Here is a 230,686-nt window from a genome sequence, read left to right as displayed (position 1 = left end):
CAATTATAACAAATAGTAACATTATATGTTATTCTTGCACAAAATAAATGTACTTGTGGGTGTTGATTACGTTCTCCTTTATTTCGGACGGCAGTTCTTTAGTAAATATCAGTTCGTCACCTTTCAGTTTAAAGAAGCTACGCAACGGCTCATGGTTGAGTTTAATGCGCAAATACCCGCTTAATCGGTCAATGCTGTTCATGAATGCTATATAATCTGTTCGCATACACTAATTTACGATATATTTCGTATATTAGAAAATCCATACATGTTTAGAATGTAAATATGTATAAAGGCCGCCGATAGCGGTTGCTATTCCTATTAACCAATAAATAATTTGAAGTATGTGGGTTTTGTTTTTTTCTTTATTATTCGTGTTGTTTGGAGTGCTTGGAAGATTTATATTTAGGTCGGAGCCGTGAACGCTGCCGCCTATATTGTGCCCTATTCGAATAGATGGCATATGTTGTTCATTCAAAAATTCATACCTTGACTTTCCACTATTAACAAATAAACGACCCTTGCTTGTTAGTTTTGTAGTTAATGAGTTGCTGCCCCTGGTTATAAATCCATCGTCTATTAATTCGTTATATGCTGAACGAAATAAATCACCAGTATAATACAACTGCTTTTCTCTTTCGCTTAATTCAGAGATGATTTGATAAACCCAGTCCTCTTTATAAATGGGAACTGGGTTTATATATGCAGAGTTTCTTATAAAAGCATACCCTTCATTTGTAATGCTTTGATAAGTATCGTTTTTGGGATGCATTAAACCATTAGCACTCATCCATTCAAATAAGTACTGTTCTTCTGGAGTGCTAATTTTTGTAAGGTTTAAATGTTTGTTTTTTAATACCGATAAGATATCCTCTTGTGATGGTTGGCTCATAATAAATTAATATGATACCAATATAACACTTTGTGGGATTTTAATCCTGTATAGCTGTCAATTTACCGTTTTCAAAATAGTAGTATTTTGTTTTCTCTCCCTCTTTCTGATATACCCATTGCTGATGGATATAATCCTTGGTGTAGGTGGAATTAATATCGGTTGGGCGGCCGGCAAGCCGTACCATGTCATCGGTGGTTATTCCCAATTTTATGAACGTCGGCTTTTCTACTTTAACAACGTGGTGGCGTTTATCCCAATCATCTTTAGCGGCTACTATATCGGGCGTGGCAGGGAAAAACAGTTCACTTACATAGGCTTGTTTAGATTTATAATTTAGTATCCAATAGCCCTCAAAAAAACCCAATACGTTGACCGTATCGCCTTTGTTTATCTCTCCCAATACATTGCCTATGGGTTCGGGCTTATCTTTAACTTTTGCTGTTTCGGTAACGAGGTGTCTAACACCCTGCGCAGACGCGCCAAGGCATACGAATGCCAGTAACAAGGTTAGGATTGTTTTCATTTTGTGGTATTTTAAGGGTTAAAAAATATGGCGTAACCGAATATCTTTCGCACCCTAAGGGATACCACTCCCCATGCTCGCAAATAGACACAGCTACGCCATTTCGGACGTACATGGCCTTTATTGCGAGCATCGCTAATTGTGGTATTTTAAGGATGCAATAAAGTAACAGTACAGTATTATTTAGTCTCTTTTTTAGGTAATTGTGTGTGAACAGCTATATTAATCATCTGTTCCAACGTACCCTCAAATTTAACTTTCTCGTCGTATTTTTCCGCTCGCTTTTTAGGCGGCTTTTTTTCAGGCTCTTTTTTATCCATTGTCTCAAAGTTACTTAATTAAATTTGCATAAGTCAAGCGCACGCCGTTAACATTTTTTACAGCATCTTCAAATCGTACAACATCTTTTGCTTTACGGGTGTTGTATTTGTAGCCGAACTCATGGCAATAGCGGTGTAAGTGTTTAGGGCTTACGTTGTGGTAAATTCCGATAATACCACGTTTTAGTTGGCTCCAAAAGCCCTCTATAGTGTTGGTGTGTATGCCGTTTTCGCGAACGTATTCGCCAGCGTCGTGGCGTACAACCTCGTGTGTATAAACTTTATCAAGGCCTTTGTATGCACCAAAGCCATCGGTATAAACGGTTGCACCCGCTTCAACATTTGCATAGATAAACGGTTTAATGGTTTCACCATTTGCAATAGGGCTAACTACAGTTACTACCCTACCATCCCGTTGCAGCATAGCAACTACTGGCACTTTGTTAACCGAACCTGTACCTTTTGCATTATCTAATTCACGTTTTTTAGCGTGTTTATTACGTGTTTTACCACCTACGTATGTTTCATCAACCTCAACAGTTCCAGTTAATTTTTCGGTGTTGCGGATATTCAGCATTTCACGAATACGGTGTAAAATGAACCATGCAGTTTTTTGAGTAATGTTTAAGTCGCGGCTTAATTGCAATGACGAAATACCTTTTTTATGGGCGGTGCATAGATACATAGCAGCGAACCAAAGGCGTAAAGAGATTTTGGTATTCTCGAATATAGTACCAGTAGTTACAGTAAACTTTTTATAGCACTCTTTAGCCTTGCATTTGTAGCCCCTGTTGGTGATATATGCACCAACATTACCGCAATGTGGGCAAGCTGGCTCATCGTTCCAACGGCTTTTAGCAAGGTACGCAATGCAAGTGCTTTCTTCTTTGAAGTAGTCTAACACTTGAATAAGGCTTTTAAATTGAGTTGTCATTGCTGTATCGTTTTAACACTACAAATATAATATTAATAACAATATGGGACAAATAAATTTGAAAATAATTATGCATATTGTGGGACTGAAAAACTAAACCGATATGACGCAAGATGAGTATAGGGGTATTTTTATATCTGAATTCGCCACCCTCGAAAAAGCTATAGAATATTATTTGGCTGATTACTTCATGGGGAGCCCTGCTAAAAATTATGAAATGATAGAGGTGATAATTGAGCGATTATCGTTTGATGCTAAAAGGACCGCATTAAAAACGATACTCGATAAACGAATGGATTCCACGGGGTTTAAGCCAACTGGAACCAAGAAATATCCAAGCGGTAAAATAGTCGAAGAGATTAGAAAATTGCAGGTTATACGGAACGCTTTTGCGCATTATCATTTGGCAGATAAGCGCGAGAATTTCGCTATTAGATTAGTTAACTTTAGGGATAAAGCAGAAGTTATGGAGTATACCATCGACCAGTTCAATAAGGAGATATCTAAAATAAAGCACTACACAAGCGGAATACTTAGAAACAATTTGCAATAGTCGAATTAAACACCTCTCTCGCTACTTTTTTCCGTTGTACACCGTACTAATTTCGGTCAACGAGAGGGTTAACTCCAATACAAAAATACTAATTACCAATAACTTAAACAAGTATCATCATGGAACTTAAAGAATTTATATCAAAAACACTTTCCGAAATAACTATAGGAATCAGAGAGGGCAGTGACGAAATCAAAAAGGATAACTGGTCTTATATATCTGAACAAGGAATAGTAGTTGATTTCGATATTAATGTTTCCTATGATGATACAAATACAACTGGCGCTGGTGGTAAACTTAGCGTGGCCAATGTATTTAATGTAGGGTTAAATAAAGACCAAAAAACTACAAATAGCAATGCTAATAGAATCAAATTTTCAATTGGCGTTTACATTAATAAAACTAAAGCTAAATAACTTTTGTCCCAGCTGCTATATAGTTACCCTTGAGAGGGGGTGCGAAGGTATCGTGCGGCTGCAGGGGTGTGTTAGCGAACTTGCAAATCCGCTTTGCATCGTCTCCAAACACACCCCTAACCCCTCTCAAGAGGGGAACCAAAGCTAACCAGGCTCAGCCTCCCCCCTTAGAGATGGGATGTGTTGGCAGGGTGTGTTAAGCCGTATTTTAAAGCAACGCAGGACGCTACTCACTAATTGATAAACACCTCATCCACAAATACCCAGCCCGGTTTACCTTTAGAAGGGTGCCATTCGGGTACTGATTTAATGGGTTTGGCTACCAGTTTAATGCAGGATACGGTTTCGGCTGTTTTAAGTTTAATAGTTAAGGGCACCAACCCGAACGGATCTTCCTTATGCGGAGTGGCTGTTTTAACGGTACCCAATAACTTCAGGTGCGCTGCATCTGCCCCGCCCCAAACTTCCATGCCATCAGCCAAAAATATCTGTGAGCCTATATTCCGCATGGTGTTGGCCTCCAGCGAATGCATCTCTATAGGTTTGTTGAACCACATCATTACCGCCAGGTCCTTTTGCGAACCCAGCCATTTGCCGTTGCCAAAGCTCGTTCCGCCCAGCTCTTTATCGATGAGGGTTTTGGCACCGTCGGCTTTGTACTTATCATCTGGTCTTGTAATAAACAGTACGCTATCAGGCGTGTAACGGCATTTATATAAATTGAACTGCACCGTATCGCTGCTTAGCCAACCGGTTTTAAATGCCCGTGCCTTTACAACTGTGCTTTGTGTAATTACTGCTCCGGGCTTATAAAATGTTGATTTGAGGCTATCAGGCCCTGTACCATCGGTGGTGTATCGGATATCGGTGCCTTTTATCGGGTTTGTTAACTCCAGCGGGTAGGTATCAGCAAATATTACGGCTTTGTTCTTCAGCTGCGGGTTGGTGAGTTTTACGGGCTTGCCATCATCCTTAAAGCCGGTCAATACCTTTAGTTGCTTATTACCCGCTTGCAGGGCTTTCAGGTCGGCAGGTTGCAGGCCGGTATCCCAAAGGGCAAGCTCGGTAAGGCTCTTGATGGTTGCTATTTGCTTAACATCTTCCGGCTTCAGCTTCACTCCTGCTAACGATAGCGAGCGTAGGTATTTCAACCCGCTTAACTCTTTGATTCCTTTGCCGGTAACATCACTGAAGTTAAGCACCAGTTTGCGCAGGTTTGGCAGTTTGGCTACGGCTTTCAGGTCGGCATCTTTTACGGGCATTTTATTCAGGTCCAGCGATACTACTTGTTTGCTTACCGGGCTTAGCTCCTCCAGCGCTTTTACGTTGTATGTACTTTTGTTGTAGATATTCACCCCAAGTGCTGGCGATTCGCTGGCCAACGGGTAAACTACGCGATAGTTGTTGTTCAGTTTTTGAATATCGCTTTCGTTCGCTGCCGAGAAATCGTATTGCTCCTCAGTACTTTCGGCAGGCTTCAGGAAAGATGCCGCGACGATACGCAGCGAATCTGTAGCGGGCAGGTCTATCACCTTCTTTTTGAAACCGGCGTTGTTCTTCACCCAAAAATAAAGCAGCATTTGCTCTTCTTCGGTGAGTTGGGGTTTGCCTACCGGAGGCATGTGCTTTTTATCGCCCTCGGGCAGGTGAATGCGCTGCAGCAACAGGCTTATCTTAGGGTTACCGGCAACGAATAGTTTTCCTTTTTTTCCGCCCTTCAGTATCGACTCCTCGTCGGTCAGTTTCAATCCCCCCTTGGTTTTATCAGCATTATGGCAGCTCTGGCACTTGGCCTCGAAGATGGGTGCTATCACATCCCGGTATACCAGTGCCTCGTTCATGGTTACTTGCTTTTTGCTGTTATCCATCACGGGGCCAAAAACAAAATCGTCGCCATGGGTAATGTTACCGCCGAAGTGCCCCGCCATAATGAGGCAGAAAATAGTGACCAAAGCGCCCGTTTTGGCAATAGTTGTCGTATACCGTTCCCGATTGCGGATAAGGTAAACGCCATAGCCGACAAAAGCTACACCCACACCGAACCATTTATGCCATTGCAGGTTGCTACCCTCGTAACCCTGCTCACGCGATAGCAGCAGCCCCATAATAACAGTTATGGATGAGAACAGCGCGCCCAGCACCAGCAAATAATCGGTAAAGGCCTGGTAAAGCCGCTCGTTAGCAAATTCGGCCCGGAAACGGAAGAACTCCATCAGCATGGCCAGCATCAGTATCACAATTGGGAAATGCAGCACCAGAGGGTGCATGCGCCCAACAGGCTGCAGCCATTGCGGCACGGCGAGTGCATCGCCGGCCAGCAGTAAAACCAAAATGAAAATATTGAGGGCAAATAGTGCCCCATCGGCAAAACCTTTATGGCTGCTCTTCATATATGCTGCGTGGTGCTAAAAGATTAGGCCCTTGTAAATTTGTAAGGATATACCTTGCCCGATGCCCACTGCGCCACGTACAGGTTCTCGTCGTTATCTACATATACATCGTGCGGATTCAGGAATATCTTTTCGGCTTGAGCCATGGGTTGCAATACACCATCGGTATAAACGGGTTCGGTACCACCGAGGTTAGATACCACTTTGTTATTCTTATCAAGGATGGTGGTAAAACCCGAGTTCTCTTTGCCCAGATCCGGTGAGCGCAGTACAGCAGCATACAAATGGTCGCCTTTTATAACGGGTCGGCACACGCAGGCACCGGGCAGTTTAATGATCTCCTGCAGCTTGCCATCCATACTAAAGCGCTTAAAGCAATTGCGGGTACGATCAGTTATCAGCAGAGTTGGTGCGCCGTAACGGCGATCGATCACGATACCGTGGGCGTTATCCAAATGCTCATCGCCCTCGCCTTTGCCGCCGAAAAAGCCTTTCAGCTTACCATCCTTATCGTAATGGGTAATGTATTGCGCACCGTAACCGTCGGCAATGTAAATATCGCCGTTGCTGTCTATAGCCGTTTCGGTAGGCACAAACTCTTCTGCTTTTTTGTAAACGCCGGTTTCCAGCGGTACGTCAATAGTCATCAGCAGTTTACCATCAAGTGTGGTTTTGTATACCTGGTGCTTTACGGTATCGGTAATGAAAAGGTATTCAGTACCGTTCTCGTTAAACAAGGTTAAGCCATGCGCCCCCGGGAAATCGTGACCCCAGGTGCTCAGCAACTTACCCGACTTGTTAAAGATCATCACATTGTTCTTCGTCTCATTGGTCAGCAACAAAATACGCCCCTTGCTATCCTGCACCATCTCGTGGCAATCGTTCACGGGGTTCTTCAGCGGGTCGGCTTTAGCCCACTGTTTATCCAGTTTATAGCGCATATTGCCATGCCCGTAAACGGGGCCGTCATTTTTTGCGAACATATTTTTTGTGATGATAAGGCCGGCTGATAGCACGGCGGTACGTTTTATAAATTCTTTTCTCTCCATTGACACGATTTAAGGATTATATGATTTTACAGGATTTTTATTGGCAACATCTTTTTTCAAGTCTCCCCCTTCAGGGGAGATTTAGAGGGGCTCGAGGTTATGCACCTACGTTATTATCCCCTTCACCACATTGCCTGCCACATCGGTAAGCCTATACCTGCGACCCTGGCTCTTGAAAGTGAGCTTGGTATGGTCGATGCCTAACTGGTTGAGGATGGTGGCGTGGAAATCGTGTACGTGCACGGGGTCTTTTACCACGTTGTAACCAAACTCGTCAGATTCGCCGTAGACTATGCCCGGTTTTATGCCGCCGCCTGCCATCCATATGCTGAAGCAGCGCGGGTGATGGTCGCGGCCGTAATTGGCGGCTTCCAGTTTGCCCTGGCTGTAGTTGGTACGGCCAAACTCTCCGCCCCATATCACTAAGGTTTCATCCAGCAGGCCGCGTTGTTTAAGGTCGGTTACCAATGCTGCTGATGCCTGGTCAACATCCTTGGCTTGACCGGCCATTTCCTGCGGCAGGTTACTATGCTGATCCCAGCCCTGGTGGTATAGTTGTATGAATCGCACGCCGTTTTCTGATAGCTTGCGCGCCAGTAAACAGTTGGCCGCGTAGGTGCCGGGAATAAGGCATTCGGGGCCATACATTTTTACGATATCGTCCGATTCTTTTGATACATCCATTATCTCGGGCACCGCGGTTTGCATGCGGTAGGCCATCTCGTATTGCTGTATCTTGGTGTTTATTTCAGGGTCGCCAAACTCTTTGTAGCTGATATCGTTCAGCGCGGCCAAGTTGTCCAGCATTTTGCGGCGCTCGTGCCTGTTCAATCCTTCAGGGTCGTTCAGGTACAAAATAGGGTCCTCGCCACTGCTGAACTGCACGCCCTGGTGAATAGAATCAAGAAAGCCGTTACTCCAAAGCTTAGAATACACCCCCTGGCCGTTGCCTTTGCCTTTGGATAGCAGCACGGTGAAGGCAGGCAAGTTTTTATTCTCGCTGCCGAGCCCATAGCTCACCCAGGAGCCCATACTGGGGCGGTTGCCTTGCTGGGCACCGGTTTGAAAGAAAGTAAGCGCAGGGTCATGATTTATGGCATCTGTGTTCATGGTGCGAATGATGCATATATCATCCGCTATTTTACCAATGTGCGGGAACAGGTCGCTTATCCAGGCGCGCGATTCGCCGTATTGCTTAAAATCGTAAAACGAACCTACCAGCGGGAATGATGCCTGCTTGGCCGTCATGCCGGTTAATATCTGGTTGCCGCGTACCGAAGGTGGTAACTCCTGCCCCATCATTTCGCGCAGCTTAGGCTTGTAATCAAACGACTCTAACTGCGATGGTGCCCCATCCTGGAAAAGGTATATCACCCGTTTGGCCTTTGGTGCAAAGTTGGGTATGCCGGGTATAAAATCGGCTTCGCTCTCGCTACCCTTGCCACTAAACAGATCGGGGATAAGCAAGGAGCCTAATGCCGCGCTGCCAATGCCCAAACTAAGCCTCGAAAGAAACCTGCGCCGGTTTATATTCAACCGATTCTCTAAATATTCCTTTTCCATATCAGGTTTTTGTTATCGCTTCTTCTAAATTGTATATCGCATCAACCACTTTCATCATAGCGGCCAGTTTCACCTTATCGGCATTCGGTGGTATGGGGTACTCGCCCACCTTAAGCAATTTGGCAGCATCCGCCTTGGTCATGGTTTTTAACTCGTCGTTATAGTAGGCCGTTAATATCGCCAGTTCTTTTTCCTGCGGATGGCGGCACATGATCAACCTGAATGCTTTGGTGAGTTTATCGTTCGCGTTGCTGTTATCCTGCAAAAGTTTTGCGGCCAATACGCGGGCGCCTTCCAGCACGGTTGGGTCGTTCAGCATTACTAATGCCTGTAGCGGCGTATTGGTGCGCAGGCGCTTCACCTCGCACTGGTCGCGGTTGCTGGCATCGAAAATAGCCATTGATGCCGGCGGCACAGTACGTTTGATTAACGTGTACATACCGCGACGGTACAAATCGGGACCGTGCACTTGTTTGTAGTTTGCCAATTGCCCCCTGCCCGATGTGGCGGCTTCCCAAAGGCCCGGCGGCTGGTAAGGGTTTACGCTTGGCCCGCCTATTTTAGGGTTCAGCAAGCCGCTGCTGGCCAGCACCAGGTCGCGAACGAACTCGGCAGGCAGACGGTTACGCGGGCCACGCGCCAGGTAAATATTATCAGGGTCGTTCTTTAGTTTATCAGGAGTTACTGCTGCCGACTGACGGTAAGTGGCCGACATTACAATTTGTTTCACCAGGCGCTTCATATCCCAGCCGTGGTTCATAAAGTCAACGGCCAGCCAGTCAAGCAGTTCGGGATGAGTGGGCAGGTCGCCCTGCATACCAAAATCGCCCGAGCTTTTCACAATGCCCTTGCCGAAAAACTCCTGCCAGGTTTGGTTCACAAAAACGCGGGCGGTAAGCGGGTTCTTTTTGTTGAACAACCACTCGGACAAGCCCAGCCTGTTTTTAGGATAGTTAGCGGTAAACGGCAAGATCGACTTAGGTGTGCCCATGCTCACCTCTTCGCCGTGCGAATCATAATTGCCACGGTTAAGCACATAGGTTTTGCGCACATACTCGCTATCTGCCATTATAGATACGATGAGTTTATCGGTATCCTGTTTGTTGATGAATTTCAGCACGTTCTTGGCCTCATCATTGCTTATCTGCATCATGGGGCGTTTGGCGTAAGTTTCGGGGCCGCCAACTACCGATTGCAGGCCCGCTTCCTTCACGCTATTGAAGAAGGCGAGCACTTGGTAGTATTCTTTCTGCGATAGAGGGTCGTACTTATGGTCGTGGCAATGGGCGCATTCCAATGTCATGCCCAGCAGGGCCTTGCCGAAGGTATTGGTGCGGTCGGTTACGTAGCTAACGCGGTACTCTTCGTCTATCACGCCACCTTCTTCGGTAATTTTATGGTTACGGTTAAAGGCCGTTGCCAGCAATTGTTCTTTGGTGCCGTTGGGTATTTGGTCGCCGGCGAGTTGCCAGGTGATGAATTTATCGTAGGGCAGGTTTTCATTATAGGCATGTATCACCCAATCGCGCCAGGGCCACTGGCTGCGGTAGTTATCATCCTGGTAACCGTGCGAATCGGCATAGCGCGAAACATCCAGCCAATGCAAGGCCATCTTTTCGCCATACTGAGGGGCAGCCATTAGTTTATCCACTGCTTTCTCATATGCATTGGGGCTTTTGTCGGCCATAAAGTCGTCCATCATTTTGAGCGAAGGCGGCAAGCCGGTAAGATCCAGTGAAAGGCGTTTCAGCAGGCGCTCTTTATCCGCTTCGGCATTGGGTTCAAAACCCTTCTGCTCCATTTTTTGCAGTACGAAGTTGTCGATCGCATTCTTTGGCCATTCGGCATTATCCACCTTGGGCACGGCTACTACGCGGGGTGCAACAAAAGCCCAATGCTTTTCGTATTTGGCACCCTGCTTTATCCAGGCCTTCACCAGGTCCACTTCAAAAGGGGAAAGTTTTTTTAGATTAGATGATACCGGCGGCATTTGCTCGGCGGTATCTTTTGTAGCAATGCGGCGGTACACCTCCGACAGGTCCGGGTCGCCGGGGACGAGGGCATGGGCAGTAGGGTTATCCTGCAGGGCGGCAAAGGCCATCTCGGGGATATCTAAACGCAACCCTGCTTCGCGATGAGCGGCATCCGGGCCATGGCATTTAAAGCACTTATCCGACAGGATGGGGCGGATGTTAAAATTGTAACTGATGGTATCGGGCATCCGCTCCTCGGCCGTTTGCTGCCCCGCCGAATTACAGGCATGCAGGGTATACAAAACGCAACCGGCCATCAACAGCCAAACGAGGTACAACTTCCGGAACATAGATCAACAAAAAAGGGTTTACAGCGGGTTCGCTTTTTCAAATGTAGTTAAAGCAAAACATTATTCAATGCGAAAAAATGTAAAAATGTATATACATAATTCGTAATTAAAATTTTATCCCGGAAAGTATGAACGCCCTCTAAACCGCAACAAAAATTTGCGGCATGCACGGTCCCTCAGTTTCTGGTTGGGCGGGATAAACTTCAAAGTCGGCGGTGTATCTCCGCGCGTTTTCATTGGTCCAAATATGTTGCCACGCGGCTATCACTCCAGCCGGCATTTCGCCTTCAGTTTGGTACTGGTGGAAACTGCCGCCCGGCACTTCTACACCTCCAAAACCATCATGCAAATTTTCTATCGACTCAACCTTGCAACCCAGGGTAGTGGTGTAGTGTCCGGTGTAATCCGATTCATAATTTGAGTAAACGCAATAAACATCATCGCTGAGTTTACCCGGAATATTAGCAGCAACATTATCCTGAAAAAAACGCTGCCATAACTCCCCGATATCCTTATCGGCATGGCCGGGTTTGTTTATAGTACGAACAGTAATGCCTGCTACTAAAAAGGTATCGATTTGGGTTGTTTTATGGTCCATTTTGCTGTATAACGATGGTAATTATATACAATCCTAACCCTCTTTATTTATCTGTATTATAACAAAAAGTTATAGGTTGCCTGTTGTTTGTTTTTTTATGTAATTTGCTGCCTACATCACTAACATCACAATTATGCCTAACAAAATCCAAAACAATTTCAAATCATTAATGAATGATTTTTCTACCGACACAGGTATGTCTGCTATTGACAATATGGGGCTTTACATTCAGTATTTTAATGCTCGAATGAGTGATAAGATAATGCAGTATAATGCTATTTTAATCCATGAGTTAATCAACAAGCTGGATAGGCTACCAGATGAAATTGGTTCATCTGTATTTAATGCTATGAAGGGTGTGAGGTAGGATAAGGCGCAACAGCCAACCTTTCTGTTTCATGTATAGCAGCACTTAACACTTCTTTGGCTTCTAAAACAGATAGCCCTGCTACTGCTTTTTTAACCCTATCCAATATTATCAATTGTGGCTCATTAAGCCGTCCTGTATAGAAGTTATCTTCGTCCATTTTAATTTCTTTTTTGTTATACGAATCTTATGACTTAGTTTTATGCTGTTTAAAGTATTGTACTAATAATCGGAGTGCTGCCCAAATTCTCACAACATCAGCAACACGCAAACCGAGGTATGAGTGCGCCAGCAATGGCGTGGCTGTATCTTTTTGCGTGTAGGCCGTGAGAAGCCTGGGTAGCTAAAGATTTTTCAGTCACGCTATTTTTTTATCCAAATTCTCACACAATGAACAAAAATCTAAACCTCATCGGGCTTATAGCCCTGTGCCTGCTATTCTGTACAGGCTGCAAAAAATCAAAAGTTGACCCCACATTAGCAACCGAATTTAGGGTCGAAGTAAAGGGTTTCACAGATGCCACCAAATTCTACATTGAGGTTCGTAATCAAAAGAGCGAACAACTTTTAAAGGTAGACGGGCAATCGGGTAACACTACATACAAAGCTTCTCCTGTAACTCATGGCGACGTGATACGTGTCATTTACCGCACCAATATATCAAGCAGCACAAATGGAGATGGCGTTGGTACAGTAACGTTTTACTACAATGGTGAAAGCCGTGGCTCAATGGGTGGCTTTATAAGCTCAGAGCAAAAAGTGACAGATATAAAGCTGCCATGATAATGTATTACCTAACGCCACTGATTTATTTGGTGGTGCTGTGGTTTTTTTACAAGGTATCAAAATCAATAGCTATTGCCATATTTGTGGACATGGATAATCAAAGGAATGCCCTGTTTGTTAAAATTGAATTATTTGGTGGTTTTGCTGCCGCCTGTGCCATTATCTCATTCGTTTACTATTCTTATATCGATGGCGAAAACGGACCCGATATGAACCACGTTTACAGGGCATTCATGTTGCTTTATATTTCGTGTATAGTTGGTATATTACATGGCATTAAAAAATCTCACACGCTAACCAGTGAAGAAAAACGGGGGTATCAAGAGGGCGGCGGTAGCAGGTACTAAAACATCACAATCATCTCACAAATGGATAATGATTTATTGTTCATAGTTCTTAAAAAGTGCTATGAAAAGGGAATAGGTGACAGCGTCAACGTTTCCCATGAGTTTAAAGCGTTTCTCAGAAAAGACAACATGTTGGACACAATGCCTGTAAATTGGAGAGAAATGCCAAATATATTTTTAGGCGAATTAAAGGAGCTGGGATATATCCATTACTATACTATTTGGGAGGTGGGAAATGAAATTGTCGAACCTCCCAATAACTGGTTTGATGTAATGACCGTTTTCGCTTCAATAAAGCCATCGGGGCTTTTGTTCTATAATTCGTGGAATCAAGCCAAAATTCAAGAAAAAGCAAATAGGATTAGCTTTTGGAATGTTTGGTTGACTCTTGGGTTGGCTGTTGTAACATTTTGCTTAGCCCTACCCAAAACTATTTCCGAATCTCTAAGTATATTTGTAAGTAAAAAAACAACAACTCCAATCCACCAACAAGAGCAAAAACAGAAAGAGGAAAAAACACCAAAAACAAAAGGAAATCCACCATCATTACGTGTGGACTCGACTCGTAAACCTTAGCCATTTTGGCAATGTAACGCACTAACCACATAGCTGTAAAATTAAAAACGCCACTATCCAGTTAAGGTAGTGGCGTTCGTGTGAATATTAAACTGTTAATTATTTCGCAGGTACGTGTGGTGTTGGCTTCTTTAGCAATTTATCTATTGCTGCATCAAACCTACTATCCCCGCTTGTTTGTTTCTGTTGAGTAGCCGGCACAGGATTTTGCACTGGTGCGCAGGCAAGCTCTTTTTTATCTGTATGCTTCATGACTGTGAGATTATGTGATGTCTAATAGCGAAGTTACAGTATTTGTGCCAAAAAACTATGCTGCTATCAAATCTTTGTATTTGAGCCTGCATTTCATGTTCTTGATAACATTATCTAATTGCGACTGTGAACTTAGCCCTCTGTAGTTATACCTGAATGCAAATTCATTTACATAGCCCTGCAGGTGCTTTGGCGTAGTCTTGTGGTATGTAGAGCAGATACCTTTCTTAAACTGGCTCCACGCGCCCTCTATGGTGTTCGTATGAACGTCACCGTCTACGTAGTGCCCTCTGCCATGGTCAACGCATTGCACGTTGTATATGCGCTCTAATGACCTGTATCCTGTAAAGCCATCACCCATTAAGTCTGAACCACCTTTAACGTGCTTATAAACCGTTTTCTTTAGGGTGAGCATCAATACATCAGGCACAACAAATGCCTTGAATTTACCGCCTCTTTGCAGCATACCCAACACTGGTGTTTTATCCCTCCATCCTCTGCCTGGATTATGCTTCAACCGCTTACGCTTGTGTTTAAAGCGCGCTTTGCCACCAACGAACGTTTCGTCTATCTCTACAACGCCTTCTAATTGCTCATGCTCCTCATTGCCTAATGCAAGGCGTAAACGATGGAGTACAAACCATGCACTCTTTTGAGTGATGCCAACGTCTTTAGCCAATTGAATACTACTAACGCCTTTCTTATGGAGGAACAAATAGATAGCTACAAACCATTTCATGGTAGATATATTGCTTGCCTCCATGAACGTGCCTGTTTTGGCTGTGAATTGCTTTTTACACTCGCAGCACTTGTAACGTATGCCATCTTTGAATACGTACGCACGTTCAGAGCTACAGCCCTCATGGGGGCAAGATATAACGCCATCACTCCAACGGCGCGAGGCTAAATACTCATGGCATGCTTTCTCATTTGGAAAGCGCGTGACTACATCAATGATGGTTTTAAATTCTGTATTGTTTAGCATGGGGGTAGAAGTATTACTGGGTAAACAATTTGCTAATTAAAGTTACTCAATTATTAGGTTATACTCTGCATTTTTCAATCGGGCTTGTAACCGCCTTTGGCTGCATTATACCTAACAACAGGTAGTACAATATTTGCGGCTCAACCGTGCAATATTCTTGTACATCTATCAATCGATCCCGCTATTTGCGTTCACCATGGGACAGCTTTACCATGTGCCTGTAGTTTTTGGTATCACCACACAACCTTTCTGCCACGTATGACAGGAGTAACGTTAATCATTTGTGATTAAGACGAGCATCGCTCGTTTCGGCTATTAAAGCCTCATCAGTTAATCTTTTAAAGAAAGTTCTTTAGGGAGTTTTTGGCGGGTTGCGATAGTATATAATTACCATAACGATTTTTTATAATGCCTATTTAAAATATTTATTTACAATTATTTACATGTATTATATAAATAAAAAGTTTAATTTATTGGGATTGTAACCACCTATTAGTTGTTATCAAGCTTTATCCTGTATAACATTTTATTATAATGACCCATAAATAATTTATAATCAAATATTTAATAAACTTATCTAAGCTACATTCAGGCTAAAGCTTTAGACGCAAGTATACGCTGGGTTTTACGCCATTTGGGTGGCGGATAGGCCATTACACCTTGCTGAATAGAGGGGTATTTTACCTTGCTTAAACGCCCTTCGGCAAGCAGCATTTCGTGCACAATATCCCAATCGGGCGGGGTATTTTCTTGCTGTTGCCAATGCGCATAGGCGGCCTCGTCGCACCAATGAGGCAGGTTACGCATGGCTTTTTTGTGGGGCTCGCCACTGCGGAAAGCTTTCATATCTGCCTCCGAATGCCATACCGTTGCCGTCCAAAAGGTAAGGTTTTTATCCAGCAATTCCATGCCCCCGGCAAAGCCATTTACGGTTTTTATGTAGCGCACAATGCCCCCGTTCGCCAGCAAAAACGCCGGCAAAAACCTGATGCTGCGAACCCGTAAACGTGTTACCGAAACAAAATACATGCTTTAAATATAGCATGTACCGGCAGTAAAAAATGCAAGGCGGTAATAAATATTTTTGCCCCTGCCCTACCCTATTGCGGCTCTTCCAGCAGCTTCTTTAAGCCGCCAAAAATAGCCTGCCAGTTACTTTCCGAATGCTCCTTGGATGCCTGGTCTTTCACATTCTCCTGTGTAATATAAAGGGTGGTAACGCCGTCTTTTTCGCTCAATTTGTAGCTTACTATTTGGTAATTTTCGGGCTTATCTTCCAAGCCACTCATGCTGCTCCAGTAGCTGTACTTCACATATTCGCCGGGCGTTATTTCCTGTATAGTGCCTTTGTCCTGGTAGGTTTTACCCTCCCATTCGCCGCTCCAGGTAATGGGGCTACCCTCCATCCAGGCACTCTCCTGCATAGTACCGAAGAAGTATTTCTTCACCACATCAGGGTCGGTTAGGCCTTGCCACACGGCGGCTTTCGGGGCGTTAAAAGTAATTTGGGTTTCTAATTTTAAGTTTTCCATTGGTTTATATGCTGGTTGTTTTTGTTGGTCTATCTTTTATCATTTCAGCTTCGATCAGTTTATAATCCTCCTCGCCTATCTCAAATAAGCCGAAGCGGAATTTATACCCCCATTGCTTTTTATTTTCTATAAAGCTTAGCTTATCTATCAACGGGGCAATAGGTGCATCCTCAGTTTTATAAAACTCCACATTGCGGCGGTACGGCGTAAACCCTTCGTTCATTTTATGCTGGTAAATTTCATCATCGCTCACCCTGCCTATTGTGGTAAAAGCCTGCTATGCCTCACCGCCCTCGTACTTGTCTTTGGGCGAATAAAATACCACACCATCGCCCTTTTGTAACCTTTTCAACGGGCCGGGTTTGCCATGGTTGGCCTGCATAAAACCACCGGCCACGCCACGGGCCACGTGGTCTTTAGCGGCCACTACTATCCAGTATCGGGTTGCTGATGCCATATAAAATTAACGCGTGTTAGGGTAATTCGTTTTTGTTTTTTGGCAAAGAAAGGTAGGGTGAGTGACAAGGGTATGTCAGGAGCGCTTTAGAGAATAGAGATTTGTTGAATGGAGAATAGTTGCCGTAAGCTATCATTTTCGCAACTGCGAAATCAAAGGAGCACTTATTTTCTGAGGTTTAAGGAATGGGCAGAACCTGTTTTTTGAGAGTACCGTCTGCGAGTTGACTCACCCGGCCTTCGCTATCGCTGGGCCACCCTCTCTACTTCGTAAAGAGGATTTAAAAATTGCAGCTCACCCTCTCTTCCGCAGGAAGTGAGGGTCGAACAGCGGAGCGCGTTCGGGGTGAGTAAATAGTGAACTTAGTTCAATTCCGCCCCGCTATTTCGCTGGCGAGTTCCCTTATCCTGTCTTTTACAAACTGCGGGCTTACTATTTCGGCCTGGTCGCCGTACATCATAAACCAGCGGACGAAGCCTTCTACCGATATGGTGAGGAAGGTCATCTCTACCTGCCCCTCCAGTTGCACTTCTGATACAAAACCATTGTAGTACCGCTGTTCGGTTAGGTAAACTGCAGCCTTATTATCCACGCGCATTACAATGGTTTCCAGCTTGTGCTCGTAGGCCATTTTGGCTATGTACTCCTTTAATGTGGGGTGTTTACCTTCGAATGTATCGCCGGTTTCAGTCAGGCTGCGTATGCGGTCAATGCGGAAATCGCGGTAATCCTGCCGCATACGGCAATAGGCTATCAGGTGCCAGTAGTTATCTAAATAAAATATACCTACGGGCTCAATATCCCGCTTGGTCTTGGTCTGGCTGTAGCCGGCAAAGTAATCTATATTCAGCACCTTTTTATGGGCAATGCCGTTCAGGATAGCTTGTAAGTGCCCATCGGTTGCCACGGGACGCTGGCTGCGGCTTTTAAGTACTTCTATACTGTTATCAATACTTTCAAGCAGGTCCTTCTCTGCCGATTTGAGGATAGCCCGCACCTTATACATGGCCGATTTGTGCTGCGCTGCCGTAGAGGCGTCCGTCATTTTCTCTACAAATTTTTCGGCTGTTAAAAAGGCGGTGGCTTCTTCGCGGGTGAACATTATGGGCGGCAAGCGGTAGCCATCTACCAGTGAATACCCTACGCCGGCCTCACCTATTACGGGTATGCCGGCTTCCTCCAGCGAGCGTACATCGCGGTACACAGTGCGCAGGCTAATACCGAACCGCTCGGCAATATCGCTGGCCTTTACCACCCTGCGCGATTGCAGTTGGATAAGGATAGCGGAGATACGGTCGATACGGTTCATGCTTCAAAATAAATGAAATTAAACTAATTTGGCCTAAAACCAGTTTAATAATTATGATCGAACCAATCAACGATAAGATAATCACTTTCGAACAATACTACGACCCTATGCTGGCGCACATCATCCGTACGCGGTTAGAAGATGCGGGCATCCCCTGCTTTATTGCCGACGAAAACACCTTAGTGGCACAGCCCTTTTACAACCAGGCCATAGGCGGCATCAAACTGAAAATATTCGAACGCGACCTGGAGCGCTGCCGCGAGGTATTGGCGGAGGATGGGGAATTAGAAGAATAATATCGAACACCCAATAACGAATATCGAATGATGAATGAAAAACATTCTGATGTTATAAAGGCCATTGGCGCGGATACACCTTCGATATTGGATATTCGAAATTCGTTATTCGATATTATTCATCCTTTTTCTTTAAAACACGACGGCTTAAGGGGGTGACAAATTGGTGACATCTGTATCAAAGCTATTACACAGCCCGGTATTAATTATCGTTTAATTTATATTAGCCACATGTTTACCCGTAGAAAATTCCTTAAAGCAGGCGCCGCAAGCGCATCGTTAGCAGCCTTCTCTAAATACAGCGTAGCTAAAACCGTTCAAAATACAACAGGCAGGGCCGAAGGCGGCAAATTGCCCATCGTAATATCTACCTGGGACTTTGGCGTGCCCGCAAACAAAGAGGCATGGAAGACCCTTGCAGCAGGCGGCCGCGCCGTTGATGCCGTAGAAGCAGGCGTAAAAATACCCGAGCAGGACATGAAGAACCATACCGTTGGCCGCGCCGGTTACCCCGACCGCGACGGTTTTGTTACCCTGGATGCCTGCATTATGGATGAGTTTGGCAATTGCGGCTCGGTAGCTGCTATGGAAGATATAGCCCACCCTATTTCGGTAGCGCGTTTGGTGATGGATAAAACCCCGCACGTAATGCTGGTTGGCGATGGCGCAAGCCAATTCGCCGTAGAGCAGGGCATTAAACGCGAAAAATTGCTTACCCCTGAATCGGAAAAGGCCTGGAAAAAATGGCTAAAGAAAGCCGAGTACTCGCCCCTGATAAACATAGAGAACGAACAACACCGCCCCGGCGGCAAATACAACCACGATACCATTGGTATGCTGGCCATTGATGCCAAAGGCAATATAAGCGGTGCCTGCACCACCAGCGGCATGGCCTTTAAAATGCATGGCCGCGTGGGCGACAGCCCAATTATAGGTGCCGGTTTATATGTTGACAACGAAGTTGGCGGCGCTACTTCTACCGGCGTGGGCGAAGAAGTGATACGCAACGTAGGCAGCTTTTTGGTGGTAGAACTGATGCGCCAGGGCATGTCGCCCGAAGATGCCTGTAAAGAGGCTGTTGCCCGTATTATTAAAAAGAAACCCGAAACTGCTAAGAAGATACAAGTGGGCTTTTTAGCCATTAACAAAAAAGGCGAATACGGTGCCTATGCCCTGCAGGAAGGCTTCTCATTCGCCGTATGCACTGCCGATAAGCAAGACCTGCTAATAGACGGCAAAAGCTTTTACAAAGACGAGAAGAAAGAGAAATAGTCGGAAGTCGGTTGGCCATAGTCTATAGTCCATGGACCATAGTCGATAGTTATAGTGGATAGCTCGAAATTAAATTGCTATGGACTATTGACCATCGACTATGGACTATAAAGATTAGCAGCATATTTTTATATTTGTCCTGCACACAGTTCTATCGGCAACCGCCACGAACTATTATCCATGAACTATTTTCATTGGTAGCTGCTCTATCCCCTAACCCGCAGCGACCATGAACCATGAACTATCATCTATGAACCAAACGGTTAGTTTAGAAGTTTGCTCTAATTCGGTAACATCAGCAGTTGCAGCACAAGAGGGCGGCGCAATAAGGGTTGAACTTTGCGAGAACTTGCCCGAAGGCGGCACCACCCCATCATTCGGGCAATTACTATTGGCCCGTAAACTTTTACATATACAAGTTTTTGTACTGATACGCCCACGCAGCGGCGATTTCCTTTATTCCGACCTTGAGTTTGAAGTAATAAAAGCCGACGTACGCAATTGCATAGAGGCTGGTGCCGATGGTATTGTAATAGGTATACTAAATGCCGATGGCACTATTGATAAACCGCGTTGCAAAGAACTGGTTGATATGGCCAAGGCATATGGCTTAGGCGTTACCTTTCACCGAGCTTTTGATATGTGCAAGGATATTTACCAATCATTGGAGGATGTGATCGAGTTAGGCTGCGACCGTATACTAACCTCGGGTGGCAAAAGCACCGCTATGGAAGGCGCAAGCGTACTGAACCATTTGGTAGAGAAAGCCGCCGGCCGCATAGCCATTATGCCGGGCAGCGGTGTAAATGCCCATAACGTTGCCGACCTGGTGCGCTTTACCGGCGTTACCGAAGTACATAGTTCGGCACGTACCAGCGTAAAAAGCAAAATGGAGTATCACAACGATCATATCCTGCTCAACAATAACTTAACCGACGAAGACACACTGTATTTTACCGATGCAGAAGTGGTAAAGGGTATTATCGCAGCGGCAAATAGTTAAATTACTTACTGCTCATAATCGTCATCCTGAACTTGGTTCAGGAACCCATCATACAAGCCACAATGCAAGGCGGCTTTGCATGAACACGACCTGCCATGTGGGGTGCCGAAATAAATTCGGCATGACGTTTCCTATCCTTACAGATAAGTCCTTCTAAAATATACTCACCGGCAGCACCAATTCTATCCTGTTTCTGCCGTTCCCGCCGAACAGGTCATCATCCAGCAGGTGGCTGTAGCGTATACCGAATGATATTGCTGCCTGGTTAAATATCTTTCCGTCGAAAAATAACGCCGCCCCTGCCGAGCGGAAGTTGGCGTTGAAGGGTTTGCCATTCAGCAGAAAGCTGCCATCGGTAGCGTGGGTATGATCGTAAAAGAGGTAGCCGCGTACGCGCAGCAGGTAGGCCAGGTTAGCAAAGCCGGCATCAGGGTAGGCAATTGGGAAATGGTAGCTGGCACCAAACTTTTGCATCTTATCCAGGCTTTCGGCGGTAAAACCTTTAGAGAAAGGGAAATCGTTAGAGAAACCTATGCTGTTATCCTTCCCCTTTTGTTGGAATGCCCCGCTGATAACCAAACTATGGTTGATGCCAAGGCCGGGAAAATAGAACGAACCATTGGCCAAAAATTGGGTGGCACTTAATCCAGCTATAGCGGTTTTATAGTTCAGGTAAATAGCTTGCGCCAGGCGCGGGTTTATTTGTTGCTTGGCCTGCTGTATCTCGTTACTGAAGCTGATATAATTATTGAGGTAAGTGTAATGGCTATCCTCGAAACGGCTGCGAAAAGCCTGCTGAAAACGACGCTGACTGTAGTAAACGTCGCTCCCGGCAGACAGGAACGTAATAGTTTTGCCACCGGTGAAGTTTAGCGGTATCTCGAACCCGCCGTGCAGGTCGGTTTCATTAAAGTAGATGCTTTCGCCTTTATAAAAGCCTTTACGGTCGAACGTGTAGTTGGCACCTGCCGAAAGGTACGGGAATAGTGCGCCATAAATACCGGTGTAGCCTATGCGTTTGTAGCCTTCGTCGCGGTTGTAGTTAAATGCCACGCGCGACTGGAAGGTATTCAGCACGTTCTCCCCCGCCAGTTCCAGCGAATAGTTAGGGTCGTTAATGTTAGGGAAAATACTATGGAAGTTGAACAGCCCGTGTGCTTTGCTGTATTTAGTTACCGGCAGAGCTGTATTGGGAGCCAATGGCAATAAGTTAGTGGCTGAGTCTTTCTCCAATTTATCAATGCCCATATTAGTTAACGGCTCAGCTTCGCGTAAAGGCGTTTCGTTAATATCATTTTCCGACAAAGTACCTTTACGGATAGTATATCCGTAGGGCGTAAAGCCGACCCAGGCCATTTTAGAGCCAAAAACAGCGGGCTGATAAGCGCCTATTTCCGGGCTCATATTCTCGTCGCTCGTATCCTTTAAATAAACCTTACCGCTTTTTAAGGATAGGATAAACAGCTTATCGTAAGCACCGGTGGTTTTGCTGAACACCACACGGCCATCAGCCACGGTAATAAACCCTATAGGCTCGAAACTAAATGGCGTAAAGTATTTAACCGCCCCGCTTTTTGTATCAACCGATGCCAACGCCATCTCCCCTTTCCCGTTCCGTACGGCAGATACAATCTTATCTTCAGCATAAAATTTAGGATAGGTGTAGAAAAGTTTTTCGGTGTTAGGTATTGCCGACAATAGCTTACCTGTTTCGGCATCTAATAAATGCAGCGCACTTTTGCCGGAAGGCTCTACGTCAACAGCTACAATGGTTTTACCATCACCGCTAAAAGCGGGCGAAAAATATTTGGTTTTACGGGTAATACGCTGCTCCCTGCCGGTGTTTATATCCAATACTACCAGCTCACTGTAGATGCGGTAGCCCCAACGCAGGTCAGGGCGATAAGCGGCATAAACAACCTTACCGTCATGATAGGTAAAATAGTTATCCATATTTATGGATTGTGCGGCTATGGTGCGTTCTTTCCCCTGGCTGCTTAGCACAAACTCGGGGATATGGTTATACCTTGTTTTTAAATAGATCAGTGTGCTATCGTTTACAAAGGCAGGGTATTCCTGGTCGGCTACAAAATGCTTGGGTGCATTGTCGTTAACGATGTCATCATTAGCGAACTGTTTCTTAAAATGATCGAACGCACCATCCCTGAATGACCTGTAATTCTTCCCCGAGTATTTTTTAATAGCTGTTTGGAAAGGATAAAAACCCGTTTTATACGATGCTGCATCGTGCGTTACCTTCCCCCAAAAATCGCTGCCATATTTTTCGCGCCCGTACGCAACCATCATATAGCCTAACGGATAATGGTTAGGTATGTAATCTACATACGAGCCGTTGCGCAGCTTCATCCAGCTATAATTTTTGTTGGCAGCCCAAAGCGCCCGGAAGCCGTTATAAAAATACGGCAGCCGCCCCCTGCCCTGTTGGCTCACCAGGGTTTCGTTGTAAACGGCATCACCTTCGAAGAACCAGTTAGGGATAGAAAGATCATTACCCAGTGCTTGACCGCCTTCGCCAAAAACTACCCGTAAAGCATGCGACAAGCCAACATTGAAGTTATTGTATTGCTGCACGTGCCTGAACTCGTGTATGGCCAATTGCCCCGGCCAGTACAAGCTACCCAGTTCGAAACTATTTTGCGAGGGCGTTAAATAAAACTCACTGCGAAATGGTGCTAAACCTACATAAGCGTTAGATATAGTAGTTTGGTTTTGCAGTACAATGCTTATCTGCTTCTGCCTGTACCCAAGGCTGGGCTTTATTTTAGGCGTAATGTATTGGATGATATTGGCCACCCGTTGCGCTGCCGAATCCATTCCCTGCGGATAGATCACCTTAGTTTCGGGTGTGTTCACCTGCTTCCATTTGATGGAGGGCGGGTTGCCCCCAAATTGCTGTGCCTTTGCGGCAGTGGCGGTAATAAGTAGCAGTGGCAGCAGCAGTTTTTTCATTGGGGTTGAAAGTAGGAAAATTTGTGTGATTTGGAGTTTGGGAATGGCTTTTTTTGAGAAAGCAAGCCCCATTGTCATTGCGAGGAGCGACGGGCAGCCGGGTGGGCGGAGCGACGTGGCAATCTCAGATGCATGGGCACAACATCAATTGCCAAACATGATGGCTTGTCCTATGAGATTGCCACGGCTCGCATTCCGCGCGATGCCCTCGCAGAAGCCTCGCAAAGACATAATTTGCAAGGATTCCGAAATCGAACATCCGAATTCCGAAATCCAAATGACATTTCCTCCCTCAAAACTAAGTACATTTGCCCCTTGTTATTGCATATACCATGGCTAAAGTTTCCATCAACCTGGCAACAGGCTCTATCCAGAAAGAAGATATTATTGTAGGCATCGACCTGGGCACCACCAATTCGCTGGTTGCCTTTATCGATCCTGATAAAAACCCGAAAGTAATAAACGATACCGGCAAAGGCGTATTGGTACCCAGCGTGGTACATTTTGGCCAAACCGGCGATATTAAGGTGGGCAACGAAGCCAAAGAGTTTTTAATAACCGATCCTCAGAATACCGTTTTCTCGGTAAAGCGCCTGTTAGGCCGCTCGTATGCAGATGTAAAGAACTATCAAAACTTCTTCTCGTACAAAATAATAGATGATGATACCGAGAGCCTGGTAAAAATAAAGGTGGGCGATAAGTTCTACACCCCTATCGAGCTATCGGGCATGATACTGAAGGAACTGAAAGACCGTGCCGAACACGCGCTAAAAACGCCCGTGAACCGTGCGGTAATTACCGTGCCCGCCTACTTTAACGATTCGCAGCGCCAGGCCACGCGCGATGCGGGTAAGCTTGCCGGCTTGGATGTACTGCGCATTGTGAACGAACCCACCGCAGCCAGCCTTGCTTACGGTATTGGCCTCGACCCGGAAGAAACCAAAACCGTTGCCGTGTACGACCTTGGCGGCGGCACATTTGATGTTTCGATACTGCAGATACAGAACGGCATTTTCGAGGTACTATCAACTAATGGCGATACTTTTTTAGGCGGCGACGACTTCGACCGCGCCATTGCCGATTACTGGATAGAGAAAAACAACATCGACAAAGAGGAACTGGCCAACAACCGCGAACTCACCCAGCAATTACGACTGAAGGCCGAAGAAGCTAAAAAAGCTTTTGCGCATCAAAGCCTTTTCAACGAGCAAATAGGCGATATATGGTGCACTATCGACCGCAATACTTTCGAAGAACTTATCCTCCCGAAAGTACAACAAACCATTACCGCTTGCCAAAATGCCTTAAAGGATGCTAAACTAACCGTTGCCGATATTGAAGAAGTGATAATGGTTGGCGGCAGTACCCGTACAGCGTTGGTGAAAAAGATGGTGGCAGATTTTTTCGGCCGCCCGGTGCACGATGATGTTAACCCTGACGAAGTAGTTGCCCTCGGCGCAGCCATACAGGCCGACGTACTGGCAGGCAACCGAAGCGATATTTTATTGTTGGATGTTACGCCGTTATCCTTAGGTATCGAAACTATGGGCGGGCTGATGGACACTATTATCCCCCGTAACAGTAAGATACCAACCAAGGCCGGCAGGCAATACACCACCAGCAAAGACGGCCAGGTGAACATGAAGATAGCCGTTTACCAGGGCGAGCGCGACCTGATCAAAGAGAACCGCAAACTGGCCGAATTTGAATTGAAAGGCATCCCCGCCATGCCGGCTGGTTTCCCTAAGGTGGATATAAACTTCATCCTGAATGCAGACGGTATTTTAAAAGTGCAGGCTATTGAACTGCGCAGCGACGTAAAACAGGAGGTAGAAGTAAAACCCGCCTACGGCATAAACGACGACTTGGTTGAAAAAATGCTGATAGATAGCATTACCAACGCTAAAGACGACGTAGCCGCCCGCATGCTGATAGAAGCCAAAACCGAGGGCGAACAAATGGTTTACACCGTAGAGCGCTTTTTAGAAAAGAACGGTCAACTGCTATCAGCCGAAGAAGTTGAACAAACCAAATTGCATGTAACCAACCTGCAGGTGGCTTTAGGTACCGAGGACAAGGACCAGATACACGCCAAGATAGACGAGCTAAATAACTTCACCCGCCCCTTTGCCGAGCGCGTAATGGATATTGCCATTGGTACCGCTATGCGGGGGAAGAGCGTGGATTAAGATTCAAAACACGCCTACATAGCGATGGGTTTGAAACCCATCGCTATGACAGTAATATCACAAACACGTCATGCCGAATTTATTTCGGCACCCCACACGGCAGGTAGCGGTAATGCTAAGCAGCTTTGCATTGTGGCTTGTATAATGGGGTCCTGAAACAAGTTCAGGATGACAATTATGAAATATTATTAATAGCGATGGGTTTAACACCCATCGCTATTTTGCTTTTAAACCCTACTAAGATTTGACAAATTTTAAAAGTTGTCAATTCTATTTCGGCACTTAAGAACCTAAAGCTATCTTGCGCGTTAATACCATCTAAAATAACGCACTTGAAAAACATCTTCTGCACCCTACTGCTCCTCATCGCTTTTAAAGCAAGCTCCTTCGCACAAACCACTCCGCAGGACACCACCGCCAAACCCGCTGCTATCGATACCGCTAAATATGATTCGCTGATGAACCGTATGGCCAATGGCGATAAACGCTGGCCGGTTAAAAAGGCGCCTTATCCCCTGCCCGGTGCTATTTTGCCGTTCAACCGCATAGTGGCTTACTACGGCAATATGTACAGCAAAAACATGGGTGCATTAGGCCAGTACGAACCCGTGGAGATGCGCCGCAGGTTAATGGCCGAAGTGAAAGTTTGGGAAGCTGCAGATACACTAACACCCGTTGTCCCGGCCCTGCATTATATATGCGTAACCGCGCAGGCCGATGCCGGTGCAGGCGGCCGCTATAACCTGCGCATGCCTTTTAGCCAGATAGATAAGGTTATTGAGATGGCAAAGCCTATTAATGCTTTGGTTTTTTTAGATATACAGGTAGGCTACAGCACCGTACAAACCGAACTCCCGCTGCTGGAAAAATATTTAAAAATGCCCAACGTGCACTTCGGCATCGACCCGGAATTTTCAATGAAGGAAGGCAGCGTGCCTGGCAAACGCATAGGTACCTTTGATGCTACGGATATTAACTACGTTACCGATTACCTGAGCAAGCTTTGCATTAAATACAACCTGCCGCCAAAAGTTTTTGTGGTACACCGCTTTACTAAGCGCATGGTTACCAATTACCAGGATATAAAACTGCGCAATAACGTACAATTTGTAATGGACATGGACGGCTGGGGCCCGCCGGAACTGAAACGCGGCACTTACAAATACTTTGTACAGGGCGAACCCGTACAATTCACCGGTTTTAAGCTATTCTATAAAAACGACATCAAGAACGCGCCGAACCGTATGCTTACACCAAAAGAGGTTTTGAGTTTGAAACCGATGCCGGTATATATACAGTATCAGTAAGCGGTTCTTCCCATTTGTCATCCTTGAGCGTAGCGAAGGATCTATTAGCCACAATGCAATAACCGCCTTGCATGTCGGCGATTAGATGCTTCGTCCCTCAGCATAACAACATTTTTTAATTTGTCATCCTTGAGCGCAGCGAAGGATCTAATAGCCACAATGTAATAACCGCCTTGCATATCGGCGATTAGATGCTTCGTCCCTCAGCATGACAACCTTTTTAATTTGTCATCCTGAGCGCGAGCGAAGGATCTGATAGCCACAAAGCAATAGCCGCTTTGCATGTTGGCGAATAGATGCTTCGTCCCTCAGCATGACAAGGGGATTTGTTATCTTGCCCTCATCAATGTACACCCAGCTCAAACAATATCTTTCCCGCAATATGGTTGCCGATGAAGCTGCACTGGATGAGTTTTGCCAAAAATTCAGGCTGAAGAAGACCGGGCGGAACGAGATATTATTACAGGCAGGCGATGTATGCCCTTACATTTATTTTGTAAACTCGGGCTGCCTGCGGGTGTATATGATGGATGTGAACGGTAAAGAGTCTACCCGATTCCTGATCACCGAGGGGCGTTTCGGTACGGCATTCCCCAGTTTTACTTTACAGGAGCCTTCATTGGCCTATATTCAAAGCATCGAACCTACCGAGGCGCTGTACATTAACCATCACGATTTCCGTGAACTGTTAGATACCATCCCCGGTTGGGAACGCGTGTACCTCATCAGCCTCGAACGCGACTACATTGCCTCCATCAAACGCATCGAAAGCCTCATCACCATGGATGCCACCCAACGTTACCGGCACCTGATGGATACCAACCCCGAAATAATCCGGCGGCTGCCCAATAAAATCATAGCCGACTACCTGGGCATCTCGCAGGAAACCCTAAGCCGCCTGAAATCGAAAAAGTAAATTATTTGACATTTGTCAAATTTCAAGCGGCGGTTAATGCCTTGTTTTGCTGTATGAAAAGCATTGTAAAACACATCATAATTGTAGCGGCGGCGGCACTGCCATTGATAGCCGGCGCGCAAGCCACCAAAATAGGCCAGCGTACTATTAAGTATAACGATACCGCCCGGCAACGCCCGCTGGTTACCGAAGTTTGGTACCCCACAACCGATAGCCGCGAACCTTTTGTGATACCCCACTACCCTTTTGTGCATACCTCAACCGTTCGGGATGCTAAGCTACCCGAAGGTAAACATCCGCTCATCATGCTATCGCACGGCACAGGTGGCGGCCGTATTACTTTAGAGTGGTTGGCAGATGCGCTGGTGCAGAAAGGCTTTATTGTAGCCTCGGTAGATCATTGGGGCAACACTTACGATAATAAAATAGCCATCAACTTTATAACCCCATGGCAACGCCCGCAGGATATCAGCTTTGTACTTACCGGTTTGCTGAACGATAAAGAATGGGGTAAAGCCATTGATGCCAACCGAATCGGCGCTGCAGGTTTCTCCATAGGCGGCTACACGGTAATTGCCCTTGCAGGCGGTAAAATGGACTTTAATGCTTTAAAAGCCTTTAGCAATACCCCGGAAGGCATTAAAGAAACCACCATCCCCGAGTTCCCGAACCTTTTAGAACAGGTAGACGAAAAAGCAGCAGACCAATCATTCCGTAACAGTCCCGACCTTAAGGATAAGCGCATAAAAGCTTTCTTTGCCATTTGCCCGGCCATAGGGCAGGCATTTAAAAGCAAAGCGCAGTTGGTACGTATAACAGCGCCACTGTATATAGTTGGTTCGCAAAGCGACAGTATTGCCCCTATCAAAACCAATGCGGTCTATTACCACAAATTCATACCCAAAAGCAAACTGCTCATCATCCCCGGTAAAACAGGGCATTACGTTTTCCTGAACGAAGCGACAGAAGAAACCAAAGCAGCCGGCGAGGTATATTTTAACGATAATGCAAGCGTAAACCGCAAAGCTGTACATCAGCAAGTGGGCAATGTGGCTGCGAAGTTTTTTGAGACGGCTTTGAAATAAAAAACAACTAACGTCATGCTGTAACTTGTTTCAGCACCCCATCATACAAGCCACAACGTAAAGCCGCTTTGCATGAACGCTACCTGCCGAGTGGGGTACTGAACCAAGTTCAGCATGACGAGACAATAAAATAGCCCCATCGCTGGGGCCATTTTAGTATTTAAAAAAGTTCCCCCTTCAGGGGGTTAGGGGGCGTAGCTCAATTAATTAGCTAACGCTTCCTGCTCTTTTAATGCAGCTATATTGTTTTTATTGCTGTACTCGTCGGTTTGTTTTGCAAAATCTTCCAGTATGGCAGCAATGGTGTCCAGGTTATCGGCCACACGCTGGTGCATATCGGGCAGGTCTTTTTCCAGGCGTTTATCGCCCAAATCAATGTTATCTACCTCTATTTTTGCTATTTTTTGGATGATGGCCTGCTGGCTGTTTTTCAGGTCTTCCAGCTCGTGTACTATTTTCTCCATCAATCCAAATTTCTTCAACTTATCCATAATTTGTGTTTTTAGTAAATGTACCTAACTACATTCAAGCACCGTGCCAAACAATCATCTCCCCTATTTTCCCAATCGGTGAAATCAGACCTAATCGGTGGAATCGTTGATAAAAATCAATGGAATCGGTGCCCTAAAATCGGTGAGATCCAAAAAATAATTGGAAGTTTGATTTATAACTAATAATTTAGTTATATGAAATACATCCTGCCTATATTACTGTTAAGCATTGTGCTAAACACATCTTTTGCCCAAACCAAAGCTGATGATGCCCGGCTATTAGACTATTACCAAAATCAACGCTTTGCAGATGCAGCCGACTATCTGAAAACCGTTTACACGGAACCTATATCAGATATCAAGGCACTGTCGCAACTGGCCTACACTACCAATATGGCCGGTCGCCTGCCCGAAGCTGAGGGCTATTATCAGCGCATTTATGTGCTCGATTCTACCCGCACGGCCGTACTGTTTAGCCTGGGAAGCATCAACCTGCGCCGTGGTAATTCGGCAAAAGCCGAGATGTATTATAAACGCATTGTAGCTAAAGACACCACCAATTTTATGGTTTACAAACAACTGGCGCAGATAAGTAAAGACAATGCCGACTTCGGCTCGCAGATAGCTTACCTGCAGCGCGCTAATAAACTAAACGCTGCCGAACCCGATGTAGCAGCCGACCTGGCCAACCGCTATATCGATATAAAACTACTGCCACAGGCCGAGAAAGTACTCACTAAAGCCATAGCCGCCGACCCGGAAAACATAGTACTGTTGCAAAGCCTGATGAAATTGTTTTATGCGCAAAAGAAATGGCCCGAAACCATTGATGCCTGCCTAACACTGCTGCATAAGGGAAACGAATCTACGCTTACACGTACCAACCTTGGCGTTGCCTATTACAATACCAAAAACTACACCTGCGGCGCCGAAACCTTTGCCGATATCCCCCCGCTCATGCAAAACGAATATACCTATTATTATGCGGCCATGTGTTTTAAAGCCTTGAAAGATAACAAGCAGGCTATAGCGTTATTGGAGAAAGCGATTAAGGATGGTATATCAGAAAGCATAGCCTCCTACTACGGCGAAATCGCTGATAGCAACGAGAAACTAACCCGCTATAAAAAGGCCGTGGCGGCCTACCAAAAAGGGATGCAGTTTGATGCCAGCCCTATGCTGTATTATTCGCTGGCCAGCTTGTATGAAGTGCATTTGAAGGATAAGAAAACGGCGGTAAAGTATTACAGGAAATATTTGGCGGCAAAGCCTTCTGCCGGGGAGAAACAATATATAGCGTATGCAAAGGCACGGGTAAGCGAATAAGATTTTCTAACCGTAGAGACGCGATACTGCGCGTCTCCCGTTTGCAAATCAAAGAGACGCGAAGTATCGCGTCTCTACGGCTAATTTATCTGTTCATCAGCCTCGCCACATACTTACCTATAATATCAAACTCCAGGTTCACTACACTGCCTTCGCGTACGTTATGCAGGTTGGTATGTTCGTAAGTGTAAGGGATAATGGCAACCGAAAAATAATTTGGCCCTGAATTTACCACCGTAAGGCTGATACCGTTCACGCAGATCGAACCTTTCTCTACCGTTACATTACCGATGGATGAGTCGTACTGAAAAGTGTATTCCCAGCTACCATCCAGTTCGGTATATTTGGTGCAGATGGCAGTTTGGTCTACATGGCCCTGAACGATGTGCCCATCAAGCCGGGCATTCATTTGCATACAGCGCTCCAGGTTAACAGGTTCGCCAACTTTGAGGTGGCCGAGGCTGGTTTTATTTAGTGTTTCTTCAATGGCCGTAACGGTATGCGTGGTATCGGTAAGCCCAACCACGGTTAAGCAAACGCCGTTATGCGCTACCGATTGGTCTATTTTCAATTCGTTGGTAATGGCAGATTCTACAGTGATGTGCAAATTACCATGCTCGGCACGCAGATCGGTTATCTTGCCTAAAGTTTCTATAATACCTGTAAACATGGCGCAAAATTAGTGTTTTTGAAGATGGAATTTGATAAGGTGATTGTCACAGGCGAGGCATAAAATATCACTGTATTACTTAAAACAAGTCATCAACTCCACCCTTTTATTACGCAGGTCCTTACCACCCTCCATTACCGATTTTAGGTTGGTGAGGTAGAATGTCCACCCTATTTGGCATTGCACCAGCAGGTTCTTTTCGGGGTCGGTTTCTTCGGGGATATCCTCTTGGGTAAGGTCGATGATGGTGAGCCCATTCCGCGTGCTGAATGCTACCGTTACCACGCTTTTGCCAGTGAAGGTGAATTTGATAAGATCTTTACCGTTCGCTTCCAGCACTACGCCTTTTTCGGTAACGTTATTATCGTAACCATGCCAGTACCAGGTGTAGGTATCATCCTTGCCTATCTGCTCGTCACCATCGCGATGGCGCATGGGTAGGGTATAAAAATCGGCTTTGCGTAAAAACCATTTCTCCAGCCCGGCGGGTGTTGCCCAGGCCATATAAAGGCTGCGCAGGTCTACGTTGTAGTCGCCGCAAAGCTTAAATTGTTTCCACCTGTTATCTTCCATAATACAGTTAATTGGTACAGATAAAACTAAGTATAAAACTTTGCGTTTTGCTATTTTGCCATAAAAACTATCAGGATGCCAAAACAAAGCGCGGGGATATTAGCCTACAGATTCAGCGATAAACAATTGCAGGTATTTTTGGCGCACCCCGGCGGGCCTTTCTTCAAAAATAAAGATGCGGGCGTATGGAGCATACCCAAAGGCGAATTTGAAGATGATGAAGAACCACTGCATGCCGCCCAACGCGAGTTTACCGAAGAAACCGGCCATAACATCGCCGGAAAATTTGTGGCTTTGACACCGGTAAAATATAAAAACGGCAAGGTAGTATATGCCTGGGCAGTTGAGGCCGATATAGATGCGGGCAATATCAAAAGCAATTACTTTGAGATGGAATGGCCGCCCCGCTCGGGCAAAACGGCAAGCTTTGCAGAGATTGACCGGGCCGATTGGTTTGATACCGAAACTGCTAAACAGAAATTAGTGCCTGCGCAGGTACCGCTCATAGATGAGCTATTGTTGTTTTTGGAATTAAAATAACCACGTCGTTCAAACAATTTTCTTTGCGGCTTGGCACCTTTGCGTGAAATAACCCCCCATTACCACCCCACGCTATTGGCAAATACCGCCCAAAATATTAGTTTTGGGTAGTAAATTCTCCCGTTTTAGTATTTATCACAATGCCAATTACAACCACTGTTATCACCGGCGCAACATCCGGCATAGGAAAAGAAACCGCACTTGCCCTTGCAAAAAAAGACCACGCCCTGTACCTGCTGGTACGCGATATGGACAAAGGTGAGCAGGTAAAGCAAGAACTTATCAGCAAATCCAAAAACAATAATATATACACCGTTTTTTGCGACCTGGCGGATATGGACAGCGTGCGCAGCGCTGCCGATACGCTGAAAAGCAGCCTGATGTCGGTAAATGTACTTATCAACAACGCCGGCGGTATATTCAACCAGCGAGAAACTACTAAAGACGGTTTCGAGATGACGTTTGCTGTAAACCACCTCGGGCACTTTCTACTTACCAACGCCATGCTCCCACTGCTCGAACGCGGGCAGGCGCGCATCATCAACGTTAGCAGCGATGCCCACCGCATTGGCAAGGCTCGCTTTAAAGACATTAATTGGGACCATACCGAATATTCGCCCATTAAAGCCTACGCCATGGCCAAGCTTTTCAATATTTACTTCACACGTACTGCGGCCGTAAAATTTGGAACAAAGGGCGTTACATCATTCGCCTTGCACCCGGGCATGGTAAGCACGGCCTTTGGCGAAGGGCTCACCGGTTTTGGCAAAACCCTATTGTGGCTGGGCACCCCTTTTATGATAACAGCAGAGCAAGGCGCACAAACCAGCATCTTTTTGGCAACAGGCAGCCGTATAGACGCAAAAAGCGGTAAATATTTTAGCGATATGAAGGTAAAAACGCCTTCTGCCACGGCAACCGACGATGCCGCCAGGCTTAAATTATGGGAGATTAGCGAAGAAATGATAGAGCCCTTTATTCAATAACAGGCTCCATTGATGTTCCAACGCACAAAAAATGACATTTCTGTAACATTTATGTTTTGATTCGAACTTTTATCATTTTTTTGGGTTAGCTTAGTAGTAATTTAAACCGCTCCAAGAAAATGACGATCAACAAAAAATTAACCGCTGTGGCTGCGCTGCTGTCTGTAGTGGCGTTTATGGCCATGTCCCCCGCCCCTCCTGCCGAGGAGCATAAGTTTGAAAACCTTAAAGTGCTGCCTAAGAAAATAACGGGCGAACAATTGCACGACGTTATGGAAGGCTGGAATATGGCCCTCGGTGTGCGTTGCAACTTTTGCCACGCGCGCAACGAAAGCACCAACAAAATGGACTTCGCCAGCGATGCCAAGCCCGAAAAGCAAATGGCCCGCGATATGTTTAAAATGACCGCGGCCCTCAATAAAAAATACTTTGGCGCTAAAAAAGATAGCCTGGGCATGGTAATGCAAACAGGTGTTAACTGCAACACCTGCCACCGCGGCACCTCGCACCCCGAAATTGTGAAACCGCCTAAACACGGCCCGGGCCCTGGTGGGCCAGGTGTTCCGCCGCCTCCGGGTGGCCCAGCAGGTACGCCTCCTCCTCCACCGCCGCCTGCGCAGAATTAATGTAATCAATCCCAATAAAAAACGGCGCTTAGTATTCGTACCAAGCGCCGTTTTAACATTATTATCCCTCCCACTCCAGTTTCGCCACCTTTTTCTTGTATGGCGTACCCGTTCCGATAGTTAGATAAGCTTCGATGCTAGCCATAAAATAATCCCAGGCGGGTTCGCAGATGTTATAACATTCTACGCTTTTGTTTAGGCCTTGATGCAGCATGGTTAGTTGGGTACTTTCCGCATTGCTGCTGATCATCCAGATGATGCGGGTGCCTACCCACTCGTCCTTTGTTTCCAGCCCATCCATATCAATATACGCCTTCAGGCAAAGCCAGGTTACCTTTTTATTGGGTACCGCTTCTATTATTTCGAAAGTCTTTTTGGTGTTACCGAACGCGATGTTATAAGTATCGCCAACCTCGGCAGATGCGCCTTCAAAGTCGTCGCCCCACCAATCGGGTATGTGTTGGGTAATAGCAGCGTACACTTCTTCGGAGCTGTTGCTTACGGTTATACTTTTCTCGTAATCTTTCATGGTTTCAAGTTTTGGTAAACGAATTTATTTAACGCTTGCTTCAGTAAGTACTTCGCTGGCCTTGCGTATATATTCCTGGCTGTGCTGTTCGGTTGCCAGTTTTAAACTTTCGCGGGCCGAAGCTATGGCAGCGGGTTTATTGCCGTTTTTGAGATACAGTTTTGCCAGCCAATATTTGGTAGGGTAAAAGTTGGGCTGGGCCTTATCAGCTTCCTGCATCAGGCTCAAAGCTTCGGGCAGGTGGGTATTGTGGTTGTAGTACCACACCGCGGCAAAGTAAGGCTTTTGCTGTCCTTTAAGTGCCTCCTGTATATTGGCCATTACCTGCTTATCAATATCAGTACTCAGTTTAACATTAACGCCTGTGTTCTCCCACAGAATTTGCAGCAGGGCCTTATTAGCGGTTACATCCGCAAACTGTATGGTAAGCGTTTCTACTTTAGCAGGCAGCTTCACCGGCTTTACCTTAAAGCGCAGCAGGTCTTCCTTCTCGTTATAGGTATATGCACCCCATTGTTGGGTATTCTTATTCAGGATGATGGTCCACTCGGTAGCACCCGGGATGCTGAACAATGAGTAACTGCCCGGCGCAACGGTATGCCCTTCCATTTGCAGGGTATCCGTGAGCGTTATTACGGTAGCATTGTTGGCACCGGTACGCCACACGGTACCATAAGGCTCAATACCGCCAAATATTTTACGCCCCTTGGTATTAGGGCGGTAGTATTTTACCGATACGGTACCCAGCCCAAAATCCTGTTCGATACGTTGCCCGAGGCTGGTAGCAGGTATTTTGCCTTTCAGTTCCTGCGCAGAAGCTGAATTGATAAACGCAAACATGCTCAGCATTAATAAGGCTAAGCATTTGATGGATAATTTCTTAGTATTCATAATCGAGTTTTTACTGCCGGATGCCATCATCCAACAAAACAAATGTACCATCTGAAAGCTACCTCTGGAACGGTGCAAAATAGACTTTATAACGGGTTGATTTGGACAACAACCAGCGTTATATTTGAGTAAATTTTATCGGTTATGAAACAGGTAGTAATAGTAGTGCCTAAAGAGTTTGCCAACCTGCCTAGTGTAACAGGAGCTTTCCATATCCTGATGCGGGCCAACGGGTATTGGCAAAAGCAACATGCCCATCCTCTGATGGAAGTACGAATAGCTGGCCTTGGCGGCGAGTTAAAACTGGATGGCGGGCTGTTCTCTATCCATCCAGTCGATTTAACGAGTATTCATAAATGCGACCTGATAATCATCCCCTCCGTATCGCACGAATACACCGCCGTATTAAAACGCAATGCCGAACTTATCGATTGGATAAAGGAGCAGTATAAAGCCGGTGCCGAAGTAGCCAGTATTTGCACAGGTGCTTTCCTGTTAGCGGCCACCGGGTTGCTGGATGGTAAAAGCTGCTCTACCCATTGGAATGCCGAGGCCGATTTCCGCAGGCTGTTCCCCAACGTTAACCTGCAAACCGATAAACTGCTCACTGCCGATAACGGCATTTATACCAATGGCGGTGCTTACTCCTTCCTTAACCTGATGCTGTTTTTGGTAGAGAAATACTTCGACAGGGATACCGCCATCTTTTGCTCTAAAACCTTCCAGATAGATTACGATCGCGATTCACAATCGCCCTTCCAGATCTTCCAAAAACAAAAGAGCCATGGCGACGAGCTCATTGGCCGTGCCCAAACCTATATCGAAGAAAACCTGGCCGAAAAGATATCTTTCGAAGGCCTTGCCTCAAAACTGGCTATCAGCCGCCGCAATTTCGACAGGCGCTTTATTAAAGCTACCGGCAATACACCGGTTGAATACCTGCAACGCGTAAAAGTGGAAGCCGCAAAAAGCACTCTCGAGAAAGGCCGCAAGAGCATTTTCGAAGTAATGAACGAAGTGGGCTACTCAGATGACAAGGCCTTCCGAGAAGTATTCAAGAAAATAACAGGCCTATCCCCGCTTGATTATAAAGCCCGTTTCAACCGCGATAACAGCATAGCACAATAGCTTACCTTACTATAGATACCCAGCCTGCGCGGGGTTTCTGCCCGTCTTTGGGGTTAATGATATAGTAGTAGGTACCCGCTGGTAAAACGGCACCGTTGCGCTTTCCATCCCATGCCCGATCGTACCCAACAGACGAGTATATCGGGCCTCCCCACCTGTCGAATATGTTTACCGTGGCCTTATTATAGCCCTGCAAAAAGGTTAGGTTCCACGTATCGTTCACGCCGTCATCATTGGGCGTAAAAGTATTGGGTATGGTAACCATAGCCAACGACCGCTGTATAGTTAACACCCCCGGCACGTACCTGAAGTTGTAATTTTGCGCAAGGGCATTACCTGCTGTTATAGGGTAATCGCCGGCCACGGATGTGGTGGTTGCCGTACTACTTACATCGGGCCGGCGGCTAAGCACTGCCTCGTTTTCGTTATTTACGAAACCGTTGTAAGTTACCGTAAGAATAGGATTATCGGCACCAAGCAGTTTGGTTTTATTATCGGCAGTAATGATAAGCATTGCCGGGGTTACCGTGCTGTTGGGCACTGCCAGGGTTGCATCAGTGGCGTTTGGGGTTCTGATGACGATGTTGCCATTATAAGTATCTACAGCTGTTTTTGCGGTAAGCCTGATGTAAGCAGTTGCGGCCACCGTACCGCTGCCCGTTATAGTGGCAGTTGTGCTAAAGTTATTGTTATCGGCACTTACCTCAAAACCTGCCGGTGCCGTAATTGTAATAGGTGAAACTATATTAGCTCCCGATACGCTAAAACTCTGGCTTGTCGACGGTGTGCCGTAAACAGTAGTTAATGGCGTAAGCGTGGCAGATAACGACAACACCGGCGGTGGTGGCGGTGCTACCGTTATAGTAAAACTAATTGCATCGCCGGGGCAATTGGTTGTTGGGCCTACAAAATTGCCAATAGATATAGGCCCGTTGCCCGCAGAAAGCGTATAAAGCACCTGATCTATAGCAGTACCAATAACCGACAGTCCGCCTCCGGCAACGCCTGTACGGCCATTCACCACATAAACAAAATTGCCATCCGGGGATACCGAAACACCGTTAGGGTAATTACCAACAGGGATACTGCCCGTGTAGGCTAACTGCGTTCCGTCTAAAACCCATACCTTATTTTCCGTATTATCAGTTACATATATCTTGCTGCCATCGGGCGTAACGGCAATGGCATGGGCATCTTTACTGAAAGACAAAGACGTTAACTGCCGGAAGGTAGTAGCATCAAAGGCCTGAAATGTATTTTGGTTACCAACACCAACTACATACAAAACCCCACCGCCGGGGCTACAAGCCATTTGCGCCGGTGCCTGCCCTACGGTAGGTATCTCGGCAACAAGCGTATTGTTGCTTGTGTTGAATACTGATACCGAACTGCTGTTTTGGTTGGCCACATACAACCGGTTGCCATCGGGGCTTACCAGCGTTGCTACCGGGTATTGGCCGGTAGGGATGGTGGCAATAACCGAATTAGAAACACCGTCAATAACAGATACGGTATTAGATGTTTCGTTTGCTACATAAACCCGGCTACCATCGGGGCTTACAGAGATGCCAAACGGGCGGCTACCAACGGGTACAGTAGCGATAACGGCATTTGATGCAGCGTTGATCACAGACATCGAGCCATCAGAAATATTTGATACGTAAACCCTTGTTCCGTTGGGGCTAACAGTTATACCATACGGCAAGGTGCCCACGGGTATGGTTTTAATAATAGCGCCGCCTTCAGGGTTAATAACAGATATAGCGTTATCGGAAGAGTTAGCTACATAGATATACGATTTTAACTGAGGTGTAACCGTAACCTTGGCAACAGCAGGTGTACTGCCTGTATTTACGGCATTAAAAGCCGGTATATCGCCTGTACCGCTTCCACCTAAGCCTATAGATGGGTTATCATTAACCCAAGTGTAGCTATTGCCGGTACCCGTAAAGTTAACAGCAGTTGTTGTTACGCCGTTATCAACCGATTGGTTGCCGGGTTTACTTACCGTTGGCAGTGCATTTATAAATGCGGATACGCGTACCTGCTTGTCGCTCCCGCCTGCAGTTGTTAGCGTAACATCGCCCGTTGTAGTACCTGCTACACCCGAGGCTGTTGCACGCACATAAACCGTTACATTGTCAACGGTTTCTGCAGCTTGCGGAATCAGCACGTTATTGCCGTATCCCGACGCGATACTTAATGATACCTCAAAACCTGCCGGAGCCGTTGCGGCAATGCCTTCGAAAAGGTCCTTACCCGATACCAAAAAACGCTGCACGTTAGGTGCCGACGACGTCGTGCCTACGCAGGCGGATATTGTCCCAGTCGCCGGCCCTGCTGTAATTATCGGCACAGGAGGATTCACCGTAATATCGAACGTAACCGGCGCACCGTTGCAGCTACTTGCTTCTCTGATAAAGTTGCCAACGGTAAAAGGGTTTTTACCGACCAGTACTTTTGCCATTAGTGCATTTGTGGCTGTATTATACACAGCCAGGGCGTTATCCTGCCCAAGGGTAACAAACAATTGTTTTCCGTCGTCGCTCAAGGCTATACTTAATGGCAAAATGCCTACCCGCATAACGTTTTTTATAGCTTGGGTTGCAATATCAATTACCAAAACAGAGTTTTGCTGATCATTGGCATACAATGTTTTACCATCGGGGCTTATGGTTAAAAACCGTGGCGTTTGACCAAGTTTCATCCTCGAATCGATGGTATTGGTAGTTGCATTCACAACCACAATATCGCCACTTATCGCATCGGTGGCATATATGCGGCTATCATCAGGGCTGATGCAGAAGCTCACGGCCAGTGCACTTAACCCTATAGTGGCTGATACGGTATTCGACGGCACATCTATCACCGAAACAGAACCGCTGGACTGATTTAAACTATACAGCCGTTTTCCATCATGGCTAAGCACCAATCCCCCGGGGCCTTCCCCCACTGCGATGGTGCCGGTAATTTGCAGTGTAGCAGTATTAATTACCGAAACCGTATTTGTGCCGTTATTGGCCACGTACAAAGTGGCGGCATCTGCAGAAACCACCATGGCCAACGGAGCATCCGGTACAGGGATAGTTGCTGTAACGGTATTAGACAATGCGCTGATAACCGAAATGCTATTTGACGAATAGTTGCTTGCGTATACCCTGCTGCCATCGCGGCTTATAGCTACGCCATTGGGGTTTCTACCTACCGGGATAGTTTTCACAACTGAATTACTCGCGAGGTCGACCACAGATACGCTGTTATCATCTAAATTAGCTATATAGGCCATTTGGCTGGCAAGCGGTGTAACGCTAACATTTGCAGTAACAGGTGTGCGGCTCCTGTTAACGGGCATAAACGCCGGAATGTTTCCGTTACCACCGGCGGCCAGGCCAATGGATGGATTATCATTTACCCAGGTAAAACTCCCACCGCTCCCCTCGAAGTTAATCGGCTGGCTGGCTATACCGTTGGTTTCTTCCCGGTTGCCGGGGTTATTAACCAGCGGCAGGGCGCTCTTTATACCGGTTACGGCAATATTTTTAATATTGGCACCTGCCGAAGACAGTACAACATTACCTGCTACCGTACCATTAGTTGCCGTACTTACCAAGCGCAGGTAAACTATGGTGTTGTTAATTTTCCCGGCAGCCTGCGGGATAACCAGCGTTGAACCGAAACCCGCGTTTTCGCTAAGCGATATTTCAAAACCCGCCGGTGCTGTAGCTGTAACATCGGCGGTAAGGTTTTTGGCCGATACGGTAAAGTTTTGCACCGATTCTGTTGCGTTACTACCTGTACAAGCATTAATTGCAACAGTGGCTGTTGATGGCATAATGGTTGATTCCGTCGGGTTAACCGTTATGGTAAATTCCATAGGTACGCCCGGGCACCCGGTGCTTTCTTTAATGAAGTCACCTTCGGCATAGGGGTAATTGCCAACAGTTATGGTAGATACAACAGTATTATCGGCAGTATTAATGATAGAAACGTTGCCATCCAGCGTATTGGCCACGAACAGCCGCGTACCATCAGAGCTTACCGAAACACCCATGGGGCTCCTGCCTACGGGTATAGTGGATACGACAGCGTTGGTCGCCGTGTTAATGGCAGATACCGTGCCCGACATTACATTGCTTACATACACATGTCTTCCATCCGGGCCAATAGTGATATTTTCAGGGGCACTGCCTACGGCAACCTCGGCAACAACGAGGTTGCTGGCCGTGTTGATCACCGAAACCGTCCCGGAATTTTGGTTGGTTACATAAACAAAGGCGTCATCGGGGCCGATGCATACCGTACCGGGTTTGCCACCTACAGCTATGGTTGCTACAATGGTATTTGTGAGCGTGCTTACTACCGACACATTATTATCAGAATAATTAACCACATACAAAAACTTACCGCTGTGGCTTAAAGCAATGCCATGCGGGTTTTCACCAACATCAATAGTAGCTGTAACTTGCGAGGTAGATGTATTAATAACCGAAATATTATTAGACCCTTTGTTAGACACATACAAAGTACGCCCATCGGCAGTAATTGCCAGGCCCGCAGGGTTGGTGCCCACCGTAATGGTTGCGGTAACCGTGTTACTGTAAGTATTGATAACTGATATTGTACCCGATTTATAATTGCTCACATACACATAAGCGCCGTCGGGGCTTCTTGTTATGGCAATAGGGTTCCAGCCTACCGGTATAGTTTTTACCACCGCATTGTTTGCTGTGTTTATTACCGATACCGTATTGCTGTTGAAGTTACTGATATAAGCCAGTTGCGATGATACAGGCGTAACCCTTATGGTAGCCACCACGGGGGTAGTGCCGGTATTTTTTGCAGTAAACGATGCTATATTACCGCTACCACCGGCTCTGAGCCCTATTGATGTATTATTATTTACCCAGGTATAAGTATTGCCGGTGCCGGTAAAGCTAATAAGGTTAACCGTTTCGGCATTGTCAAGCACTATGTCGGCAGGCTTATCCACAGTTGGCAAATTATTGATAATGCCACGCACGTTTACCAATAGCGGGGCTGCGCCTGCAGATGCCAAAGTAACATTACCCGTAATATAGCCGGCAGCGGCCGTAGCTGATGAACGCACATATACCACCACATCTGTTACCTTCCCTCCACTTTGGGCAATAGTTACTTTATCGGTGTAACCACCGGTTGCAGACAACGATACCTCGAAACCCGTAGGTGCGCTTGCGGTAATATCGCTTATTAGGGCTACACCCGATACGCTAATGCGTTGAATTTTAGGGCTAACGGAAGCTGTGCCCACGCATGCAGATATATCGCCAATTACAGGGCCAGCCGTTATTACCCCGGCAGCAGAAGTTGGGTTTACGGTTATTTTAAAATCTATTGGCACGCCCGAACAGCCCGAACTTTCCTTAATAAAATTGCCCATGGTAAATGGGTTCTTTCCAACCGGTGTTTTACTTATAATAGCATTGTTAGCAGCGTTCAATACCACTAAGTTGTTATCTAAAGTATTAGCAACAAAAAGCTGGTTACCATCTTTAGAAACGGCTATGGCCACCGGTGCGCTGCCCACTCCCTGGTTATCTTTAACAACCCCGGTAGCCAGATCTATTGTAAATATGCTACTCGCATAGTAGGTGCCGTACAAGGTGGCCCCATCGGGGCTAGCGGTTATATAATTGGGAGAGTAGGTTACACTCAGCCTCTTCTCCACGGCATATGTTGCTGTATTAAATACGGTTATATCATTACGAGCAACACTTGCTACGTATAGCCGGCTATCGTCAGGGCTTATGCAAATTCCGGTGGGTGCGCCTGTATATAATCCGGTCATGGTAGCTATCACTGCGTTGGATGACAGATCTACCGCAGAAACTGAAAAGTTGCTGTAATTTAAAACATACAACCGGGTTCCATCGTGGCTTACTGCCAGCCCGTTAGGGTTGTCGCCCACTGTTATGATATCAAGTGGTTGAAATGTAGCGGTACTGATAACAGCAACTTTATTAGTGCCATTATTTGCTACATAAAGCTTGGTTCCATCAACCGATATCGCAACGGCCGAAGGGCTCAACCCAACAGGAATGGTTTTAATGACCGTATTTGAAGAAGTGCTAATCACCGATACATCGTCGGAAAAATAATTACTGACAAATACCAGGTTACCGTCGGGACTAACGGCTACAGCATTAGGCGCTTTACCCACGGGGATGGTTTTTAGCACAAGGCTCCGGGCAATATCCACTACCGATACCGTATTATCGTCGTAGTTAGCAACATATGCCAGTTGCGCCTGTACGGGCGTGATCCTTATATTGGCTACGGCAGCTGTACCACCTGCGTTCAAAGCTTTAAAAGTTGGAATATCGCCTTCGCCGCTTGCCGGCAAACCTATGGCCGGGTTGTCGTTCGTCCATCGGTAAATGTTGGCAGTTCCTGTTAAACTAATGGCCGGCACATTCTCAGCGGGAGCGGCAACTTTATCTCCGGGGTTATTAACTGCGGGTAGTTGGGTCACAAACCCGTTCACACCTACATATTTTGCGGATACACCTGTAGCTGTAAGTTTAACCGAGCCTGATATGTACCCTCCGGGAGCCGTAGCAGATGCACGAACATATACCCTTACGTCATTCACCGTTCCACCGCTTTGCACCAGGCTTACTATATTACCATAGCCGCCGGCCGGGGTAAGCGATACTTCGAAGCCGGCCGGTGCCGTAGCAATAATATTATCTGCTAAACCCGTACCCGATACTTTGAACTGCTTTATGCCGGGGCTGGCAGAAGCAGTGCCAACGCAGGAAGTTATATCGCCGGAGACCGGTCCGTTGCTAATTGTACCAAGTGATGGTGGGTTAACCGTAATTGTGAACGATATAGGATCGGCGGTGCAGGGCCCGCCTTTTCTTATAAAATTCCCAAGCGATAATGTTGAAATGCCTACCGGTACCTGCCCTATAAAAGAGAGGTCGGCATTATAATGATCCAGTACTGCATTTTGGCCATTAATAATGTACAGAGTACCATCGGGCGCGAACGATAGCCCTGAAGGACGCCCCGGCATGGCGCGCGTAGTTACCGTATTGTCAGCAAGATCAATTATTGCAGCAGAACCCGAGGGCATTGTTACATAAGCTTTGTTGCCATCGGGGTTTATTATAATTCCCGAAGGCCCCTGGCCAACCGCTATAGATCCGGCTACGTAATTTCCCGCTGTGTTAATAACGGATACAGTGTTGTTGCCTAAATTGGTAACGTAAAGTACTTCACCGTCGGGGCGCAAGGCCAAATCCTGTGGATATTGACCCACCGGTATGGTAGCGATAATGCCTTTGTCTGCCAGTGAAATTACCGATACCGAGTGTCCATTAGAATTTGTTGTGTATAATTTGCTACCATCGGGGCTTAAAAGTGCTTTGACAGGTGTACGCCCCGTTGGTATCACGGCAATTACTTCGTTAATGGCCGCATCAATCACCGATACGTTATCTGATGAAGAATTTACCACGTAAACCCGGCTTCCATCGGCATTAATAGTAATTCCGCGTGGGTTTTCGCCAACAAAGATACCGGCTACTACTTTGTTGGTGGCAGTATTAATAACGGATATAGTGTTTGTACCGCCGTTAGAAACATAAACTAAAGTACCCTGCGGATTTATGGCGATACCGAAGGGCATATCGCCCACTGGGACGGATGCCACTACGCTATTTGTTGCCGTGCTTACCACCGCAATACTTTTTGTTTCGGTAACCGGGACATACGCAAAGTCAGAAGAGATGGGTTCTGCCGTAAAAGTAGCTATGGCCGGTACCGGTAAGGGGTTAACGGTTTTAAAAGGCGCTATATTCCCAACCCCGCCTACTGCATTCAGCCCGATAAAAGTGTTGCTGTTTGTCCAGCGGTAAACGCAATTGCCTCCCGGAAACTCTATGGGTTTAGTAAACTCGCCGGCGGTTACGGTTTGGCTTTCCTGCGCTTTGGTAATGCAGGGCGCAATGGCAGCCAACAGGAATAGTAATAAAAGTAAAGGTTTCTTCATGCAGTAAGGCTCAGGCACATATCCATCTATAGTATCCCAAATATAAAAATATTCAGCATATCTGTAACGTAAAAACTAATACCTTTTCCGGGAAGCAATACCAAAAAAATATTACCTGATAATGGTAACATTCCCCGAATATTTTGGGCCTTTTTTGGTGGGTTTGATGATGTAATAATAGGTACCCGCCGGCAACGCTGTGCCTTTATATGTACCATCCCAACCGCCGGTATAACTTTTAGCATCGTACACCATGCTGCCATAACGGTTATAAATATTTATAACACAATCGGGGTAGGCCAACAGGGCGTTTATTTTCCAGGTGTCATTAACGCCATCGGCATTAGGCGTAAAAGTATTAGGAATAACCACGGGTACCAACATAACCACAGTAATTACATTTGATTCAGCCATGCGCGGCAATACACATTTATCGGCAGTGGTTACCGTGCAGGCAACCTTATCGCCAAGGGTAAGCGTTGCCGACGAAAATGTTGCGCTATTGGTGCCAGCACTGTTTCCGTTAACCGTCCATTGGTAACTCAAATTTTGCGCATACTGCGGGTGGGCTGTAAAAGTTATCAGTTCATTCTCCTCTATAATATTATCCGGCTTTGATGACGTGATACTTACGCTGTTGCTTTCCGAGGGTGCGCCATCAATGGTAACTTCGTTAGAAACCGCCGTGCTTATGCCACAGCCGTTGGTATTGGTTATGCCGCAACTCAATACATCGCCATTTTTTAGGTTGGTGCTACTAAATTGGGCGGAGTTGCTGCCGGCCGGGTTACCGTTTACGCGCCACTGGTAATTAACCACGCCGGGCGTGCCGGTAAGGCTGGCAGTAAAAGTAATTGGGGGGCCAATACATACATCGCTTTCAGGCGTAATGGTTACCGAAGGTGCCTCGTTGGGTAATATCTCCACTTTCAACGTATTCGATTCGGCAGTGGCTACACCTACACATTTCGCGGTGATATGAAAGGTACAAGTTATTTCATCCCCGTTTTTCAGATCCCTGGTAACAAAGGCGTTATTGCGGTTAGGTACATCTACACCGTTTACATGCCATTGCAATGTATAGTTAAGCGTAGCATCCTGGTAATTGAGGTGCAATGCTGTGCCTATTGTTACTTCTGTACCCGCACAAAATGCTTTGGTACCGGTAGAACTGGTATTGGTAATAAAATAAAGTTCGATGGTAGGTATGTGGTACTCGCGGGTGTGAATGCCCATAATTTTGTTAGATGAACCCACTAATCCGTTTTGCAGGTTGGTAACCACACATTGCACCTCATCTTCGGCGGCTATTTTGGGGTTGGCATTTTGAAGGCTAAACGTTGGCGAACTGCCGCCAACCGCCCTGCCGTTTACCAGCCATTGGTATACATTAACCCCGCCGTTTTCTACTGAGGCTGTAAAATTTACCGCTGTACCATCGCAGGGGTACATATCATCGGCCGCAATAGTTACAACGGGCGCATCATCGGCGTGTGTACCAATGAAACTTAAAGTGCGCATTTCGCCATTAACCGACTGTGGAACTGCAGCTACAGCTCCACCGGGCAAAGGCATAAAAAAATGGAATACCAAAAATATATTGGCCAACAAGTGCAACACTACGGTAATATCGGTTAAATTAATTGATGAACAAAGCCTGCCCGTAAGGCAGGCATACGCCTCCCCAAGATATTGCTTATCCTGTTAAAAGACAATTTTGCATTAACTAATACCTACAAGATGCATGTTTATTTTCCTCATCGGCAAAATGGAACAAAAAAAGCCACCTGCATAAAACGGGCGGCTTTGTGTTTAGTAAATGTAAGGCCTTATTTAGTAAGTTCTGTTTGATACAGCATAGCACCGGTGTCGTTTATAGCTTTTACTCTCAGCTTATTGGCAGCTACCGAAAAATACATAAAGCCATGCTGCGAGGCTGCAAATTTGCTGTACGGTACGCCATCGGTAACCGGTGTAAGCTCGGAGCCTGCGCCCGAGATAAACTGGTGCGTAAAACCTTCGGGCTTAAGGTGCTGCAAAGAATGGTCGTGGCCGGAAAGGTAAACGTCCACCTTATGCTTTTCGAAAACGTTGGTTAGCGCTTTGCGCATGGTTAGCGTATCGTAGTTTTTTATGCGCGGGCCAACGGTGTAGTACGGGTGGTGCCCAACTACTATCTTCCATTTCACATCTGCCGATGCGTTGGCCAGGGTGGTGTTTATCCATTCCATTTGCTTAGCCACATAGTCCTTTTTTTCTTCGAACAGGAAGGGGTCGGTATCTATCATTACAAACAGCGCTTTGGCATTTGGGCCAAGGCTCATCTCCTTACTGTAATATAGCGATGGCATGCGCCAACGACGGCTAATTTTGCTGTAACGTACCTGCGCTTCGGGGTCGGTCATGTAGTCGTGGTTGCCCAGCACGGGGTACCAATCGCACTGCAGCGAAAACGCTGTGTAGATGTTCTCGAAAGTGAAGTTCCAAAGCGGGTCGTGCTCGCTTACGACGCCTTTGGGGTAAAAGTTATCCCCTACCGATATTACAAATTTGTTAGGGTTACTGCGTGCCCAATCGCCCATTTGCTTACCTACCTCGGCCTGGCCATATTCGCCGCTGCGGCCCCAATCGCCAAGGGCAATAAAGTGCAGCGGGTACTCATCTGCCATGCTTGCCGATGGCGAAAGTTCGTCGCTCTCTAAATGCGTAACGTTACCCTCGGCCAAAGCCTCTACGGGGCCAAGCAACGATACGCCCAGGACCGATAGCCCGGCATTCTTTACAAAATCTCTCCTCTTCATCTGTAATATATTAGTATTGTTCCTATTCCAGGTATTTACTTTTCAGCACGGTAAGCTGTTTATTATTCAGCCCCAGCTGGTTTTTAATAAAGTTATCTACCGAACCGTACTGCTTGTTTATAGCCGTAAACGTGGCATCAAGATACTCTTTTTTAGCCGCCATCATTGATTTTGCAGTTGCTTCCTCAACATGCAGCATAGCCATCATACCTTTTATCGAGCGGCTGTTCTCGGCAGTGCGGTAGTAGTTGGTGGCAGTGTAATCTTCTACAATGGTTTCGTAAGGCACGCCCAGGCTGTATAAGAACAAGGCAGCGGCAATACCCGTACGGTCTTTCCCGGCAGTACAATGGAACATCAGGCTCTCGTTATCGGGCACGGTAAGCAATTGGTCGAAGAAAGGCTTATACCTTGCCGTTAAATAACGCGTGTTACCGTAAAACGAAGTAAGCAACGAATCGCCCACATCTTTGCCTTTTGGCGCAGCAGCCATTTCTTTCATCCAGTTGCCCAGGCTATCGCTGCCGGCAGGCAACAAAGTGTATTTTACACCCGGTATAAGTTTATCAGGGGCCTGTGCCGATTCCTGGTTGCCGCGAAAATCAATATCATAAGCAATATTTTTGCTTTGCAATACGGCAATATCGGCATCAGTTAACTTACTAATATCGGCACTGCGGTATATTTTACCCCATTTGACGGTTTTACCGCTTTTGGTTTTATAGCCTCCCAGATCGCGGAAGTTTGCTGCCCCTTGCAGGGTAACGTGGCGTTTGGTGCTATCGGCAATTTGGGCAAAAGCATTGGCTGCAAACAGCGTTGCAAAGGCCAATACGGTTAGTAGTTTTTTCATATTTCCTATCAATTAAAAAAGCAGGGGCACTAAAATGTGCCCCTGCCGTTGTTGTTGTTTTGGATAATTATTTGATCAGCCACATATCTTTAAACACATCTTCGGTACCGCCGTATTGGCTGGTGATAGAGGCTTTATAGTTGGCATTGTTAGCGTTGATCTCGTCTAACGGGTATAACCAGCGGTGAGGTATCTTGCCACCTACTGTACCAATACCTACACCACCTTCGCTGAAAGCAGGCAGGCCTGTGCGGCGGTGGTTCATGAAGGCTTCCCAGCCCGAGTTCATGAAGAAGGCCACATATTTTTGCTGTAATATTTGCGCAAGCGCTGCTGAAGCATCAGCAGTATTGTAAGCAATATTGGCAAGGAAAGTAGCATTATCTGTAGCTACAGTACCCAGGGCTTTACCACCCACATCAGATACAGTAACGTTTGAGCTTGCACCGGTATTTAAACCAAAGTTTGCAAATGATGCTGTAACACCTTTATCGTACCATGCTTTTGCATCGGCAGCCGATAAGGATGAAGCCCAGCCACGGTTAATACCTTCGGCAATGTTGAAGCAAAGCTCCGGGTAACCAATAAAAAAGAAAGGCTCGGCGGTAGCGCCCAGGTTATTGGTGAAATAACGTGCGCCGTTAAAGCCAGAGTAGCTGCCTGCTGTGTTTTGCAGGGTAGCCAGCGCTGTACCCGGATCGGCACCTATATAGCTGCTGAACGAAGCGTAACCCGCAGCAGTAACAGGCGTTGCCACAACAAAAGTACGAGGGTCTTTGGTAGATGTGGTGATATCTAAGAAAGCTTTACCAACGTTTTGGAAGTTGTTATAAGAGTTGTTACCGGTAGCAAACGGCGGGTACTGGTTAGAGGCTACCCACTTGTACACCATGTTATCGGCATTCCCTGTCATGATGGGGTTGGCTGTAGCATTACCCACTATTGCAGCAAACTGAGTTTTAACATTCAGGTCGGCGGTGTCATCTGCCCTTTTGCTCAGGCTTATTAATATCCTTAAACGGTAAGTATTGATTAGTTTTTGCCATTGCAGGTTAGTGAAACCAAAAATGTCGCCACTATCAAATGCAGCTCCCGGCTGGCCCGAGGTTGTAGCCGTCATGATGGTGTTGGCATCCTCCAGCAATTTCAGCGAGTTTTTGTAAACATCTTTCTGGCTGTCGAAAACCGGGGTTTGGAAGGCAGGGTCGCCGGCTTGTGTCATCGGGATATCGCCCACACGCTGCGATAACCATACGGCCGCATAAGCACGGAAGAATTTAGCCACCGCAAGGTATTTGCTATTTGCGCCAACCTGGCTTTGGGCCTGTATCTCTAACTGCACAGCATATTTTAATATCTCGTAGCTATGCGCGCTATAGTTCCAGGTGTCTTCGTTGGTGCTCCAGTATTTGGCATAGTTTGATATCTGCATCTGTGCAGATTTGTACGGAATATAATCACTGCTCGAAAAAGGCATCTCATCCGCTCTTATCATCGTAGCAGTAAGGTGGTTAACTATCAGCGATACCGGCACAACCGAGTTGGCGTTGCCCGCGTTGGGGTTAACGTCAAGCTCGCCTTTTTGGCAGCTTGATACCGAAAGTACCAGCAAGAGGCAGGCCGAAATTATTTTTACTGTTATATTTTTCATTTTATTTCTTTTAATGTTTTTATACACGGTTGTCTCTTTAGAAGCTCAGGTTAACGTTGAAACCAAACCTGCGGAAGGTTGAACTTTGCAGAGCACCGTTTGCAGGGGCACCACCTGTTGTTCTGTCGGCAGAGTTGTAACCCGAAGCGTACTGGTCGATATCGAAATCTTTGCGTGCAGCGAAGTACAACAGGTTACGGCCAACCAGTGATAATGTTGCCGATTTGATGCCGGCTTTTTGCAGGAAGGTTTTGTTGAAGGTGTAACCGATAGTTACCTCACGCAGTTTAGCGTAGGTCCTGCTGATCATGAACGCCTCGTCGATTGATTTGATGGTACCGTTCAAATACCCCTGAACAGTTATTGGCGTTGTGTTAGGAGCAAACGTAAGCTCGTCGAGGTTAGAGATAACACCGTTCTCGTATTTTGGCGTGCCGCTTACTATCTTAACACCCTGGCCAAGTTCGTTACCAATTAAGGCAGGGGTTGGCGCTTGTGTACCTTGTTTAGTAGAGTTCCATTCAGCTAAACGTGCTGCACCAATAACACCTTGTACAGTTGAAAGATCGGTACCGCCCTGGCGTGCAGCGTAGTAGTTGTAGTCGTAAATTTTACCACCTACGCGGCCATCAAACTGGAAGCTAAAGCTCCAGGCTTTGTAAGAGAATTTGTTGTTGATGCCGAAAGAGTAATCGGGGTTAAGATGGCCCAGCGAACCGTATATCTGGCTGTTACCACCTGTAGCTTTTAACAAGTTACCGGTTGCATCGTATACCACATTGCCGCTTTTATCGCGCAGGTATTTGGTACCGAAGATCTCGTCTACCCTGTCGCCAACTTTATAGTTGTGGTTACCCAAAGCAAGGTCGGTACGGCCTTCTACACCAATATCGGTAATGGTTTCTTTGAAAGTAGAGATGTTGGCATTAATATCCCACGAGAAACCGTTAGGGTTACGGAACGGAGCACCGTTTAACGATACCTCGAAGCCCGAACGCCTTGTGGTGATCGCGTTAACATTTCTGGATGAATAGGTAGTTGAAGGGGCGGTAAGTAACGGGAATATTTGCGGGCCGTTCTCGGTATCAAAGTAGGTAGCATCTAAACCTAAACGGTTGTTCAGGAATTTGATATCTAAACCACCCTCGTAAGAAATACGTTTGTATGATTCCAGATTAGGGTCGGCAAGCCTGTTGTTGTAAGCAACCGAAGGCATATTGTTATAGTAAGTTGCAAAACTTACAGTATTTTGGTTATCATAACTTGGGCCATCGTAAGAGCTGTATAACTCTGTACCGTAGTTTAATAACGCAGCGGTATTTGTGGTACCAAAGTTAACCTGCTGGTAAGCTGTACCAACGGTAGGTATAGTTAAACCACCTTTCACCATAGCGGCAGAACCCCTTACTTTCAGGAAGCTGATTGCTGTAGGCAGTTCCACATAATCTGATATAGCCGAAGATAACGACACCGATGGGTAGAAATAGCCGCGTTTGCCCGGCCTGAAAGTAGACAGGTTATCATAACGGCCTGTGGTGTTGATGTTGAAGTATTTATCGTATCCAATATCAAACGAGTAAAAAGAGCTGTATATCTGCATCTTCGAACCCCAGGTATAGGTAAGCGGGGTTTGTACTGAGTTTGATAATACATATACGTTAGGGATGGCTAATGCCCTGGTTGTGCCATAAAAAGAGTTGTATTTGAACGAACGCTGGTTAGCACCTAACAAAGCATTAAACGACCATTTACCAACCGTTTTGTTGTAGTTCAACTGAAAGTCGGTATTGTTTTCGAACAGATCGCGGGTATCCTCGCGGTAGTCACCGTACCAGCCAAATTTATACCATGAAGTATAAGCATTTAAGTTGGCCGATGAAGGCACCTGCTCGGTACGTTTCTGGTTCCAGGTACTAATTTGTGTGCGTAAAGCAACATTCAGGTCGTTGGTAATTTTATAGTTCAGCCTTAAGTAACCGTAAATATCGGTTTTATCGTGGCTGCGCAGCCATTTTTCGGCCATGAACCACGGGTTATTTAAACGGCCATACTCTTGTGCGTACTGTACCAGGCCGGGTACACCCTGCGGGCCTTTGTAAATATCGGTAAGGTCGCGCACATCATAATCGGCAGAACCGTATACTTTAAACATGTAGATATAGCTGTTGGGGCCATAGCTCACGTCAGGAATGTTGGGAGTGTACTGTTTGTTAAAGTTTAAGTTACCCTCAACAGAAAATTTGGGAGTAATGTTATAGCTGGCACCCAGGTTAAAGTTATCTGAGTTAAGCTTGGTATTTGGCATTACACCTTTTTGGTACATGTGGGTATACGATGTACGTAAAGCGTAATTAGAACCACTGGCAGATATAGATAAGTTGTTGGTAGATATCATACCGGTTTGTATGAAGTTCTCCCAGTTATTAACACCACGCGCTAACCACGGCGTAGGAGTACGTTTGCCTGTTACGGGATCGTAAGGGCTATCGTACTGGCGCAACAGCTGGCCTTCAAAGCGCGGGCCGTACTCACCTAAGCGGTTAGCGTTGTCATACAATACATCTGCAGCAGGCAGGTATACGTTAGAGTTATCTTTTGCCTGGTACTCGTAGTGGTAACCGTTACCACGGCCATACTCGTTTTGTGGCTGCGGCGATGCGATAAGGCCACGCTCGAACAGCGTGCTGCTGTTAAAATCAACCTGCCAGCCTTTAGCATCTTTAGAACCTTTTTTGGTAGTGATAACAATAGCACCGTTAATACCCCTTGCACCGTAAAGTGCAGCGGCGTTAGGGCCTTTTAATACCGAGTACGACTCGATATCATCGGGGCTAACGTTCCAGGTATCAGAGTTAACCGGTGAGCCGTCAACCACAAAAAGCAAATCCTTGCTACCACGAAGTACCAGCTCGGGGCGGCCAAGCATTTCGGCGTTGGCACCAACGGTTAAACCTGCAACTTTACCTACTAATGAGTTGATAGGGTTAGGGTCGCGCGCCTTTACAAGGTCGGCACCTTTTACTTCCTGTACCGAATAACCTAACTTACGAACTTCCTTTTTAATACCATAAGCTGTAACCACAACTTCTGTTAAGGCTTTCGAATCGTTTTTCAGTTGAACAGAGATGTTTGTTTCGGCACCTATGGTTATTTCTTCGGTAACGTAACCGATAGATTTAATAACCAGTACCTGGCCTTTAGCAGCCGAAATTGTAAAACGGCCTTCAACACCGGTGGTGGTACCAAATGTTGTGCCTTTAACCATAACACTTACACCGGGGATTGGCTGGTTGTGGTCGTCGATAATGATACCCCTTATAGGGTTACCGGTTTGGGCGAATAATAGCTGCGGTATAACAAATGTTACGAGGGCTAAAATCGACCAAAAACAAGTTTTGAGTAGATTTTGTTTCATGAATATTTTTTTTCACGAAACTACCTTTGCAGTATTAAGGATATATTCAGCAAAAATGAACTATATTTAATGATATTGTAATAATAAGCCACATTGTTAACACAAATCATAATTACAAACACAAATTCTCATCCGTTTCTAATATCATTCTAAGCTAAATTTAATATTAAGTTCACGTTTAGCCACCCAATAAAATAACCCGCTTTAAATAATAGTTAACCAAGGCATTTTTATAAACAAGTTTTTATTGCCTGGGCGCTCCTGTTGCGCTTTTTAACTTAATTGCTAATTAAACACTAAAAGTTGGCTATTAAACTTCGCTGCCGTATAATTGCGTAAACCAATTGCATCGTAATGAATAAGCGCATCTGCACCATTCTAAGTGTATTTTTAACATTAAGTTCTCTTGCTTCGGCCAACGCTGCCCCCTTCGCCAAAACCGATACGCTGTATGCCGCAAAACTAAAACCTTATGGCAGGTACCTGTTCAACAAACAGCGCAAACTGGAACTGATCAGCTCGGCCGTGCACTTTGGTTTTAGCTTCAACGGCACCAAATGCGCCATTTATACCGAACTGCCCGACACCAACGGGCATAGCTACCTGCAATATGAGCTTGACGGTGTTTACCAAAAACGCGTACGCATAGGCGGCAGTGCTAACCAACCCTTAGTTATTAATGCATCTGCCGGCAACCACACTGTTTGGGTTTACAAAACTACTGAGGCAACAACAGGCGCCGTAATTATTTCAAAAGTAGCGGCCGATAAGGTTGCGCCCCTAAGCGTTACCAACGCGCCATTGATAGAATTTATTGGCAACAGCATTACCTGCGGCGCCGCGGCAGATGCGTCGGACGTGGTTTGCGGCGGCGGCGATTATATAGACCAGCACAATGCTTACATGGCTTACGGGCCAAGGGTGGCCCGCGCATTAAATACAAACTATATTTTAACCAGCGTAAGCGGCATTGGCGTTTACCGCACCTGGAATATGGACGGACTATCGATGCCGCAGGTTTACGAAAACACCGACCTTCAACTGAATAGCTCCAATAAATGGAACTTTAGCCAATACAGCCCTAAGATAGTGAGCATTGCCCTTGGCACCAACGATATGAGCAAAGGCGATGGCGTACATGCCCGCGCTCCGTTTGATACTACTACTTTTACCAACAAGTATGTAAAATTTGTGCAGTTGGTAAAAAGCAAATACCCCAAAGCGCAAATTGCCCTGCTAAGCAGCCCCATGATAAAAGGAAAAGAACGCATCGTTTTGCAAAACTGCCTTACCGCAATAAAAGCCAAGGTAGATGCCCTGTACCCTACGGATAAAAAGGTGGCAACTTTCTTTTTCGAACCAATGGAACCGCATGGTTGCAGCGCCCACCCCAGTGTGGAAGACCACGCCATACTGGCCGACCAGCTAAAACCCTTTTTTGCCGGACTATTGAAAGAATAAGGTTTCGTACGTATTAATTTTTGATGAAGCGGGCGGCAATGTAAAGCCGTTTACACATATTTGCCGTATGGAGAACATCAAAAACATCATATTCGACTACGGCAACGTTATTTTCAGCATCGATTTCCGCATAGCGCAGCAGGAATTTAAAAAACTGGGCATTACCGATGCCGAGGAGTTTTTTGGGCACCGCGCGCAAGACCAGATATTTGATAAGTTCGATCGTGGCGAAGTTAGCGCCGATGAGTTCCGTGCCTATGTGAAAGAAAAGATAGGCAACGCCGATGTTACCGACCAGCAAATAACCGACGCCTGGAACAGCCTGCTATTAGGCATAGCCCCCGGCAACCACGAATTACTGCTGCAACTGAAAGATAAATACCGCACCTTTTTGCTCAGCAATATTAATGATATCCACTACACTTATATCATGAAATACCTGAAGGATGAGTTTGGCTTTGATGGTAACGATCATCTCTTTGAAAAGGCCTACTACTCGCACCTGATGGGCAAGCGCAAACCCGAGCCGCATATTTTTGAACAAGTGTTAACAGAGAACAACCTTATTGCCGCTGAAACGTTGTTTATTGACGATAGCCCGCAGCACCTGGAGGCCGCTAAAAAATTAGGTATACAAACCTTTTTAATGACAGCGCCCGATACCCTGCAGGCCTTCGCCCAACGCGAACACTTAATATAGGCAAAACATGTACACTACCCTGCTGCACCAATACCAGCTAACACTTTCATCGCGCAATGCGCTTTTTGATTATTGCGAGACGGTAAAACCAGAGGATCTACTAAAGCCCCTTGCTACCATCAATAACGAGAGCATGGCAAGCCTGCTACTGCACGTAGCCAATTGCTATGTATTTTGGCTGGCCAACAGTGTAATGCAGGAGAAACATGCTTACTTTAAGGGAGATGAGCACCTTGATTTAACAGCTGTACGCAATGTCTACGGCCAGGTGGACCTGCTAATGAATGAATTTTTAAATCATTTTAAAGATTCGCTGGATGTTCCGCTACTCATCACCCGCCCCGATGGTTCGCAGCTTACCCGCTCCCCTTTCGAGATATTCACGCACGCTATAACGCACGAGTTTCACCACAAAGGGCAGGTAGTAAACATGAGCCGCCAATTGGGCTACACGCCGGTGGATACGGATGTGGTGAGAGAATAATAACGAATAATGAATTTCGAATACTGAACACCGAAGTTTTTCACTTCATTATTCGATATTCAGCATTCGGTGTTCGATATTAAAACTTTTAACCTCTACGTTTCTTTTCCTTCACTATCAAACTCAGCTCCCGGCTCATTTGCCCGGCAATGGCGGTGTTCTCCTGCGCACGGCGGAACAAGTAAGGCAATACCGCTTTTATAGGGCCATAGGGAACGTATTTGGCTACGTTGTATTTCGAGTCGGCAAGGTTAAAGCTCAGGTTATCGCTCATACCCAGTAGCTGCGAAAAATAAATGTGCGGATTGTTGTGGGCTATCTTTTTTTCATCTAACAGATCGGCCAGCAGGCGGCAGCTGTCTTCGTTATGGGTGCCGGCTACTATAGCAATTTTTTCTACGTGGTCGGCACAAAATACCAGGGCATCGTTATAATCGCGGTCGGTAGCAAATTTATCAGGCTGTATAGGCGATGGATAGCTACGTTCTTCGGCACGTTTGCGTTCTTTTTCCATATAGGCACCGCGCACTATTTTCGCTCCCAAAATAAAACCTTCATCCTCGGCAACTGTAAAATCGCTTATCAACGACGCCAGTTTATCGTGGCGGTAAAGCTGATAGGTGTTGTATACGATGGCTTTCTCTTTATTAAAAAAGCGCATCATATTAATGGCCAAATGGTCTATCGTTTTTTGTATCCAGCTTTCTTCGGCATCTATCATTACAGGCACGCCTTCGCTATGCGCCATTTCGCATATCTCCAGCACACGGTCCTGCACCTTTTGCCACTCTATCTGCTCGTCGGTATTCAGCTTCAGCCCCTCGTCCAGTTTCTCCAGCAAAGCAAAACGGCCTACGCCGGTCACTTTAAAAACCGTTAGCGGGATAGCTTTGTCTTTAGAGGCCTTTATAATGGTGCGGATGATCTCGTCGCGGGTGTTATCAAAAACGGTCTCGTCTTCCTCCCCTTCTACAGAATAATCCAATATAGTACCCACGCCGCCGTCGGCCAGGTTTTTGATGGTTTTATTACACTCTTCAATGGTTTCGCCTCCGCAGAAATGTTTAAATATGGTGGCTTTAATAAGGCTCTTAATAGGCATGCCTATCTTCATAAAAAAGTTAGTAATGGGAGGGCCTATCTTCACTAAAAAGTTCACGTTTATTACCTTAAAAAGCCAGTAGGCGCGGTTAAGGTCGGTATTGCTCGAATGTTTAAAAGCTATCTCGGTATTTTCGAAGGAGAGTTTGTTGTTCATGTACGTTAGATCATAGTTCATAGATGATAGTTCATGGTTCGGAGGTGATAGCTCATGACAGCGTCGCGCTTGCTATGAACTATGAACCATTAACTATGAACTGCCAAACGGCTGCAAAATTAATAAATTGATAACCCATTATTGTACGAATAGTTTATTTTTGCCCACCATGATAGAATTTAAGGTAGACGGCGACTACATCCCTATGATACAATTGCTGAAAGCGGCAGGCCTGGTACAAACCGGCGGCGAGGCCCAAATAGCTGTGCAATACGGCGAAGTAAGCTACAACGGCACTATCGACTACCGCAAACGCCTGAAAGTAAAAGCAGGCGACCTGGTTGAATTCAGGGGTACTACTGTCAAGGTTATTTAATATGGAAACGATACAAAGCAACGGCTACAACATTTACTTCGAAGATAGCCTTACCCAACTGGTTAAATTTATTGAACAAGGCAAATACTCGCGCAGCTTTGTTTTAACCGACGAAAATACTTCTGTTCACTGCCTGCCCCTGCTGCAACAATACCTGGGCGAAGATGGCAATTACGACCTGATAGAGATAAACGCCGGCGAAGAAAGCAAGAACATTGATTTTTGCGTAGGCGTTTGGAAAATGCTGATAGATTTTGGTGCCGACCGCAAAGCCCTGATGATAAACCTGGGCGGCGGCGTAATAACCGACCTTGGCGGTTTTGTGGCCTCAACCTACAAACGCGGTATCGACTTTGTACAAATACCCACCACCCTCCTTTCGCAGGTTGACGCCTCGGTTGGTGGCAAAACAGGTGTGGATTTAGATAGCATTAAAAACATCATTGGCACTTTTACACAGCCAAAAGCGGTGTTTATGGCTGCCGAGTTCTTTAAAACCCTACCCGATCGCCAGATACTATCGGGCCTGGCAGAGATGCTGAAACACGGTCTGATATGCGATGCAGCGTACTGGGATAAGCTAAAAACCAGCGACCTGAGCCTGCCATCGTTAGAGTTGGTACACCGTTCGGTAGAGATAAAAAACGAAGTAGTTACCGAAGACCCGCACGAACACGGCATACGCAAAGCCCTAAACTTTGGCCACACTATTGGGCACGCGGTAGAAACTTACTCGATGCTGCACGATAGCGACCCGCTTACCCATGGCGAAGCTATTGCCGTAGGTATGGTGTGCGAAGCCTGGCTATCAAATAAAAAAGCCGGCCTATCTGATGCCGAACTGGCTGAGATAGTAGAAGTATTTGGAAAGCTTTACCCTAAACATAAAATTGCCGACGACAGCTATCCTGCTTTATTTACTTTGATGCAGAAAGATAAGAAAAACCAGGGCAATAAAATAAATTGCACCCTGCTGACGCGCATTGGCCAGTTTAGTATTGATAATATCTGCACAGAGGACGAACTTTGCGATAGTTTGAGATATTACACTACACTCTAAAAATGCCCTCATTAGATGCACGTAGCGAAGCCGTAATTGTACTGATCACCCTGCTGGTATGCTTAACGCTGACCGAGATGTGGTTCAGCTACCGCGATAACCGGCACTATTACGAGAAGCGCGATACCCTTACCAATATTTACCTCACCACGCTGGCCTTCTTCATGAATATGCTGGTGAATGGTACCTCATTCTTCCTGCTCAGCTTTGCCTACAGGTTTAAGTTTACCGAGATAACCAACCCTTACGCCTATTGGTTTATACTGGTAGTAGCGCAGGACTTTCTATATTGGGTGCTGCACTATACCGGGCACTATTGCCGCCTGTTTTGGGCCATGCACGTAACACACCACTCGTCGGAGCATTTTAACTTCAGTACGGGTTTTCGCTCAACAGTTTTCGAGCCGTTATACCGCACCTTCTTTTACATGCCCTTGGCCTTGTTCGGCTTTAATGCTGTGGATATTTTATATGCCTACCTGCTTACACAGCTTTACGGCAACATTGTGCATACGCAATACCGCATACCGCTACCAAAATGGTATGCCTTTATATTTGTAACGCCGGCGCACCACCGTGTGCATCATGCATCAAACATACCCTATCTGGATAAAAATATGGGCATGATGTTCATCATATGGGACCGTATGTTTGGCACCTTTCATGATGAAGACGATGACGAACCCGTAAAATACGGGCTCACCCATCAGCCCGAGAACCTTGGCCCGGTAAATATCCTTTTCCATGAGTGGAAAGCCCTGTTGCACGATGTAAAACATGCGCCGGGCATCAAAAACAAATTTCTGTACTTTTTTAACCCACCCGGCTGGAGCCATGATGGCAGCACGCAAACAGCAAGGATGTTGCAGCGGGAGTATAAGAAGGGGCTAGTGAAAAATTAAAAATCATTAGAAACCAACTCACTTTATGGGATTCTGTGATGTATTTAGATAATCGTAAGTTTTTTTCACAACACTTAAAAGTTTCCCACTGGCTAAAAATTCAGGGGTTACAGCTATCGCGCCGCAGATAAAAGAGATGGCGGCACTAAGTTTTCTGCTTAAACTTAGATTTTTTTCGATAACGTCTGGACTACGCGCTTGTATACCCTTTATTATAATATGCACAAATTTATCGTCAAATTCGGTACCATGTGCAATTTGATTTCTCAACTTATTAAGTGCGTTCAATTCAGCTTTAAATTTTGTGCATATTCCTAACATGTAACCAAGCATTAATATTTGCGAAAAGCCGAACTTTTCGTCTTTATATTCCTCCTTCTCTAAGATAATCAGTCTGATTGCTCGATTTAAACTTTTTTCAACAAGAACCTGCCCGCGAATAACCACGCTTTCAATTTCGGTTAATTGGGTAAAAGATTTTGCATGCTCATCTGCAAGGTCATTTATTTCATCATTTTCCATTTTGTGATAATAGATTAATAAGATAAAGAAAAAGCCCGGTATTTCCGGGCTTAAATTTCCTAGGGTCGGGCTCACAGCAGAACAAAGTTCTTTTAGATCTTGCCCTTCCCTTTATGTATCTTTGAGCATAAAAAATGCTTTAATTCAGGTTTATGCAAATATCTAAAATAAATACGACACCTGCGCCTCAAATTGCGGAAATTTTTTTTGTCGAGAAATGCCTGGAGTTGTTACATCATAGCACTATAGAATCATATAGGCTTCCATTGCACAATCCTAAAACAATTTTAAAAGAGATTATTCAAGTTACTAAAAGTCTAAATTTAGAAGAAATAACCAATGTAGAGCACATAACGCTTTTATCAGATGAAATTCAAGCGTTGTTTGAAAAGGAAACTTATCTAAAGTTCAATAGGATTAGTACAAAATATTTCAATTCTATTTTAAAGAAAAAAGACCCAAATGAAATCTTTTACACGGTAAATCTTGTCATAGAGGAAAATAAAAATTATTCGTCGGATTTATTTGATTTAATTACAGCAGAAATTACGCGTTTAAATAGCCTTGGAACCATATTAATAAACGAATTAGCAAAGCTCAATCAACTCATTCCATTCTTTCTAATAGAACTTCGAGATAGGGGTTATTCTAAAAGATATATCTACAAGTTTATTAATCAAATTTTCTACTCAAAATCTATTACTAATTTCCCCTCACGACTCAATATTATAAAAAGTTTAATTAACCGTGCGCCGGAGAATTTTGATGTCGTTATTGGATTCAAACTCAACCCTGGTATTGGTGCACAACTTGTTATACTTGATCCAGTCCTAAAGAAGCTTGATTCAATTTCCATAAAAGCAATCATAAAGAAAACCAATACTAGAATACGGGAATATTTTTCCGATAATCCTAAACTGGTGTTTTATATAGTTCCCGTAAAAGCGTTGGATTATTATCAAGCTTCATATTTGGTGAGAAAAGAATTACAACTAGCTTTGGATGTGTTATTCATGGGATACAATAATGATGACTTCAACATACATCAAATTTGTGTTGTTATCGGTAGCGAACGCTCGCATTTAGCCTCGCTTCAAAATCTTGATTTTCAATTGGAAGGACACTTTCGTAGTGAGCAAATTCTTTACGATACATTTTCAAATAAAATAAGTTCAATTAAAACTAAGAATGTATCTACCGATACTATTAATAAAATTGAAGCTGCCTTACGCTATTTAAGAAGTGGCTCCGAGGCCAAAGAAATTGAAAATAAGCTTCTTAATTTTTGGATAGCAATTGAATATTTTTTTTCATCGAGAGATGCAAAGCATAGTAAAGTAAAACGAGCTCGTGACTACATGAAGAAAATTCATGCTGTAACATATTTCAAAAGACTGTTAATAGATTTCCATAAAAACATACAATTATATAATCTAACAGATTTAATACCGGCTTACGCAAGTAACTTAGATTATCTGAAAGATATTGCCAACTTTAATTTGATTAGAAATAATATAAGCACTCCAGGAATAGCTTGGAGAGCTCACGAACTTCAAACGAGAATAAAAGATAAGTCTGCGATCAATACAAATTTGATTAGGCATGCGCAAAAACTCGAATGGAACCTTCTAAGAATTTATCGTCAACGAAATGCAATAGTGCACGCAGCCAACAACAATTATGACATGTTGGATATTACCTCACACTTAAAGTATTACTTAGTCTTTTTAATAAACTCAATCATAGATTTCATCAACGAAACCCCGACAGATTTGAACATGGATGGGAAACTGTCTCTTGATGACTTCTTTTTATTAAAGCACATTGAGTTTGACAATCTTATTTTAGATGTTACCGGAGATGTTGCAAAATTATTATCGCAAAAACATCCGTTAGAATATTTGAGCTAAATCATCAACTTACAGAAGTTTTATCCTCCGGCACCAATTTCCCTTCCGCAAAGCGGTTAATCATCATAGCCGCTACGTTATCGCCTGTAGCATTCAACAAGGTAGCTACAGGGTCTATCAATGTACCGATGATAATAGCAGGCGGCAATGCTTCGGGCGGGAAACCGTAAGCCGAGATAAAAAGCAGCTCGCCTATGTAACCGCCATTAGGAATACCGCCTTCTACAATACTTACCAGCACCGTCATGCCCAGGGCAACGGCAATAACGCCCGGCCCATCAAACCCGCGGCCGAACATGGCAAATACCACCGCCATTTTCAGGATAGACGACACACTGGAACCATCTTTATGCAATGGCCCGCCAAGCGGAATGGTTATACCCGCTATCACATCGCTCACACCCATTTTTTTGGCTGCATCTATATTTGCAGGTATGGTAGCTATGCTACTGCAGGTGGCTACTGCTGTTGCCGAAGGGATAATGTTATTCCGCCAAAAGCGTTTTATCCCTTTAACTCCACCTGCTATAAAGGCATATATACTGTAAAATACTGCATAGTAAAACAAGCTTACCCCATATCCAATACCCAATGTATGCGCATAGGTTCCAAACAAAGCGGGGCCAAATTCAGCAACCTGGTAGGCAAAATAAGCACCCAAACCAACAGGCCCGGCTTTCATGATGATGATGAAAACTTGTTTAAAGGCTTCGTTACCCGCATTTAAGAACTCGCTGAAAGCCTTCCCTTTCTCCCCTGCCCTTAACGAACCAAATCCCACCAGTATGGCGAAGATGATCATGGCCAACATATTCTTACGCGAAAGCAGGTTGAAAAATTCGCTGGTGGTGAATAGCTGAACAATGGAATCGCCTGTAAACTTTTGGCCGGCTTCTTTGGATAGGTCGGCTGTTGCTTTGGCCATACTGTTATCCAGCGGCAATATCCACATGGCGGTAATGGTTAATATGGCTGCCATCAGTATCATTCCAAGGAAAACCGCCGTCATTACCCACATAATGCGGCTTAGCTTTTGCGTGCCCTGCAAATTGGCTATGGCCGATGCTATAGCAAAGAAAACCAGCGGTATTACGGCCACGAATAGTAGGTTCAGAAAGATATCGCCAACGGGTTTTAGTATTTCGGCATCTTTACCGAATATTACCCCTACCAGCGTTCCGGCCAAAATGCCCGTTAGTAGCCAAATTATACTGCTGTAGTTTTTTATCCAGTTATTCATAAAGTAAATGGTGGCCGCTGCCGGCAATGGTGAAAGGTATAAATTTTATCGCACTTATTGGGGCAGTTGCCCTTGTTGGGCATTTAATATGACCAAAGGTTTATGAAATTAGTTCGCTTCAACCTTAACGCTTTTCAGCCATTTTAATAATCCCACATTTATTAACTAACTTCACGCAAACAACCGCTTACACCACAAAACATGAAAAACTTTTATAAAAATTTAGCTGCAGCGGCCTGCCTGCTTTGCAGTTCGCCTTTGTTAGCACAGGTAGATACTGCTGCATTTAACAAGATACGCAAGGCCGAATTATCAAGCTCGCAAATTGAACAAATCGCGCATTACCTTACCGATGTTTCGGGGCCGAGGCTAACCAACTCTCCGGGCTATAAACGCGCGGCCACCTGGGCCATAGAAACCATGAAAAAATGGGGTTTAACTAATGCCGCCATGGAGCCATGGGGCGAGTTTGGCAAACAATGGGACCTGCAGGATTTCAGCATCAGCATGCGTGTGCCTTACGCACAAAGTATTATGGCATACCCCGACCCATGGAGCCCATCAACCAACGGACCACAACAGGCACAGGTTGCTCTGCTACCGGGCGAAAAGATGATGGATACCGTTTACCTTAAACAGCACCTGGCCGACTATAAAGGCAAATTTATATTGGTACATGGGGCTAAAATAAATACTTCTTCAAACTTTAAACCGTCGGCCCAGCGCCTTAGCGATACCGCGCTGGCCAATACCAAAGATACCTACATGGTATCGCACGCAGAGATAGAGCAATACACCGGCTTTTTTAAAATATTAGCGCGGGTTGATGCGCTGTTGAAAAGCTCGGGAGCTATAGCCATCATCAGCACCGGGCGCAACAACATAAACGGGACGGTATTTGTACAAGCCAACGGCGGTTTTAAAACTACTGATCCGGAGAACCTGCCAAGGATAAGTATATCGGTTGAAGACGGGCAGAAGATACGCAGGCTGGTAAGCGGCGGACAGCCGGTGGAGTTGGCGGTAAACATTAAAGCAACGCTTTCTACCGAAGATACCAAAGGCTACAATGTGGTTGCCGAAATACCGGGCACCGACCCTAAACTAAAATCGCAGCTGGTAATGCTGGGCGGGCACCTCGACTCGTGGACTGCCGCAACCGGTGCAACCGATAACGCTGCTGGCTGTATTGTGATGATGGAAGCCGTGCGCTTGTTAGATTCGCTGGGGCTGAAACCTAAGCGCACTATACGCATTGCACTTTGGGGTGGCGAAGAACAGGGTGTTTACGGGTCTTACGGCTATGTTAAAAACCACTTTATGGGTACCGATTTTAAATTGAAACCCGAGCAGGCGAAAGTATCTGTTTACTTCAATTTAGATAATGGCACCGGCAAAATACGCGGCATTTATACCCAGGGCAACACGGCAGTTAAACCGATGTTCGAGCAGTGGTTCGCGCCTTTCAAGGATCTTGGGGCAAGCACAGTAGCAAACAAAAACACGGGCTCTACAGACCACCTGTCGTTCGATTGGGCGGGCATTCCGGGCTTCCAGTTTATACAGGACCCTATTGATTACGAAACCCGCACCCACCACAGCAATATGGATAGCTACGACCACCTGCAGATAGATGACCTGAAACAAGCTGCCATTATAGTAGCATCGTTTGTTTACCAGGCAAGTATAAAACCGGAGATGCTGCCACGCAAACCTTTAGCGAAAGAAGTTTTTGCGTTTGACGGGATGTAGAAATAACTAACTTGAAAAGCCCTGTATTCTTGAAGGAATGCAGGGCTTTTTACATTTCCCAGGGGTTTATAAATTCCAAACCTAAATATTCTTAAAATCTGAAATATTTCTGGTTAGCAACGTGTAATCAAGCGTTAGTGCAGTAGCTGCTATAATAGCGTCGGGTAATTTTATACGATGAGCTTTGCACACTAATATAGTTCTCTCTACCACAGCCTCGGTTAGCCCTATAACATTGCTTTCGCCTATAAAATCCTCCAATACTTTATACGCGCCGGGTGTAGCGTTAAACCTCAATATTTCGATCTTAGAGACCACTGATAAGTTCGAGACATCGTCAACCACGTCGTTTAGCATGACCATCGCCTCAGCCGGTAACTTGTTATCAAGATAACCTATAACAACATTGGTATCGATCAAATATCTCTTTCCGATTCGTTCCTGCCTTGCGTTAACGCGTCCTGAAATTCCTGATACTCTTTATCTGAAAGATTGAGTGAACCGGCAAATCGTTTTGACAGTTTTTCTTTAGCACCGACTTTCTTTTCGAGCACAGTAATAATATCAAGTGCTTCCAAATCTTCGATCAATTTGTAAGCTTTCTCATTATTTATCTGAAGCAATACTGTATCCATGTGTTTCGCTTTATAGTCAAATATAACGTTTATCCGGCTTTATTTATGTTTCGAACATAAACAGATAATCTAAATTATGTTCGAAATACTTTTGGCACAACTTTGGTTAAACCCAAAGTATGAAAGTAGTATTCAAAAAAACAAAACCCGCAAAAAACGAGTCTTGCACTATAGTAAACCTGTTTGCAAAGAAGATAAAGGAATTGAAAGAGATACACTTTGTACTAACAACAGGGCATCGTGGGTTTATAGCGTAATTGAGCAACATATTATATCTGTAGGGAGAAAATTAAATTGCTTAGGCAATAGTTTTCAACTGATTCAGATGTTTTATTATGCCCTGATTGAGGGAAGAACGGGCAGTTCTTCTTAGTCAACCCCTACAACAAAGGCTTTCAAACTCGCCATTTTACCATCGCGGAAGCGCCATACATCGCAGTAAGCGTAATTTACCATTGCTCCGCTTTCATTCTTCATTCTGATGGTGCCGATGGCGGTTACCATTTCTCCCTCTGCAATTAATTGTTCTACGTTAAATTGTGGCGGTTCTATGTAATTGGCTTTCATGTATTCACGAACGGCCTCCTTTCCCTCCAAAGTTCTATCCCCAACAAATTCCCATATTACGTCATCTGTACAAAAATTAAGGAAGCCTTCGTTATCGCCGTTGGTTACAAACTCGTTTGCCCGGGTTAATATAGTTTTGTTATCTGTGTTCATAATAAATTAAAGCATCCGCTTTCCTAAAAGTTTCAGGCAACTCGACGACCGCTTGAAATTGACCCGGCAATTACCATTGTTGGCCAAAAATTATTGCAATTTGCAGTATGGAAATTGGAGTAGATAGTTTCGCCTCGGCGATGTATGGTTCTAATGCGTTAACACCTGTTGATGCCATGGAGCAATTGCTCGATCGTATTACACTGGCCGACGAGGTTGGCCTGGATGTATTCGGCATTGGCGAACACCACCGTAAAGAGTTTTTAGATTCGGCAACGGCCGTAATATTGGCTGCCGCTGCGGCGCGCACTAAGCGCATCAGGCTCAGCAGCGCCGTAACCGTATTAAGTGCCGCCGATCCGGTGCGTGTTTTCCAAAGCTTTGCCACGCTCGATTTGATATCCAAAGGCCGCGCCGAAATGGTTGTTGGCCGCGGTTCGTCGGTAGAAGCTTATCCTCTTTTCGGTTTCGACCTGGATGATTATGATGCCCTGTTTAGCGAGAAACTTGACTTGCTTTTACAAATACGCGATAATGAGTTTGTGAACTGGAATGGAAAATTCCGCGCGCCTATCCCTAATCTGCCTGTTTACCCCCGCCCTTTACAACAGAAACTACCGGTTTGGCTGGGCGTTGGCGGCACGCCGGCATAGTTTGTAAGAGCCGGTACTTTAGGTTTGCCTTTGATGGTAACCATCATCGGCGGCAATACCAGTCGGTTCCGCCCCTTGGTAGATCTTTACCGCGAAGCCGGCGCACGTGCAGGCTTTAAACCCGAGCAATTAACGGTAGGGCTGCATTCGCCGGGCTTTGTATCTGATACCAACGCAAAAGCCGTAAACGAATATTACCCCGGCTACGCCGAACTATGGACCAAACTTGGCCGCGAACGCGGCTGGCCGCCCGTAACCCGCAACCAGTTCGACCACCTTGTTGGACCCGAAGGTGTATTGATGGTTGGCGGACCAAGACAGGTTGCCGAAAAACTTCTGCACCACAGCGAAGCACTCGGTGGAGTTGACAGGTTCACCTTTCAGATGGACAATGCGGGATTAACGCATCAGCAACTAATGCATTCTATTGAACTTATAGGGAAGGAAGTTATACCGTTGGTGAAAGTTGGGTTAGAAGCTTAATTTGGCGTAATTAATTTGACCATCCCATCGGGATGAAAGGTCGGTAGAAATACAGCCCCTCAATATCGCGCCGTTGGGTGCGAAACTGGCGATGTTGCATACCTAACGGCATGCTAATAATGTTTTCTATTATTGATCTACCGACCTGTTGCACCGCTGGTGCAATGGCTTCAACATCACATTAATAACATCGATATACAGTACCCGCTCGTGATAACCCCTGATCTGCAACAAAACCGTCTCTATCCTTGAACGACAGCTCCCCGGACTTGCAACTTCGTATTTTTGACTTTTAACTTTTGATTTTTGACTTAATACTTAACGTATTGCTCATCAAAACTACCATCAGCATAAAGGTCTATCAAACCATATCCCGGATAAGTTTCGCGGCGATTGCCCTCCCACCACGAGCCGCTTACGGCGCCGTTACAGATATAGGTTACGTTGTTGTATACCAGCTTTTCGCGCAGGTGGATGTGCCCGCTGAGGCATAGCTTTACGTTGGGGTATTTATAAAAAAGGCTGATGATCTTGGAGGTATCGGTATGCATATCGCCCCCCAGCATGGTCCATTTGTTTACAATTTCGTCTTCGATGAGGTTAGTGGCTGTGAGGATGGGGATATGCGTCATTACCAGCACGGCCATTTCTACAGGTGTGGCTTTCAGTTCGTTTTCCAGCCAGGCAAATTGTTCATCGCCCAGTTTGCCAATGTACCAGGTATCGTCTACATCCAGGTGAACACTATCGAGAATAATGAACTTCCAGCCCTGTTGCGTAAAACTGTAATAAGGCTTAGGCATCTGTAGTTGTTCCAGCGCATATTTTTTGCCGTATAAGGCCTCGCCTTTGCCATCTTCGTACCACCAAATATCGTGGTTACCCAAACAGTACTTAACGGGCAAGCCGTTCTCGTTCTTCATCAGGCTGCGCTGTAGTTGCCATTGTTTGTTAATGGTGCCAATGTTTTCCTTGTTCATGTCGAACACGATATCGCCGCCGTTAAGAATAAAGTCCACTTTAGCATCCTGCTGCTGAATATGGTGCAGGCAGCGGGTAAATTTGGAGGGAGCACCGAGGTCGTTTTTGAGGTGGACGTCGGTAATATGAGCCACCCGGAGGACGGGTTTTGCCGGGGTGGTAACTATTGATGGGTTAAAGGCCGGCAGCATTAAAGCCGCGCCGATGCTTTTAAGGGCCGATCTGCGTTGCATATCCTTTTAGGTAAACTGATGCAAGTTACCCACCCAATAAAAAGTAATGATAAGCCCCGCGTTAACAAAAAAGAAAGTATCGCGGGCAATCGCCGCCAACATAAACCCCGTGTGATGCTTCGGTTAAATGTTGTTAACAAGTGTTATTAACCTTAAATTTCTGCTTACTTTTACATCGAAGTATTTAAAGCGGGGCTGGCCGGCAGCATTTTATAGGTTCGATTCCTTACCCGCGTCTACCATTAACTAACCGCTATCTCGAACCTGTCTGCCACCTCGCCGGTATACAGGTAATATTCCCCCTTAATGGTTACGCCCTGCCCTGTTTTCTCCACTGCAATTTTCAGGAAGCCATGTTTATCATCGCTATAATCCTGTAATTCAACATTTGTTAACAGCGGGCTATCGGGTGTGTAATTAGGGTCGTTCTCGCCCACCAGCCAATGCAGCTCGTCGTACCCTCCGGCACCTGCAACTAAAAAAGTAAGCGGCTTACCTTCGGGATATTTGTGCTGAAAGCGCTGGTAATTGTGCACGTGGCCACTGGCTACCAAGTCGGGGCGGATGCCGGTTTCGGCAAATACGCCTTCTAATAATTCTATCATCGGCAGGCTGCAACCGTGGTTAAAATCGGCAGTGTAGGGAGCGTGGTGTATGGCTAATATCATAGCCTTGCCGGGGCGTTGTTTATCTGCCCATTTCAGCTCTTCTATCAGCCAGTTGCGTTGCTCATCGGTAACTACGCCAAACTTGGGCACGTTACTGTGCATGCCAATAATGTTGGCCAGTTCGGTCTCCAGCGTCCAGTAAATATTGGGTTGTATGCTGCTTTGGCGTTTGGTATCGCCTCCGAACGGAACAGCTTTATGTTCGGTAGCGCAGAAAACGGTTTTGAAAGCATCGAGGCTTTTATAAGGTTGCGCTGCAACAGGGTTCACATCGCTATCATGGTTGCCGGCAATGGCATAAACCGGGCCGGCGTAATTCTCGTAAGGCTTAAAAAATTGTTCGGCATATTGGCTTGCTTCGCCGTGGTTATAAACAATATCGCCCAGGTGGAAAAGAAATTGCGGGCGCTCATCGCCTGTTAATTCCTCGCATTGCGCTGCCATAACCGAGGCTACTTTATGCTGAAAACCTGTATCCCGAAAGCCCCCCGTATCGCCCACCATGTGGAAAACCAGTTTATCGGCACCTGTGGCGGGGTGGCTTAAATGGTATGGGTGTTGGCCTGTAGGCGGCGGTACGGGTAGGAATTTAAAAGAATCATCCGGCACGTTCAACTTAAATACCGGGCGGGGCAAACGTTTAGGGTTGTTTTGCATGCCCGCAAGTTACAAAACTATTGTTAAGCCAATGTTTAGCTTGCCGTAGCCAATTGCGACATGCGGCCCAGTACCTCCAGCAGCGCTTCCAGCTTTACGGGTTTGGGCAAATAATCGTTCATGCCCACGCGAAGGCACTCCTCTTTATCCTCGTGCATGGCGTTGGCCGTCATGGCTACTATCAGCGGCTGATCAACGTTACTGCTGCGGATGAGCTGCGTAGCCTCCAAACCGTCCATCTCCGGCATTTGGATATCCATCAGTATCAAATCGTAGGGTTTTAGCTCCAGCATGCTCATTACCTCTACGCCGTTCTCGGCAAGTGCAGGCTCGTAACCTAATTTATTGAGGATACGGATGATAAGCTTTTGGTTGATGGCGTTATCCTCAGCAACCAAAATATCCAGCGGGTTATGCAGGGCGAACGAAGCATCGAGCAGGGTTTGCACGGGCTGCTGCGGTGCGCTTTCGTAATGGGCAAGCGCCTGCAGTATGGATTTCCCAAGCTGCTGCTGGCGGACCGGCTTGGTGAGTATTGATGAGAACAGCCCTGGGTAGCGTTGCTTGCTTTCGTCGCCAATAGAGCTTAGTAAAACAATCGGTAACTTGGGATGTTGCCTGTGCAATTGTGCAGCCAACATGGCTCCATCCATCTCAGGCATTTGCATATCGCTCACTACCAGATCGAACTGTAGCAACGATGCCAGCTTCAGCGCTTCGTCGCCCGATGTAGCCAACGTTACGCGCAGTTTCCATTGCTCCAGTTGCAGTTTTAGTATTTTACGGTTGGTTTCGTTATCATCAACCACCAGAATATGCTTGCCGGCAATACTATGCATGGTAAGCATAGCCTCGCCGGTTGCGGGTGTTGTGCCAACTTCTGCACTAATATTAAAATGCATGGCCGTACCCTCGCCAAAAGTGCTTTCGGCATGTATATCGCCCTGCATCAATTGCACCAGCCTTACGCATATCGCCAAACCAAGCCCGGTGCCTCCGTATTTGCGGGTGGTAGAAGAATCTACCTGCGAGAAGGCACTGAACAAGCCCGGAAGTTTATCCGCAGGGATGCCAATACCCGTATCGCGTACTACAAAGGCCAGCTGCACGCGGCCCTCGCCGGTTTGCTCTGCTTCCACACTCAAAAACACTTCGCCGTTGTGGGTAAACTTAAGCGCGTTGTTCAGCAGGTTTATCAATACCTGTTTCAGGCGAAGGCTATCGGCTACCAGGTTTAGCGGAACCTGCGGATCAATGTGATATATCAGGTCGATACCGCTACGGGCTGCGGGGCCGGCAAAAATATCCATTACCTCTTCAATACATTGCTGCAAGTCAAAATCGTGCGGGTCCAGCTCCAACTTGCCCGATTCTATCTTCGAGAAATCGAGGATATCGTTTATCACCGTCATCAGGTTTTCGCCGCTGTTACGGATGGTTTCCAGGTAATCGCTTTGCTCGGCATCCAATTCGGTTTCGCGCAGCAGGGCGGTCATACCCAATACACCGTTCATGGGTGTGCGTATCTCATGGCTCATGGTGGCCAGGAAGATGCTTTTTGCCTGGTTGGCCTTCTCAGCTTCCTCGCGAAGGCGGTGCTCCTGTTCCCGCTGGCTCATCAGTTCGTCGTTCACATCACGCAACTCTTCCGATTGTGCCTGCAACTCCTCGTTCATGGCCTGCATATCCGATGTTTGCTGATCCAGTTCGCGGATATGGTCGCGCAGCGTGGTTCTTAACAGGTTGAAATCAGAATAAAGTTTGGCTATCTCCCAGCTATTGGGCACAATGCCGGCATCAGAAGTAACAGGGCGGATATCATGAAAATCCGACTTAATGAAATCGGCCATCACCTTATTCAGCTTACTGATATCCTGCGTAAGGTGCTTAGAAAGCATATAACTCATCCATATCACCAAACAAAGCAACAGGCATGATGCTACGATCAGTATCGCTTTGAATGAGTCCATCAGTTCGGCGATTGATGCCTGAGCAACATTGTCGGCGGCGAGGTACTCACGGTTAAATTCGGCTATGCCCTGTAATGTTTGCGGCACTACTCCATGAGCGGTGTTGATACCCAATGCATGCGTATAACCTACCAGTGCGGAGAAGCATTGGCGGTAAGCCTTAAGAGCGATAGTATTTTCGTCGTTTGTAGGCGCTTTGGCTATCAGCGGCTCAATGAGCTCATAAAACTGTTTGGCGTAATCGTCTTCGCCGCGTAGCATAAAATCCTTTTCGTGGCGGCGTAATTGCAAAATATCATATTTGGCCACCCTGCCCGAATCCTCCAGCCAGTGGGCATGCTTGCGCATTTGCCCTTCCATGCCATAGTTTACAAAGCCTTTTTGAAAATATAGTTGTTTTAATTCGGCACCCGATGCCAAGGTTGATGCCGTAAGCCGGCTGAGTTTTTCCAAATGCCCGCCAACAGGAATATCGTTGGTGTTAGCCATGCCCTGCAACTGTTTTAATTGCGTTTGCAAATTACGTTGCGAAGACAGAAAACGGTCGATATCCGGCTGTGCGCCGTTTTTGTAGAAAGCCGCTTCATGATAACCCGACAGCATAAATTTTTGCAGATGAGCGGTACTGGCCAGGTATTGCACCTGCACGGCCGTTAAGCGGTTGCCGTATAAACGCAATTGCTGCTGATGGTGGTCTACCCACAAATAGGTAAGCACCCAAATAATAAGGATGAACAGAAAGGACAGGAAGCTGCCTAACAGCCGTATCCGGAACGATTTAATTAAGGAAATAAATAATGCTCGCACAAAGCATTATACGTAATTACGTGTTGGCGGTTAAGCAATAACGTGTTATGAAATTGTTAAGGATTTCAAATACAGCCTTTCGCTACTTCAACAAGCCCGGGTAATACTTCCCTATCAATTCCTTTTCCCCGTTCGTTAGTTCACTTATTAAAACCGGTTTATCCTGCGGGCGCACACCTTTTTGGTTGAGGCGGTTCATCAGGCTCCAATCCTTTACGGGCTTCTCGGGCGATGGGTCGGCGGGTTCGGTAGCCGGGAGGTCGTAGCGGGTAAAGTCTACCACCATTTCGGGGCCTTCTTTATGCCAGTTGCGCACCGTTGCCAGCCGGAACTCGCGGTTCATGTACCATTTTATTTCCTTATCGCCCCAGGAGTTGCCTATGCCCAGCCCGCGCTCTTCGAAGCGGTAATTCCATTGGCTATTGTCGTTGTAGTGGGCGCGCCATAATTCGCCGTACTCGCCAAAGGTTACAAACTTCACGTCGGGCCAGCGCTGCACGGTGCCGCTTATCCATTTATCTAAAGCCCGGTAAGCCAGGGTATCGTCCCAATTTTTGCGTTCGGCTATCTTCACCAAGGCAGCTTCCCATATATTGGGTATCCAGCCGAAGCCGTTCAACTCAAAACCCTTATCGAAGTGCAGAGATTGCGTATGCATTACCGACAGGTGGCCTATATCCAGCCCCCAATCGCCATAACTTTCGATAGGTCCAACGCCACGCCTACTGGCGGCACCATTAAAAGGCGTGGTACCCCACACGTTGCCGCTTTGTAGTGCGCAAAGGAAATCCACACTCCAACCATCCAAATTCACGCAATCAATGAAGTCGGCTTTGCCTTGCGCGGGTTTACAAAAATGTTCTTTTGAGGGATAGAAAGGGTACGACGGCGAACCATCTGCCCCGCCCCCATCGGTTTCGTGCTGGCTCCATATCACCGCATGCGCCACGTGGATATTCTCTTTTTCAGCAAGGTAAGCCAGGTTGTTGGCCGATAAAAAGCCGCCGATTATACCCTTTGGGCGATAACCGTTGCCCGCTACAGCTGTTATGCGTTGCAGGGCTTCGGTCATTTCTTTATTCACGCGCTCACGTGGCAGGTACATGGCCGGAAAATAGCCGGGGAAGTAAGATATTTCGTCACCATACTTCAGGCGGCATTCGGCAACATACTTGCGGATATCTACATAATTCTGGCGTTTATCTTCCAACGCGTTCAGCGTAAAGCCCCAGGTAATGCGGCCGCCCGGTGCGTTTTTGGCAAAGGTTTCGCGCAGGGTACGCACCACTTCAAGCGTATGCGCAAAGGCCTCGTCGCGTTTAATGAGTTTAACATCGCGCGATACCTCCCAGGGCGAAGTGCGTATCATGATGCAAAAGGTGACAAAGCGGTTGCCCATCAGTTGCAGCGGTTCGTTACCCTGTAAAAAGTTCATGGGCGCGGCTTTGCCTATCAATGGCGCAGCAAGCGCAGCGGCACCGGTTAGCAGGGTATTTTTGCAAAAATCTCGTCGTTGCATAAAGCGATATCTTTTAATTCAGAACCGGCACTACCAGTTTAGAACTGTTTTGGTAAATTTTGATGGTTTCCTTTACAAAGTCTTTGTCCGATGCCTTGTTTATATCCACAAACTTTTGTGGGTTACGATCGGTTAGCGGGAACCAGGTGCTTTGTATCTGCACCATTATTCGGTGCCCTTTCTTGAAAGTGTACGCCACATCGGGCAGGCTGAATTTTACCTGTGTTGGCTTGCCGGGCACAAAAGGCTCGGGTTTTTCAAAACTATTGCGGAATTTGCCGCGCATGGTTTCGGCACGTACCAGCATCTGGTAACCCGCCATGGTGTACCTGGTATCGGGGTTGGCAGGGGCATCGTCAGGCAATACATCTATCAGTTTCACAATAAAGTCGGCATCTGTACCCGAAAGTGCTACCATCAGGTCGGCAGTAAGCGGGCCAGCCAGGGTAACATCTTTATCTAAAACATCGGTTTCATAACTGAGCACATCGGTACGGCGTGCGGCAAAGCGTTGGTCGTCTACCATGTACTCGCGCGTGCGGTACGAGCGCACCCGTTCCTCGTACGGAACAGGTTTAGATGGGTCGCTCTCGTAAGTATCGTAACCTGCTCTTATGTTAACCACCGGTTTGAACGACAGCTTGCCACCCGTCTGCAGGTATAAATTTGTAGATTTGGTGTTGCTAAGCGGCCACTCTTTAAACGAGTGCCATTTATTTTCGCCCGAGAAAAATATGGTGGCTTTGCTCAGCGTATCGCTCCCCTTGCCCTTCAGGTAATAATTGAAGAGCGGCACTTCCAGGTCCTGGTAATAGGTTGATGTATTGCTATCGAACTTCACGTTGCCCAAATGCGTACCATCTTTACTTGCCCATTGCCCGTGGTACCATGGCCCCATTACCAGTTTGCTGGTGGTTGCCGGGCTTTTTTGCACCAGCGCTTCGTAGGTTTTCCAGGCACCGTAACCATCTTCGGCATCAAACAAGCCGCCGGTTATCAGCATGGCGGGTTTTACATCTTTTATCCCGGCTCGGGCATCGCGTGCCTTCCACCAGGCATCGTAATTAGGGTGCTCCATCATATCGCTCCAAAACTTCATGGTATCGCCGCTAAGTTTTGTAAGGTTGGGCATTGCACCCATTTTAAGGTACCAGGCGTAATTATCGGCATAATGAAGCGGCACACCTTTGCGCGGCTGTACCGAAGGCTGCCTGCTTGGAGCGCTGAAGCCATAACCAACATGAAAATCATAGGCATCCGTCAGCATCATTACGCCGTTATGGTGGTCGTCGTCGCCAAAAAAGCGGTCGGTAACCGGTGCTTGCGGGCTCACCACCTTTAGCGCCGGGTGGCCGCTTAAAGCCACCATAGTAGCATAAAAGCCGGGGAATGATATACCTATAGCGCCAACATTGCCATTGTTGCCGGGCACGTTCTTCACCAGCCAGTCGATGGTATCGTAACTGTCGCTGGCCTCATCAATATCTTTATTTGTTTTTTTATTGGGGTTGAAGGGCCGCACCACCTCAAAAACACCCTCGCTCATAAATTTACCGCGAATATCCTGGTTAACGATGATGTACCCTTCGCGGAAATACCGCATCATGTAGTTGCCCCAATACCCTCTGAATTTTTCGCCATACGGGCCTACCGAATACGGTGTACGGGTAAGCAATATGGGGTGCTTCTCGGCATTATCCTTAGGGATATACATGGAGGTGAACAGCTTAACACCATCGCGCATGGGGATGCTTACTTCTTTTTTTGTGTAATTATTCACCAACCAAAGCGAATCGGCATTTTGTGCCCAAACGGCAACGGGCGATAACAGCAGTATCAGAAGGGCTAATTTTTTCATTTTGGGAACGGGTAAAAGTATGGGCTTAAATATAAGGCGGGCAGGGCGGAATACGAAACGGAAAACTTCAAGGTATCGAGGAGAAAGGTAATAGCATAGAACCGGAACATAGCTTACTAATACTATTTGACCATAGCGATAGGTTTAAAACCCATCGCTATAATTGGAACGCCCATCCAGGCGTCCACGCCTGGATGAAAACACTTGTGAGCGTCCACGCTCACGAATTTCGCCAGCGCAGACGCTGGCAGACAATAACATTCAGGCGTGGATGCCTGAATGGGCGGTTAACAGTTTAGAAACCGGACATAGCTTACAAACATTAATTGACTATAGCGATGGGTTTGAAACCCATCGCTATAATGCAATTTCCTCTGCCTGCTCGCAACCCGTAGGGCAAACACTGCGCAAAACACGACTTCCCCTTTCATCTTGCCCTTTGTCCGTTTCATTCCTCAATTTGTCCGCCTGCTTTCCGGCTGCCTGTAGCTACGTTTTTTTACGATACATTTGTATATGTATAAAACCTACCACATACGCTGGTGCATAACGCTTTGCTTTATTATACTGGTGAGCAGCCTGCTTTTGAGGCAGGTAAACCCGGTTGAAATTGCTGCATGGGAATACATCAGTTTTCTGTTCAGGTTGTTTTCAACCACTTTTGTTTGCTGGCTGATACACGGGTATTTCCTGCTGCACAACATGCCGGCCATCAACAAGTTCAAGGTGGTAGTAAGCAATTTAGCGGCTATGGCAGCGGTATCGGTTATGGCAGAATTTTTCACGCGCTATTTGCCCGAAATGCATTTTCACGATGCGCCAACGTCGCCAAATCCGCTTGCCAATTTGTTGGTGCATATTATGAGGGCGTTTTTCCTCAGCATTATTTGCTACGTGGTTTTCTACAGTGTTAACACCAACGCGGCGCTGCAACAATCTAAGATAGAAAATCAGCTATTAGAGCAAGCTCACCTGCGGGCGCAACTCCTATCGCTGCAGCAGCAAATAAGCCCGCATTTTATGTTCAATTCGCTGAGTACGCTTAAAACCATTGCTACCGACCAGCCTACAAAAAACTACATCGTGCAGCTGGCATCGGTTTACCGCTATGTGCTCAACTTTAACGAACATTACCTCACCAACTTGCAAAACGAACTCAACTTTATCCGCTCGTACCTGTACATCCTTGGCCAGCGTTTCGAGGAGGCATTGCAGGTAACCATTACCATACCCGATGAGCACCTGCAATACCAGATACCGCCCCTATCTTTACAATTATTGGTAGAGAACGCCGTGAAACACAACACCGTATCGCCCGACCAGCCCCTGCATATCACTATCACTACTACCAATGCGCCATCGCTAATTGTAGAGAACAACTTTCAGCCCAAGAAAACACCCGAAGAAGGCACCGGAACGGGCTTGAAGAATATAAAAGAGCGCTACCGCCTGCTGATGAATAAACCTATCGAAGTAGAAAACACCGGGGGCAAATTTTCGGTTACTTTACCATTATTAGCCAAATGAGAGTAGTTATTATTGAAGACGAAAGCAAAACCGCCAAAGAACTGAAAGGCATGCTGGAGGAACTGGACAGCGACCTCAACGTGCTCGCCATGCTCCCTTCGGTAGCTGCTGCCACCAAATGGCTGCGCGAAAACCCGGCACCCGAACTTATCTTTTCAGATATACAACTGGGCGATGGCTTGAGCTTCGAGATATTCCGCGAGGTGCAAACCGATGCCCCGGTTATTTTCTGTACCGCTTTTGACGAGTACGCCATCCGCGCTTTCGAATCAAACAGTGTGGACTACCTGCTGAAACCCGTAACCGAGGATATGCTGGAGCGTGCGCTGGAGAAATACCGCCGTTTCCGCGGGCACCTCATCGGCAATAACCAGTATGCGCAAAACCTCAACAACGTGCTGGCGCAGATGGATACCAGCTACAAGCAAAGCCTGCTGGTGCATTACCGCGAAAAAATTATACCTGTAAAGGTGGCGGATGTGCACTTCATCTATGCATCAAACGGGAATGTACACATCCACACCGGGCAAAACACAAGTTACCCTGTGCAGTATACTATTGAACAGTTAGAAACCATGCTGAACCCGAGGCAGTTCTTCCGCGCCAACAGGCAGTTCATCATCAACCGGGATGTGATAAAAAACATTGAGCATTATTTTAACCGTAAGCTTTTTGTAGCCACCAATTATGATACACCGGAGCGTATTATCATCAGTAAAGTGAAAGCACCGGCATTTTTGAATTGGATGGAGCAGTAGTGCGTGAGTTTGTAGAAAGTGTGCATCAGCCAAAAGAAGCTTCAATGTACCGGAGGGACTACCTGTTTGTAGTAGCACAAAAAATAAACCCAATAATTGCCCCGTTAGGGGTTACCCAATTAGACGGCTACTTTCCACGCTCAGGGGTAGCACCTACGGCGCACAACTATCCTTTTGACGACAGGGCTACAAACAGGTAACCCCTAACGGGGTATATAAAACATGTAGCAATATCGCGCTTTCACGAATGCGCTTAGAGGTGAGTCAACCAACCAAGCGATATACCCTCCCCCCTTTGTCCGTTTCACCTTCCCTTTTGTCCCGTTCATTCTCAATTTCTCTATAGCAGGCGCATCGCCCGGTAATTTTGCCCGCACTAAGCCACAAATAAATGCTTAGCGCGATCATGAGAAAAAGAATAGCAATTGCCATCATCTGTCTTTTTCCGTTCCCCTTGCTTGCCCAGCAGCAATGGAATTTGAAAGAGTGTATAGATTACGGCTTAAAAAACAACCGCAGCAACGCGGTATACGACAACGAAAAACGCATTGCCGACGCCAAAGCCAAAGAAGCCCTGGCCGATTACCTGCCCAAGGTAAGTGTAACGGGTAGTTTCGACGACAACCTGAAGGTGCAGCAATCCATTATCCCTGCAGGGGTTTTCGGTCCCGACCCGGTGCGGGTGGCCTTTACGCAAAAGTTCAACACCAATGGTACCGCCCAACTCGACCAAACCATTTACGACCAGGCGCTGCTGAACGGACTGAAAGCCAACAAATACAACAAACAGCAAGCCGACCTTAACGTAAAGCAAAATCAGGAAACGCTGATATACAACATCAGCAACGCCTATTACCAGATATATGTTTACCGCGAGCAACTGCGCCTGCTGAAAGAGAACCTCGATAGCTACCGCAAGCAGATGGATATATCTAAACTGCAGGTGCAAAAAGGCGTTACCCTGCAAAAAGACCTGGATAAGGTTACGGTAGACTATAACAATGCCACCTCGCAAATTCGTGTTGCCGAAAGTAACCTTACCCTTGCCCAAAACCAGTTGAAATACGAAATGGGCTACCCCATTGCCGATGTACTACCGGTAGATAGCGTATCGCAACAGGATGCTGCCGTGGTGCCTGCCGAAATTGCTACTACCGATAATTCATTTACAGTAGCCAACCGTACCGATTACCAACTATCACAGGTAAATTCAAAACTTTTAGAGATTGACGAAAAACGTATTAAAGCAGGCGCACTGCCAAGGTTAACCGGTTACGTTCGTTACGGTGCAGTAGGTTTCGGTAATACTTTAGGCCCCGCTTTTAGCGATTTGAACCCCTTCTCGGCAGTTGGTTTGAAATTGACCATTCCGTTGTTCGATATTTTTAAACGGAACGCGCAGTACAATCAGGCCAAGTACAAAACCCTGAACGCGGCCGAAAACCTGAAGCTTGACGAGGGCAAATACCAGATGGAGTTTGAGAATTCGCGCACCAAGTTATTAAAAGCGCAAACCAACCTGAGCAACGATAAACGGAATATAGAACTGGCAGAATCAGTTTTCAGGACCACCGACCTGCAATACAAAAAAGGCGTTACCACCCTCATAGACTGGATAACCGCACGCAACTCTATAAAAGACGCACAGAATAATTACCTCAACTCGCTTTACAGCTTTTACCAGGCCCGGTTAGACCTCGAGAAAGCGAATGGCAGCCTTAAAACATACTATAACTCACTTTAACATCATGAAAAAGAAATATACCGTTGGCCTTATCATCTTCATCATACTGGCGCTTATTGTATGGAGGCTGGCATCAAACAAACACACTTTAGATAAAAAGAAAGCGCCCGAACTGGATACAGCAGTATCTATCCCCGTAAAGGTATCTACTGCTAAAGAGCAACCGCAGGAAGTTAGCCTGGTAAAAACCGGTAGCCTTGCTCCGTTTAAAGAAGCCAAGGTGCTGGCTACCGCAGGCGGAACCATACAGCAACTACGTTTTGAATTGGGCGACCATGTAGACGAAGGACAAGTATTAGCCATAATTGATACCCGCCTTGCCCAGCTTGACCTGCAAAAAGCCGAAAGCAATGCCGCCCGCCTTAAACGCGACCTGCAAACCTATACCGAACTATTGCAGGGGCAAGCCGCCACGCAGGAAAAGGTGAACGAGATAAGGCAGAACTATACCGATGCTGCCAACCAGGTAAACCAAATTAAAAAGCAAATTGCCGATGGCGCTATAAAAGCCCCAACCGCTGGTACCATATCTGAGAAACTGGTAGAGCAGGGTGTTTTTGCCAATGCGGGCACGCAGATAGCTACTATTGTGAACCTGTCGCAAGCCAAGGTGCAGCTTAACCTTACCGAGATGGAAGTTTACCAGGTGAAGCAAGGGCAACCAGTGAAGATAACGACCGATGTTTATCCGGGGCAAATATTCAATGGGCGCATAACTTTTATCAGCCCGCAGGCCGATGAAACGCACAACTACAAAACCGAAATAATTGCCGACAATAAAGAGAGCGCGGTACTGCGTTCGGGCACTTTCGTGTATGCCGATTTCTCGCGCAAAACCACCCAAAACATTCTGCTGATACCACGCGAAGCCTTAACGGAAAGTATTAAGGATGCCAGCGTTTACGTAGTGCAAAATGGCGTGGTGCATCAAAAGCCCATAAAAACAGGCGTAGAGTTTAACAACATGATACAGGTTACAGATGGTTTAAAGGCCGGCGAGGTGGTTGTAACATCGGGCCAGATAAACCTGAAGGACGGTAGCAAAGTAAGTATTTCTAAATAAAACGAGCAGCCATGTCTATAACAGAAATTGCCGTTAAGCGGCCCCTACTCATCATAGTAATATTTACGGTGCTGTTCATTTTTGGTGCACGCTCCTACTTCAGCCTCAACTATAATTTGTTGCCGAAGATAGAGGTGCCCACCGTAACCGTAACCACTATATACCCCGGTGCAGCAGCAGCCGAGGTGGAAACATCTGTAACCAAAAAGCTGGAAGATGCTTTTTCATCTGTAGAAGGTTTGGATAAAATTACCTCCACCTCGCAGGAAGGCGTATCAAGCGTGGTAGTGTCGCTGAAAAGTGGTACCGACATTGACCAGGCCGAACGCAACATACAGCGCAAGGCCGACCAGGCCCAAAACGACCTGCCCGACGGGATAGACAAACCCATCGTAAACAAAATAAACCTGGAAGAAGTACCGGTAATAAAAGCCGGCGTAACATCGCAACGCTCGCCGCGCGAATTGTACGATTTTGTGGATAAGCAATTGCTGCCCCTGCTGCAAAACGTTGCCGGCGTAGGCCAGGTAAACATCATAGGCGGCGACGAGCGCGAGATACAGGTAAACATTAACCAGGATAAGCTAAAAGCCTACGGATTGGGCATTGAGCAGGTGACCAATGCACTGGCAAAAGCCAATCAATCGTACCCGGCAGGTAGTATCGAAACGCGCAACCAGCAGCTATCCATCCGCTTTGATGCCAACGTAACTTCGGTAGAGCAGATACGCGGACTCATCATACAACAGCGCCCCAAAGCAGGCAGCATTTACCTGAAGGATATTGCCGAAGTGGTTGATGCGACCGCCAAAACCACGGCTATTAACCACATCAACGGTATACCATCCATAGGTGTGCAAATCGTTAAGCAAACCGATGCAAACGCCGTAGATGTAAGCGAACTGGTGAAAAAGAAATTTACCGAGATAGAAGCACAATACAAAAACGAAAAGCTGAAGTTCAGCATCTCGTCCGACCAAAGTATTTACACCCTGCGCTCGGCAGATGGTGTAATGGAGGACTTGGGCTTGGCCGTAGTCATCGTAGGTATTGTGATGCTTGCCTTTTTGCACAGCTTCCGCAGCTCGATGTTCGTATTGGTGGCGCTGCCATCGTCTATCATCCCAACGTTTATCCTGATGTATTTTATGGGTTTCTCGTTAAACCTGATGACACTGATGGCTATGTCGCTGGTGGTAGGTATTTTGGTGGATGACTCGATTGTTGTATTGGAAAACATTTACCGCCACTTAGAAATGGGTGCCGATAAAGAAAAAGCAGCCTTAGAAGGGCGTAGCGAAATTGGCTTTACTGCGCTGGCCATTACGCTGGTGGATGTGGTGGTGTTTTTGCCCATCGCTTTTGCTGGCGGTATCATCGGTAACCTATTGCAGGAGTTCTCGCTGGTAGTGGTATTCTCTACGCTGATGAGCTTGTTCGTATCGTTTACGGTTACGCCTATGCTGGCCAGCAAGTTCGGCAAGGTAGAGCACCTGAACGAAAAAAGCCTTTGGGGTAAACTCAACCTCGGTTTCGAGCGCTTTTTAGATACCCTGAAAGAAGATTACGGTAAAATATTAGCCGTTGTACTGCACAAAAAACGCTGGCTGCTGGGCGGGGCTATCGTGCTTATTATTGGCGCTATCGCCTTGGTGCCTGCGGGCTTTATCGGTGCTGCTTTCATCCCTACTGCGGATAAGGGCGAACTCATCATCTCGCTGGAACTGGAGCCATCGGCATCGGTTTATCAAACCAACATGCTTACCCAGCGTGCCGAAAAAATGATAATGGAGCAGCCCGAAGTTACCGAAGTATTCTCGAGCGTGGGCTTTGTAACGGGCAGCGTTGCCGGTGCTACCAATAACAGTAACCGCGCCGAAATTACCATTGCTATGGTGGATAAGAACGATAGGAATATTTCTGCCGAGGATTTCGGGATGAAGATGCAAAAGAAACTGAGTGCAGTTATCCCGGGGGCAAAAATAACATCGGTACCAACCTCTATATCGGGCGGAGCCAACCAAACACCTATACAGATAGCCATTAAGGGTGTTGACCTGAAAGCCGTGCGCGAAGTAGCCGAAAAATATAAAAACATCGTAGCCTCGGTACCGGGTACCCGCTTTGTAGAGCTATCGGTAAAAGACCAAAAGCCACAGGTGGAAGTAAACCTGAACCGCGAGAAAATGACGCTATTGGGTATTGATGCCAGTCAAGTTGGTGCTGCCCTGCAAAACGCCTTTAGCGGTAACGATAAAAGCAAATTTAAGCAGGATGGCAACGAGTACGACATCCTCATCGGCTTGGATAGTTACGACCGCTCGGGCATCAACAATGTGCGCAACCTGTCGTTCACCAATAACGATGGCCAAACCTTTGTATTGAGCCAATTTGCCGATGTAACCGAAGGCCTTGGCGAAAGCGTATTGCAACGCAGCGACCGTATGGGTTCTATCACCGTGAACGCTAACGTTGCAGGCAGGCCAACGGGTTCGGTTACTAATGATATCAAACTAAAACTCCCATCGGTGAAACTGCCTGCGGGTATCACGGTAGAGTTCTTAGGCGATGCCAAAAACCAGGCGGATGCTTTCGGAAGCTTGTTCTTTGCGCTGGGCGTGGCCTTTGTGCTGGTGTACCTTATTATGGTGGCCTTGTACGAAAATGCCATTTACCCTTTTGTGGTGCTCTTCTCTGTCCCTGTAGCGCTGGTTGGTGCTTTACTGGCACTGGCGCTTACCATGCAAACGCTTAACATCTTCTCGCTCATTGGTGTAATTATGCTATTGGGGCTGGTATCTAAAAATGCTATTTTGATAGTAGATTTTGCCAACCACCTGAAAGCACAAGGCCACAATGTAAAGGATGCCCTGGTAGAAGCCGGTAAAGAACGCCTTCGCCCCATATTGATGACCACCCTGGCCATGATATTAGGTATGCTCCCCATAGCAATTGCCAGCGGTGACGGTGCCGAAATAAAGAACGGCATGGCATGGGTTATTATAGGCGGCTTAACCAGTTCTATGATACTTACCCTATTTGTGGTCCCTGCCATGTACCTCATTGTAGAAAACCTGATGCTGAAATTTAAAAAGAAACCCGCTAACAATAGCGGTCAACTCAGCTTGGAAGCCCATTAACAACAATTAAATATATCCCGGAGCGGGGCACTTGATTTGCCCCGCTCCATTTTTTAGCCCATCCTACCCTACTACTTATTATGAAAAAAACACTCTTTACCATGTCGGCATTATGCCTGATGTCTGCCATGGCATTTGCTCAAACCGCGCCCAATGCTGCAAGGCAAAAAATGATAGATTCGATACGCAACGCTGCCATTGCCGAGGCCGCCAAGGCAAACCCCATGCTGCGGCAATTGCATATTTCAACAGATATTATTTCGCAGGGCGATATCAATGGCAAACTCTACGGCGACCCTCTGTTTAAAGGCCGCGCCAGCACCATCCGCACCAATATGGCCTTCAATATCCCGCTGAAAACCTGGGGTAAAAACTCGCTTTCGGCATCGTTGAATTATTTTCAGCAACGGATAGAGATAACCGATGTGGAGAGCTTTAACCCGATAGTTGGTAACGAAGACCGCATCTTCAATAAATCTACCGTTGGTTTCTCGGCTGCCTTCCAGCGGAGGGATTCGTTATTTGGGCGCCCGGTGTTTTTAATGGCCAGCGTGCTAGGCGTAACCAACGAGGCAAGCTCCATCAAACGGCTTAGCTACCTGGGTACAGCCATATTCCCGCTGAAGCAAACAGCGAAAACACGTTACTCGGTGGGCTTGATCATCAACATCGACCCATCTTTGAAAGTGCCTGTTGTCCCCTTTTTTACCTACTGGCATAAATTTGATAACGATATAGAACTGAATGTAAACCTGCCGCGCCAGCTGGGTTTACGTAAAGCATTCTCAGATAATTTCTGGGGTACGTTCGGCACCTCGTTATCCGGTTCGGTAGCTTTCTTTAATATCAATAACCCCACCCTGCCCAACGATGTCAACTACACTACTATCGACCTCAAAACCGGCCCGGGTATAGAATACCGCTTTGCCAAGAAGTTTATATTCGGCGTAAGCGGCGGCATATTAACGCCTCTTTCTTCCCGCGTTTTCGACCGTAACAAAACCTCCAGCGATTATTTTATCAACAACAAACTGAGCAACGTACCTTATGTGAATTTCAGCTTATCCTTGCTGCCGTTTTTGAGGTAAAAAACTGCAAAAAGCCCCTTAAAACGCTAAAAACGATACTTTGGTGCTAATTTTTGAGACGCTGCGACTACAAAACTTTCCTATCTTGGCAAACCAATTTACATCTACCACGCCTATGGGAACGCTACACCGCAGCCCGCAAAAATTTGCGCGCGCCATTTTCTGTTGTTTATCCGCCACTGTTTTGTTGCTGGCAACTACCGGCCTCAACGCTCAAAACATAACCGTTGGCCGTAAAGGCTTTAATGCCAAAGCGGGCGTAAGCGTAAAACAGGATAAAGAAATAGTTACCGTAAGTTGGCCCGCGGGTGCAGATGGTACCGGGCGGATGCTGATAAACCTCAAAAAAGGCGAGCCGCTGTTCAGCAGTATTGGTTTAGTTAAAGGTACCGCCTATCGCGAGGTGATCAAAAATGTGAACCCCGAGTTTATCCTCACCGAAGGCAAACGCGACCTGATATCGCAAAACGGCTGGAATATCTTTTTTGATAAGGTGCCCCTGAAACCTCACCAGTCGTATAAAGTAACGCTGGATAAACGCTCGTTCAATATCAGTACGTCGGGCAGCCGCACGGTTATTAGTATTGGCGGTGTGGAAGCGCCAAACTTTAGTGGCGACCTGCAAATAACCCTTTACACCGGGCAGCCATTGTTCAATGTGGCGGCGGTAATTTCTACAGCGATAGATTCCACAGCTATTTTGTACGATGCCGGTTTGGTGGCAGATAAAAAGCCCGTGAGCAAAGTAAGCTGGAGCGATGTGTATGGCAAAGTACAAAGCGATAACGCTGCCGCGGCCGATACCGCAACCAACCTTGCCGTAAAATACCGCACGGTGCTGGGTAGCAATGCCGGCGGCAGCATAGCGGTGTTCCCCGCTCCGCACCAATATTTCTATCCGCTGGATGAGGCCTTTAACCTGAAGTTTGTTTGGTACGGCAACAACTACCGCAAAACGTTGGCTGGTTTTGGTATGGGCATAAGGCAAGAACTGAAAGGCGATAACCGCTTTGTCCCCTGGTTCAATGCGCCGCCGGGCACTAAGCAGCGCCTCAACTTTTTCTGCCTGTTGGGCACCGGCGATGCCGCCGCACTGCTGGAAAACGTAAAACGTTTTACCCATAACGATGTTTACAAGGTCATACCGGGTTACAAAACCATGGCGAGCCACTTCCACAACGAGTTTATTATGAGCGTGGTGCTGGCCGGCAAGCCCGTGCCCGAGAAACCCGCCTTTGTAGATGTGTTCAAAAAAATGAATGTGAACATGGTGCATTTGGCAGAGTTCCACTACACTGCACATCCAAAGGGCCCGGAGGACAAACGCCTGCTGGAACTAAAGTCGCTGTTCGACTTGTGCAAGCGCTCATCAACCAATGATTTCCTATTGATGCCCGGCGAAGAGCCCAACGAATTTTACGGCGGGCACTGGCTGCAGATATTCCCAAAACCGGTGTATTGGGTAATGTCGCGCGAGGCAGGCAAGCCTTTTGTTACCGAAGATACCGAGCATGGCAAGGTATACCATATAGGCGACAAGAACGATATGCTGCAATTGCTGAAAACCGAGAACGGCTTAGCATGGACCGCACACCCGCGCACCAAAGGCTCTACGGGCTATCCGGATAAATATAAAGATGAAGAGTTCTTTAAATCGCCAACCTTTTTAGGCGGCGCCTGGAAAGCCATGCCGGCCGACCTGTCGCAACCTCGCCTTGGCAAACGCGTGCTTGACCTTATGGATGATATGAACAACTGGGGCCTGAAAAAGAAAGTAATATCCGAAGCCGACCGGTTCACCATCACCCACGAAAACGAGATGTACGCCCACATGAACATCAATTATCTGCGCATGAACAAGCAGCCACAATTCAACGCAGGTTGGCAACCTGTAGTGGATGCCATGCAACAGGGCAGCTTTTTCTCTACCACGGGCGAAGTTTTAATAAACGACTTTACGGTAAACGGCAAACAAAGCGGCGGTACGGCTACCCTATCTGCGAACGGCAACGCCAATATCAGCTTTAAACTGGACTGGACCTTCCCAATGCAATACGCCGACATTATATCGGGCGATGGTAAAAAGGTCTACCACGACCGCATAAACCTTGATGCTACCAAAGCCTTCGGCGTACAAACCTTCAGCAAAACCCTCAACCTGAAAGGCAGGACATGGGTACGGCTGGAAGTTTGGGATGCTGCCGTAAACGGCGCATTTACGCAAACGGTTTGGTTGAAATAGTGCCGAATCTATTTACCTTTAATGCCCAAAAAATCGCGCAGGTAGCTACATTCGTTTACAGCTAATTTGTAATACTTGGTGTTAGCGTAATTATTTTTCAGCTCGTTGAAGAAAGGGTTTTGCCTTAGAGCTTTTTGATATTTACTATTATTGCCTTCATAAGCATAACGGTCTTCACCAAGATCCTCATAGTTTATCTGCTTTTGCCTGCATTTTGCCAGCATGTAAGTGCATTTGGCTTTAAACTCGGCATTATTGCTCAGGTCGCGTGCTTTACGGTAGTAAGTTTCGGCATTGGCGCTTTGTATGTAATCTTCGTCGTAATAATGCTCTTTACGCCTGCCTGCATCGCTTGCTGCCCAACCATAGCTGATATAGCTCCAGGAATTGCCGTGGGTGCCTGTATTGTATAAGCCTGTTGCATATTTATAATAATTGGCGGGGTCGTTAGGCGATGCTTTCATCTTTTGCTGCAAAGCATACATGGCGTTGGCAAAGCCTAATTTAGAATAGCCCTTCGAATTGTCGATGAGCCATACCTTTGGATAGTCTGCCAACCTGTCGATAAACGGGTCGGAGCCATGATTTTCGTTATTCCAAATCAGGTTAGTTTGCAGACTATCAAGATATGGTTTTCCCACTTTTTTAAAAGCCGCGGCGGCCTTGTCGTATTGATGATGGCGTAGGTAAGTTGTACCCAACAGGTCGTAAAGTTCTTTGTCATTATGTAAACGCAACCCATCCGAAAGCAGTTTTAAATAGGCGTTCTGTGGTGGGTTGTTTCTCCAGGCGATAAGGGTGCTAACCGAGGCCGGGTGCAGGTAATTTCGCCAAAAGTCGAGGGTCACACTGCCGAAATAATAACCTTTATCCCCAGGCGCATCTCCTTTGGCCATGGCTGCCGCTGCTTTAGCTACAAACCCTTTTTTGTAATAAGCAGGTGCTAATATGGTTTGATAAAAATTACGCGCCGATGCGCTGAAGGGGCGTTCAGAATAAAAACTCCAGATATAATAATTATCGATATGATTAACACGATAGCGTTCGCTCTTTACCTTCTCGTCCAACCACTTTAATGAGGGTAGCATTGCCGCTTCGTCCATCTCATCAAACTTTTGTATGCCTTGCGCTATGAGCAGCAGGTTGATTATCTGTTTTTGGTCTTGCAGTTTGCTGCGTAGCTTCACATTATTCAGTTCGGAAAGGTATTGTTGCCCTGCTTTGGTATCGTTCTTAATCCAGGCCAGGTAGGCCTGCACCAATTTACCCAAGCCATAGTCGGGGTTAAGGCGTTCGTTAAAAAGTTGCGTGCAAAACTTGTTAAGGCCGTTAAAATCCTTTAACGCTGCTTTGCTTAAACTCTCGGCATTTACATCGTAATACCCGTTGAACGACATTACGGGGCTTGCTATTGGTGGCAGGCCTTTAGTTACCTTCTGATCCAGATAAGCCTCCTCCAGTTTATTCACCTCTCGGGCCAACAATATACCCACCACAGGCGAAGCAGGTTCGCAGCCGTAAATATCTTTGAGGTGCTGTACATTAAAATGTGGGTCGCCTAATCCGTTAATGGCGTATATCACGGCTTTTTCGTGGTCGCTTTTTGCCAGGTTCAATACCTGCTCGGGCCGGGCATTAGTGTAATTATAGTTACGATAGGCCTGCACCCTGCGCTCGCGGTATTTCTCGAACACCTGCGAAAACATGTAAGCCGATTTCACGCTATCCGCTTCCATCCCTGCCTGTAATGCCAGTGCCCAACCCTTTACGTGGCTTACCGACTTCACGCCCGCAATATGCTGCTCATAAATTTTGCTTGCGGGTTTAAACTCACCGGCGTAACGCAGCAGCCTTTGCCCCTGATAAAAATAACGCAGTTTCAAAAAGCCATCGGTAACAGCCTCCCCTCTTTTTAACGCCTCGTTGCCTAAACGCGCCAATGCTGTGGTATCGCGCGGGATTGGGTCCCAATAATCGGTTTTAGCGGCGTAGCGCTCGGCTTGTTTAGCAAAACGGTAGTAGGCCAATACATCTTTACGTTGTTTGGCACGAATACCTATTAAAAAGCTATTGCCGCGTAAGCTATCAGGCAGCGATCCCTTGCCCGCCAGGTATTTTATTTGCAACAGGCTATCAGCTTTTCTATCGAGCCCATACATAGCCCTTTCTATATCGGCCGCCTTTATTCCTCCGCCTAAATACGTTGCCCATTCGGCGCTGTTAATGGCGGCCTCGCTGCCGGGTTCGGCCTCATCATACAAAAAGGTATAGCCCGAAAAGTTAAAGGGCTTATAATCGTTATTATCGGCCAGGTTGTTATGAAAAAAAGAAATGTAATAATCGTAAGGGTCGGGCTCGGGGCCGCAGGCTATATCAATGGCCGTACTTGCCAAAAACACGGCAATAAAACTAACGCAGTATTTCAGCAGTTTCCCGCAGTTGTTGGGGCGTATATTTTTTAAGGATATCTTCATCTAAGTGGAAGTAGATCAGGTTCAGGGAATCAGTTTTTATTAGTGGCGAAAGGTAGCCGGCAAGCTTATTCAAGTCCCCCGTTTCGGCATCCTCCCATCGTACTTCGTCGTTTCGCAATAAGCCGTATTCGGGCAAATTATCCAACGCGCGGTACATATTTTTCCCTATAAATATAAACTGTTTTTTATTCTGCAGGTTTGTAATTTTTACTCTTTTTGAGATACCTGCGTACTGCTTATCCCTAAACACAACGGCCCAGCTAAAAAGCGGAAAGCCTACATCCATAGGCAAGGAATAACTGCCCACATTTTGATCAGCGTACTTCTTCAACTCCACCATATCCAGTATCGAGTTTTGATTGCCATACTTGCGCAGGTTGCCCATATTGTAGCACATCAGCATCACCCTGCTTACGGGCGGTACTCCATTGCGCTTCAAATTTTTCAGTTGGTGCAGGCGCAAAGTTGCCGATAGCCTGATGCCCTTAAGCGCCGGCTGCCGGGCCAACTCTTTTAACAAGTAAAAATAATTATCGCGGGTGGTGGCGGTCCAATCGCAGTCTATTTGCAGTTCGTGATAGCCCTGCTTACCGGCCTGCTTTACTTTACCGTTCACAAAGGTGCTTATTTTGGCAGCGAGGCTGTTCAGTTCGGGTTTACCTGCACTGCGCAGTATATTATTCACTATAAAAACTACCGGCACTATATTAATGCTGTCGGGCAAAGCAGCGCTGAATGTAACGGGCGACACCGGTACAGCCGCGCCGCTTTGTGCATCCCTGTATACGTCAATTATGCGTACATACAAGTTGCGCACTTTTAGCTGCTGCAAATAGCCTTGTTCAACCGCCGTGGTTTTGTAATTGGTTTTCCAATAATAAAAAGCCACATTAACGTTATGCGGCCGGTTGCAGGCGCAAAGCATACATAATAAAAACAACAATAGGCGGCATCTCATCAGCATCAAAAATATCATTATTAGTGCTAAACAGGCTCTTTGTGTCAACCCAATATCACGAAAACATTTTTTGCCATTTTGTTTGAAATGTAAACGCCACTTGGTCGTCTGATAGGTATATACTCACAAACTCATGGAAAACAATTACCTAACATATACACCGGTTACAGGCGCTACGGCGGCCGCACCTCCCGAGGAAAAAGAACTCGCCATATTATTTTTAGACGTCCGGAATTTCACCGGCTTAATGGAAGCCCAGCCAGAGCAGCAAGTGATACAGGTGGTACGCCGCCTGTTTACTGCCTTTAACCAGATCATTAAAAATTTTAGTGGTAAGGTGGTAGAAACCGCCGGCGACAGCCTGTATGCTGTATTTGGTTTGCAGGATGATATCCGCGAGGCCGTAAACAACGCTTACCAGGCAGCAGGTGCCATGTTCAAAACCATCGGCCTTTTTAACGATTCGTACACGCAAGGCGGTGAGAACGCCCCTTTAGAAATGGGTGCCGGCTTGCATGCGGGCAACGTTTATGTAGACGAATTTGCGCTGGAAGGCACACCAAAACTATCGGTAATGGGCCTGGCCGTTAACATAGCAGCCCGCTTACAGGCAAAAACCAAGGAGCTGAATAACGACCTGCTGATATCCGAGTATGCTTACCAATACCTCGGGCAGCAGCACTTATCGGCCGGGCACCAAACCGTAACCTTGCAGGGAATTGAACAACACCAGCGTGTGCGTTTGGCGGGGAAGCCTTATTATCAAAACCTGCTTTTGGGTACCGTTGCCGGCTTAAGTATGGATTATCTTTTGGCCATTTCTGGTTAAGATTTAAACTCAGTACACCGTAGCCGGGTTTATTTTATTAGTTTGGCGGGCAAAGATCAGTTATGATAAAAGCTTACAAACTATATACCGGCGAAGACGGGCACTCGCACATCAAAACAGGAACGGTTGCGCAAGGTGTACTCAACCAGGCATCAAGCATCCGTTTCCAGGAATCGCCCCCGCATTCATTCTACGATTGGCACAATGCGCCAACTACGCAATACGTAATTACCATCACTGGAACATTAGAGTTCGAGACCGCGCTGGGCGAAACCTTTTTGCTTAAACCCGGCGAACTATTGATAGCCATGGACACCACCGGCACCGCCCACCAATGGAAAATGCATGGCGAGGACCCATGGAAAAGGATTTACGTAGCCTTTGATGAAGGGCAGGAAATTAATTTTGTTGAGGACTTATAATCAGGGACAGTATTATCAAGGTGCTTAAATTCATGCAATTATTTTATAATTTACAGGCATGAATAAGCACCTAACCTTAGTTATCCTGTTTTTTATAGGGCTGATAGCATCCGCCATAAACCCGCACGACTATTTTACCTGGATGCTGGAAGTACTGCCTGCCATTGTAGGTTTTATAGTGCTGATGCTAACCTACAAACGCTTTCAATTCACCTATTTCACCTACGTGGCCATACTACTGCATTGCTATATACTGTTTATTGGCGGGCATTACACGTATGCCGAAGTACCGGCCTTTAACTGGATACGCGATGCCTTCCACCAAACCCGTAACAACTATGATAAGGTTGGCCATTTTGCGCAGGGCTTTGTACCGGCTTTCATCGTGCGCGAATTGTTTATCCGCAAGCAGGTTATTCAAAAGCGGGGCTGGCTGGCCTTTTTAACGGTATGCGTTTGCATGAGCATCAGCGTTACCTACGAGTTTATAGAGTGGTTGGTATCGGTAATGACGGGCGAGGGCGGCGATGCCTTCCTGGGTACACAAGGTTATATTTGGGATACGCAAAGCGATATGCTTTTCGCTACCATCGGGGCTATAGTTATGGTGGTGTTTTTTGGAAAGATACAGGATAAGTTTATTGATGTGCAGATGAAAAAATAAATTCTGTAAGAGTGATTAGATACTTCAAATTCTTAGTGCATTTGAGCATCATCTGCACATTTGGAATCTGAAATCTGCACATCTACCCGCTCATCGGCAAAGCCTGTCAAATAGTTCCTCGTTGCCCGGATATGCCGCGGTTATCTCAGCTTTCTCCGCCATCTCAAATTCGCTGAACTCGAAACCCGGTGCTACTGCGCAACTAACCAGAGCGTAACCCGATTTAGAGGGTATCTCGGAAGCAAACCAAAGCCCGGCAGGCACTACTAACGACAGGCTTCCATTAGGGCCGTCGGACAGTTCATGTGCTTCGGGCTTGCCATCCTCCGCAATAATGTGCACCGTAAGCGGCGAACCTTTGTGGAAATACCAAATCTCATCAGATGCTATACGGTGGAAGCCCGAATAGTCCTCCCCTTCCAGTAGGTAGTAAATTGACGTACATGCCTGTAATACTTTTGCCTCCCCTACCCTGTTCACCTGTTTCTCTGATCGGAAAACTTCTTTATAATAACCACCTTCGGGATGTGGCTGTAACGATAAATGTTTTATCCAGTAAGCGGCATCGGGTGTTTGCATGGTGCGGGTGTTTTGCCCAAATGTACTAATATGTGCCGAACATCATTATTGTATAAACAACAAAACCCGGCACTGAAGGCCGGGCTTTGCATATAGTTTTAGTTTGTAGGTTTACTTGGTGGGCAACAGTACGCCATTTATGCCGTTCACAATGCCGTTAGCGCCAATCAGGTCGAACAGGGTTACCTGTGCCGAGCTGCCTGCTGCATTGGTTATTTGCAGTTTACTGCCTGCTAGTGATAGCGTAAGTGTTTGCCCGTCGATAGTGGTAACTGTAGCTTTACCTTTACCCGCTTTAAGGGCGGCAATAATTTCTTTTTTACCGTATTTACCATTCACTACGTGGCCTTTAAGTATAGTGGCCAGTTTAGCGGGGTCTTTGCTTAAGCTATCAACCTTGGCGGGGCTAAGCGCATTGTTATGCGGCGCAAATATGGTGTATGGCCCCCCTGTTTTTAAGGTAGAATCGAGCTTGGCTGCCTTTACTGCGGTTAAAGCATCGCTGTAATCGGCATTGCTGGCCAGTGCGCCTACCACGTCAGTTGCGCTTTCTACTTTAGCAGTATCCTGTGCAACTTTTTTGGTTGTATCTGTAGTTGTGGTTGTAGTTGGTGTTGTCTGTGCAAAAACGCGGCTTGCTGTAACATTCAGTATTAATAAAGCTGCCGCTGCAAAAATCGATCGTTTCATAGGTGTTCCTGTCTTTTTAGATTTCGGTTATAAATATTTGTTTAATGCGTAAAGCTTTATCGTATATAAAAAAGTATTTATTAGTTATTAACTGTTAGATAAACCCCGCATAAACGCATATTGTTTACAAAAAATTTGCATTTTGTTTTATTAGCCCTATTTTGTGGTACCCCCGGGCATATTTTTAATGCTGCAAATACTTAATCGATCAAATACCCGTTCATGTTAACTTATTGAAAACAAATCGTGAAAACGGATGTCATTTCCCTACGGCTATGCATCCAAACTTTCTACAGATTGTTTTTATAAATAGCAGCATTTTTAAATTATACCCCATATACACTGGTTTGAAAAAGGCCCTTTTTATCATCTTAAGCATTTCAACACTTACCGCAAATGCGCAAATAAAGGTTAGCACCAAAGATTCCCTCAAAACAGATTCTGCCAACCTGCTGGCTTTGCCCGATACAGTAAAGCCCTTGCGGAGTAAATGGCCATCGTTTATTCCCCCGGCAGTTTTTGTTACTTACGGCGCCTTGTCTTTTAAAGTGAAAGCTATCCGCGACCTCGACTTCAGTATTGATCGCGATGCACAGCAAGACCATCCGGGCAACCTATACCCCGTAGAAAACTATCTTCAATATGCTCCAATCGCCCTGGTTTACGGTTTAAACTTTGCAGGTGTGCATGGCAAAAACACTTTCATTGATAGGTCGATATTGTTAGGGATGTCTGAAGGGATATTCGGTTTGGTAACTTTTGGCTTGAAGAGCTCATCAGACAGGCTGCGACCCAACGGCGCCGACCGCCTCTCTTTCCCCTCGGGGCATTCTGGCAGCGCGTTTGTAGCCGCCGAATTTATGGCGCAGGAGTATGGTGATAAATCGCCCTGGTATGGTGTATTGGGCTACACCTGTGCATCGGCAACCGCTATTTTAAGGGTTTACAACCACAAGCACTGGTTTAGCGATATTGTTGCCGGTGCCGGCTTTGGTATATTATCTGCCAAGGCGGCCTACGCATTGTACCCCCTATTCAGGAATAAACTTTTCCACGACGATAATTCTAAAAAGCAAACGCTTATTATGCCAACGTTCAATAATGGTGTGGTAGGGTTTGCGTTTACTGCGCAATTGTAAGTTACCTCTTGTCATGCTGAGGTACGAAGCATCTATTAGCCGACTTGCATTGTGGTAATGCATAGTTCGCGAATAGATCCTTCGCTCTCGCTCAGGATGACAAGAGAAATACAAATCCTACTTTTTCACGTCTATCGGCACAGTATAATGATACGTGCCCGAGCCAAGCTCTACCAGCACGTAACTTTCCTGCCCGTATGTTGGCTGAAAAGGCTTGCCGCTTTTTAGCGGCTGCCCGTCGTCGGTTACGCTTGCCGCATCTTTGGCGGGGATGTAAACCGACGCCGTTGTATTTACAGGCACCGTAACATCAAGCGTTAGTTGCCCATTGCTTATGGCCCATGCGGCGCTTGCCTTCCCGTAATAGGTTAACAAACTTGCCGATGCATTGCTGAAACCACCACCCGGGTGCGGCATTATTTTGATGTGCTTGTAGCCGGGCGCATCGTTGTAAGTATCCAACCCAACCATGGTGCGGTACATCCAATCGCCAATGGCGCCATACGAGTAATGGTTAAAGGAGTTCATGGTAGGCGTTTCGAAAGTTTTATCGGGTTTTATACCATCCCAACGCTCCCATATGGTGGTAGCGCCCATCTTAACAGGATACAACCAGCTTGGGTAAGTATCCTGCAGCAGCAGTTTGTAAGCAACATCGGTATAACCAAAACGGCTGAGCACCTGGCACAGGTACGGTGTTCCCAAAAAGCCGGTAGTAAGGTGGTCGCCGTAAGCCTTTACATTATTGGCCAGCCTGGTTGCCGCTTGCTGGCGAAGCTCCTCGGGCAGCATATCAAAGTTCAATGCCAAAACATAAGCGGTTTGCGTACCCGATACCATGCGCCCGTTGGCCGTAACATATTCGCGCATAAAGGCCTCCTTAATGCGTTTCAGGTTTTTGCCGTAAGCCTCGTAGTCGTCGGTTTTGCCTAATACCTGCGCAGCGTTTATCAGCAACTGGGTAGAGTAAGCGTAAAAACATTGCGCTATCAGGTATTTATCGGTTACGGCAGATGTACCATCGGTATCGTCGTTCACGCTGTAAAACAGCCAGTCGCCAAAGTGGAAGCCGGTGTTCCACAGGTCGTCTTTAGCGCGGTTCTTCATAAAATCTACCCAGGCCTTCATGCTGGCGTATTGGTTGGCCAATACCTGTTTATCGCCATAGGCCACGTACATATTCCAGGGTATAGCGGTAGCAGCTTCGCCCCAGCCTGCGCTTCCGGCATCATTTTTAGTGAGTACGTTGGGCACCACAAAAGGAACTGCTCCGTCGGGGCGTTGGTCGGCAGGGATATCCTTCAGCCATTTCGCGAAGAAGTTATCTACGTTCATGTTAAAAGTGGCCGTGCGCGAAAATACCTGCGCATCACCTGTCCAGCCCAAACGTTCGTCGCGCTGCGGGCAATCGGTTGGCACATCTAAAAAGTTGCCCTTTTGCCCCCATTGTATGTTGTGCTGCAATTGGTTAACCAAAGCATTTGATGAGGTGAAAGTACCCGTAGGTGCCATATCCGAGTAAAGCGTAATCGCCGTAAAATCATCGGGGTTAAGCTCGCCGTTGTAGCCTTCTACTTTAATAAATTGAAAACCATGGAAAGTAAAATGCGGTTCGAACACTTCCTCGCCATCTCCACTTAAAATAAAGTTATCCTGCGCTTTTGCCGAACGGAGGTTATCGGTATAAAAGTTACCATCCTTATCCAGCACCTCGGCGTGCGATATGGTTATGGTTTGCCCCTTTTTGCCTTTCAGCCTGATCTTAACCCAACCTACCAGGTTCTGCCCAAAATCTACTATATGCTCGTTCTTTTTGTTTTTGATAACGCGCAGGGCCTTAAAAGTTTCGTGTTTGGTGATAGGTTCGTTATAAGTGGCTAATAGATTCTTATAACCATAATCGGCTACTTGTACCCCGCTCCAACCCTTATCGTTATAACCATTAAGCGCCCAGCCTTTTTTAATTTTGCGATTATCGATGGTTTCGCCGTTGTAAATTTCAGAGTAGGTTATTTCCCCGGTAGATGATTTCCAGCTATCATCGGTAACCACAACTTCCGATGTACCGTCGGTGTAAGTAATGTGCAATTGCATCAGCAGGGCAATATCTTTACCGTACTTATTGGCAGCATTGGTAAAGCCGATGGTGCCACGATACCAGCCGCTGCCCAGCGTAACGCCGATGGTGTTGCTGCCGGCGGCTATCATATCAGTAACATCGTAGGCCTGGTATTGCAGGCGCGTTTTGTAACTCGTCCAACCCGGGGTGAGGTAAGCATCGCCTACCCTATGCCCGTTTATCTGCGCTTCGTACAGCCCGTGCGCAGTGATAAAGGCAATTGCCGAACTCACCTTTTTTGCCGATGAGAACGATTTACGGAACATTGGCGAAGCGCGAAGGCTATCTTCAGTGTAGCCGGGGCCTATCCATTTGGCCTGCCATTCGCTCTCATTAAACAACGATGTTATCCAATACCCTACCTCGCTCCATGCCGAAGCTTTTTTGTTGTTGTCCCAAACACGTACCTGCCAATAATATTTGGTGTGCGATGCCAGCGCTTTTCCTTTGTAACCAATATGTACCGACGAATCTGAAGCTACCTTTTTAGAATCCCACACCAGCTTACGAAAATCGGCATGGGTGCTTACCCTTACCTGGTAGGCGCTTTGCGTAACATTACGCACCGGCGAGGCTAACTCCCAGGTAAAACGCGGCACAGGCATATCCAACCCGATGGGGTTGCTGCGGTTCTCTACTAATATTTTACTTACCGAAACCTGTGCATATGCGCAAGCGGCACTCCAGGCGAAGAGGATGGCGAGGGCAAAAAACTTTCTCATGTGTTGGTATAAAACGGCAATAAACCTTGCCGCCGGGGTTTATAAATGGCAAGGCAAAAGGTAGGATTTATTACAAAGTATTACAAGCCTATCAACAGCATTTTTAGGTAGGATTTTGATAAAATGATAATACAAAATGACCGCTTTACGCGCGTACTGGCTACCTATTTTGCGGACTTAACAGGCTTAACGCGCACAAAATCAATAGTGATGTATTCGGGGCCGGGCACGGCATCAAACAGCAGCATATTGGCGGTTTGTTTAAATGGCATTTTTCGCCCTTTGCGCAATATGCGGTAAACCGAATAGCCATTGGTATTTATATTGATGGTGAGCGGTTGGTCGAAATTCTTACGGTTACTCAGGGTATCGGTAAGGCTTAGTTTCCAGCGCCAGCCTTCGCTTTCCACCAACTTCAGCTTAGCCGAGTTGCGCTCTTTGTGATATTGTATTACGTTTTTAAAAGGAGCTATCCAAAGCGATGCCTTGCGTTTATCAAGCTCTTTCAAGTGTTTTTCGAAAACTTTGCCGGGGGTAATTATCCAGCCGTTTTCTATACCATGATAGGTTGGGCAAAACCAGCCGCCGGCAGCAATGGTTTCGTCGATATACTTTCCGAAGTTATTCATGGTTTCAGCGTCAGTTATCATCTGACTGTTGATCATATAATAATCCTCGTTGGTTTTGGCAAAATTGTAGGCGTTATACGGTTGTAGTTTGTTTTGTGTAGCACGTGCCGCAATAAAGTATGGCGCTATAGTTTTACGTATGGCTTGATCTTTAGCAGAATAGCCGCCGCCTTCACCATATGGATAGGCCAGTGTAATCATCTGCTGCGCCGGCACCAACATATTCATGTGTTTGCTGGCATCGGCAACTTCGCGCCTTACAGCATCAAGGGGTATCTTTATAAAGTGCGGATGTGTAAGGGCGTGGTTGCCGATTTCATGGCCTTTTAATGCTGTTTCATTGATATCTTCCCAACTGATACGCTGGTTGTTAACAATAGCAACCACTGTAAAAAATGTACCCTTAAAGCCAAATTTATCAAGCAACGGAACAGCGATACTGTACTGACCGGGGATACCGTCGTCAAAAGTAAGACTTACTGCTGCCTGCCTGTTATGAAACCATGGCGCTATAGTGTAATTTAATTGCGCAGGCACCTGCGCTAACGACGCAAAGCTTACAAAACAGCCTACAACAGAAAAAAACAAGCGCATTAGGTGCATACCGACTTAAAAAGTCAAAAATTATACAAATAATTAAAAAGGTAGGTACGGTTAATTAAAAAGTTATTAACAACTGACACGATGGACAGGAATTATGGCAATAATGGGGTGGCGTTTTTAACAGGATTAAGGGATCGATGGATATAAACAGGACTATTTTGGGCTTCCACAGATTCTTTTTGATTTCACCGATGCACGTACCATCAGGTACTGTTTTTACATCTTATAACCCTTGGTATCATCAAACAATATTAACACCCAGTCTTGCCCGTAGCCCGTTGATGGTGGCGTGAATTTGTTTGGTTGTTGGTTGGCTACTTGTGGGAGTTCGGTTATTTTTCCGTTGCGTGGGTCGAGCCAGAGGGCTTTTAGTTTTTGGCCTTTTATTTTACCGGGAAGTACGGTGAACGGTTTGCCGGCTGCCGTGTATACCAACAAATAATCGGAGCCACGGGTGGCTTGTATACGATCCGCGGGGCCATAGTTATTTTCTACTATAATAGATTGATCAGGAACCCTGTCTGTTAGTGGGAATGCCTCCATCAGTTTACGTACAATACTCATTTGTTTGGCGCCGGGTAAGTCGAGCGCATCATACCAGTAGTGGAGCGGCCCGTTCAACGGCTCGTGCTTTGGCGAATACATTTGCCATACATCATGGCAGCCATAGGTATGGCCAAAGGCACCGGCAAACAGATCGAGGTAGGCATATTTGCGCACATCGTAAGCGCTGGAAGTTCCCAAGTCTGCAGCGTTGAAACAAACAGGATGGTCCTCGTATATTGGTTCGGCATCTATTACCGGTTTCAAAGGCAGCGCATTATAACTCGCTATTATCTTATCATATATCGGCGTATCGCGGCAATGCCCGTTTTGGAACATATTAAAGCTGAACCAATCCTCGCCCCTAAACCACTCTGCCGAACCCAATTGGTTTGGCTGGCAATGGTAACTGATGAGCGCTTTCCCATTCGTGGCCTGCATAATAGCTTTGCCCATAGCGCGCCAAATAGCAATATCAGCTTCGCCGCGTGGTTGTCGGTCACCACCGAGCACCCAAATAATGTTGGCTTTGTTTTGATAGCGTTTGGCCAGCCATGTTGCAAAAACCGCAGCATTGGCGGGGTTAAATATCTCTGGTCCCTGCCCCCAGGTGCTTTTAAAAACCTTATCGCCCCAGGTGGGTAGCAAGGCTATGGCAATGCCATATTGGTTCGCCTTATCAATTATGTAGTCTACCTGCTCAAAATACTTTTCGTTGGGTTTGGTGGGGGTATCACCTATCAATGGCTTTTCGCCGTAAGCATTTGGGGTATGCAAACCGTCGAGCTCGGCAAGCGCAACTGCTTGTACCACTGTGAAGCCTTGCTCGCTCCTATGCTTCAGGTATCTGTCGGCCTCTTCCCTATCCAATCTGTGAAAAAGTTCCCAGGCGGTATCTCCCAGCCAAAAGAATGGTTTACCATTCTTTAATATATAGTGCTTGCTGCCGTCAACCGTAAACTGAGCGAAGGCCGCCATTGTAGAAACAAGAAGAATTAAGGTTACCAGTACTTTTTTCATCGTAGCTTAACTAATTATTTAGCCTCGCGTAATTGGGTTTTACGGATAGCTGCGGGTTGAATAGCAGGTAAGTTATTTGCGGGCTTATCCAAATAGAAATAGGCGGTAGATGCAATATCATCGCGGCGGTAAAAATTCGTCCAGCCGTCGGGCATATTCTTATTCAGGGTAACTACCTGCCCCGGCTTATAGTAATGATAAAGTTTACCCGACGATATGGTGACCGGGATAAGCGGTGCACCTTCCTTTTGATATCGCATCACGCTATCGCGCATAGCACCTCCAATTTGTTGCATAGTTATGCGTAGGGCGGTTTTAAAGAAAACAGGGTCGGGCACGTGATACCGGTAAAATGCCCATTGCAGCAGGCTGTCGCTGGCTATGGTACAGCCGCTATAACGGGTAATGTATTTACCCTGCCCCCAACCTGTACCAATATAGTCTTCGGTACCGGTGCCATTTAGGGTTGGGTAGGCTTTATCGTCATCAACAAACATCTTTACTTCCCCCTCGCCAAACCACGATTTACGGTATTGAGGATTAGCATTCACGCCAATGTTCACACCCAAAAAACGCCCTTTGCCCTCTACACGAGGCAGCAGTTCAAAATCTTTAGCAAGCATGGTAGAGGTATCGCGATGCCAATAGGTATGAAAATAAAGGCTGTTACCGGCATTTGCGCCTAACAGATAATCTACATCAAAGTAAATATCGTGCAGCGAAACGCCCGACTCGTTAGTAACCACAATCTTTGCCCCGGTTTTAAAAGGCATAGGTATATAACAAATGAACGAGCGCCCCTCGGGGTTGGCAAACAGTTCGTTCTCAAAAGCGCTGGTTTTGGCCAGCCCCGCACCAAAAAAATCGCCAAAGGGTGCCGATACCGCCGGCTTTGTTTCGCCATCCCAAAACATTTCTATTTTAAGGCCGCGCAGCATTTGCGGCGAGCGGTCGTTAATGGTAACCCAGATACGTTTAATAACGCCTTCGCCTTGTATATCTAATAGCGCTTTAGCTGCACCGGCTGGTATCGAATCGGCCGGGTGGCCTTTGGCTGTGTTGTTCTCTTTACCGCCCTGCCCTTTTTGCCCGTTAAAGTTTTCGGGGCTGCTCCAGCGGGTTTCCGCTTGTTCATTGTAACTGTAAAGTGCATCACCCTTTTGCTTGGGCGTGCAAGATGCAAGGCAGGCCAGGGCCGCGGCAGTAAAAAGGAAGGCTTTCATTTGATGGGTTTATACACAAAAGTGTATTTAAACTTTCAGATCATCAATGTTATCCAGCAAAAAACTATGCGTAAAACGCGTCATCCCTGTTTTGGGGTAATAATCAACCGCGGCCGGGGCAGCAAGCAATATCAGCTTGGCTTTAGGTGTATGGCGTTTGGTTTCTTTTATCAGGCGTATGCCTATCCCCTGCCGCTGTAGCGACTGATCGACTGCCAGATCCGACAAGTAAGTACAAAACGCAAAATCGCTAAGGCTGCGGGCTATGCCCACCAGGCGGCCATCTAACCGGGCGGTTACAATAAGGTTGGCGTTTTGGCACATCAGTGCTATCCGTTCGGCATCGTCAACGGGGCGGCGTTCGCTTAGGGTGCTGCGTTTTAGTACATCAACAAATTCTTCGGGGTCAAGCGTTTCTTCACGCTGGTAGGTAATTTCGGGGCTTGGCATTGTTATAAAGTTTTAAATGATATTCAAATTTTGTGAATAACAAAAGCTATCCGGTAGTCCAAAAAATAAAAATGCTATGCGCCTGTTGTTCAAATGCATCGCCCCTAAAAACAAAAAAACGCTTCGGCCCTCATTCCGAAACGTTTTTTTAACTGGCCGAAGCGCTTACTCTTTAATCGTAGAACTCCGGAGATATGGCAATGGCCAGCAGGTCTTTATGATGTTTGTCAAATATTTTTTTCCACCAAAACTGGTAGTTGCGCGGATAAACCACCTGCTCAAGGTTTTCGCGTTTGGGCAGGTTTTCCATAGCCAGTAATTTAAACATTACTTTGCGCGAATGGTCTACTACTGCGTGCGAGCGCTGGGTGTAGCCAAAAATGCTGTTGATCTCGCGATTGGTTTTCCCCACGAGTATCATCATAAAAATTTGGATGTGCAGCGTTGAAAAGCCTTTGGTTTTAAGGTTGGGCCGGGTGAGTGCTACATTTTGAGTTTTCATAGTGTGTATGGTTTTAAAGGTTAAAATGAACTAGCGAATAATTAATATTTCGTATCAGTTACAAACAGTCTATGAATTTAAACCAATCAGGTTTTAGGGTTTAAAGAGACTCCGATGCTAAATCGTTGCCGCTTAGTTTCCTAAAGTACGTTGACGGGTTAAAAGCAGATTTACGCACTTCATTCACTTAAGCTATAATTAATGCCTGTGTTCAGCATTAAAAAGCTTGTTCATTTTGTTCATTATTATTCACAGCTAAATACCGCATATGCATTTCAGAAAATTGATTCACGGGTAACACAAAACGCCTATATTTACCACTGTAGGCGTACTTATTTACGGCAAGTAGCATCCCCCCTGCAGGGTATTAATTTAATTAATACGTAATTAACCTAAATCCCTAATAGTTAACCTTTAAACAAAAACATGAGCACTAACTCAACTCCCGACAACAGCATCCCATTAGAAACCGCCAAAGCCTGGGCAGCAAACTGGCGCACTTTTTTATCAACAACCCAACAAAGTTTCGAAGGCAGGTCATTTTTTATCCCTATAGATTCTATTAACAACCTTTTGGCCAACAGCCCAAACCTTGAAGGCGTACGCGCGTACATTGGGCTGGAAGACGAAACCGATCCGCTAAGCGCTAAACTGGTGATGGTTGCAGTAGTTAGTGGCGACGAAGTACTTACTTTACCGGGAAGCACCGGCAACAACGGCCCTTACGGCCCGGTTGATATGGTTACCGTTTGCCCGCCACACTGCCCGGTAACTAACGGCCCAACTTTAGAAAGCTAATTAAAATTTACGCCTGAGATGTTTGTAAGCTTTGGTATCTTTAAGGCTTACAAACACCCCCCAGGTAATGTTATTTTTTATTTATACTACTTTCGTAGTCCCCCTTACAGTATTAATACCAATAGTTTACGGTTTTAAAAACTACAGTAACCTACCCCGCGCATTTAAAATAATTTTAGCCTTTATTATTTTTTCTGCCTTTATGAATACCAGTTCTACGATTGTAGCTCGTGTTTTCCACAAGCAAACCACTGGTTTTTTCCACGTTTATACCCCATTTGAATTTGCTTTTGTTATTGCCTTCTTTGCCGAATTTTACAACACAAAAATTCGTAATATGCTATATGTGCTTATAGCGGCATTCGCTATTTTTTGCGTGCTTAATACTGTTTACTTGGAAAGCATGATGCAGCTGGATGGCAATGCACGCTCTGTAGATGCCATAATACTTATAGCCTGCTGTATGCTGTTTTTTGCCAAGAATAACAATGATTTGGATAGCCGTTGGGCTGACCATGCAAGCAACTGGATAACGGCCGGGCTTCTATTATATTATAGTTGCTCGTTATTCATGTTCATATTTTTCAACAAAATGACGGAGGCGGGCATCATGTCTGATATCATCATTTACATTTACGCTACTATTTTAGCTATCGAGTATATTTTATTTGCAGTAGGGTTTAACAAATGCAGGGCACAACAGGCAATATCTATATCCAAATGATATTAGGGATGAGCGGAGCGCTCATCCTGGTAGTATCGTTCATCCTATTTAACATACGCAATCAAAACCGGCTGTTAAGGCAACGCCAGCAGTTTCAACAGGCCGAGATTGCCCACCAAAAAGAATTGCTGGGCGCGGTAATACAATCGCAGGAAGCCGAACGCAAACGTATAGGGCAAGATCTGCACGATGATGTAGGCACAACCCTATCGGGCCTGCGCCTGCTTATAGAAATGTTTAAGCCTGCCGATGTTAAAGACCCGCAGTACCTGGATTTTATACGCTCAAGCAAAGCCACTATTGACAAGGTAGTAAGGGATGTAAGGCATATATCGCACAACCTATCACCTGCCACACTGGGCTACTACGGGTTGGCCGCTGCTGTTTTAGAGCATAGCGACATTATTAATCAATCGGGCCGGTTAACCATTGATGTGGTAAACGATGCGGAAGAAAAGCTGGAGAAGTTGCCGCTGCCTGTTGCAACAGCACTTTACCGTGTGCTGGAAGAGTTACTGAACAATACTATAAAACACTCAGGAGCAAGTGAAGCTAAAATACATTTTACCGAGGCGCAGGATAACATACAGATCAATTACAGCGATAACGGCAAAGGCCTTAGCGGCAGTGCCGAACAGTTTAAAAAAGGCATGGGTATGCAAAATATCGAAAGCCGCCTAACCAATATCAATGCTGTTTATGATATATCCAGCGGCCCGGGGCAGGGCTTTGCTTTGCAGGTAAAATGCCCCGCTGCTTAACCACATATAAATAGGACAATGAATAAAATAGGTGTTGCCATTGTAGACGACCAAAACCTCTTCCGCCAGAGTTTGGCTATGCTCATTAATTCGGTTGATGAACTGAACCTGCTAAATGACAGCGCCGGCGGACGCGAGTTCCTGGATGCTCTTCCTGCGCTGAAGGACAGTGTTGATGTAGCGATAATTGACATGGATATGCCCGGCATGAACGGCATTGAATTGAACAAGGCGCTGCACGAGCAATACCCCAATATACGTGTAATTGTACTTTCGGTACATGTAAACGAGGCACTTATTACCAAAATGGTTAACGCCGGCGCAGCATCATACCTGGCCAAAAACTGCGATAAAGACGAATTGGTGCTGGCCATAAACACCGTTTACAAAACCGGTTTTTACTTTAATAACCAGGCATTAAATGCTATACGCAACAGTGCCAACCACAAAAGTAACTCCAACAGCCTGCTCAGCCATTTGCAGATATCGCTTACCAAACGCGAACGCCAGATACTGGAGCTGATATGCAAAGAATACAACAACGCCGAAATTGCCGACCAGCTTTTTTTGAGTGTGCGCACAGTTGAAGGGCACCGGAATAACTTAATTTCGAAAACTAACTGTAGAAACACCGCGGGTTTGGTGCTTTTTGCCATTAAATTCGGACTGTTCGAAATACCTTTTTAAAGGCAAGTAGAACTACGTGATTTTTAAATCAGGTGAATATACAAGAATCCCCTACACTTGTAACTATTGGTTAATTTTTAATTAAAATACCACAATAATTCATCTTTAAGATAATTTTTCAACCAAACCGAATATAAAACGCACCCTTTAGAACCAATTCTTACTTTATACATTTTAAAAATCTGTAAACTTAATTTATATATTTACGTACAAGGAAACATTCTACAAAGTTGTAAGATGGATATTGTTTATATTATAAACCAAATAAAGTATGATATTTTAACCGTTGGCGGCAAACCCGCCATACGGGCATACAACTTATTATCCGATACTCCCCTATATTCAATTGGCTACGATGAGAGCGAACTGTGCAGAGAACTTGAATACAAACTACAGCTTGTTGCCGATGAATACCACACCGGCAGGAGCATATCGTACGGAGCAGTATCGAAAAACTTTACAGTTAGGCAGTGCATCGAGTTAGTTATAGTATGAGTAACAGTTTAAGGCCCCCCAAAACGAGTTTAACCGTTCATGACTACATTCCTAAATTATTATCTCGAAATATTAAAGCAAAACGTACTCGAAAAATCGGGTTTTAAAAGTATTGCGCCCGGCGATTGCAGGGTTATATCTTACAAAATATTCGATAACACTAAACACAGTGTAAGCGAAACCACCCTGAAAAGGGTTTATGGCTTCGCCTACAGCAAATTTCGCCCATCGTTATTCACTATTGATGCCATGGCCAAATATTGCGGCTACGATGGTTGGGACGATTTTTGCGCCAAACAAGAAGCATTACGCGCCAACACACCTCAACCTAACGTAAACTGGGATACACTAAAGCACAACGCGGCAAAAATAACCAACTTTACGCTGCAGGCCCTCAAAAACAAATCGGGCATACCTTACACGCAAACCATTAAACGCCAGTTTATTGACCAACACCTCGCCGAATTTTTGCAGGGCGACTATACAGCTACGGTACTGGCTGCACCTGCCGGCTATGGTAAAACCATTGCCCTTTGCCATTGGGTTGAAGAGCAACTGGCGCTAACATCTGCCGGGGTGAACAACGATGTAGTTTTATTTTTTAGCAGCAGCGCGCTTATGAACGTTTTTTTAAGCGGGCGCGACCTGAACGACTGGATGCTGGGGCTGCTGGGCTACACTACTGATAAAGACCTGCAATCGTTAATAGATAATGATGGCCGCCGCGAAGGCAATTTTTATTTGATCATAGACGGCTTAGATGAACACTCTTATAAATCAGAACAGTTTAGCTTGCTGCTTAACCAGGTGAACGATGTTTGCTCGCTGCACCAAAACACCAATTGGTTTAAGCTGATACTTACCATGCGCGCCTCTACATGGGTAAATAACAGGCACGAGTTAGAACACAACCCTGATGTTTGGTTCACCGGTTTTATTAATAACAAAAACCTGCCCGAAACCAATGTACCGCTCTTTAGCACCCATGAGATAAAAGAACTCTGCCTTAAAATAAACCCGGCCATACAAAACTTTATGGCCATTGATATTGCCGACAATTTTAACCACCCGCTATACTTTCAATTTTACTATAAACAATACAAGGATGATTTTTCGTTAAGCAACGCCAACCATGTTTGCCTTTACGATTTAATATCAACCTTCCTGCTCAATAAAGTTTATATGGGTGCGCATTCGGCCGAGAAAATATTGCTGATGCATGCGCTGATAGGCCAGTTGGATTTAAAAGCCGGCATTTTTGAATTTGACAAGCTAAAAGTAAACAGCCTTATTAAACAATACCCGGCAGCTTATAACGACCTGCTGAGTGTTGGCTTTTTACGCGAACTGAATATAAGCGCCGACCTGCGTTTCCGCACGGTTATACAATTTGGCAACAGCAACTTTTGCGATGTTTCTATAGCCCGCGACCTACTTCAAAAAAATGATAATATCTTCGATTGCAAAATGGTAGCCACCATTAACAATAACCTTACCGACGGGCAAAAGCGGTTACGGGTTATTAAATGGTGCGTGGTGTATGCTGCTAAAACAGGGCAATTACAAAACTTCGACTGCCTGGCAGAAGCTAACCTAAGCCCCGCGCAAAAATCAGAACTACTGGTTTTCCTGGGCGAACTGTTAGAAAAAGCATGCTCGCCTGTGGCACAGTCTGAACATATTGTGCAATACTTTAAAAAAGATTGCAGCGACGGGCTTTTTAACTACTTCTTCGGCATAGAGCTCATCAGCGCCGAGTATAAAAAGGCAATGCAAACGCTGTTGAAATTTAAGCTAAGTAATAAAAAGAAGATATTAACCTACACTTCGCTGGCAACTATTGCCGCCCTGCAACTTGATATTGAGCAGTTGGAGCAATACCTGGGCAAACTAAAAAGTATTGAGGCAGAAGAGTACCTGCACTTTGATATTAACCCGCTGCATTGTATAGATGCCATTTACCAATTTTTTAAATATGGCGTTATTAAAAAGGGATTTTTTAATGATATTACGCAGTTTGTATTTAACCCGCCGGTGAAAAACGGGGAGCTTAAACAGCCGGAAGTAACCGATATTGTGGCACTGATAGCAGGGTATGGGCTTGCAATTGGCAGAAGCCCCCGTAAAACGCTACGTTATATTCGCACATTAAAACAGGTGTATCAAACCTACAACCAGCCATCAAGCGTCGACCGCTTTTTTATGGAGATATTAACGGCCGATTCGTACTTCATGCTGGGCAACACCGAAGAATTTAATAACAGCTTTGCCATATTAGATAGTATTTACAAAGATCAGGCTGATGGCGGCACACCCTACATGCGTTCGACTTATTACTCATCTAAAATAAAGCTGGCTGTGTTAGAGAAAAACTACCGGCCAATAGCAGCTTATTTAAAGATACAGGCAGATATTTCGCAGGAAACAGGTATAGTGTTGCCGCGGCTATTTATGGCTATTTACCTGCAAAGCAATGGCGACATAGCCCTAACCGACCCTCAATTGCAAAAACAAGTGCAATACGATTACAACAAAATACTGCGCGACCGTGGTATCAGCGCCGCCATATTTGTTAATCCGGAAGTGGTGAATTAAAGCAGGTTGTAAAAGTTGAGCACAATTACAGTTACTTGCAACACAACGTTACCGTAAACGCCGGCCAACACATCATCCATCATTACCCCTGTGCCACCGGGCAGGGCCTCCATTTTGCGGATGCCCAGGGGTTTTACAATATCAAAAAAACGGAACAGCACCAACCCCGCCAGCAACAAGTATAAGTTGGCGGGGATAAACAGCATGGTAACCATCATGCCGGCCACCTCATCTATCACCACGCGGTAGCTATCTTTCCCCCATTCGGGCTCTACTTTGTTGCCAACGTAAATGCCTAAAAAGGTTACCAGCACAGTGGCTATAAACAAGAAGTATGCGGGGTAAATATCCAACTGCCATATAGCCCATATCAACGGGCAGGTAACAATGGCGGCCAATGTGCCGCCACCCTTTGCATAGCCAATGCCGAAAATAGATGCAATAAGTTTGTTCATGCCTGCAGCTTAGCTTTTATCCAACACATCTTCTGCCGCTTCGGCAACTTCCGGCTCAATAGTATGCTTTTTGGGGAAGTTAAATAGTAACGAAGTAATAACGGGTATCAGGAAGATTGCAACCGTGAATACCGATACTGCGATATCAGCAGTTTCGCTTTCCATTACTTTAGAGAATGGCGTTTCGGGGTAAAAGTGTACGTAAAGCGATGAAGTTAATTTTATACCCAAAACGCCTATCACAATAAAGGCAACGGTTTCCAGGAAAGTGAATTTCTCCATCAGCTTCACAAAAGCCTGCGCTACAAAACGCATGGCCAGTATGCCTATGAACACGCCGGTGTATATTAAAAACACATGGTCGGTAAAGGCTACGGCAGCAAATACGTTATCTATCGAGAAAGCAAGATCCATCAGTTCAACTAATGCAACAGTGGCCCAAAAGGTGCCGATAGTGCCTACAGTAGCCTTATACAGCCAGTTTTTCTCTTTGTCAACGTTTTCATCCTCGCCGCCTTCTTCTTTTTCGCTCAGTTTGCCTTTAAAATAACCAAAAGCAAGGTACATCAGGTACAAGCCTCCCAAAGGTTTAAGCCACCATATTTTCACCAGCCACGATGCCAGGAATAAACAAACACCGCGCAGGACATAAGCACCTATAATACCGTATTTGAGCGCCCGGCTGCGTTGATGAGGCGGTAAGTCGATAACCATGGTGGCCAGCACGGCAGCGTTATCTACCGAGAGCAAGCTTTCAATAACAATAAGGTTTAAAATTACCAGTAGGCCAGCTTTAATATCTTCGCCAAGCAGGGTGTGTAAAATGTCCATGTATAAGGGTTAAATTATGTCGGTATTCAGCATTTGTTTCAGGATGTTGGCCTGAATATCAAAATTATCCATTTGCTGCAGGAAATCAACTCCTGCAATCTTTTTATAGTTATCTTCCAGCAAACTAAGCACTTCGGTAGGCAGATGGGTTTTCATAACGCCGGCGCTGCTTTGTAGCCTAACGTTTTTATCCAGCAGTTCCTGCATCACCCGCTCTTTCTTCGACAAGTTGCTCGCCGTAGCCGTATTCCCTATTTTTTTTATATCGCAAAACAGGAAAATATTATTAACGGGTGAATATAAAAAATACTCCTCTAATTCGCTGAATTTATATACCTCCAGCGTTACATTGCCGGTTTTCAACCCGCAGTGAAAAACTACCTTAAAATCGTACTTATTTAACCTGCCCATCAGTTTGCGCTGTATGGTAGCATATTTATCGGTATACAAGTCGGCGGGGTTGTATTGCAGCAATTCATCAAGCACCTGCACGGGTATTTCGGCGAAGTAATCGGCTGCGTAGCGCGAACTAAACAGGTTAATGTTTTTGGCAAACGGGTAATCGTCCAGGTTGTTAGAGAGTACCTCGAACAGTTTGCGCAGGCTTTGGCTCATTTTAAGGGCCTGGCGCTGCTTATCGTTGTTATAATCGTTCTCGGTAAAAACCGTATCGTCCATTTGGTTTATCAGTTCGTTGTTTAACTGAACTTCATCCAGCAGCAGGTCGGTACGGCTTTCGTTGGTTTTCTTTATCTTTTTTAGCAGGTCTATCAAAGTATCAGTAAACTGGATGTGGAACAACTCCAGTTTACTGATATCGAGTTCGGGATTGGTAACAAATAACTGGTGGATGACCTGTGTACGCAGGTAAATTTTATAAATGGTATCGTTATTAAAAAAAACCGTTAGCAGTTGCAGCTTGCTGATGGTTCGGGTAGATTCATTTATAATATTTTTCCTGGTTTCATCCATAGTTTAGTTTAGCTCACATTGGCCACGTTCTTCTTCAACTCCGATTCCAGGTTCTGCAATTCGGTGTTCAATACTCGGCGGTTGGCCGTACCTTCGTCATGTATACGTTTCACTTCGGTAAGTGTTTCTATCAGCGAGGCTGTGGTGCGTTTTAAAGTTTCTAACGAAACTACGGTTTTTTCGTTCTCCCTTGCAACTTCAATGCTGTTTTGCTTTAGCAGGTCGGCATTTTTTTGCAGAATGGTGTTCGTAGTATCCGATATTTTCTTCTGCATCTCCACGTTCTCTTTCTGGCGATGCAGCGCCACTGCAATAGTCAACTGGTTCTTCCAAACCGGGATAGTGGTTGATACTATCGATTGCGCCTTCTCGGCAATGGTAGTATTGTTGTTTTGCACCACGCGTATCTGCGCCAACGATTGCAACATAATAAAACGCACCACCTTCAGGTCGGCAAGGCGTTTGTCCAAACGGTTCACAAAATCGCGCAGGTCGGCTATCTGGTAATCTTCATACGCAGCGGGGTTGCCATCCATTACGGCAAGCTGCTCATTCAGTTCGTTATACTTCAACTGGCCCGATATAATAAGCTCCTCCATCTGGTGGATGTAGGTAACGTTGCTATCGAACATGGTTTGCAGCGATGCATTATCCTTCAGCGAGTTTACACGGCCGGCTTTTACCTTGGTAACAATTTTATCAATATTGTTCACCACAGTATCGTACTTGGCGAACAGCTTCTTGGTATCCATCACTATCCTTTTCAGGAAGGGAATGCTGGAGACAAACCTGGTGAACCCATTTTGGTTCAGTTCATCCACATCAATGTAATTCAGCTCAGCAAGCAGATCGGTTATTAACACACCCACCTCGCCCGAGTTATAGGTACGTACCGATGTAAGGAACGAGTTACTGTAGCGTTCCATAGAGGTTTGCACCTCGGTACCGTAGTTCAGTATCGAGTTTACGTCCTTAGGGTCGATAGCTTTGCCTATCTCCTTAAACTTTTGCTCCTCTGCCGGGGTCATGGTGCTCAGGTCAACCGTGCCATCTTTAGCCAATTTAACCGGCACTGTGGTGCCCGGTGCGGCTTGCGGCGGCAGGTTCATATCCGGCAAATTCAAGCTTTGGTCGTTAATGCCTGGTGTATTTTCCATTTTGTTTAATGTTGTTGCTGGTTACAGCTTATAAATAATTTTGTGTAACAGTTTTTACTGTTTCTTCCAGTTTACGGTCGCGGGTTGGCTCTCCAATGGCGTTAAATTTCCACTCGCCGTTGCGTTTGTAAAATACACCCATTACCATGCTCACGTGCCCCTTAAAGGTTGCGCCATTGGCAATATCATATTTAGCAAATATCTCGGTAACGCGTTTTGGGGTGCCTTCGTAAATACGGATAGAAGCGAAAGGAATATCGCCAAAATCCTGCCCGCGGAAACTGTTCAGCACAAAGGCCACGTGGTTTACCGCCGGGTTAAGGCGCGAAAAATCAACGGTGATCACCTCGTTATCCAAACCATCATCGCCGCCCATATCACCGGTAAGGTCGTCGCCACTGTGGCGTACCGCCTGGTCTTTCGATTTAAGGTTGCCAAAGTATACTACTTCCAGCAGGCGTTTCTGGTCGTCGTACAAAGCGCAGCTTGCGTCAAGGTCAACAGCTTCTTTGCCGCCGCCAAAGCCGAACAGGCCCTTCTTTTCAATTGCGCCCCAGTTTATACCTACACATATATTTTGCAGCTTGTTACCATCGGTTTTTTCGAGGCTTATGCGCTGCCCTTTTTGAAGATTGATTGCCATCTTATGTTTATTGTTAGTAGTGAGTGGTAAATGGAGAGTAGAGAGTGGTTGGAATAGTGGTTAAAACAACCATTCACCATTCTCTACTCACCATTCACTAATTGTATTTATTCAAATAATCCTGCAGGCCGCCTTTCATGCCGGCGCCTACGGCCTCAAATTTCCATTTGCCATCGCGTTTGTAAATGCGGCCAAACTCTACAGCGGTTTCTATCGAGAAATCTTCTTCCAGCTCATATTTCAAAATATCGGCACCTGTGCCCGCATCTGCAATGCGGATGAACGAGTTGCGCACCTGCCCAAAATTCTGGCGGCGTGCTTCTGCTTCGTGAATGGTTACCACAACGCATATCTCGCTTACGCGCGAATCAATCTTAGTCAGGTCGATCTTTATCTGTTCATCGTCGCCATCGCCTGCGCCGGTGAGGTTATCGCCGGTGTGCTGTACAGCGCCATCGGGAGAATTTACGTTATTATAAAACACAAAAAAGTCATCGGCCACTAATTTCTTGTTCTCCCCCATGATGAAGATAGAAGCATCAAGGTCAAATGCCGAACCGGTTGACGAGGAGTTGGTATCCCAGCCCAGGCCGATAATAAACTTAGGGGCATCTATAGCTTCGCGCTGCCCTTTCTGAAGGTTAATTGCCATATTCTATTAATTTATAATTGTCTAATTGTAAGCGGTTTTTAATAAAGTTAAGGTTTTGGGCATAGGCATCAATAGTGTGGTAGCCATTGCCTATAGCCATGTAATACAATTGCTCTGTAAATGTATCGTTTTGCTGCTGTATAAACTTAGAAAAATCATCGAAATGATAATTAAGGATATACTTTACAATGCGGGTATTGATGCAAAAATCCCCCCCGCCGATAATATCGCTCAAATCGGCTATCTTCTTTACATGGTGGTAGTTCAAATAATTCTCCACGTTAGGATGAATATCCTTGTTCACCAGTTCGGCAAAATAAAGCATATAAATATCATTACTTAGGCCATACTCCCCCACCATTTTCATGATCATGCGTTCGTGGCTGCCCGTAATGCGTATATCATCAAGGAATATGAGCGTTTTACCGTCCAGGAAATCTTTATCAATGTGGAACCGGTCGTTACCTATCAGTTTCATGCGCTGTTCGGCATCCAGTTCGCCGTAATCTTCTTTATAGGTAATAGTTCGGTGTACTTTAGCCTCCTGCGCTACCGGAAAACCGTGTTGCGCCAACCAATGATTCAATCGGTACACAAACCAGTCTTTCATGGCGAAAGTGGCCGTTGGGATAAAAGAGTAAGGGCTCGATATTACCACAATTTGCTGGCGGATGGGGTTTACGGCAAGCCTGTCTACAATAAATCCGTCGGCCAACGCAGTACCAAATGCCTTGGATACCTGCCCATCGCCAAATTTAAAGCGGCTGTAATCATCGGCGCTGAAGCCAAAGTCCCGGTCGTGGTTAATGTGATGTAACGAATACGTGGTGTTCATTTCTTAGTTAATAAGGCTTAGGATGGTATTTTTGTTCGAATTTATCAATAATCCGTCAATTCCGATAGCGGCGGCGGGTACAATATCGTTCTTCGGGTTATCGCCAATGTGTATGATAGCCGCCAGCGGAATAGTAGTACCGGGGTTTACAATATCAACGTTCTTCAGCATCACTTTAAAAAACTCGGGGTTAGGTTTGCTCATCCCCACCTCATCTGAATATAGCTGAAAATCGAAGTAATTGTCCAGCCCGTGCAATGCCAATACTTTTCTCAATGTTTTACCGGTGATGTAACCTGTATTACTCAGCAGGCTAAATGTTGCCCCGCTGTTTTCTTTTAGATGCTGCAACGAGCTAAATGTTACACGACTGAACAACTGCGGCGGATAGCTGAACAACAGCTCTTCCATTTTGGCCTCCAGGTGCGGCATATCCACATCATCAAGGTTGGCCTCGCCGTTGTTAAGCAGACTTATAACCATCAGGTACATTTCGTCGGCATCAATATTTTTGCCGCTTTTTTCGTTAACGGCGTTAACCAGCAGGTCTACCCGGCGGAATAAACGGGCCACCTCCTCTTCGGTTTTGTTAAACAGGTTGTGGTGTTTTTGGAAATAACGGGCGCGCTGGGCTTTAAATTCGGGGTTCGATTTAATAAGCGTTAACCACAAATCGAACGAGTAGTGCTGATAGTAAGGCATTAGCAGATTGGTCTGTTAATTTAAATTATAAGAAAGATGCGTTGTAAAATACAAACACATCGGCAACAAAACAACCGCTTTTAATTTTTAGGCAATGTTATAGAATTGTGAAGGTTGAGGCTATTGAGCAGCGTGCAATTGGTAAAGATAATTGAGGGCTGCCGATATTAACTTGCCATAGTAGGAGTTTGTGAAACCTTTTGTTGCTACCGGCGTTATCAGGCTAACACACTTACAACTAATCAACTCACCCTTAAATGAAAAACCCTTCATCCCCCAAACGGCTTACGTGGCTTATCGGCCTCGGCTGCGGCATAGCAGGCATTATTGGCCATGTATTATTGGTACCTTACCTTACGCTATACAGCTTTACACTGGTAACCATAGGTTTTATAATATTGGCAGTGGGCACGAGTGTCAGAGGCTTTTAGGCTTGTTCCCGCATCTCTGCTTCGGCCAACTTAATATCCTCAACCACCTTATCTTCCGCATTAAAACGGTACATCAGCAAAACACCTGTAGTAACAGCAACACAAATAATACCCAATAGATACCACAAGCTGCTAAAGCCCGCCAAACGTATCACCTGGCTGCCCAAAGCTGGTGCAATTACCTGCGCTGCCGACCACGACATGGTATACAAAGCCGCGTACTGCCCCCGATTATGTTCTGCCGAGCGGGCTACCCAAAAAGATGTACCAAAAGGCATGCTCAGCATTTCGCCCAGTGTGATAATTACTACGACCAAAATACCGGAAGCAGCTACAGGCGGTAAAAAATTAAGCAACACAAAGCCGGAGGCAGTAACCATTACGCCGCTTGCGATATAGATAAGCGGATGCCTTTTACCCTCAAGGTAGTTGATCATTACCATTTCTACCATGGCTATAATGATACCATTGAGCGCCAGCAAGAAGCCGATAAAACTCTCGTTGAAATGCCACTCGAGTTTATAAAATACCGGTTCGATGATAAAAAACTGGAAGAAACAGATATTGAACAGCGTAGTAAGCCCAATGAATAACAGGTAGGTTTTATCCTTATAGGCAGATGAGTTGCCGGAGGCGGCCCGGGCAGCCTTCTTTGGCTTTTGATAACCCGACCGCGGCATCAGTTTCAGCAATATAAGGGCGGCCAAAATATTGGTGCAACCATCAACCCAAAACAAAATATGGTAATTGATGGATGCCAAAAAACCACCCGTGGCCGCCCCAACTGCCCAGCCAAGGTTTACCGCTAAGCGATGCAATGAGTATGAGCGCGTTTTATTTTCGGGCTTGCTGTAATAAGCAATTGCCATAGAGTTTGCCGGGCGGAAAGATTCGTTACAAAAACTGAGTATAAAAGTGCCGATACCCAAGGTAACAAACGTATGCTGAAAGCCCAACAGGATGAACATGAGCCCGCCCGTTAGCAATGCACCGGTTTGCATATCGTAAAAGCCTACTCTATCTGACAGCCAACCACCAAAGTAAGCGCCAATGATAGAGCCAACACCAAACAAAGCCATAATATAACCCGCCTGTGTAACCGAAAAATGCAGCTGCTGAACACAATAAATGGTAAGGAAAGGCACCACCATAGTACCGCTACGGTTTATGAGCATAACAATACTCAAATACCAGTTATTGCGGGATAGCCCGCTGTAGGCTTGCTTGTATAATTGTAATATCGGCACGGTTTATAAGGATAGCGATCGCGTTTAAGATCATCGCTAATTTAAGATTTACTGCACGAAATAAATCGAAGCAGATAAATTATTACCACAAGGCAACAGCGTAGAAACGCAATACCTTGCGTCTTTGATAGGATAGTCAATTATTTCACAATGGAATTGCATTGTGGATTTGCACATCGGAGGCGCAAAGCATTGCGTTTCTACAAAATCGGTGGAATCAGAACAAATCGGTGGAATCAAAACCAAAAAATCCTGTCTTAATCCTTAAATCCCTTAATCCTGTTGCGTTATGGATTTGCATACGGGAGACGCAAAGTATTGCGTCTCTACAATAAGATCGGTGGAATCAAAAACAAATCGGTGGAATCCCGACAACAAAAAAATCCTGTCCTAATCTCTCAATCGCTAAATCCTGTTAAAGACACGATTCAACGATTAACACGAGACAAGACACAGTACTGATCGTGTTACAGCTTAGAATTCTTGTTCCGTAACCAATGATCGGCTAATACCAATGCGGCCATTGCCTCTACAATAGGTACCGCACGCGGCACCACACAAGGATCGTGTCGGCCTTTGCCCGATATTTCGGCAGCTTTGCCTGTGCTATCAACCGTTTGCTGGTTGTGCATAATGGTAGCTACAGGCTTGAAGGCAACCTTGAACTCGATAGGCATACCATTGCTGATACCGCCCTGTATACCACCGCTAAAGTTGGTAATGGTGCTTACTTTGCCATCGGCATCGGTAACAAAAACATCGTTATGCTCGCTGCCGCGCATGCTACTCCCTTCAAATCCCGAACCAAATTCGAAACCATGAACAGCGTTGATGCTCAGCATGGCTTTGCCCAGGTCGGCGTGCAGTTTATCGAAAACCGGGTCGCCGAGGCCTACGGGGCAGTTTTGAATATGACAGCTTACCTTGCCGCCAACGGTATCACCATCTTTGCGTACACTATCTATAAATTCTATCATTTCAACCGCAGTTGCAGGGTCGGCACAGCGGACGATATTCTGCTCGCGTTGTTCTATAAATTCTTCGGCATTGGTAATGCTCACGTTGGGTGCATCAATTTTACCTACGCTACTTACGTGCGCCAGTATTTCGATGCCTTGCGTTTTCAGCAGCAGTTTGGCCAATGCGCCGGCAGCTACGCGCGCAGCAGTTTCGCGGGCAGATGAGCGGCCGCCACCACGGTGATCGCGAATGCCGTATTTGGTGAAATAAGTATAATCCGCATGCGATGGGCGGAAAATATCTACATTATGGCCATAGTCCTTAGAGCGCTGATCCTCATTCGGGATGATCATAGCAATGGGCGTACCGGTGGTTTTGCTTTCGAAAGTTCCCGAAAGTATCTTTACGGTATCGGCCTCTTTACGCTGGGTAGTTATTTTGCTTTGCCCGGGTTTGCGTTTATCAAGTTCGCCCTGAATATAATCAAGGTCCACCGTTAAGCCCGCCGGGCAGCCGTCTACTATTACGCCGATAGCTTCGCCATGCGACTCGCCAAAAGTTGTTATCCTGAATAATTGCCCGAATGAGTTGCCTGCCATAAGCCCCCTACCCCCCTAAAGGGGGAATTTTTGTTTAAATGTTAAGATTATACGTTTTTAAAGAACTCCGGTTCCCCCTTCAGGGGGTTAGGGGGCTTGAGTTAAACCCCACCTTTGCCAGGTCTGTCCAAAACGCCGGGTACGATTTTTCTACTACGTCGGCGTCCTCTACTTCCAATTCGGGGATAAGAATAGCCAATGGTGCAAAGGCCATGGCCATGCGGTGATCGTGGTAGGTGCTGATGAACATACGCTGCGGCAGTTGTTTCTGGCTGCAATCGAGCGTGTACACTTCGTTGTCTTCTATCAGCTTCACCCCAATTTTTGCCAGTTCGGTTTGCAGGGCCAGTATACGGTCGGTTTCTTTAATTTTTAAAGTCTCCAAGCCTGTGAAACTGGCTTCGTGACCTAATGCTGCACATACTACCACTACGGTTTGCGCCAAATCCGGGCATTCCTTCATATCGAATACCTTGCGGCCAATAGGCTTTACTTCTTTGGTTAAATACACGCCGCCGTCTTTAAACTGCGAGGTAATACCAAAGTTTGCCATTATCTCGGTGATCACGCTATCGCCCTGCAGGCTGTATGATCTAAGCCCCGGCAGGAACAGTTCTGCCTCGTCGCTCAGTGCAGCTATGGAATACCAGTAACTTGCGGCACTCCAATCCGGTTCGATGTGTAACGAAGTAGTTGCAAAAGCCTGATTTGGTATAGAGATGACATTCCCCTCCCAGGTGTGCAGTATATTTGCTTCCTTAAGCATAGCTAACGTCATTTCTACATAAGGGCGCGAAGTAAGTTCGCCTTCGATATGTAATTCCAAACCAAAAGGCAGTTTGACAGCGATGAGTAATAGCGCAGTGATATACTGGCTGCTGATATTACCTTTTATACTGATCTTACGAGTACGCTGCTCAAAACTGCCTTTTAGTTTGATAGGGGGATACCCCTCTTGCTCTTCATAATCAATTTCGGCACCCAACGCCCTCAATGCATCAACCAATAAACCTATTGGCCTCTGCTTCATCCTCTCGCTGCCTGTTAATACTACTTCTTGATCGCCAATGGCGTAATACGCTGTTAAAAAACGCATTGCCGTACCGGCGGGGCCAATGTCTACAGTTTTTAAGCCTTGAGTCGGAAGTTCTGAGTCGGAAGCAGGAAGTTTGTCTTCAATAACTTCAACTTCATGAACTTCATCATCCCCCACAACAACCTGCGGACTTTCAACTTTCGACTTCAGACTTTCGTCTTCAGACTTCCTCAGTATACCCGCTAACAAAACGGCATCCGCCGCATCAGAAATATTTTCAACCTTTACCTTACCGCCACCCAGCGCTTCCAATATCAGGGCACGGTTACACTCGCTTTTTGAGCCAGTTAGCTGTATGGTGCCCTTTGCCGATTTGCCGGTTTTAGTAAGTATGATGTTATGCTTCATTTGTAGTCCTGTTTGCTCCTACCCATTTTTAAATAAGTAAAAGCCATAAGCTGTAATGTCATTTCTAACAAGGTACGAGGAGAAATCCTGAACAGGTTGCAAATCCGATTTGCATATCGTACAAGATTTCTCTTTCGCCCCAACGCTTTCCCTCTCCCTCCGCTCTATCGAAATGACATATTGGATAAAGCGGACTATTGAGGATGTATTACGCGTGCGTTAATTTTTCGGCAGGAGCTGCTTCCTGGCCTTCGTTCATTATTTCGGTTTGTTTGCGGATAGATTCGCTGTGCATCAGTTCCAAAAACTTCTCGGTGAACTCGCCGCTTAGTTTCAGGGCTTTTGCGTAACCTATACGTTTTTGCAGTATTTCGTCCCAACGGTTTACCTGCAAAATGGTGATGTCGTTGTCTTTTTTGTAGTTACCGATCTTTTCTACTATCTGCATACGCTCTGCCATTTTCTGGATCAGCAGGTCGTCTATCTTGTCTATCTGGTTACGCAGTTCGTGCAGTTTATCGTTAACCGCAGCATCGCGTACTTCAGGTTTGCGCAGGTGCAGGTTATCAATGATATCCGAAAGCGCAGCCGGGGTAACTTGTTGTTTAGCATCTGTCCAGGCTACAGTCGGGTCGATGTGAGACTCGATCATCAAGCCCTGCATATCCAGGTCTAACGCTTTTTGCGAGATGTAGCCGATCAGATCGCGGTTACCGGTGATGTGGCTCGGATCGTTGATGATAGGCAAGTGCGGAGCCAGTGTTTTCAGGCCGATAGCCAGATCCCACATTGGTTCGTTACGGAAAGCCGATTTTTCGTACGATGAGAAACCGCGGTGAATAGCCGCTAATTTGGTGATACCTGCATTGTTGATACGCTCTAAAGCACCTACCCATAAAGACAGATCGGGGTTAACCGGGTTTTTAACCATTACCGGCACATCCACGCCACGTAGTGCATCAGCAATTTCCTGCACGGTGAAAGGGTTTACCGTAGAGCGTGCACCTACCCAAAGGATATCTACACCTGCAGCCAAAGCTTCTTCCACGTGTTTTGCAGTAGCAACCTCAACCGCAGTTGGCAGGCCGGTTTCCGCTTTAGCGCGTTTCAACCACTCTAAACCAATGCTGCCAATACCTTCGAACTCGCCCGGGCGGGTACGTGGTTTCCAAATACCTGCACGCAGGGCGCTCACTTTGCCGGTTTTGGCTAATAGGTGCGCGGTAGCTACCAGTTGGTCTTCAGTTTCGGCGCTGCATGGGCCGGCAATTAATAGTGGTTCGATACCGGCTTTATTGATCCAGGTATTCAGCGGTTGTATGTTTAAATTCAGTTTCATGTTCTTTTTTGTTAGTCCGAAAGTCGGGAAAGTCCGAAAGTCCGGAAGTGTTTTTGTTGTGTTATTATATTAATTATTGTTTTTGGCTGTTATTTGGGGGCTTACCGAAATTTAACATCGGCCGGCCCACTCCTTCTTTCGGACTTTCCGACTTACGGACTTTCCGGACTTTTACTCTATTTTCTTTATCGTGATATACTTCCTTGGCCTTTGTGCTTTGGGTAGTAACGGGGCTACTTCTTCTTCGTAGCGTTCGTACTCGCCCAGTATGTTAAAGTTGTGTGTGTATTTAAGTATCTGGCGTATACAGGCATCGTAATGTTTGGTTTCGTTCCATTCTATATCTACATAAAAGTTATACTCGTTGCGTTTACCTAATACCGGCATGCTTTGTATTTTGCTCATGTTCACGTTCTCCTGCGCGAAGATGTTGAGCACTTTGGCCAGCGAACCCACCTCGTTGCTCACCTGGAAACAAAGCGAAGCCTTATTGCCCGGTTTCTTTTTAGCGTTCTCGTGCGTGGTGAGAATCAAAAAGCGGGTGAAATTCTTTTTGTTCGATTCTATCCTGCGCTCCAGTACATCCAACCCATACATCTGTGCTGCCAGCGAATTGGCAATGGCCACGGTATCGCGCAATTGCTCATCGCGGATGCGTTTGGCACAGGCAGCGGTATCATTGCTTTCAACGATCTTCAGGTTAGGATACTCGTCAAAAAAATCAACACATTGGCGTATGGCTATTGGGTGCGATGTTACGTACTTCACATCCTCAAATTTTACGCCCGGCAAAGCCATCAGGTGTAATTGTATGGGTACATATACCTCGCCCACCACCGGGAAGCTGTAGCTCATCAGCAGCGAGTAGTTGGGCAATATGCTACCGGCGATGCTGTTCTCTATCGCCATTACAACATAGTCGGCCTCGCCATTTTTAAGCGCCTCGAAGGTTTGCTTAAACGAGTTGCATTCTACAGTCTGGATGTTTTCGCCAAAATATTTAAATGCGGCCTCCTCGTGGAAGGAAGCGCGTATCCCCTGTATGGCAACTCTCGGTCTTTCGGTTTTCATAAACGCTATTAAGCAAAAAAGTCCCGGCTTTTTGGGCCGGGACTTTTTTAGTTTTTTATGCTTTTGTTGTGCATATTAGTCCCGGCTCTTACTGGTAAAGTAAAAGTAGAAACCATAAAAGTATGCACGTGAATTGTTCATTGTTGTTGTTATGCTGTAAATGTACAAGTAAAAATCTACTTGTCAAGAGATAATTTTATTTTTTGTTAAAAATAAAGACCGAACCAAATTTTATTGGGGAAAAGAGGTTAATTTCAGTTTAAGTTAGGATAAAGAGAAAGATAATTTATATGGCGAAGTGGAAAATTGGGGTAATGGCGACAACTGTCGTTGTCTTCGACGTATGGATATACATGGCTATTGGCATGGCTATGATGTCGTATGATGACTTTTACAAGGGCGATCCCAATGAATGGGGTGCCTGGCATACCTTATCTGCTTTTGATAAAAAGGTGTTTACAGCATGGTACATATGGCATTTTGTAAACTTGTTGGGCGTAGGGTATATTTTGTATAGGTTGATAACACGATGGCGAAATAAAACCCGCCCGGTTAAGTTACTTAACAACCCGAACTGATTGGACCTGGTAAAATGAGCTTCCTGACCTTAGCGATACTCACCTACAAAACCCTTAACGAATTACGCTTCCCGTCTTCGAAGTTTATCCCCTCAAATTTCCCGAGAAACGTAGTTGAGGAAATTATCAAATTAGAGACCTTTATAATCTCGCCGCTTTTAAAACATATTTCAAACACGCAAAACAAGTTCGGATTCCTGTTTCCACCGGGCATGTATGAAATTATCTTTTCAATATCTCGCTTGTCATAGGTTTTTATGTGGGGAGCAATTCCGAATTTAAAGATATTGTTAGCATTAGATACCTGCAAGAAACATTTTCTGTAATGCAGATACCTTACAAAAATGCGCGCCAATAGCCACGCAATTGGCAGGACGAATAACGCGGGAATCCATGCTATTTCAAATGGCGAGAGTATCAAAAAATAAACGAACATCAGGAAGTATGCTATAAACGGCCAGCTTAACGCAAGCATACGCCAAACACTCGCCTTATAAATAAAATCGTTAGTTGCGAAGTGCCCTCTGCCGGCTACTACAAAAACCTGCTTTTCAAATTTAGTGGCGTCTAAACAACCGTTATAAAAGTCTTCCACTAACCTACACACGCTATCCAGATCAGGTGTATGAAACTCTAATACGTGGCCGTAGCGGTCAAACAAATAAAGGCAGTATTTATCATTAAAATAAAGCCCTACCTTCAAATACTCTCCCCTATCATTTTGAACGGTAACCGACGGTCCGGTCGCTTGTATATCGGTATGGATTCGTTGCGTTTCCCATGGAAAGTCTTTAATAAGTTGAATGGTTTCCTGCAGGCTTCTTTTGCACTCGTGAGAAAACTCACCGCGTTCGTAGTTTTTGTATTGTAGTTTTGAGATAAGATCAGGCATCTTAGCAGGGATGAATATGCGGCAATTTAGGTTTTATTGATAATAAAATGCAACGCCCTTATCTGTTTGCAGACATAGCTATTCGACTCCGAATATTTACATAGTGCGTTATTAAAATTGAAACTACTCCCCACAATAAACCGTAGCCTATAGTCCACAATTCACTCCTAAACGGCAAATAGGGTTGTCCTGAAGATACACCATCCCTGTACATGATATTGGTATGGATAACAAGGGACTCCATCAACCATCCTGTGTTCACGAATACAGCAATTACTAAAACACAATAAATATTCCCTCCTAATTTTGGCACAAGAAGTATAAATGGCAACAAGAAATGGGCAATCAGCATAAACCAATAAAAACCTGCATAAGGGCCGGTCATCCTCTCCGAAAAAGCGTATTGCTGATACTCTACTCCGCCATACCACGCATACGCAAATTCAGCTATATAAAAAACCGGAGAAAGGCATGAGTTAATAATTAGCAGCCATTTAAAAATTGTGACAGGTATTTGGGCGTGAAATTTCTTTTTGCAAACTAAACGGTAGATGATAATGAGCAAAAGGCTAATAAATGAGCCTTTTATAAAAACGAGGTTAAATAAATTCAGGAATGGATAGATGTTTTCGAATTGACTCATCAGAAATTACACATACTACAAAGGAAGTATTCTAATTCGTTTTTTATCATCATCAATTGTGAGCAGAGCGCCTTGATCAAGTAGAGATGAGTATGTTAAAAGTGTAGGAATAACAAGTTTACTCAAATGCGAAACCCTTACGTTTTGAGTTCTTACCTGTATAACGCTTGGTTTATCGGCATGGGTGAGTGCAAGCGCAGTTCCAAAATCAAGATCGTGTGTGAAAATGATATATTGATTTTCCATTGCCCATTCCATAATCAAACTATCAGCCGCTGTATGTTGCCCAACAGTTGACCAATGCAGGGCTTCAATACCATGAAGTTTAAATTCCTGAACCCATTCAGGAGATAAATTCATATCAATAAGTATCTTCATGCAGAAGTTAGAGGCACTTCAATTTCTTCTGAACGCCAGGCAGCATAGGACAAAGCTTGCATCAGATCTTCTTGTTGAAGGTAAGGGTACATTTTCAATATTTCGTCGGTTGTACCGCCAGTAGCAAAAAGCCCAACAATGGTACCTACGGTTACCCGTAAGCCTCTGATGCAGGGCTTCCCTCCCATCACGCCGGGGTTAAGTGTTATTCTGTCCAACGCCTTCATTTAAATTCCTTTGTAAACAAAAATACACAATTTATCATCACAAAACTAAACGGCTATAAATTGCGGTAAACAATACAGGCAACTCGGTGAGTTGCCTGTATGTATGAGGAGTTTAATATATCGCAGGAAACTTGCCGGGATTTGCTTCGTTCATGATGTTGTAAACGGCTTCTATCACATCATCTAAGGAGGGTTTGCTGAAGTAGTCGCCATCTGAGCCGTATGGCGGGCGGTGTTCCGCAGCGGTAAGGGTGCGCGGCTGTGCATCAAGCGAGTAGTAGCCTTTCTGGGCCTCCAGCACTTTTTGCAGGATGTATGCTGCGCCACCGCCGGGGATATCCTCATCAACCACCAGCAGTTTATTGGTTTTGCGTAACGAGTTCGCACAAACGTTCTCGGTATCGAACGGATAAAGCGTTTGCGGGTCTATCACCTCTATATGGATGCCCAGTTTCTCCAATTCGGGAGCGGCTTCCATTACAATACGCAGGGTTGAGCCGTAGCTTACTACGGTTAAGTCCGTCCCTTCGCGCAGTATTTCAGCTTTGCCCAATGGTACCGTGAAATCGCCTACGTTGCTTGGCATTTTTTCTTTCAGGCGGTACCCGTTCAGGCATTCTACCACCAGCGCAGGCTCATCGCCACGCAGCAAGGTATTGTACATACCGGCAGCCTGTGTCATATCGCGCGGAACGCAAATGTGCATACCACGCAGGGAGTTAAGGATGGTACCCATAGGCGAACCCGAGTGCCATATACCTTCTAACCTATGCCCGCGCGAACGTACTATTATCGGCGCTTTTTGCCCGCCCATAGTGCGGTAGCTCATGCTGGCCACATCATCGCTTAAAACGGTGAGGGCGTATATCAGGTAATCGATGTATTGTATCTCGGCAATTGGGCGCATGCCACGCATCGCCAGCCCAAGCCCCTGCCCTATAATGGCCGATTCGCGTATGCCTGTATCGGTAACGCGCAAGTCGCCGTATTTAGCTTGCAAGCCAGCAAAGCCCTGGTTTACATCGCCGATAGCGCCTACATCTTCGCCAAAGGCTACAATGCTTTTATCGCGCGCAAAGTTCGCGTCAAAGCAAGCGTTCAGCACTTCGCGGCCGTCCATCAGTTTCGCATCATCGGCATATTCGGCTTTTACCGCCGGCACCTTCATGGGCGAAAATGGCGTATTGCTAAACAGGCGCGAGTTATAGCGTTCGCGGTTTTTGGCAAACTCCTCTTTCAGGTATTCGGCCAGCATGCTACGCTCGTGGCTGGTTTCGCCAAGAGTAAGGCGTAAGGCCTTGCGTATGGCCGAAAGGTAATCGCGGCGGGCCGGGTCCACCGTGCCTTGCAATTTCTCGGTTATCTCGTAAAGCTGGTTATGCTTTGGCGAGCTTTCGGCTACGTTATCTATCAGTTCAATAGCCTCGTTCAACTCGGCTTTTATCTCGCTTTGTATTTCGGCCCAGGCCTCTTTTTGGGCATTACGCACAAACACTTTAGCTTCCGCTTCCAGGGCATCAATTTCTTCGGTGGTAATAATGGCCGATTCGATCATCCATTTGCGCATTTGCAGCAGGCAATCGTGCTCATCTTCCCAGGTAAGGCGGTCTTTTGATTTGTAACGCTCGTGCGAGCCCGAGGTAGAGTGCCCTTGTGGCTGGGTCATCTCTATTACGTGTATCATTACCGGCACGTGTTCTTCGCGGCAAATTTTGATGGCTTTTTCGTAAGTCTCGCAAAGGGCAACATAATCCCACCCACGCACTTTAAATATCTCGAAACCATTACCTTTGGCATCACGCTGAAAACCTTTCAGCACTTCAGATATGTCCTCTTTAGTGGTTTGCAGTGCTGCGGGTACCGATATGGCGTAGGCATCATCCCAAATAGAAATGGCCATAGGCACCTGCATTACGCCGGCAGCATTAAACACCTCGAAGAAAAGCCCCTCTGAAGTTGCACCATTGCCAATAGTACCAAATGCTACCTCGTTACCGCTAACCGAAAACTTTTTAAGGTAATCGAGCTCTTTATTTTGGCGGTATAGTTTCGATGCAAAAGCCAGGCCCAACAAACGCGGCATGTGCCCGCCGGTGGTTGAAAGATCGGACCCGGTATTTTTAGTTTGGGTTTGGTCTATAAAGTCGCCATCTGGGCCAACAAAGCGGTTAGCGAAGTGGCAATTCATTTGGCGCCCGCCCGATGCAGGCTCCTTTTCAATATCAGGATGAGCATATAGCTGGGCGAAGAACTCCTTCATGGTAACCATGCCGGCGGCAAACATAAATGTTTGGTCGCGGTAGTAGCCTGCGCGCCAGTCGCCTTTACGGAAGGCCTTGGCCATGGCCAGTTGAGCCACCTCTTTACCATCGCCAAAAATGCCAAACTTGGCTTTACCGGTAAGTACCTCTTTACGGCCCAACAGGCTGGCCTGCCGGCTTTGGTAACCCACACGGTAATCGCTGATCACGATCTTCTTGAAATCATCAAAACTAAGCTCGGAGGCAGTAAGTTCGTTGCCGGTATTTATCAGGGTTTCGGGCATAGAAAATTCTGTTAAGGCGGTAAAAGTATAAAATTCTATTTTGTTTTTTAGTATGGGTAAGGTCAAAACATATAGTTTACTCAATAGTTTTTGTTTTACATTAAACCTTTTATATTTGTGATAATCAAACAGGTAATTATGAAAAAAATAATGATGATTTGTGCGGTGTTTTTAGGCCTGGCCTTCACTGCAAATACAGCTAAGGCTCAGGATGATACCAAAGCTGAATTTAAGTTTACCGAGGAGAAACACGATTTTGGTAAAATACCGCAGGGAACACCTGTAACTACCATTTTTGAGTTTACCAACGTTGGCCAGGAGCCGCTTATATTAAGCGATGTACGCCCTACCTGTGGCTGCACCATTGCCGATTATACCAAAACCCCTGTGTTAAAGGGTGGTAAGGGCACTATCAAAATCACTTACAATGCAGCTGTAGTTTCGGCATTTAACAAAACTATAGTTGTTACATCAAACGCTAAAACACCTACCAAATACTTAAATATTGTGGGCGAGGTAGTTGCAAAACCAGCAACGGCGAGCAGCAGATAAGTAACAATTACATTACACAGATATTGAGGCACTGCAATAGCGGTGCCTTTTTTGTTTAGGTGATGGTTGGAAATTCAAAGCCTGCGAGTTGACTCACCCGGCTGATCCCGTATGTTTACGGGACTGGGCCACCCTCTCTACTTCGTAAAGAGGGTTTTAAAAATGGAGCTCACCCTCTTTTCCGCAGGAAGAGAGGGTCGGGCAGCGATAGCGCGCCCGGGGTGAGTTAAATAACCAAGCGGCGAGTTCACCAACAACAGCGATGGGTTTGAAACCCATCGCTACAAAAGCACCTAAAAAACTTTTACTAATTTTGCCCCATGCCAAAAATTTCGCAAAAAGGGCAGCGCATGCCTGCCTCGCCTATACGTAAACTAACCCCCTTTGCCGATAAAGCTAAGCTCGACGGCAAGAAAGTTTACCATTTGAACATCGGCCAACCGGATATAGAAACACCGGAAGGCATGCTGAACGCTATTAAAACTATCGATTTTAAAGTATGGGCCTACACCCCATCAGAAGGTACTTTGAGCTATCGTAAAAAGCTAACCGAATATTACAACAAGCTGGGCTATAACATCACGCCCGAAAACATCATTGTAACCACCGGCGGCTCGGAAGCTATTACCATTGCCATGATGAGCTGCCTCGACGATGGCGACGAGGTGATCATCCCCGAGCCTTTCTACGCCAACTATAATGGCTTTGCCAACCAAACGGATGTAGTGGTAAAACCCATACTGTCGTACATCGATAATGGCTTCGCCCTGCCCCCTATCAGCGAGTTTGAGAAACTGATAACACCGAAAACCAAGGCCATTATTATTTGCAACCCCAATAATCCTACAGGCTACCTGTACTCGCGCGAGGAGTTGGAAGCATTGAAAGAATTAGCTTTAAAGTACGACCTGTACCTGTTTAGCGACGAGGCCTATCGTGAGTTTTGCTATGATGGCCGCACCTTTATTTCGCCCATGCACCTCGATGGCTTGGACGAGAATGTTATAGTAATGGACACTGTGAGCAAACGTTACAGTGCTTGCGGTGCACGCCTGGGCTGCCTTATCACCAAAAACAAAGCAGTTATTGCTGCGGGATTGAAATTTGCGCAGGCCCGTTTATCGCCGGGTATGGTTGAACAAATTGCCGGCGAAGCTGCAGTTGATACCCCTGATGAATACTTCACCGCTGTAAACACCGAATACACTAAACGCCGCGATACACTGGTAAATGCTTTGAATAAGATAGATGGCGTATACTGCCCTAACCCGGGCGGCGCGTTCTATGTGGTAGCAAAATTCCCGATAGATAATGCTGATAAGTTTTGCCAATGGATGCTCGAAAGCTTCAGCCATGAGAACCAAACGGTAATGATGGCACCAGCAACAGGCTTTTACAGCACCCCCGGCGCAGGCACCAACGAAGTGCGTATGGCTTATGTGCTGAATAACGACGACCTGAACAAAGCTATGGAATGCCTTGCCGAAGGGTTAAGGACGTATCCGGGCAGAGTTTAACCAGTTGCCAGTTCGCAGTTTGCAGTGGGCAGTTTGCAGTTTGCTTAAATGAGTAGTTATTATGCTCTTATTTAAAATCTCGAACCGCCCACTGCAAACTGATCCATCAACTATTTGCAAATCAAAAAACTGCAAACTGCCCACCGCCAACTGCAAACTAAAAAAACCGTATCTTTGCACCCTCAAAGTTTTGATACAATGGTGTGGGCAGAAAAATTTAAGCTGAATAAGCAACTGATAAAAACGGTAACCGAACTTGGTTTCGGCGCACCGAAGGATATACAGCTTAAAACGCTCACACGCATTACGGGCGGGCAGGATGTTATTGGCATTGGCCCCGAAGGTGCAGGCAAAACCACTACGCTGGTGCTTGGCACACTTAACCGTTTCAATTACAAAGCCGATGGCGTGCCCCGTGCATTGGTATTGGCACCCGACCAGGAACGCGTTTTCGAAATTGTAGCGCAGCTTGAGCGCATTAACCGCAATACTTCTATCCGCATTGTTAGCCTGCACAACGGCAGCCCTATCGACCAGCAAATGGATGACCTGGCCGATGGTGCCGACATAGTAGTGGCCACCCCCGACCGTGCCCGAGCTATTTACCTGAAATTGGGTTTGAACCTGAACAAGGTGACTTACCTGGCCATTGACGATGCCCACCTGATAGTTAAACAAGGTTTGCAGTTACCCGTGGTAGAACTGGCCACCAGCATTGATAAAGGCCAGCACATTGTGTTTACCGAAGTGATGCACGATAGGCTGGAGAAAATGATTGGCTCGTTCATGGTAAACCCGGCCACTATTGAGGTAGACGACCTGCCCGAAGAAAAGCTTGCCACCTACCCGCAGATGCTTTACCATGTGCCCAATTTTGGCACCAAGCTGAACTTGCTGAGCCTGTTTATGCAGGATGACGAGGTATTTACTAAAACCGTAGTATTCGTTAACACCAAAACGACTGCCGAAACGCTATACAAAAGCCTGACCAACCGCCTGCGCAAGTCGGTAGCGTTATTGGCGCCTGCCTTTTTTGAATACAACCAGGTGAAAGATGTGGAAGCTTTTACTAATAACAACGCGCTGCGTGTGCTGATTGTAGCACAGGAAAGTATTGAAGCGGGTATCAACGTGCAGGGTATTCCCTTTATACTGCATTTCGACATTCCTGCGGAGAAAGAGGATTATATAGCCCATATTACCGACAGTGGCGTAGCAGACGAAGAAACATTGGCATTAACCTTTGCTACCGATATTGAACTGGACCAGGTACGTAAAATTGAGCAGATAACCGGGCAAAAAATGCAATTAGCCGAGTTGCCGGAAGACCTGGTGATAGAAAAAACACGCGCCCAAAAGGAAGCTGACAAACCCGAAAAACCCAAACGTGTTGACCCCAACAAATACGTACCAGGCGAAGCCTTCCACGAGAAAAAACCGGAAAACGCTAAAACCTACAACTTCAGCGCGAACAAGAAAGCGAAGATGAATAAGAAGAAAAACCACTAAGGGTTTTCTTTCAGCGTGATTATAGCCAGAGGGGGCACCTAACGGAGCCCTAATTGCTTTTGGAGCATTTTCTACAAACACGCTACCCCGCTGGGGTATTATTTACCGCTAACATAACACTCCGTTAGGAGTACCGTGTTTATAGCACTATAAAACCGCATTTTAGGCTCCGTAGGTGCCACCTGCCAACGTGTACTGCTATTGACGCTCATTCTTATTAATTTCCTGGTGATACTGGATATACAAATCCTCTACCTTTTTGCGTGCCCATGGTGTTTTACGCAGGAATTTGAGGCTGGAGTTTACACTCGGGTTATCTAAAAAACAATTGATACGGATGCGGTAACCCAACTCCGCCCAGCCAAAATACGCTACCAATGCGTTAATGATAGCTTCTAATGTTTTGCCGTGGAGTGGGTCTTTTGGTTTTTGATCCATTTTGGTGGTTGTATTTTACCGCAAAGGACGCAAAGTTTCCGCAAAGAGCGCAAAGATTTGAGTTAACACGAATTTTTCTTATTTAAACGAATTTCACAAATCTTGGCCGATAATATCAATTGATCACTATCAAATTTGATTTGTGAAATTCGATATAATTCGTGGAATTCGTGTTTATTCTATTTACTCATTTGCACCAATTCCAAAGCCTTAACGGTATCGGCATATAATTGCTCGTACAGCTTTTCTTCCAGCACTTGTTTGCTGATGAGTTTACTGCCCAAGCCAACCGCGCATACCCCCGAGCGGAACCAGCCCGATATGTTGCTGGCCTCTATCTCTACCCCGCCTGTTGGGATAAACAATTGACCCTGGAATAATTCGCGGATGGACGACATAAAGGCCGGGCCTAAAATATTAGCCGGGAATAGTTTAATGAGCGATGCTTTGTATTGCTGGGCAATGTGTATTTCGGTGGGCGTCATGCAACCCGGCACCCATAGCATTTTGTAGTTTGCTGCTACCAGTGCCACATCGCTATCTACGATTGGCGATACCAAAAAATCGGCACCTGCATCTACAAAGGTTTCGGCCTCTAAGCCCGTTTTTATAGTACCTATGCCCAGGTACATGCCGGGCATTTCTTCTACCACTGCTTTTTTTATCAGCCTGAAGTTTTGCAGCGCTTCTTTGCCGCGGTTGGTATACTCCAATACCCGCACGCCGGCGCGGTACAGTGTGCGCACTATTTCTACGCTCACTTCCGCATCTTCATAAAAAAATAATGGCAGTATGCCCTGTGCTAATATGGTATCTAAAACCTGCTCTTTATTGGCCATTGGTAATTGCGTTCGTAATATCTTCTATTGTATTAGTAGTGGCATCGCTGGCCACAAAAAGTTTCGTAAAAGCAGCGGCGGTAGCAAATTCAAGCACCTGCTGCGGGGCATCGTTATGGTAAAAGCCATTTATCAGCCCGGCCATAAAACAATCGCCAGAGCCCACTTTGCTCACAATGCTATCTGCGGTATGTTCCTTCGAGCTGTAGAAACCGCCATCAGCATACAACGCCGCATAGTAATTTATGGTTCCGCGCCCATCAAACCTGAAGGTATTGGCTACGGCCTTGCACTTCGGGAACTTTTCGATCAGCCTTTCAGATGAGGAAAGCGCCTCTTTCAGGTAGATGCTTTTCTGCCCGCTCTCGTGTATATCGCCATAAACTTCTATACCCAGCATCATTTCGGCGGCCCAGATGTTGCCCATTACCACATCGCAGTATTCTACCAAACCCGGCATCACCTCTTGCGGCTGCTTGCCATATTGCCATAGCTTGGCGCGGTAGTTCAGGTCGACGGATATGGTGATGCTCTTTGCCGACGCCGCTTGCAACACTTCCAAACAAACATCAGCAGTTTGCTGACTAATGGCGGGGCATATAGCCGTAAAGTGGAACCAGCTAACACCTTCCAGCACGCTATCCCAATCTACCATACCGGGTTTCAGTTCGGCAAAGGCGGAGTTGGCGCGGTCGTATATCAGGGCATCGTTCTTCAGATCCTTCCCCTGCGTTAGGAAGTATAGGCCCATCCTGCCATCGCCATAAAATATTTTGGAGGTATCTATCCCGCGGGAATTTACATAACCTGCCAGTTCTTCGGAAAGCCCGTTTTTTGGCAGAGCGGTAAAGTATTTAGATGGCACATCCCATAGCGCCAGCGCCGAAGCTACGTTGAACTCGGCACCACCAACAAATACGGGCAGCGCACTATCTGCCAACCATTGCCCGCCAGCATCCGGACTAAGCCTTAACAATAATTCGCCGAATGACAGTACAGCGCCCTGTTTATAATTTTTAGATAGCAAACCGCTCATTTCTTATCAAAATCGAAGTAGTTTTTTGCGTTATAATAGCAAATATCCTGTATAATTCGCCCCGTCCATTCCATATCGTTGGGCAGTTCGCCATTCTCTATGTCCTCGCCGAACAGGTTGCACAATATCCGCCTGAAATATTCGTGCCGCGGAAACGACAGGAAGCTGCGCGAATCGGTAAGCATGCCCACCATCCGGCTGATGAGTCCCATATTAGAGAGTGTGTTCAATTGCTTGGTCATGCCGTCCTTCTGATCAAGGAACCACCATGCCGAGCCCCACTGTATCTTACCCGCTACCGAGCCATCCTGGAAGTTACCCGCCATAGTGGCCATCAGTTCGTTATCGGCAGGGTTAAGGTTGTATAGAATGGTTTTAGCCAGTTTATCATCGGTATCTAACCTATCCAAAAACTTAGAAAGGCTTCTCCCCTGGTGAAAATCACCTATAGAATCGCGCCCCGTATCGGGCCCCGACTCTTTAAAGCCCCTTGTGCTGTTGTTGCGCATGGCACCAATATGGTACTGCTGTACCCAGCCCTTCTCGTAATCCCAAATAGCAAATTGGTGCAGCATGAAAGATTTGAACTTCACATTCTCGCTCCCGCTGATCGGTTGCTGGGTGCGTATTTTGGCAAATATATCGCCTGCTTCTTTTTCGGTACAGTCTTCGGCGTAAACCTGGTCTATCCCATGGTCAGATACGGTGCATCCGTTGCTGGCAAAATAAGTATGGCGTTTTTTCAACGCGGTTAAATAGCTGTACAGGTCGCCAATAGCTACATCAGCAACTTTTTCCAGCTGGTCGATGTATTTATTCAGCGTAACTATATTTTCACTCGCCATTGCCTTATCAGGGCGGAACGCCGGCAGCACTTTCACGCCAAAGTTACTCGCGCGAAGTTTTGCATGATGCTCCAGGCTATCAATAGGGTCGTCGGTTGTGCATATCACCTCCACATTCATTTTGGTGATGAGGTTGCGCACGCTGTTTTGCGGGCTGCGCAGTTGTGCCGTGCAGTCGGCATAAATATCGTTGGCGGTAGAAGGCATCAACCTCGAATGAATGCCGAAGTAGCGCTGCAGTTCCAGGTGCGTCCAATGGTAAAGGGGGTTGCGCAGAGTGTAAGGCACGGTTGCCGCCCATTGCTCAAATTTTTCTTTATCACTGGCGCCACCGGTAATGTAATGCTCATCTACCCCGTTGGCACGCATGGCCCGCCACTTGTAATGGTCGCCGTGCAGCCAAATGGCGGTTAGGTTATCAAAGCTGATGTCGTCGGCAATTTCGTTCGGCGGCAAGTGGCAGTGGTAATCTATAATAGGCATGTCGGCAGCAAAATCGTGGTATAAACGTTTGGCCGTATTGGTTTGCAGCAAAAAATCCTCGTCGAGAAAGGTCTTCATGGGGTTATTATCCGGGATTTGTAATTATAGGGTTATTCTGCCGAATAGTAAAAATTTATTCACGAAAACGATAGCGTAGTGGTGATTTAACCGCAGAGGACGCAGAGGAAAAACGCAAAGAAGCGCAAAGATTTAAAATGAGTGAACACTAATTTTATCAAATTGTGCGAATTTCACGAATTGAGTAAACACTAATCATCCGAATTAAGTTGAATTTCACAAAAATTAATTTGCAGGTTCATTAAAATTCAACCGATTTGATTTGAGAAAATTTCGAATAATTCGTGCAATTCGTGTTCACTCAAATAACCACCAAATAAAAAAGACGCGAAGTATCGCGTCTCTACAATTCGTAAAATTCGTGCTTGTTTTATTTCACCACTAAAACCCCATCCGCCATTATCGAAATATCTTTCTTAGGCTGGGTTATGGCAGCAATTTCTGCTTCGCTTTTGTTGGCATCTTTGGCGTAGTGTTTCTGGCGTTCTACCGAAAGTTCTTTCACTTTAGCCAGGCCTTCTACTACTACGGTTTTACCTACAATGTTTTGCGGCATAAAGTAGGCATAATCGGTAAACTGCACCATAATGGTTTTACCATCTTCCTGCGCCAGTTTCATAAAGCAGCCTTTCTTTTTGCAGACATCAACTACGGTACCGGTTACTTTACCTGCGTAGGTGGTATCGCTGCTCAGGGTAGTTTTTAATGCGGCGGTGGTTAAAGCACCATCGGCAGTTACGGTTTTACCATAGGTTACGCCGGCCTCGGCAGGTGTTATAGTTGATTGTGCGAACGATGCTACCGAAAAGCAAAGGCAGATGATGAATAATGCTGTGGCTTTCATATTGTTAATATTGGTTTTATAAAGATGATGTGCTACAAAAATAACATTATCTACCAATTATTTATAATGATTCCTGATAAGCTTTTTCCAGCAGGTAATCGGGGACCGAACGGATATTTTTCAGGGATAGTTTTACTTCCTTATCCAGCTTTACGCCATTGCCTTCTTCAAAGCTGCCGTTAATACCCAAAACCTTCACGGCAGTGTACGAGCCTTCGATGCCACCCGGAATATCAACCCGCACCATATTACCCGTGGTGCCCGCCGTTTGCCTGCCTATAATAATAGTGTTGGGACGCATGCGCAGTTCGGCGGCAACACTTTCGGCAAGGCTTTGGGTTTGCTCGTTCACCAGCACCACCAGTTTGCCCTTGTAAAGCGGTAGCCCCAAGGTATCGGGCGTGGCAGGAATTTCTGATATATTAGCCTTGAAGGTACCCGGAAAACCCAGTATTGCATTATAATTAACTTCAGCAGGCAGGCGCTTGGCCACCAACCCCGGCCACATGGCCTGCACTATCTGGAAGCTTGGGTAATCGCGCATTTCCAATATCACAGTTTTAGCATTGGCTATATCGGTGTACATTTTCTTAAGGGTTCGCACATCGCCAATTTCACAAAAGCGCACATACCACACACCATGCCCCATATCAGTGGCAATTTTGGGGCGGTGCTTTACACGGTATTGAAAGAGCTCGCCGTAGGTATAAAGTTTTAATTGCTTCTCCAGCCTTTGCCCATTCCTATCTAAAGTAATGCGAACAGTTTTATTAGAATCGATACGGAACAGGTTGCGGCCTATTTCACGGTAATACGACGAGGCGTTGGTGCCGGTAGTGTGCGGCGCTATTTGCTTTACCCTTTCGAGGACCGGTAGGCCGTTTATGGCTACTATCTCGTCGCCTACTTTCAAATCGGCAGCCCGCATCAGCGAATCGTACTTGCTGTAACCTATCAAAAATTTGCCTTCAGCATAATAGGTATCAAAGGGCATATTCAGGAAATCACCGTGGGCGGCGTTCCATTCTTTTTGTAAAAACCAGGAGTGGCTATCGTGAATACGTGTTGTTAATTGCAGGAAAGCTTCGCGGTATTCGTCAGCGTTGCGAGCCTCCTTAAACTTCGGAATAAACTCTACCAGCACCTCATCCCAGCCCGGCGCGTTGGTTTTTTTATGCGGATAAAAATAGTTGACGATGTTCCAGAAACGAGCCAGCGCCAGCAGGCGGTGTGCTTCGTCGGGATAGAGCGGAGCAGCCATCGGGTCCTCGTTATGGAACACATGGTCGTATTTATACCTGCCATCAAAATCGTTAATGTATTTGCTCGAATCGGGCAGGTGGTACAGGTACAATTCCTCCAGGCTTTTTTGCAATACCTTAGGGATGCCGAAACGAGCGATATCCTTCTCATCAAATACCTTAATTACCGAATCGCCCTGCAAGCGGGTTACCTCCCCGCTAAGTTTCGCTTTGGGTAAACTATTATACCATTCAGTAATAAATTTATCGAATGCCCCGCGCTCCGCTATTTTGTTAATAGCCGGTACGTTTTTAATATACTCCGCATCCCAATCCGGCTGCCCTTTTGCGGCAGATGGGTGATAATATTTAAGGAAGCCCCATACCTTGGTGTAGGCGGTAAGGTTTTCTATTTGCTGTTTGCTTTGCGCTTTTAACACTGCGGCACCCAACAGCAATACGGCGATGATGGCGGTTATCTTTTTCATACGCCAAAAGTGCGTGCGTTTATTGCTCGTTAGAAAAGTTTTAGATGAAGCTGCCGAACGGCTCGGCTAAAACATCCGCAAAAAATTCACCGTGCAAAACGCTATGTTCGTCGAAAAATGCATGAGTATCCCGCAGGCAAACCTTACCTTTAGGCATGCCGTTTTCTTCACGCATGCTTACATACAAGCAAAAAAGCCTTATTGCCGAATTATCGTACCTGCTATTTGTAGGCGTGCTAAGCCCATTCGCTACCGGCAGCCAGATATGGGATAAGCCCTCTTTCACCCTCAGCCTCGTGTTGCTTAACATTATGGGCCTGCCGGTCATCATCATCTTTTACCGCCTGTACCTCCCATATACGGTAGGCAAAAAGAGATACTGGCTTTTTGCGCTGCTCTTCCCAGTTTACATATTGCTTTACGAGATTTGGTACCGGCTTACCGCGCTGGCCATGGTGGCTATGCCATTTATCCCCAAAGGTTACCGCGATAACCTGTACACCGCTTACCCCTGGGATTATGAACACGGACTTTTCCATCAAACCCTCGGCTATACCTGTTTGGTGATGGCAGCGGCTACATCCATATATGTGATCAGGCTGCTATTCAAAAACCAGCATAACCTCTTCGCCGCCGAAACCGACAAACTAAAACTGGAACTGAACCACCTAAAATCTCAAGTGCAGCCGCATTTCTTTTTTAATACGTTGAACAACCTTTATGCCCTGAGTGTGCATGCATCGCCCAAAGCGCCGGAAATGATAGCCGGGCTGAGCAGTATTATGCGGTATGTGCTATACAATGCCCAGCAAGATAAGGTACACCTGCAGCAAGAGGTCGATTTTATACACAGCTACATCAAGCTCGAGAGCATCAGGCATGATAACTCCGAGGCCATCGAGTTTTCGGTACAGGGCGATGTAGGGGCATTGGAGATAGAACCCCTGCTTTTTTTACCGCTGATAGAGAATGCCTTTAAGCACTCGCTGCAAAAAAACTTAACGAACAAATGGGTAAAGCTTGCGCTGGCCGTTGATGAAGACGAATTGGTTTTCCAAACGAGCAACCCCGTAGCCGAAAAAGGCACCATAACCAACGGGGAAGGTGGCATAGGGCTAAACAACGTGCGCAAGCGACTGCAACTGCTGTATCCTGAAAGCCATCAACTGGATGTGCATCGGGGCGAAAGCATTTTTACCGTAACTTTAACCATACAGCTAAATTAAGATATGACCAACTGCATTGTGGTAGACGACGAGCCGCTGGCCCGGCAATTACTGGAAGGCTACATTGCCCAAACGCCGGGGTTAAACTGCGTGGCCGTTTGCCAAAGCGCTATCGAAGCATTTTCGGTACTGCACGAGCAGCAGGTTGATGTAATGTTTCTAGATATACAAATGCCCGGCATTACGGGCGTAAACTTCCTGCGCTCGTTGAAAAACGCCCCCAAGGTTATCTTTACTACCGCATATGCCGACTATGCCGTTGATGCTTTTGAGCTGGAAGCGGTAGATTACCTGCTAAAACCCATCACCTTTGAGCGTTTTATAAAAGCCGTACAGAAAGTAAATTTAAAACAAGCAAGTGCCGAGGTTATCCCCACCCCTGCTGCCGAAAACAGCTTCATCTTCTTGAAAGTCGACCGCAGGCTTATCAAAATAAATCATGCCGACATCAGCCATATTGAGGGCTATGGCGATTATTTGAAAGTACATACCGCGGCACAAACCTATGTTACCTACATGACGTTTAGCAAACTGGAGCAACTGCTGCCCGCTGCAAACTTCATCCGCATACACCGCAGCACTATGGTAAACACGGCCTACATTCAATTTGCAGAGGGTAATTTCCTGCGCGTAGCCGGGCAAGACCTCGCCATAGGGCAATCCTATCGGGATAAGGTTTTTCAGAAGTTAAATATGGAGGGGTGATGATAGTTTCCGTTCCGATTCTTTATCAGTTCTTAAGTTTTAACTTGAAGCGTCCTCCCATCAGCCCTCCCATTGACCCTAAGAATATAAGAGTAGGAAAGAAAATTACCGCTACAATTCCCAAATAAATTACGACGAAGCTAATTATGGTGGCTATGGTTACAAAAAGCCAAGGGCGCAAAACTCGGTATCTAAAGCTCGTTATGTCTTCTGGCCAAGAAAATAATACAGTACATAACCCAATAACAAAAGCTGCCGTGAATAAAACTACAGCTGTAACAGCAATGCCACGCTGCACTAAGATGCCTTTAACAGCCACATATCCAATATTTGCAACTGCAAAAAGGCACAAAGCAACAACAACCAATATCTTTTTATTGCCTTTACTTATATAAATCATCTTTCTGCTGCTTCTTTTATTACGGCGTTACGCTGCGTCAACAACTTCCGCATGTAACGCTCCATAAAAAACTTATCTACAAGTTTGCCCAACCATCCAAATGGCGATTTGAAGATGAACTCATCCGTCATGATGGTATAGCTGCCCGCCTGTTTAAATTGATGCAGGTGCCGTAGCATTTTAAAGGGCCCTTTTACTATTTCGTCAACAAAGTAGTCGGCTGCGGCAAACTCGCTGATGCGGATGGTCATGTTGAATTTTAGCCCGAGGTGGTTGGTCTGCCAGGTCACCCATTCGTTGAGCCCGATGAGCCCGCATGTTTTGCCGGCTATGGCTTTTTCTTTGCTGTGCTGCATGGAACTTATATGCAGGTCGATGCTTCTTGATAAGTCGAAGCAGGTAGCTACGGGAGCTTTTATTTTGGTACTGAGGTTGATGATTGCCATGGTGAATTGATAGTAATTTTATGTATCCGTAACCGTAGCGATGGGTTTCAAACCCATCGCTACGGGGCAAATATCTACAGCACTACACCCTTAAACTCAAAACATCGTGCACGGCATGCTCAGCCTTCGGGAAACTGAAAACAAAGCCTGCATCCAGCAAACGTTTGGGCGCTACCCAGCGGCTTTTCAATATTAGTTCTGTTTCGGTGCCGATGATTTTGGCGCCTATCTCCAGCAGCCACTGCGGTGCAGGCAGGCCGAAGGGTACGCCGTAGGCTTTGCGGATAATGCGCATCAGGTCTTTATTCTTTGCAGCTTCGGGGGCGGCGCAGTTGATAACACCATCCAGTTCAGTGTGCTCTATTAAAAACTCGGTGATACGGGCGGTATCATACTCGTGTATCCAGGCAATGTATTGCTCGCCGTCACCTTGTTTGCCGCCCAAACCAAATCTCACTAAATTCAACAGGCGTGGAAAAACGCTATCGCTTCGGCCAAGGGCTATGCCATGGCGCAGGGCTACTTTGCGAGTGTTGGGTGTATCGGCATCAAAAAAGCATTGCTCCCATTGCTTGCACACGTCGATAGAAAAACCGTAGCCAATTTCGCCGGTGGCCTCGTCCTGCGCATGGTCTTCGGCGTGGCGGTATATGGTGGCAGATGCCAGGTTTATCCAGAGTTTTGGCGGCTGCGCCAGTTTGCCTATTACCTTGCCTAATAAAGTTGTGGGCACTACCCTGCTGCGGATAATTTCGGCTTTGTTTTTTTCGGTGTAACGGCAGTTCACGTTTTTGCCGCAGAGATTTATTAGCATATCGGCACCGTTCAGCGCTTCGGCCCAGTCGCCTTCGGTTTCGCCATCCCAAACAAGGGTTTTAATGTTACCAATGGTTGCGGCAGGCTTGCGGCTAAGCAGTATAATTTCTTCGGCAAGGTTTTTATAATATTTGGCCAGCACGGTGCCGAGGTATCCGTTACCGCCGGCCAAAACTATTTTATGGTATTTCATAATACGTTCAATTTAAAATTACAAGCAACAACAGCAACCGGTACACTACCCAGGTAATGGTGAGTAGCCAGCCCAGCTTCATCAGTTTGGTGCGGCGGATGTGCTCTAAAAACATCAGTCCGGCCACGCCCAAAAAGCACAAGGTACAAATGATGGGGCTAAGCACGACAAACTTGGCCAGCAATAATACGGGTAGCAGCAATAGGGCACCGGCCAAAGAAATCGTCATCATGTTGCCCAGATATTCCCAGCGCTTTTCGGGGCGGTAAAAGCTGATGACGATGCCCTGAAACAGCACCTGCCCGCCGCAGATGTAATACTCGCGCAGTTTATCGCCCAAGGGCACCAGCGGGGTAAGGTGATGCGCATAAGCAGTTAATATGCTCCCTACAATAAACCATGTAAACGCTAAATAAGCCAACCTGTACCCCAGCCTGAAGCTTGGCTGTATGCCCTGCACATCGTGCGCAGCAGGAATAATTACCCGGCGGTTATAAGATACAAAGGCATATACCTTTTTCATCAGCCAAACAAAAGGCGCGAACCTGAACAGCGGGCCAAACACCGGGAAGCTATTACCGATAACCTTGAACAGGCTTTGCACGCCATAGCTCACTTCCCCGGTTTGGGTGTCGACCAAGGCAATTTCGTTAACGGCGCGCTGGCGGTCAACCAGCGGACAAGCCGCTTCGGGCATATCTTGGTAGCTTGCCCTGCCATCAAGCATACCTGCATGGGTAAATGCTTTGGTGTAGGCATTGCACATAGGGCAATCAGCATCATATAGTATCAGGTGGTTATTCAGCGTTTTCATGGCAGTGAAGATTATTGGGGTTGAACGAATACTACGTTAGCTTTCTCGCCTACGGTAGTTGCATGCTGTGCTTTGTTACGGAGTTTAAAGAAGACGATCACATTCAGGAAGTGCATACCACCAAGGATGAGGATAATAGTGCCTATTTTGTAGCTGAGCACCTCTATCACCTCCTGCGCATTTTGTATCGGCTCGGTCTCTTTCAGCACAAGGCACATGTATCCAATATTTACCAGGTAAAAGCCCACTACCAACAGCTTGTTCACGCTATCGGCAAGCGGCGTATTACCGTGAAAAATGTCGACCAGAAAAATGCGGCCGTTGTTAAATAAAACTTTGGCTACCCAAATGGTTAATAAAATGCTAACGGTTAGGTAAACTGCGTAGGTGGTGATAAAGTAATTCATGATTCCTAAGATTTAAATTTGTTTTGAATTTTCAATAAAAAATGAAAGATTTATTTAAAAATAAATGCGCCTTGCGAACGCATGTACAAATGTGAATATTATTTTCTAACTTTCAAAATATATTGAAAGTTTATTTTTAATTATTTTTTAACCACGGAGTTCGCAGAGGTTACGCGGAGGTTCACAGAGGGCTTTGCAAATGGATGGAGAGTTTTTTATCAATTGGGCAATACCCCACAGGCCGTTAATACTATTTTCTTCTCAGCGAATCTCCGCGTAACCTCCGTTAACTCCGCGGTTTAAATAACCATCAACACCTCCCTAAGGCAACTTAACCTTATAAATCCTATACGGATACACCACCTTATTCTCTCCCCCATTGTATTTGGGCAGGCGGTTCATTTGCGAGGCGCTGAGGTACAGGTAGCCATCGTTGCCAATCCCAAAGGAATCGGGCCAGCTGAGGCGTTCATCGGTTACAAGGGTGTGCAGTTGGCCATCGGGAGATACATATTTTATGGAGTGGTCGGGCGAGCTGCTTTGGTAAATATTGCCCTGGGTATCGGCTATCATGCCGTGGCAAACGCCGGTTTCGGCAACCATTTCTACTTTGGGCGAGAGTTGCGCGTCTTTCAGCGTGGTATCGGCCAAAAGTTCGGTAGCTATTCGGTACAGCTTGGTTTGATTAATGGCCCGGAAGTAAAAGTATTTGTAGTTGCGGCTAAGGGCAATGCCGTTCACATTCGATGCGAAAGGGCGGCCGTTGTTATCCACCACATCCTTACCATCAAGGTTTAGTTTAAAACCCGGCTCCACTATGGTCGATTTATCATCCTTTAGCACCACGCGGCTTTTGCCGGTATTCAGATCCAGTACAATAATCGCATGCAGTCCGGGGTCGGACAGGTAGGCCAGTTTGCGGCTGTTATCCACACAAACATCGTTCAGGGCGCTTTTATCTTTCGGCAGGCCTTCGAAGGTGTAAATGCGTTTTACCTTATTATCATCAAGGCTTATCTGTATCAGTTTAAACTGGCCCAGTTTGGCGGTGGCATTGCCAATAACTGCTGCAGCGCCCGCCGGGGCCGAATCGAGCACCCAAAGGCAATTGCGGTCATCGGCATACAAGTCCTGCGCGTTTACAAAGTGCGTTTCGGGTTCTTCGGGTTTATACTGGTTCCACTCTGCATCGGGGAAGGGTACGCGCTTGCCGTTCACAATTTCGGTAAGCCCATACAAGTAAGGCTCGGTATGCGGGAAAGAAACGAACAAGCGGTTTGATGCCGGCGCAACGGTAACACCTATGGGCTGGTTTTTATCGAACGAGGCAACTTCGATCAGTTTTTCGTCGGTTTGGGCGGTGGCTTTCAACATTATTGCCATGGTGGCTATATAAAACAGTATCTTTTTCATTATTACTAAGCAGGGCTTTTAAATAATACCCTAAAACGCTTATTTAGTTTACCTTTTAACCCAATTTTAAACCTCTTTAATTCATTATTAAAAAATAATTAACCCTAACATCGCCCTAAATAAAATTTAACTGCTAAAATTGCGTTGATAACTTTTTATGGTGCCGTTGTGGGATTAGCGGCATAAATTTCCATCTTTATCCAATGTTCAGAAGCATAAGCAACCGATACCTGAGATACCTTACCATCTTTGTTTACTTTGTTATTATCTTTTTCTGCGCCATCGAGTTAAATTTTCTTTGGCTGTTCGGGTATTCGCCGGATATGCGCGACATAAAAACCCCTACCCTCTCCGTTGCTTCTGAAGTTTACACTGCCGATGGCAAACTTATCGGCCGCTTTTATAAAGAGAACCGCTCCCCTATTGAATATAAAAACATCTCCCCTAACCTGGTAAACGCCCTTGTAGCAACCGAGGATGTACGCTTTTACAAACACGGCGGGGTAGATTTCATTGGTTTTGTTAGCGGCTTGGTTTCAACCGCCAAAGGCGACCGCCGTGGCGCAAGTACCATTACGCAGCAGTTGGCAAAAAACCTTTTCAATACGCGTAAACGCAAATCGCAGGGATTAGTAAAATACATTCCCGGAGTAAAAACGCTGGTATTTAAATGTAAAGAGTGGCTTACGGCTTATAAATTGGAGCACCAGTACAACAAGCAGCAAATACTCACTATGTACCTTAATACCGTACCTTTTGGTAACAACTCCTTCGGTATTAAAACAGCTACGCTGAAGTACTTCAACAAAATGCCAAACCAGGTAACCCCTGCTGAGGCCGCTACCCTAATAGGGATGCTGAAAGCTACATCAACATACAACCCCCGCACTAACCCTAAGCGTGCGGTAGAGCGCCGTAACGTAGTGCTGGCCCAAATGCTGAAATACAATTACCTGAACAAGGCTGATTACGATGCAAATACAAAATTGCCCATCGGGTTAGATCTTAGCTATATCGACAAAACCGGCCAGGGCGATTCGTACATACGCCACGCGGTAGAGAAATGGCTGAACAAGTGGTGTGAAGAAAACAACTACGATTTGTACGAAGACGGGCTGAAAATTTACACCACTATAGATAGCAAACTACAGCAATACGCAGAGGAAGCCGTTGCCGATAAAATGAAAATGCTGCAAAGGCGCTTTAATAACCTCTGGGGCGATAAAAACCCATGGCGCGATAGCAAGGGTGTAGAGATAAAGGATTTCCTGCTGAAAGCAGAACAACGCCTGCCCATCTACAAAATGCTGGTGAAGAAATACAATGGCGACACCACGCAGATAAAAGCCTACTTCGAGAAGAAAAAACGCATGACCGTTTTTACCTGGAAAGGCGATCAGGATACCACCTTCAGCAGTGTAGATTCGATAAAATACTATACCAAACTGCTCAACACCGGCATGATGACCATGGAACCCACTACCGGCAAAATAAAAGTTTGGGTGGGCGGTATCGATTACAAATACTTTAATTACGACCACGTAAACCAGGCAAAACGACAGGCGGGCTCTACCTTTAAGCCATTTGCCTACGTGACTGCTATTGATAATGGCTTTACCCCTTGCGATAAGTTTACCGATAAACGCGTAAGCATTAAGTATAAAGAGAATGGCAAAGACGAAGTTTGGGAACCCAACAATGCCGACTTCAATTTCTCAGGCCGCGAAATGTCGTTACGTTGGGCCATGGGTAAATCGGTAAACTCCATTACGGCGCAGGTTACCGAGCATGTGGGCTGGGATAAAATTGTTGATTATGCCCATAAAATAGGCATCGAAAGCCCGTTGAAGGCAGTACCATCTGTATCGCTCGGCTCTAATGATGTTTCGGTATTTGAGATGGTGCGCGCATACAGCACCTTCCTGAACAAAGGCCAAAAGGTTGATCCATTGCTGGTAACCAAAATAACCGATGACAAAGGCAACCTGATACAGGAGTTCACGCTGAAAACCGAACAGGTACTAAGCGAAGAGACTGCCTGGCTGATGCTATACATGTTCCGCGGTGGTATGGAAGAACCGGGCGGCACCTCGCAAGCCCTTTGGGAATACAACGGGCTTTGGAAAAAAGGCAACGAAATTGGCGGCAAAACCGGCACCAGCAGCGATTATGTTGATGGCTGGTACATGGGCATCACCAAAGACCTGGTAACGGGCATTTGGGTAGGTGCCGACGACCGCAGCGTGCACTTCACCAGCTCCGAAACCGGCGAAGGCTCGCACACCGCGCTGCCTATATTTGGCGAGTTTATGGAAAAGGTATATGCCGACCCCAAATCGGGCTATACTTACGGGCCGTTCCCAAGGCCATGGGTGAAGATAACCAAGGAGTATAATTGCCCCTCGCCAAGGTTTACCGAGCGCGATACCACGGAGGTGGATAGTACGCTGGAAATGCCTATGGATACCTCCGGCGTTACTACTCCGGCCACCAATGAGCCAGCGCCGGAGAATAATCCCGTCACGCCTAATAATTAGCATTTTTCTGCGTTTGCTGTTAAGCCGGCTTTTATTTAAATTACGCCATATTCTTAAATTAACTTATGAATAAACGTTACCCATTCTGCATAAAATTACCTTTCGTTTTGTGGTTGCTTGCTGCTGCCCTATTATTTGCGCCGCAAGCAAAGGCCCAATACTTCGGGCAAAACAAAGTGCGCTATAAAAAGCTCGATTTTAAGATCTATAAAACCCCGCACTTCGAGATATACTATTACATTAAAAACGATAGTATGATGAAACGCTTTGCGCAGGAGAGCGAACTTTGGTACACACTGCACCAGCAGGTTTTCCGCGATACGTTCAGCAAACCCAACCCCATCATCCTATACGCCAACCACCCCGAGTTTCAGCAGACTACGGCCATTGATGGCGAGATAAGCGTGGGTACGGGCGGTATTACCGAAGGCTTGAAAAACCGCGTGGTAATGCCTGTAATGGAAACCAACCAAACCACCCGCCACGTATTAGGCCACGAGTTAGTGCACGCCTTCCAGTACCATATGCTGTTGGGCCGCGATTCATCTAATTTTGAGAACATTGGCAACATCCCACTGTGGATGGTTGAAGGTATGGCAGAATACCTTTCTATAGGTAAAAAAGATGCTTACACCGCCATGTGGATACGCGATGCTTATCTCAACCACGATATCCCAACGGTTGAAGCACTTACCAACGGCAATAAATACTTCCCTTACCGTTATGGTGAGGCGTTTTGGTCGTTCCTGGGTTCAACTTATGGCGATACCGTTATAGTGCCATTCTTTAAAAATACGGCTCGTTTTGGTTTGCAATACGGTATCAGGCGCACCTTTGGCTACGATGATAAAACCCTCTCGCGCCTTTGGAAAAACTCTATCGAGAACACTTATAAGGCTTACCTGAAAGATACCGTTCAAAAACCGGTGGGTCTAAAGGTGATCGACGATAAAATTGGCGGCGATATGACGGTGGCACCATCCGTAAGCCCCGATGGTAAATACATTTCTTTCCTGTCGTCAAAAAACCTGTTCAGTATCGACCTCTACCTGTCCGATGCCCGAACGGGGCGAATAATTACACGGCTTACCAGCAAAACGGCCAACTCGCACGTAGATGAGTTCAATTTCATCGAGTCGGCAGGTGCCTGGAGCCCCGATAGCAAAAAGTTTGCTTATAGTGTATTTGCCAAAGGCCGTAACCGCATGCTGGTGGTTTCGGTACCCGATGGTAAAGTGCTCAACGATATTTCGATGGGTAAGGCAGAGCAGTTTAGTAACCTTACCTGGTCGCCTGATGGAAAGAATGTAGCTTTCCAGGCATTGTCTGAAGGGCAGAGCGATTTGTACATGTACAACTTCGACACTAAAAAGGTTACACAATTAACTAACGATAAGTACTCAGATTACCAGCCGATGTTCTCGCGCGATGGTAAAAAGATCGTCTTCTCTACCGATCGTGCTACTTACGACCAGGTATTATCGCAGGAGATCACTTTCAACCTCGCCGAAGTTGATATTGCTACCGGCGCCATCACCAACATAAACGTATTTAACCATGCCAATAACCTTAACCCGCTTTATTCGGCAGATGGCACGCAGATATACTTCCTGAGCAATCGCGATGGCTTCCGCAATATGTACCGTTATACTATAGCCAGCGGCAAGGTAGAGCAAATGACCGACCTTTTCACCGGTATTTGCGGTATTACCGAGTTTTCGCCGGCGCTGAGTATTTCGGCTAACGATGATGTTGTTTACTCATACTACCGCTCGCAGAAATACACCGTGTATAACGCTAAAGCATCAGAGTTTACACCGGTAGTAGTTGATGGCGGCAAAACCGATTTTACAGTAGCCATGCTCCCCCCTACCCGCGCAGTAGGCGTCGACCTGATAAACTCTAACCTGAACAACTACCTGGCATACCCAAAACTATCTACAGATTCTATCCACTGTGTTGGCTACAAGCCTAAATTTAAACTGGATGCCTTAGCGAGCAATGGCGTGGGTGCGCAAATAGGCACATACGGCACCGGCTTATCGAGCGGTATAATGGGCGTATTCAGCGATATTTTGGGCCGTAATCAAATCTATGCAAGCGCATCTGTTAACGGCGAAGTGTATGATTTTGGCGCACAGGGCGTATACATAAACCAGGAAGGCCGATGGAACTGGGGCTTCGGCTTATCGCACATCCCCTACCAATTTGGTAATTATAACGTTACACCAACCACTATACAAGTTGACGGCAAACCCGTAAATGTAATTGATGAGCATACCGATATCATCCGTATTTTTCAGGATGCAGTACAGGGCTTTATGCAATACCCTATATCTAAACAACTGCGGTATGAAATTGGCGCAAGCGCGGCCCGAAACAGTTTCAGGATAGACAGGTACAGCAACTATTTTGAACCAAGAACGGACGCAGATGGCAATACTTATTACGTACCGATTCAATTTAGGAAACACAAAATATCAAGAGAGCAATACCGTGACGAAACAGGGTACGATTACCGCCCATTTAGCGTGTATACTGTTGGGACATCACTCACCGGCGACGACTCTTATTTTGGTATTGCAGCGCCGCTTGGCGGTTACCGCTTTAAAATAGGTGCCGACTACAACTTTGGCACTTATAAATATTACTCGCCAAATATTGATTTACGCGGGTATGTACGTACCAAACCAGTAACATTTGCAGCAAGGCTTTACGGTACCGGCCGTTTTGGCGATAACAACAATAATTTGTACCCACTATCTGTTGGCTACCCATGGCTGGTGCGTGGTTTCGATCTGTATAGCCTTAACTCTTCCAGTACCAGCACAACCAGTTTGTGGAACAGCAACCAACTAAGCGGCCAACGTATTGCAGTAGCCAATTTCGAGATCCGCTTGCCATTTACCGGGCCCGAAAAGTTAGCAGCATTACCATCTAAATTCTTGTTTTCTGATTTAAACCTATTTTTTGATGCCGGTTTAGCATGGAACAGCGGCGATAAGATCACCCTGTTTAAAACACAACCCGAAGTATTATCAACCTCAACAGTTACTGACCCAAACACCGGAGAACCTGTTACGCTGTATAACTTATCGCGCGTTCCGTCGCTTAGCGTTGGCCTTTCTTTAAGGGTAAACTTATTCGGAGCTTTAATATTAGAACCTTTTTACGCCTTCCCAATTAACCGCAAAGACGTGAAGAAACCTGTATTTGGGTTTAACTTTACACCGGGATGGTAGTTTAGAGTCAAGATATCAGAATCAAGAAATAAGACGTAATAAAACGTCAATATCCGGAACGGGTTAAGGCTAAAAAGCTTTAACCCGTTTTTATTACATAAACTTCTGTAAGGAATCTCGCCTAATTACGACCAAGAGCTGACAAACGCTCTGGCACTATATTTCGTAAATTTATATAGGCATGCTTCAGCGTAATTAACTGAGCAATAAACAAATCAGAAGATCAAAATGAAAAAGTCGATTTTAGCAATACTCATCGTAAGCTTGTTTGGCATTATTAGTTGCCAAAACATAAACGGACAATCAAAAAAACCAAGTGCTAACCGCCCTAAAAGTAAACCGGCGGAGGAGTGGAAGGCTATACTAACGCCAAACCAGTACCATATAATGGTGGAGAGCGGCACCGAGCCGCCGTATCATAACGAGTATTACAATAACCACCAAACCGGTGTTTATGTAAGCGCTGCCACAGGCGACACCTTATTTAGCTCTGCCGATAAGTTCGACAGTGGCACCGGCTGGCCAAGCTTTGTCAAAGCAGTGGATGCCGGGAAAGTAGAAATTGTACAGGATAACAGCTACGGCATGAGCCGCGATGAAGTTATCGAAAAAAGCACCGGGCTGCACCTGGGGCACGTGTTTGACGATGGCCCCGCCAATCGCGGTGGCAAACGTTTCTGCATGAACTCGGGCGCACTTAAGTTTATTAAAAAGTAACCGCCCTGCGTGCTGGCATTATTGAAGGCCGTCCGGCAAAAACGGATGGCCTTACTTTTTGGCCGCTCTCGTGTTTCAAACCAATAGTCAAGTCAACCCAATCAGGATTTACCGGGCGTATCATTTTCTCTTTTTGCATACGGGTATAAGTGCTTACTTGTTTAAAGCGGTCCATAGCCTGCTCTTCGGTATTTATCTCTTCAAAGTATACCAAACGGTTTAGTTGCTGCGCGCTGTCGAAAAATAGGGTGGGCATTTCGCCGTAAAACTTCAAAGTTTTCAGCAGGTCGGTGCACATGCCTACGTGTAAATTCTTCCTGTTCCTGTCGGTGATGATATATACGAACCTCTTCATTTGATAAATAATTTTGGCGGTTAAAAAATAATTACTAACTTTATGAGCATAAAATTACTAATAAATTTAGCAATTCCAAATTTTATGGCAAATATTTCTCAAAATATTAAGTTTTTACGCAAAAAGAAGGGCTTAACACAACAACAATTCGCCGATGAAGTAGGCATAAAACGCTCATTAGTAGGCGCATACGAAGAAGAGCGTGCAGAGCCCAAATATGAACTACTAAAAACATTAGCAAACTTCTTCGATGTATCGATAGACGATTTTATAAACGAAACTATTGATGAGAAATGGGCACCAAAGCCAAAAGGCAACCCTGCCAACCTGCGCATACTAAGTATTTCTGTAGATAAAGAAGATAACGAAAATATTGAACTGGTGCCGGTTAAGGCCAGCGCCGGTTATTTAAATGGTTACGCCGATACCGAATACGTAGCCGCATTGCCAAAGCTGTACTTGCCTATGTTTAAGCAAGGAACCTACCGTGGTTTCGAGATAAAAGGCGATTCGATGCTGCCGCTACAATCGGGCACTATTATAATAGGCGAATACCAGGAGAACTGGGCCGATGTAAAAGCCGGCGAAACCTACGTGATCGTATCAAAAAGCGAAGGCGTGGTTTACAAACGCGCAGGCAATAAATTTAAAGACAGCAAAAAGCTAAAACTGATATCAGATAACCCGGTATACGAGCCATACGATATTGCCGGCGAAGATGTATTGGAGATTTGGAGGGCAAAAGCCTATATATCTACCCACATGCCTATGCCAACACCAGAGCCAACCATGGAAAGCCTAACCAGCATGATGGCCCAAATGCAGCGCTCAATAGCGGGTTTAAAGGGCGGTAATTAAGTTAGCAAAAGTTGAAGAAGTTAGAGAGGTTGTAAAAGTTGCTTAATAGTAAATTTACAACCTTTCCTCTTTTTAAAACAAGAATCATTGTATAAGGCCTTCTTCCAACCTTTTCAACTTCTCACCAACAATTTCAACTTTTTCAGCTTTTCTAACTTCTCCTAAACCATTCCAACTCTTTTCCAACTTCTTCAACTTTTACCAACCTCTCCAACCCTTCCAACTTCTCGGAACTTTTCCCAACTTAAAAAGGCAACAATTAAGTTACATCGAACTTTATTAAACCCTTGCACGTTATCTTTATCAAAACATCAATTAAAAACTAAAAAGTTCCCAGGATGAAAAAAATTATGTTGATCTGCATGTTACTTCTTGGAGTATCAGCAGTGAGCCGCGCACAAGGTGGTAGTGGCAGAGGAATGATGAGCCCGGCCGACAGGGTGAAAGCTCTGAAAGAATCGTTAAAACTTACCGACGACCAGGCTACCAAAATTACCGCTATTTACGAAGCGCAAACCAAACAGATAGACAGCTTGCGCAACGCCGGTGGCGACAGGTCGGCCTTCCGCCCTATTATGCAGGCTACTAACGAGAAAGTGAAAGCCATTTTAACTGCTGAGCAGGCTGCTGCATGGCAGAAAGAAATGGATGAGCGCCGTGCCCGTATGCAACAAGGCGGCGGTGGTGCCCCACCACAGAAATAATTATCTGTGAAGAAATAAATAAAGCGGCGATGAGCCGCTTTATTTATTTTAGCCGAAAATTTAAAGGGATGACGGCGGCAGACTTATTTATGAACAACCGGCTGAACGAGCGCAAAGCCGCCGGCAGCTACCGCACGCTAAAACCCGAAAACACCCTCATTGACTTTTGCAGCAACGATTACCTTGGCTTTGCCCGCTCGGCTGCATTGAAAGAGTCCGTTGAACAGGAAATTAAAAATCACCCACACAGCCTTAACGGTTCAACAGGGTCACGATTGTTATCGGGCAACCTGCAGTATGCCGAGGAACTGGAGCAGCAAATAGCGCTGTTTCATGATGCTGAATCGGGGCTGATATTTAACTCAGGTTACGATGCCAATGTGGGCTTATTCTCTTCACTCCCGCAAAAAGGCGATACAATTATTTGCGACGAACTTATCCATGCCTCCATTATTGATGGTGCACGCTTAAGTTACGCCAACCGCTACACCTTCCGCCATAACGATTTGGAAAGCCTGGAGAGCAAACTGAAACAAGCAAAAGGCAACTGTTACGTAGCCATAGAGAGCATTTACTCTATGGATGGCGATGCAGCCCCCATAGCCGATATCTTAAAACTTACCGAACAATACGGCGCACATTTAATAGTAGACGAAGCGCATGCCGTAGGCCTTCATTCAAAAGGGCTTGTAGCCGAATTAGGTTTGGCAGATAAAACCTTCGCTCGTTTGGTAACCTTCGGGAAGGCATTGGGTTGCCACGGAGCCATCGTTTTGGGGAGCAATTCGCTACGCAACTATCTTATAAACTTTGCACGCTCTTTTATTTACACTACAGCAGCATCCTTTCATCAATTGGCATCAGTAAAAATGGCTTATCGGTTATTGCAGGGCGCAGATGCGGAGATTGAGGCGCTAAATCAAAACATCGACTTGTTTAAAGGTGCGCTGGCTGCATTAAACGAGCCTGCATTAATAAATAGCAATAGCCCCATACAATGCCTGTTGCTGCACAGTAACGATAAAGCAAAACACACCGCGGACCAATTGCAAATTGCGGGGATGGATGTTCGCCCTATACTTAGCCCTACTGTAGCTGTAGGTGCCGAACGTATTCGTATTTGCCTTCATGCCTTTAATACTACCGAAGAAATACAGCTACTTACATCTACCCTAATTAAACTACAACATGCCTAACAAACCCATATTCATTACCGGTATTGGTACCGGCATTGGTAAAACCATCATATCGGCCATAGTGGTTGAAAAACTAAAAGCCGATTACTGGAAGCCCATCCAATCGGGCGACCTGCATCAATCAGACATCATGAAGGTGCAGAGCCTGGTAAGCAATACCCAAACGGTTTTCCACCCGGAGGCCTTCAGGTTAACCGAGCCCTACTCGCCCCACAAATCGGCAAAGCTGGATGGCATTATTATAGACGAGCGAAAGATCATCGCCCCGGAAACAGATAATCAGTTAATTATAGAAGGAGCAGGCGGCCTGATGGTACCGCTAAACGATACCTGCCTGATGGTAGATTTGATAAAAAACCTTGGGGCCGAGGTATTGCTTGTATCGCAAAACTACCTTGGTAGCATAAACCATACGTTGCTATCGGTAGAGGTATTAAAACAAAAAGGCGTGCCAATAAAGGGAATTATCTTTAATGGCACGCCCGATGAATCGTCGGAGACGTTTATATTATCTTACAGCAAAATTAAATGCCTGGGGCATATACCGCAACTTACCGAGGTTAGCCCTGCATCTGTTTTGCAGGCAGCAAACTATTTAACCACAGCCTTATAAGGTATTATAGTAGTTGATAAGCTCTGCCAGGTCTGCATCAGCCTTTTTCAACTTTTTAGTTTTCACATATTCGGTAAGCTTAGCCTGTTGCGCTTCAGGCAATTTGGCAATAATAGCTTTAGGATCATTTTTAATGGGCTGCGCGGCACCGTCAATTACTAAATAATAGTTGTAATCGTCTTTAAAGTTTTTGGTAACACTTGCCGAGTTGTATACGGTACTCATTACAATACCCATATTGTTCCGCTTTAAAAGTTGTGTTTTGCCATCTGCTACAACCTCGAAGAAAGATTTAGGAGTGGTTTTATAAATACCATTATAGCCACTGCGGAAACGCTTGGTAACCGACTGGTCTTCGTCGTTATAGGTTATGGTAAACTCTTTTATGGGCTCTTTAAATCCGTATTCAGAACCGTCGGGCTTGTCGGTAAACGACAAGATGTTTTCCATTACGTTATACTTCAGCTTAAGGTCTTTAAGCGATTCTCCGTTTTCCAGTAACACTGTTCCGTCGCCCCATTCTTTATTAAGGTACGGCGACCCAACTACATCGGTATAATCCTTATTAGCAAGAGGCACACCATCGCGCCCAAGCATGATAGTTCTTTGGGCGTTTGCCATTTGTGTAAACAGTAGTGTGGGTAATGCGAGTAAAAGCAGCAGCGATAATTTTTTCATGATATTGTATTTGACCTTCAAGGTACACATTGGTTTAATGCCAGCCAATATTTTTTTTAATTATTGCTCAATATCGTGTTGCTTTTAAGTTCCGGGGCAGATCTTTGCGCTTGTATCCTGTCGTATTCTTTTACGTAATCGGGATGTTCGGTACCCATCAGCCTGTCCCACACCCTAAAGTATAAGCCGTAATTACCCCTGAATTTACTGTGATGGATGTTATGGTGAACCGAGGTATTAACTATTTGGAACAGGAACGAGCCACGCAGCCAGAGGGGCGCCACCTCGTAGCCCAGGTGCCCGTATACATTTATTACAAAGCCCACAATAGTAAACCAAACAACTACCATGGGGTGTATGGGCATTACCATTACAATAACCAGTAATACCAGCCCTTCGGCCCAGGCCTCAAAAAAATGAAATGAGTAAGATGCCCATGGCGACGGGTTGGTACTTTTATGGTGCAGTAAGTGTGCATATTTAAATAGCGCCTTATGGTGAAGGAGGCGATGCATCCAGTAAAAATAGGTATCGTGTATTACCAAACTCAGCACCAAACTTACAGGCAGGTACCACAATGGGAAATCGGTAAGAGAATCATATAACTGCGTGTATCCCCGCAATGGGGTATACAATATCACAACAGCTATAATTGCAAAAATGGCCGAGGTTTGCATAGAGTGCAGTACTTCGCGCAGGAAATCTTTAGCGGTAGCTTGCTTGTTTTGTATTTTGCCCTTTGCGTACCAACCGGCTATTAGTTTATAAAACACCAAAAACGGAATGCCCGCCAATACAAAATACCTGATGGCCGTTACACTAAAAATGGTGAAAAAAAATGGCACTAACTTTTCCATACCCGCCTTTGGTTTTGATGTATCAAATTTAAAGGCTGATGATGCCGGGAAAAATTAACAAAAGATAATTAACGCTTACCTGCCGAAGAAATGCGCTTGCGGATGCGGCTTAGCGACACCGGCGTAATACCCAGCAATGTAGCCAGGTGTTTATCGGGAACGCGGTTTACGATATCCGGCTTTTCGCGTACCAATTGCAAGTAGCGCTCTTCTGGCGATAAAAGCACGAACGACTCTACACGCGCCATTGATTCGGCAAGCATGCTGCGAAGGAAGGTTGCCTGTGTGGCCGATAGCCTGGGGTTATGGTTCAGGATGGGTTCTACTTTGGCGTAGTCCAATTCCATCAGCACGGTGTCTTCCAGTGCCTGGTAAATAAAGCGCGAAGGTTGCTGCAGAATGATGGTATCGTGCGAGGCGATGAATTTGCCTTCCCACTGTAGCAGCAGTGTAAGGTCGTCGCCGTTTTCTTTAAGATGAAAAGCCCGGATAAGCCCTTTCCGGATATATCCGAGCTTTTGTTGTGTGGAGCCTTTATTAATATAAATATCGCCGGCGGCCAACTTCTTGCTGTGGGCAAGCTTAACTACATCGTAGATATCCTTCAAATCGAGCCCTTTAAAGGCCGACAGGTAGAAGCTGATATCTTCGGCATTAAGCATACCGGTTTATAAAGTATTATAATAATCCACCAGCTTCCCTACCTGGGCATCGCTTTTAAAGCTCACCTTATTAGTTTTTATATAGTCCTCTAATTGGGGCTGCTTATCTGCTAACACGGACAATATCGACTTTTTATCATTTTTCACCACTGTGGCTTTACCGCCCATAATGATATAATATTTCTCTTTTTCTAAAAAAGTCTTTTTCTTGCTGGCTGAGCCAATATCCTGGCTTTCGAAAACCACTTTGGTAAACCTTTTCAGCAATTGCGCTTTCCCATCGGCCAGTACCTCAAAAAACGAATCAGCGGTGGTGCCCTCTATACCGGTAAAGCCGCTGCGGTAGAGCTTCATATACTTAGCATCAGTTAGGCCGGCGTTGGGAGCTATTTTAAACTCTTTTACTTTTTGCACAAAGGCCATCTCCTCACCGCTTGCCTTGTCTTTAAAAGTAAGCACATCGTCTACAACATTATATTTAAGCTGCATTTGCTCGGTGCTACTTACGCCATTTACGAGGGTAACAGAACCGGGTTCCCAGTCCTCAAACAAATAAGGGGAACCCTCTACATCAGTGTATTGCGAAGTGGTAATGAGGCGATAGTCGCGCTGGTGCATAAACTGGGCACTTGCGGTTGTAGCAAAAACTGATAAGCAGAACGCAAGGGTAAATAGTTTTTTAAAATTCATATCAGCAATAAAGCCTGAAGATAGCTATTTATAAGGTATTATAATAGTCTACCAGTTTACCTAACTGGGCATCATCCTTAAAGTTAACCTTATTAGTTTTAATATAGTCTTCCAGTTGTGCCTGCTTATCAGCCAAAACGGCCAGTAACGATTTTTTATCGTTTTTTACCTGTGTAGTTTTACCGTTCACCACAAGGTAATATTTGGTTTTTTCTATAAACGTAGTAGTTTTAGATGCCGAGCCTATCTCCTGCGTTTCTAAAGCCTTTTTGGTGTCTTTACGCAACAATTGCACTTTACCATCGCTTAAAACCTGGTAAAAGCTGGTGGGTGTATTGCCTTCTATATCTTTATATCCGGCACGAAAATGTTTAACTAACACTTTATCGTCGCCGGCGGGGCTAATGGTAAACTCCTGAACAGGCACCACGAAAGACATAGCGTTATCGCTGCCTTTCTCCTTAAACAACAGCATGTCATCTACGAGGTTATACTTTAGCATCAGCTTTTCCTGGCTTGTTACGCCATTAACGAGCTTTACGTCACCGGGCTGCCACTCGTCGGTTAAATACGGCGTACCTTCTACATTCATGTAGCTTTTGGGCGTAATTACTTTATAGTCACGTTCGTTTATCAATTGCGCATGTGCAGTGTTGATAGCAGCCGAAATGCAAAAGGCCGCAGCCAGTAACTTAATGTGTTTCATGACGGATAATATTTTAGAAAAGGTTTATTTACAACTGGTATTGTGCGCTTAAATTATGCATTATTAACTGTAAATCAAACATATTTATTGCTTAATATAGCACCGTGATCATAATTTTACCTAAATGAAAAATATTACTGTAATTGGCTCGGGCACAATGGGTAATGGCATTGCCCATACTTTTGCTCAAAATGGTTTTAACGTATCGTTAGTAGATATCAGCACCGATGCCTTGCAAAAGGCGCTGCAAACAATTGCCGGCAATTTGGACAGGCAGGTTAAAAAAGGCACTATTGATGATGCGGGAAAGGCTGCCACCCTGGCCAATATAAAAACGTATACCGATGCTTATGAAGGCGCCTCAGATGCCGATTTGGTAGTGGAAGCCGCTACCGAGAACCGCGATATAAAGCTAAAACTGTTTAAGCAGCTAAGCGACATATGTAAGCCCGAAGCTATACTTGCATCTAACACCTCATCTATCTCCATTACCGAAATTGCCGCGGCCACTAACCGCCCCGGGCAAGTAATAGGTATGCACTTTATGAACCCCGTACCGGTAATGAAACTGGTAGAAGTGATACGCGGCTACAGCACTACCGATGCAGTCACCAAAACCATTATGGAGCTTTCGGTACAATTAGGTAAAGAGCCTGTTGAGGTGAACGATTATCCCGGCTTTGTGGCCAACCGCATTTTAATGCCCATGATAAACGAGGCCATATACACCCTGTACGAAGGCGTGGCCGGCGTAGCCGAAATTGATACAGTAATGAAACTGGGCATGGCCCATCCTATGGGCCCGCTGCAGTTAGCCGATTTTATTGGGCTGGATGTTTGCCTGGCCATACTAAAGGTATTGCACAACGGCTTTGGCAACCCTAAATATGCGCCATGCCCGCTGCTGGTAAACATGGTAATGGCCGGGCAATTGGGTGTAAAATCGGGCAACGGGTTTTATGAGTATACGCCGGGGAGTAAGGATGTGAAGGTGGCAAGAAAGTTTAGCCCCCCAGCCCAAGCCCCCCCAGCCCCCTGAAGGGGGAGCCTTTGAATGCCCAATATCAAATAATGAATTTCGAATATCCAATTTCGAAGTATTTCCTTCATTATTCGATATTGGATATTCGGTGTTCGATATTATTTCTATTCCCCCTTCAGTGGAAGCCTCTGAAAAGTCAATATCGAATTATGAATTTCGAATATCCAATTTCGAAGTTTTTCCTTCATTATTCGATATTGGACATTCGGTGTTCGATATTATTCTTGTTCCCCCTTCAGGGGGTTAGGGGGCCTCGGAACCAATGGCTTCTAAACCTTTTCCATTTTCGTCTGTCTATATTTTTTTAACATATACTACAGATGAAAACAATATCAAAATTGGGAATTATTTGCGCCTTAGCGGGTACAGTGTTCCTGGGCTCGTGCGCAAGCGAGGCCTATGTTACCGAACAACCTGTTGAACCTGTATACACCCGCCCCGTGGCGCCTTATGCAAATGCTTATTGGGTACCCGGCGAATGGGTTTGGCGCGGCAATCGTTATGTTTACCGCAATGGCTATTACGTGCGTCCGCGTGCCAATCGTGTTTATGTACAAGGCAACTGGATACGCGGCAACCGCGGCTACGTTTGGAGAAGAGGGCACTGGAGATAAGCCCCCTCTGCCCCCTGAAGGGGGAACTTTTGAAATGCATATGAAGAAGCCCCTTGACTTTCATCAAAGGGCTTCTTGATTATAGGCTAATTAAACTTCTTCTCCCCCTTCAGGGGGTCGGGGGGCTAACTACATCCTCTCCGGTACATCTATCCCCAACAGCCCCATGCCTTTATTAATTACCTTGGCAGTAGCTGCAGATAATTGCAGTCGGAACTGTTTCAGGCTTTCGGTTTCGGCCTGCATAATGGGGTTTTCGTGGTAAAATTTATTGTAGTTCTTGGCTACCTCGTACACATAGTTGGCTATTACTGCCGGGCTATGGGTAGCAGCTGCATCTTGAATAGTTTGCGGGAATTTGCTCAGCAATACTATTAAGTCTCTTTCGGCCGCGCCTAAGGTTTCTACATCACTTGTGCTGGTTTCGGCATTGTAGCCGGCTTTACTCAATACTGATTTTACACGTGCATGCGTGTACTGAATGAAGGGACCGGTATGCCCCTGGAAATCGATAGACTCCTTAGGGTCGAACAATAAACGTTTCTTAGGATCAACCTTCAGCAGGAAGTACTTCAAAGCACCCATACCGATGGTACGGAACAATTTGTCTTTTTCTTCCTCGCTTAAGCCTTCAACCTTACCCATTTCTTCGGTGGTATCGGCAGCCGTTTTATACATATCAGCCATCAAATCGTCGGCATCAACTACCGTACCCTCGCGCGATTTCATTTTGCCCGACGGCAAATCAACCATGCCGTAGCTTAAGTGGTATAAACCCTTGGCCCAGCTTTTACCTAACTTTTCGAGTATCAGGAAAAGCACTTTAAAGTGGTAATCCTGCTCGTTGCCTACCACGTAGATGGATTCATCCATCTTAAAATCGTCGTACTTCAGCTGCGCGGTACCAATATCCTGGGTAATGTATACCGAAGTACCGTCGGCACGCAAAACCAGCTTCTGGTCGAGCCCGTCGGCAGTCAGGTCTATCCAAACCGAACCATCTTCTTTTTTAAAGAAAACGCCGCTTGCCAGCCCCTCTTCTACCGTATCTTTTCCTAATAAATAGGTGTTGCTTTCGTAGTAAAATTTATCAAAGGCAACGCCAAGGCTTTTGTAGGTTTCAGCGAAACCTGCGTAAACCCAACCATTCATGATTTCCCACAGCTTGATGGTTTCCGCGTCGCCCGCCTCCCACTTTTGTAGCATCTGTTGGGCTTGCTGCATCAGTTCGGTAGCAGTTTTGGCTATCTCTTTTACCTTATCTTCATCTGCCGCTATCTTAGCATTGAGGTCGTTAAGCGCTTTAGTATTATTATCAGGTGTTTGTACTACAAGGTCCTTAAGTTTAGCAATGTTACTTAGTAAAGCCTGTACCTTAGGTTTTTGAATATCAGTAAAAGCAGATAAATCGCCATCATCATAAACGGCAGACAAAATAGGCTTTAACTGTTCGCGCATTTTGCTCTCGAACATTACATAGTATTTACCTACAAGGTGGTCGCCTTTTATAGCTGCGCTTTCCGGAGTTTCATCGTTTCCAAACCTTTGCCAGGCAAGCATGCTCTTGCAAATATGAATACCCCTGTCGTTCACCAAATTGGTTTTTATCACCTCATAACCGGCAGCATCTAATATCTGTGCTACCGAAAACCCCAAAAGGTTGTTGCGGATGTGCCCCAGGTGCAGCGGCTTGTTGGTATTGGGAGACGAATACTCTACCATTACTTTTTTGCTATTAGGCACGGCAACAGCAAAATCATCCAATGCTATTTCGCCTTTCAGTTTATCCAGCCAAAAGCCATCAGAAAAGCTTAGGTTCAAAAAGCCTTTTACTACGTTGAAGCCCGAAATTTCGGCAACGTTCTCTTTCAGGTATTCGCCAATTTCGCCGCCGGTTTGTTCGGGACCCTTGCGCGATACTTTAGTATAGGGGAAAGTAACCAGTGTAACCTGGCCTTCAAATTCTTTACGGGTTTCCTGCAGGTTTACATCCTTTGCAGCAATATCGGTTTGGTAGAGTTCTTTTACGGCTTTTACAACAGCCTCTATGATAAATTCCATCGGAGGCAAAATTAGTAATAAGAGTCGATAGTCCATAGTCAATAGTCCATAGAAAGAGGCTTGTAGTTGCAGCCATATATAATACATCAAATACTATTGAACATGAACTTTTCACTATGGACCATCGACTATGGACTATGGACTTAAATTAATAGCTTTGTTAGCTTATAACCTTTTATGCTACTAAATACCGATGATTTTAAGCTGGATGTAACATCTGAAATTGGCACCCTGCGTGTGCTCCTGGTACATAGCCCCGATAGCGGCTTGGGCAAAGTGGTACCCTCTAAAGCGCAGGACTGGCTCTTTGAAGACATAGTGCACCTGGATACCATGCGCAGCGGCGAGTACGACTATTACATTAAGCTGCTGATGTACTTTTTAGACCCCGATAAGATAAAAGGCAAACTGGCTGATATAGATAACCCCGACAGTAAGCGCAACTTCTTTAAACCCGATAACGAAGGCTTCCACAATTCATCAAAAGTTGTAGAGATACAAACCCTGCTGAGCGATATCCTCGAGCAAAAAGACATCCGCAAAAAGCTGGTGGCCGCCGTGTGCGCTATTGAAGGCTGCACCTACCGCCTGCAACTGCAACTGATAGATATTGAACCGGTGGAGCTGGCTAAAATATTCATCTCGGGCTCTTTGAACGATGAGGAAATGATATTCGCCCCTATCCCCAACATGATATTCTCGCGGGATATTGGCATCGCCATTAACAACCACATGCTGCTGAACAAGCCGGCTAAAAAGGCCCGTGCCCGCGAGACCCTGCTGGTGCGCTACATATTTTTTAACCACCCGCTGTTCGCCGGCTACCGGGATAACATACTGGAGATACCCGACACCGTACAACACTTCCTTCGCCCGGGCGAAGACAACGAAGGCAAAACCACTTTAGAGGGCGGCGATGTAATGATGGTTGCTCCCAACCACCTGCTGATAGGCTGGAGCGAACGCACATCGGTAAGTGGTGCCAACGAGGCTATTAAGCTACTGTTCGAGAACGATGTGGTGGAGAAAGTAACTATCGTAAAGATTCCTCACAAGCGCGATTATATGCACATTGATACCGTATTTACCCAGGTAAAACGCAATGTGTGGGTGCTGCTGCGTTCGCTTACTATTGAAGATGCCGGGCAGGACGAAGCCGAACCTATCGCCTGGTTCGCTGATAAAAAGAATAAGGACAAACCCGAGATAGTACAGTTCCGCAAGGGAAAAAAGCCTAAGACATTTGCCACGCTGGAAGCTCTGCTGGATAACATTAGCCAGAAAGACCTGCACAGCAATGGGCCGACCCGCTTTATCTATTCGGGCAATAACGTTTTCCCTTACGATGCCCGCGAGCAATGGACTGACAGCTGCAACCTGTTGGCCCTGAAAGAAGGTGTGGTACTGGGCTACGACCGTAACGACAAAACCGTAGAAGCTTTTAAACAAAGCGGTTTCGACATCATCAAGGTGCAGGACCTGCTCCAAAAATTTGAGGCAGATGAACTGAACCCCGAAACCATAACCGACACCCTTATACTGATGCCATCGGCTGAACTATCCCGCGCACGCGGCGGCTTCCATTGCATGAGCATGCCGTTGCAGAGAGACGCTGTTTAGTTCATTGGTTCACTTGTTCATTAGTTCATTGGTGTGTTTGCGGAAGCAAATATCTCCAGCGCAAATAATAAACAAATGAACCAATGGCAAATGAACTAATGACCAATGAACTAATGAACCAATCGACCAACAATATATTAATGATACGCCCGGTGAATTTCGGGTACAATGCGCAAACGGCGGAGAGCAATGCTTTCCAGACCAAACAAGCCGACCAGCAGGCCGTGCAGCAAAAAGCTGTGGCCGAGTTCGACGGCTTTGTTGCGGTGCTGCGCGACAATGGCGTTAATGTTACCGTCATTAGCGACACGCCGGAACCGCATACGCCCGACTCTATCTTCCCGAATAACTGGGTATCTTTCCACGACACCGGCGATATTATCCTCTACCCCATGCAGGCCCAGAACCGCCGGTTGGAACGCCGCGAGGATATCATCCGCCAGTTGGAAGAAAACTTTGCCGCCAAACACTTGGTAGACCTGAGTCGCTTCGAGGCTAAAAACCAATTTTTGGAAGGTACCGGCAGTATGGTGCTGGATAGGGAGAACAAAATAGCTTACGCCTGCCTTTCGCCCCGTACCGATGCCGAAGTACTGCAAGCCTTTTGCGACTACACCGGCTACAAAGCCGTAACCTTTGATGCCTTCGACGAAAAGGGCAAGGCTATATACCACACCAACGTACTGATGTGTGTAGGCAGCAAGTTCGCGGTTATATGCCTCGATAGCATTACCGACCTGTACCAAAAGCTGGCGGTTATTCAGTCGCTAAAGTCGACAGGTAAAGAAGTTATCGAAATTACTTTTGAGCAAATGAACCAATTTGCAGGCAATATGCTGGAGGTAAAAAACGCTCAGGGCGAAACACTTATTGTAATGTCGCAGACGGCGTATGGTTCGTTGACTGATGCACAGCGCAGTGCCTTATCGGTTTTTGGCAAGTTGGTTTATGCAGATATCGGCACCATCGAAATAAATGGCGGTGGCAGTGCACGGTGTATGATGGCGGAGGTGCATTTGGCCGAGGTTTAGGGAAAGCCTCACAACGCAAAAAGGTTAACATAACTTAACACATTTAACGCTTTTTACTTGCATAATAAATTGATAATAAGCACTTTAATTGTAACCGGCGCAAACAATGTGTTAACCATACCGATTTAAACAAAATAACACACTCATATACAGAAATTTACACATAAAAAAGGCAAGTTTACATGCCCCTCCAGCCGTCTACGCCTGGATGCAAAAATTTGTAAGTGTCCATGCTTACTTTGCGCACTGAATCGTGAACCCTTCAATTTTTTATGGCATCAGGCGTGGACGCCTGCCGCGGCGGGTATGTGCCATCAGAATACGATTATCCTCACGAGTATAAACCTTAATGATATGAATAAAATATTATTTATTCTTTTTACACTGGCTGTTTCTGTAAATAACCTTTATGGTCAAAATAAAACGATTAGAGGTAGAGTAATCTCTGATCTTTATGAAACGGAACCAGCGGTTTTAATTATTGTTGACGATACGCTTGAAGTCGGAAAAACAGATCTAAATGGTTTTTTTAAAATAACAATACCTGTTTCCGTAAAAAAAATATTATTTTTTTCATTGGGGGTCGAGCCTGCTATTATAGAACTTTCTGATAATTGCAATGAAGTTGAGGTTGTAATGTTAGCAAGCTATACGTATGACTTTCAATCCCCTAAAAAGATAAATAGAATTCGAATGAGGAGATTCGATCAGCTACCGAAAATACACAAGCAAGCATTTGAGAAAGGTTTATTTAAAACGGATAACTCTTGTTACACACAAGAGTTTAAACCGTTTTTTAAGAAGAAACAAGAGTGATATGATTTCCCAATTCCCCCCATTGGTCAAAGTTTAGCGTAGCGTAACTTGGACCTAAAATGAATTAAGCTTCCAGCTTAACTCCAACCACGCTCCCCCCCTTCAGTTTAACTAACATGAAATACACCCACAGCGAATGCCCGTAAAAACTTATCTTGCGCCCTCTACGCTACGCTATGGTTATCAATAAATATTTCAAGGTCTTCCTTATCATCGCCGGTATTTTTTATGCTTATACCAGTGCACGTAACGCACATGATTTTGAGGTGTTTGTAGATGCCGGGGGTAAAATAATCCAGGGCAAAAATATTTACGCGCCGCCCTTCGCTCAGGGTCTTCAGTATTACTATAGTCCGCTGTTTGCATTGCTACTGGCACCACTTTCGGGGCTTCCTATCATTATTTCTCAGCTTTTGTGGCTCACGGTCTCCTACTTTTTACTCTACCGGATATGGCAATTGGTTGCGGTATATTTTGATGTAACACAGTTTTCTAAGAAGCAATTGCAACTATGGTTTATCATAAGCTTGCTCCTGTCCATCCGCTTTATATTGGTTGATGTTGGTTATGTGCAAATGACCATCTTTATGTTATGGGCCACTTTAGAAAGTATTCAACTCATCAATCGGGGCCGCAACATCCCTGGGGCAGCCTTACTTGCTTTAGCCATTAATATAAAACTATTGCCTTTGGCCTTTGTGTTTTACCTGGTCTATCGTAACAAGTTAAAGGCAGCGTCATTCACGTGTGTATTTTATTTGATCTATCTTTTTATCCCAGCCTTGTATTTGGGCTGGCAACGAAACTTGGACCTGGTACACAACTGGTTCACCCTGCTGAACCCCGGCAATAAAGAGTGGACGGTTGAAGCAGAAGACGGCCCCAGCAGCCTGGTAGCGCTGATACCGGTTTACTTAATGGCCACCACGGGTGTATTATCCTTCAAGCGGAATTTCTTGAACCTGCCTTTCCAACAGGTTTCTTTAATTTTAAACATAGTAAGGTTATGCGTAGTGCTGCTCACGCTGGCATTTTTAAGAACCTGGCCCTTTAAAGCAGTTAAAAGCACCCTTAGGCAATTTTGGGAGATGAGTTATATTTTTATCGCTGTGCCCTTGCTGTACCCCCACCAACAGCAATATGCCTTTGTTTACATCATACCCGCGTTTGTGTACCTGTCGTATTATTTCATTAAAAACTGGGAGGTGGTTAAACAAAAAATGAGCATTCCTTTATGGATCATCCTGTTCATTATCGGCGTAAATTTTTCCCCAATCATAGGTCGGGATGTTATATCGAGCCATGCGTTTGAAGTGCTGCTATACCTCCGTATATTGCCCATAGCGGTGCTTATGCTGATACCGATACTATGGATATGCAGGCCAAAGGACGAGTTAGCTGCTGATCAATAGTGGAAAGCCGCCACCTATTTTCTCCGCTTCGGTGCAAATACCCAAAACAAGCCTGCTCCCAAAACAACAGCTGCCGCGTGGGCAATAGTGGTTTCTATCGGTAATGTAAGGGCATAATATATTATTGCAATCAGGGTTGCTGCAATTGCAACAAATAACAAAGGCTGCCTATACTCCCGGTATCGCGCCACAATTAAAACAATGGCGCCACTCAACGCACACCATGTTACCGATATACCGGTAGCCGCCACCACAAACCACAACACAACCTGGAAAACGGCCATAATAAACAAAACCAGGTAAGCTGCCTGCTTAATTTTTAAAGCCTTAGCGGGTAGCATAGTAATGGGCGCAACCGTGATAAGTAAGGCGAGGTAATTGATGATGATGTGTTTTACTTCACCAGCATAGGTAAGGCCGTCGGTAATGGTTTGTAGGGGGGTGTTCATGATGATAGGGGTTAGATAAATCTACACAATAGATTCAACTTATTAAATATTTCTCTACATTTCCGCCACCACCGCCTACCGGCATGTGGATATGCAGCGAAAGTGAAAGCAGGGTATACACTTTCTTTTTCCGAAGCCAATTCAGCTATATGTCATATAAATGACGTAAACATTTCTTAACGCAATTAGCCATAGCCCTCTACATTTGCTTCATCAAAACAAAGCACATGAAAAACAACATTGCCAAAAACATTAAAGAGCTGCGCATACTAAAAGGCCTTAGCCAGGAGAAGCTGGCCGAACTGGCTAAGATAAGCCTGCGCACTGTTCAGCGCATAGAGAACAGCGAAACGGAGGCCCGCGGCCATAGCCTGCAACAAATTGCGGCAGCACTGGAAACCACACCCGAGCAATTGGCCGGCACAACAGAAAAACATATTACACCACAGCCTGTGCCGGAAGGTAAAACATACCTGGCCACATTAGATTTATCGGCACTTAGTTTTATAATATTCCCATTGCTGGGTTTAGTGATACCCTTTATATTATGGATGATCAAACGAGGGCAAATACCAAATATCGACAGGGTAGCTAAAAGGGCGTTACTCATACAAAGCGTGTGGTGTTTATTCGTAGGTTATCTTTATTCGGTACTGCTCACGGGCTCACCATTTTTCTCCATAGGGCAATTGGGTAAAGCAGAAACATTATTAGTAACTGCTGTAGTCCTTTATTTCGGCAACATTGTTTTGATACTGATAAACACTTTCCGTAGCGGTAGAAATAAAGAAATTAATTACCCGGCAGCGTTGACGGTGTAGTTAAGCGGACTGGTTAATCACGAATACTCCACCTCACTGCCAAGCGCTGCATACTCGCGCCGGGCTTTGATGATTTGTTTCTCTTTTTCGGTAAGCATAATATTGAGGTAAATCCTCCCCTTCACTGGTCCAAGTTTAGCGCAGCGTAACTTGGACCCAAAATGATCTAAGCTTCCAGCTTACCTCTACATCCCCGCCACCAACGCCCTTATCTTCTCTATCAAAAAAGAAGTTTCGCGCACATGGTGCTCATCAAGCCTCTTGTACCGTTCTTCCCAACTCAGGCTTTCGTCGTCAACATAACGCGGCACTTTAATCCATTTGTAAGTATTCAGGATGATCTGTTTCTCTTCTTCGGTAAGCATAATTAGTTCAGGTAAATAAAATACATCTCCACTTTGCATTCGGACCACAAGCGAGGACGCTTGCGGCAGCGTAAAGCCTAAAATTCGTGAAATTCGTTTTAATTAGTGCCATTCGTGTTAACTCAATTCGCAACAACTATCTCAAAAAACTTTGCGTCTTTGCGTCTCTGCGTGATAACTAATTAACCACCAAACCCTCTCCGCGAACCTCCGCGCAACCTCCCCCAACTCCGTGGTTAAATAAAGCTAACATCATATTAACCTCAACTTAACACTCACAAACAAATTACAATACGCTCATAAATTAGCCCAACATTTTCGTAAATAATCCGTTTTAAAATTACATTTTTGCGAAAATTTTATTAAATGCAGAGTTACCAGGAATTTCTTGACTTAAGCGTTGGGTTCCCGCAGGATGGTTTCGAGATCATCGACGATGAACTTTACTTTCAGGACCTAAATTTAATGGAGATGATAGAAACGTATGGCACGCCCCTGCGCTTCACTTACCTCCCCATGATAACCAAAAAGATACAGCAGGCCAAACTGTTGTTTCAGCAGGCCATCATCAAAAATAACTATCGCGGTACTTACAAATATTGCTATTGCACCAAAAGCTCGCACTTTCGCCATATTGTAGAAGAAGCGCTGAAGAACGAGATCCACCTCGAAACTTCGTCGGCCTTTGATATGCCGATGATCGAAGCTTTGGAGAAAAAAGGTGTAGTGAATAAAGATATTACGGTTATCTGCAATGGTTTTAAAACCTTCCAGTACAAAACCTATATCATCGATATGCTGCACGATGGGTATAAAAATATTATCCCCGTGCTGGATAACAAAGAAGAATTTAACCTGTACGACGACGAGATAGAAATGGACACCCCATGCAACCTCGGCATACGTATAGCGGCAGAAGAGCAGCCCGATTCGCAGTTCTATACCTCGCGCCTTGGCGTGCGTATGGAAGATGTGATAGATTTTTACCACAACAAGATAGAGGACAACCCTAACTTCCAGGTAAAACTGCTGCACTTCTTCATCAACTCGGGTATATCTGATACCCCGTACTATTGGAACGAGTTGGAGAAATACGTAACGCTGTATTGCAAATTCAAAAAGGTGAACCCGCATTTGGATACTCTTGATATTGGCGGCGGTATGCCTTTTAAAGATTCGCTGGTGTTTGATTTTGATTATGAATACATGATCAACGAGATCGTGAGCCGTATAAAAGAGATCTGCGCCGAGCACGATACCATGGAACCGGATATTATTACGGAGTTTGGTAAATACACCGTGGCCGAAGCATCGGGCATATTGTACAAAGTACTGGGCCGCAAACAACAGAATGACCGCGAGCGCTGGTTGATGCTGGATGGCTCGTTCATTACCAACCTGCCGGATGTTTGGGCACTGAACCAAAAATACGTACTGCTGCCGGTAAACAACTGGGATAGCGAATACGAGCGCGTAAACCTTGGCGGTATCACCTGCGACGGTCAGGACTATTACAACCAGGAGGCCCACATGAACAGCGTGTTCATGCCGAAAACCCGTAAGGTACAATACCTTGGTTTCTTCAACACGGGCGCCTATCAGGAAGTATTAAGCGGCTATGGCGGTATACACCACTGCCTGCTGCCATCGCCAAAGCACGTGATCATCCGCCGCAACCGCGATGAAACATTCAACTTCGAGGTATTTGGCGAAGAACAAAACAGTAAACAGGTTCTGAAGATATTAGGTTATACTACCTAAGCATTTTCTTACTTCAAATATTTGAAAGCACTGCCGCAAGGCGGTGCTTTTGTGTTTTAAATGAACACTAATTCCGCTAATTAGATCGAATCTCACGAATTTTCAGCTTCGTCCTCGTGGTAAAGATTTGCCGGTCATCATTTGTGAAATTCGTTTTAATTAGAAAAATTCGTGTTCACTCCATACGCAACCAGTTAACATCTGTCAGCCATCATTTGTGAAATTCGTTTTAATTAGAAAAAATTCGTGTTCACTCCATACGCAACCAGTTAACATCTGTCAGCCATCATTTGTAAAATTCGTTTTAATTAGAAAAAATTCGTGTTCACTCCATCCGCTACCTGATATCATAAACGGCTAAAACACCCAGTGTTTTCCGCGGTAAAATAATCACTATGTCATCAAATCATTTTTTTTTAAATAAATTCTACTAATCCCCTATACTTTGTATATATTTGAAACATCGAAATGATGAATACAAATTTTACATATCAAACCAACCTGATGTTCTGCTGTATGCGGAGCAAAAAATCGTGGTTGTAAGACAGTAGAATTAATAATATTTGCCTCTTCAGCCACAGCGAAGGGGCTTTTTTATACAAAACTAAATTAGACATTATGCAGAGCTTCAGGACCGAACTGGAGAACCCGATAGTTGAGCAGGACATCATCGATCTTGAAAAGAAGATACGTGCCTTTCGCGAAGGAAAGATACACGACGAGAAATTCCGCAGCCTGCGTTTGGCACGCGGCGTTTACGGCCAGCGCCAGCCCGGTGTGCAAATGGTGCGCATCAAGCTCCCATTCGGTAAGGTCACTTTTAAACAATTACTGAAGATAGCCGATATATCCGACGAGTACGGCAGCGGCAACCTGCACCTTACAACCCGCCAGGATATCCAGATACACTACGTAAGCCTTGATCGCACCCCGCAACTTTGGGCGGAGTTAGAGCGCGACGATATCACCCTGCGCGAAGCTTGCGGTAACACTGTACGTAACATCACCTCATCGCCTACTGCCGGCATCGACCCGAAAGAACCTTTCGATGTTTCGCCTTATGCTGATGCCATGTTCCGCTATTTCCTGCGCAACCCTATTTGCCAGGAGATGGGCCGTAAATTCAAAATTGCTTTCTCGGCGAACGACGACGATACCGCTTTCTCTTACATTCACGACTTGGGCTTTATCCCAAAACTGAATGAAAAAGGCGAACGCGGCTTTAAAGTGATGTTGGCAGGTGGCTTAGGCGCACAGCCAATTTTGGCCAACCAGGTAGAAGATTTCCTACCCGAGGATCAACTGATACCTTATGCCGAAGCCATCATTCGAGTGTTCGACCGTTATGGCGAACGCAACAACCGTAACAAGGCACGTCTTAAATATTTGGTACAGAAGTTAGGTTTAGAAGAAGTATTGCGTTTGGCTAAAGAAGAACGCACAGCTATTAAGGTAAAAACCTACCCTATTAACCGCGAAACGGTACCCGCCCCTGCCCTGCCCGAAACTACCGAATACCCTGCTGTTGAAATTGCCAACCCATTCCGTTACGAGCAATGGTTAGCAACCAACGTATTCGAGCAAAAGCAAGAAGGCTTCCATGGCGTGTACATTAAAGTACCCGTTGGCGATATCCCAACTGATGTTGCCCGCAAATTGGTAGACGCTATTCGCCCTTATGTTGGCGACGAGATACGCATCACCCAAAACCAGGGCCTGCTGTTAAAATATGTACGCAAAGAAGCCTTGCCTGCCCTTTATGAAGGCCTGCACGCTTTAGATTTTGCTGCACCGGGTTTTGATAGCATTGCCGATGTTACCACCTGCCCCGGTACCGATACCTGTAACCTGGGCATCAGCAACAGCATGACCATGGCGCGCGTGCTGGAAGATGTGATATACAACGAGTACGAAGACCTGATATACAACCGCGAAATAAAAATTAAAATAAGCGGCTGTATGAATAGCTGCGGCCAGCACGGCTTGGCGCATATTGGCTTCCACGGCAGTTCGCTTAAAGCGGGTGCTAAAGTACTGCCATCTGTACAGGTAATGCTGGGCGGCGGTACCGTAGGCAACGGCGAAGGCCGCGCTGCCGAGCGTGTAATAAAAGTACCATCTAAACGTGCTACCGATGTATTGAGGCTGGTACTGAACGATTACAAAAGCCAATCGGAACAGGACGAAACTTACCATGCGTACTACGACCGCCAGGGTAAAGATTACTTCTACCGTATGCTAAAACCCCTCGCCGACCTTACCACCCTAACCGAAGACGAGTTTGTTGACTGGGGCCACCAGGAAACTTACGTAAGCGCTATTGGCGTGGGCGAATGCGCCGGTGTAGTGATAGACTTAGTTGCTACCCTGCTCTTCGAAAGCGATGAGAAACTGGGTTGGGCCAACGGTTCGTACGATAAAGGTTACTGGAGCGATGCCATATACCACTCGTACAATACCATGATAAGCGCGGCAAAAGCTTTGCTGCTGGATAAAGGCATCAACGCCAGCACACAATCGGGCATTATTAAAGAATTTGACAATACTTACGTAGCCACCGGCGAAGTTGCCTTAGAAGGTACCTTTAACGACCTGGTGCTGCAAATAAACAAGAACGAACCATCGGAAGCGTTTGCTACTGCTTACAAACAGCAGGCAACAGATTTCTTACAAACGGTTAAAGACAAAAGAGAGGCGGTGTTACAGTCATGATACAAACACAAACCAAAACGGCTATAAAAGAACCACGCATTACCCTTGTTGGCGCAGGCCCCGGCGATGCCGAACTGATCACCATAAAAGGCATAAAAGCACTGCAAACCGCCGATGTGGTTTTGTACGATGCATTGGTTAACGAAGAACTATTGGAGTTCGCGCCAGAGAACGCTACCAAAGTGTACGTGGGCAAACGCAGCGGCGACCATTCTTTCTCGCAAGAGAACATCAATAAACTGATGATAGACTACGCGCTGAACTATGGCCACGTAGTACGCCTGAAAGGTGGCGATCCATTTGTGTTCGGCCGTGGGTACGAGGAATTGGACCACGCTGCCGATTACAGCATACCGGCGCAGGTCATTCCTGGTATATCAAGCTCAATAGGCGTTCCGGGTTTACAGGGCATACCGGTTACCCACCGCGGGCGTAGCGAAAGCTTTTGGGTAGTTACCGGCACCACCAGCGATGGCCGCATATCAAACGACCTTTATGCCGCTGCCAAAACCAATGCTACCGTGGTAGTATTGATGGGCATACACAAGCTGGCGCAAATAGCGGAGATATTTCAGAACGAAGGCAAAGGCAGGTTGCCTGTTGCCGTAATACAAAGCGGAAGCACCGATAACGAGAAGGTAGTAATTGGCGTGGCCAATACCATTGCCGAGCTTGCCGAAGAAAACAACATTAACTCGCCTGCCCTTATCGTGTTTGGCGAAGTGGTATCGTTGCATCCGAAGTTTCAACCCATCAGGGAGTTTTATGACATTGTTGCCCAGGAATAATAGTTTAACCGAAACGCCTCCTGTCAAATCAAAGGGTAACCAATTGTTCCCTGTTTTTTTGAAGCTGGATGGTTTGCATACCGTGCTTGTTGGCGGTGGTAAAGTTGGTTTAGAGAAACTAACGGCCATGCTCAACAACAGCACCGGCGCGGCTATTACGGTCATCTCAAAAACTTTCCTGCCGCAAATAGAAGCGCTGGCTGCGGGCACACCAAAGCTTACCCTTATTGAAAAGGCATTTGCCGATACCGACTTAGATGGTGCCGATATTGTGATAGCCGCCACCAACGATGCGGAACTGAACAAGTACATCTGCCAATCGGCACATGATCGTAAGCTGCTCATCAACGTGGCAGATAAACCTGATCTGTGCGATTTCTACTTAGGCTCGATAGTACAAAAAGGCGACCTGAAGATAGGCATATCTACCAATGGCAAATCGCCAACTGTGGCCAAACGTTTAAAAGAAGTTTTAACCGAGGCCATCCCCGATGAGATAGATACCACCCTACAGCAAATGAGCCAGATACGCGAGAACCTCGGCGGCGATTTTACCCACAAAGTAAAAGAACTGAACAGGGTTACCGCTATTTTAGTTGGCGCTAAAACGCCTCCGAGCAATAACAACCTTAAACTGCTGATATGGGGCCTATCTGTAGCGTTTTTTGCTGTAGTAATAGGCTTGCTTTGGGCAAGGGAACCGCGCTTCCAGTCGTTCGTAGAAAATGTGGATCCGCTGTTCTACTACTTTTTAGGCGCGGGCTTTGTGTTCGCCATGATAGATGGTGCCATCGGCATGTCGTACGGGGTTACCTCAACCACGTTTTCGCTCTCTATGGGCATCCCTCCTGCTTCGGCAAGTATGGGTGTGCACCTTTCGGAGATCATGAGCAATGGTATCGCCGGCTGGATGCACTACCGCATGGGTAACGTAAACTGGAAGTTATTCTGGCTGCTGTTATTCCCGGGTATTATTGGTGCGGCGACCGGTGCATACTTAGTATCATCTTTGGAGCATTATGCCGTTTACACCAAGCCAGTGGTATCGCTATACACGCTGATACTGGGTTTCGTTATCTTGAATAAAGCCATCAACATCAGCAAAAAACGCACTACCGCTAAGATCAAACGCATTCAACTGCTCGGTTTGGGTGGTGGCTTTATTGATGCTGTTGGCGGCGGTGGCTGGGGGTCTATCGTATTATCAACTTTAATAGCAGGTGGCCGCCATCCGCGCTTTTCGTTGGGTACGGTAAAACTCTCGCGCTTTTTTATAGCGCTGGTAAGCTCGGCAACCTTTATCCTGATGCTGAACGGCAAACACTGGGAAGCCGTTTCGGGCCTGGTGATAGGCAGCGCGCTGGCATCGCCAATTGCTGCGAGAATTTCCAATAAAATATCAGCAAAAGCTATTATGTTCGCGGTCGCTGTAATTGTTATCGCGATAAGTATACGCAGCATTTTCAAATTCCTAGTTCATTAAACTTGGCAGATACTACATACATATCGCAATTAACATCGGGGAAAGACCCTGTTGAGGCCCTGCAGGCTTTGGCAGCGGAGTTTCCGGGCGAAATTGTTTTTTCGAGCAGTTTTGGCTGGGAAGACCAGGTGATCACCCACATGATATTTGCCCATAATATTCCCATCAAGGTTTTCACGCTGGAGACCGGCCGCCTGTTCCCCGAAACGTATTACGTTTGGAACCGCACCATGGAGATATACGGCAAACCCATACACGCCTACTATCCCGAGCATACCGCTTTAGAGGCCATGGTGAACGCCAAAGGGCCCAACAGCTTCTACGAATCGGTAGAGAACCGTAAACAATGCTGCGGCATCCGCAAGATAGAGCCCTTGCACCGCGCGGTTGCAGGCAACAAAATGTGGATCACCGGCATCCGTGCCGACCAAAGCGCCAACCGCGAAGATATGCGCGATGTGGAATGGGATGGCGGCAATAACCTCTTCAAGTTCCACCCTATTTTTAGCTGGACGCTTGACGATGTAAAAGCATACATTAAACAATACAATATACCCTACAATACCTTGCACGACAGGGGTTTCCCAAGCATAGGCTGTGCACCTTGTACCCGCGCCGTACAACCAGGCGAAGATTTCAGGGCCGGGCGCTGGTGGTGGGAAGACCAAAGCAAGAAAGAATGCGGGCTGCATGTTCACGAACCGGCAGCTGAACTAAATGATTTGAAAGAATGAGTAAGAACCGGTTAGATTACCTGGACGAGTTAGAGGCAGAGGCCATTTATATTTTGCGCGAAGTAGCCGGGCAGTTCGAAAAACCTGCACTGCTGTTTTCGGGCGGTAAGGATTCTATTACCCTGGTGCATTTGGCGCTGAAAGCCTTTCGCCCCGGTAAATTTCCATTTCCGCTGGTGCATATAGATACCGGGCACAATTTTGAAGAAACCATTACCTACCGCGATGAGATGATAGCCCGCATTGGCGAAAAACTCATCATCGGCCACGTACAGGATAGCATTGACGAAGGAAAGGTAATTGAGCAAAAAGGCAAGAACGCCAGCCGCAACGCGCTGCAAACCGTCACCCTGCTGGATACTATTGCCAAGCATCAATTCGATGCCTGTATAGGTGGTGCCCGCCGCGATGAGGAAAAGGCCCGCGCCAAAGAACGTATCTTTTCGGTACGCGATGAGTTTGGCCAGTGGGACCCAAAACGCCAGCGCCCCGAGCTTTGGAACATTTACAACGGTAAAATACACAAAGGCGAGAACGTACGTGTTTTCCCGATAAGCAACTGGACCGAACTTGATGTGTGGAATTACATCCGCCGCGAGAACATCCCTTTGCCAAGCATATACTTTGCCCACCAGCGCGATTGCATTACCCGCAACGGGCAACTGATGGCAGCATCGCCGTTTTTAAATATGGATGATGAAGATATCATCGAAAAAAAGAACGTACGCTTCCGCACCGTAGGCGACATGACCTGCACCGCAGCCGTAGAATCATACGCCTTTGAACTGGACGATATCATTAACGAAATAGCCTCTTCTAAAATAAGCGAACGCGGCGCCCGTATGGACGATAAAGTAAGCGAAGCCGCGATGGAAGAAAGGAAAAAGGGCGGATATTTTTAAGTATCCGCACTAACGATAGCGATGGGTTTCAAACCCATCGCTACGGAAGAAAATAAAAAACAAGTCATGCCGAATTTATTTCGGCACCCCACACGGCAGGTAACGTAAATGCAAATCCAATCTGCATAGTGGCTTATATGATGGGGTACTGAAACAAGTTCAGCATGAGGTGGAGAACAAATAGCACTAACGCTCATGGGGTGTGTTAGCGCACAATGCAGACGAAGAAACACACCCCTAACCCCTCTCAAGAGGGGAACCATAGCTTACGAGAGAACATGGACATTTTAAAATTTATAACCGCAGGTAGTGTAGACGATGGCAAAAGCACATTGATAGGCCGCCTGCTGTACGATAGCGAAGCCATCCTGGCCGACCAGTTAGAGGCCCTACATGCCAGCAACCGTAAAAACGACGATGGCAGCATCGACTTGGCCATCCTTACCGATGGTTTAAAAGCCGAGCGCGAGCAGGGTATCACTATTGACGTTGCTTACAAATACTTCGAAACTGATAAACGCAAGTTCATTATTGCCGATGCGCCGGGGCACATTCAGTACACCCGTAACATGGTTACCGGTGCCAGCAATGCAGGATTAGCCATTATTTTGATAGATGCCCGTAAAGGCGTTATCGAGCAAACTACCCGTCACTCGTTCCTGGTATCGCTGCTGCAGATACAGCAGGTAGTAGTTGCCGTAAACAAAATGGACATGGTTGATTACAGCGAAGATGTGTTCAACAAAATAGTGGCCGATTACAAAGTGTTAGCCGGCAAAGTAGGCCTGCAAAATGTTACCTATATACCGGTTAGCGCGCTTAAAGGCGATAACATTGTTTACCCATCGGCAAAAATTAGCTGGTACACCGGCGATAGTTTGCTTACCCATTTAGAGAATGTGCAGTTGGAAGTTGATGATACCTCATCACACGCCCGCCTGCCCGTACAATGGGTAGTGCGCCCGCAGACGGACGAACTGCACGATTACCGTGGCTATGCAGGCCGCGTGAGCAGCGGTTCGTTTCATGTAAACGATAAGGTTACCATATTGCCATCGGGCTTTAGCAGCAGTATTTCTAAAATAGAATTTTACGATAAGGAACTTGCCGAAGCGGTAGCTGGCACATCGGTGACCGTGCACCTGGCCGATAATATCGACATCAGCCGCGGCGATATCATCGTAAACAGCGCCGGCCAACCGCAACTATCAAACCTGATAGAAGCCGACCTGTGCTGGATGGATACCCGCCCTATGGATACATCGCTTACCTATTTGGTGCAGCATAATACCAAAACCATCCGCTGCAAAATAAGCGAGGTGCTGTACAAAGTTAATATCAACACCCTCGAGAAAGATTACGAAGAGGATTTTAAACTGAACGATATCGGCCGCATTGTTATCAAAACCGCCGAACCCCTTGCCTTCGACCCTTACCAGCTAAACAAAGCCAACGGTGGTGCTATCATCATCGATAGCCGTACCAATGTAACCGTAGGCGCGCTGATGCTAAGGCAGGCCGTAGATTAAATATAATTGACCAATTATATTCTGTTAAGTGAGCAGAAAAACCCTGTGCGAGGTGCAACTCGTACGGGGTTTGTTGTTTTAAAAAGAAATTATAAAATGCTATCTTTATTTATGGCAGATAATAAACCTAAACAAGAAACTTCCTTCGCAACTCAACAATTCAATCAAACTTTAAGTTCACATACCCATATTCTTAAAGAATATAAAAGTAAAATTGGCGAGGCATCAAAACTTGTTGGAAATACTCCAATTTTTTTAGATACAAGCGTTATTTTAAGTATTTATGAAATTTCGTTTAATGCAAGAGAAAAGATAAAACAATTTCTAACCAGCCATAAAAAACGAATTGTTTTAACACGCCAAGTACAATTTGAATTTATTAAAAATCGCGAAAAGGTGATAAACACTTTTCAGTCTGACGTAACAGAGCAATTACCTACTAATTTCAAAGGAGAGGTTTTAAATAAGCTCATAGGCTTTAACAATAGTAATAAAACAAAGCTCGAAGACTATCCCGATATACAAGAAAAACTTCAAAAACTTGAAGAAAATATTATGTCGCTCCAAACGGATATTCAAGACAAAGTTAACGACAAAAAAGGGAGTGCCAATTCAATATTGTTGGATGACCAATTTATGGATATATTGGCTAAGACTCATTTACTGGAATCTTTAGATTCCAGTCATTTAAAATTAATAAAGGAGGACTATGGTAGACTATTGCCGCAATATAAAAGTAGCGCTGATGTATATAACATAAATACATTTCCAGGTTGTGCTGAAAAAGGCGGAAAAGATGATCCAACAGGCGATTTTATCATCTTCCATGAAATGATGGAGTATGCTAAAAAACATCATACAGATGTTATTTTTTTGACTAACGACACCGCAAAAGGGGATTGGCTGAGAAAAGATGGCAAAACTCATTTTCATTACGTAGAGAACTTCTACTTAAATACTGAGCAAATAATTTTTATCCTAAATGCAGAAAGATTGTTCGGGGAACTCTTTGAAACATCCTTCGAATCTTTGATAGAGCAAGAACTGGACACTGATATCATACTTAATAAAGATTCACTTCTACATTTTCTTAATTCTTACAAGCCGTTTAATGCCGTCATGAAAGAGTTAACTATTGAAAAAATGAGCGTTCACTACATCGTTGAGTTAAATCTAAATAAATTTCTGACAGTTAAAGACCTAAAATCCGTCCTGGATACTACGTCAAATATCATTGATGATATACTCTTAAAAAGGCCTACCCTAAATAAGATTGGTCTTTTAAGAGTTTGTTTAAAAGTTGCTAATCCTGATTATCGACAGTTATCAGAAAACGGACATATATCTCAAGATTCGGAAAAATACAGTGGGATTAGAGCGAAGTGGCAAAAAATGCGTTAGTACTGCACTAAAACCCCACAAAAAAAGCGGGCAACTCGCTTGCCCGCCTTTTAAAAACTAAATTAAACCTAAAAAAACTCTTGTTGCGTTTTTCTATTATCTATCCTGCCATGAACCATCGTCCATGGACTATCGACTATCGACTACAAAGAGTAGCGCAGTGTTATGCCATAAGTACGTTGGTCGCCCAGTACGCCGGCGTATTGGCCAGCGTTACCTCCTGCTACTAACAATTGCTCGTAGTAGTTAGTATTAAGCAAGTTGCGCGCCCAAATAAAGGCAGATACACCATGCACCGTTTTGAAACCTGTACGGGCGTTAAGCAAACCGTAACCCCTGATGTTTAAGTAAGCCGAAGGCGACGGGCTCGACGAGAACGTTGAGCGGAACGAAGCATCTGTAGCGATAAAGAATTTGGTGTTATCGCTGATGAACTTCGAAGGCGTAGCAAACTCGCCACCAAACGAACCTGCCCATTTAGATACACCCGGCAGCGCAGTGCCCGATACATCTTTAAATGCCACCTGCTGGTTGCTTGAGTTTGTTAAACCTGTTTCTTCTAAAGGAAGCGGCGCATTGGTGAACTTTACATATTTAGCATCGGTATAAGCAACCGAGGTGTAAATTGATAATGTTTTGGTTGCCTGTATGGTACCATCAACTTCGATACCTTTTACATTCACTTTCTCGGCATTGGCAATGTAACCACGGTTTACGCCAAGCTCGGGCGATTGTACGTTGGTTTGATAATCTTTAATATCCGAGTTGTGGAATACGGCATTAAAGGTTACGTTTTTAGCCGGAGACGATTTAAAGCCCACTTCGAAGTGTTTGGTTTTCTCCGGCTTAATTACGGCCAGGTCGACAGCAGGTTGGCCGTTAACAGTTGGCAAGCCTGCTACGTTCACACCTACCGGTTTGTAGCTGGTAGAGTAGGTAGCAAAGGCATTAAACTCGCGACTTGGACGGTACGAACCTGTAATGTTGTAAGTAAAGTTCTTCTCGTCGGCTTTTGAAGCGTACGCCTGGCTGCTGTAGACGCCGTTCTTCAAGGCAATAAGTGCAGGATCGGTAGTTTGCAGGCCACCGCTGGCAACGCGGTTGTAATCAACATCTTTTTTATCGTAGTTGATACGCACGCCGGGTTGAATGTGGAATTTCTCGGCAATGGTCCAATCTACGTTAGCAAATGCCGCAGCACTTTTCGATTTGATGTAGGCATTGGTGTAAATACCGTACCCTTCGAACAAGCCCGGTGTTTTCCAAAGCGAGCTGGTTGAACTTTGTGCAAAGCGCCATTGTGCCGAGCCCGATTCTTCGGTACCGGTTATCCTCACGATCTGGTCGAGGTAGAACACACCAACCACGCCGCTCAGGTTTTTAGCGAAATCGCCTGCGTAACGTACTTCCTGGCTCCAGTTATGGTGTTTTGCAGGGTTTTGCGATTTGGCCAATACCGATAGGCCGGTAAAGTCACGGTCGTTTGATGGGTCCCAGTCCCAGTAGCGCCAAGCGGTGGTAGAGGTTAAGGTACCGTTACCAATTTTCTGGTCGAGGTTTAAAGATACACCGCCCAGTTTGTTGCCCGAGCGCCACGGGGTATCGTGGTCTATCTTACGGTCGAAAGCGTTTTGGCTTGGCAGCGAGTAACCCAGATCAGCAATAATAGCATTAAACTGGCGGTAAGCAGGGCGCAAAGTTGGCGCTACGCCTGCAATTACTTGTGCATAGCCGTCGGGTTTCTGGCTCGATGCATCGCCCGATAAAGTGATCGAAGTTTTATCAGATGGCTGGAACAGTAACTGTCCGCGGAAACCAATGTTATTGATATCATTTGTAGCGCGGCCGGTACGTACGTTTTGGATCAAACCATCGCGTTGTGTACCCGAGAACGATAAACGGCCGGCGAAATATTTGCTCAATGGGCCAGTTACCGATGCCTTTGCCTGTATGTAACCAAAGTTACCAAAGCTGGTTTCGAAGGCGTAATGCGGGGTAAAGCTGGCTTTGCGAGTGGTAATATTAATAGCACCTGCAGCAGCATTCTTACCGAACAAAGTACCTTGCGGGCCACGTAATACCTCGATGCTCTCTACGTCGATAAAATCAAGCGTAGCAGCTGCGGGGCGTGCGTAATAAACACCATCTACATAAAAACCTACACCGGGATCCAAACCATCGTTAGTTAAGCCAAATGGTGAGCCAATACCGCGGATATTGATACCCGTGTTACGCGGGTTAGAAGTGTAAAGCTGTAACGACGGGATAAGCTCCTTAACACGGTTTACGTTGAAAGCGCCTGCCTGGTCAACCTGTGCACCGCCCACTACCGAAATAGGGATAGGTACATCCTGCAGCAACTCTTTACGGCGGCGCGAGGTTACCACGATCTCGGCAAGCTCATTATTTTCTACCAATATTAATTCTAACGGAGTAGTTTGAAATGTTAGAACCTGGAAATCCTGCGCTTTATAACCTACCGAACGCACCTGCAAAAAGAAAGGCGGCTCCAGGTTAACGGTGATGCTGAATTGCCCGTTATCGTCGGCAGCAACAGCTGTAGTGGTACCGCGCACGGCTACAGTAGCTCCCGGCAGGGGCACACCCGTGGAATTTTTAACAACGCCCTTAATTACGTTTTGGGCGAATGAAGTGGCCGGGGTAAGCAACAAAAAGAACGCTACTACGGCTAATAGTTTATATAAATGTTTCATGAAGTGATTTGAGAAAATAGTAATAAGTGAATTGTGATAAGTTGTTACTGAATGGGTTAGCAACAACAACATGCAGACAGGCACTGCATTTGTAGAGTTTTGGTTGATGTCGGGGTACTTAAAAAATACATTGTCTATAGAATTTGTCGACAAAATTATCAAAAGATATTTAGTGTGCAAATATTTTTTAGAATTAGTATGATATTGGCTATTTAACCGCGGAGTTCACAGAGGTTACGCGGAGGTTCGCGGAGAGATTTGCATACTGGTCAGAGAGTTTGTATAGTGGCTATTAATTCTAACTTTATGAGTTACATCCGCTGTAAACTTAGCCGTAATACAGGCTCTGTGCCTCTCTGTGTAAAACTCTGTGTCCTCAGTGGTAAAATAACACGACATTCTATTAACCGCGGAGTTCGCAGAGGTTACGCGGAGGTTCGCGGAGAGATTTTTAAGTCGGCTAATTGATTTCACGCAAAGGCGCCAAAACCTGAAGAAAAGTGGAATCGGTTGTTTATTCACTTAAACAGTTTGCAAGGCACTCTGCGAACCTCCGCGTTTTCTCTCTGTGTGCTCCGCGGTAAAATTCACCAACTTGCTATAAAATATAATGCACTTTCCCTCCTAAATCCTTATAATTGTCTACTAATTTAATATACTTTAATGTCGTTCAATTACCGGCGGGTCATTATCAAAATAGGCTCCAACGTTATTACCAAAGCAAATGGTTTACCCGATACCGAAAGGATAGCCCATTTGGTTGCCCAGATAGCCGCCATCAAAAAACAAGGGAAAGAAGTTATTTTGGTTTCTTCGGGTGCCGTAGCCTCGGGCCGAAGCCTGATAACCGTTACTGATAAATATGATGCTGTTGCCACACGGCAGCTCCTGGCCTCTATCGGGCAGGTAAAACTCATTAATACTTATTCGCATTTGTTCGGCGGGTACGATATTTTGTGTTCGCAGGTGCTGGTAACCAAAGAGGATTTCCGGGACCGCCTGCACTACCTCAATATGCGCAACTGCCTGGAGATACTGCTGCAGCACCAGGTGATACCTATTATTAACGAGAACGACGTAGTATCTGTAACCGAACTGATGTTTACAGATAACGACGAGTTGGCCGGCCTCATCGCCTCTATGCTGAATGCCGAGGCACTCATCGTGCTCAGCAACGTCAATGGTATCTACAACGGCGACCCCAAACTGCCCGGCTCGGCCGTGATAGAAGAAGTTGTAGGCGATAGCTTGGATTTTTCGACGTTCGTAAGCACCGGGCGTTCGCAATTCGGCCGCGGGGGCATGATCACCAAATCTACCATCGCGCAAAAAACAGCTGCTTTGGGTATTGCTGTGCATATTGCCAACGGTACAAAGGATAATATCCTTACCGACGTGCTGAATAATAGTACCATCCACACCCGCTTTGTGCCTACCAAAAAGGCATCGGGCAAAAAGAAATGGATAGCCCATTCGGAAACCGCAGCTACCGGTACGGTACAGGTGAATGAGGGGGCAAAAACCGCGCTGCTATCCAGCAAGGCATCCAGCCTGTTGCCTGTGGGTATTACACAGGTACTGGCCGATTTTAAAAAGGGCGAGATCATCCGCATTGTTGATGAGAATGAAAAACTGATAGGCCTGGGCCTTGCCGAATACGGCGCTGAAAAAGCCCGCGAATTTACCGGCAAAAAGAAAGAGCGCGCGCTGGTGCATTATAATTACCTTTATTTACAGGGATAGAACCATGGGATATACATCGTATTTTGAGAACGCCGTAAGTGCTGGCCGAAACCTGAGCCTCGCCCCTGCTGCCATTGATGCCGTATTGCTTGATGTGGCCAAAGCCGCCGTAGAGCAAACCGACTACCTGCTGCAGGAAAATAAAAAAGACCTGGACCGCATGGACCCGGCCGACCCAAAATACGACCGCCTGATGCTCACAGCCGAGCGCATTGCCGCCATTGCCGGCGATATACAAAGCGTGGCCGGCTTGCCAAGCCCGCTGGGTGCTGTATTGTCCGATAAAACTATGCCCAACGATTTGCAGATATCAAAAGTGCGCGTACCACTTGGCGTGGTGGGCGTAATTTACGAGGCACGACCAAATGTAACCTTTGATGTATTTGCCCTGTGTTTTAAAACGGGCAATATCAGCATATTAAAAGGCGGCAGCGATGCCGACTACTCTAACCGCGCCATCATCAGCGTGATACACGGCGTGCTATCGGCTCATGGTATCGATACCAATGCCGCTACCCTCCTGCCTGCCGAACGCGAAGCTACCGAGGCCTTACTAAACGCTGTGGGTTTTGTGGATGTGTTGATACCGCGAGGCAGCCAGTCGCTAATAAACTACGTGCGCAACAGCGCTAAAGTACCCGTGATAGAAACCGGGGCAGGCATTGTGCACACTTATTTGGATGAAACAGGCGACCTGGAGAAAGCCACCGCCATTATTGATAATGCCAAAACCCGCCGTGTAAGTGTTTGCAATGCGCTGGATTGTTTGCTCATCAACACTACCCGCTTAACCGAACTGCCTGCTTTGACCAAACCGTTAGCCGAAAAAGGCGTAGAAATATTTGCGGATGAATCATCGTTCGCCGCATTAAAAAGCACCTACCCTGCTGAATTATTGCACGCTGCCACTCCCGAACACTTCGGCACGGAGTTTTTATCTATGAAGATGGCCATAAAAACCGTTAACAACCTCGAAGAAGCTTTGGAACACATCGCCGTAAATAGTTCTAAACACAGCGAGGCCATCATCTCCGAGAATGAAGATGATATAGAAACTTTCCTGAACCGTGTAGACGCCGCAGCCGTGTACGTGAATGCCTCAACAGGTTTTACCGATGGTGCACAATTTGGCCTCGGTGCCGAAATTGGCATCAGCACCCAAAAACTCCACGCCCGCGGGCCTATGGGCTTAGAGGAATTAACGAGCTATAAATGGGTGGTGAGGGGCAACGGGCAGGTGAGGAAGTAAGCTACACCGCTTGCTGCCTGCGGTATATTTTTGGCGTAAGCTGCTGCCCTCGTTTAAAAAAGTTGATAAAATGCGGCAGGTCGTCAAAGCCGAGGCACCAGGCAATTTCAGAGATATTCCAGTCGGTATGTTGCAGCAGGCTTCGGGCTTCCTGCATTATCCGTTCGGCAATGAGTTGCGAGGTGGTTTTACCCGTTACCTGTTTCAGCGAATGGTTAAGATGATTAACATGTACCGATAATTGATCGGCAAATGCCGTAGGGTGCCGAAACTCCAGCCGTTGCATGGGCGACTCGATAGGGAATTGCCTTTCTAACAACTCCATAAAGATAGATGCGAGGCGTTGCGAGCCATTCGAATCTTTATAGGGCGTAAAGGCTGCCGGTTCTAACTTCAATGCCGCAAACACTAGTTGCAATACCATCGCCCGCAACGAATCATATTTGTAACTAAACTCCAGCCCTATCTCGTTCAGCATCTGTTTAAAAATAACCTCAAAACCGGCATACTGTTCTTTGTTTAAATGAAAGAAGGGTACGTTGCCTGGTTTAAAAACAGGGTAATCTTTTATATTGATGAACTGCCCGAAAAACTCATCGGTAAACACACAAAAATAAGCCGTCTGTTCCGACTCGAGGTGTTCCCATGAGTAGGGAATATTGGGGTTAGTAAATAAAAGCCCCCGGTCAAACTCAATGGTTTTATCGGCATAACACAACCTTGTTTTGCCCGTCAATAAACTAATTTTATATAAAGCCCGGCGGTTAAATGGCTTGCAATTAAAACGCTCGTCGTTATCGTGCCGTACATAAAATACGTTAAAATGCTGAGCATCCTTACTAATGTCCGCTGGCATCCAAACGCGGTCGTCCTGTTTCAGATCATCATGCTGCCCTGTTAAACTCATATTGCCCCATTATAAAATTCAAAATTAGTTAAAAGCCATCGCCCTAAAGTTGCTTACATCAAACAGAAAATTGTAAAAATCAAACATTTACTCTTGTTTGATTTATGCAGCTTTTCCTTTGATTGCGGCAATTTTTCAGGGCTCAATCGAACATACTTTTGCTTCGAACAAAAAACATTTAACCATGATACAAGCAAAAGGATATGCCGCCCAAAAGGCTAATGATACGTTAGCACCCTGGGCATTCGAGCGCAGGGAAGTAGGCCCGCACGATGTACAGATAGAAATTCAATACTGCGGCGTGTGCCACTCCGACCTGGCCCAGATCAATAATGAATGGTTCCCGGGCATTTTCCCTATGGTGCCGGGGCACGAGATAGTTGGCCGCGTAACAAAGGTAGGCAGCCATGTAACCAATTTTAAAATTGGCGACCGCGCCGGTGTAGGCACCATGGTAAACTCATGTGGAAAATGCGAACATTGCGAGGAGGGTCTGGAACCTTATTGCGCCGAAGGCGTATCGGTAACCTACAATGGTATCGACAAATTTGGCGACGGCACACCGGGCTACGGAGGATATTCCAATACCATCGTAACCAAAGATAGCTTCGTGGTACATATTCCCGAAAGCCTGGATATTGCTGCTACAGCACCACTGCTGTGCGCAGGCATTACTACCTATTCGCCCTTAAAACACTGGAAAGTTGGCAAAGGGCATAAAGTGGCCGTATTGGGTTTAGGTGGCTTAGGGCACATGGCCGTTAAATTTGCCGTTGCTTTGGGTGCCGAGGTAACCATCCTGAGTACATCGCCCAAAAAAGAAGCAGATGCAAAACGCTTGGGTGCACATCATTTTGTAGTAACCACTGATGCAGAGCAAGCGAAACAAGTAATATCTGCTTTCGATTTTATTGTGGATACCGTTGCTGCCGAAGTTGATTTCGATTTTTACCTGTCGTTGCTAAAAGTAGATGGTATACTTATTTGTGTAGGCGTGCCGCCAACGGGGATACATGTAAACGCTTCCTTCTCGTTAATAGGCGGCCGCAAAAGCATCGTAGGTTCAGCGGCAGGCGGCATAGCCGAAACACAGGAGATGTTAAACTTTTGCGCCGAACACAATATTGTTGCCGATATTGAACTGATAGATATTAAAGATATACATGCCGCTTATGAGCGCATGTTGAAAGGCGATATACGTTACCGGTTTGTTATAGATATGGCGACTTTGTAGTGAGCGCTTATTGCTAAGAGGCACGCTTATCCTGAGGGCCTTTTAGCAATACTATGTCTGCAAAATTGGTGTTGTTAATTCTAATTGCACTGCAACCTCTATTATCTTCTGAGGTGTATTCAAACTTTTAACCAAATCCTCCGGTTTTAGATTATTTGCCCTGCTTTTGAAAATGAATGTCTTAAAAGAATATACGCTCGCAACTGCGTTGAAATCATCCCCGTGTTCGTTTGCGAGTTTAGATGTAAAAGCATCTATTTCAATTTTTATTTGAGGAAGCAGGGCTTGAAGTTGCGTTACTGAGTTTTTAAGGTTGGTTAAAAATGCCGCAGCTTCGCCATCATTAACATGCGAAAGTTTTGCCAACAACTTATCTATTGCTTCAAATTCCATGTTGTGCCAATCCTTTGCTTGCAATACAGCCTTTTGCCAAATAGCCCGCTCGCTTTTCCAGTAATCTTCTTTAGCTTTTACCTGGTGGATAATAAAACCCGGGAGTTCAATTGCCGTTAAATACCCACCATGGCAAGCACCTGTATCAATTCCGTAAGTGTTGTTTTTTAAAAGCGGGTGATCTCCTACAACGTGATGCCCATAGATGATCGGTTTACTACCGGTATAATGGTCATTCCAGTACATATCTGCCCCGTAAAGCTTTTCCAGATACCTGTCGCCGGCGGTAGAACCGCAAAGCACTTCTTGCTTTTGTTCAGCCAAAGCTTTACCATTTTCAAAGGCGGCATGTACAATAATGGCATCGCCTGTTTCATAAAAATAGTTCAACGTATTAAGCCATTTTACAAATCCTTCGTAATCAGGCCCGAATTGCAGTTTCACAATATCCTGCGCATAGGTGAGTATACCATTAATATGCTTCCGTTCGTGATTACCTATCAGCACTATCGAGTTTGGGCGATTACGGAAATACTCATAAACCTCTTTAGACTTATTGCCGCGGTCAACAATATCACCAAGCGAGATGAGCTTATCCTCATCGGTTAAACCAACCTGTTCGGTTAATGCTATTAGTTCGTCGTAACAACCGTGTATGTCGCCTATAACAAAGGTCCGTTGCATAATTTCTTAATTTGTCCGGTCTCAAATATCGTTAACTCAATGTTACAATCTTCGACTTTTGAAGGTTTATCCCACACATTAACAGCATTTTTGCGTAACTTGCTTGGGTAAATATTACGCTATATACCGCCTTAACCTTATGAAGCACCTATTTGCTGCTGCAATTATTTTATGCCTGTTAAGCTCCTGCGCACGGGTAATGAACGAGCGCCTAACAACAGTCACCATTCGCACAACAAAGCCTTCCAAAATAGTAGTAAATAAGGATACGCTATCGACCCGAAAAAATAAAGTTTCTATCAAAACCCCTCGTAGCGCAGAACCGCTCACTGTAGTTGCCATTAGCGATAATTCAAGCAGAACAGTAACCATCCCCGCTAAAAATTCCTTTGCCTGGTATTACAATATCGTAACAAATTTTGGCATCGGGATGCTGATCGATAAAAACGCGCCCCAACGATATACTTATCCTAATATTTATATAGACCCGTTGGATGTGATGAATGATTTCTACATTTGCGGCCCAACGGGGCATTACGGCGAGTTTTTATTACACCTCTCCCTACCCCACGCCAACCAATTTGTGTTTAAGCCTGATGGAGAAAAGCTGCAGTCGAACGGCGGATTCCTGGGGCTATCGGTGGGATTAGACTATTACCACACCTATTCGCAATTCATAAACCTTTCGGCAAGCGCGGTTACCGATTTCGTTGTGCCTGTTCCGGCTCCGTATGATCGGTTCGGCGGCAGCTATAAAACCATGTCTTCTATGTTCGTCAGTTTATCCAACAACCATAAGATAGAGCGCTTCTCGTTCGGCTACGGGCTTTTTTACGGGCAAAACAAATGGAGGGTCAACTATCTTCGGGATAGTTCGCAGACTATAGACCATTCCATAACAAAAAAGCACAATGTGCTTGGCCTTGTGGGCACCACCTATTACCAATTTGGGCCAAGCTTTAACCTGGGGCTTATTTACCGGCCATCGTTTATCCGTTTTGGCACCCTACAAAGGTTCCGGTATGAGCACCTCATCAGTTTAGATCTGGCCTGGAAAATAAAACTTTAACCCCGTCCCTATTTCCAGCCCTCAAAGGGCTTCACGGTTGCACAATTGGGCATACCGTTTTTTCCCGTGCCGGGTACCGTGCTGCGCAATTGCTGCCCTGCCTCAACTTGTTGCCAGCTAATGCCGGTCAGGGGTATTTTGAGCCGGCCGCTCCAGCCGCCGCCACCCGCATAGCTGCCGATATCTAAATAAATGAACCTGCCGCCAACGGGGCCTTGCACATAGGGGCCTCGGAAATCGGGAGTTTCCAAAGTTGCCGGCGAACCTTTAATTTCTATCTCCAAAGTAAAATACAAGTCCTCCCCTGTTGACGGCTGCACCTGCACGGGTTCGTAGTTGGCGCCGCTGCCTTTTTGCAACGAGTAAACCAGGTTGGCGGGTGGCTTTTGCAGGGTGATGTGTAGTTCTATAGTATTTCTATTTACAGGCATAACGGGATATTGCTTGTATAAAGATATAATTAATGCACTATATTATTTATATTTCCCAACCCGGGCATTGGCCATCTGTTATATTAATAAACCAAGCAGTAAACCTTAAATGAAAAAATTCCTCAAAATAACCCTGCGCATCGTTTTAGGCATTATTGCCTTTGTGGCTTTGTACCTTTTATCGGCATGGGGCATATCAAAAATAACGGTGGATGCCGAGCCGGGCGAAAGCAACGATGTAACCATGTACATCCTCACCAACGGCGTGCATACCGATATTGTAGTGCCCGTAAAAACCGACCAAATAGATTGGAGCAGGGAATTAAAATTTGAGAATACCACCGGTAAAGATACCGTTGCCAGCTATGTAGGCATGGGCTGGGGCGATAAAGGCTTTTACCTCAACACACCTACCTGGGCCGACCTTAAATTCAGCACGGCCTTTAAGGCGGCGTTCGCGCTGAGCACATCGGCCATGCACGTTACTTACCATAAAGAATTGCAGGAAAGTTCGTCTTGCAAAAAGATAAGCATCAGCAAAGCTCAATACGCAAGGCTTATTGCCTACATCACACAGAGTTTTAAAACCGATAGCGCAGGGCATTTCATCAACATAAAAACCAACGCCAACTACGGCACTACAGATGCCTTTTACGAAGCGCACCGCAAATACAACCTGTTTTACACCTGCAACACCTGGGCAAACAATGCATTAAAAGTCTGCGGACAGAAAGCCTGCCTGTGGACACCCGCGGATTCGCCGATATTTGATAAGTATTAGTTGTGTTGGTGAGTAGTTGATTTGGGGAGTGGAGAGTGGTTGCAAAAGTTAAATACTTTATTTGTGCAACTGCTGCCTATACCCTATTTTAAGGGCTTAATTTTTACACCTTATCATACCAATGGCAACGGCAACATCAGCAGGTATTACCAATTGCGCAAGCTGCGGCGGCAAACTCAGTTATAATTTTAAAACCAACCGCAATAAATGCGAGTACTGCGGCAACGAGTATGAAGCTGTAGTTGAAGAAGTAAAATCGGGCGATCAAAAGATACCGCTTAGTTATACCCTTTAAATTTACCGAAGAGGAGTTTAAAAGCCAGGTAATGCACTGGCTGGCCGATGGCGACTTTACCCCCGTTGACCTGCTAACGCCCGAAAAGCCTTATGTAATTGAACAGCGGTACATCCCGCTTTATTTTTTTGCCGGCGATTATGAGGGCAAATATAATGTATTGAGCAGAAGCGGCAGGGTTGAGCAGGGCGACATCCCCATTAGCGGCAAGTTCGAGGTACTTTGCTATGGCGGCACTCAGCCCGAAAAAGAGCTGGGGTTTGCGGAGGCTTATATTCCTTTTATTGATTTCAGCACTGCTGCGCCCTCGCCCAAAGCGAGCTCGGCTACCAAGGTAATAAAAATAAAAGCCGTTGAACCCGATACCGCCTGGCAACGTTCGGGCAGCTTAGTGGCGGCCGACCAGGTTTACCAGCAACTTATGGCCCGCGATAGCAGCAAAGAATATAGCCACTACCTTAAATACGATACCCAACAAATGAGTTGTATCGGCCTGCCCTTTTATTACATCGAATTTAAGTACAACCGCATTGAGTATGCTGTTTATACCAATGGCGTAACGGGCGAACTTATTGGCGAACGCCCCTTTGCCTACGGCGCAAAGCCACCAACACGCTGGCGCACATTTTGGAAGTATTTTGGCATGGGCTGGGGTATTTGGTTTTTGATGGTAGTAGCCGAACTATTGTTATTCGGCCTGCCCGATCCGGGCGTAAAGCGGGCCTTTGAACCGGTCGTGAATTTCTTGAGCGTTTTCCTGATCTTCATATTACCCATTGCTTTATCAACTCTATTTTTCGGCTTTATAAAGAACGCTTACTTTGCCAAACCACGCCGTATACGCCAGCAAACGCTGGATATGATATTAACAGGACGGATGCCGGCGCCTTTTGCATAGATATAATAAGCTTAACAACCACTCACAACTCTCTATTCACCACTCACCATCAACCATTTTACCCTCTACTGACCCATCATAAGAGCTAAAGCCTTATCTTTGCGCCCAATATGAGCAAGCACGGAAGAATATTAGTGGCCATGAGCGGCGGAGTTGACAGTTCGGTAGCAGCAGTGATGCTGCACGAGCAGGGCTACGAGGTGATAGGCCTTACCATGAAAACATGGGATTACGCTTCATCGGGCGGCAGCTCTAAAGAAACCGGCTGCTGCAGCCTGGATAGTATTAATGATGCCCGCGCATTGGCAGTTGGCTACGGTTTCCCGCATTATATATTGGATATCCGCAACGAGTTCGGCGATTTTGTGATTGATAACTTTGTTGACGAATATCTTGCCGGCCGCACGCCAAACCCATGCGTACTGTGCAACACGCATATTAAATGGGAAGCCCTGCTAAAACGTGCCGATAAACTCGATTGCGAATTTATTGCCACCGGGCACTACGCCAACATCCGCCTGCAGGATAATGGCCGCTACGTAATATCAAAAGGTAAAGACGAAAATAAAGACCAAAGCTATGTGCTGTGGGGCGTTTCGCAACGCAACCTGGCGCGTACCAAATTCCCGTTAGGCAGTTTCTCTAAACCGGAGATACGCCAAATGGCCGTTGACATGGGCCAGCTTGAACTTGCCGGCAAAAGCGAAAGCTACGAAATATGCTTTGTGCCCGATAACGATTACCGCTCTTTCCTTCGCCATAAGGTTGAGGACCTTGACGAGCGCGTTGGCCCGGGCAATTTTGTACTAACCGACGGCACCATAGTAGGCAAACACCAGGGCTATCCTTTTTATACCATTGGCCAGCGCAAAGGCCTAGGCATTGCTTTGGGCAAACCCATGTTTGTTACCAAAATAGATCCGCACACCAACACCGTGGTTTTAGGCACTGCCGACGAACTGGAGAAGAAAGAAGCCTGGGTGCGTAACCTTAACCTGGTAAAATACGAAAGCATCCCCGAGCCGATAGAGGCCGTAACCAAAATACGTTATAAAGATGCCGGTACCGAAAGCAAAATAGTGCAAATAGGCGACCACATGAAGGTATCCTTCGATCACATGGTATCGGGCATAGCCCCCGGCCAATCAGCGGTATTTTACGAGGGCAACGATTTGCTGGGTGGCGGATTTTTATTGTAAGAAATCCGCAGCTCCGCGTTAGGGATTGCAGCGGAAAGCCCACAGCCGCGGGCAGGAAAGCGGGATGGGAAGGGCGAGGACTTGCAGCGGAAAGCCCGGCCCGCAGGGAACGCCATAATAATTTTCCTCACTACTAAACTCTCCCTAAATTAAATCAACACTTCTTTACGAATGATCTTTAAACGAGAAGATAAAGAAAATCGAGCTGCCTCATTACTAAAAATCCTGCTCGCCAAAGCGACCATTACGTTCGAAAACTCTTTCTGAAAAGCAAGTTTAAGACACTCACTTGGAAAATCTTTTTGCGTTTCTACCGCATTTTATGTTTTCTTTGCAAAAAACAACATGCTTAATGGCCAAAAATTTACTCATAGTTGAATCGCCGGCGAAAGCCAAAACCATTGAAGGGTACCTGGGGAAAGACTTCACCGTGAAGTCGAGCTACGGGCATATCCGCGACCTGGTAAAGTCGGAAGATGCGATAGATATCAACAACAACTTCTCGCAAAAATACGAGGTACCTGCCGATAAGAAGCAGGTAGTGAGCGAATTAAAGAAATTAGCAAAGGAGGCCGAAACGGTATGGCTCGCATCCGATGAGGACCGCGAGGGAGAAGCCATATCATGGCACTTGTTTGATACATTGAGCCTGAAAGACAGCAATACCAAGCGCATTGTTTTTCATGAGATAACCAAACCGGCCATTCTAAAAGCGATAGATAACCCGCGTAAAATAGACTATAACCTGGTAAATGCCCAGCAGGCACGCCGCGTTTTAGACCGTTTGGTGGGCTTTGAACTTTCTCCCGTGTTGTGGAAAAAAGTAAAACCATCGCTTTCGGCAGGCCGTGTACAATCGGTAGCCGTTAGGTTGATAGTTGACCGCGAACGTGAAGTGAATAAATTCCAGTCGGAAGCGGCATTTAAAATAGTAGCCATATTTAGCAAAGGCAGAAACGCATTCAAGGCCGAACTGACCGAACGCTTTGCCAAACAGGATGATGCCGAGAAGTTTTTGCAAGATTGTGTGAAGGCTATCTTCGATGTAAAATCGTTAGATACCCGCCCAACCAAACGCTCGCCGGCAGCGCCATTCACCACCTCTACCCTGCAGCAGGAAGCCAGCCGCAAGCTGGGCTATTCGGTTGCGCGTACCATGCAGGTGGCACAAAGGCTGTACGAATCGGGGTATATCACCTATATGCGTACCGACTCGGTAAACCTGTCGGACGTAGCCTTAGCCGCAGCGGCAAACGAAATTACCAGCGCCTGGGGCGAAAAATACCACCAACCGCGTAAGTATAAAACCAAAAGCGCCAGTGCACAAGAGGCGCACGAGGCCATACGCCCTACTTATTTTAACAATCATACCATCGATGGCGAATCGGCAGAGAAACGTCTGTACGAGTTGATATGGAAACGCGCCATAGCATCGCAAATGAGCGAGGCACAGTTTGAGAAAACGGTAGCTAAAATTGGCATATCAACCCGTAGGGAAGAATTGGTGGCCAATGGCGAGGTAATGAAATTCGACGGCTTTTTAAAGGTATACCTGGAAAGCAACGACGATGAGGACGATAATCAAAACGCCGACGGCGACAACGCTATACTGCCGCCGTTGACCAAAGGCCAGCTGCTGGAATTGCAGGAAATGACCGCTACCGAGCGTTTCAGCCGCCCGCCGGCCCGTTACACCGAGGCAAGTTTGGTGAAGAAGTTAGAAGAGTTGGGCATAGGCCGCCCGTCTACTTACGCTCCTACCATATCCACCATACAAAACCGTGGTTATGTGGTGAAGGAAGAGCGTGAAGGGCGTGTACGTAACTTCAGGGTGTTGACGCTGAAAAACGAAAACATCACCAAAGAAGAAAAAAGCGAGAATACCGGTGCCGAACGCGGTAAACTGTTCCCTACCGATATTGGTGCCGTGGTGAACGACTTCTTGGTGCAGCACTTTAACGGTATTGTTGATTTTAACTTTACCGCCAGCGTAGAAAAAGAATTTGACGAAATAGCTCAGGGTTTAAAAGACTGGACCAAAATGATCCGCACCTTTTACGACCCTTTCCATAACGACGTAGAAAACACTATACAAACAGCGGATAAGGCCACCGGCGAACGCGAACTGGGTGTACACCCCGAGAGCGGCAAAAAAATGTCGGTACGCATTGGCCGCTATGGCCCCTTTGTACAGGTAGGCGAAAACGCCAGCGACGACAGCCCGGAGAAACCGCTGTACGCCAGCCTGCGCACAGGTCAAAGCATAGAGACCATTACGCTGGAGCAAGCCTTAGAACTGTTTAAACTACCAAAAGTAGTTGGCGAATACGAAGGCAAAGTAATGAAAGTGGCCATTGGCCGCTTTGGCCCATACATAAGCCACAACAGCGCCTTTGTATCGTTACCAAAAGAGATCGATCCGCTCGACGTTACCGAAGAGCAGGCTATTGAACTGATAGAGGCCAAACGTAAAAAAGATGCCGAGAAACTTATTAAATCGTTCCCCGAGGATGAAAGCGTAAAAGTTTTGAATGGCCGCTGGGGCCCGTATATCGAATTTGGCAAACTGAACGTTAAGATACCAAAGGATAAAGACCCGGCTTCGCTTACCTACGAGGATTGCAAGGCTTTGGCTGATGCAGCACCGAAGGATGTAAAAAAAGGCCGTTTCGGCAAAGCAGCACCGGCAGCTAAGGCTGCGGCGCCTGCTAAAAAACCGGCAGCTAAAAAGAAAGCACCGGCGAAGAAGAAATAGTTATTGGTTGATTGGGTTAAGTGGTGAGTGGTTGCTTTTATAACTATTCACCAATCAACTCAATCAACCACTCACCATCGAACAATGTTAAAAGACCTCCCCCAAAATACCGTTAAAGATATAGGCATTGCTGTTGCGCTGGAAGGCGAAAGCATAGAAAGCAAAACCTGGTATGTATACCTCATTAACCTGAAAGATGTTGCGTTGGAGACGGTATTGGTAACATCTAAAGGCTATGGAGAAAAGGATGGCGAGCAGGTAAAAACATCTGTACTTAGGCATGCTTTCCCTGAAGTTGCGCCTAAATCGTTTAAACTGATAGAGCCTATAGACGAAGCTACCTTCGGGCTGAATAACGAGTACTGGCTAAGCTACTACATCGGCAACCAGATCTACGACAAAAAATTCATCTTTCTGCCTGAGAGTATCATTGATGCCAATTTTATCAAACTGCCTGTAGTAAACAAGCCGGGCGTGATGATATTATAAGCCTAAAGCGTGCAGGGCATGCATACTGCCGTTCATATCCTCGTATAGCTTTTTGTAGATAGGGAACACCTTACTGTAAACCGTATGGTTTGCAACATTGGGCATTACCGTGTTGCTTTGGGCAGTCTCCCTGTAAAGTATGTCTTGCACATCCAACCCCAATGCCTGCATAGCCAAATAAATGGCACCCATGGCAGAAGAATCGCCGCCGGGCAGCAACACAAGTTTCTTACCCGTAATATCGGCCAGTAGCTGCACCCACACCGGGGAGTTGATAAAGCCGCCGCTCACCACAATTTCGCTCACTGTTTCCTGCGCCGATTCTTCTACCGCCTGCAGCACGTGGTACAACGCAAAGCAAATTCCCTCAAGCCCTGCACGCAAAAAGTGTTGCTGCTGATGCTTAAAAGTTATGCCGGCAAACGTGCCGGTGCTTTTGGTATCCCAAATAGGTGCGCGTTCGGCAAACAGGTAAGGTAAAAACAAAAGCCCTTCGCTGCCTGCGGGTACAGCCTCTATCCTATCAAAAAGGGTATCGTAATTTTCGGGCGCTGCCTCCAGTTGTAAAAAGTTCTTCAGCAGCCAATCCGCCGCAGCCCCACCGTTGTTTACTGCGCCGCCGCAAATAAAGGTTTGCTCGTTTAGCAAGTAGTTAAACGTCATGGCGTGGTAGTTATAGACGGGTTTACTGCTGCCTACACGTACGGCCCCGCTGGTGCCAATGGTAAGCGCAGCCACGCCGGGGCGCACGGCATTGCCGCCAAGGTTGGCGCAGCAGCCATCGCTTGCGCCTATTACGAAGGCAGTTTCGGTACCTATGCCGGGTAGCAAATCACTCGGCTGCTTTAGGTAACGCATATGCCCTGTGCTTACCGGTACCGATAGCTTATCCGCAGTTACTCCTGCCAGTTGAAGCGAACCCGCGTACCATTCCTTCTCTAAAATATCCAGCATACCGGTAGCCGAGGCAATGGAATGATCCACCTCGAACACGCCGAACAGCTTATGCCATATAAATTCCTTTATCGAAATAAACTTGTGCGCCCGCCCGAACAGTTCGGGTTGGTTTTGGCGCAGCCATATCAATTTGCACAAAGGCGACATAGCGTAGATTGCCGTCCCCGTATTGTGGTAAATTTGCTCACCCTGTTTGCTTGCGCGGATATTTTCGGCAATTTCCCCGCTGCGGGCATCGGCCCAAAGTATGGCATTTGCCAGTGCGTCCCCCTTTTTGTCCACCGTCAAAATGCTATGCATGGCTGCGCTGAAGCTAATTGCAACGGGTGAAGTGCCCATTTTTACAACTATTTGTTTTACGCATAAAATAAATGCGTCCCAAATCAAATTTACGTCCTGTTCTGCAAAACCGGGGCGCGGATTTTGCGTTGAAAGGTGTTGTTGGGATGTGGCTACCACAGTGCCTTCCGCGTCAACAGCAACAGCTTTTGTGCTGCCGGTGCCAAGGTCAACCCCGATGTAATATTTATGTGTGTTGGCGTACGGCATACAAGCATTAAAAAAATAAAACGCTGGCTAAGTTATTGTATAAAGTAATCCACATTGGCACTATTTGTCAACATTTTGGAACTTATCAGTGGCGAAGCCGTTAAGCAATAAATTTTTAGGCTAATTTTAATAAAAATATAGGCCGTAGGTTTTTGCTTTATAAGCTACTTTTAATTATTTGATAATGAATTTAAACTGTTCACATACATTATCAAGAAAACTTTTTATAATGCTTTTTAATTTAAAAGTGTCATATTTATAGCAGAAAACCCCCATACTATCGGCATGAAGAAAACTTTATTAATTGTTGATGACGATCTAAGCATATTAAAATTGCTCAACTTTATTTTGAGCAAGGATTATGAAATTGTTGTTAAAAACAATGGTATTGAGGCCTTTAGCTGGCTGGAAGACGGGCATATGCCAAAGCTCATTATATCCGACTTGCAGATGCCTTATTTCGACGGCCAATCATTTATCAAGAACGTGAAAATCAGCGGCTTTTACCGCAACATACCTGTTATTATGTTATCCGCAGCACACGATCTGGAAGAACAAGTAGCTAATATGCCGTTTAAAGTTGAGGCTTATATACATAAGCCCTTTAACCCCACAACCTTAAAAACCGCCATTAACCAAGCCTTACAAGTTTATGACGCTTCAGACAGCAACTGATTGGAACGAAAATTCGGGATCGCAGATCAGGGTTGCCTACGCGGGCACTGAACTTAAAGACCTGATTGCTAACGACCTGCACGATAGCTTCCGCGTGGCTTTCAACGATACGCTGGGCGCGCTGGAAGACTACCTGGGCAACCAATCGATCCTTACCATCCCCGAAATTATTTTGGTGGAGGTTGATAAAGACGAGAAATGCTTTGAACTGGTAGAAAAACTTCGCAAAAATTTCCTCATGAACGGGGTAATTATTGTAATGCTATCTACCCGTAACGATAAAAAACTGGTGCAAAAAGCCATGCAAATGAAATTGCACGATTTTTACACCTACCCTTTCTCTACATCCGACCTGCGCGAGCGCCTCAACTTTTTGGTGCGTTTTAAACTAATAAAACCGCGTCTGTTGGAGCTTTCTAAAGAGGTTGACATTACCTACCAAATGCCCGCAGGCAAGCGTTTCCTCGATCTGTTTATTGCAGGCAGCATGCTCATCGGGCTTTCGCCGGTAATGCTGGTGGTGGCCATACTCATCAAATTAGATTCTAAAGGCCCTATATTTTACAAAAGCAAACGCGTTGGTACGGGTTACAAGGTGTTCGATTTTTATAAGTTCCGCTCGATGCGTACCGATGCCGACCAGCTGTTAGCACAAATGGCCGTAACCAATAACCAGTACGCTGCCGAAGAAGAAGGCGCAACCAAATCGGCCTTTGTTAAAATTAAAAACGACCCGCGTATTACCAAGCTGGGTAACTTTTTGCGTGGAAGCAGCTTAGATGAATTGCCGCAGTTGTTCAACATACTACGTGGCGATATGTCTGTAGTAGGCAACCGCCCGCTGCCTGTTTACGAAGCCGAGATGCTAACATCAAACGAATGGTCGATGCGCTTTTTAGGCCCTGCCGGCTTAACCGGTTTATGGCAGATAAGCAAACGCGGCAAAGAAGATATGAGCGAGCGCGAGCGTAAAAAACTCGACAACTTTTATGCACAGAAATATTCGTTCTGGCTGGACGTTAAAATTATTTTAGGTACTGTACCTGCTTTGTTCCAAAAAGAGAAAGTTTAACTATCTATGAATTTCAAACTTAAACTGTTAGGTATATTATTAGTTAGTTCCTTTTTTGTGCAGCAAGTGCGCGCGCAGGAAACCTTAATACCAGATATTAATTACGGGTACCTCGAAAAACTAATAGCCACAGCTAAAAAGAACTACCCCGAAATTAAAGTACGCCAGGCACAGGTAGATGCTGCACGGGCAACCTATCATCAGGCCAATGTATCATGGCTGGATGCTTTTACCGCTTCTTATATTTATAGCCCCAAAAGCTCGCTTAATCTTATACAGCCCACTATTTTTAACGGTTACCAGCTAAGCATATCTATCAATTTGGGGCAATTTTTGGCAAAACCATTTGCATCAAAAGCAGCTAAAGAGGCCGTGAAAGTAGCACAATTTCAACAGCAGGAGTACGACCTGCAATTGGCAGCTATTGTAAAACGTTTTTACTTTCAGTACCTGGCCGCACAGGCCGACCTGCGCCTGCGTTCGGGCGCGGTGATTGACGGGCAAACGGCCGTAAAACAACTGAAGTACTCATTTCAAAAAGGCGAAACAACATTTCAGGTATATAACGAGGCTTTAACCAGCCTTTACCAGCAGGGTGGGTTTAAAGTGACGGCAGAGCTGGCCATGTTAACCGCAAAAACCAACCTTGAGGAGGTTTTGGGCGTTAAATTAGAAGAGGTTAAGTAAAAAATGGAGTTTATAAATTTTCTGAAATTTTTATGGAAACATAAAAACCTGCTGATCATTATTCCGCTGGTTACTGTTATTATCTCCTTTTTTCTCGTAAAAAACCTTGCCGATACATACGTTTCTAAATCGCAGATAGCTACCGGTATCATTGATGAATCGCGCCATTTGCTGGATAAAGAAACCAACAGCTCTGCCCAGCAGCAGCAAATAGCCCAAAGCTTTAGTAACCTGATAGAGATAATGAAGCTTAAAAAGCTCATTAACCAGGTTTCATACCAACTTATACTACACGACCTTACCAGCAATACGCCATTTAAAAAGCCGAGCAAGCTGTTCCAGGGCATGAACCAGGCCGCGCGTGAGCATGCCATAGAAGTGTTCAAGCGCAAGTTTCAGCGCATGGAGCCTTTGGATTATTATAATAAAGACCAAAACGGGCTTAACGAGCTGTTACGCGAAATGAAATACGATGAGCGCAACCTTCGCGAAGACCTAAACATCGTACGCGACGAGGATAGCGATTTTATTTCGGTAAGCTTCCAGTCGGCCAACCCGCAGCTATCGGCCTTTGTGGTGAACGTGCTTTGCCGCGAGTTTATCAACTATTACACCAATACCATCAGGCAAAACGAAACCGATGCGGTAACCTTTTTGGGTAACCTGCTGAACGAAAAGCGCGAGGCCCTGAACCGTAAAACAGCTCAATTACAAAATTACAAGATAGAGAACGGCGTACTAAACCTCGAAGAACAATCAAAAGGCATCTTCGACCAGATAATGGTTTATAACGACCGCAAGCAACAAGCCGAAAAAGATGTTGCCTCTAACAACGGTGCATTAGCTGCTATCAATGCCAAATTCGACCCAAAGGACCGCAGCTACATTGAGGCTACTTTAAATAAATACAATACCGCAGTAGTAGGTACCCAAGAACAACTTCATGCCCTTACCGACAGGTATGTGCGCAGTAACTTTGCACCACAATACAAAGTACAGATAGACTCGCTTACCCGTCAGCTGGAGCGCGAGATAAACCTTACATCAGACAAGTATATCACCAACCCGCTTACCGGTAAAGATGCCCTTGTTGCTCAAAAAATTACTTTAGAAGTAGCACGCGACCTTGCCAAATACGGCCTTAACGCTATTGACCGTGCTTTGGGCGAGCTAAATGCCAAGTTTAACCGCCTGGTGCCTTTTGACGCTACCGTAAAAACCTACAGCTTTGAGCTGGATATTGCCAGCAAGGAGTATTTGGAAGTACTGAACAAGTACAACGAAACCAATCTGAAATCAACCTTCTCTATTAAATTACGCCAGGTTGATTTGGCAACGCCTGATGCCGCCGAGCCATCTAAAAAGATGCTGCTGATCATTCTGGCGGGCATGGGTGCTTTGGTTATTTGCGTGGTAATATTGTTTGCCATCTACTTCTTCGATGAAACTATTAAACTACCAACCGAACTGGTTGCCCAAACCAGCCTGCCTTCATTAGGCTACCTTAACACGGTAACCGGCGGCACGCTCGATCTGAGGAAACTTTGGGATGTAGAGCACCGCGATAAAATGAAGCACTTTAAAGAGCTTATCCGCTCTATAAGGTTTGAGATTGACCAGGAGTTAAAAGGCGAAAAAGTGATAAGCATTACCAGCCTTGCCCACCACGAGGGTAAAACGGTATTGGCATTAAGCCTGGCTTACTCCTACTCTATGATCAATAAAAAGGTGCTGCTTATTGATGGTAACTTTTATAACCCAACCATCACCAATACCGCCCAGCCGCATTTGTATTTGGAGGATTACTTTAAAAATACGCCATCAAACTACGAAAACGTATCGGGCACTACAACCGTTATTGGTAACCATGGCGGCGATGTTACGCTGCTGGAGCTGAGCGACGAGAAATTCATCAGCACCCGCTTTGCCGAGCTGAAGAATAAGTACGATGTTATTATTGTAGAAACCCCTGCCCTATCTACCCTGAATAAATCAAAAGAGTGGATATTGTTTGCCAATAAAGTGGTTGCAGTTTTCGAGGCCAACAAGCCTGTTAAAAAATCGCAGAAAGAAGACCTTAACTACCTGCGCAACCTGGAGGGTAAATTTGCAGGTTGGGTGCTTAACAAAGCAAGCCTGCCCGAAGATTAAGAATTGATAACGCTTGCCGTTTAATTTATTTACTTTACCTCGCCCGTATGAAAATATTGCCTCAGGAAAATATTAAGAAAGACCCATACGAGGACCTCACCCCGCTGGAAAACAAAACCCGCAAGGTGGCCATAGCCTTTGTTTTTGTTGGCGTATTTTTTTGGGCCGTTAAAATTTTGTTTCTTGCATAAAACCTGCATTGCCAATGCTTGAAAACCAGGTACAAAATAACGGGCTTATGGGCACGCTTCGCAATAAGTTGAAGCTGGGCAACATTACTACCAATACCCTGATAGTAATGCTGCTGCCGGTTGCCGTAATTATACCCGTACTGGTAGCCAAACTGGGCGTTATGGGCATAGCCGCAGTATTTGTTATAGCCCTTGGCATCCCCATACTCTTCGGCATTATAGCTTACCCAAAATTCGGCATAGCCGCGTTTATGGTTACGGCTTTTATGCTCAACTATGTATCGGAGCCCTTGCCGCCCGATGCACCTACCGGTATTCTGCTCGATGTGATCACCTACCTGCTCATCTTCGGTTTTTTTGTTAAAAAGAAGTTTGACGGCAACTGGGATTATTTTAAAAACCCCATTACCTACCTCATTATAACCTGGCTGGGCTATAACTTTTTAGAGGCGGTAAACCCTGCATCACCATCTATCCTCGCATGGGTTTACACCGTGCGTACGGTGGGCTTTATTATGCTGATGTACTTCGTTTTCCTTTACCAGATAAACGATATCAAATACATCCGTTTTTTATTTAAACTATGGTTAGGGCTCTGCTTGTTCGCCGCCGCGTCAGGCTTTCAGCAAGAGAATTTCGGGCTAATGGAGTTCGAGCGCAAATGGTACTATTCAGATCCCCTGCGCCTCAGCTTCTTATACATTAACGGGCACTTGCGCAAGGTGGCAATTTTCCCCGATCCGGTTACTTTTTCCTACAACATGGTGGTGGCTGTTGCCATGTGTATTTGCTTTTTAATGCTCAAAATAAGCACCGGCAAAAAAATATTCCTGATTTGTATAATCCCTTTTTATATCTTGACCATGCTTTACAGCGGTACCAGGGGCGCTTATGTATTGCTACCGGCCGCTTTGGCACTGCTTGCTATATTAAAGTTTAACAAGCAAATACTTATGGCTGTGCTTGCGGCAGGGTTTATGCTGGTTATAGTTGTATTTATGCCAACTTCAAACCCTACAATTAAACGTTTCCAATCGGCCTTCAACCCAAGCGCCGATGCTTCGTTTAATGTGCGGGCCGAAAACCAGCGGCGCATAAAACCGTATATATTGTCGCACCCTATAGGAGGCGGCCTTGGCTCGGTAGGTATTTGGGGGCGCAGGTTTGCGCCAAACTCTATGCTTGCTAAATTCCCGCCCGATAGTGGTTTCGTACGCGTAGCGGTTGAGATGGGATGGATTGGCTTGCTCTTGTTTTGTACGTTATTGTTTGTAATTTTATACACGGGGATCAACCATTATTTCCTGATCAAGAACCCCGAGTTAAAGGTGTATTGTTTGGCCATGGTGCTTACCATATTTATATACAATATAGGTAACTATCCGCAGCAGGCGCTCGTACAATACCCATCGAACATCCTGTTCTACATGGCCAGCGCGTTGCTTAATGTAACCCTGCGGCTTGATATTGCAGAGAGGAAAGCGCAAGGCGATAAGAGCGTTGAAAAATTGATAGCTTGATTTAATTTTTTTTATAGATGTCGTTACTTGCAGTAATTAAATCTCACCCCCGTATAAAAAAATTTGTCCATTGGCTTATCGTAAGGTCGGGCCATTCCAGGCCGCGCATTTGGGTGCGCTGGTTTGTAAACCCGTTTTTTCACGAACGCAGCGGCAAAGCCATTGTAGGCCGCTATGCCCGTATGGACCTGTTTCCGTTTAACGATTTTAAACTGGGTGAGCACAGTATTGTAGAAGATTTTGCCGCGCTTAACAATGGCGTAGGTGCAATTTTAATAGGGCACCACGTTGGCGTGGGCCTGTCAAATACCATTATAGGCCCGGTTACGCTGGGCAATTATGTAATGATGGCGCAAAACATTGTGCTATCGGGCCTTAACCACGGCTTCGAGGATATCAACACCCCTCCGCGTATCCAAAAAGTGGTAACCAAACAAATCACCATAAATGATAATGTTTGGCTTGGTGCCAACTGCGTAGTTACTGCTGGCGTTACTATTGGCCAACACGCCGTAATTGGTGCGGGCAGCGTGGTAACTAAAGATATCCCGGCGTATAGCGTTGCTGTTGGCAACCCCGCCAAAGTGATAAAAAAGTACAACTTCGATACCGGCACCTGGGAGAAAGTATAACACTTATTGGCTTATATGTCGTTTTTTAAAAAGATAGTAAACAAACATACCATCAATTTAGCCAGCAGCGCTGCCATGCCCTTAATAGGTATGCTGGTGCTATCGCTGCTTGCACACCAGTTACCCGATACCGACTTTGGTAACTACATCTTTTTCCTGCAAACTTTCTTATTGGCAGATATGTTCCGCACGGGTTTCCTGCAAACATCGCTGGTTAAATTTTACTCGGGTGCACATATCGATAGGGCCCGTAACGTGGCAGGCTCGGCCTGGTGGGTGGGTTTTATACTCACTTTTGGGGTGGCGCTTATCAGCTGGATAATATACTTCTTTATTAAAAGCGGAAATTCGGACCTGGAAGATACGCTGAAATGGTTTGGGATAATTTATATCTGTACCCTCCCATCGGCCATTGCCGGTTGGATTTTACAGGCCGAAGAGCGTTTCGATAAGATGTTCATCATCCAAATCATCAACCAGGGCGGCTTTCTAACGCTGGTACTCATCGGGATGTATTATAAAGACATCAACTTTGATACCGTGATATACAGCTACCTGGGCACCAATATTATCACCAGCGTAATTTGTTTGGCCATGGGCTGGTCCCATGCACATACCATCAGGCATAAATCAGTAGCCGCAATGCGCGAGCTTGCCAATTTTGGTAAGTACAGCGTGGGCACCTCACTGGGTTCTACTTTGTTGCGCAGCTCGGATACCTTCATTATTAAAATGATGTTCCCTACGGCTTTGGTTGGTGTTTATTACATACCACAGCGCCTGATGGAGATATTTGAGATACCTATGCGGAGTTTTGTTTCTACTGCATTGCCCGAACTATCTGCCGCTGCCCAGCGCGATGATAAGCCCGCTGTGGCCGAAATAATGAAACGTTATGGTGGGCTGCTAACGGTATTGCTTTTGCCTGTAGCTGTAGGTGCTTGTATACTGGGCGGGTTGGTTATACACCTGCTTTTTGGCGATAAATTTGTTGATACCGATGCCTTCAACATCTTCCGGATATTTATGTGCTATGTGATCATTATGCCTATCGACAGGTTCTTTGGCATTACGCTGGATATCCTGAACAAACCGCATCTTAACATGATGAAGGTGTTTTTAATGTTGGGTATAAACGTAATTGGCGATTTTGCAGGCATAGCCATTTTCCATAACCTATATGGCGTGGCCATTGCATCGTTATTCACCTACTACTCGGGTGTATTATTTGGCTACTTTACCCTGAAAAAGCATCTTGATTTTACGCTGAACGACCTTTTCAGCCTGGGCTGGAGCCAATTGAAAGCGATGGTAGCTAACCTGATGCAGAAACGAAAAGTGCAAAAAGCATGAGTTTAACCGGCAAACATATCGTGGTTTTCTCGCAGATGCAGTTTGATAACAAACTGGAATCGACGCCCTACACCATGGCGCGGTTGCTGGCTAAAGATAACTACGTGTGGTTTGTAGATAGGCCCTTCACCTGGAAGGATTATTTTAAGTTTAAGGATACTGATGCCTACCGCGTGCGCAAGCCGCATTTTTTTGACGCGAAGAACGCCATCATTCAGTCGGACCTCCCCAACCTAAAAATTGTTATATGCCCGCCTGTGCCATCCATCAATATGCTGCCCGAGGGTAAACCCTACCGTTTGGCTGTTAAGTTTAACGAGTGGATGGTAGCATCGCGCCTGAAGAAAGTATTTAAGCAAAAGGGCATTACCGATTATATTTACATCAACTCGTACAATTTCTCGTATCCGCAGTTGCACCAAACCCTCGCGCCAAAAGCAGCGCTGAACGTTTACCATTGCGTAGACCCAATCATCGAGGCATACCAACTTAAACACGGCGTAAACAACGAGGAAATATTGGTTAAAAGTGTTGATATGGTAATATCTACCAGCCGCCAGCTGGCCAAAAAGCAATCGGCATTAAATCCTCGCTCCTACTTTGTGCCTAACGCGGCCTATATCACCCACAGCCAAAAAGCTTTAGACCCCGCATTGCCAATAGCGGAAGTATTATCGGGCATTAAAAAGCCTGTTATAGGTTACTTTGGTGCCGTAGAGCGCCGTATGGATTACACGATGATGAAGCAGGTGTTTGCTGTCAACCCCGACAAAAACTTTGTGTTCATCGGGCCACTTGACCAGGACTACCTTCAGCATGAAAACTTTCAAGCCCCAAACCTTTACCTGCCCGGCCCTGTACCATACGATCAAATGCCCGCAGTGTTAAAAGGCTTCGACGTTTGCCTTATCCCCTTTAAAAAAGATGAGGTGAGCAACAACATATTCCCGCTTAAACTATTTGAATATTTAGGTGCCGGCAAACCCGTGGTTGCGACGGATTTTAACGAAGACCTGGCTAATTTCACCGAAGGGTTAGTGCCATTTTGCAGCACTGCCGAAGAATTTAGTCGGGCACTAAACGATGCATTGGATAACCCGCAAGCACCCGAAAAAGTGGAGGCGCGCGTGGCCGTGGCAGCAAATAACACTTGGGAACACCGGATAAGCGATATAAAACAAATATTAGCCGATGCTTTGGCTGAAAAAGGCAAAACTGTTAGTTAAATTTACAGATGATAAAAAGGCCCCGCAATGGAAATTATTAAACTCATATTCTCGATAATTTTTACCCTCGTTTTTATTTACCTGGGCATTTATAGCCTTTACCTCTTTGTGTTTTCGGTATTGGGTAAGCTAATCATCAAAAAGGCACCGCCCGTGGCTGAAAGCTTCAGCAAATTTGTTATTTATATATGCGCCTATAAAGAGGATGCCATCATCCTTAACTCTGCCGCTCAGGCCTTAACTATTGATTATCCGCAGGATAAATTCCATGTATGCGTTATAGCCGATTCGATGCAGCCCGAAACCATTGTGAAGCTGAAAGAAATGCCTTTGCAGGTGGTTGAGGTAGTATTCGAGAGCAGCACCAAATCAAAAGCCCTGCACGCTGCTATTGCCGCAACTTATGAAGATTTTGATGCGGCCGTGGTGTTCGATATCGACAACATTGCTGCGCCCGATTACCTGCGCCACATAAACAATTACCTGCACGCCGGCGACCGCGTAATACAGGGCCACCGCGTTGCTAAAAACACCGAAACCCCGGTTGCGATATTAGATGCCATAAGTGAGGAAATAAATAACCACATATTTCGTAAGGCGCAACGTATTTTTAACTTTAGCGCAGCCATAATTGGCTCTGGCATGGCTCTTGAATATCGTTTATTTAAGGATACCATGGCACAGATAGATGCAGTAGGTGGTTTTGATAAAGAGATGGGCCTGGTGCTCACCCGCCAAAACATACACGTGGCATATGCCGATGCCGCTTTGATATACGACGAAAAGGTAAGTAACCCCGAGGTGTTTAAAAAGCAGCGCCGCCGCTGGCTTTCGGCGCAGTTTAACCTGCTGAAAGTGTATGGCATGACGGGCTTTAAAGAACTCTTTGGCAAAGGCAATTTTGATTACTTTAACGAGATATACCAAACTGCCATATTACCAAGGATACTGATGCTGGGGCTTATGCCATTTATGCTATTAGTATCGTTACTAACACCGGGCGTAGGCCCCTCGTGGCAAATGTGGCTAACGGCTACCGCTCTTTGTTATATAGGCATTTTGGTGGCGGTACCTGGGCAGTTTTTTAATGGCAAATTATTGGGAGCTGTGCTGAAGATACCATTGATATTTTTTACCATGCTGGCCTTGTTGTTTAAATTGAAGGGCGCGAATAAGAAATTTATTCATACGCCGCATAATCCAACAAGCCACTAACACTCGTATGTTGTGTACCTTGTACACATAATTGAAACTAAACACACACTACAATTAATTTTTAGCAAAAGATCCCCTGCCTTAGCTAATTGAATATGGAAGCAACAATACTGAACGACACCACGGTAGACTACCCTAAAGACAAGCCCCTATTTGAGCTGTTTAACGAGAGCGCGCAGGCTTATCCCGATAAAGTTGCTATCCGTTTTTACGACCGCACCCTAACATACGCCGAAACCGAAGCCTCGGCCAACCGCATAGCTCAGTTTTTGGTACAAAAAGGCATAAAACGAGGCGATATTATTGGTATGGCGCTCGACCGTTCTGCCGAGATGATCATTACGCTACTGGCCATCATGAAATCGGGCGCGGCCTACGTACCGCTTGACCCGGAGTACCCGAAAGACCGTATAGAGTTTATGCTGGAGGATTCGGGGGCGAAAATCCTCATTACATCAACGAAATATGCCGGCCATTACGCGGCTAACACTACCGAGATATTAATTGAAGATGCCCTTGCCGAATCGGCATCGTTGCCACCTACACAGCCGGATGCAGGCGTTCGAGGTACCGATCTTATCTATATCCTATATACATCAGGCTCTACCGGCAAACCAAAAGGTGTGCAAATAGTCCACCACGCATTTGTTAACTTTTTACTGAGCTGTCAAAAGCAACCCGGCATTACCAGTGCCGATAAAACTTTGGCAGTAGCCACCATCTCGTTTGATATTGCCGGTTTGGATATTTACCTGCCGCTTAGCGTAGGGGCCGAATTAGTTGTAGCCGATTCATTAGTGGCTAAAGATGGCCGTGCGGTTTTAGATATTGTACGTACACAAGGCATTACCATTTTACAAGCCACCCCCTACACCTGGCGCATGATGCTGGAGGTAGGCTGGGAAGAAAAGCTCCCCATGAAGGTGTTCACCGGTGGCGAAGCGTTGGCAAAAGACCTTGCCGCAAAACTTATTGACCGCTGCAACGAGGTGTGGAACCTTTACGGCCCTACCGAAACTACGGTTTATTCGGTTATAAAACATGTTACCGATGCCGAAGACGTTACCGTTGGCTGGCCGGTTGATAATACGCAGATTTACATTGTTGATGAGGCTATGAACAACCTCACGAATGGCGAAATTGGCGAGATACTGATAGGCGGCGTAGGCGTATCATTAGGATACCTTAACCGCCCCGAACTTAACGCCGAAAAATTCATCGATAACCCTTTTGACAATAAAAGCCCTAAAATATACCGCACCGGCGACCTTGGCCAGCTACGCCCCGATGGCGAAGTAATATGCCTTGGCCGTATAGACCACCAGGTGAAAGTGCGTGGCTACCGTATAGAACTGGGCGAGATAGAGTACCAGTTAGGCCAACAGCCCGACATTAAAGACGTTGTAGTAATAGCCCGCGAAGATACCCCGGGTTACCCAAGGCTGGTGGCCTACCTTACATTACGCAACGGCCAAACAGGGCACCCGGATGCAGAACAACAGAATGCCTGGCAAAATGCCTTATTGGCCGAACTGCCCGAGTATATGGTACCAGACGACTTTGTGTTGCTGGATACCATCCCATCTACGCCAAATGGCAAAATTGACCGCAAAGCACTGCCCAAACCCGATTATGGCCACATTGTACGTTCCGACGCTTATATAGCGCCGCGTACCGCCAACGAAAGGCTTGTATCTGAAATTTGGCAGGAGATGATGGGCCTGGAAAAAATAAGCATGGACGATAACTTCTTCCAGTTGGGCGGCCGCTCGCTGGTAGCTGTGAAGATAATGGCCAAAATTGAGGAAAAAACAGGCCTTCGCCTGCCTTTGGCCACCTTGTTTGAGCATTCTACGGTGGAGAAACTGGCCATACGCCTCGATTCTAATTCAGATGTTATCAGTTGGGATTCGTTGGTGCCAATTAAACCCAAAGGCAGCAAAATGCCGCTGTACATTGTACATGGTGCCGGCTTGAACGTATTGCTGTTCAACGCACTGGCCATGAATATGGACGACGAGCAACCCGTATACGGCCTGCAAGCAAGGGGCATAAATGGCGTTGATGAACCGCTGGACGTAATGGAAGAAATTGCAGCCAACTACGTGGAAGAAATTGTTAACCACGACCCGGTTGGCCCTTACGCTGTAGCGGGCTATTCGCTGGGGGGTATGATAGCATACGAAATGGCCAAACAAATGCTGGCCATGGGCAAGGACGTAAAAATGCTGGCCATGTTTGATACCTATGCCGACCAAACCAAAATACACACCCCGCCCGTAATACGTTTTGTAAAAGATGTTTGGCACCTGATAAAGCAGATAGCTTATACCCCTGTGCTGTTCGTTCAGGACCCAAAACGTACCGTAGAATACAAAAGCCGCGAAATTGGCCGCAGGATACAAAAGGTGTACAAAAAAATGTTCCCTCATAAGGTGAAAAAGAAAGAAGGTTTTGCCGCCTACACCAATGAGATACACGAGAAAAGCGAGGCCGCACAACGCAACTATATGCTGGTGCCGGTAGATATTAAGATAGAGCTGTTCCGCGCCAAAAAGAAGACGTTTTACATGAACGATTTTAAAAACCTGGGCTGGACACCTTTCGCACTAAAAGGTGTACGTGTACACGATATCCCCGGCGAACACAATACCATCTTCGCACCGCCGAACGACAAACAATTTGCAGAGGTTCTGCAGAAGTGTTTGGATGAGGCAGTGAAACAGTAAAGAACTTTAGAGGCGCGATATTAGCGCCTCTTTTTGTTTTGGTGTTTTTTACCGCAAAGGTTTTCGCAAAGAGCGCAAAGCTTTGCAATGTGGTTAAAAGTAAAAAAGTTTACCACTTTGTTATTTCTATCTACCTACGCTCATTAAGTTTTCTTATTAATCCACATGCAAAACTTTGCGTTCTTTGCGTTCAGCATTACGCTAATCCTCTGCGCCCTTTGCGGTTAAATAACCCTCACCGCAAGAAATATTTTTTACCCCCAACACTTTATTCAATAAAAGTTATTTAAATTCATAGGAAAATAATCTACCTATTTCCCATGAGCTACATCACACGCCTGTTCCGTTCGCGAAGAGGCCCTGCCATTATTTCGGCTACACTTTTATTGGTTGCCCTGTCTATTTATTTGGTACGTGCACGAAGCCATAAAAAGAATGGCCCCGATTTTAGCCGCTATATCGAATCGTATACCACGGGCATCATCTCTAAACAAAGCAATATCCGCATCAAATTAGCAGGCGAAGTACAGGTAACGCACGAGCAAGGCGAAGAGCTAAGCAACAAGGTGTTCGACTTTTCTCCATCCATAAAAGGTAAAGCTTACTGGGTTGATGAGCGCACCATCGAGTTCCGCCCCGAGGGCAAGCTTGACCCTGATAAGAAATACGATGCCGTGTTTAAACTTGGCAAAGTGATCAAAGTGGAGGACGATTTCGAAGAATTTAAGTTCGATTTCCAAACCATTAAGCCCGATTTCAGCGTATCATTCGTTGGCCTGGTTAGCGCTACCAATAACTCGGCGGACATGATGAATTTGAAGGGCAGCCTGCAAACTGCAGATGTGGAGAACCAGGAAAAAATTGAGCAGGTGCTAACCGCCAATTACGAAAGCCCGGTTAAAATAAGCTGGCAGCATAACCCGGCCACCAAAACGCATAAGTTTGTTATTACCGGCATAAAACGCGCCAACATCTCCTCCCCCATTAAAGTGGCCTGGGATGGCAGCGGGCTGGATATCGACCAAAGCGGAAACCAGAGCTTTGATGTGCCCGCCATTGGCGATTTTAAGGTGCTTGACATAAAAGCCGTACAGGATAACGACCAGTTTGTTTGTGTGCAATTCTCGGACCCTATAATGGTGGGCCAGGACCTGAGCGGTTTGATCACTCTTGGCAGCCTTACTGATCCTGCATATACTATTGATGGCAGCGTGATAAAAGTTTACGCCCCCGAGCGGCTGGAAGGTAGTTTTGGCGTGGTGGTTAACCCCGGCATCGAGAGCGCTTTCCATAAAAAGATCAAGAAATCATATACCGGCAACGTTTTCTTCGAGAATCGCCTGCCATCGGTAACCATCCCCGGCAAAGGCGTTATCCTACCCGATTCTGGTAAGCTGCTGATGCCATTCGAGGCCGTGAACCTGAAAAAGGTGGACGTAACCATTATAAAAATTTACGCCAACAACGTGCCGCAATACTTCCAGGGTAATGGTTTTGATGGAGGGTACGAACTACGCCAGGTGGCCAAACCTATCCTCGAGAAAACCATCGACCTCACCGTAGATAAAGGCCTCAATCTCCGCAAAAAGAACCGCTTTATGCTGGATGTAAATAAGCTTTTCCGCGCCGAACCCGGTGCTATTTACCGCGTGGTGATCGGTTTCCGGCAGGAGTACTCGTTGTACAATTGCAATGCCGGTAGTGGCGGCGTCATTAAAAGCGAAAGTGACGACGAGGACGATTACAGCGACGGCGAATACTACGGCAATGGCAATACAGGCGGCGTAAGCGATGAGGACGACGACTTTTGGTCGCGCTATGATAATTATTACCCCGACGGTTATGACTGGAGCAAACGCGACGACCCTTGCAATAACTCTTACTTTACAAAAGACCGCTGGGCCACGCGCAATATCATTGCATCAAACATTGGCCTTATTGTTAAGCGCGGTAACGATAATAACCTCACCGTTGCGGTAACCAATATCCTCACCGCCGAACCTATGAAAGGCGTGGAACTGGAGTTTTTAGATTACCAAAAACAAATCATCTGCAAAACCACATCAGATGGTGACGGCCTGGCACAGTTAAAAATGAAACGCAAACCTTACCTGCTGGTGGCTAAAAACGGTAAGGAGCGCGGTTACCTGAAGTTGGACGATGGTAGTTCGTTACCTCTATCCCGCTTCAACGTAGGCGGCGAACAGGTACAGAACGGGCTGAAGGGCTTTATTTACGGCGAACGTGGCGTATGGCGCCCCGGCGATTCGATATTCACCACCTTTATTTTGGAGGACAAACTGCATACGCTGCCTAAAGACCACCCAGTAGAATTCGAGCTGTTTAACCCTAACGGGCAGCTGTATAAAAAGATAACGCGCACAAGTTCGATAGATGGCTTTTACAGCTTCCATACCGCTACTGAAACTTCGTCGCCAACGGGTAACTGGTCGGCAACGGTGAAGGTGGGTGGCGCTACCTTCGAGAAGAAAATAAAGGTAGAAACCATTATGCCGAACCGCCTGAAACTTAAACTTGATTTTGGCGGGGCTACCGAGTTCACCAAAGGCAGCGGCGTAAATGGCAGGCTAAGTGCACAATGGCTGTTTGGCGGTGCGGCGCAGAATTTAAAAGCCAAGGTAGATGCCTTTGTATCGTCAAAGAAAACGGCTTTCGATGGCTTTGAGGGTTACGAATTTGACGACCCAATATTGGCTTTCAACACCCAAACGCAAACCGTATTTGATGGCCGCCTGAACGAGAACGGGCTTGCCGATGTTAACCCTGACATCAACGTAGAAAAACAGGCACCGGGCCAGCTGCGCGCCAATTTTGTGGTGAAAGTATTTGAACCGGGCGGCAACTTTAGCCTGCAGCAATCGGCTATCGATTATAATGTGTACTCGGGCTACGTAGGCTTAAAAACGCCAAAAGGCAGCGAACTATCGGGCATGCTGGTAACGGATAAAGACCAGGTGATAGAAATTGCTGATGTAGATAGCAAGGGCAAACTCTTCGGCGGCAGCCGCGATGTGGAGCTGGAACTTTACAAAATACAATGGCGCTGGTGGTGGGACGAAACCGGCGATGAGATGAGCAATTTTACGCAGGATAAATACAACAAACTGATACGTACCGGCACCGTTACGCTAAACAACGGCCGTGGAAAGTACACCTTGCGCATACCAAAAGCCGATTGGGGCCGCTATCTCATCCGCATAAAAGACCCTGAAACGGGGCACTCTACCGGCAAGATCATGTATGTAGATTGGCCAAACTGGTCGGAACGTTTACAGCAGACCGCTCCTACCGAAGCGGCGATGCTATCATTCACGTCCGATAAAACCAATTATAAAGTCGGCGAGGAAGCAACCCTAACCATCCCTACGGGTGGCGACGGGCATGCGCTCATCAGTTTTGAGAACGGCAGCAAGGTTTTAAAAACTACCTGGATAGATACCAAAAAAGGCGAAACACGCTACACTTTTAAGGTTGACGAAACCATGGCACCAAACGTGTTTGTGAATGTAACGCTGTTGCAGCGCCACGCCCAAACCAAAAACGACCTGCCGATACGCATGTACGGCGCCATCCCGCTGAATGTGGATGACCCGGAAACCATCCTGAAACCGGTTATCAGCATGCCGGATAAGTTGCGCCCCGAAACACAGTCGGCCATAACGGTATCCGAAGCCAGCGGCAAGGCCATGACCTACACCATTGCTATTGTTGACGAAGGGCTGTTGGATATCACCAACTATAAAACTCCTGACCCTCACGAGGCCTTCTATGCACACGAGGCCCTCGGCGTAAAAACCTGGGACCTGTTCGACTATGTAATAGGTGCCTTCGGCGGTGGTTTAGAGCGTATACTAAGTATTGGTGGCGATGGCACGGGCGGTGTTAACAAGAACGTAACCGTGAACCGCTTTAAACCTGTGGTGAAGTTTTTAGGGCCATTCCGTTTAGAGAAAGGCGCAAGCCAAACTACTAAATTCACCCTGCCGCAATACGTAGGTTCGGTGAAGGCCATGGTAATAGCCGGGCACGATGGCGGCTACGGCTTTGCCGAAAAAGCTGTACCTGTTAAAAAGCCGTTGATGATATTGGCCACACTACCGAGGGTGCTTGGCCCATCGGAGAAGGTGCAGCTACCGGTTACGGTATTTGCTATGGAGAATAACATTAAAACGGTTACGGTGCAGGTACAATCTAACGCTTTCAGTAATTTGGGCGGCAACAATACCAAAACCATCACTTTCGCCAAACCTGGCGACCAATTGGTAACCTTTGACCTGGATGTGAAGGATTTTGTAGGTGTGGGCAAGGTGAAGGTAACAGCCAAATCGGGCGGCGAAGGTACGGCCTACGATGTTGAGCTGAATGTACGCAACCCTAACCCTCCCGTTAGCCGCGTGATAGAGAAAGAATTGAAACCGGGCGAAACATGGGCAACGCCTTATACCGCTGTTGGCATCAATGGTACCAACAAAGCCAGTTTAGAGGTGGCGAGCATCCCGCCGTTAAACCTGGGCAAAAGGCTGGATTACCTCATTACCTATCCTCATGGCTGTGTGGAGCAAACCACCTCGTCGGGTTTCCCGCAGTTGTGTTTGAGCCAATTGCTCGACCTAACCTCTCGCCAAAAGGCCGAGACCGACCGTAACATCCGCAATACCATTGCAAGGCTTAATGGCTTCCGCACTACCGAGGGCGGCTTAAGCTACTGGCCGGGCGAAGGCAAAGCCGACGAATGGGGTAGCAACTATGCGGGGCACTTCCTGCTGGCGGCACAGGCCAAGGGCTACGCACTACCCGCCGGGCTAATGAACGAGTGGAAACGCTACCAAAAACAAAAGGCGGTAAACTGGTCGCCCGATCCGCGTACCAACATACACGGTTATTATTACTATACCGACCTGGTGCAAGCCTACCGTTTGTTCCTGCTGGCTTTGGCCGGCACGCCTGAGCTGGGTGCCATGAACCGCCTGAAGGAATATCAATACCTAAGCGTAGAAGCACGCTGGCGCTTAGCGGCCGCTTACAAACTGGCTGGCCAACCCGAAGTTGGCGCGCGTATGGTGAACGGCCTGTCGACCGATATTGCGCCATACAATGCCATGTACGGCACCTACGGCTCCGACCTGCGCGACGAAGCCATGATACTGGAAACTCTTACGCTGCTTGGCCAACACCAAAGGGCGGCGGGTTTACTACGCTCGGTAGCGGCGCGGTTATCTGTTGATAGCTGGTACAGCACCCAAACCACCGCCTACTCGCTTGTGGCCATTGCCGAATATTGCGGGGTTAACAAATCGGGCGGTAAGCTGCAGTTCAATTACCAGGCAAACAGTACCAAAGCGAATGTCAGCTCGGGTTCGTACATCTGGTCGTCGGCCATTGCGGCTAATGGTGGCAACGTGGTGATGAAGAACAACGGCAGCAACAGGCTTTATGTAAGGCTGATACAGCAAGGGCAGCCATCATCGGGCCAGGATGTGAAAACATACATTAACCCCGATGTTCTGCAAATGCGTGTGGGCTACTTCAGCCTCGGCGGCAAACCTATCGACCCAACAAAACTGAAACAGGGTACCGACTTTGTGGCACAGGTAAACATTAAAAACCCGGGCAAACGTGGGCGTTATGATAACCTAGCGCTCACGCAAATATTCCCATCGGGCTGGGAAATACTAAACACCCGCATGCTGAATAACGACGAGGCCTTCAAATCCTCCCCATCCGATTACCGCGACATCCGCGACGACCGGGTGAACACTTATTTCAGCCTGAGCGAAAACGTCGAGGTTACCTACTACGTAATGCTGAACGCGGCCTACGCCGGCAAATATTACCTGCCTGCCGCCTATTGCGAAGCGATGTATAATCATGATGTGAACGCGCTGATAAAAGGGCAATGGGTTGAAGTAAAAAACACCGCAATAATAGCCCTCTTGTCATTGCAAGGAGCAGAAGCGCAGGGCACTGAGGGAAAAGGGCGACGCGGCAATCTCGGCATACAATTTACGCATGCCGAGATTGCGGCTTTGCAAAAAGTATTATTCGCCAAACACCTGCTTCAAGGTGCTCTCCAGCGTTCTGTCGCGTATGTTGCGGGCTATTATTTTGCCCGATGGGTCAACCAATACATTGACCGGTATGGTGGTAACGCCATAACTTTCTTTAACCATTTTAGCGGGTTTGGCACGGTCTAACACCTGTGTCCAGGGCAAATGGTCGGCTTTTATGGCTCGCAGCCAAGCGGCTTTTGAATCTTTATCGTCAATAGAAACACTTAATACCGTAAAACCTTTTGCTTTATATTTTTGATAGGCCGCCAGTACGTTAGGATTTTCTTTTCTGCAGGGGAAACACCACGAGGCCCAAAAATCAACCAACACATACTTGCCGCGATATGACGATAATTTTATCGGTCTACCCGTTTTATCGGGCAAGGTAAATTCCGGTGCCATTACCCCCACCTCTGCGCTCTTTGCGTCGGCTATCATCCCGCCAAGTTTTTTTCCTGAAGTGCTATTCTTCAACTGCGGGGCCAAGCCCGCATATGCATCCGATACATCGTTCAGGGCGGCATTGTTTAGCATGCGTTGCAATGTCTCGAGGCTAACATAAGACGCGGGATGTTTCCGGATAAAATCGAGCTTGACAGGCTCCATTTCTTTGAGCACCACATTGGTTTTGGCCCTTACCTCCGCAATAATACCGGCATCCTCTTGTTGCGCCGGGCTCAATGCATCGTAATATTGGTTAATAGGCCGTAGCTTTAGTTCGAAGGGCTTCAGCGCTATATCTAACTCCGTTTGATCGTTATTATTGGGAGTACCGGTAATAGCGGCATTGATAAGCGAATCGGGCGTAGTGATAATGATGTTACCGGGCTCGATGTAAATATTGGCAGAATCGTGCAGGTAGGCAGCAAAAAACGGGTTGTCGTTACGGCAGATGTAGCCTTCACCTAACGAAGATGTTTTGCCGGAAAAAGAAAATGAACCATTTTTCACGACCGTAGAATCGGCATGCTTAACGCCGTTCTCTTTATAAACCAAAAATATCCGGTCGCCATCTTTGAATGGTATGTTGGCGGCGCTTATAGTAAAAGCCTTTTGTGCAGCGGCAATTAGAGGCAACATCATCAATATCAAAACAGCGCACTTCTTCATGAGGTATAATTTGAAGCCGTAATATACTCATCCTGCAGAAAATAGACTGTAAGCGTATTGTCGTAAAACGGGGCAAAAAAGAAAGCTCGTTGGATGCATCCAACGAGCTTTCTTTTAAACACTATGTCATTTCGAACCCTGAAGCGCTGGCATGGTGCGCAAGAGGGTGAGAAATCTTCGAAACTTAGTATGAACGCCAAGCATTAACGCCTGTATAGCCTGAAAGTTGTTGTGTCGAAGTTTTCTCCTCACACCCCGCTCTTTCCCTGCGCGCTGTTCGTCGAAATGACACGGAGGAGGAATGTGGTGGGCGTTCTTACTTAGCCGGCGTTATCACAATATTCCTGAAATCTATAGGGCCGTGGTCGCCTTGTATCATTAGCGGGCCGGGTTCGCCTTCGCGGCTGTTGATAGCGCCACCGGTGATACCAGGTATCTCGGCACGGCAAACTACTTCGGTACCGTTAGCTACTATAGTAACCAGGCGGCCTACTAAGGTGATATCATAGCTCTGCCATTCGCCGGCATTTTTAGCCATCATTTTATTAGGAGGCAAAAAGCCATATATCGAACTGAATTGGTTGTTAATAGGCTCGGGCTCGCCGGTTTTGGTATCGATCACCTGTACTTCGTAACGGCCGCGCAGGTATACGCCGCTGTTGCTGCCTTTTTGGTAACGGAACTCAATATGCAGTTTAAAATCGCCGAAGGTTTTATCGGTAAGTAAATTAGCACCCGATTTTTTGCTGCGCAGAATGCCGTTCTCTACCACCCATTGGTTAGGCCTGCCATCGGTATGCCAGCCCTTGGTATCTTTACCGTTGAACAATTTGATAGGTTTACCCCAAACAGGTGTTTTGGTAGGCAACATACGCGGTGCGCGCACGCCGGTAAAGCTGTAGCTTTTGCCATCGGTGTACACCATGGTACCTTTTATCACATCGCCGCCAACTTCAAATTCAAAATCCATATTGCGGTCGCCCTGCTCCCATTGCGGTGGGATAGAGAAACTGTATTTGCCATCTTTAGGTTTAACTTCGGATATAGGGCGTGCGCTGCCAAAGGCATAGGTGAAACGCCCGATAAGCGTATGCGTACCCGACTTCTGCACTTCCAACCACGACGGTTGGGTAACGCCGTCTTTATCCATCGTAATATCCCAACGGCCAATTACATCGGGATCTTTGGCAACCTGTGCCGAAACCTTTAAAGTTGACGATAGCAGCAAGCCCGCTATAACAGACACGCCTAAAACCCGGAACATACGTTTACCGGCAAAACGGGGTAAGAATTTCATATTGGTTATAATTAAGTTTTTAAAGCTACAAAAATGAATAACACTAATTGCACGAATTGATTCGAATTGCACGAATTTTAGCGTCACTTTCCTGTCAGGCCGGCTATTTAACCACAGAGGGCGCAGAGATTTACACAGAGAAGCACAGAGCCTGTTTTTCGGTAATTTAAATCGCGTAATAAAAAAACTCAATTAAATTTAACAAATATGATGATCAAAAAACTCTCTGATGACGTTGCAAAGCTCTCTGTGAACTCTGTGGTTTTTCTCTGTGAACTCTGCGGTTAAAAATAACTAAAACAAAAAAGACGCGAAGTATCGCGTCTCTACAGTATTGTTAATGTTTGTTACAGCTCGTACAACTCCAAGGGCAAATCATCAGGATCGGAGAAGAAAGTAAAGCGTTTACCCGTAGTTTCATCTATACGGATGGGTTCGGTTATTACGCCAAACTCGTTCAGATGGAAAACCGCTTCATTAATATTATCTACCTCGAAAGCCAAATGCCTTAAACCGGCAGCTTCGGGGCGCGATACACGGGCGGGTGGATTTGGGAAAGAAAACAGTTCTATCTGATACTGCCCTCCTACCTCCAAATCGAGTTTATACGAATCTCTTGCTTCGCGATAGGTTTCCAAGACTATTTTTAAGCCGAGCACTTCGGTGTAGAAGTGCTTCGACTTTTCATAGTCCGAACATATGATCGCTACGTGTTGTATCTTATTCAGCTTCAGCATTATTCGCCGAGGCTTGCGTGCAGTACGTTGCTGTGTACCATCTTCAGGTCGGTAATATTACCGAACAGTTCTTCGTCGATAGTAGTGTTACCTGTACCGTTCACAGTACCCAACAGGCTGAATTCAACTTCGCTGGTGGCCATCATCTCGATAAAGCGCTCCTGATCGTCAGGTGCTATACTTACCACTACCCTACCCTGTGCTTCGCCGAACAGGAAGGCATCTTTACGGATGCTGCTATCGGTTTCGATATCAAAGCCTAAACCATTCGGCAGGCTCGATTCTACTAAAGCTACATATAAACCACCGTCAGCCACATCATGTGCCGACTGAACTACTTTATGTTTGATGAGTTCTTTCACCACCTGGTGCATAGCATACTCTTTATCGATATCGAAGTACGGAGCAGGTGCCGCCAATACTTTATGGTACGATGCCAGGTACTGCGAAGACGCGATATCATTAACCGATTCGCCTATCAAATAGATCAAGTCGCCGGGTTGTTTAAAGTCAAGCGTCATCAGGTTGCTTTGGTCGTCCATAACGCCCAGCATACCAATAGTTGGGGTCGGGAATACCGGGCCTTCATCTGATGATTGGTTGTAGAAGCTTACGTTACCGCCGGTTACCGGGGTATCAAACTTGCGGCAGGCCTCGCCCATACCTTTTATAGCGCCCACAAATTGCCAGTAAACTTCGGGGATATACGGGTTACCAAAGTTTAAGCAGTTGGTAATGGCCACAGGCTCGCCACCGGCGCAGGTAATGTTACGCGCTGCTTCGGCAACGGCAATAGCGGTACCTTTTTGCGGATCGGCGTATACGTAGCGCGAGTTGCAATCGCAGGTAAGTACAATGGCTTTCTCGGTATCTTTCACGGCAACCACGGCCGCATCGCTTGGGCGATTGGTGGTCATGGTGGCAGTACCAATCATCGAATCGTATTGGTCGGTAACCCAACGTTTCGATGCGATGTTAGGGTGAGCAATCAAATGCTCGGCCACGTCTACTAAATTAGCAGGCTCGGCAATATCTTCTATCTTGAATTTCTGGTTCTCGGCATAGTAAGCGGGCTCGCGGTATTCGCGGGTGTAAACCGGGGCACCACCGCCTAATACTAAATCATCTGCGGGTACATCGGCCACTTTCTCGCCGTTCATGTAATACTCCAGGCGTTTGGTATCGGTCACCTCGCCTATAATGGCGCAGTTCAGGTCCCATTTATCAAATACGGCCTCAACCAATGCTTCTTTACCTTTTTCAACCACAATAAGCATACGCTCCTGAGATTCAGACAGCAATACCTCGTATGGCTTCATGTTCTCCTGGCGCATAGGCACACGATCCAGGTGGATGATCATACCGTGCTCGCCTTTGGCGCTCATTTCTGAGTTAGAGCAGATGATACCTGCCGCACCCATATCCTGCATACCAATAACGGCACCGGTTTTAATTACTTCTAAAGTAGCCTCCAGCAACAATTTCTCCTGGAAGGGGTCGCCTACCTGTACGGCCGGAAGATCGTTAACCGAATCTTCGGTAATATCTTTTGATGCGAAGGCCGCACCATGTATACCATCTTTACCTGTAGCCGAACCAACAATATAAACCGGGTTACCCACACCGTATGATGTTGCAGAAACCGTTTCACCGGCTTTTACGATACCTGCCGAGAAAGCGTTCACCAGCGGGTTAATGTTGTAACATTCGTCGAAGAATAACTCGCCGCCTACCGTTGGTATACCAAAGGCGTTACCGTAATGGCTGATACCTTTTACAACACCTTTAACCAACCATTTGGTTTTATCGAGGCTAAGGTCGCCGAAACGAAGCGAGTTCATTTGGGCAATTGGGCGTGCACCCATGGTAAATATATCGCGGTTGATACCGCCCACGCCTGTAGCAGCACCCTGGTATGGTTCCAGCGCCGATGGGTGGTTATGTGATTCTATTTTAAAAGCGCAGCCTACACCGCCGCCAAGGTCAACCAAACCGGCATTTTCTTCGCCTGCTTTGGCCAGCATACGGGGGCTATCTTTTGGCAATGTTTTTAGCCAGGTAATAGAGTTTTTGTATGAGCAGTGCTCGCTCCACATTACCGCGAAGATAGACAGCTCGGTAAAGTTTGGCACGCGGCCCAGTATCTCTTGTATTTTAGCAAACTCTTCGGGTAAAAGGCCAAGGTCTTTGGCGGTTTCAACGGTAGTTAGTTCCTGGTTCTCCAATGTTTAATTGTTTATGTTGAAAGGATGCGCAAAATTAGGAAAAAGCAGGGAAAGCTGAAAGCATAAAGACTAAAGCTTAAAGGCGAAGTTTAGCGGCCAAATAAAGCAATAAAAAAAGCCTTGCTTGGTATTAACCAGGCAAGGCTTTTTTATTGGAATACCGCTTTAGACTTTTTCCCGCCGTCGTTGGTGTTATCATCAACGACTCCAATGTTTGTAAAACCCTCTTATCATCTTTAAGCAAATGGCCTCACGTTTTTCACCTATCTAACGGCATCACGGGCTTGTTGGTGATAACACCAACAAGGGCAAAAACGATGGAGATTTGAGATATGAGATGTGAGGCATTGGATATAAGATAGGATAACGCGCCATTGCCATGCTGAGGGACGAAGCATCTATTAGCCACAAAGCATAGCGACGAAAGCCTTGTGGCTAACAGATCCTTCGCTATCGCTCAGGATGACAAAAGGGTTTGAATAAAAACAAAAAAGCCGCAGCGGAATTTCGTTCCCGCTGCGGCCCTCACAACTCAAAACACACTCTATCTTAAAACACTGTACTTAATAACTATTCGGTAGGCAATTGAAAATTAATAGGGATAGAATACCTTACACGCACCGGCTGACCGTTTTGGATACCGGGTTTCCAGGCTTTAGCCAGTTTGAGTACACGGGTTGCTTCCTGGTCGAAACCGTAACCGGCGGGCCTATCTACAGTAATGTTTGATATCTGGCCGTCCTTTTCTATTACAAAGGTCATGATTACCCTACCCGATACGCCAGCATCTAAAGCTTGCCCCGGGAATCTTAAGGTTCTACCTAAAAACTTGCTGAATGCTGCCATACCGCCTATCGGCTCGGGGTTTACTTCTATAGCACCGAAATTTTCAATTTCGTTACCGTTGCCTTTAGATGCCTCTTTACCCGGACCGTCACCTGTACCTTTTGAAAGGTCGGGGGCATTCTCGCCGGGTTTTACTTCGTCTCCATTTTTTGTTTCAGCCCCAACAGCGGCAGTTTTTAGTTGATCAATGGTTGGCGGTTCTTCTGTTGGCTTTTCATCAGGCACCACTACCGGCGGCAGCGACTTAATGGTCTTAACCTGGGGTTGTGCCTTTGGCGGCTCAACTGCTTTTTGCGGCTCCGGTTTGGGTTGTTCTTGCTTTAGCTCGTGAATAATATTAGGATCGTTTTTTACTTCTACTACAGTAACCAACTCAGGCGGGGCCGACCTAAAAGCGAAGTTTAACCCAACTGCGCCGGATATAACAACCGTAAAGGCTATAGCCATTGCTTTATTAAGTGTACCCGCATAATGGTTCCGCAGATCGTAAGCACCATAGGCTTTGTTACGGTTACCAAATACAACATCAAGCCACTCGGTGTTGTACAAATCAAATTTTGTGTTTAGCATAACGTTTAGAATTAAATTTTTCTATATAACGTTACAGCAATACATAATGTTGTGTATTTTTTATCTTTTACAGAATATTTATTGGCTAAATCAAATTATTCAAAATTTTATATTGCGAAATGCGGTTTATTGAAATATTTATCGGGTTGGCAAAGCCTCAATTTACCACTTATCGGTTTCAACACGCTTTACGTTATCTTCGGGTTTACGTAGGATTTGCACCTTATCCATCACCAGCATTAATTGGGCTGCGTTGGTTTTGCAGAAAGTACCAACCTGGGCCAGCATACCGTCGGTTTCTTTATCGTCGTACTTAGTCCAAAGTTTTTCAAGCGGCACATCTAAACCCGGCTGGGTGGCCATATTGCCGTAGCGGTTACGTTTATAAGGCTTAAACACAAAATCGGCAAATTTATAGCGGTATTTCTGGTCTTTGGTTTCAATGGTTAATACGTAGGTTACCTCGCCTACTTCTTTTTTGGTTAATAACCCGCTGGCGTAAACTACCAGTTTATCTTTTTGAGTGACGGTACCGCCATTCTTTTTAGAGCCGCTCTTGCCCACAAAGCCTGCGGCGCGCTGGTAAAGGGTATCAGCCGTCATGCCGCTTTTATCAACCACCTGGTATACTACATACTTATTGTTCTCGTCAAACTGCAACACTTCTTTTTGTGCCATGGCGGCCTGTACGGCCAGGAAACAAGCTATACTGAGGAATAATTTTTTCATATAATAAAGATAAGCCATCCATAAACAAATATGGATGGCTTACCGAAATTTTAATTAAGTGTGATACTTAGATTAGAAAGAATAAACAGCTGCTAATACCATTTGCGAAGCTTTTTTAGAAGCCATAGCATTGCTGTTTACAAATACGGCATCGCTAACATGGTCTAACCTTACCTCTGGTATGAAAGTAAGCGGGCCTGCTTTGATATTTGAAGTTAAAGTAAATGCTTTAACATTTGTGCTGCCGGCACCGGTATCTTTCCATTTGAAGAACTCGCCGCGTAAACCGAACGATACGGCTGGGCTAACAGCAAGTTGTGGGTATAAAGCCACACCCTGGAAACCACCCGGGCTGTTTGGAGCGTTGAAGTCAGCAGCGTTCAAACCTAATTTGAAAGCGCTGGTAATTTGGTAAGCAGTAGTGAAGTCAACCTCGGTACCAGAGTAGCTGCCGCTAACAAAGTTAAGGTAAGCTGTCCAGCCGCTAACAGGGCTAACAAATAACTGCGCACCAAAGGTTGATACATCTTTAGATGAAGAGTAACCATTCCAGCCATCGTTGAATATACCGGCCATTAAGCTTGCTTTATCAGAGAAAGCATAAGTAGCTTTAAAGCCTGCATTTTGGAACGGACCGTTGGTGAACAGGTACGAAGTTGAGTAGTTGAAGTTACCAACCGGAGAAATTACTTCGTAACCTACAAATGTAGCCATATAACCAGCGGTTAAGCTGAATTTATCGGTAACATCGTACGATACGTATAAGTTCTGGATGTGGTAAGAATCACCTGCCGGTTGAGGTATTGACTGTGCCTGGCCACGCGGACCGAAGCTCATTTCGCCAACGAAGGCCGCTTTACCAACTTTCTTTTTAACGCCCAGGTCAATCATACCTATCGAGATAGAGTTTTGGTCGCTGGCGAAGCTGGTTGGAATGTTTGAGCTACCTGCAGAATTTCTGAAGCCCGAGAAGTCGTTTTTGTAGTAAGTGTCTACCGAACCGAAGATTACCAATGGCGGATCTGCTTTTGGCGCCTCTTGTGCTTTTGCCGTAAAAGTTGCCGCTGCTGCGAAGAATGAGAAGAGTAAAAGTTTTCTTTTCATGGATAAGGAATTAAATTTATTGTTTTTGTTAATTGTTGTGTTGCTCTTTAATATTTTAATCGGTTTTTCAACCGTTCACGTTTAAAACAAAGCCACAATTAAACACCAATCTCCACTAAGATCCCGACAGCACTTCCCTAATTATAATAATCTCTATAGAATTGGTATTAATTATTAATTTTTTCATGAAAATATGAGTATATTTTAATAAAAACAAATTATAGGTGCTAAAATTTCAATTATTTCAATCAAATTTTTAATTATTAAAATCTTATTACCAGTTTTTTATTTCTAAAAACAAAAATTCAAGGCTTAAATATTATAAATATGTCAATTTGATTAATAATCATGGTTAATATTTTAAGCATTTCATAAAATTTACAAATATTTAAACAAATTTAATCACCCAAACATACTATGCGTGCATAATTCTTAAAATTTGAGGCATATATTTAGGTAATCAACAAATTTTATTCGGCAAAATACTTCATTTTCCAACATGCAGCATACACCTTTATATACCCTGCTTTTTATCATATTTTTTAAAGGATTTCCTACTTTTGGCATAATAAAATTCTATTTGTTATGCCAAACAATCGTTTTCATGCATTACGCGAAGTACTTAACCGCGAAATCCCAGAAATAAAGGCCCCTTCAACCAAAATTTCCGATTATTTCGGTGCAAATGTGTTCGATAAGCACAAAATGAAGGAGTATCTGTCGTCGGAAGCGTACGCAGGCATTGTAAACTCAATAGAACATGGCGAAACCATCCCGCGCGACCTGGCCGAACAGGTAGCAGCAGCCATGCGCAGCTGGGCCATGAGTAAAGGTGCAACGCATTACACGCACTGGTTTCAGCCGTTAACCGGCAGCACTGCCGAAAAGCACGACGCTTTTTTTGAACCCACTGCAGATGGCGGCGCCATTGAGCGTTTCAGCGGAGATGCATTGGCACAACAGGAGCCGGATGCTTCCAGCTTCCCAAGCGGCGGCATACGTAATACTTTCGAAGCACGCGGTTATACCGCCTGGGACCCATCCTCGCCCGCCTTTGTTATTGCGCGTACACTTTGCATCCCAACGGTATTTGTATCGTACACCGGCGAAGCATTAGATTATAAGGTACCATTATTAAAGGCATTAAGCGTATTAGATAAAGCTGCGGTAGATGTTTGCCATTACTTTGATAAAAGCATTGAAAAAGTAAATGCATCGCTGGGTATTGAGCAGGAATACTTTTTGGTTGATACAGCCTTATTTAATGCCCGCCCCGATCTGTACTTAACCGGACGAACCTTATTCGGGCATATATCGGCAAAAAACCAGCAACTGGAAGACCATTACTTTGGCTCTATCCCCAGCCGTGTGTATGCCTTTATGCAGGATATGGAAACCGAGGCCCTGCAATTAGGTATACCTTTAAAAACACGCCACAATGAGGTTGCACCATCGCAATTTGAGTGCGCGCCGGTTTACGAAGAAATAAACCTCGCCATTGACCATAACCAGCTACTGATGGATATTATGGACCGTGTAGCCGCACGCCATAACTTTAAGGTATTGCTGCACGAGAAACCCTACGCCGGCATCAACGGATCGGGTAAGCATAATAACTGGAGCCTGATAACTAATACCGGCAAAAACCTGCTATCGCCGGGCAAAACGCCAAAGAACAACCTGCAGTTCCTTACCTTTTTTGTAAACACTATTAAAGCAGTACACGAGCATGCCGACTTGCTGCGTGCTTCGGTAGCTTCGGTAAATAACGACCACCGCCTGGGTGCCAACGAAGCGCCACCTGCTATTATCTCGATATTTTTGGGCAGCCAGCTTACCGAGGTATTGGATGAGATAGATACCTCGCGCCTCAGCAAAAAAATAAAAGAGGAAAACTCGCTTTGGCAGGGCATCCCTAAAATACCACAGATATTAAAGGATAATACCGACCGTAACCGCACTTCGCCTTTTGCTTTCACTGGTAATAAGTTCGAGCTGCGCGCCGTGGGCTCATCAGCCAACTCGGCCAGCCCGATGACCATACTTAACCTTATTGTAGCCGACCAGCTGAAGAAATTTAAGGTTGATGTAGATAAGCTGATCAAAAAAGGCGAGAAAAAGGATGTAGCCTTAATGATGGTGATAAAACGCTACATTAAAGAATCGCGCAATATCCGCTTTGAGGGCAATGGCTATAGCGACGAATGGGAAAAAGAAGCCGAGATACGCGGACTGGCCAATGTAAAAACTACACCTAAGGCTTTGGATGCCCTGGTAACCGACAAAGCTGCTGAGCTTTTTGCCGAAACAGGGGTATTCACCCAGCGTGAAGCACACGCCCGCCACGAGATACTATTAGATAGCTTTTACAAAAAACTACAAATAGAAGCCCGCGTAATTGGCGAGCTGGTGCAAAATACCATTATCCCGGCCGCGGTAGAGTACCAAAGCAAACTGATAACTAATGTAAAAGGCTTAAAGGATATCGGCTTGGAGCAAACCGCTTATGCTGCCCAATTGGATATCATCAGCAGGATATCTACCCACCTCAACTTTATTAAAACGAATGTTGATGAGATGGTTACCGAACGTAAAAAAGCCAACGCTATTGAAGATATACGCGAGCGCGCCATCAGCTACGACGAAAAAGTAAAAAGCTACTTTGCTCCTATCCGCTACCATGTAGACAAACTGGAGCAACTGGTTGATAACAACATTTGGCCGTTGCCTAAGTTGAGGGAGTTGTTGTTTAGCAAATAATTGCCGGGGTGCTTTGCAGTGGTGGTTATTTAACCGCAAAGATTCTGTGTTGATTACCAAATGATTTTTTACTTTTGTTGTCTAAGGCGGCTTTATGCCAGCCTGTTTAGGGTGGTTGGCTTTAGCTTTAACCACCCTAACTATTTTATGAGGTTGCTTCCTCGCTTTGTACTTGCAGGTAGCGGCTGTCGTACCTCTCGCCTGTTTTCCAAAGGGTGTAAACCAGTTCTAATAACTTCCTCTGCACCGCTACCGCCGCTTTCATTTTAATTCCATGTTTAGATACTAACCTCACAAACACTGCTTTGAAATGCTTGTCGCTACGTATAGCGGCTAATGCAGGCATATACATTGCCTTCCGTAAATAACGGTTCCCTCGTTTGGATATACGAGGCTTACTTTTTACCGAAGTGCCCGAGTCTTTAACTTTTACATCCAACCCGCTATACCCTACCAGTTGCCTTTTATTGCGGATCAGGTTGAAGCCATTCGTTTCTGCAAGGATGGTAACTGCCGTAAGCCACCCTACGCCGGGGATAGATGTAATAGTACGTACTCTTTTAGTCAATTCGGCATCTTGCTTTATCAGGGCATCGATCTCTTCTTTAACTTCTTTTTCCTGGCTGTTGAACAGCCCGATACGATCTTTGAGCCTGGCTACGCTCCTTTCGTTAGGGTATGCTTCTGCCTGCTCGGCGTGCAGCTGGTTCTTAGCCACCGTACGTTCTGCTATCAATTGCCCCCTTTCCCGGGTTAACTGCCTTAATGTTTTGAACCCCTTCTCCGGTTGCTGCCAGTCCTCCAGTTTTGTACCAAGCCCGAAATCGCAAATGCCTCTTGAAGCAGTTTTATCAGTAATGGTTTTGATATCCAGCGACCTTATATGGTTGCTGATCTTATTGGGTAGTACTATGCTAACCTCGTAACCGTTGTCGGACAGGTAGTACGCCAGCTTCTCATGGTAAACGCCGGTGGCTTCCATCACATACCTTACGCTGGTAGTGTTTACGCTATGCTTGCTTACCCAAACCAGCATAGCCTTAAAGCCCGATTCTTTATTGGCGAACGATTTACAAGCGTAAATATCCTTCTCAAGGGAGCTGCCTATCCTGCCTAACGATACTACTAATTCCTTTTGTGCCACATCAATGCCGGCAACTTGCTTTAAAACACTTGTCATCACCTGTTAATATCTATTTTAATAAGTGAATAACCCATCTTCGTTTTGTCTCCTGGTTGGATATCCAAGCTATACCGCTATGCAGTATGCCTTACATTCTGTTCAAACTCCAATGGGCAAAAGAGCATGAGGCCGTATCTTTGCGAGAACATACTTCATGAGTTGTTTGAGCACAAATCGGCTCTCATACTCCTTCACTCAATACAAAATTATTAGCTATATTAATTGGTAACAAACATAGGAG

198 protein-coding genes and 3 pseudogenes are annotated in these 230,686 nt (G+C 45.9%); 98 read left to right on the top strand and 103 right to left on the bottom strand.

Going from position 1 to position 230,686, the window contains the following annotated elements; genetic code table 11:
- Positions 1-28 precede the first annotated feature (28 nt).
- The 5 genes from BC343_RS08025 to BC343_RS08010 form a co-directional block, all read right to left on the bottom strand.
- The gene (locus BC343_RS08025) at positions 29-226 is read right to left on the bottom strand and encodes a hypothetical protein (protein ID WP_078347238.1); all 198 of its coding nucleotides are present in this window, start codon (positions 224-226) and stop codon (positions 29-31) included.
- A 27-nt stretch (positions 227-253) separates the two neighbouring features.
- A complete protein-coding gene (locus tag BC343_RS08020; RefSeq protein ID WP_078347237.1) occupies positions 254-892 on the bottom strand; it encodes a hypothetical protein in 639 nt (212 codons plus the stop codon).
- A 40-nt stretch (positions 893-932) separates the two neighbouring features.
- Positions 933-1,418, bottom strand: a complete 486-nt coding sequence (locus BC343_RS08015; protein ID WP_078347236.1) for an SH3 domain-containing protein — start codon at positions 1,416-1,418, stop codon at positions 933-935.
- 179 nt (positions 1,419-1,597) lie between these two features.
- Complete coding sequence (locus tag BC343_RS30970) at positions 1,598-1,738, bottom strand: hypothetical protein (protein ID WP_156088742.1); 141 nt, start codon at positions 1,736-1,738, stop codon at positions 1,598-1,600.
- Between the two features lie 10 nt (positions 1,739-1,748).
- Entirely contained in the window at positions 1,749-2,672 is a 924-nt protein-coding gene (locus BC343_RS08010) for an IS1595 family transposase (protein ID WP_078347235.1), read from the bottom strand.
- Positions 2,673-2,775: 103 nt separating this feature from the next.
- Here BC343_RS08010 and BC343_RS08005 point away from each other — a divergent pair, with 103 nt between their 5' ends.
- Positions 2,776-3,225 carry a hypothetical protein gene (locus tag BC343_RS08005; protein WP_078347234.1) on the top strand — a complete coding sequence of 150 codons (450 nt, stop codon included), beginning with the start codon at positions 2,776-2,778 and terminating at the stop codon, positions 3,223-3,225.
- A gap of 119 nt (positions 3,226-3,344) precedes the next feature.
- Positions 3,345-3,641 carry a hypothetical protein gene (locus tag BC343_RS08000; RefSeq protein ID WP_078347233.1) on the top strand — a complete coding sequence of 99 codons (297 nt, stop codon included), beginning with the start codon at positions 3,345-3,347 and terminating at the stop codon, positions 3,639-3,641.
- Positions 3,642-3,874: 233 nt separating this feature from the next.
- On the opposite strand, the gene BC343_RS07995 is transcribed toward BC343_RS08000, so the two are convergent.
- The 5 genes from BC343_RS07995 to BC343_RS07975 all read right to left on the bottom strand — a co-directional run bounded on the left by BC343_RS07995 (position 3,875) and on the right by BC343_RS07975 (position 11,564).
- Positions 3,875-6,031 carry a c-type cytochrome domain-containing protein gene (locus BC343_RS07995; RefSeq protein WP_078347232.1) on the bottom strand — a complete coding sequence of 719 codons (2,157 nt, stop codon included), beginning with the start codon at positions 6,029-6,031 and terminating at the stop codon, positions 3,875-3,877.
- A 23-nt stretch (positions 6,032-6,054) separates the two neighbouring features.
- Positions 6,055-7,080, bottom strand: a complete 1,026-nt coding sequence (locus tag BC343_RS07990; RefSeq protein WP_078347231.1) for an NHL repeat-containing protein — start codon at positions 7,078-7,080, stop codon at positions 6,055-6,057.
- A 105-nt stretch (positions 7,081-7,185) separates the two neighbouring features.
- Positions 7,186-8,643, bottom strand: coding sequence for a DUF1501 domain-containing protein (locus BC343_RS07985; protein ID WP_078347230.1), 1,458 nt, complete (start codon positions 8,641-8,643; stop codon positions 7,186-7,188).
- 1 nt (position 8,644) lies between these two features.
- Positions 8,645-10,966, bottom strand: coding sequence for a PSD1 and planctomycete cytochrome C domain-containing protein (locus BC343_RS07980; RefSeq protein ID WP_078347229.1), 2,322 nt, complete (start codon positions 10,964-10,966; stop codon positions 8,645-8,647).
- Between the two features lie 139 nt (positions 10,967-11,105).
- Positions 11,106-11,564 (bottom strand): GyrI-like domain-containing protein, encoded by a 459-nt coding sequence (locus BC343_RS07975; protein ID WP_078347228.1) that lies wholly within the window; start codon positions 11,562-11,564, stop codon positions 11,106-11,108.
- Positions 11,565-11,697: 133 nt separating this feature from the next.
- On the opposite strand from BC343_RS07975, the gene BC343_RS07970 reads away from it, so the two are divergent.
- Positions 11,698-11,931, top strand: a complete 234-nt coding sequence (locus BC343_RS07970; RefSeq protein ID WP_078347227.1) for a hypothetical protein — start codon at positions 11,698-11,700, stop codon at positions 11,929-11,931.
- On the opposite strand, the gene BC343_RS30720 is transcribed toward BC343_RS07970, so the two are convergent.
- Positions 11,912-12,091 (bottom strand): hypothetical protein, encoded by a 180-nt coding sequence (locus BC343_RS30720; protein ID WP_143822104.1) that lies wholly within the window; start codon positions 12,089-12,091, stop codon positions 11,912-11,914. The genes BC343_RS07970 and BC343_RS30720 overlap by 20 nt on opposite strands.
- 230 nt (positions 12,092-12,321) lie before the next feature.
- Here BC343_RS30720 and BC343_RS07965 point away from each other — a divergent pair, with 230 nt between their 5' ends.
- From BC343_RS07965 to BC343_RS07955, 3 genes are read left to right on the top strand one after another with little or no spacing between them, the layout of a single operon-like run.
- Positions 12,322-12,714, top strand: coding sequence for a hypothetical protein (locus tag BC343_RS07965; protein WP_078347226.1), 393 nt, complete (start codon positions 12,322-12,324; stop codon positions 12,712-12,714).
- Entirely contained in the window at positions 12,711-13,064 is a 354-nt protein-coding gene (locus BC343_RS07960) for a hypothetical protein (protein WP_143822103.1), read from the top strand. Before BC343_RS07965 ends, BC343_RS07960 begins: the two co-directional genes overlap by 4 nt.
- 21 nt (positions 13,065-13,085) lie before the next feature.
- A complete protein-coding gene (locus BC343_RS07955; protein ID WP_078347224.1) occupies positions 13,086-13,640 on the top strand; it encodes a hypothetical protein in 555 nt (184 codons plus the stop codon).
- Positions 13,641-13,739: 99 nt separating this feature from the next.
- Here BC343_RS07955 and BC343_RS30965 read toward each other — a convergent pair whose 3' ends face one another.
- From BC343_RS30965 to BC343_RS07930, 6 genes and pseudogenes are all read right to left on the bottom strand, one after another.
- On the bottom strand, positions 13,740-13,892 hold the full coding sequence (locus BC343_RS30965; RefSeq protein ID WP_156088741.1) for a hypothetical protein: 153 nt from the start codon (positions 13,890-13,892) through the stop codon (positions 13,740-13,742).
- 55 nt (positions 13,893-13,947) lie between these two features.
- On the bottom strand, positions 13,948-14,877 hold the full coding sequence (locus BC343_RS07950) for an IS1595 family transposase (protein WP_078347223.1): 930 nt from the start codon (positions 14,875-14,877) through the stop codon (positions 13,948-13,950).
- Between the two features lie 588 nt (positions 14,878-15,465).
- On the bottom strand, positions 15,466-15,906 hold the full coding sequence (locus BC343_RS07945; protein ID WP_143822102.1) for a hypothetical protein: 441 nt from the start codon (positions 15,904-15,906) through the stop codon (positions 15,466-15,468).
- 71 nt (positions 15,907-15,977) lie between these two features.
- Positions 15,978-16,409, bottom strand: a complete 432-nt coding sequence (locus BC343_RS07940) for an SRPBCC family protein (protein WP_078347221.1) — start codon at positions 16,407-16,409, stop codon at positions 15,978-15,980.
- Positions 16,410-16,413: 4 nt separating this feature from the next.
- Positions 16,414-16,866, bottom strand: a pseudogene (locus tag BC343_RS31345) (EVE domain-containing protein).
- A gap of 367 nt (positions 16,867-17,233) precedes the next feature.
- Entirely contained in the window at positions 17,234-18,175 is a 942-nt protein-coding gene (locus BC343_RS07930; protein ID WP_078347220.1) for a helix-turn-helix transcriptional regulator, read from the bottom strand.
- Positions 18,176-18,228: 53 nt separating this feature from the next.
- Here BC343_RS07930 and BC343_RS07925 point away from each other — a divergent pair, with 53 nt between their 5' ends.
- From BC343_RS07925 to BC343_RS07915, 3 genes are all read left to right on the top strand, one after another.
- Positions 18,229-18,471, top strand: a complete 243-nt coding sequence (locus BC343_RS07925) for a putative signal transducing protein (RefSeq protein ID WP_078347219.1) — start codon at positions 18,229-18,231, stop codon at positions 18,469-18,471.
- A 231-nt stretch (positions 18,472-18,702) separates the two neighbouring features.
- A complete protein-coding gene (locus BC343_RS07920; RefSeq protein ID WP_078347218.1) occupies positions 18,703-19,743 on the top strand; it encodes a N(4)-(beta-N-acetylglucosaminyl)-L-asparaginase in 1,041 nt (346 codons plus the stop codon).
- Between the two features lie 229 nt (positions 19,744-19,972).
- Positions 19,973-20,746, top strand: coding sequence for a copper homeostasis protein CutC (locus BC343_RS07915; RefSeq protein WP_238381727.1), 774 nt, complete (start codon positions 19,973-19,975; stop codon positions 20,744-20,746).
- A gap of 153 nt (positions 20,747-20,899) precedes the next feature.
- On the opposite strand, the gene BC343_RS07910 is transcribed toward BC343_RS07915, so the two are convergent.
- Positions 20,900-23,716: a TolB family protein gene (locus BC343_RS07910; RefSeq protein ID WP_078347217.1), complete on the bottom strand. Its 2,817-nt coding sequence runs from the start codon at positions 23,714-23,716 to the stop codon at positions 20,900-20,902.
- A gap of 332 nt (positions 23,717-24,048) precedes the next feature.
- Between BC343_RS07910 and hscA the strand changes: the two genes are divergently transcribed.
- The 4 genes from hscA to BC343_RS07885 all read left to right on the top strand — a co-directional run bounded on the left by hscA (position 24,049) and on the right by BC343_RS07885 (position 29,213).
- Positions 24,049-25,905: a Fe-S protein assembly chaperone HscA gene (gene hscA / locus BC343_RS07900; protein WP_078347215.1), complete on the top strand. Its 1,857-nt coding sequence runs from the start codon at positions 24,049-24,051 to the stop codon at positions 25,903-25,905.
- A gap of 332 nt (positions 25,906-26,237) precedes the next feature.
- Complete coding sequence (locus BC343_RS07895; RefSeq protein WP_202909747.1) at positions 26,238-27,212, top strand: hypothetical protein; 975 nt, start codon at positions 26,238-26,240, stop codon at positions 27,210-27,212.
- A 346-nt stretch (positions 27,213-27,558) separates the two neighbouring features.
- Positions 27,559-28,128 carry a Crp/Fnr family transcriptional regulator gene (locus tag BC343_RS07890; RefSeq protein ID WP_078347214.1) on the top strand — a complete coding sequence of 190 codons (570 nt, stop codon included), beginning with the start codon at positions 27,559-27,561 and terminating at the stop codon, positions 28,126-28,128.
- Positions 28,129-28,181: 53 nt separating this feature from the next.
- A complete protein-coding gene (locus BC343_RS07885; protein WP_078347213.1) occupies positions 28,182-29,213 on the top strand; it encodes an alpha/beta hydrolase family protein in 1,032 nt (343 codons plus the stop codon).
- 203 nt (positions 29,214-29,416) lie between these two features.
- On the opposite strand, the gene BC343_RS07880 is transcribed toward BC343_RS07885, so the two are convergent.
- Positions 29,417-29,704 (bottom strand): hypothetical protein, encoded by a 288-nt coding sequence (locus BC343_RS07880; RefSeq protein WP_078347212.1) that lies wholly within the window; start codon positions 29,702-29,704, stop codon positions 29,417-29,419.
- 195 nt (positions 29,705-29,899) lie between these two features.
- On the opposite strand from BC343_RS07880, the gene BC343_RS07875 reads away from it, so the two are divergent.
- Positions 29,900-31,030: a tetratricopeptide repeat protein gene (locus tag BC343_RS07875; RefSeq protein ID WP_078347211.1), complete on the top strand. Its 1,131-nt coding sequence runs from the start codon at positions 29,900-29,902 to the stop codon at positions 31,028-31,030.
- 85 nt (positions 31,031-31,115) lie between these two features.
- Here BC343_RS07875 and BC343_RS07870 read toward each other — a convergent pair whose 3' ends face one another.
- Positions 31,116-31,700 (bottom strand): riboflavin synthase, encoded by a 585-nt coding sequence (locus BC343_RS07870; protein ID WP_078347210.1) that lies wholly within the window; start codon positions 31,698-31,700, stop codon positions 31,116-31,118.
- Positions 31,701-31,775: 75 nt separating this feature from the next.
- Positions 31,776-32,273: an SRPBCC family protein gene (locus BC343_RS07865; protein WP_078347209.1), complete on the bottom strand. Its 498-nt coding sequence runs from the start codon at positions 32,271-32,273 to the stop codon at positions 31,776-31,778.
- Positions 32,274-32,348: 75 nt separating this feature from the next.
- On the opposite strand from BC343_RS07865, the gene BC343_RS07860 reads away from it, so the two are divergent.
- From BC343_RS07860 to BC343_RS07850, 3 genes are all read left to right on the top strand, one after another.
- Positions 32,349-32,813: an NUDIX domain-containing protein gene (locus BC343_RS07860; protein WP_078347208.1), complete on the top strand. Its 465-nt coding sequence runs from the start codon at positions 32,349-32,351 to the stop codon at positions 32,811-32,813.
- A 140-nt stretch (positions 32,814-32,953) separates the two neighbouring features.
- Positions 32,954-33,799 (top strand): SDR family oxidoreductase, encoded by an 846-nt coding sequence (locus BC343_RS07855; RefSeq protein WP_078347207.1) that lies wholly within the window; start codon positions 32,954-32,956, stop codon positions 33,797-33,799.
- Positions 33,800-33,918: 119 nt separating this feature from the next.
- Positions 33,919-34,425 (top strand): c-type cytochrome, encoded by a 507-nt coding sequence (locus tag BC343_RS07850; protein ID WP_078347206.1) that lies wholly within the window; start codon positions 33,919-33,921, stop codon positions 34,423-34,425.
- A 61-nt stretch (positions 34,426-34,486) separates the two neighbouring features.
- Here BC343_RS07850 and BC343_RS07845 read toward each other — a convergent pair whose 3' ends face one another.
- Both BC343_RS07845 and BC343_RS07840 read right to left on the bottom strand, forming a co-directional pair.
- Entirely contained in the window at positions 34,487-34,954 is a 468-nt protein-coding gene (locus BC343_RS07845) for an SRPBCC family protein (RefSeq protein ID WP_078347205.1), read from the bottom strand.
- Between the two features lie 24 nt (positions 34,955-34,978).
- A complete protein-coding gene (locus BC343_RS07840) occupies positions 34,979-35,845 on the bottom strand; it encodes a DUF2911 domain-containing protein (protein ID WP_238381726.1) in 867 nt (288 codons plus the stop codon).
- Between the two features lie 144 nt (positions 35,846-35,989).
- Between BC343_RS07840 and BC343_RS07835 the strand changes: the two genes are divergently transcribed.
- Positions 35,990-36,973: a GlxA family transcriptional regulator gene (locus tag BC343_RS07835; RefSeq protein WP_078347204.1), complete on the top strand. Its 984-nt coding sequence runs from the start codon at positions 35,990-35,992 to the stop codon at positions 36,971-36,973.
- Position 36,974: 1 nt separating this feature from the next.
- On the opposite strand, the gene BC343_RS30715 is transcribed toward BC343_RS07835, so the two are convergent.
- The 6 genes from BC343_RS30715 to BC343_RS07755 form a co-directional block, all read right to left on the bottom strand.
- Complete coding sequence (locus BC343_RS30715; RefSeq protein ID WP_143822099.1) at positions 36,975-45,011, bottom strand: beta-propeller fold lactonase family protein; 8,037 nt, start codon at positions 45,009-45,011, stop codon at positions 36,975-36,977.
- Between the two features lie 111 nt (positions 45,012-45,122).
- Positions 45,123-46,586 (bottom strand): gliding motility-associated C-terminal domain-containing protein, encoded by a 1,464-nt coding sequence (locus BC343_RS07775; protein ID WP_143822098.1) that lies wholly within the window; start codon positions 46,584-46,586, stop codon positions 45,123-45,125.
- Between the two features lie 254 nt (positions 46,587-46,840).
- Positions 46,841-47,812: a metallophosphoesterase gene (locus tag BC343_RS07770; protein ID WP_078347202.1), complete on the bottom strand. Its 972-nt coding sequence runs from the start codon at positions 47,810-47,812 to the stop codon at positions 46,841-46,843.
- A 22-nt stretch (positions 47,813-47,834) separates the two neighbouring features.
- Positions 47,835-48,665 (bottom strand): tyrosine-protein phosphatase, encoded by an 831-nt coding sequence (locus tag BC343_RS07765; protein WP_078347201.1) that lies wholly within the window; start codon positions 48,663-48,665, stop codon positions 47,835-47,837.
- A 67-nt stretch (positions 48,666-48,732) separates the two neighbouring features.
- Complete coding sequence (locus BC343_RS07760) at positions 48,733-50,316, bottom strand: SusD/RagB family nutrient-binding outer membrane lipoprotein (RefSeq protein WP_078347200.1); 1,584 nt, start codon at positions 50,314-50,316, stop codon at positions 48,733-48,735.
- A gap of 37 nt (positions 50,317-50,353) precedes the next feature.
- Entirely contained in the window at positions 50,354-53,731 is a 3,378-nt protein-coding gene (locus tag BC343_RS07755) for a SusC/RagA family TonB-linked outer membrane protein (RefSeq protein WP_078347199.1), read from the bottom strand.
- A 354-nt stretch (positions 53,732-54,085) separates the two neighbouring features.
- On the opposite strand from BC343_RS07755, the gene BC343_RS07750 reads away from it, so the two are divergent.
- From BC343_RS07750 to BC343_RS07740, 3 genes are all read left to right on the top strand, one after another.
- Entirely contained in the window at positions 54,086-55,192 is a 1,107-nt protein-coding gene (locus BC343_RS07750) for an SGNH/GDSL hydrolase family protein (protein ID WP_078347198.1), read from the top strand.
- Between the two features lie 67 nt (positions 55,193-55,259).
- Positions 55,260-55,892 carry an HAD family hydrolase gene (locus tag BC343_RS07745; RefSeq protein WP_078347197.1) on the top strand — a complete coding sequence of 211 codons (633 nt, stop codon included), beginning with the start codon at positions 55,260-55,262 and terminating at the stop codon, positions 55,890-55,892.
- Between the two features lie 7 nt (positions 55,893-55,899).
- Positions 55,900-56,376, top strand: a complete 477-nt coding sequence (locus tag BC343_RS07740) for a DinB family protein (RefSeq protein WP_078347196.1) — start codon at positions 55,900-55,902, stop codon at positions 56,374-56,376.
- A gap of 88 nt (positions 56,377-56,464) precedes the next feature.
- Here the strand turns inward: BC343_RS07740 and BC343_RS07735 are convergent, their stop codons facing one another.
- Positions 56,465-57,655 carry a proline dehydrogenase family protein gene (locus tag BC343_RS07735; protein ID WP_238381725.1) on the bottom strand — a complete coding sequence of 397 codons (1,191 nt, stop codon included), beginning with the start codon at positions 57,653-57,655 and terminating at the stop codon, positions 56,465-56,467.
- A 148-nt stretch (positions 57,656-57,803) separates the two neighbouring features.
- On the opposite strand from BC343_RS07735, the gene BC343_RS07730 reads away from it, so the two are divergent.
- From BC343_RS07730 to BC343_RS07720, 3 genes are read left to right on the top strand one after another with little or no spacing between them, the layout of a single operon-like run.
- Entirely contained in the window at positions 57,804-58,010 is a 207-nt protein-coding gene (locus BC343_RS07730; protein ID WP_078347194.1) for an RNA-binding S4 domain-containing protein, read from the top strand.
- 1 nt (position 58,011) lies between these two features.
- Positions 58,012-59,070, top strand: a complete 1,059-nt coding sequence (aroB, locus tag BC343_RS07725; RefSeq protein WP_078347193.1) for a 3-dehydroquinate synthase — start codon at positions 58,012-58,014, stop codon at positions 59,068-59,070.
- 2 nt (positions 59,071-59,072) lie between these two features.
- On the top strand, positions 59,073-59,972 hold the full coding sequence (locus BC343_RS07720) for a sterol desaturase family protein (RefSeq protein ID WP_078347192.1): 900 nt from the start codon (positions 59,073-59,075) through the stop codon (positions 59,970-59,972).
- An 18-nt stretch (positions 59,973-59,990) separates the two neighbouring features.
- On the opposite strand, the gene BC343_RS07715 is transcribed toward BC343_RS07720, so the two are convergent.
- The gene (locus BC343_RS07715) at positions 59,991-60,494 is read right to left on the bottom strand and encodes a hypothetical protein (RefSeq protein ID WP_078347191.1); all 504 of its coding nucleotides are present in this window, start codon (positions 60,492-60,494) and stop codon (positions 59,991-59,993) included.
- A gap of 152 nt (positions 60,495-60,646) precedes the next feature.
- Here BC343_RS07715 and BC343_RS07710 point away from each other — a divergent pair, with 152 nt between their 5' ends.
- The gene (locus BC343_RS07710; RefSeq protein WP_078347190.1) at positions 60,647-62,404 is read left to right on the top strand and encodes a hypothetical protein; all 1,758 of its coding nucleotides are present in this window, start codon (positions 60,647-60,649) and stop codon (positions 62,402-62,404) included.
- Between the two features lie 4 nt (positions 62,405-62,408).
- Here the strand turns inward: BC343_RS07710 and BC343_RS07705 are convergent, their stop codons facing one another.
- A complete protein-coding gene (locus BC343_RS07705; RefSeq protein WP_078347278.1) occupies positions 62,409-63,644 on the bottom strand; it encodes a dicarboxylate/amino acid:cation symporter in 1,236 nt (411 codons plus the stop codon).
- Positions 63,645-63,845: 201 nt separating this feature from the next.
- Here BC343_RS07705 and BC343_RS07700 point away from each other — a divergent pair, with 201 nt between their 5' ends.
- On the top strand, positions 63,846-65,396 hold the full coding sequence (locus tag BC343_RS07700) for a M20/M25/M40 family metallo-hydrolase (protein WP_078347189.1): 1,551 nt from the start codon (positions 63,846-63,848) through the stop codon (positions 65,394-65,396).
- An 81-nt stretch (positions 65,397-65,477) separates the two neighbouring features.
- Here BC343_RS07700 and BC343_RS07695 read toward each other — a convergent pair whose 3' ends face one another.
- Positions 65,478-65,816, bottom strand: a complete 339-nt coding sequence (locus tag BC343_RS07695; RefSeq protein WP_078347188.1) for a type II toxin-antitoxin system VapC family toxin — start codon at positions 65,814-65,816, stop codon at positions 65,478-65,480.
- Positions 65,813-66,031 carry a hypothetical protein gene (locus BC343_RS07690; RefSeq protein WP_078347187.1) on the bottom strand — a complete coding sequence of 73 codons (219 nt, stop codon included), beginning with the start codon at positions 66,029-66,031 and terminating at the stop codon, positions 65,813-65,815. Before BC343_RS07690 ends, BC343_RS07695 begins: the two co-directional genes overlap by 4 nt.
- A gap of 76 nt (positions 66,032-66,107) precedes the next feature.
- On the opposite strand from BC343_RS07690, the gene BC343_RS07685 reads away from it, so the two are divergent.
- Positions 66,108-66,404, top strand: coding sequence for a hypothetical protein (locus tag BC343_RS07685; protein WP_078347186.1), 297 nt, complete (start codon positions 66,108-66,110; stop codon positions 66,402-66,404).
- On the opposite strand, the gene BC343_RS07680 is transcribed toward BC343_RS07685, so the two are convergent.
- The gene (locus BC343_RS07680; protein ID WP_078347185.1) at positions 66,401-66,751 is read right to left on the bottom strand and encodes a nuclear transport factor 2 family protein; all 351 of its coding nucleotides are present in this window, start codon (positions 66,749-66,751) and stop codon (positions 66,401-66,403) included. The two genes, BC343_RS07685 and BC343_RS07680, sit on opposite strands and share 4 nt — an antisense overlap.
- Before the next feature lie 107 nt (positions 66,752-66,858).
- On the opposite strand from BC343_RS07680, the pseudogene BC343_RS31940 reads away from it, so the two are divergent.
- Positions 66,859-67,887, top strand: a pseudogene (locus tag BC343_RS31940) (LLM class flavin-dependent oxidoreductase).
- A gap of 311 nt (positions 67,888-68,198) precedes the next feature.
- On the opposite strand, the gene BC343_RS07670 reads toward BC343_RS31940, so the two are convergent.
- The 5 genes from BC343_RS07670 to BC343_RS07650 all read right to left on the bottom strand — a co-directional run bounded on the left by BC343_RS07670 (position 68,199) and on the right by BC343_RS07650 (position 76,580).
- Entirely contained in the window at positions 68,199-69,101 is a 903-nt protein-coding gene (locus tag BC343_RS07670) for a metallophosphoesterase family protein (protein ID WP_078347184.1), read from the bottom strand.
- Positions 69,102-69,343: 242 nt separating this feature from the next.
- Entirely contained in the window at positions 69,344-70,426 is a 1,083-nt protein-coding gene (locus tag BC343_RS07665) for a metallophosphoesterase family protein (protein ID WP_078347183.1), read from the bottom strand.
- A gap of 35 nt (positions 70,427-70,461) precedes the next feature.
- Complete coding sequence (locus tag BC343_RS07660; protein ID WP_143822096.1) at positions 70,462-73,203, bottom strand: response regulator; 2,742 nt, start codon at positions 73,201-73,203, stop codon at positions 70,462-70,464.
- 82 nt (positions 73,204-73,285) lie between these two features.
- Complete coding sequence (locus tag BC343_RS07655) at positions 73,286-74,722, bottom strand: DUF3863 domain-containing protein (RefSeq protein ID WP_078347181.1); 1,437 nt, start codon at positions 74,720-74,722, stop codon at positions 73,286-73,288.
- A gap of 13 nt (positions 74,723-74,735) precedes the next feature.
- Positions 74,736-76,580 (bottom strand): CocE/NonD family hydrolase, encoded by a 1,845-nt coding sequence (locus tag BC343_RS07650; RefSeq protein WP_078347180.1) that lies wholly within the window; start codon positions 76,578-76,580, stop codon positions 74,736-74,738.
- A gap of 516 nt (positions 76,581-77,096) precedes the next feature.
- Here BC343_RS07650 and BC343_RS07645 point away from each other — a divergent pair.
- The 8 genes from BC343_RS07645 to BC343_RS07615 all read left to right on the top strand — a co-directional run bounded on the left by BC343_RS07645 (position 77,097) and on the right by BC343_RS07615 (position 88,142).
- Complete coding sequence (locus BC343_RS07645; protein ID WP_078347179.1) at positions 77,097-78,107, top strand: sensor histidine kinase; 1,011 nt, start codon at positions 77,097-77,099, stop codon at positions 78,105-78,107.
- A complete protein-coding gene (locus BC343_RS07640) occupies positions 78,104-78,865 on the top strand; it encodes a LytR/AlgR family response regulator transcription factor (protein ID WP_078347178.1) in 762 nt (253 codons plus the stop codon). The genes BC343_RS07645 and BC343_RS07640 overlap by 4 nt, the downstream gene beginning before the upstream one ends.
- Positions 78,850-79,065, top strand: a complete 216-nt coding sequence (locus BC343_RS30710) for a hypothetical protein (protein WP_143822095.1) — start codon at positions 78,850-78,852, stop codon at positions 79,063-79,065. Before BC343_RS07640 ends, BC343_RS30710 begins: the two co-directional genes overlap by 16 nt.
- 206 nt (positions 79,066-79,271) lie before the next feature.
- Positions 79,272-80,609 carry a TolC family protein gene (locus BC343_RS07635; RefSeq protein ID WP_078347277.1) on the top strand — a complete coding sequence of 446 codons (1,338 nt, stop codon included), beginning with the start codon at positions 79,272-79,274 and terminating at the stop codon, positions 80,607-80,609.
- Between the two features lie 4 nt (positions 80,610-80,613).
- The gene (locus tag BC343_RS07630) at positions 80,614-81,672 is read left to right on the top strand and encodes an efflux RND transporter periplasmic adaptor subunit (RefSeq protein ID WP_078347276.1); all 1,059 of its coding nucleotides are present in this window, start codon (positions 80,614-80,616) and stop codon (positions 81,670-81,672) included.
- 11 nt (positions 81,673-81,683) lie between these two features.
- Complete coding sequence (locus BC343_RS07625; RefSeq protein ID WP_078347177.1) at positions 81,684-84,812, top strand: efflux RND transporter permease subunit; 3,129 nt, start codon at positions 81,684-81,686, stop codon at positions 84,810-84,812.
- An 80-nt stretch (positions 84,813-84,892) separates the two neighbouring features.
- The gene (locus BC343_RS07620; protein WP_078347176.1) at positions 84,893-85,900 is read left to right on the top strand and encodes a DUF6268 family outer membrane beta-barrel protein; all 1,008 of its coding nucleotides are present in this window, start codon (positions 84,893-84,895) and stop codon (positions 85,898-85,900) included.
- Positions 85,901-85,985: 85 nt separating this feature from the next.
- Positions 85,986-88,142 carry a CehA/McbA family metallohydrolase domain-containing protein gene (locus tag BC343_RS07615; protein ID WP_238381722.1) on the top strand — a complete coding sequence of 719 codons (2,157 nt, stop codon included), beginning with the start codon at positions 85,986-85,988 and terminating at the stop codon, positions 88,140-88,142.
- A gap of 8 nt (positions 88,143-88,150) precedes the next feature.
- Here the strand turns inward: BC343_RS07615 and BC343_RS07610 are convergent, their stop codons facing one another.
- Both BC343_RS07610 and BC343_RS07605 read right to left on the bottom strand, forming a co-directional pair.
- The gene (locus BC343_RS07610) at positions 88,151-90,616 is read right to left on the bottom strand and encodes a hypothetical protein (protein WP_078347175.1); all 2,466 of its coding nucleotides are present in this window, start codon (positions 90,614-90,616) and stop codon (positions 88,151-88,153) included.
- Positions 90,552-91,505 (bottom strand): hypothetical protein, encoded by a 954-nt coding sequence (locus tag BC343_RS07605; RefSeq protein WP_143822094.1) that lies wholly within the window; start codon positions 91,503-91,505, stop codon positions 90,552-90,554. The genes BC343_RS07610 and BC343_RS07605 overlap by 65 nt, the downstream gene beginning before the upstream one ends.
- Before the next feature lie 202 nt (positions 91,506-91,707).
- Here BC343_RS07605 and BC343_RS07600 point away from each other — a divergent pair, with 202 nt between their 5' ends.
- From BC343_RS07600 to BC343_RS07590, 3 genes are all read left to right on the top strand, one after another.
- Positions 91,708-92,403 carry an adenylate/guanylate cyclase domain-containing protein gene (locus BC343_RS07600; RefSeq protein WP_078347173.1) on the top strand — a complete coding sequence of 232 codons (696 nt, stop codon included), beginning with the start codon at positions 91,708-91,710 and terminating at the stop codon, positions 92,401-92,403.
- 62 nt (positions 92,404-92,465) lie between these two features.
- Complete coding sequence (locus tag BC343_RS07595; RefSeq protein ID WP_078347172.1) at positions 92,466-92,825, top strand: cupin domain-containing protein; 360 nt, start codon at positions 92,466-92,468, stop codon at positions 92,823-92,825.
- 58 nt (positions 92,826-92,883) lie between these two features.
- The gene (locus tag BC343_RS07590) at positions 92,884-93,489 is read left to right on the top strand and encodes a DUF2238 domain-containing protein (protein ID WP_078347171.1); all 606 of its coding nucleotides are present in this window, start codon (positions 92,884-92,886) and stop codon (positions 93,487-93,489) included.
- Positions 93,490-93,579: 90 nt separating this feature from the next.
- On the opposite strand, the gene BC343_RS07585 is transcribed toward BC343_RS07590, so the two are convergent.
- Together BC343_RS07585 and BC343_RS07580 are read right to left on the bottom strand one after the other, a co-directional pair.
- On the bottom strand, positions 93,580-94,068 hold the full coding sequence (locus BC343_RS07585) for a cupin domain-containing protein (protein ID WP_078347170.1): 489 nt from the start codon (positions 94,066-94,068) through the stop codon (positions 93,580-93,582).
- Positions 94,069-94,179: 111 nt separating this feature from the next.
- Positions 94,180-94,758 carry a fasciclin domain-containing protein gene (locus tag BC343_RS07580; RefSeq protein ID WP_078347169.1) on the bottom strand — a complete coding sequence of 193 codons (579 nt, stop codon included), beginning with the start codon at positions 94,756-94,758 and terminating at the stop codon, positions 94,180-94,182.
- Positions 94,759-95,105: 347 nt separating this feature from the next.
- On the opposite strand from BC343_RS07580, the gene BC343_RS07575 reads away from it, so the two are divergent.
- Positions 95,106-95,897 (top strand): phosphatase PAP2 family protein, encoded by a 792-nt coding sequence (locus tag BC343_RS07575; RefSeq protein ID WP_162276837.1) that lies wholly within the window; start codon positions 95,106-95,108, stop codon positions 95,895-95,897.
- Between the two features lie 117 nt (positions 95,898-96,014).
- On the opposite strand, the gene BC343_RS07570 is transcribed toward BC343_RS07575, so the two are convergent.
- From BC343_RS07570 to BC343_RS07545, 6 genes are all read right to left on the bottom strand, one after another.
- Positions 96,015-98,738, bottom strand: coding sequence for an alpha-L-rhamnosidase (locus BC343_RS07570; RefSeq protein WP_078347167.1), 2,724 nt, complete (start codon positions 98,736-98,738; stop codon positions 96,015-96,017).
- 164 nt (positions 98,739-98,902) lie between these two features.
- Positions 98,903-99,961: a polysaccharide deacetylase family protein gene (locus BC343_RS07565; RefSeq protein ID WP_162276836.1), complete on the bottom strand. Its 1,059-nt coding sequence runs from the start codon at positions 99,959-99,961 to the stop codon at positions 98,903-98,905.
- 225 nt (positions 99,962-100,186) lie between these two features.
- Positions 100,187-101,533 carry a glycoside hydrolase family 140 protein gene (locus BC343_RS07560; RefSeq protein WP_078347165.1) on the bottom strand — a complete coding sequence of 449 codons (1,347 nt, stop codon included), beginning with the start codon at positions 101,531-101,533 and terminating at the stop codon, positions 100,187-100,189.
- A 14-nt stretch (positions 101,534-101,547) separates the two neighbouring features.
- Positions 101,548-102,756, bottom strand: coding sequence for a glycoside hydrolase family 172 protein (locus BC343_RS07555; protein ID WP_078347164.1), 1,209 nt, complete (start codon positions 102,754-102,756; stop codon positions 101,548-101,550).
- A 27-nt stretch (positions 102,757-102,783) separates the two neighbouring features.
- A complete protein-coding gene (locus BC343_RS07550; protein WP_078347163.1) occupies positions 102,784-103,206 on the bottom strand; it encodes a GNAT family N-acetyltransferase in 423 nt (140 codons plus the stop codon).
- A gap of 172 nt (positions 103,207-103,378) precedes the next feature.
- The gene (locus tag BC343_RS07545; RefSeq protein ID WP_078347162.1) at positions 103,379-103,708 is read right to left on the bottom strand and encodes a hypothetical protein; all 330 of its coding nucleotides are present in this window, start codon (positions 103,706-103,708) and stop codon (positions 103,379-103,381) included.
- 426 nt (positions 103,709-104,134) lie between these two features.
- On the opposite strand from BC343_RS07545, the gene BC343_RS07540 reads away from it, so the two are divergent.
- From BC343_RS07540 to BC343_RS07515, 6 genes are all read left to right on the top strand, one after another.
- The gene (locus tag BC343_RS07540) at positions 104,135-104,506 is read left to right on the top strand and encodes a hypothetical protein (protein WP_078347161.1); all 372 of its coding nucleotides are present in this window, start codon (positions 104,135-104,137) and stop codon (positions 104,504-104,506) included.
- Between the two features lie 202 nt (positions 104,507-104,708).
- A complete protein-coding gene (locus BC343_RS07535; RefSeq protein WP_143822093.1) occupies positions 104,709-105,230 on the top strand; it encodes a hypothetical protein in 522 nt (173 codons plus the stop codon).
- Positions 105,194-105,991, top strand: a complete 798-nt coding sequence (locus BC343_RS07530; RefSeq protein ID WP_078347159.1) for a sensor histidine kinase — start codon at positions 105,194-105,196, stop codon at positions 105,989-105,991. Before BC343_RS07535 ends, BC343_RS07530 begins: the two co-directional genes overlap by 37 nt.
- A gap of 18 nt (positions 105,992-106,009) precedes the next feature.
- Positions 106,010-106,678: a response regulator transcription factor gene (locus BC343_RS07525; RefSeq protein WP_078347158.1), complete on the top strand. Its 669-nt coding sequence runs from the start codon at positions 106,010-106,012 to the stop codon at positions 106,676-106,678.
- 237 nt (positions 106,679-106,915) lie between these two features.
- The gene (locus tag BC343_RS07520; protein ID WP_078347157.1) at positions 106,916-107,173 is read left to right on the top strand and encodes a hypothetical protein; all 258 of its coding nucleotides are present in this window, start codon (positions 106,916-106,918) and stop codon (positions 107,171-107,173) included.
- 39 nt (positions 107,174-107,212) lie between these two features.
- On the top strand, positions 107,213-109,768 hold the full coding sequence (locus BC343_RS07515; protein ID WP_078347156.1) for a hypothetical protein: 2,556 nt from the start codon (positions 107,213-107,215) through the stop codon (positions 109,766-109,768).
- Here the strand turns inward: BC343_RS07515 and BC343_RS07510 are convergent.
- From BC343_RS07510 to BC343_RS07475, 8 genes are all read right to left on the bottom strand, one after another.
- On the bottom strand, positions 109,765-110,223 hold the full coding sequence (locus BC343_RS07510; protein WP_078347155.1) for a phosphatidylglycerophosphatase A family protein: 459 nt from the start codon (positions 110,221-110,223) through the stop codon (positions 109,765-109,767). The two genes, BC343_RS07515 and BC343_RS07510, sit on opposite strands and share 4 nt — an antisense overlap.
- A 9-nt stretch (positions 110,224-110,232) precedes the next feature.
- The gene (locus BC343_RS07505; RefSeq protein WP_078347154.1) at positions 110,233-111,054 is read right to left on the bottom strand and encodes a TerC family protein; all 822 of its coding nucleotides are present in this window, start codon (positions 111,052-111,054) and stop codon (positions 110,233-110,235) included.
- 9 nt (positions 111,055-111,063) lie between these two features.
- Positions 111,064-112,026: a hypothetical protein gene (locus BC343_RS07500; RefSeq protein ID WP_078347153.1), complete on the bottom strand. Its 963-nt coding sequence runs from the start codon at positions 112,024-112,026 to the stop codon at positions 111,064-111,066.
- An 8-nt stretch (positions 112,027-112,034) separates the two neighbouring features.
- A complete protein-coding gene (locus tag BC343_RS07495) occupies positions 112,035-113,183 on the bottom strand; it encodes a toxic anion resistance protein (protein ID WP_238381721.1) in 1,149 nt (382 codons plus the stop codon).
- A gap of 28 nt (positions 113,184-113,211) precedes the next feature.
- Complete coding sequence (locus tag BC343_RS07490; protein WP_078347152.1) at positions 113,212-113,826, bottom strand: TerD family protein; 615 nt, start codon at positions 113,824-113,826, stop codon at positions 113,212-113,214.
- 97 nt (positions 113,827-113,923) lie between these two features.
- On the bottom strand, positions 113,924-114,478 hold the full coding sequence (locus BC343_RS07485) for a TerD family protein (protein ID WP_078347151.1): 555 nt from the start codon (positions 114,476-114,478) through the stop codon (positions 113,924-113,926).
- Positions 114,468-115,313, bottom strand: coding sequence for a phosphoribosyltransferase family protein (locus BC343_RS07480; protein WP_078347150.1), 846 nt, complete (start codon positions 115,311-115,313; stop codon positions 114,468-114,470). The genes BC343_RS07485 and BC343_RS07480 overlap by 11 nt, the downstream gene beginning before the upstream one ends.
- Positions 115,314-115,316: 3 nt before the next feature.
- Positions 115,317-116,015, bottom strand: a complete 699-nt coding sequence (locus BC343_RS07475; protein ID WP_078347149.1) for an HAD family hydrolase — start codon at positions 116,013-116,015, stop codon at positions 115,317-115,319.
- A 257-nt stretch (positions 116,016-116,272) separates the two neighbouring features.
- On the opposite strand from BC343_RS07475, the gene BC343_RS31335 reads away from it, so the two are divergent.
- Positions 116,273-116,446, top strand: a complete 174-nt coding sequence (locus tag BC343_RS31335) for a hypothetical protein (RefSeq protein WP_202909746.1) — start codon at positions 116,273-116,275, stop codon at positions 116,444-116,446.
- On the opposite strand, the gene BC343_RS07470 is transcribed toward BC343_RS31335, so the two are convergent.
- From BC343_RS07470 to BC343_RS07450, 5 genes are all read right to left on the bottom strand, one after another.
- A complete protein-coding gene (locus tag BC343_RS07470) occupies positions 116,443-117,693 on the bottom strand; it encodes an MFS transporter (RefSeq protein WP_238381720.1) in 1,251 nt (416 codons plus the stop codon). The genes BC343_RS31335 and BC343_RS07470 overlap by 4 nt on opposite strands.
- A gap of 467 nt (positions 117,694-118,160) precedes the next feature.
- The gene (gene aroC / locus BC343_RS07465; protein WP_078347147.1) at positions 118,161-119,252 is read right to left on the bottom strand and encodes a chorismate synthase; all 1,092 of its coding nucleotides are present in this window, start codon (positions 119,250-119,252) and stop codon (positions 118,161-118,163) included.
- 79 nt (positions 119,253-119,331) lie between these two features.
- Positions 119,332-120,696 (bottom strand): 3-phosphoshikimate 1-carboxyvinyltransferase, encoded by a 1,365-nt coding sequence (gene aroA, locus BC343_RS07460; RefSeq protein ID WP_078347146.1) that lies wholly within the window; start codon positions 120,694-120,696, stop codon positions 119,332-119,334.
- Positions 120,697-120,904: 208 nt separating this feature from the next.
- Positions 120,905-122,035, bottom strand: a complete 1,131-nt coding sequence (locus BC343_RS07455) for a bifunctional 3-deoxy-7-phosphoheptulonate synthase/chorismate mutase type II (RefSeq protein WP_078347145.1) — start codon at positions 122,033-122,035, stop codon at positions 120,905-120,907.
- 171 nt (positions 122,036-122,206) lie between these two features.
- Complete coding sequence (locus BC343_RS07450; protein ID WP_078347144.1) at positions 122,207-123,106, bottom strand: prephenate dehydratase; 900 nt, start codon at positions 123,104-123,106, stop codon at positions 122,207-122,209.
- Positions 123,107-123,396: 290 nt separating this feature from the next.
- On the opposite strand from BC343_RS07450, the gene BC343_RS07445 reads away from it, so the two are divergent.
- Complete coding sequence (locus BC343_RS07445) at positions 123,397-123,684, top strand: hypothetical protein (protein ID WP_078347143.1); 288 nt, start codon at positions 123,397-123,399, stop codon at positions 123,682-123,684.
- Positions 123,685-123,727: 43 nt separating this feature from the next.
- On the opposite strand, the gene BC343_RS07440 is transcribed toward BC343_RS07445, so the two are convergent.
- From BC343_RS07440 to BC343_RS07420, 5 genes are all read right to left on the bottom strand, one after another.
- On the bottom strand, positions 123,728-124,576 hold the full coding sequence (locus BC343_RS07440; protein ID WP_078347142.1) for a hypothetical protein: 849 nt from the start codon (positions 124,574-124,576) through the stop codon (positions 123,728-123,730).
- Between the two features lie 58 nt (positions 124,577-124,634).
- Complete coding sequence (locus tag BC343_RS07435) at positions 124,635-125,219, bottom strand: hypothetical protein (RefSeq protein ID WP_078347141.1); 585 nt, start codon at positions 125,217-125,219, stop codon at positions 124,635-124,637.
- Positions 125,220-125,234: 15 nt separating this feature from the next.
- Positions 125,235-125,597 carry a DUF5615 family PIN-like protein gene (locus BC343_RS07430; protein WP_078347140.1) on the bottom strand — a complete coding sequence of 121 codons (363 nt, stop codon included), beginning with the start codon at positions 125,595-125,597 and terminating at the stop codon, positions 125,235-125,237.
- A complete protein-coding gene (locus BC343_RS07425; RefSeq protein ID WP_078347139.1) occupies positions 125,594-125,824 on the bottom strand; it encodes a DUF433 domain-containing protein in 231 nt (76 codons plus the stop codon). The genes BC343_RS07430 and BC343_RS07425 overlap by 4 nt, the downstream gene beginning before the upstream one ends.
- 112 nt (positions 125,825-125,936) lie before the next feature.
- Positions 125,937-128,369 (bottom strand): alpha-ketoacid dehydrogenase subunit alpha/beta, encoded by a 2,433-nt coding sequence (locus BC343_RS07420; protein ID WP_078347273.1) that lies wholly within the window; start codon positions 128,367-128,369, stop codon positions 125,937-125,939.
- 138 nt (positions 128,370-128,507) lie between these two features.
- Between BC343_RS07420 and BC343_RS07415 the strand changes: the two genes are divergently transcribed.
- The 3 genes from BC343_RS07415 to BC343_RS07405 all read left to right on the top strand — a co-directional run bounded on the left by BC343_RS07415 (position 128,508) and on the right by BC343_RS07405 (position 131,947).
- A complete protein-coding gene (locus tag BC343_RS07415; protein WP_078347272.1) occupies positions 128,508-128,921 on the top strand; it encodes a DUF1573 domain-containing protein in 414 nt (137 codons plus the stop codon).
- A gap of 320 nt (positions 128,922-129,241) precedes the next feature.
- Positions 129,242-130,438, top strand: a complete 1,197-nt coding sequence (locus tag BC343_RS07410; RefSeq protein ID WP_078347138.1) for a pyridoxal phosphate-dependent aminotransferase — start codon at positions 129,242-129,244, stop codon at positions 130,436-130,438.
- A 114-nt stretch (positions 130,439-130,552) separates the two neighbouring features.
- Positions 130,553-131,947, top strand: a complete 1,395-nt coding sequence (locus tag BC343_RS07405; protein WP_238381719.1) for a DEAD/DEAH box helicase — start codon at positions 130,553-130,555, stop codon at positions 131,945-131,947.
- A gap of 198 nt (positions 131,948-132,145) precedes the next feature.
- On the opposite strand, the gene BC343_RS07400 is transcribed toward BC343_RS07405, so the two are convergent.
- The 7 genes from BC343_RS07400 to BC343_RS31795 all read right to left on the bottom strand — a co-directional run bounded on the left by BC343_RS07400 (position 132,146) and on the right by BC343_RS31795 (position 138,414).
- A complete protein-coding gene (locus tag BC343_RS07400; RefSeq protein ID WP_078347137.1) occupies positions 132,146-132,385 on the bottom strand; it encodes a VF530 family protein in 240 nt (79 codons plus the stop codon).
- A 179-nt stretch (positions 132,386-132,564) separates the two neighbouring features.
- A complete protein-coding gene (locus BC343_RS07395) occupies positions 132,565-133,224 on the bottom strand; it encodes a beta/alpha barrel domain-containing protein (protein WP_078347136.1) in 660 nt (219 codons plus the stop codon).
- Positions 133,214-134,260 (bottom strand): sugar kinase, encoded by a 1,047-nt coding sequence (locus tag BC343_RS07390; RefSeq protein WP_202909745.1) that lies wholly within the window; start codon positions 134,258-134,260, stop codon positions 133,214-133,216. Before BC343_RS07390 ends, BC343_RS07395 begins: the two co-directional genes overlap by 11 nt.
- The gene (gene uxaC, locus BC343_RS07385) at positions 134,257-135,666 is read right to left on the bottom strand and encodes a glucuronate isomerase (protein ID WP_078347135.1); all 1,410 of its coding nucleotides are present in this window, start codon (positions 135,664-135,666) and stop codon (positions 134,257-134,259) included. The genes BC343_RS07390 and uxaC overlap by 4 nt, the downstream gene beginning before the upstream one ends.
- A gap of 370 nt (positions 135,667-136,036) precedes the next feature.
- The gene (locus BC343_RS07380; protein WP_078347134.1) at positions 136,037-136,510 is read right to left on the bottom strand and encodes a DUF4920 domain-containing protein; all 474 of its coding nucleotides are present in this window, start codon (positions 136,508-136,510) and stop codon (positions 136,037-136,039) included.
- 61 nt (positions 136,511-136,571) lie between these two features.
- Positions 136,572-138,239, bottom strand: a complete 1,668-nt coding sequence (locus BC343_RS07375) for a S41 family peptidase (RefSeq protein ID WP_078347133.1) — start codon at positions 138,237-138,239, stop codon at positions 136,572-136,574.
- Positions 138,240-138,279: 40 nt separating this feature from the next.
- On the bottom strand, positions 138,280-138,414 hold the full coding sequence (locus BC343_RS31795; protein WP_262493369.1) for a hypothetical protein: 135 nt from the start codon (positions 138,412-138,414) through the stop codon (positions 138,280-138,282).
- On the opposite strand from BC343_RS31795, the gene BC343_RS07370 reads away from it, so the two are divergent.
- Positions 138,413-139,465, top strand: coding sequence for a sensor histidine kinase (locus tag BC343_RS07370; RefSeq protein WP_162276835.1), 1,053 nt, complete (start codon positions 138,413-138,415; stop codon positions 139,463-139,465). The genes BC343_RS31795 and BC343_RS07370 overlap by 2 nt on opposite strands.
- Before the next feature lie 3 nt (positions 139,466-139,468).
- Positions 139,469-140,170: a LytR/AlgR family response regulator transcription factor gene (locus tag BC343_RS07365; RefSeq protein ID WP_078347131.1), complete on the top strand. Its 702-nt coding sequence runs from the start codon at positions 139,469-139,471 to the stop codon at positions 140,168-140,170.
- A gap of 25 nt (positions 140,171-140,195) precedes the next feature.
- Here the strand turns inward: BC343_RS07365 and BC343_RS07360 are convergent, their stop codons facing one another.
- From BC343_RS07360 to BC343_RS07335, 6 genes are all read right to left on the bottom strand, one after another.
- Entirely contained in the window at positions 140,196-140,570 is a 375-nt protein-coding gene (locus BC343_RS07360) for a hypothetical protein (protein WP_078347130.1), read from the bottom strand.
- Complete coding sequence (locus BC343_RS07355) at positions 140,567-141,016, bottom strand: SRPBCC family protein (RefSeq protein ID WP_078347129.1); 450 nt, start codon at positions 141,014-141,016, stop codon at positions 140,567-140,569. The genes BC343_RS07360 and BC343_RS07355 overlap by 4 nt, the downstream gene beginning before the upstream one ends.
- An 82-nt stretch (positions 141,017-141,098) precedes the next feature.
- Entirely contained in the window at positions 141,099-142,025 is a 927-nt protein-coding gene (locus tag BC343_RS07350) for a TIGR01777 family oxidoreductase (RefSeq protein WP_078347128.1), read from the bottom strand.
- 7 nt (positions 142,026-142,032) lie between these two features.
- On the bottom strand, positions 142,033-142,839 hold the full coding sequence (locus tag BC343_RS07345; RefSeq protein WP_078347127.1) for a DCC1-like thiol-disulfide oxidoreductase family protein: 807 nt from the start codon (positions 142,837-142,839) through the stop codon (positions 142,033-142,035).
- Positions 142,840-142,850: 11 nt separating this feature from the next.
- Positions 142,851-143,246, bottom strand: coding sequence for a hypothetical protein (locus BC343_RS07340; RefSeq protein WP_078347126.1), 396 nt, complete (start codon positions 143,244-143,246; stop codon positions 142,851-142,853).
- A gap of 321 nt (positions 143,247-143,567) precedes the next feature.
- Positions 143,568-144,659 carry an SMP-30/gluconolactonase/LRE family protein gene (locus BC343_RS07335; protein ID WP_238381718.1) on the bottom strand — a complete coding sequence of 364 codons (1,092 nt, stop codon included), beginning with the start codon at positions 144,657-144,659 and terminating at the stop codon, positions 143,568-143,570.
- A gap of 203 nt (positions 144,660-144,862) precedes the next feature.
- Between BC343_RS07335 and BC343_RS07330 the strand changes: the two genes are divergently transcribed.
- The 3 genes from BC343_RS07330 to msrB all read left to right on the top strand — a co-directional run bounded on the left by BC343_RS07330 (position 144,863) and on the right by msrB (position 151,155).
- The gene (locus BC343_RS07330; RefSeq protein ID WP_078347125.1) at positions 144,863-147,196 is read left to right on the top strand and encodes a penicillin-binding protein 1A; all 2,334 of its coding nucleotides are present in this window, start codon (positions 144,863-144,865) and stop codon (positions 147,194-147,196) included.
- Positions 147,197-147,261: 65 nt separating this feature from the next.
- Complete coding sequence (locus tag BC343_RS07325; RefSeq protein ID WP_078347124.1) at positions 147,262-150,438, top strand: DPP IV N-terminal domain-containing protein; 3,177 nt, start codon at positions 147,262-147,264, stop codon at positions 150,436-150,438.
- A 228-nt stretch (positions 150,439-150,666) separates the two neighbouring features.
- Positions 150,667-151,155, top strand: coding sequence for a peptide-methionine (R)-S-oxide reductase MsrB (gene msrB, locus BC343_RS07320; protein ID WP_078347123.1), 489 nt, complete (start codon positions 150,667-150,669; stop codon positions 151,153-151,155).
- Here msrB and BC343_RS07315 read toward each other — a convergent pair.
- Positions 151,145-151,510, bottom strand: a complete 366-nt coding sequence (locus BC343_RS07315; RefSeq protein ID WP_078347122.1) for a GIY-YIG nuclease family protein — start codon at positions 151,508-151,510, stop codon at positions 151,145-151,147. The genes msrB and BC343_RS07315 overlap by 11 nt on opposite strands.
- An 84-nt stretch (positions 151,511-151,594) precedes the next feature.
- Here BC343_RS07315 and BC343_RS07310 point away from each other — a divergent pair, with 84 nt between their 5' ends.
- The 4 genes from BC343_RS07310 (at position 151,595) to bioD (ending at position 154,881) form a co-directional block, all read left to right on the top strand.
- Positions 151,595-152,368 carry an XRE family transcriptional regulator gene (locus BC343_RS07310; protein WP_078347268.1) on the top strand — a complete coding sequence of 258 codons (774 nt, stop codon included), beginning with the start codon at positions 151,595-151,597 and terminating at the stop codon, positions 152,366-152,368.
- Between the two features lie 362 nt (positions 152,369-152,730).
- Complete coding sequence (locus tag BC343_RS07305; protein WP_162276834.1) at positions 152,731-153,072, top strand: Spy/CpxP family protein refolding chaperone; 342 nt, start codon at positions 152,731-152,733, stop codon at positions 153,070-153,072.
- A gap of 68 nt (positions 153,073-153,140) precedes the next feature.
- Positions 153,141-154,268: an aminotransferase class I/II-fold pyridoxal phosphate-dependent enzyme gene (locus BC343_RS07300; RefSeq protein WP_078347267.1), complete on the top strand. Its 1,128-nt coding sequence runs from the start codon at positions 153,141-153,143 to the stop codon at positions 154,266-154,268.
- Complete coding sequence (gene bioD / locus BC343_RS07295; RefSeq protein ID WP_078347119.1) at positions 154,261-154,881, top strand: dethiobiotin synthase; 621 nt, start codon at positions 154,261-154,263, stop codon at positions 154,879-154,881. The genes BC343_RS07300 and bioD overlap by 8 nt, the downstream gene beginning before the upstream one ends.
- On the opposite strand, the gene BC343_RS07290 is transcribed toward bioD, so the two are convergent.
- The 5 genes from BC343_RS07290 to BC343_RS07270 form a co-directional block, all read right to left on the bottom strand.
- Positions 154,876-155,559: a hypothetical protein gene (locus BC343_RS07290; RefSeq protein WP_078347117.1), complete on the bottom strand. Its 684-nt coding sequence runs from the start codon at positions 155,557-155,559 to the stop codon at positions 154,876-154,878. The two genes, bioD and BC343_RS07290, sit on opposite strands and share 6 nt — an antisense overlap.
- 56 nt (positions 155,560-155,615) lie before the next feature.
- Positions 155,616-156,416 (bottom strand): sterol desaturase family protein, encoded by an 801-nt coding sequence (locus BC343_RS07285; RefSeq protein ID WP_078347115.1) that lies wholly within the window; start codon positions 156,414-156,416, stop codon positions 155,616-155,618.
- Positions 156,417-156,484: 68 nt separating this feature from the next.
- The gene (locus BC343_RS07280; protein ID WP_078347114.1) at positions 156,485-157,078 is read right to left on the bottom strand and encodes a Crp/Fnr family transcriptional regulator; all 594 of its coding nucleotides are present in this window, start codon (positions 157,076-157,078) and stop codon (positions 156,485-156,487) included.
- Between the two features lie 6 nt (positions 157,079-157,084).
- Positions 157,085-157,768, bottom strand: a complete 684-nt coding sequence (locus BC343_RS07275; RefSeq protein WP_078347113.1) for a hypothetical protein — start codon at positions 157,766-157,768, stop codon at positions 157,085-157,087.
- A 28-nt stretch (positions 157,769-157,796) separates the two neighbouring features.
- Entirely contained in the window at positions 157,797-158,474 is a 678-nt protein-coding gene (locus BC343_RS07270) for a hypothetical protein (protein WP_078347111.1), read from the bottom strand.
- A 124-nt stretch (positions 158,475-158,598) separates the two neighbouring features.
- Here BC343_RS07270 and BC343_RS07265 point away from each other — a divergent pair, with 124 nt between their 5' ends.
- Positions 158,599-159,513 carry a 3-hydroxybutyryl-CoA dehydrogenase gene (locus BC343_RS07265; protein WP_078347110.1) on the top strand — a complete coding sequence of 305 codons (915 nt, stop codon included), beginning with the start codon at positions 158,599-158,601 and terminating at the stop codon, positions 159,511-159,513.
- A gap of 323 nt (positions 159,514-159,836) precedes the next feature.
- On the top strand, positions 159,837-160,130 hold the full coding sequence (locus BC343_RS07260) for a YXWGXW repeat-containing protein (protein WP_078347108.1): 294 nt from the start codon (positions 159,837-159,839) through the stop codon (positions 160,128-160,130).
- 129 nt (positions 160,131-160,259) lie between these two features.
- Here BC343_RS07260 and argS read toward each other — a convergent pair whose 3' ends face one another.
- Positions 160,260-162,191 carry an arginine--tRNA ligase gene (gene argS, locus BC343_RS07255; RefSeq protein ID WP_162276833.1) on the bottom strand — a complete coding sequence of 644 codons (1,932 nt, stop codon included), beginning with the start codon at positions 162,189-162,191 and terminating at the stop codon, positions 160,260-160,262.
- Positions 162,192-162,368: 177 nt separating this feature from the next.
- Between argS and BC343_RS07250 the strand changes: the two genes are divergently transcribed.
- The 4 genes from BC343_RS07250 to BC343_RS07235 all read left to right on the top strand — a co-directional run bounded on the left by BC343_RS07250 (position 162,369) and on the right by BC343_RS07235 (position 167,070).
- Complete coding sequence (locus tag BC343_RS07250; RefSeq protein WP_078347106.1) at positions 162,369-163,811, top strand: arginine deiminase family protein; 1,443 nt, start codon at positions 162,369-162,371, stop codon at positions 163,809-163,811.
- Positions 163,812-163,894: 83 nt separating this feature from the next.
- Positions 163,895-164,842 carry a citrulline utilization hydrolase CtlX gene (gene ctlX, locus BC343_RS07245; RefSeq protein WP_238381717.1) on the top strand — a complete coding sequence of 316 codons (948 nt, stop codon included), beginning with the start codon at positions 163,895-163,897 and terminating at the stop codon, positions 164,840-164,842.
- 354 nt (positions 164,843-165,196) lie between these two features.
- Entirely contained in the window at positions 165,197-165,658 is a 462-nt protein-coding gene (locus BC343_RS07240) for a hypothetical protein (RefSeq protein ID WP_143822092.1), read from the top strand.
- 176 nt (positions 165,659-165,834) lie between these two features.
- A complete protein-coding gene (locus BC343_RS07235; RefSeq protein ID WP_078347103.1) occupies positions 165,835-167,070 on the top strand; it encodes a glycosyltransferase 87 family protein in 1,236 nt (411 codons plus the stop codon).
- Positions 167,071-167,084: 14 nt separating this feature from the next.
- On the opposite strand, the gene BC343_RS07230 is transcribed toward BC343_RS07235, so the two are convergent.
- Positions 167,085-167,519: a hypothetical protein gene (locus BC343_RS07230; protein ID WP_078347101.1), complete on the bottom strand. Its 435-nt coding sequence runs from the start codon at positions 167,517-167,519 to the stop codon at positions 167,085-167,087.
- Positions 167,520-167,746: 227 nt separating this feature from the next.
- Here BC343_RS07230 and BC343_RS07225 point away from each other — a divergent pair, with 227 nt between their 5' ends.
- Entirely contained in the window at positions 167,747-168,340 is a 594-nt protein-coding gene (locus BC343_RS07225; protein ID WP_078347099.1) for a helix-turn-helix domain-containing protein, read from the top strand.
- A 185-nt stretch (positions 168,341-168,525) separates the two neighbouring features.
- Here the strand turns inward: BC343_RS07225 and BC343_RS07220 are convergent, their stop codons facing one another.
- Positions 168,526-168,705: a hypothetical protein gene (locus BC343_RS07220; protein ID WP_078347098.1), complete on the bottom strand. Its 180-nt coding sequence runs from the start codon at positions 168,703-168,705 to the stop codon at positions 168,526-168,528.
- Between the two features lie 366 nt (positions 168,706-169,071).
- Here BC343_RS07220 and BC343_RS07215 point away from each other — a divergent pair, with 366 nt between their 5' ends.
- The 8 genes from BC343_RS07215 to BC343_RS07180 all read left to right on the top strand — a co-directional run bounded on the left by BC343_RS07215 (position 169,072) and on the right by BC343_RS07180 (position 180,015).
- Positions 169,072-170,466, top strand: a complete 1,395-nt coding sequence (locus BC343_RS07215; RefSeq protein WP_078347096.1) for an arginine decarboxylase — start codon at positions 169,072-169,074, stop codon at positions 170,464-170,466.
- Between the two features lie 618 nt (positions 170,467-171,084).
- Positions 171,085-173,178, top strand: coding sequence for a HEPN domain-containing protein (locus BC343_RS07210; protein ID WP_078347095.1), 2,094 nt, complete (start codon positions 171,085-171,087; stop codon positions 173,176-173,178).
- Positions 173,175-173,966, top strand: a complete 792-nt coding sequence (cobA, locus tag BC343_RS07205; RefSeq protein WP_078347093.1) for a uroporphyrinogen-III C-methyltransferase — start codon at positions 173,175-173,177, stop codon at positions 173,964-173,966. Before BC343_RS07210 ends, cobA begins: the two co-directional genes overlap by 4 nt.
- Positions 173,944-175,449: a TSUP family transporter gene (locus BC343_RS07200; RefSeq protein ID WP_078347092.1), complete on the top strand. Its 1,506-nt coding sequence runs from the start codon at positions 173,944-173,946 to the stop codon at positions 175,447-175,449. The genes cobA and BC343_RS07200 overlap by 23 nt, the downstream gene beginning before the upstream one ends.
- Positions 175,450-175,451: 2 nt before the next feature.
- The gene (locus BC343_RS07195) at positions 175,452-176,183 is read left to right on the top strand and encodes a phosphoadenylyl-sulfate reductase (RefSeq protein WP_078347091.1); all 732 of its coding nucleotides are present in this window, start codon (positions 175,452-175,454) and stop codon (positions 176,181-176,183) included.
- Positions 176,180-177,085 carry a sulfate adenylyltransferase subunit CysD gene (cysD, locus tag BC343_RS07190; RefSeq protein ID WP_078347089.1) on the top strand — a complete coding sequence of 302 codons (906 nt, stop codon included), beginning with the start codon at positions 176,180-176,182 and terminating at the stop codon, positions 177,083-177,085. The genes BC343_RS07195 and cysD overlap by 4 nt, the downstream gene beginning before the upstream one ends.
- A gap of 278 nt (positions 177,086-177,363) precedes the next feature.
- The gene (locus tag BC343_RS07185) at positions 177,364-178,614 is read left to right on the top strand and encodes a sulfate adenylyltransferase subunit 1 (RefSeq protein ID WP_078347088.1); all 1,251 of its coding nucleotides are present in this window, start codon (positions 177,364-177,366) and stop codon (positions 178,612-178,614) included.
- A 6-nt stretch (positions 178,615-178,620) separates the two neighbouring features.
- A complete protein-coding gene (locus tag BC343_RS07180) occupies positions 178,621-180,015 on the top strand; it encodes a PIN domain-containing protein (protein ID WP_143822091.1) in 1,395 nt (464 codons plus the stop codon).
- Positions 180,016-180,158: 143 nt separating this feature from the next.
- On the opposite strand, the gene BC343_RS07175 is transcribed toward BC343_RS07180, so the two are convergent.
- Entirely contained in the window at positions 180,159-182,729 is a 2,571-nt protein-coding gene (locus BC343_RS07175) for a TonB-dependent receptor (RefSeq protein ID WP_078347086.1), read from the bottom strand.
- Between the two features lie 663 nt (positions 182,730-183,392).
- On the opposite strand from BC343_RS07175, the gene proB reads away from it, so the two are divergent.
- Together proB and BC343_RS07165 are read left to right on the top strand one after the other, a co-directional pair.
- Positions 183,393-184,472: a glutamate 5-kinase gene (proB, locus tag BC343_RS07170; RefSeq protein ID WP_078347085.1), complete on the top strand. Its 1,080-nt coding sequence runs from the start codon at positions 183,393-183,395 to the stop codon at positions 184,470-184,472.
- Positions 184,473-184,476: 4 nt separating this feature from the next.
- Complete coding sequence (locus tag BC343_RS07165) at positions 184,477-185,721, top strand: glutamate-5-semialdehyde dehydrogenase (protein ID WP_078347084.1); 1,245 nt, start codon at positions 184,477-184,479, stop codon at positions 185,719-185,721.
- Position 185,722: 1 nt separating this feature from the next.
- On the opposite strand, the gene BC343_RS07160 is transcribed toward BC343_RS07165, so the two are convergent.
- Complete coding sequence (locus tag BC343_RS07160) at positions 185,723-186,628, bottom strand: helix-turn-helix domain-containing protein (protein ID WP_078347083.1); 906 nt, start codon at positions 186,626-186,628, stop codon at positions 185,723-185,725.
- Between the two features lie 184 nt (positions 186,629-186,812).
- Between BC343_RS07160 and BC343_RS07155 the strand changes: the two genes are divergently transcribed.
- Complete coding sequence (locus tag BC343_RS07155) at positions 186,813-187,862, top strand: NAD(P)-dependent alcohol dehydrogenase (RefSeq protein WP_078347265.1); 1,050 nt, start codon at positions 186,813-186,815, stop codon at positions 187,860-187,862.
- Positions 187,863-187,913: 51 nt separating this feature from the next.
- On the opposite strand, the gene BC343_RS07150 is transcribed toward BC343_RS07155, so the two are convergent.
- Entirely contained in the window at positions 187,914-188,939 is a 1,026-nt protein-coding gene (locus BC343_RS07150; protein ID WP_078347082.1) for a metallophosphoesterase, read from the bottom strand.
- Between the two features lie 139 nt (positions 188,940-189,078).
- Here BC343_RS07150 and BC343_RS07145 point away from each other — a divergent pair, with 139 nt between their 5' ends.
- On the top strand, positions 189,079-190,008 hold the full coding sequence (locus BC343_RS07145) for a hypothetical protein (RefSeq protein WP_143822090.1): 930 nt from the start codon (positions 189,079-189,081) through the stop codon (positions 190,006-190,008).
- An 8-nt stretch (positions 190,009-190,016) separates the two neighbouring features.
- On the opposite strand, the gene BC343_RS07140 is transcribed toward BC343_RS07145, so the two are convergent.
- Positions 190,017-190,439 carry a DUF5990 family protein gene (locus tag BC343_RS07140; RefSeq protein WP_078347079.1) on the bottom strand — a complete coding sequence of 141 codons (423 nt, stop codon included), beginning with the start codon at positions 190,437-190,439 and terminating at the stop codon, positions 190,017-190,019.
- A gap of 109 nt (positions 190,440-190,548) precedes the next feature.
- On the opposite strand from BC343_RS07140, the gene BC343_RS07135 reads away from it, so the two are divergent.
- The 6 genes from BC343_RS07135 (at position 190,549) to BC343_RS07115 (ending at position 196,856) form a co-directional block, all read left to right on the top strand.
- Positions 190,549-191,220, top strand: a complete 672-nt coding sequence (locus BC343_RS07135) for a TIGR02117 family protein (protein WP_078347077.1) — start codon at positions 190,549-190,551, stop codon at positions 191,218-191,220.
- Between the two features lie 121 nt (positions 191,221-191,341).
- Positions 191,342-191,515 carry a hypothetical protein gene (locus BC343_RS30960; RefSeq protein ID WP_156088740.1) on the top strand — a complete coding sequence of 58 codons (174 nt, stop codon included), beginning with the start codon at positions 191,342-191,344 and terminating at the stop codon, positions 191,513-191,515.
- A gap of 31 nt (positions 191,516-191,546) precedes the next feature.
- Positions 191,547-192,413: a hypothetical protein gene (locus tag BC343_RS07130; RefSeq protein ID WP_078347076.1), complete on the top strand. Its 867-nt coding sequence runs from the start codon at positions 191,547-191,549 to the stop codon at positions 192,411-192,413.
- A 110-nt stretch (positions 192,414-192,523) separates the two neighbouring features.
- Entirely contained in the window at positions 192,524-193,612 is a 1,089-nt protein-coding gene (gene mnmA, locus BC343_RS07125) for a tRNA 2-thiouridine(34) synthase MnmA (protein ID WP_078347074.1), read from the top strand.
- A 352-nt stretch (positions 193,613-193,964) separates the two neighbouring features.
- Positions 193,965-196,367: a type I DNA topoisomerase gene (gene topA, locus BC343_RS07120; protein WP_078347264.1), complete on the top strand. Its 2,403-nt coding sequence runs from the start codon at positions 193,965-193,967 to the stop codon at positions 196,365-196,367.
- Between the two features lie 84 nt (positions 196,368-196,451).
- Entirely contained in the window at positions 196,452-196,856 is a 405-nt protein-coding gene (locus BC343_RS07115; protein WP_078347073.1) for a hypothetical protein, read from the top strand.
- Here the strand turns inward: BC343_RS07115 and BC343_RS07110 are convergent.
- A complete protein-coding gene (locus BC343_RS07110) occupies positions 196,851-198,362 on the bottom strand; it encodes a gluconokinase (protein WP_078347072.1) in 1,512 nt (503 codons plus the stop codon). The genes BC343_RS07115 and BC343_RS07110 overlap by 6 nt on opposite strands.
- 285 nt (positions 198,363-198,647) lie before the next feature.
- Between BC343_RS07110 and BC343_RS07105 the strand changes: the two genes are divergently transcribed.
- The 12 genes from BC343_RS07105 to BC343_RS07055 all read left to right on the top strand — a co-directional run bounded on the left by BC343_RS07105 (position 198,648) and on the right by BC343_RS07055 (position 218,028).
- Positions 198,648-199,037, top strand: coding sequence for a response regulator (locus tag BC343_RS07105; protein ID WP_078347071.1), 390 nt, complete (start codon positions 198,648-198,650; stop codon positions 199,035-199,037).
- Positions 199,015-200,109 (top strand): sugar transferase, encoded by a 1,095-nt coding sequence (locus tag BC343_RS07100; RefSeq protein ID WP_078347070.1) that lies wholly within the window; start codon positions 199,015-199,017, stop codon positions 200,107-200,109. The genes BC343_RS07105 and BC343_RS07100 overlap by 23 nt, the downstream gene beginning before the upstream one ends.
- A gap of 6 nt (positions 200,110-200,115) precedes the next feature.
- Complete coding sequence (locus tag BC343_RS07095; RefSeq protein ID WP_078347068.1) at positions 200,116-200,796, top strand: TolC family protein; 681 nt, start codon at positions 200,116-200,118, stop codon at positions 200,794-200,796.
- 3 nt (positions 200,797-200,799) lie between these two features.
- Positions 200,800-202,947: an exopolysaccharide transport family protein gene (locus BC343_RS07090; RefSeq protein WP_078347067.1), complete on the top strand. Its 2,148-nt coding sequence runs from the start codon at positions 200,800-200,802 to the stop codon at positions 202,945-202,947.
- Between the two features lie 47 nt (positions 202,948-202,994).
- Positions 202,995-203,138 (top strand): hypothetical protein, encoded by a 144-nt coding sequence (locus tag BC343_RS30955; protein WP_156088739.1) that lies wholly within the window; start codon positions 202,995-202,997, stop codon positions 203,136-203,138.
- 14 nt (positions 203,139-203,152) lie between these two features.
- Positions 203,153-204,658 (top strand): O-antigen ligase family protein, encoded by a 1,506-nt coding sequence (locus BC343_RS07085; RefSeq protein ID WP_078347066.1) that lies wholly within the window; start codon positions 203,153-203,155, stop codon positions 204,656-204,658.
- A 17-nt stretch (positions 204,659-204,675) separates the two neighbouring features.
- On the top strand, positions 204,676-205,290 hold the full coding sequence (locus BC343_RS31865; protein WP_078347065.1) for an acyltransferase: 615 nt from the start codon (positions 204,676-204,678) through the stop codon (positions 205,288-205,290).
- Between the two features lie 15 nt (positions 205,291-205,305).
- A complete protein-coding gene (locus tag BC343_RS07075; protein ID WP_078347064.1) occupies positions 205,306-206,643 on the top strand; it encodes a lipopolysaccharide biosynthesis protein in 1,338 nt (445 codons plus the stop codon).
- Positions 206,640-207,869 (top strand): glycosyltransferase family protein, encoded by a 1,230-nt coding sequence (locus BC343_RS07070; RefSeq protein WP_078347063.1) that lies wholly within the window; start codon positions 206,640-206,642, stop codon positions 207,867-207,869. Before BC343_RS07075 ends, BC343_RS07070 begins: the two co-directional genes overlap by 4 nt.
- A gap of 27 nt (positions 207,870-207,896) precedes the next feature.
- The gene (locus BC343_RS07065) at positions 207,897-209,084 is read left to right on the top strand and encodes a glycosyltransferase (protein ID WP_078347062.1); all 1,188 of its coding nucleotides are present in this window, start codon (positions 207,897-207,899) and stop codon (positions 209,082-209,084) included.
- A 95-nt stretch (positions 209,085-209,179) separates the two neighbouring features.
- Positions 209,180-211,813, top strand: coding sequence for a non-ribosomal peptide synthetase (locus BC343_RS07060; protein WP_078347061.1), 2,634 nt, complete (start codon positions 209,180-209,182; stop codon positions 211,811-211,813).
- 320 nt (positions 211,814-212,133) lie between these two features.
- The gene (locus BC343_RS07055) at positions 212,134-218,028 is read left to right on the top strand and encodes an alpha-2-macroglobulin family protein (protein ID WP_143822089.1); all 5,895 of its coding nucleotides are present in this window, start codon (positions 212,134-212,136) and stop codon (positions 218,026-218,028) included.
- Here BC343_RS07055 and BC343_RS31530 read toward each other — a convergent pair.
- From BC343_RS31530 to BC343_RS07020, 7 genes and pseudogenes are all read right to left on the bottom strand, one after another.
- Positions 217,957-218,964, bottom strand: a pseudogene (locus BC343_RS31530) (redoxin domain-containing protein); the annotation flags it as partial. The gene BC343_RS07055 and the pseudogene BC343_RS31530 sit on opposite strands and share 72 nt — an antisense overlap.
- A gap of 346 nt (positions 218,965-219,310) precedes the next feature.
- A complete protein-coding gene (locus BC343_RS07045) occupies positions 219,311-220,291 on the bottom strand; it encodes a 3-keto-disaccharide hydrolase (RefSeq protein WP_238381716.1) in 981 nt (326 codons plus the stop codon).
- Between the two features lie 347 nt (positions 220,292-220,638).
- Entirely contained in the window at positions 220,639-221,028 is a 390-nt protein-coding gene (gene gloA2 / locus BC343_RS07040) for an SMU1112c/YaeR family gloxylase I-like metalloprotein (RefSeq protein WP_078347059.1), read from the bottom strand.
- Positions 221,028-223,253 (bottom strand): phosphoribosylformylglycinamidine synthase subunit PurL, encoded by a 2,226-nt coding sequence (purL, locus tag BC343_RS07035; protein WP_078347058.1) that lies wholly within the window; start codon positions 223,251-223,253, stop codon positions 221,028-221,030. Before purL ends, gloA2 begins: the two co-directional genes overlap by 1 nt.
- Before the next feature lie 570 nt (positions 223,254-223,823).
- Positions 223,824-224,669 carry an energy transducer TonB gene (locus BC343_RS07030; protein WP_078347057.1) on the bottom strand — a complete coding sequence of 282 codons (846 nt, stop codon included), beginning with the start codon at positions 224,667-224,669 and terminating at the stop codon, positions 223,824-223,826.
- Between the two features lie 162 nt (positions 224,670-224,831).
- On the bottom strand, positions 224,832-225,398 hold the full coding sequence (locus BC343_RS07025) for a DUF4468 domain-containing protein (RefSeq protein ID WP_162276832.1): 567 nt from the start codon (positions 225,396-225,398) through the stop codon (positions 224,832-224,834).
- Positions 225,399-225,470: 72 nt separating this feature from the next.
- On the bottom strand, positions 225,471-226,502 hold the full coding sequence (locus BC343_RS07020; RefSeq protein ID WP_078347055.1) for a porin: 1,032 nt from the start codon (positions 226,500-226,502) through the stop codon (positions 225,471-225,473).
- Between the two features lie 585 nt (positions 226,503-227,087).
- Between BC343_RS07020 and BC343_RS07015 the strand changes: the two genes are divergently transcribed.
- Positions 227,088-229,262, top strand: a complete 2,175-nt coding sequence (locus BC343_RS07015; protein WP_078347053.1) for a glutamine synthetase III family protein — start codon at positions 227,088-227,090, stop codon at positions 229,260-229,262.
- A 145-nt stretch (positions 229,263-229,407) separates the two neighbouring features.
- Here BC343_RS07015 and BC343_RS07010 read toward each other — a convergent pair whose 3' ends face one another.
- Positions 229,408-230,442 carry an IS110 family RNA-guided transposase gene (locus BC343_RS07010; protein ID WP_078346504.1) on the bottom strand — a complete coding sequence of 345 codons (1,035 nt, stop codon included), beginning with the start codon at positions 230,440-230,442 and terminating at the stop codon, positions 229,408-229,410.
- Between the last annotated feature and the right edge of the window lie 244 nt (positions 230,443-230,686).

The organism is Mucilaginibacter pedocola, from assembly GCF_002013915.1.
Lineage (GTDB): Bacteria > Bacteroidota > Bacteroidia > Sphingobacteriales > Sphingobacteriaceae > Mucilaginibacter > Mucilaginibacter pedocola.
The sequence above is the reverse complement of the archived record's forward strand: the minus strand, read 5'-3'. Positions and strand labels throughout refer to the sequence as shown.

Bases quoted from the DNA above. Each gene is read 5' to 3' on its own strand.
- BC343_RS08025 (WP_078347238.1), bottom strand. From the start codon at position 226: ATGCGAACAGATTATATAGCATTCATGAACAGCATTGACCGATTAAGC.
- BC343_RS08020 (WP_078347237.1), bottom strand. From the start codon at position 892: ATGAGCCAACCATCACAAGAGGATATCTTATCGGTATTAAAAAACAAA.
- BC343_RS08015 (WP_078347236.1), bottom strand. From the start codon at position 1,418: ATGAAAACAATCCTAACCTTGTTACTGGCATTCGTATGCCTTGGCGCG.
- BC343_RS30970 (WP_156088742.1), bottom strand. From the start codon at position 1,738: ATGGATAAAAAAGAGCCTGAAAAAAAGCCGCCTAAAAAGCGAGCGGAA.
- BC343_RS08010 (WP_078347235.1), bottom strand. From the start codon at position 2,672: ATGACAACTCAATTTAAAAGCCTTATTCAAGTGTTAGACTACTTCAAA.
- BC343_RS08005 (WP_078347234.1), top strand. From the start codon at position 2,776: ATGACGCAAGATGAGTATAGGGGTATTTTTATATCTGAATTCGCCACC.
- BC343_RS08000 (WP_078347233.1), top strand. From the start codon at position 3,345: ATGGAACTTAAAGAATTTATATCAAAAACACTTTCCGAAATAACTATA.
- BC343_RS07995 (WP_078347232.1), bottom strand. From the start codon at position 6,031: ATGAAGAGCAGCCATAAAGGTTTTGCCGATGGGGCACTATTTGCCCTC.
- BC343_RS07990 (WP_078347231.1), bottom strand. From the start codon at position 7,080: ATGGAGAGAAAAGAATTTATAAAACGTACCGCCGTGCTATCAGCCGGC.
- BC343_RS07985 (WP_078347230.1), bottom strand. From the start codon at position 8,643: ATGGAAAAGGAATATTTAGAGAATCGGTTGAATATAAACCGGCGCAGG.
- BC343_RS07980 (WP_078347229.1), bottom strand. From the start codon at position 10,966: ATGTTCCGGAAGTTGTACCTCGTTTGGCTGTTGATGGCCGGTTGCGTT.
- BC343_RS07975 (WP_078347228.1), bottom strand. From the start codon at position 11,564: ATGGACCATAAAACAACCCAAATCGATACCTTTTTAGTAGCAGGCATT.
- BC343_RS07970 (WP_078347227.1), top strand. From the start codon at position 11,698: ATGCCTAACAAAATCCAAAACAATTTCAAATCATTAATGAATGATTTT.
- BC343_RS30720 (WP_143822104.1), bottom strand. From the start codon at position 12,091: ATGGACGAAGATAACTTCTATACAGGACGGCTTAATGAGCCACAATTG.
- BC343_RS07965 (WP_078347226.1), top strand. From the start codon at position 12,322: ATGAACAAAAATCTAAACCTCATCGGGCTTATAGCCCTGTGCCTGCTA.
- BC343_RS07960 (WP_143822103.1), top strand. From the start codon at position 12,711: ATGATAATGTATTACCTAACGCCACTGATTTATTTGGTGGTGCTGTGG.
- BC343_RS07955 (WP_078347224.1), top strand. From the start codon at position 13,086: ATGGATAATGATTTATTGTTCATAGTTCTTAAAAAGTGCTATGAAAAG.
- BC343_RS30965 (WP_156088741.1), bottom strand. From the start codon at position 13,892: ATGAAGCATACAGATAAAAAAGAGCTTGCCTGCGCACCAGTGCAAAAT.
- BC343_RS07950 (WP_078347223.1), bottom strand. From the start codon at position 14,877: ATGCTAAACAATACAGAATTTAAAACCATCATTGATGTAGTCACGCGC.
- BC343_RS07945 (WP_143822102.1), bottom strand. From the start codon at position 15,906: ATGTATTTTGTTTCGGTAACACGTTTACGGGTTCGCAGCATCAGGTTT.
- BC343_RS07940 (WP_078347221.1), bottom strand. From the start codon at position 16,409: ATGGAAAACTTAAAATTAGAAACCCAAATTACTTTTAACGCCCCGAAA.
- BC343_RS07930 (WP_078347220.1), bottom strand. From the start codon at position 18,175: ATGAACCGTATCGACCGTATCTCCGCTATCCTTATCCAACTGCAATCG.
- BC343_RS07925 (WP_078347219.1), top strand. From the start codon at position 18,229: ATGATCGAACCAATCAACGATAAGATAATCACTTTCGAACAATACTAC.
- BC343_RS07920 (WP_078347218.1), top strand. From the start codon at position 18,703: ATGTTTACCCGTAGAAAATTCCTTAAAGCAGGCGCCGCAAGCGCATCG.
- BC343_RS07915 (WP_238381727.1), top strand. From the start codon at position 19,973: ATGAACCATGAACTATCATCTATGAACCAAACGGTTAGTTTAGAAGTT.
- BC343_RS07910 (WP_078347217.1), bottom strand. From the start codon at position 23,716: ATGAAAAAACTGCTGCTGCCACTGCTACTTATTACCGCCACTGCCGCA.
- hscA (WP_078347215.1), top strand. From the start codon at position 24,049: ATGGCTAAAGTTTCCATCAACCTGGCAACAGGCTCTATCCAGAAAGAA.
- BC343_RS07890 (WP_078347214.1), top strand. From the start codon at position 27,559: ATGTACACCCAGCTCAAACAATATCTTTCCCGCAATATGGTTGCCGAT.
- BC343_RS07885 (WP_078347213.1), top strand. From the start codon at position 28,182: ATGAAAAGCATTGTAAAACACATCATAATTGTAGCGGCGGCGGCACTG.
- BC343_RS07880 (WP_078347212.1), bottom strand. From the start codon at position 29,704: ATGGATAAGTTGAAGAAATTTGGATTGATGGAGAAAATAGTACACGAG.
- BC343_RS07875 (WP_078347211.1), top strand. From the start codon at position 29,900: ATGAAATACATCCTGCCTATATTACTGTTAAGCATTGTGCTAAACACA.
- BC343_RS07870 (WP_078347210.1), bottom strand. From the start codon at position 31,700: ATGTTTACAGGTATTATAGAAACTTTAGGCAAGATAACCGATCTGCGT.
- BC343_RS07865 (WP_078347209.1), bottom strand. From the start codon at position 32,273: ATGGAAGATAACAGGTGGAAACAATTTAAGCTTTGCGGCGACTACAAC.
- BC343_RS07860 (WP_078347208.1), top strand. From the start codon at position 32,349: ATGCCAAAACAAAGCGCGGGGATATTAGCCTACAGATTCAGCGATAAA.
- BC343_RS07855 (WP_078347207.1), top strand. From the start codon at position 32,954: ATGCCAATTACAACCACTGTTATCACCGGCGCAACATCCGGCATAGGA.
- BC343_RS07850 (WP_078347206.1), top strand. From the start codon at position 33,919: ATGACGATCAACAAAAAATTAACCGCTGTGGCTGCGCTGCTGTCTGTA.
- BC343_RS07845 (WP_078347205.1), bottom strand. From the start codon at position 34,954: ATGAAAGATTACGAGAAAAGTATAACCGTAAGCAACAGCTCCGAAGAA.
- BC343_RS07840 (WP_238381726.1), bottom strand. From the start codon at position 35,845: ATGAATACTAAGAAATTATCCATCAAATGCTTAGCCTTATTAATGCTG.
- BC343_RS07835 (WP_078347204.1), top strand. From the start codon at position 35,990: ATGAAACAGGTAGTAATAGTAGTGCCTAAAGAGTTTGCCAACCTGCCT.
- BC343_RS30715 (WP_143822099.1), bottom strand. From the start codon at position 45,011: ATGAAGAAACCTTTACTTTTATTACTATTCCTGTTGGCTGCCATTGCG.
- BC343_RS07775 (WP_143822098.1), bottom strand. From the start codon at position 46,586: ATGCCTTTGCCCGGTGGAGCTGTAGCTGCAGTTCCACAGTCGGTTAAT.
- BC343_RS07770 (WP_078347202.1), bottom strand. From the start codon at position 47,812: ATGAAGAGGAGAGATTTTGTAAAGAATGCCGGGCTATCGGTCCTGGGC.
- BC343_RS07765 (WP_078347201.1), bottom strand. From the start codon at position 48,665: ATGAAAAAACTACTAACCGTATTGGCCTTTGCAACGCTGTTTGCAGCC.
- BC343_RS07760 (WP_078347200.1), bottom strand. From the start codon at position 50,316: ATGAAAAATATAACAGTAAAAATAATTTCGGCCTGCCTCTTGCTGGTA.
- BC343_RS07755 (WP_078347199.1), bottom strand. From the start codon at position 53,731: ATGAAACAAAATCTACTCAAAACTTGTTTTTGGTCGATTTTAGCCCTC.
- BC343_RS07750 (WP_078347198.1), top strand. From the start codon at position 54,086: ATGAATAAGCGCATCTGCACCATTCTAAGTGTATTTTTAACATTAAGT.
- BC343_RS07745 (WP_078347197.1), top strand. From the start codon at position 55,260: ATGGAGAACATCAAAAACATCATATTCGACTACGGCAACGTTATTTTC.
- BC343_RS07740 (WP_078347196.1), top strand. From the start codon at position 55,900: ATGTACACTACCCTGCTGCACCAATACCAGCTAACACTTTCATCGCGC.
- BC343_RS07735 (WP_238381725.1), bottom strand. From the start codon at position 57,655: ATGAACTATGATCTAACGTACATGAACAACAAACTCTCCTTCGAAAAT.
- BC343_RS07730 (WP_078347194.1), top strand. From the start codon at position 57,804: ATGATAGAATTTAAGGTAGACGGCGACTACATCCCTATGATACAATTG.
- aroB (WP_078347193.1), top strand. From the start codon at position 58,012: ATGGAAACGATACAAAGCAACGGCTACAACATTTACTTCGAAGATAGC.
- BC343_RS07720 (WP_078347192.1), top strand. From the start codon at position 59,073: ATGCCCTCATTAGATGCACGTAGCGAAGCCGTAATTGTACTGATCACC.
- BC343_RS07715 (WP_078347191.1), bottom strand. From the start codon at position 60,494: ATGGAAAATGATGAAATAAATGACCTTGCAGATGAGCATGCAAAATCT.
- BC343_RS07710 (WP_078347190.1), top strand. From the start codon at position 60,647: ATGCAAATATCTAAAATAAATACGACACCTGCGCCTCAAATTGCGGAA.
- BC343_RS07705 (WP_078347278.1), bottom strand. From the start codon at position 63,644: ATGAATAACTGGATAAAAAACTACAGCAGTATAATTTGGCTACTAACG.
- BC343_RS07700 (WP_078347189.1), top strand. From the start codon at position 63,846: ATGAAAAACTTTTATAAAAATTTAGCTGCAGCGGCCTGCCTGCTTTGC.
- BC343_RS07690 (WP_078347187.1), bottom strand. From the start codon at position 66,031: ATGGATACAGTATTGCTTCAGATAAATAATGAGAAAGCTTACAAATTG.
- BC343_RS07685 (WP_078347186.1), top strand. From the start codon at position 66,108: ATGTTCGAAATACTTTTGGCACAACTTTGGTTAAACCCAAAGTATGAA.
- BC343_RS07680 (WP_078347185.1), bottom strand. From the start codon at position 66,751: ATGAACACAGATAACAAAACTATATTAACCCGGGCAAACGAGTTTGTA.
- BC343_RS07670 (WP_078347184.1), bottom strand. From the start codon at position 69,101: ATGCAACGCAGATCGGCCCTTAAAAGCATCGGCGCGGCTTTAATGCTG.
- BC343_RS07665 (WP_078347183.1), bottom strand. From the start codon at position 70,426: ATGCAAAACAACCCTAAACGTTTGCCCCGCCCGGTATTTAAGTTGAAC.
- BC343_RS07655 (WP_078347181.1), bottom strand. From the start codon at position 74,722: ATGCAACGACGAGATTTTTGCAAAAATACCCTGCTAACCGGTGCCGCT.
- BC343_RS07650 (WP_078347180.1), bottom strand. From the start codon at position 76,580: ATGAAAAAATTAGCCCTTCTGATACTGCTGTTATCGCCCGTTGCCGTT.
- BC343_RS07645 (WP_078347179.1), top strand. From the start codon at position 77,097: ATGTATAAAACCTACCACATACGCTGGTGCATAACGCTTTGCTTTATT.
- BC343_RS07640 (WP_078347178.1), top strand. From the start codon at position 78,104: ATGAGAGTAGTTATTATTGAAGACGAAAGCAAAACCGCCAAAGAACTG.
- BC343_RS07635 (WP_078347277.1), top strand. From the start codon at position 79,272: ATGAGAAAAAGAATAGCAATTGCCATCATCTGTCTTTTTCCGTTCCCC.
- BC343_RS07630 (WP_078347276.1), top strand. From the start codon at position 80,614: ATGAAAAAGAAATATACCGTTGGCCTTATCATCTTCATCATACTGGCG.
- BC343_RS07625 (WP_078347177.1), top strand. From the start codon at position 81,684: ATGTCTATAACAGAAATTGCCGTTAAGCGGCCCCTACTCATCATAGTA.
- BC343_RS07620 (WP_078347176.1), top strand. From the start codon at position 84,893: ATGAAAAAAACACTCTTTACCATGTCGGCATTATGCCTGATGTCTGCC.
- BC343_RS07610 (WP_078347175.1), bottom strand. From the start codon at position 90,616: ATGAAGATATCCTTAAAAAATATACGCCCCAACAACTGCGGGAAACTG.
- BC343_RS07600 (WP_078347173.1), top strand. From the start codon at position 91,708: ATGGAAAACAATTACCTAACATATACACCGGTTACAGGCGCTACGGCG.
- BC343_RS07595 (WP_078347172.1), top strand. From the start codon at position 92,466: ATGATAAAAGCTTACAAACTATATACCGGCGAAGACGGGCACTCGCAC.
- BC343_RS07590 (WP_078347171.1), top strand. From the start codon at position 92,884: ATGAATAAGCACCTAACCTTAGTTATCCTGTTTTTTATAGGGCTGATA.
- BC343_RS07585 (WP_078347170.1), bottom strand. From the start codon at position 94,068: ATGCAAACACCCGATGCCGCTTACTGGATAAAACATTTATCGTTACAG.
- BC343_RS07580 (WP_078347169.1), bottom strand. From the start codon at position 94,758: ATGAAACGATCGATTTTTGCAGCGGCAGCTTTATTAATACTGAATGTT.
- BC343_RS07570 (WP_078347167.1), bottom strand. From the start codon at position 98,738: ATGAGAAAGTTTTTTGCCCTCGCCATCCTCTTCGCCTGGAGTGCCGCT.
- BC343_RS07565 (WP_162276836.1), bottom strand. From the start codon at position 99,961: ATGCGCTTGTTTTTTTCTGTTGTAGGCTGTTTTGTAAGCTTTGCGTCG.
- BC343_RS07560 (WP_078347165.1), bottom strand. From the start codon at position 101,533: ATGAAAAAAGTACTGGTAACCTTAATTCTTCTTGTTTCTACAATGGCG.
- BC343_RS07555 (WP_078347164.1), bottom strand. From the start codon at position 102,756: ATGAAAGCCTTCCTTTTTACTGCCGCGGCCCTGGCCTGCCTTGCATCT.
- BC343_RS07550 (WP_078347163.1), bottom strand. From the start codon at position 103,206: ATGCCAAGCCCCGAAATTACCTACCAGCGTGAAGAAACGCTTGACCCC.
- BC343_RS07545 (WP_078347162.1), bottom strand. From the start codon at position 103,708: ATGAAAACTCAAAATGTAGCACTCACCCGGCCCAACCTTAAAACCAAA.
- BC343_RS07540 (WP_078347161.1), top strand. From the start codon at position 104,135: ATGAGCACTAACTCAACTCCCGACAACAGCATCCCATTAGAAACCGCC.
- BC343_RS07535 (WP_143822093.1), top strand. From the start codon at position 104,709: ATGAATACCAGTTCTACGATTGTAGCTCGTGTTTTCCACAAGCAAACC.
- BC343_RS07530 (WP_078347159.1), top strand. From the start codon at position 105,194: ATGCAGGGCACAACAGGCAATATCTATATCCAAATGATATTAGGGATG.
- BC343_RS07525 (WP_078347158.1), top strand. From the start codon at position 106,010: ATGAATAAAATAGGTGTTGCCATTGTAGACGACCAAAACCTCTTCCGC.
- BC343_RS07520 (WP_078347157.1), top strand. From the start codon at position 106,916: ATGGATATTGTTTATATTATAAACCAAATAAAGTATGATATTTTAACC.
- BC343_RS07515 (WP_078347156.1), top strand. From the start codon at position 107,213: ATGACTACATTCCTAAATTATTATCTCGAAATATTAAAGCAAAACGTA.
- BC343_RS07510 (WP_078347155.1), bottom strand. From the start codon at position 110,223: ATGAACAAACTTATTGCATCTATTTTCGGCATTGGCTATGCAAAGGGT.
- BC343_RS07505 (WP_078347154.1), bottom strand. From the start codon at position 111,054: ATGGACATTTTACACACCCTGCTTGGCGAAGATATTAAAGCTGGCCTA.
- BC343_RS07500 (WP_078347153.1), bottom strand. From the start codon at position 112,026: ATGGATGAAACCAGGAAAAATATTATAAATGAATCTACCCGAACCATC.
- BC343_RS07495 (WP_238381721.1), bottom strand. From the start codon at position 113,183: ATGGAAAATACACCAGGCATTAACGACCAAAGCTTGAATTTGCCGGAT.
- BC343_RS07490 (WP_078347152.1), bottom strand. From the start codon at position 113,826: ATGGCAATCAATCTTCAAAAAGGGCAGCGCATAAGCCTCGAAAAAACC.
- BC343_RS07485 (WP_078347151.1), bottom strand. From the start codon at position 114,478: ATGGCAATTAACCTTCAGAAAGGGCAGCGCGAAGCTATAGATGCCCCT.
- BC343_RS07480 (WP_078347150.1), bottom strand. From the start codon at position 115,313: ATGAACACCACGTATTCGTTACATCACATTAACCACGACCGGGACTTT.
- BC343_RS07475 (WP_078347149.1), bottom strand. From the start codon at position 116,015: ATGCCTTACTATCAGCACTACTCGTTCGATTTGTGGTTAACGCTTATT.
- BC343_RS31335 (WP_202909746.1), top strand. From the start codon at position 116,273: ATGAAAAACCCTTCATCCCCCAAACGGCTTACGTGGCTTATCGGCCTC.
- aroC (WP_078347147.1), bottom strand. From the start codon at position 119,252: ATGGCAGGCAACTCATTCGGGCAATTATTCAGGATAACAACTTTTGGC.
- aroA (WP_078347146.1), bottom strand. From the start codon at position 120,696: ATGAAGCATAACATCATACTTACTAAAACCGGCAAATCGGCAAAGGGC.
- BC343_RS07455 (WP_078347145.1), bottom strand. From the start codon at position 122,035: ATGAAACTGAATTTAAACATACAACCGCTGAATACCTGGATCAATAAA.
- BC343_RS07450 (WP_078347144.1), bottom strand. From the start codon at position 123,106: ATGAAAACCGAAAGACCGAGAGTTGCCATACAGGGGATACGCGCTTCC.
- BC343_RS07445 (WP_078347143.1), top strand. From the start codon at position 123,397: ATGGCGAAGTGGAAAATTGGGGTAATGGCGACAACTGTCGTTGTCTTC.
- BC343_RS07440 (WP_078347142.1), bottom strand. From the start codon at position 124,576: ATGCCTGATCTTATCTCAAAACTACAATACAAAAACTACGAACGCGGT.
- BC343_RS07435 (WP_078347141.1), bottom strand. From the start codon at position 125,219: ATGAGTCAATTCGAAAACATCTATCCATTCCTGAATTTATTTAACCTC.
- BC343_RS07430 (WP_078347140.1), bottom strand. From the start codon at position 125,597: ATGAAGATACTTATTGATATGAATTTATCTCCTGAATGGGTTCAGGAA.
- BC343_RS07425 (WP_078347139.1), bottom strand. From the start codon at position 125,824: ATGAAGGCGTTGGACAGAATAACACTTAACCCCGGCGTGATGGGAGGG.
- BC343_RS07420 (WP_078347273.1), bottom strand. From the start codon at position 128,369: ATGCCCGAAACCCTGATAAATACCGGCAACGAACTTACTGCCTCCGAG.
- BC343_RS07415 (WP_078347272.1), top strand. From the start codon at position 128,508: ATGAAAAAAATAATGATGATTTGTGCGGTGTTTTTAGGCCTGGCCTTC.
- BC343_RS07410 (WP_078347138.1), top strand. From the start codon at position 129,242: ATGCCAAAAATTTCGCAAAAAGGGCAGCGCATGCCTGCCTCGCCTATA.
- BC343_RS07400 (WP_078347137.1), bottom strand. From the start codon at position 132,385: ATGGATCAAAAACCAAAAGACCCACTCCACGGCAAAACATTAGAAGCT.
- BC343_RS07395 (WP_078347136.1), bottom strand. From the start codon at position 133,224: ATGGCCAATAAAGAGCAGGTTTTAGATACCATATTAGCACAGGGCATA.
- BC343_RS07390 (WP_202909745.1), bottom strand. From the start codon at position 134,260: ATGAGCGGTTTGCTATCTAAAAATTATAAACAGGGCGCTGTACTGTCA.
- uxaC (WP_078347135.1), bottom strand. From the start codon at position 135,666: ATGAAGACCTTTCTCGACGAGGATTTTTTGCTGCAAACCAATACGGCC.
- BC343_RS07380 (WP_078347134.1), bottom strand. From the start codon at position 136,510: ATGAAAGCCACAGCATTATTCATCATCTGCCTTTGCTTTTCGGTAGCA.
- BC343_RS07375 (WP_078347133.1), bottom strand. From the start codon at position 138,239: ATGAAAAAGATAACCGCCATCATCGCCGTATTGCTGTTGGGTGCCGCA.
- BC343_RS07370 (WP_162276835.1), top strand. From the start codon at position 138,413: ATGCTTACATACAAGCAAAAAAGCCTTATTGCCGAATTATCGTACCTG.
- BC343_RS31795 (WP_262493369.1), bottom strand. From the start codon at position 138,414: ATGCGTGAAGAAAACGGCATGCCTAAAGGTAAGGTTTGCCTGCGGGAT.
- BC343_RS07365 (WP_078347131.1), top strand. From the start codon at position 139,469: ATGACCAACTGCATTGTGGTAGACGACGAGCCGCTGGCCCGGCAATTA.
- BC343_RS07360 (WP_078347130.1), bottom strand. From the start codon at position 140,570: ATGATTTATATAAGTAAAGGCAATAAAAAGATATTGGTTGTTGTTGCT.
- BC343_RS07355 (WP_078347129.1), bottom strand. From the start codon at position 141,016: ATGGCAATCATCAACCTCAGTACCAAAATAAAAGCTCCCGTAGCTACC.
- BC343_RS07350 (WP_078347128.1), bottom strand. From the start codon at position 142,025: ATGAAATACCATAAAATAGTTTTGGCCGGCGGTAACGGATACCTCGGC.
- BC343_RS07345 (WP_078347127.1), bottom strand. From the start codon at position 142,839: ATGAAAACGCTGAATAACCACCTGATACTATATGATGCTGATTGCCCT.
- BC343_RS07340 (WP_078347126.1), bottom strand. From the start codon at position 143,246: ATGAATTACTTTATCACCACCTACGCAGTTTACCTAACCGTTAGCATT.
- BC343_RS07335 (WP_238381718.1), bottom strand. From the start codon at position 144,659: ATGAAAAAGATACTGTTTTATATAGCCACCATGGCAATAATGTTGAAA.
- BC343_RS07330 (WP_078347125.1), top strand. From the start codon at position 144,863: ATGTTCAGAAGCATAAGCAACCGATACCTGAGATACCTTACCATCTTT.
- BC343_RS07325 (WP_078347124.1), top strand. From the start codon at position 147,262: ATGAATAAACGTTACCCATTCTGCATAAAATTACCTTTCGTTTTGTGG.
- msrB (WP_078347123.1), top strand. From the start codon at position 150,667: ATGAAAAAGTCGATTTTAGCAATACTCATCGTAAGCTTGTTTGGCATT.
- BC343_RS07315 (WP_078347122.1), bottom strand. From the start codon at position 151,510: ATGAAGAGGTTCGTATATATCATCACCGACAGGAACAGGAAGAATTTA.
- BC343_RS07310 (WP_078347268.1), top strand. From the start codon at position 151,595: ATGGCAAATATTTCTCAAAATATTAAGTTTTTACGCAAAAAGAAGGGC.
- BC343_RS07305 (WP_162276834.1), top strand. From the start codon at position 152,731: ATGTTACTTCTTGGAGTATCAGCAGTGAGCCGCGCACAAGGTGGTAGT.
- BC343_RS07300 (WP_078347267.1), top strand. From the start codon at position 153,141: ATGACGGCGGCAGACTTATTTATGAACAACCGGCTGAACGAGCGCAAA.
- bioD (WP_078347119.1), top strand. From the start codon at position 154,261: ATGCCTAACAAACCCATATTCATTACCGGTATTGGTACCGGCATTGGT.
- BC343_RS07290 (WP_078347117.1), bottom strand. From the start codon at position 155,559: ATGAAAAAATTATCGCTGCTGCTTTTACTCGCATTACCCACACTACTG.
- BC343_RS07285 (WP_078347115.1), bottom strand. From the start codon at position 156,416: ATGGAAAAGTTAGTGCCATTTTTTTTCACCATTTTTAGTGTAACGGCC.
- BC343_RS07280 (WP_078347114.1), bottom strand. From the start codon at position 157,078: ATGCTTAATGCCGAAGATATCAGCTTCTACCTGTCGGCCTTTAAAGGG.
- BC343_RS07275 (WP_078347113.1), bottom strand. From the start codon at position 157,768: ATGAATTTTAAAAAACTATTTACCCTTGCGTTCTGCTTATCAGTTTTT.
- BC343_RS07270 (WP_078347111.1), bottom strand. From the start codon at position 158,474: ATGAAACACATTAAGTTACTGGCTGCGGCCTTTTGCATTTCGGCTGCT.
- BC343_RS07265 (WP_078347110.1), top strand. From the start codon at position 158,599: ATGAAAAATATTACTGTAATTGGCTCGGGCACAATGGGTAATGGCATT.
- BC343_RS07260 (WP_078347108.1), top strand. From the start codon at position 159,837: ATGAAAACAATATCAAAATTGGGAATTATTTGCGCCTTAGCGGGTACA.
- argS (WP_162276833.1), bottom strand. From the start codon at position 162,191: ATGGAATTTATCATAGAGGCTGTTGTAAAAGCCGTAAAAGAACTCTAC.
- BC343_RS07250 (WP_078347106.1), top strand. From the start codon at position 162,369: ATGCTACTAAATACCGATGATTTTAAGCTGGATGTAACATCTGAAATT.
- ctlX (WP_238381717.1), top strand. From the start codon at position 163,895: ATGGCAAATGAACTAATGACCAATGAACTAATGAACCAATCGACCAAC.
- BC343_RS07240 (WP_143822092.1), top strand. From the start codon at position 165,197: ATGAATAAAATATTATTTATTCTTTTTACACTGGCTGTTTCTGTAAAT.
- BC343_RS07235 (WP_078347103.1), top strand. From the start codon at position 165,835: ATGGTTATCAATAAATATTTCAAGGTCTTCCTTATCATCGCCGGTATT.
- BC343_RS07230 (WP_078347101.1), bottom strand. From the start codon at position 167,519: ATGAACACCCCCCTACAAACCATTACCGACGGCCTTACCTATGCTGGT.
- BC343_RS07225 (WP_078347099.1), top strand. From the start codon at position 167,747: ATGAAAAACAACATTGCCAAAAACATTAAAGAGCTGCGCATACTAAAA.
- BC343_RS07220 (WP_078347098.1), bottom strand. From the start codon at position 168,705: ATGCTTACCGAAGAAGAGAAACAGATCATCCTGAATACTTACAAATGG.
- BC343_RS07215 (WP_078347096.1), top strand. From the start codon at position 169,072: ATGCAGAGTTACCAGGAATTTCTTGACTTAAGCGTTGGGTTCCCGCAG.
- BC343_RS07210 (WP_078347095.1), top strand. From the start codon at position 171,085: ATGCAGAGCTTCAGGACCGAACTGGAGAACCCGATAGTTGAGCAGGAC.
- cobA (WP_078347093.1), top strand. From the start codon at position 173,175: ATGATACAAACACAAACCAAAACGGCTATAAAAGAACCACGCATTACC.
- BC343_RS07200 (WP_078347092.1), top strand. From the start codon at position 173,944: ATGACATTGTTGCCCAGGAATAATAGTTTAACCGAAACGCCTCCTGTC.
- cysD (WP_078347089.1), top strand. From the start codon at position 176,180: ATGAGTAAGAACCGGTTAGATTACCTGGACGAGTTAGAGGCAGAGGCC.
- BC343_RS07185 (WP_078347088.1), top strand. From the start codon at position 177,364: ATGGACATTTTAAAATTTATAACCGCAGGTAGTGTAGACGATGGCAAA.
- BC343_RS07175 (WP_078347086.1), bottom strand. From the start codon at position 182,729: ATGAAACATTTATATAAACTATTAGCCGTAGTAGCGTTCTTTTTGTTG.
- proB (WP_078347085.1), top strand. From the start codon at position 183,393: ATGTCGTTCAATTACCGGCGGGTCATTATCAAAATAGGCTCCAACGTT.
- BC343_RS07165 (WP_078347084.1), top strand. From the start codon at position 184,477: ATGGGATATACATCGTATTTTGAGAACGCCGTAAGTGCTGGCCGAAAC.
- BC343_RS07160 (WP_078347083.1), bottom strand. From the start codon at position 186,628: ATGAGTTTAACAGGGCAGCATGATGATCTGAAACAGGACGACCGCGTT.
- BC343_RS07155 (WP_078347265.1), top strand. From the start codon at position 186,813: ATGATACAAGCAAAAGGATATGCCGCCCAAAAGGCTAATGATACGTTA.
- BC343_RS07150 (WP_078347082.1), bottom strand. From the start codon at position 188,939: ATGCAACGGACCTTTGTTATAGGCGACATACACGGTTGTTACGACGAA.
- BC343_RS07145 (WP_143822090.1), top strand. From the start codon at position 189,079: ATGAAGCACCTATTTGCTGCTGCAATTATTTTATGCCTGTTAAGCTCC.
- BC343_RS07140 (WP_078347079.1), bottom strand. From the start codon at position 190,439: ATGCCTGTAAATAGAAATACTATAGAACTACACATCACCCTGCAAAAG.
- BC343_RS07135 (WP_078347077.1), top strand. From the start codon at position 190,549: ATGAAAAAATTCCTCAAAATAACCCTGCGCATCGTTTTAGGCATTATT.
- BC343_RS30960 (WP_156088740.1), top strand. From the start codon at position 191,342: ATGGCAACGGCAACATCAGCAGGTATTACCAATTGCGCAAGCTGCGGC.
- BC343_RS07130 (WP_078347076.1), top strand. From the start codon at position 191,547: ATGCACTGGCTGGCCGATGGCGACTTTACCCCCGTTGACCTGCTAACG.
- mnmA (WP_078347074.1), top strand. From the start codon at position 192,524: ATGAGCAAGCACGGAAGAATATTAGTGGCCATGAGCGGCGGAGTTGAC.
- topA (WP_078347264.1), top strand. From the start codon at position 193,965: ATGGCCAAAAATTTACTCATAGTTGAATCGCCGGCGAAAGCCAAAACC.
- BC343_RS07115 (WP_078347073.1), top strand. From the start codon at position 196,452: ATGTTAAAAGACCTCCCCCAAAATACCGTTAAAGATATAGGCATTGCT.
- BC343_RS07110 (WP_078347072.1), bottom strand. From the start codon at position 198,362: ATGCCGTACGCCAACACACATAAATATTACATCGGGGTTGACCTTGGC.
- BC343_RS07105 (WP_078347071.1), top strand. From the start codon at position 198,648: ATGAAGAAAACTTTATTAATTGTTGATGACGATCTAAGCATATTAAAA.
- BC343_RS07100 (WP_078347070.1), top strand. From the start codon at position 199,015: ATGACGCTTCAGACAGCAACTGATTGGAACGAAAATTCGGGATCGCAG.
- BC343_RS07095 (WP_078347068.1), top strand. From the start codon at position 200,116: ATGAATTTCAAACTTAAACTGTTAGGTATATTATTAGTTAGTTCCTTT.
- BC343_RS07090 (WP_078347067.1), top strand. From the start codon at position 200,800: ATGGAGTTTATAAATTTTCTGAAATTTTTATGGAAACATAAAAACCTG.
- BC343_RS30955 (WP_156088739.1), top strand. From the start codon at position 202,995: ATGAAAATATTGCCTCAGGAAAATATTAAGAAAGACCCATACGAGGAC.
- BC343_RS07085 (WP_078347066.1), top strand. From the start codon at position 203,153: ATGCTTGAAAACCAGGTACAAAATAACGGGCTTATGGGCACGCTTCGC.
- BC343_RS31865 (WP_078347065.1), top strand. From the start codon at position 204,676: ATGTCGTTACTTGCAGTAATTAAATCTCACCCCCGTATAAAAAAATTT.
- BC343_RS07075 (WP_078347064.1), top strand. From the start codon at position 205,306: ATGTCGTTTTTTAAAAAGATAGTAAACAAACATACCATCAATTTAGCC.
- BC343_RS07070 (WP_078347063.1), top strand. From the start codon at position 206,640: ATGAGTTTAACCGGCAAACATATCGTGGTTTTCTCGCAGATGCAGTTT.
- BC343_RS07065 (WP_078347062.1), top strand. From the start codon at position 207,897: ATGGAAATTATTAAACTCATATTCTCGATAATTTTTACCCTCGTTTTT.
- BC343_RS07060 (WP_078347061.1), top strand. From the start codon at position 209,180: ATGGAAGCAACAATACTGAACGACACCACGGTAGACTACCCTAAAGAC.
- BC343_RS07055 (WP_143822089.1), top strand. From the start codon at position 212,134: ATGAGCTACATCACACGCCTGTTCCGTTCGCGAAGAGGCCCTGCCATT.
- BC343_RS07045 (WP_238381716.1), bottom strand. From the start codon at position 220,291: ATGAAATTCTTACCCCGTTTTGCCGGTAAACGTATGTTCCGGGTTTTA.
- gloA2 (WP_078347059.1), bottom strand. From the start codon at position 221,028: ATGCTGAAGCTGAATAAGATACAACACGTAGCGATCATATGTTCGGAC.
- BC343_RS07030 (WP_078347057.1), bottom strand. From the start codon at position 224,669: ATGCTAAACACAAAATTTGATTTGTACAACACCGAGTGGCTTGATGTT.
- BC343_RS07025 (WP_162276832.1), bottom strand. From the start codon at position 225,398: ATGAAAAAATTATTCCTCAGTATAGCTTGTTTCCTGGCCGTACAGGCC.
- BC343_RS07020 (WP_078347055.1), bottom strand. From the start codon at position 226,502: ATGAAAAGAAAACTTTTACTCTTCTCATTCTTCGCAGCAGCGGCAACT.
- BC343_RS07015 (WP_078347053.1), top strand. From the start codon at position 227,088: ATGCCAAACAATCGTTTTCATGCATTACGCGAAGTACTTAACCGCGAA.
- BC343_RS07010 (WP_078346504.1), bottom strand. From the start codon at position 230,442: ATGACAAGTGTTTTAAAGCAAGTTGCCGGCATTGATGTGGCACAAAAG.